This window comes from Dichelobacter nodosus, assembly GCF_001263335.1.
GTDB lineage: Bacteria > Pseudomonadota > Gammaproteobacteria > Cardiobacteriales > Cardiobacteriaceae > Dichelobacter > Dichelobacter nodosus.
The window spans coordinates 1-225,839 of record NZ_LGVW01000012.1; the positions used below are offsets into that span (position 1 = coordinate 1).

Consider the following 225,839-nt stretch of genomic DNA (forward strand, 5'->3'; position numbering starts at 1 on the left):
CATGGCAATTAGCGGCGGTTTTTACGGCGGTTTACTCGTTCAACGTTTTCCGCTGATGAAAATGATGACTTTAGGCGCCGTTTTAACCGCCGGCACCAATTTATTATTTGTTTTACTGGCATTTTCCGGCAATCAATTGTGGTTGTTATACGTTTTAATTGCCTTTGATAATTTCGCTGCCGGCATGGCAAATACCATTTTTGTTGCCTTTTTATCGGCGCTCACCGATATCCGATTTACCGCCGCGCAATATGCCATGTTCAGTTCACTGATGACCTTATTACCCAAAATTTTAGGCGGTTATTCTGGAGCCGTGGTTGAACACATCGGTTATCCCAACTTTTTTCTGTTAACCGCCGGCAGTGGATTATTCGTTTTAGCGTTATTATATTTTGTTGCCAAATGGCTACCGATTCGCTCGTAATTACTGCGCTTTGATATCCAATAAACGCCGCACACGTTGACTAAAATAACGATTGCCATTGCGTTCATCGTAAACTTGCGCGGCGTTTTCCGCGAATTCTTTGGCTTTGTCATCAAAATGCGCGGTTGCCAAACAATAATCCAAACGGATCGGCGTGTGATTGTCGCTCAAATTTAAAAGCTTTTTATGATGCTTTTCTGCCAACGCAAAAACAGCGTTACTTTCGCCCAACCGCAACTGTAACTGCATCAATTGCGGCAAAATTGACCACGGCGCGCGCTCTGCTTCCACGGCAGAAATTGCCGAAGATAATAATTGCGCCGCCTGCTCCCAATCGGCATTTTCTAAAAAACTATCAATTACGGGATAATAAATCGGCGCTAAAACATCTGGTTCAGCGGATTCAAGCAAAGATTCCGCTTCAGCAAGCGCTTTGCGATATTGTCCCATAAAATGGTAATAAATAATTAAATCAATGGGTTGTTCATTATATTGTTCGGATTTTTGCCACGCGGAAAAATAATCTTTTGCCGCATCAATATCGCCGCGGTGCATACTTTGCCGCAGCATCGTTTGCTGCCAAATGGATAAATCCAAACCATGATTTTCATAATAAAACTGCATCATATTGTTGTATTCTTCCATTTCTGCTTTCGATAAAGCCGCTTCAAAAGGCAATTTTTCAACAACCGCCGGCAAAAGTTGCAAACAATCTGCTACCGCTTGATGCATTTCCGGCGTCGGCTGTTCTGCCGCGTTTAATTGACTGATGCGATAATGCAATAACCAATCCAAACAACTCATTTGCAAACCCGCAGAAAAAAGCGAATAAAGATTATCTTGCTGCTCATGCAAAACGTAATGACAAATTTCCGCTTGCAAATCATGCTGTTCTGCATCGCTTGCCTTTGCCAAAGCCTCGATCGCCGCATTTTGTTTATCGGCATTAAATTCTAATAATGACCACTCCAAAATCATTTGCCGCAGCGGCGCGCTATAAGAAACCGTCATGAAATCCTCCTATTAATAAAAACGCTCATCGTGTTACGAAAAGCGCAAAAATCATTTTTCTGCTGATTGTTCGCCGTCCGAGCGATGCATAATTTTCCATACACGATGAATTTTGGGACGCCGTTTAAAATCAAAATCGATCGTATTTTCGGAAATTTCTTGCACACAATAACGCGCGCATAACGCCTCTTCCAAACGAAAACCGCGGTAATTATTCGAAAAATATAATATGCCGCCCGCTGCCAAACGCTGCATACAGCCATCAATCAACGCGATTTGATCGCGCTGCACATCAAAAACCCGCTGCTCTTTTTTCGTATTAGAAAACGTCGGCGGATCGCAAAAAATCATATCAAATTGACTTTTTCCGCTGTGTAACCACGCCATCACATCAGCGCGCTGCAAACGATGCCGATCGCTTAACGCGTTTAAATCAAAATTACGTTGCGCCCAATCTAAATACGTTGGCGACAAATCCACGCTGGTGGTATAACTCGCGCCGCCCAAAGCCGCTTGCACGGAAGCCGTTGCCGTATAACAAAAAAGATTGAGTACGCGTTTTCCGGCAGCTTGTTCAAACAAAAGTCGCCGCATCGGGCGGTGATCGAGAAATAACCCCGTATCCAAATAATCGCTTAAATTCACCAAAAACCGCGCCGCGCCTTCGTAAACAATGCGTTCTTCATTACGTTTTTCAGCGGCAGGATTGTATTGCGTTTTACCCGTTTGCCGTTGCCGCGTTTTTAAAAATACTGATCGCTCGTCCAGCGCTAACACTTCTGGCACCACTTGCAAAACGTCAAATAATCGTTGTTGGGCTTTTTGCGGATCGATCGTTTTCGGCGGTGCATATTCTTGTATCACCACGGCATCGCCATAACAATCAATCGCCACCGCATATTCCGGCATATCTTGATCGTAAATACGATAAGCATCGGTTTGCGCGCGTTCTGCGCTGGGACGAATTTTTTGTATATTTTTCTGCAAACGATTAGCAAACATTTGTGCCTGTTCGCTGATTCCAACGCTGGCTTGTGCTAATTTTTGCTGCGCTGCCGTTTCTTGAGATTCCGGCTGTTCGCTGCGCCGATAATGCACAATTTGCGCGGCAATCGTGCCGTTAAATGCTTGGTAATATTTATGCGCCCGCAACCGCATTCTTTTTAATAAAGCATCATTACTCGCGATCACTGCCATTTCCCAATCGGCGGGCAAAGTTTTAAACCAATGACCGAGCGCGGCATAAGTAGGGATTAATTCCTGCACTTCGCCTAATCGTTCGCCATAAGGAGGATTCGCAACCACAAAACCGCGCGCGCCAAAATCAGCGGTTAAATCTTCCAATCGTTTGGGCGCAAAGTGAACAAAATCTTCTAAACCCAAACGTTTCGCATTTGCCCGTGCCGCCGCGATAACCACCGGATTTTGATCGTAGCCATAAAAAACGTAATCCGATAAAGCGGCAATTCCCGCATTTTTGCGCGTTTGCGCTTCATCGATCACTTTATTCCACAACGCTGGACGATGATTTTGCCAGCGCGTAAAGCCCCAATGTTGGCGTTGCAAATTCGGCGCATAATCCGCTGCCATCATCGCCGCTTCTAAAACTAACGTTCCCGCGCCGCAAGTAGGATCAATCAAAGTGGCAGGTTGCGCACAAAATTCATGCCAGCGCGCGCGATATAACAAAGTTGCCGCCAAAGTTTCTTTCATTGGCGCGGCGCCGTGCGCTTGCCGATAACCGCGTTCATGCAAACTGCCGCCGCTCAAATCAAGCGCCAGTGTCAATTCGTTTTTATGCAAATGTGCGTCAAGCAAAATATCCGGCGTTTTTGCGTCAACATCTGGACGCCGTTTAACGATGTCCCGCAAACGATCCACAACCGCATCTTTGATTTTCAAAGCGCCAAATTGTGTATTACGAATGCCGCAGCCCAGTCCATTAAAACGCACGGCAAAAGTATCATCAGGCGCAATGTGATCTTCCCAAGCAATGTTGCGCGCTACTTCATAAATGGCTTCCGCGCTGTCAACGTTTTCATGCGCCAAAACCAATAACACGCGGCTGGCAGTTCGCGACCATAAACACAAACGATAAAAAGTGAGCAAACTCGCTTTTCCGCGCACTACCGCCGGCGCAATCGAGAGCGTTTGCACGCCCAATTGTTCGGCTTCTTGTTGTAAAACCTGTTCACTGCCTTTCGCACAAGGAAGCACGCAGCTAAAAAGCGGTTCGTCCATAAAAATTCCTTACGTTACAATGAAATACTATAAACGCGTTTCTAAAATTTTCCGCAAATCTTTCGCAGCCACATAACCGGGCATCATTTCGCCGTTGGTTAATAAAATGGCAGGGGTGCCGTGAATGCCGAATTGATTGCCTAAAACGTAATGTTTTTTAATCGTATCGGTTGGAACGCCTTTGGGAATGCTGTCGTTAATAGCGTCGGTAAAAGCGCGGTTGCGATCTTCTGATTGCCAAACGGCTTCCATTTGTTGCGCGATTTCAGAATCAACGCCTTCACGAGGAAACGCTAAATAACGAATGGTAATCCCCTGATCGTTATAATCTTTGATTTCGTGGTGAAATTTGCGGCAATAATAACAACTGATATCGGTGAAAACGGTGACTACGTATTTTTCTTCTTTAGCCGGAAATACGATCATTTTTTCTTCTACTGCTTTGAGTTTATCGAGCAGCGCAACATTACTTAAATCGCGCATTTTCCCGTTATCATCAATTTTAATTAACGTGCCTTGCAGAAAATAATTGCCATCTTCGCTAGCATAAAAAACGCCTTCATCGCTAACGATGGTGCGCAGTCCAGCAATCGGCGCGGCGCTGATATGCATATTGTGTACATTTAATTTTGCGAGTTTTTTTTCAATGACGGCATCATCGGCAATAGCAAATGTGGTTAACACCAATGAAAGCATGGTGATGATTTTCTTCATAAACTTTCCTTTTTGTATAAACGAAATTGAGCGTAAAAATAATATTGAAATAATCAGTGAATAACATAAAACCCTTTGTAAAACAAAGGGTTTTTGATAAAAATATTGCGAAAAAATCTAATTTTTAGCAATCATTGAACGCAACATCCATGCATTTTTTTCATGAATTTGCATGCGCACAGTTAATAAATCAGCAGTAGGTTGGTCGCCGGCTTTTTCAACGTCTTTAAACATATCGCGGCAAGTGCGCGCAACAGCTTCTTGACTTTCCACCAAATCTTTAACCATTTCATCAGCGTTAAATGTTTTATCGCCTTCTTTGATTACGGTTAATTTCATAAATTCGCTGTATGAACCGGGGGCTAAATGTCCTAATGCGCGAATGCGTTCAGCGATAACGTCAATTGCCGGCGCCAGTTCGGTATATTGCATTTCAAACATCGCATGCAAAGCGCTAAATTGTGCGCCGGTGACGTTCCAATGATAATTATGCGTTTTAATATAAAGACTATAACTGTCTGCTAAAACTTTTGATAAACCTTCTGCAATGGTTTTACGTTGTTCATCGGTCATACCAATATTAATTTTCATGATGACTCCTTACTTCGTTATGATCATCTGTGTCTTAAAAAAGACGATTTAGGATAACAAATCAGCGCCTGATTTACGATTCAATTTTCGGATTTTAAGAATTTCTCCACGGTCTTTATTTCAACGCTGCCATGAATATGAGGCAAAAGTCCCTGATGATATTCGGGATAACTGCCCGCGCGTTCGGCAAAAAAATTGCGCGGCTGCATAAAGCTATACGTTAACAATAAAAGACACGGCAAACTCAAAGCGAGCGTGTAACGCAATAATGACGCCCCCGACAACGCCACAAAACGCCGCAAAAAATAGCAGACTAATGATAAAGTCACCGCGCTGCTTAATAAAAAGCCCAAAATATCAAATCCCGTATGCGAAAACTGAAAATTTCCCCAATACGCCATAATATCGATACCGTCGCTTAATAACGCCAAAAGCGATACCAATCCGAGCAAAGGAAAAAGTAAATAACGTTTAGCAAGCGGCGCGATCATGCTATGCAATACCCAAACCAAAATCAGCAAAATCAAACCAAGGTAAAACGTTAACCGCCAATTAAAAACGTAGCGCGTCGGCGTATTTAAATAATCCTGCCACAACGGCAATGCAATGGCGCCCACAAAATAAAATACGGCAAGCACGGGGTGAAAAAGCCCAGAAAAACCACGGCGCGGCGCCGGCGTTTGCGTTTTATCAGCAATAAATTCCACGCGCAAAGAAACGCTGCCCAACGTTAATACTGCCGATTGCGTCAATAGCGTTGCGTCTTGTAATAATTGCTGATTAAGATAAGTTTCCTGCGCACCGCAAACGGATAAACCTTCTGCCGTTTGTGCGATCGTTGCGTGATGCTCTGCCACGCCGTCTGCCGTAATAACGATATGATTATCGGCGGCGCTGCCGATCGTCAGCGGAAAATGTTTTATGGAAAAAACGCGCCCGTCGTCGATCGTGATTTTTAATTCTGCCATGATATTTGCTCCAATAAATGCATCACCACCGCTTTTGCTAATGATGGTTGTACGCCATTCATCGCGATGGAAATCCGAAATCCTTCTTGTTTTTCACCAATTTGCGCGGCAACAAAACGCACGTCTTCCACCACTTCCTGCCCATTTTTAAAATGCTGACTCGGACGCCGGCAAAAAGTCGCTTTAAAGGGTTTATCAGCGATGGCAACAAAATCCGCCTGACATTCAATATCGCCATAATCGCGCTGCGGACGGCGGTCAAAATGCAGCTGATAATTACCGCTATATAAACGATAAAAACGCGATTCTAATAACGGCTCGCGCCCGTAGAAAAACGCGTATGAATAACCAAATTCGCCCACAGACGTATATTGATTGATAAAGGTTGAACGATCGTTAAAACACGTCACCGATTCCATCGCCAATAAATCATCAACGTCCGGCTCCGGCGAACTGTCCCAACAGCGCACGTCCTGACTCATCGCCATCGGCACCACAAAATGCCCGATTTTGGTGGTCGGCCATGATTGTTTCAAAGCTTCATCAAAATAATGATGATTATCGGCAAAAAGTTGTTCGGCAATGGAAGCGGTAATATCGGCTTTTTTATCGGAGGACTTTTCTAATAATGCTTTTAAATATTCGCTGGGAATAACAAAACTGATATTGTTACCGCCGGTTAAATAAGCCACGTTAATGCCGATCACTTCGCCTTTTTCGTTTAAAGTCGGGCCGCCGCTCATGCCGGAATCTAAAGCGCCAGAAAACAAAATCCGCGCCTGCGCCGATTTTTTCAGTAATCCGTTATTGATGCCGTCGATAATGACAAAACCCAAATCGTGCGGATTGCCCAATGCGTATAATGAGGCGCCTTGTGCGGGTAATCCGGCTAATTGCAACGGTTTGCCCAAAGGTTTTTCCGCGCGCACTAACGCCAAATCGTGCACCACGTCTACGTCCATCAAAGTTAATGCGCCGGTATCATCGTTACCGTCTACGTATTCCAAACGGTGGCGTTCTTTTTGCACGATATCGGAAATCACGTGATAATTTGTGGCGAGTAACGTCCCGTCGCCAACCAAAAATCCCGAACCAATCGAGGTTTTTTGTCCGGTGGCTTCGCTGATAACGCGAATTTGATAAATACTGGTTTTATATTGGTCAAACAAACCGCTGATACTAAAATCTTCTTTCAGCGGCAAAGCCTGCGCCCACACCGCTAAAAAACAACACCATAAACCCAAAAAATATTTTTTCATGCTAAAGAAACCTTTGCCATGCGGCGTTTTCCCACTTGAATCACGCCCGAAAAACCCGCGGAAAATTGCAGATTTTTATCATCGATGCGTTGACCATCTATTTTAACGGCGCCTTGTTTGATCATGCGCAATCCTTCGGAAGTACTGCTGACGAGTCCCGCGTCTTTTAATAAATTCGCAATGGGTAATGGTTCTGATGCGGTAATCGTCAATTCTTCCAAATCGTCGGGAATTTCATTTTTGGCAAAACGTTGCACAAAAGCTTCTTGAGCGGCACGGGCTGATGCGTCATCGTGAAACCGCGCGACCAATTCCAAAGCCAATTCAAATTTAATGTCGCGCGGATTGGCGCCTGATGCCACTGATGCTTTTAATGCATCAATTTCTGCCAAAGAACGCATAGAAAGTAATTCAAAATAGCGCCACATCAATTCATCGGAAATTGACATAATTTTGCCGAACATTTCCGCTGCCGGCTCAAAAATGCCGATGTAATTGCCCAACGATTTACTCATTTTTTGCACGCCGTCCAATCCTTCCAAAATCGGCATCGTTAAAATGGCTTGCGGCGATAAACCATATTCTCGTTGAATATCGCGTCCCACCAATAAATTAAATTTCTGATCGGTACCGCCTAATTCAATATCCGCTTCTAAAGCAACGGAATCATAGGCTTGCGTTAAAGAATATAAAAATTCATGCACGGCAATGGGTTGATGATTGTGGTAGCGTTTTTGAAAATCATCACGCTCCAAAATCCGCGCGACCGTGTATTTCGCCGTTAAATGCACCATATCGCTCGCGGTCATTTTATCCATCCATTCCGAATTGAAACGGATTTCGGTTTTTTCGCGATCCAAAATTTTAAAAACTTGTTCTTGATAAGTTTTAGCGTTTTCAAGCACTTGTTCTTTTGATAACGGCGGACGCGTGCTGTTTTTGCCCGAAGGATCGCCGATTTGCGCGGTGAAATCGCCCACCAAAAAAACCACTTGATGCCCCAAATCTTGTATCTGCCGCAGTTTATTTAAAACCACCGTATGCCCAAAATGCAGATCGGGCGCCGTGGGATCCATGCCTAATTTTACGCGCAGCGTTTTTCCTGCTTTAAGTTTGGCAATGAGTTCTTCTTCACCGATGAGCTCTTCGGCACCGCGTTGCAACACGGCTAATTGTTCTTCGATACTTTTTTGTTTCATCAAAAAATTCCTTATTATTTTTCAAACGGTTGCGATAAAAATATATGATAAAAACGGTTTTAGAATGATAGGTTCAAAACGCCGTTTTCTTTTTAAAAAGTGGCAATCATCACGATTTACATTTCAATAAATACTCGTAATTTTTGCCAAAAATGCGCTAATACATAAACATTATTTAATAAATTTTTCGTCATTAACATAGAGTAACACGCCGACAAAGCCTCTATAATGTCGCTCTTTTTAATTTGGTGCTCCTTTTGAAGCTTTTTTTGTTTCATAAAAAAGGAGTGGTTCAAACGAAAACCCCTCAATATTATGTCAATGCAGTTTAAAAAGCGTTTTACCCACCGCATTATCATCGGTTGCTCATTATTTGGTTTATGGCATATTCTTGCGTGGCAAGCATCAGCGCACATTATGGCGCCGGAAAGTACGTTGCCACTTCGCCACCGCGTCATCGATCAAGAATCCGATTTCATCGTAGAACGTCCCATTTCTATAGAAAAAACCGCGCCCGAAATGCGCGCAGAATCTGATTCTTCTGATCCTTCGCCGGCGCTAAAATTTAATCAAAGCGGCAGTTTCATCAAACGCGTTGTCAGTTTTGGACGCAGCCGCAATTATTGGATTAATTTGCAAAAATCACAACTTCCGCCGTATTTTCTCCAACAACTCGAAAGCATCAAAAAACATATTATCCATACCGACACCATCGGCGTTGACGTTTTATACAGTGATTATTTGAAAAACGGCGAAATCAGTCCGCAGAACAGCCGCATTTTAGCCGTTCATATCCGCCGCAAAAATGGCGAACACCGCAGCTTTTTTGCGCAACAAAAAAATGGCACCACGCGGTTTTATGATCATGAAGGTAATGCGCCTAATCTCGCCATGGATCGTCTACCGCTCCAGCGCGCGCGCATCACTTCTCCCTTTAGTCTCCAGCGCCGTCACCCGATTCACGGGCAAATTCAAGCGCATGAAGGCGTTGATTTTAAAAGCGAATACGGCGCCAATATTCATAGTACGGGCAACGGCATCGTTGCTTTTGCCGGCTGGCAAGGAAATTATGGGAAATTAGTCGTCATCAAACACGATAACGGCTATGAAACGCGCTACGCCCATCTTTCTGATATTGCCGTTAACATGGGCGATATCATCAAACGCGGCGCCGTCATCGGTAAACTCGGCAATACTGGTTTTTCAACCGGCCCGCATCTTCATTATGAAGTGCGCATCAACGGCGTTGCTTGTGATCCGATGAAAGTGGCTTTACCCAGCGCAGATTCATTACCGCATAAAGATTTAGCGACGTGGCAATACTACGCCGGACGTTATCTTAGCGAAATTGAAACTCTGAAAAAAACGCATACCGTTAAAAAATAAATGGCAGATTATTATCTCGGCATCATGACCGGAACCAGTTTGGACGGTATCGATGTTGCCCTCATTTGCCACGAAGACGCGCAGGATTTTCGTTATCTCACGCATTATGAACACCCAATGCCGGAAGCAGTGCGCGCTCAACTTTATGCGCTTTATCAACGTGGAGAAAATGAATTACAACGCGCCGCTCAAAGCGCGTGGCAATTAAGTCAGGCATGCGCGCAGGCGGTTCATATTTTATTGCAACGTTGCCAAAAAACCGCGGCAGAAATTCGCGCGATCGGCAGCCACGGGCAAACGCTGCGGCATTGTCCCAACGCGCAACCGCCGTACACTATTCAAATCCAAAATCCAGCGTTGCTGGCAGAATTAACGGGAATTGATGTCATCGCGGATTTTCGCAGCCGCGATCTTGCCTGCGATGGGCAAGGCGCGCCGCTTGCGCCGTTATTTCATCGTGCGTTATGCGCGACGCGTCCCATTAATATCGTCAATATCGGCGGCATTGCCAATTTAAGCGTGATTACTGCGGAGCAGTGTTTCGGTTTTGATACGGGAACGGGCAATGCGTTAATGGACGCGTGGATACAACGCCATCAGCACAAAAATTATGATCGCGGTGCAGCGTGGGCAAAAAGTGGGCAATTGCATCACGAATTATTGCGCCATTTTTTGCGCGATCCGTTTTTTTCGGCGCCGCCCCCCAAAAGTAGCGGTCGAGATTATTTTGATTTAGCGTGGCTGGATCGGCATCTCGCTGCTTTTCCGTCACTCACCGCTGAAGACGTTCAACATACTTTATGCGCGCTCACGGCAACAACAATTGCGCAAGCCGTTTACCAATATGGACAAGGTAAAAAGATTTTATTGGTCGGCGGCGGCGCTCGTAATCCTTTATTGGTCACGTTACTGCGGCAGGCATTACCCGAATTTGAGTTTCAAAAATCCTCAATTCCGCCGCAAGCTTTGGAAGCTTCTGGATTTGCTTGGCTCGCGGCGCAATTTTGCCAACGTCGTCCATTAGATTTAAATACGATCACCGGCGGGCAATGCCGGATTTTAGGCGCGTTATATCCGCATTAATTAATTTTTTCATTCAAACAATATGTATGCTTTTTTCACTATTTTCATCGGCGGCGGATTAGGCGCAGTCAGTCGGCATTATTTAAGCGTTTATTTAATGCGCATGACGGCGATTAATGCACCTTGGGCAATTTTGCTCATCAATTTGTTGGGCTGTTTGGGCATTGGTTTTTTCAGCGCGTATTTAAGCCGCCTGACGCACGCCCAGCTGTGGCAATGGTTTTTATTAACCGGTTTTCTCGGCGGTTTTACCACTTATTCCACGTTTACCTTGAATTTAATCCAATTAGGCGAGATCCATTTAGCGAGCGCTTTTTTGAATTTATTCTTACATTTAGGCGGTGGAATATTGTGTTGTTTTGTGGGTTTTTGGCTCGCGCGCGCCGTCTGATAAAAACAGGAAAAGCGCTGCCGATTCGCTATAATGCTCAAATTTTTCACCTTTTGGAGTATCTATGGGCTTTAATTGCGGCATCGTTGGTTTACCGAATGTGGGAAAATCCACCTTATTCAATGCGTTAACTCAAGCGGGCGTTGATGCGCAAAATTATCCTTTTTGCACGATCGATCCGAATACGGGCATTGTGCACGTTCCTGATCCGCGTTTGCAGGCTTTAGCGAACATCGTCAATCCCGCGCGCATTGTGCCGGCGACGATGGAATTTGTTGATATCGCTGGACTCGTTGCTGGCGCCTCACGCGGCGAAGGTTTGGGCAATCAATTTTTAGCACATATCCGCGAAACTGATGCCATTGCGCAAGTGGTGCGGTGTTTTGAAGATCATGATGTGATTCATGTCGCCGGCGCCGTCAATCCCATTAATGATATTCAAGTGATTGAATCAGAATTAATTTTATCGGATATGATGAGTTTGGAAAAAGCAGAACAACGTTTTACGCGAATTGCTAAAAGCGGCGATAAAGACGCCAAACTCAAGCTCGATATCATCAAACGCCTGCAAGCCCATTTAGAAGCCGGACAATTAGCGCGCACGCTTCCGTTAACCGCTGAAGAACGGTTGGCGGTTAAAGAATTATTTTTATTAACGATGAAACCAATGATGTACGTCGCCAACGTTGATGAAGATTGTGCCCCCGATAATCCGCATCTTGTGGCAGTGCAAGAAAAAGCTGCAGAAACGGATGCCGTCGTGGTAACGATTTGTGCGGCAATTGAAGCGGAATTGGCGCAATTAGAACCCGATGAGCAATTGGAATTACTCGCGGAATATGGTTTGGCAGAACCTGGGTTGAATCGCGTAATTCAAGCGGGTTATCGTTTGCTCGATTTGGGCACTTATTTTACCGCCGGCGTGCAGGAAGTGCGGGCGTGGACGATGCCGAAATGCGCAACCGCGCCGCAAGCTGCCGGCGTGATTCATTCTGATTTTGAACGCGGTTTTATTCGTGCCGAAGTGATTGCTTATGAAGATTTTATTACTTTTGGCGGCGAACAAGGTGCAAAAGAAGCCGGAAAATGGCGTTTAGAAGGGAAGGACTATCATGTCCAAGAAGGAGATGTGATACATTTCCGCTTTAATGTGTAACAATTTGAAGGAAATTTAATTTATGGCAACATTTTCTACCAACGAATTTCGTGGCGGATTAAAAATTATGCTTGATGGTGATCCTTATACCATCGTTGAAAACGAATTCGTCAAACCTGGAAAAGGTCAAGCTTTTAACCGCACCAAAGTGCGCAATTTAAAAACCGGACGCGTGCTCGAACGTACGTTTAAATCTGGAGAAAGCGTTGAAGCGGCTGACGTTTTAGAAATGAATATGCAATATCTTTATAAAGATGAAGATAATTGGTATTTCATGAATCCGGAAACATTCGAACAATTACCAGCGGCGCAGGCTGCCGTGGCTGATGCGGAAAAATGGTTATTAGAACAAGATGAATGCACGGTTGTTTTGTGGAATAACAATATTATCAGCGTTACACCGCCGAATTTCGTGGAACGCAAAATTGTTGATACGGATCCCGGTTTGCGCGGCGATACTTCTGGCGGCGGCGGAAAACCTGCAACTTTAGAAACCGGCGCCGTGGTGCGTGTTCCTTTATTTTTAAATATTGGCGATACCATCAAAGTCGATACGCGCAGCGGTGAATATTTAGGACGCGCTAAGGAATAATCGTGTAAAAGGAGAACGTCATGATTGCTCTGAAAAGAAGTGTTTTTTGGTTGTTTTTATTGACACTTGCCGCATGTGTGACCGTGAATATTTATTTTCCGGCAGCTGCGGCAGAAAAAGCTGCCGATCAGATTATTCAAGAAGTTTGGCAGCAGGAATCTGTGCCGCCGAAAAAACAACTCAAAATGCCGAAAAAAGCGCAATCTCAAGCGTTATTGGGCACTTCTTTAGTTAAATTGGCGCAAATCGTGAGTACTCCTGCTTATGCGCAAAGTCCGGATTTTAATGCGACTTCACCAGAAGTTGAGCGATTGATGGCATCAATGGCGCGGCGTTTTTCCCAATTGCGTCCTTATTTTGCGCAAGGAATTGTGGGACTGACGAATGATGGTTTTATTGCCGTTCGCGATGCGGCATCAGCTAATCGTGCGGTACAACGGTTAATTGACAGCGAAAATGCCGATCGGCAGCAGTTATATCAAGCGATTGCCGATGCAAACGATCAGCCTGATTGGGCAGAAAAAATTCAAGATACTTTTGCCCAACGTTGGATTTCGCAAGCGCCGGCGGGTTGGTGGTATCAATCATCAGACGGTTCGTGGCAACAAAAATAGTCTTTTATGATGACTGAAACGCCAACTTCGCCGTTGGCGTTTTTTATGCATAAACACGAATCGCGCGGCGCGGAAATCGTGGGTAATATTTGTGCTTAAAATCACGCGTTAATATAATTTCTCACCACCCGATAAATATAATTTAAAAGGAAAAGATGATGCCTTCTGCCAACAATGTGATTTACCGCATTCAATTTAAAACCGATGAAAATGATTTTGATATTTATGTGCGCAATGTTTATCCTTCTGATATGAATGGTTTTATTTGCATAGAAGGTTTTTTATTTCGTGAGGAAACCTCATCTATTATTAATCCTAAAGTGGAACGGTTGCTTCATGAATTTCATCATGTTGAAACGGCGTTTATTCCTTATTATCAAATCAGCCGTATTGATGCCGTCAGTCAGGCGGGTGAAAGTAAAATTAAAGCGCGGACGAATGCGAGCAAAGTTACCCCTTTTTTGCCCCAATCTTGAGTTTCTTTGTGATAAAAATCATCTTTTTTCTTTCAAATTATCCCTATCACGGCTAATATAAGTCCTCTTTTAACAAAGGAGTTACCATGAAACTAAATAAATTAATGATGAGTGTTTTGGTTGCAGCGGGTTTACTGACTGCATGTTCAGAAGAAACTAAAAAAGAACCTCAAGAAACCGCACAAAAAACACAAGAAGCAGCAACTACTGATGCTAAAGCTGATGCGAAAGACACCGCAGGCGAAGCAGTAGAAAAAGCCAAAGAAATGGCAGCAGATGCGAAAGAAGCTGCTAAAGAAGTCTCAAGTGAAGCTGCTGAAAAAGTGAAAGAAATTGCAGAAGATGCCAAAGAAGTTGCTGGTGAAGCAGTAGAAAAAGCAAAAGAAGTTGCTGGTGAAGCTGCAGAAAAAGCAAAAGATGCGGCAAAAGATGCCAAAGAAGCTGCTGGTGAAGCAGTAGAAAAGGTCAAAGAAGCCGTTAAAGATGATAAAGCTCAAGATGCCGCTAAAGAAAAAGCTGCAGAAGCCGTTGAAGCGACTAAAGAAGCCGCTGCAGACGTGAAAAAAGAAGCCGAAAATGTGGTTAAAGAAGCGGAAAAATCCGTTCAATAATCTGATGGTTCTTTTGGTAACAGCCCGTAATTGCGGGCTTTTTCTTATCTTAAATACGTGAGAAATGATGTTTCACAGTCCCATTTTAAAACGTGCCGGCGTGATCACTTGGATTGTTTTTGCGCTTTGTTTTGGTTTTACTTTGCTGATTCGCGCCGGTTATTCTCCTTTAACACGCTGGTTTTTGTTTTATCCCGAAGCCATTAAACACGGGCAAATTTGGCGCATTATTACGCCGGCTTTTCTCCATTTTTCCATGTTGGGCTCGGTTTTTGTGCATTTGCTATTTAATACAACGAGTTGGCTCAATCTTGCTAGCGCCATTGAAAGCCATGAACGTTCATCACGTTTAGCAGGGCTTTTTTTCTTCAGCGCCATCAGTAGCAATATCATTGCTTATTTATCTTACGGCAGCGCATTTGGCGGACTTTCGGGCGTGGTTTATGCTTTGATTGGCTACATAGGAATGCGTGGGCGTTTTGATGTTTATTATCAAACGATATTACCGCCTTCGATGATACGCGTTTTTATTGGATTTATGTTAATTGGTTATACGGGATTATTCGGTGCCATGGCAAATAATGCGCATTTATCAGGCTTTTTTGCCGGCGTTTTATATGCATACGGTTCCGGAAAACGTTTCCGCCGTTTTAAAAATGAATGCCAATGACGATCGGCATTGTTTCTACAAAAAAGCCCGCAGCACCGGACTTTTTATTTTTCGTTATGTCGATTGAATTTGTGCGGCAATTAATTTCACTTCTAATTTCCAATCAGGAAACGCTAATTGCGCTTGTACGCATGCGCGCGGTGGTGCGCAATTTTTTTCCGTCCACGCTTCCCAAACTTCATTCATCGCGGCAAAATCTGCCATATCTGCAATAAAAACCGTTGCTTCTAAAATATGGGCTTTATCGGAACCGCAACGTTTTAATAACGCATCGATTTGTTTTAAAACACTTTGCGTCTGCCCCGTAATATCCGCTTTCGCATCTTCTGGCACTTGCCCGCTTAAATACACTAAACCGTTGTGAATCGCTGCTTCGCTATAGCGCGCTTCGGGATCAATATATTCAATCATAAATACTCCTTCTCATTGATGATACTGTGGACTCAATTCATGCACCGCCTCAATCATCGCTGCCACATTATCCGGCGATGCATTCGGCGTAATACCGTGTCCAAGATTAAAAATATAACGATGACCATTGCCATAATCTGCCAACGTTTTAGCAACGGCTTGACGAATTGTTTTGGGATCGGTCATTAAAAAGGCGGGATCTAAATTTCCTTGCAAAACGATTGATTCACCAACAATTTTCCGCGCTGCCGCCAGAGAAACCGTCCAATCGACGCCTAAAGCCGCAGCCCCTATTGTTTTTTGTGCAGCTAACCACAAACCGCCCCCTTTCGTAAACACGATAACGGGCGCAACGGTATGAACCGCGGCAACAATTTTTTTCAAATAAGGAAGTGAAAATTGTTCATATGCCCAGTACGGCAAAACGCCGCCCCAAGAATCAAAAATCATCACGGCTTGCGCGCCAGCTTTAATTTGACCGCGTAAATAATCCGTAATCGCGCAAGTTAATTGAGTTAATAAAACGTCCATCGCTTGCGGTTGGGAAAAAGCAAATGATTTGGCAAAAGCAAAATCTTTACTCGCGCCACCTTCAATCATATAAGCAGCTAACGTCCAAGGACTGCCAGCAAAACCAATCAACGGCACGCGATCATTTAATGCGCGTTTTGTTGCACTTACCGCTGCAAAAACGTAATCCAAAGATCCGGAAGGCGGTAACGTTAATGATTCTATTGCTGCAGACGAACGCAATGGTTTTGCAAATTGAGGACCTTCGCCGGCAACAAAAGACAATCCCAAACCCATCGCATCAGGAATCGTTAAAATATCGGAAAACAAAATCGCAGCATCGAGAGGAAAACGCTGCAACGGTTGCAACGCCAATTCACAAGCGAGTTCTGGATTGCGGCACACGTCTAAAAAATGAGGAACTTTCGCGCGCAATTTTCGATATTCAGCAAGATAACGCCCCGCTTGTCGCATAATCCAAACTGGCGTTCTCTCTACTTTTTCACCGCGCAAAACGCGCAAAAAAAGATCGTTTTTCATAGGGCATTTTTAAAATCGTTCAAAATGGAAATAACCTCATTCGTCTTCAATGGTTAGATAATATTGATTTTATGATAAGGTTTTGCGAAAAACCACCGCGATTTTAGGGCAAAAGTCTTTAAACGTGGCGCCAATTGCGTCCAAAAATAAAAATTTTATGCGACGCAATCGCTGTTTTTCCGCTAGAAAAAAACGGGTTTGCCATAACTTTCTAAAATTTCTTTAATTTTTTTCATAGTTTCCGGTTTCGGCGGGTGAATGCCTGCCAATTTATTGGTATCGCCGAATAATGCCCATTTATGAGAGCCCAATTCATGATAAGGCAATAACTCCACTTCAAGGACGTTTTCCATCGGCTCAATAAATTTTCCCAGCAAATGCGCGGAATCTTCATCATCGCTATATTGCGGAACAACGACATAACGCACCCGCACTTTTTGCCCACGTTCTTGCAAATAACGCGCAAAATTCAAAGTTTTATCATTGGGGACGCCGACTAATACTTTATGTTTCTCTGGATTAATTTGTTTTAAATCAAGCATGACTAAATCAGTATGATCGAGTAAACGGATTAAATCGTGATCGTATTGCCGCGCAAAACCATTTGTATCCAAACAGGTATGCAAATTCATTTCTTGGCAAGCAGTAAACCAATCGGCAATAAAAGCGTGTTGCAATAACGGCTCACCGCCGGAAGCCGTAACGCCGCCGCCCGATGCACGCAAATAATGTTGATAGGTTTTAATTTCTTGCATTAATTTCGAAACGGTGGTGACTTCACTTTTATCGGTGGTTAACGGCCAACTGTCGCGATTATGGCAATAAAGGCAGCGCATGAGGCAACCTTGAAAAAAGGCGATAAAACGCAGCCCCGGCCCGTCCACCGCGCCGCAAGTTTCAATGGAATGTAGTACTGCTTGACGTTCTTGCATCAATATTTCTCCAAATCTCAAAAAAAGACGACCGGCACACAGGCGCCGGTCGCAAGTAATTTATCAGGTTTAATTCAAAAATAAATTACATGGTTTGAGTAAAGGTACGTGTAATAACATCTTGTTGTTGTTCACGTGTTAATGAGTTAAAGCGTACGGCATAGCCAGAAACACGAATGGTTAATTGTGGATATTTTTCTGGATCTTCCATAGCTTCTAATAACATTTCACGATTCAAGACGTTAACGTTCAAATGTTGTCCGCCTTCAACAATGATGCTGCCATCGTTTGCGGCTTCGTGGTGGAAATATCCATCCATCAAACCAGCTAAGTTACGGCTGCGTGTTTCGCTGTCTTTACCTAATGCATTTGGAATAATTGAGAAAGTATAAGAAATACCATCTTTCGCAAAGGCAAACGGCAATTTTGCAACTGAAGTTAAAGAAGCAACGGCGCCTTTTACATCGCGACCATGCATTGGGTTTGCACCCGGTCCAAACGGTAAACCAGCTTTACGTCCGTCAGGAGTAGTACCTGTTTTCTTACCATAAACAACGTTAGAAGTAATGGTTAAAACGGATTGAGTTGGTGTTGCATTGCGGTAAGTTTTTAACTTGCTCAATTTTGACATGAAGCGTTCTACTAAGTAGCAAGCAATGCTGTCAACGCGGTCATCGTTGTTACCAAATTGCGGATATTCGCCTTCAATTTTGAAGTCAACCGCGATATTGTTTTCGTCACGAATCGGGGTAACTTTTGCGTATTTAATAGCAGACAATGAATCCGCTGCAACAGATAACCCTGCGATACCGCAAGCCATGGTGCGAATGATGTCGCGATCATGCAATGCCATCAACGCTGCTTCATAGCTGTATTTATCGTGCATGTAATGAATGATATTTAAAGCGGTCATGTATTGTTTTGCTAACCAATCCATGAAGTGATCCATTTTTTCCATGACGACGTCGTAATCTAAAACTTCATCTAAAATTGGTTCCATTTTCGGGCCGACTTGGATTTTCAATTTTTCGTCCATACCGCCGTTAATGGTGTATAACAAAGTTTTTGCTAAGTTTGCACGCGCACCGAAGAATTGCATTTGTTTACCAACACGCATTGGGCTGACGCAGCAAGCAATAGCGTAGTCATCATATTGGAAATCAGGACGCATTAAATCGTCGTTTTCATATTGCACTGAAGAAGTATCGATAGAAACTTTAGCACAGAATTCTTTCCAGTTTTGCGGCAGTTTTTCTGACCACAAGATAGTCATGTTTGGTTCTGGAGAAGTTCCCATGTTGTACAAGGTTTGCAAAAATCGGAAGCTGTTTTTGGTAACCAAAGTACGACCATCTAAGCCCATACCGCCGATAGATTCGGTTGCCCACATTGGGTCGCCAGAGAATAATTCATCGTATTCTGGAGTACGCAAGAAACGAACCATACGTAATTTCATCACTAAATGGTCAACCATTTCTTGAGCTTGAGATTCGGTAATTAAGCCGGCTTTTAAGTCACGTTCGATATAAATATCTAAGAAACTTGAAACGCGACCAAATGACATTGCCGCACCGTTTTGAGATTTAATGGCTGCTAAGTAACCAAAATAAGTCCATTGAATCGCTTCTTTTGCATTTTTTGCTGGTTGAGAAATGTCAAAGCCGTATTTTGCTGCCATTTCTTTCATTTGACCTAAAGCGAGGAATTGTTCTTTGATTTCTTCGCGACGGCGAATGACTTCTTCAATGTTTTCGCCAGATTCTAATTCAGGTTGTAATGAGTTGAATTGGTTGGTTTTATCTTCCATTAAACGGTCGATACCATAAAGCGCAACGCGGCGATAGTCACCAATAATCCGACCACGACCGTAAGCATCAGGCAATCCTGTTAAAATACCCGCTTTACGGCAACGCAAAATATCCGGTGTATAAACATCAAATACGCCTTGGTTGTGTGATTTGCGGTATTTAGTAAAGATTTCAGAAACTAAAGGGTTAAGGGTTTTGTTATAAACTTTGCAGCTGCCTTCAACCATGCGCAAACCGCCAAATGGCATGATCGCGCGTTTTAAAGGAGCATCAGTTTGTAAACCAACAATAGTTTCCAATGATTTGTCAATATAGCCAGCTTCGTGAGAAGTGATAGTTGAAATGGTATCGGTATCAACATCGTAAGGAGCGTGCGTACGGTTTTCAACCTTGATCATTTCAGCAACGGTATTCCACAAACGAGTAGTTGCTTCTGTAGGACCTTGTAAGAAAGAGCCATCTCCTTCATAAGGAGTATAATTCTTTTGGATGAAGTCACGAACATCAACATTTTCTTGCCAATTGCCTGCGGTGAATCCTTTCCAAGCCACCGAATTTTCATGAACGTCTTTCATAAGTACCTCTTGTTAACGTTAAATAGAAAATAATAAACTTTTTCTTAATTCCTGCATTTTATCATTTTGATATTTTTCCTACAAGCTCAATTTAATTACAATTATCAAATAATAGAAATGAAGTTATTTCTAACATCAATATTATTTTAATCAAATCGGCATCGTTTTATTTTTAATGTCATTATTTTTTCGCAGTAATTAGATTCAATATACACCATAAAAAACAATAAAAACAATAAGATGTAATATCAGTAATTTATAAAGGATATTTTTCAGCATATCATCTTTTATTTATCTAATAGATTTATAAAGCGAGAATTAGAAATCAATTATTTTTAAAGATGTATATATATAAAAATGTTGCATATTGTGATATCAAGAATATTTACCAAAACTTATTTTTATAATTACAAATCACTTATTCTCACCGCTATCAAAGACCGCCGATTGCAACGCATTGTATTTTAGTTAATAATCAAAAAAATTATCGGAACAGACAATGCAATATTGGTACCAACAACAGTTTCTCAAAATTCAAGATCACAGCCGTGAACATATCATTCCGCTACTCGCACTGGCAGCGCGTTTAAAAGCCGCTAAAAAAGGCAATCGCGAATCGCCCGTTTATTTGCAAGGGAAAAATATTGCCCTCATTTTTGAAAAAAGCGGCACACGCACACGCTGCGCCTTTGAAGTAGCCGCCGCCGATCAAGGCGGAAGCACCAGTTACATCAGCACCCGCACCTCACAACTCGGAAGACAAGAAAGCTTGGTAGATACTGCGATCGCGCTCGGCAGAATTTACGACGGCATCGCCTACCGCGGCAGTCATCAATATACGTTAGAAACCCTCGCGCGCCACACCGGCATTCCCGTTTATAACGCGCTCACCGATTCTGCTCACCCCACGCAAATGCTGGCGGATTTACTCACCATTCGCGAACACACCGACAAACCCTTTGAAGAAATTCAACTGGCATATTTGGGAGACGGGCAAAACAGCACCGCGATTTCTTTATTATTTACGGCAGCAATTATGGGCATCAATATCCGCATTGCCGCGCCGGCAAGTTTACAACCCGATCCCGAAACATTCCGCCAAGCTGAAAAAATCGCCCAACAAACCGGCGCCAAAATTACCATTACCGAAGAAATCGCTGCCGCCGTTCAATATTGCGATTTTCTTTATACCGATGCGTGGGTATCGATGGAAGAATCCGACGAAATATGGGAACAACGTATTCCGCTGCTAATGCCCTACCGCATTGATCAAGATACATTGATCGCGTGTCAAAATCCGGACGTTAAATTTATGCATTGTTTGCCCGCTTTTCACGACCGCACCACACCCGCCGGCGATCGTTTTTTCACCATTTATAAAAAAGCCGGCATTGAAGTTTCCCACAACGCTTTTATGGGTAAAAATTCCATCGTATTTGATCAAGTGGAAAATCGCATGCATACCATCAAAGCGTTATTGGTTGCCACTTTAAACGAATATCTTTAAATGAGCGTCATCATTATTGGCGGCGGTGCGGCAGGCACTTATTGCGCAATCCACGCGGCACAACGCGGTTTATCAGTCTGCATTTTAGAAAAAAATCCCGCGATTGGCGCAAAATTACGCGTTTGCGGCGGTGGGCGTTGTAATTTCACCAATCTTCATATCAAACCAGAAGCCTATTTATCGCATAATCCGCATTTTTGCCGTTCCGCACTCGCCAAACACAACCAATGGGACGTTTTAAAATGGTTCGACGAACACCGATTGACGTACCACGAAAAAAAATCTGGACAACTATTTTGCGCGCAACACAGCCGCGGCGTTATTCAAGCTTTAGCAGATGAATTACACCATTTCGGCGTGCCCATTCATTACAACACCTGCGTTTTACACATTGAAAAAACCGAAAACGGTTACTTATTGCATACTAATCAAGGAGATTTTGCTGCCGAGCAATTAGTCATCGCCTGCGGCGGCGCCTCTTTTGCCAAATTGGGCGCGACCGATTGCGCGCTTACTTTTGCCAAAAGTCTCAAGATTGCCAATTACCCTTTTCGCCCCGCGCTGGTGCCGCTGCTTTTATCGCCGGCATTCCCGCAATTAGCCGGCGTGACCACCGAAGTCATCGTGAAAACGGAAAACGCGCCGGATTTTCGTGATGATATGCTTTTCACCCACCGCGGTTTATCGGGACCTGCCATTTTGCAAATTTCCAGTTACTGGCAAAAAGGTGCGGCGCTGGAGCTGAATTTTTTGCCCGATTGTCCGCCGGATTTTTTATTAACCGCCAAACAACAACAGCCGCAAAAAAGCCTGTCTCACGTACTCAAAACCCTGCTGCCAGCGGCATTGGTGCAACACTTTATTCCCAATCAACAACCGCTCCAACAATACAGCGATGCGCAATTACGCGCTTATACCCAACAATTGCAACATTATCGCGTTCTGCCCAGCGGCACAGAAGGCATGAAAAAAGCGGAAGTTTGCCGCGGCGGCATTGATACGCGCACTATGGATCCGCGTACTTTGCAAATTAAAGCGCACGCTGATTTATACGCCATCGGTGAAGCCGTTGACGTCACTGGCTGGTTGGGTGGCTACAATTTGCAATGGGCGTGGTCATCGGCGTGGTGTTGCGCGCAGGCATTACGTTTGTAACGTTTTTATTTTTTTGTTAAACGAGGAATGTTTATGACGCCCAAAATGGCTTTTGCTGCTTACCAACGCATTGCGCGCCGGTTGCCACAGCCCAAATCTCGTCCACAACCCCAAAAAATCCAATCCATTTTAGAACTCATTCCCAGCACCGATATTTTTTTCTTTGATGCTTTTGGCGTGCTCAACGTTGGGAAAACGCCCATTCCGCACGTCGCCGAACGCATTCGTCAACTCAAAAAAGCGGGAAAACACTGTTTTGTCATCAGTAATGGCGGCGGTTTTGAACGCAGCGTTTATCAACAAAAATACCGCGCTTTGGGTTACGATTTTTCTTTAGAAGAAATTGTTTCCAGCCGCGATGCATTACTTTTAGGACTTGCCGATTATCCTGCCCAATATTGTTGGGGCATTATCGGCAGCGCCGGCGAACAACGCGATATCACGGCTTTAGGTTATCGGCAAATCAATCAAGACGCGCCGGATTTTTTTGCGCGTGCCGATGGTTTTTTATTTTTATCATCAATGCGTTGGAACGATGAAAAACAAAACACGCTCATCGAAGCGTTAACCGACCGTCCGCGTCCATTATTGCTTGCCAATCCTGATTTGATTGCACCGCAATCGCAACAAAGCTCCATCGAAGCCGGTTCCTACGTTTTATTGCTTCCCGATCAATTATTTAATCAAGTGCGCGTTTTCGGGAAACCTTATCCGTTAATTTATGAAATCGCGCGCCAACGTTTGCGGTCGCAAAAAATCGTTTTTAATCCCGAGCGCTGCGTAATGATTGGTGATACTTTACACACCGATATCCTCGGCGGTAATGCATTCGGCATTAAAACCGCTTTGGTCACCGATTACGGTTTTTTGCGCGCGGCTGATTATCAAACGGCAATCGCGGAAAGCGGTATTTTTCCCGATTACGTGCTGAACAGTCCTTAAAACGACCGCGCGGTTTATTGTCTTTTCTAGGAAATTTCATGAAAAAATTTTTATCACTACTGATCGCAATGACTATGACCACAATACACGCTCTTCCCACGCCACCAGACATCGCAAAACGTCCGCACACCGTTGAATCTCCTTTTGGTTCGCGGCAAGACGAATATTATTGGCTCCGCGATGATACGCGACAAAATCCAGAAATCCTCTCCTATCTCAATGCTGAAAATGCTTATGCTGATGCCGTGCTCGCGCCCACCAAAGCGTTGCAAGATAAGATTTATCAAGAAATGGTTGGACGCATAAAGCAAGATGATAGTTCCGTGCCCAGCCGCGAACATGGTTGGTGGTATTACAGCCGTTATCAAGAAGGCAAAGAATATCCAATTTTTGCACGCCGTCCCGATAAACCAGAACACAATGCGCGCACTATTGAAGAGTTAAATCAAAAAAATGATTTTAGCGATGAAGAAATTTTGTTAAACGTGAATGAATTAGCGCAAAATCATGATTATTACATGGCGTTTTACAGCGATATCAGCAAAGAATCGCATCTTATGGTTTGGGCGGACGATACTAACGGCAGGCGGCAATATACGCTGCATTTCAAAGACTTAAAAACCGGCGCCGCATTACCCGATACCATTTCCGGAACCAGCGGCGAGGCGATTTTCGTCGGCGATGGGCGCAGTGTTTTATACATTGAAAAAGATCCGGAAACTTTATTGGGCAAACGCGTTAAATTGCACCATTTAGGCAGCACAGAACCCGACCGCGTCATTTATGAAGAAAAAGACGATAGTTTTTATATGGGATTAGGCGTCAGCCGCGATGAAGAATATGCCTTTATTTATCTCGCCAGCACGCTTTCCAATGAACAATATTATGCGCCGATCAAATACCCCGAAAAATTCACGTTATTTGCCAAAAGAGCAGCCGATGTTGAATATAACGCCGATCATTTTGCCGGCAAATGGATCATTACCACCAACGCCGACGGCGCCAAAAATTTTAAAATCATGACCGCCGCCGATGGCAAAACCGAGCGAAACGATTGGCAAAATTGGGTTGAACATAATGATCAAGTGCTCATTGAAGGCGTTGAATTATTTAATGATTTTACCGCCATCGAAGAACGCAGCGAAGGATTAACGCGCATTCGTTTACTCAAAACTGACGATCAAAATCCACAAAATCACTATATAAAAACCGATGAAAGCGCTTATACCATGTCGCTGGCGAGCAATACTGAAGCGGATAGTCCGTGGTTGCGTTACTTTTATACATCGATGACGACGCCCACGATTGTTTATGAATATAACATTCACACGGGCGAACGGCGCGCGCTCAAACAAGAATTTGTTCGCGGATACGATCAAAACAATTACCAAACGGAACGCGTTTGGGTACCAGCGCGCGATGGCGTGCAAATTCCCGTGTCGCTCGTATACAAAAAAGGCTTGAAACGCGACGGCAGCGCGCCGCTTTTGCAATATGCTTACGGCAGTTATGGCGCGTCCATGGATCCCAGTTTTAGCAGTTCAATCATTAGCTTGCTCGATCGGGGCGTAGTTTACGCTTTGGCACATATTCGCGGCGGTTCTGAAATGGGGCGGTCGTGGTATGAAGACGGAAAATTGTTGAAAAAACTCAATACGTTTAATGATTTTGTTGACGTTACGCATTATTTAACCGCGCATCATTACGCGGATAAAAATCGGGTTGCGGCGATGGGCGGAAGCGCCGGCGGATTATTGATGGGCGCGGTGGCAAATCACGCGGCTGCAGACTATCGCGTCATTATTGTGGAAGTGCCGTTTGTGGATGTGGTCACCACCATGCTTGATGAAACGATTCCGCTGACAACTAATGAATTTGATGAATGGGGCAATCCCGCCGCCAGCGAAGAAAGTTATCGCATGATGCTTTCTTATTCACCGTACGACAACATCACAGAACAAGCATATCCGGCGATGTTTATCGGCACGGGTTTATGGGATTCACAAGTGCAATATTGGGAGCCGGCAAAATATACCGCACGTTTACGTGATAAAAATACTTCAAATTATCCCATTATTTTGCGGACGAATATGGAAGCCGGTCACGGCGGAAAATCAGGACGGTTCGGCAGCATACGCGAATTAGCAGAAATATATGCATTTATGCTGGATCAATTGGGTATTAAAGAATAAACCGCGCAATAAAAATCCCCGCTAGTGCGGGGATTTTTTTGTGTCACAAGCGTGGAATTACATCATTCCCATGCCGCCCATTCCACCCATGCCGCCCATATCGTGATGGTGTCCTTCTTCTTTTTGCGGAATTTCAGAAACCATTGCTTCTGTGGTAATCATTAAACCAGCAACAGAAGCGGCGTTTTGCAAAGCGCTGCGGGTAACTTTGGTTGGATCGATGATACCAGCTGCAACCATATCAACGTATTGACCGGTTGCGGCATCGTAACCGTCGTTACCTTTACCTGATTTGACGCGTTCTAAAACAACTGCGGCTTCACTGCCAGCGTTGGAAACGATAGTACGCAAAGGATATTCCATCGCACGGCGCGCAATATCAATACCAACTTGTTGATCGTAGTTATCGCCTTTCAAATCAACAATAGAGTTGATAGCGCGAATTAAAGCCACGCCGCCGCCGGGAACAATACCTTCTTCAACTGCAGCACGGGTTGCATGCAAAGCATCTTCCACGCGGTCTTTCTTTTCTTTCATTTCTACTTCAGTTGCCGCGCCCACTTTAATAACGGCAACACCGCCGGCTAATTTTGCCACCCGTTCTTGCAATTTTTCTTTGTCGTAATCAGAACTGGATTCTTCAATTTGATGACGAATTAATGCTACGCGCGCTTCGATGGCTGATTTTTCGCCGCTGCCGTCGATAATTGTGGTGTTATCTTTGCCGACGGTCACGCGTTTTGCCGTACCCAATTGATCTAATGTAACGCTTTCTAAAGTCAAACCGACTTCTTCAGAAATGACGGTACCGCCGGTTAAAATCGCAATATCTTCTAACATGGCTTTCCGACGATCGCCAAATCCTGGTGCTTTCACCGCCGCAACTTTCACGATTCCGCGCATGCTGTTGATTACTAAAGTGGCTAATGCTTCGCCTTCTACGTCTTCAGCAACGATCAATAATGGTTGACCAGATTTTGCTACGCCTTCTAATAACGGCAACATGTCGCGAATATTCGCAATTTTTTTGTCGTGCAATAAAATGTAGGGATTTTCTAATTCAACTTGTTGACTTTGTTGATTATTAATGAAGTATGGTGACAAATAACCGCGGTCAAATTGCATACCTTCAACCACTTCCAAAGAGTCTTCCAAACCTTGACCTTCTTCAACGGTAATCACGCCTTCTTTGCCGACTTTTTCCATCGCTTCGGCAATTTTTGCACCAACGGTTTCATCGGAATTGGCAGAAATGGTGCCAACTTGTGCGATGGCTTTGCTATCGCTGCAAGGTTTAGAAATAGCGTGTAATGTTTTAACGGCTTCGGCAACGGCTTTATCAATTCCGCGTTTTAAATCCATCGGATTCATGCCGGCAGCAACGGCTTTTAATCCTTCAACAACAATTGCTTGCGCTAAAACAGTGGCGGTTGTTGTACCATCACCGGCGGCGTCATTAGTTTGTGAAGCAACTTCTTTAACTAATTGTGCGCCCATATTTTCAAATTTATCGGCTAATTCAATTTCTTTGGCAACAGAAACGCCGTCTTTAGTAACTGTTGGTGTGCCAAAAGATTTATCTAAAATAACGTTGCGACCTTTAGGTCCTAAAGTAACTTTCACCGCATCGGCAAGAATATTGACCCCTTTCAACATTTTGTTGCGGGCATCTTCTCCAAAACGAACTTCTTTTGCTGACATAATAAAAACTCCTAAAATTCAGTATTATTCAATAACGGCAAAAATTTCATCTTCGCGCATGATGATGTAATCAACACCATCTACTTTAACTTCGCTGCCGGTATATTTACCGAATAAAATTTTGTCACCGGCTTTTACAGCCATTTTGCGGCGTTCGCCATTTTCTAATAATTTGCCTTCACCCACGGCAATAACTTCTCCTTGAGAAGGTTTTTCAGCCGCAGAACCTGGTAAAACGATGCCGCCGGCGGATACTTTTTCTTCTTCTTGACGTTTTACGATCACACGATCGTGTAAAGGACGCAGATTCATACAATCTCCTTGTAAATAAAAACTGATAAGGTTTAAAACCTAGTTCCCTATATAGGGCTAGCGCGAATCTTTTCAAGAAAAATTAATTTAATGTAATTAATAAAAGGATCTGTATGATTTTTTTAGGATTACGTCATTTAAAGCGCTTGACGTCCTTCCCTCCCTAAAGGGGCGGAATTCCTACTGAGTTTGCAACGGCATCGAGTCGTTCGCAAATCACTTCGGTGGGGTCGTGCTGCTGACAATCTTACTGCATTGTTCACTTCACACGCGCTACGGACACGTCCTGCCCTGAAACTTATTTTTACTGTTGCGCTGCCAAAATTTCTTGCCCACGCTTTAACACATTGATTGCACCAACTACATCGGCATTATTTTGGTATCCGCATTTCACGCATTCAAAATTTGCTTGCGTTTGTCGGTTATCTTTTGCGGTATGCCCGCAATTAGGACAACAACGACTCGTATTTTGTGGCGGAACGGCAATCAGATGCCCACCGTTCCACAACAGTTTATAGTCCAACTGCCGCCTAAATTCATACCAAGATTGGTCTAAAATCGCACGGTTTAAGCCCGATTTTACAGCAACGTTTTTACCATGCTGTACGGTATTACCTTTGGCAGATTTACTCATATTGGCTACCTGCAAATCTTCAATGTACACAATCGCGTGGTTTTTGCTGATTTGGCTGCTGATTTGATGCAGGTGGTTTTTACGGATATTGCTGATTTTATGGTGTAACCGGGAAATTTTGGCTTTGAGTTTTTGCCAATTTTTGCTGAATTTCGTTTTGTGTTTGAACCGTTTTTGCAATTTCGCCAATTTTCCTTTTGATGCCTTAAACGCGTTAATCGGTTCAAAATACTGTCCGTCCGACAAAGTAGCAAAACGAACAATGCCCATATCTACACCGATTTCTCCGCCTTTGGGGGTGGGTGTTTTTTCTGTCTCAAATTCAGTTTGAATGGAAACGAACCATTTACCGCATTTTTGGGAAACAGTTACGTTTTTTACTTCTCCAAATACATTACGGCTGTTGCGATAGCGAACCCAATCGATTTTTGGCAAGTAAACACGGTTGTTTTGCTGCTCCAATTTACCGCCTTGCGGGAAGCGAAAGCTGTCTTTTTCGCCCTTCTTTTTGAATTGAGGGAAATCGGCACGTTTGGCAAAGAAGTTTTTAAACGAACTCTCTAAATCTTTTAACGATTGCTGTAATACTTGGCTGTGGCAGTCTTTTAACCAAACTAACTCTTTTTTCCATTTAGGTAGCAAATTGGCAATTTTGGCGTAACTGAATTTGAAAGACTTGTCAGCTTCATATTGTTCGTTTTGATACGCCAAAGCGCGATTAAACACGAAACGCGAACAGCCACAAAATTGTTTCATTTTGCGGATTTGTGCACCGTTTGGCATCAGTTCAAATTTAAACGCTTTGAGTATTTGCATGGTTTTATAGATAATGGGATTTTTGATTATTCTATACTTGGTCTATGGAAAAAGAAACTGATTTAAGACGCGGCAGACACGTTGTTTTTAACTTACATGTTCATTTAGTCTTTATCACAAAATACCGCCGAAATGTATTCACAAAAGAAATTTTGGACGATATGCAACAGATTTTTGAAAGCGTTTGCACCGATTTTGAAGCGCAGTTAGTGGATTTTGACGGCGAACACGACCACGTTTATTTGCTTGTGAATTATCCGCCCAAAGTGTCCATTTCCAAACTCGTGAATAGTTTGAAAGGCGTTTCTAGTCGTATGATTAGGAAAAAAAATTACCCCAGTATTCGTGAGAAACTTTGGGGCGGCGCGTTGTGGTCGCCGTCTTATTTTGCTGGAAGTTGTGGCGGTGCGCCTGTTACGATTATTCGGCAGTATATTGAGCAGCAAAATACGCCTGATTGAAATTTAACGTGTTTAGGACAGGACTGCTTCTCAGTCCGCGCCTTGTATCTCCGCTGTAAACGGCAAAGTTTTACGGCGCATTTGCATAAAAAAACCGATCTAAATGAAGATCGGTTCAGATTTTGTCGCAAAAATGCTCAAAACTAGCTACCCCATTTGTTGATGATGCGATCTAGTTCGCCGCTTTTCTTAAGATTTTCTAAGCCAGTATTGATCTTTTTAAGTAATTCTGTTTCATTGCCATCAACGCCTACAACCAATTGTGCGCCGTCAATATCATCAGATCCGGGAATCATCACAGAATGGAAGTTGACTTTATTCATCGCGCCGTGCGCTGTTAAATAACCTAACACGAAACAGTCGCCCACAACGCTATCAGCTTTTCCAGTAACCAATTCTTTTAATCCTAAGAAATGGGTTTTTACGGGCACGAATTGCTCAGCTTTTGCCACAATATTTCTGCCGGTTAAATCTTCAACCAGACCGTCATCTACAACTGTTGCGATTTTATTTTGCGTCCATGTATTTAATTTTTCTTCAGTGAGGGCAAAAACGCAGTCTTCTGATTTTAAATAATATTCAGAAGTAGTCATGCCGGGCATTACAGAAGCAACTTCATCGCGCGCAATGCCTTGAATCACCAAATTAACGCCTTCTTGTTTCCAGTTTTTGAGCGAATCCCATGAAACAGGCTTGAAACTGACTTGGAAATTTTGATCGGCAGCAATGGCGCTCATGATGTCAACGTCCATACCGGTGACATTGCCTTTTTCATCGGCTTGAGTATACGGCGCATAAGTGCGAGAAGCACCAACAACGTATGCATCGCAATACGCGTCAGCATAAGAAAAGAGAGCAGTTAAAGAGGCTGTAATTGTGAGTAACTTTTTCATAAAAAATCCTTAGTTTTCAAATATGAAACAGCATCAACGATCAGCGCTCTATATCCTAATTATTAATTTCTTCTTACTATCATTTGACGGCAGTCATTATATACTGATTTTTTCAAAAAAAAATATTAAAAAATCATCATAATTACGATGATAAAACAAACTATTAAGCAAAACGAACATCAAATTTGTATAGATAAAATCTTTATTTATGGACAAAAACGCTGCATTTTGTCGCTCAAATCAAATGAATTTACGGATAATCAACTACAAATTTTGGGTTAATCGTGGTATATGTTTGTTTTTAATATGCTAAAAGGAAGCCGCATGAAGCGATTTTGGATCATTCGACACGGTGAAAGTTCGATAAATGCCGGCGAAATCAGCCGCAGCGAACAAGAAGTCTTTTTAACGCGCACGGGAAAACAACAAGCAAACTGGATCGGCACTCATTTTCCGCACCACCCGAGCAAAATTTTCGTCTCCGAATTTCCACGCACACATCAAACCGCAGAACCACTGGCACAACGCTTTCAACTAACGCTCAATGTTCGTCCCGATCTCAATGAATTCAATCCGTTAGGATTATCGGCACTCGCGCATATGAATGGAAAACAACGCGCCGATGCATACGAACATTTCTGGCAAACAACAACGCCGCAAACGCAAATCGGCGCCGACGGCGAATCCTTTATGCATTTTTATAGCAGAATTAATCATTTTCTTAGCAACTTAGAGCAAATTCCCGATCAATCCGTTCTTTTTGGACATAGTATTTGGATAAAAGTACTGGCATGGAAACTGCTCGGATTTCCCGCGGAAACTCGAGCGCATTTACCGCTTTTACGGCGTTTTCAACACGCTTTTCCCACACCCAACTGTAGCGTTTTTCAAATCAGCGTCGATCAGCACGCAGAAATCGCTATTAAATCTCTTCCTGAATTAACGCCGCCCAGCGCCGCTTTGTTTTAAAAATCATGCGCCCTTTTATTGTAATTATTTTATTGATTTGCCAATTGTTACACGCCGAAATCTATACCGTCGGCACGGAAAAACGCCACCCGCCCTACAATTTCATTGATGACAAAAATCAAGTGTACGGCATGGATATTGATATCCTCTCTGCCATTGCTGAAGCGGAAAATTTTGAATTAAGTTATGTGATTTCTAATCGAAATACCCTATTAACTCAATGGGAAAACCAAGGCATTCATATCATTATTGACGGCATTTCCAGCACCGATATTCAAAATTCGCCGTATTTGAGCAGTTCTAATCCTTATCTTTATTCTCAAGATTGCGTTTTTGCCCGTTCACCAGAAAAGTTAAACAATTGGCAAAACGGAACAATTTTAATGCAAGTATCTGATAATATTATTAATAAATTATTATCACAAAAAATCGTTACCGATAAAACGCAATTTATTACTAATGAACCGTCGCCCTTTTTAAATCTCAAAAAATTGGCAACCGGCAGCGGCGACAGCATGATTGGCGATTGTTTTTCCTTAAAATATTTAACCCAACACGGCGTGTTAAGAGCATTAAAATTTTATTCAAAACCGCTGGAAATCACCGCGGATAATGATTCCTCTTTTTTGGTGATCGCGGTGGATAATCGCGTTGATGGATTATTGGAAAAAATTAATCGCGGGCTGGCAACCATTCAAAGTTCTGGAGAATTGAGCAAAATCGTGGATAAATGGCTCGAATAACGCTCTCGCACTTCATTCGTAAATCCGCGCTAAAAACGATTCCGCACGCAAATCATTAATCCGCTCTTTTTTCGTGTCCTCTTGAAAAATCAACGATGACTCGCCACATCGATCAGTAATTTTCTTATGACACGCAAAAGGAGCGCGTATGTTTGACGCACATTCCACAACCATTCTTTCCGTTCGGCGCGGCAATCATGTTGCCATCGCTGGCGACGGACAAGTATCACTCGGGCAAACGATTATGAAAGGCAACGCCCGCAAAATCCGCCGTTTATATCACGATCAAATTTTAGCCGGTTTTGCCGGCGCAACCGCTGATGCTTTTACTTTATTTGAATTATTTGAAGGAAAATTGGAAGCGCAAGACGGGCAATTACTCCGCGCAGCAGTAGAAATGGCGAAAGAATGGCGAACTGATCGCAGTTTGCGCCGTTTGGAAGCCATGTTAATCGTTGCCGATCGCAATAATACGCTAATTCTTTCGGGCAACGGCGATATCGTTGAACCGGAAAACAGTTTGGCAGCAATTGGTTCCGGCGGCATGTATGCGCTGGCAGCGGCGCGCGCTTTGTATCACAACACGGAAATGGACGCTTTGAGTATTGCGGAAAAAAGTTTGAACATTGCCGCCGATATTTGCATTTATACCAACCATAATATTGTCAGCGATGAACTAAAGGACGCATAACATGGAAAAATTATTGGGATACCGCGATTTAAATATGACGCCGCGAGAAATCGTGGAAGAACTCGATCGCCACATTATTGGACAAAAACACGCTAAACGCGCCGTTGCCAATGCATTGCGCAGTCGCTGGCGCCGTAAACAAGTTGCCGAACCGTTACGCAGCGAAATTACCCCGAAAAATATTTTAATGATTGGTCCAACTGGTGTTGGTAAAACGGAAATCGCGCGCCGTTTGGCAAAATTAGCTGAAGCGCCGTTTATTAAAGTGGAAGCAACAAAATTTACCGAAGTGGGTTATGTGGGACGTGACGTTGACTCCATTATTCGCGATCTAGTGGAAACGTCGATCAAATTGGAAAAAAACCGCGCCAAAGAACGCGTGAAAAGCAAAGCACGAGAAGCGGCGTTGGAGCGCGTGTTAGACGTATTAGTGCCAAGAAAAAAACAAACGGCATGGACGGGAGAAGAAGAAATTGATCCGGCGCGAAAAATGTATCGCGAGCGCATTTTGCGTGAAGAAATGAATGATACCGTCATCGAAATTGAAACGAATCAATCGATGAGCGCCAATGTTGAAATTATGACACCGCCCGGAATGGAGGAAATGTCGAGCCAATTAAGCGAAATGTTTAAAAGTTTTGGTCGAGAAAAGAAAACCAAGCGAAAAATGACTATCGCTAAAGCTTTGATTCAATTAGCCGAAGAAGAGGCGGAAGCTTTGGTTTCTCATGAAGAGATCAAATCTGCTGCCATCGATAATGCCGAACAAAATGGCATTGTTTTCATTGATGAAATTGATAAAGTTGCCAGAAGAAGCGATGTTGGCGGCGCCGATGTGTCGCGCGAAGGCGTGCAGCGGGATTTATTGCCGTTGGTTGAAGGCTGCACTATTTCCACAAAATACGGCATGATCAAAACCGATCATATTTTATTTATTGCTTCTGGCGCGTTTCATCTTGCCAAACCGTCTGATCTCATTCCGGAATTGCAGGGACGTTTGCCGGTGCGCGTGGAGCTCGATGCTTTAACTGCAGATGATTTTAAACGCATTCTCACCGAACCCGATGCCAGTTTAATTAAACAATACACGGCATTATTTGCCACGGAACAACTGCATTTGGAATTTACGGAAGACGGTATCAATAAAATTGCCGAAATCGCTTACCACGTTAATAAAACGACGGAAAATATCGGCGCGCGGCGGCTGCATACGTTAATAGAACGTTTAACGGATAGTTTATCGTTTGATGCCGCTGACCGCAGAGATGGCGATCGCGTCATTATCGATGCAGCGTATGTAGAAAAAACGTTGGGCGAAATTTCAAATAATGAAGATTTGAGCCGCTTTATATTGTAGGTTCCACGGAATAAAAAGGTTGCGCCGCGCTGGCGTAACCCGTTTTATATGTCGCAATGATACGATTGATTATTCTTGATTAAAACTGGATTGCAATTTACTCATTTACTTGCCTTTTATATGAAAAACGCCTAATGTACTATATATTTTTTCAAACAAAAACGAGGAAATGATGAGCTACACTTTTCAAAATCTTCCTTATGCTTATGATGCATTAGCACCCGTTATCGATGAAGCAACCATGCATTTGCATAAAGATAAACATCACAAAACTTATTTTGACAAATTCACCGCTGCGATTGCCGAAACCGAAGAAAACGGTCAACCGATCAGCGCAATTTTTGCCCGTATTTCAGAATTTAGCAGCGCTATCCGCAATAATGGCGGTGGTTATTACAATCATGATCTTTATTTCAACGCGATGCGCGCGCCGCGAGAAAATAATGAGCCGACTGGAGCACTGCTCGAAGCAATCAATGCGCAATTTGGCAGTTTTGAAAAATTTAAAACCGATTTTTCAACCGCGGGCGTTAATCAATTTGGCTCTGGCTGGGCTTGGTTAATCGTTAAAAATGGTAAATTAGCCATCACGCAAACACCGAATCAAGATAATCCGCTGATGGACGTTGTGGTCATTCGCGGTACACCGATTTTAGCCTGCGATCTTTGGGAACACGCTTATTATTTGAATTATCAAAATAAACGCGCCGATTATATTGCTCATTGGTGGAAAGTGGTCAATTGGGATTACGTTGCCCAATTATTTGCTGCGGCAAACGCTTAGTTTTTCACCACATCAACGCCTCGATTTTATCGGGGCGTTTTTTTTGCAGTATTTTTAGGACTTGCTTTTTTTACAGAATTATTTTTTACGCAAATATAAAAATTAACCCATTAATCTAATTACTATTTTTATGATTCGTATTGTAAAAAAATAGATAAGAAGTGATAATCACCGGTTTCTCTTTAAAAAAATGTCAATAAAAATATGAGGATAAAAATTATTTACCATTCATAAAAATATTTTTTGTGACATTTTTCTATTATTTTCATCTTTTTTAAACTAGAATCTCTTACCGTCCACTTTCATAAAGTTCAATGAAAACAACAAGAAAATATACTGAATTTGGAGATCGGTATACGTTTTTATCAAAAGATATCATGGCTTACTATCTTGAGTTCGAGATATAAATCGGGCAAAATATGATGATATCTTTGTAATGTTTTATTTATTGATTGTTAAGAATAGGAGATTATGAAAGTTGGCGAGATGTTGGCTTGCAGCGCTTGAATCTTGGATTCAAAGATAAAAGCAAAACAAGAACAACTTTTAGAACGATCATTGAAAAACTAAATTTAGATATTTTCTTTTAGTATTTAAGGATCGTCAGTAACTAAATCCTTAAATATTGTTCCAAAACACAACCACAGGGTGGATTTTATGAAAGACTCTCAATTTAATAAATTTAATGTCATTTGGGCGATTAACTTATTCGGAACGGCGGTGGGCGCGGGGATTTTGTTCCTGCCGATTAACGCCGGTATGGCGGGTTTTATTCCCATGATTTTAATGACGATTCTCGTCGGTCCAATGACTTATTTTTCTCACCGCGCTTTATCACGATTCGTTCTTTCTTCTAACAGCCCCGGAAAGGATATTACCTTCGTGGTTTCCGAACATTTCGGTAAAAAAGTAGGCGCTTTTATGGGCTGGCTTTATTTCTTAGCCATTTGGCCGTTAATTATGATTTATGCCGTTGCCATTACGAATACCGTTAAATCATTTTTAGAAAATCAATTGCACATGGGTGAGGTAAATCGAGTCAGTTTATCTTTTGTTTTAATTGTCGCTTTGATTTCTGTCATGCTATGTAGCGAAAAATTCATGTTAAAACTGACTGAATGGTTAGTTTATCCCTTGATTGCTATTTTATTCTTCTTTTCTATTTATTTAATTCCGCACTGGAATTTAACCGGTCTTTGGGAAATGCCGAGCTTAGGCGTATTCCTTAAAACAATGTGGCTGACAATTCCAGCTTTGGTATTCTCATTTAACCACTCTCCAGCGAGTTCATCTTTCTCATTATCTATGTTGCGCCAATACGGAAACCGAGATGATGCTGAAAAAAATGCTGTTAAATCTGAATATTATGCAACTTATATTTTAGTTACTTTCGTGATGTTATTCGTATTTAGCTGCGCTTTATCTTTAACACCGGAAGAAATGGCGTTAGCAAAACAACAAAACGTTAACGTTTTAACTTTCTTTGCTAATAAGTTTGACAATCGCATCATGTCTCTTGCCGCACCAATAGTTGCATTCTTTGCGATTACCAGTTCATTCTTTGGTCACTATTTAGGCGCGCGTGAAGGTTTGGAAGGCGTTATTTTCAAAATTTTTGGCGAAGAAAACGTCAATAAAACCAAATTGAAATACTGCTCTGCTTTATTCTTCCTAGCAACTTTGTGGGCAGTTGCAATTTGGGATCCGAACGTATTAAGTGTTATTGAATCATTAGGCGGTCCAATCATTGCGTTAATGTTATTCATCATGCCGATGTACGCTATTTATACCGTACCCGCAATGAAACATTATCAAAAAGAACGTTGGATTAACTATTTCGTCATTACCATGGGATCTATTGCGATTTCAGCAGTAATTTACGCGTTATTCTAATTTAATTAATATTTATCAACGGCGGATTATCTTCATTAAAAAAGATAGTCCGCCGTTTTATTATTCTTATGGTTTAAAAACGTAATCTACATTTATATTTTTTATTAAATAATTTAATGCGTTTATTATAATTTTTTATTTTAATTTTTAATGGCATTTTTTAATGATTTTATTTCTGCTTAATTGCGTAAAAAGTTTTTCTTTTCTTATTGCCACAATTCAAGTAAGCTTGCTTTAGCTTTCATTATTGCTAGTATGACGTTTTTAACAATCAACAAATGGGAGTAACTGATGATCAATATTGAAATGAAAAAACAACTCACCGAACGCCTCGACCGTTACGCACGCATTTTCACCACATCTGATCCCGATAGCGAAACAACGCCCAGCTCAAAATGCCAATGGGATTTATTGCATCTTTTAGAAAAAGAAATGAAATCCATGGGGCTTAGCGAAATTAAACTCGATGAAAATGGTTATTTATTTGCCAGTTTGCCAGCAAATACAGATGCCGACGTGCCCGTATTAGGATTATTGGCACACGTTGATACCGCCCCCGATTACAGCGGTGAAAACGTCAAACCGCAAATTGTGCATAATTACGACGGCGGCGATATTGCTTTAAAAGGCAGCAACGAAACCTTATCACCCAAAGAATACCCCGATTTAAAAAAATTGGTCGGTCACGATTTGATGACAACCGACGGCACCACTTTATTAGGCGGTGACGATAAAGCTGGTATTGCGATCATTTTATCGGCAATGGAATATTTAATTGCACACCCCGAAATAAAACACGGAAAAATCCGCGTTGGCTTTACTCCCGATGAAGAAATCGGACGCGGCCCGCACAAATTTGATATCAAAGCTTTTGGCGCCAATTTTGCCTTTACTTTAGACGGCAGCGTTTTAGGAGAATTGCAATATGAAAACTTCAATGCTGCCAGCGCGGAATTAGTATTCCACGGTTTAAATATTCACCCAGGTAGCGCAAAAGATAAGATGATCAATGGCTTTGAACGCGCGGTTGAATTCCACGCGGCATTACCAGAACATCTCAAACCGGAAACCAGTAGCGGTCGCGAAGGCTTTATTTTCTTGCACGAAATCGCCGGCACTTTAGAAGCGGCAACATTGAGCTATTTATTGCGCGACTTTACCGTTGAAGGCATGAAAGAAAAGAAACAAGCCTTTGAAGAAACCTTCAAAAAATTCCAAGCGCGCTACGGCGAAAAATTCGCGCAATTGACCATTCAAGATCAATATCCTAATATGATTGAAAAAGTTTCTCAATTCCCTGAATTAATTGAAATTGCGCAAAAAGCGATGGCAGATGTTGGCGTAACTCCAGTTATTGAACCCGTCCGCGGCGGAACTGACGGCGCGCAATTGTCATTTAAAGGATTGCCCACACCGAATTTATTCACCGGCGGCGCTAACTATCACGGACGTTTTGAATATATTTCTATTGACGTTATGAATAAATCCATGAACGTTGTATTAAATATCATTCGTCGTTTCGCTGAAAAATAATATTCTTTTTATAAAACATGCTGTTCTTTGAACGGCATGTTTTTTGATTACAAACCGCAATCGCAAAAACTCGGCTCAAAAGCCATAACAACAAAACAAAAATGTTAAATAGAGGACGTTTTTATGAAAGTATCTATGATCAATACTGTATCACTGACAGCGTTATTGCTTTTTTCGGCAATTGATTTAGCGCCGATGAGCATCGCTTATGCTGAAGAAGCTGCCGTGCCAGCAATCACCGAAGAGCTTAAAACCAATCCTTTTATGGAAAAAAGTCCATTACCTTATCAAGTTCCAGAATGGGACAAAATCAAAGTTGAACATTTCCGCCCCGCTTTTGAATACGGTTTAAAAGCGCACGCCGCAGAAATTGCCGCTATTATCAATAACAAAGAAGCCCCGACTTTTGAAAATACCGTTGTTGCGCTGGAAACTTCTGGTCGTCCGCTGGCGCGCGCGCAATTAGCGTTTTATCACTTATCCGGCGCACTGATTTCTCCAGAAACACAAGCTTTGGAAAAAGAATTTGCCCCGATTTTCTCCGCACACAACGATGATATTTATTTAAATAGCGATTTATATCAACGTATTAAAGAAGTCAGCAAAGACATGTCTAAACTTGATGCTGAAGATCAACGTTTGGTAAAAGTCTATTTAGATCGTTTTGAACTTGCTGGCGCTTCATTAGATGACACGCAAAAAGCAGAATTAAAATCTATTAACGGCGAACTCGCCAGTTTGTATACCGATTTTTCGGCGCGCGTTTTAAAAGGTCGTAAAGAAAACGGATTACTCGTTAAAGATGCAAAAGAACTTGACGGTTTAAGCGAAGATCAAATCGCCGCCGCCGCGGAAGAAGCGAAAAAAGCCGGTCACGAAGGTCAATATTTGTTGGTTTTACACAACACCACGCAACAACCTTTATTAGCCAGTTTAAAAAATCGTGATACCCGCGAAAAATTATTTAAAGCTTCTTTAAATCGTAACGTTACTGAAGGCGACGCTGACACCCGTCCCGTTATTGAAAAATTGGCGCGTTTGCATTTGAAAAAAGCGCAACTTATGGGTAAAAAATCCTTTGCCGAATGGAAATTACAAGACCAAATGGCAAAAACACCTGAAAACGCGATTAAATTATTAACCGATTTAGCCAAACCAGCCGTTGTCAAAGCCAAAGAAGAAGCGGCTGATATTCAAAAAGTTATCGATGCGCAAAAAGGCGATTTCAAACTCGAACCTTGGGATTGGGATTTCTATGCCGAACAAGTTCGTAAAGAAAAATATGATTTTGATGAAGCAGAAATCAAACCTTATTTTGAATTGAATAACGTTTTGGAAAAAGGCGTATTTTTCGCGGCAGAAAAATTCTACGGCATCACTGCGAAAAAACGCACCGATTTACCGCTTTATCACCCCGATGCACTCGTTTATGAATTCTTTGATAAAGACGGTTCACCGTTGGGATTGTTCTATTTCGACTTTTACGCACGCGAAAGCAAACGTGGCGGCGCGTGGATGTCAAACTTTGTTGAACAATCCAAAAAATTGGGACAAAAACCCGTCATCATCAATGTGCATAACATTCCCAAACCTGCTGACGGCAAACCTACTTTATTGAATTTCGATGAAGCATCAACCTTGTTCCACGAATTTGGACACGGTTTGCACGGTTTATTTGCTGACCAAAAATATGAAAGTATTTCAGGAACTTGGGTTGCACGTGACTTTGTAGAATTCCCATCACAATTCAATGAAAACTTTGCGTTAGAACCCAAAGTCTTCAAAAACTACGCAATTCATTACGAAACAAAAGAACCCATGCCCGAAGCATTGATGAAGAAAATCGTTGACGCCGCATCATTTAATCGTGGCTACCGCGTCACCGAATTATTATCGGCTTCTCTTTTAGATATGGCATGGCATAGCGTCACCGATGAAAAAGACTTCAAACCCACAACCGAATTTGAAAAAGAAACTTTAGCTAAATACGGTTTGGATATTCCAGAAGTACCACCGCGTTATCTTTCTAGCTATTTCTTACACATTTGGTCAGAAGGCGGCTACACCGCAGGTTATTACGCCTACACTTGGGCTGACTTATTAACCGCAGACGGCTGGGATTGGGTGGTCAATAACGGCGGTATGACGCTGAAAAATGGTGAGCATTATCGCGATACCGTTTTAAGCCGTGGTAATACTATGGATTACGACGTTATGTATCAAAACTTTGCGGGTCGTAAACCTTCAATTGAACCCTTACTCAAAGCAAAAGGCTTGAAATAATTAGCTTTAACTTCAAATCATGCCGCTTTTAAGCGGCATGGTTTTTGTCCGATTTTTTTATTTCTCACCTGATTAAAATTGACTAAAGAGCAGGAATTCACTATGCAAACACACCCCGAAATCACCGCAGAACTTAAAAATAACCCGTTTATGCACGCCAGCCCATTGCCGCATCAAGCGCCAGAATGGGACAAAATCACCACCGACCATTTTCGTCCGGCTTTTGAATACGGTTTTAAAGCGCAATTAGCGGAAATCGCCGATATCGTCAACAACAAAGAAGCGCCCACTTTTGAAAATACGCTGATCGCGCTCGAACGTTCCGGTCGCGTGTTATATCGTGCTAAAACAGCGTTTTATCATTATTCGCAATCGCTGGTTTCCGCGGAAACGCAAGCATTAGAAAAAGAATTTGCGCCCAAATTTGCCGCTCATATCGACAGCATTTATTTAAATGACGGTTTATATCAAAGAATTAAAACCGTTAGCCAAAATATGTCGGCTCTGGATGAAGAAAGTAAGCGGTTGGTAACGGTTTATTTACAACGTTTTGAAATGCTCGGCGCCATGTTAAATGATGCGCAAAAAGAACAGTTAAGAACCATTAACGGCGAACTCGCTGGTCTTTATACCGAATTTGTGGCGCGCGTTTTAAAAGGTCGCAAAATCAACGGATTACTCGTTAAAGATGCAAAAGAACTTGATGGTTTAACCGCCGATCAAATCGCTCAAGCCGCAGCAGAAGCCAAAAATGCCGGTCACGACGGTCAATATTTACTGACTTTAAGCAACACCACGCAACAACCATTATTAGCCGTTTTGCATAACCGCAAAATCCGCGAGCAATTATTCAAAGCGTCTTTATATCGCAACGCGCAAGACGGCGCCGCTGATAACCGCGCCATCATCGAACGGCTCGCTTTATTGCATATGAAAAAAGCGCAATTATTGGGTAAAAAATCCTTTGCCGAATGGCGCTTGCAAGATCAAATGGCGCAAACGCCTGAAAATGCGATTAAATTATTAACGGATTTAGCCAAAGCATCGATTGCTAAAGTCAAAGAAGAAGCCGCTGAAATTCAAAAATTAATCGACAGCCAAAAAGGCGGTTTCAAACTCGAACCATGGGATTGGTACTACTACGCCGAACAAGTACGCAAAGCCAAATATGATTTAGACGAAAGCGAAGTAAAACCCTATTTTGAATTGCACAACGTTTTAGAAAAAGGCGTGTTATATGCCGCAGAACGTTTTTACGGCATCACCGCTAAAAAGCGTGACGATATTCCGGTTTATCACCCTGAAGCGATTGTTTATGAAATTTTTGATCTCGACGGCAGCGCGCTGGGCTTAATTTATTTCGATTTTTATGCGCGTGAAAGCAAAGGCGGCGGCGCGTGGATGAATAATTTTGTTGATCAATCAAAATTGTTGCAACAAAATCCCGTTATCGTCAACGTTTTCAACTTCACCAAACCGGCAGCCGGCAAACCTACTTTGTTGAATTTCTACGAAACTAAAACCTTATTCCACGAATTTGGTCACGCTTTGCACGGTTTATTTGCCGATCAACAATACGCCACATTATCCGGCGCCAACGTTGCCCGCGATTTTGTAGAGTTTCCGTCACAATTCAATGAAAACTTTGCGCTGGCAGCCGATATTTTCAAAAATTATGCCGTTCATTATCAAACTCAAGAACCTATGCCCGAAGCATTAATGAAGAAAATTGTTGATGCTTCTTTATTTAATAATGGTTATACCGTTTCTGAATTGCTGTTTGCTTCAATTTTGGATATGGCATGGCATTCTGCAACCGATGAAAGTCAATTTAAACCAACGCTTGAATTTGAAAAAGCCGTTTTAGAAAAATATGGCATGTCACTTCCGGAAGTGCCGGCGCGTTATCTTTCTACTTATTTCATGCATATTTGGCGCGCTGATGGCCCTGATAGCTATACCGCAGGTTATTACGCCTACACTTGGGCAGATTTATTAACTGCAGACGGTTGGGATTGGGTAGTCAATCACGGCGGTGTACAACGCAAAAACGGCGATCATTATCGTAAAACGATTTTAAGCCGCGGTAATACGTTAGATTACAATGCAATGTATCAAAACTTTGCCGATCGCAAACCCAGTTTAACGCCGCTTTTAAAAGCTAAAGGCTTATAAACTTCTGCTGATTGTCATAAAAGCCCTATCACCTGATAGGGCTTATTTCATTGAAAAACTGCGCCCTCTTGTTTGAGCGCGCGCGAACGCGTTATATTTAAAGCGCAGGAAATATCTTTTTAAAATAAATAATAGGAGATACACGATGTTAGAAAGTCATTTTATTCCGATTTTAATCGGTACATTGGCGATCTTTACGGTCGGTTATGCCATCATCAAAGGTTATAACGCCAAAGGCGTATTATTTACCGTTGGCATCATCACCTTGCTTTATGCTTTTGCCCTTAATAAATCGCCGGTAAAAGAAAGTAGCGGTTTCTTTTTCCACGATATCAGTACGTATATATACAGTTTATTTGAAGACCGCGGCGGTGGTTTGGGACTCATCATCATGATATTGATCGGGTTTTCCGCTTATATGAGCCATGTTGGCGCCAACAGCGTGGTGATTCGCGTATTATCCAAACCGCTCAAACACATTAAATCGCCCTACGTTTTACTCATCGGCGGCTTCTTTTTAGGCTCGCTAATGTCTTTTGCGATCAATTCTGCTACCGCGCTGGGTGTCTTTTTAATGGCAACTTTATTTCCAATTTTAACGCGTATGGGCATCAGCGCCCCATCGGCGGCAGCCGTTTGCGCTACCACTGCCATCGTCAATTTATCACCAACTTCAGCTGACGTTGTTTTAGCGGCAGAAAAAGCCAACGCCGATCTCATCGCCTTTTCCTTTAAAACCATCGTGCCGATGTCGATCATAACCATCATTGTGGTTGCCATCGTTCACTTTTTCTGGCAACGCTACTGCGATCGCAAAGAAGGATTAACGAACCAAACCGCGGTCACTATCGCTCAAAATACCCATGAAAATGATCACAATGATGTGCCCGCGTTTTATTTTATTTTGCCGTTTTTACCTATTTTATTGATTTTACTTTTTAACGGCACATGCAAAATCGGCGATAAAGTGCTTCCCGAACTTTCGCTCGGCGCCATCATCGTTTTAACGATTATTCTCACCGCGATCTTAGAATTTTGCCGCAGCTTTGATGCTAAAAAAACCTTTGCTGGTTTAGAAGTATGCTATCAAGGCATGAGCGATGCCTTTTCCAGCGTCGTGGTTTTATTGGTTTCTGCCGGCGTGTTTGCTCATAGTTTGGGCGTAATTGGATTTACGGAAGGACTGATTTCATTGGTTGAAAACTTCGGCGCCGCTGCCGTTGTGATGATGCTGGCATTGGTTTTAATTACGTTATTAGTCAGTATCGCGGCAGGTTCTGGCAACGCGGCATTTTTCGCCTTCGTAGAACTCGCACCACAACTTGCCACCCAACTCGGCATTAATCCCGCGTTTTTAATCGCGCCGATGATGCAAGTTTCTAACGCTGGACGCGCATTATCGCCGGTATCAGGCGTTGTTGTTGCCGTTTCGGGTTCTGCGCAATTGTCGCCATTATTGCTCGTTAAACGCACCAGCGTGCCGCTTTTAGCCGGCATACTCGTTATTATCGTCTACAGCATGATTTTTATTCCCGTCCAATAACCATTACGAGAGCATATTATGTTTAGTTCCCCATTTATCCCGATTATTTTGGGCAGTTTAGCGATTTTTTTCGTCGGCTTTACCATCATCAAAGGTTATAACGCCAAAGGTGTTTTATTCACCGCCGGCGTTTTAATCCTCACGTTAGCGGCAATTTTGGGTAAATCACCGATAAAAGAAAGCAGCGGACTCTTTTTTCACGATATCAGTAACTATATTTACGGACTTTTTTCCAATCGCGGCAGCGGATTAGGGTTAATTATCATGACCTTGGTTGGATTTTCCGCTTATATGACCCACGTCGGCGCTAACGGCGTTGTCATTTATTTATTATCCAAACCACTCAAACATATTAAATCGCCTTATATTTTGCTTATCGGCAGTTTTATTTTGGGCTCGCTAATGTCTTTTGCGATCAATTCTGCCACCGCGCTCGGCGTTTTTTTAATGGCAACTTTTTTCCCTGTTTTAACCCGAATTGGTATCACGGCACCATCAGCGGCAGCGATTTGCGCAACAACTGTGGTGGTTAATTTTTCGCCGACTTCTGCGGACGTGGTTTTAGCGGCAGAAAAATCCAGCATGGCGTTATTGCCGTACACTTTTGGCGTGATGATTCCGATGTCAGTTATTGCGCTGATCGTCGTCGGCATTTGTCATTTTTTCTGGCAACGTTACTGCGATCGCCAAGAAGGATTGGTAGGACAAACTGCCAGCGCACAAAACGAATTGCAGCATTTTGATAAAAATACGCAAAAAACCGCGCCGCTTTTTTATTGCATTTTGCCGTTTTTACCGATTTTGCTCATTTTCGTTTTCGATGGACGCCGGCAAATTGCTGGAACCGTATTACCCGAACTTTCGCTCGGCGCCATCATCGTTTTAACGATTATGCTCACCGCGGTATTAGAATTTTTCCGCAGTTTCAGCGCCAAAAAGACTTTTGCCGGTTTAGAAGTATGCTATCAAGGCATGAGTGATGGCTTTTCCAGCGTTGTGGTTTTATTGGTTTCTGCCGGCGTTTTTGCTCATAGTTTGGGCGTAATTGGTTTTACTGATGCGTTGATTGGATTGGTGAAAAGCTTTGGTGCGGCGGGATTGGCGATGATGTTGGCATTATCGTTGATAACGTTTATCGTCAGTATTGCCACCGGTTCTGGCAATGCGCCGTTTTTCGCGTTCGTAGAACTCGCGCCGCAAATTGCCGCACAATTAGGCATCAATCCCGCTTATTTGATTACACCGATGTTGCAAATTTCCAGCACGGGACGCGCGATGTCGCCGGTTTCTGGCGTGATTGTTGCCGTTTCTGGTGCCGGAAAATTATCGCCATTATTATTGGTAAAACGTACCAGCGTGCCGCTTTTAGCCGGCGTGCTCGTCATTTTGGCGTATACGGTATTTTTTATTCCGATGTCGGTTTAATTTTTACCGCTAAAACGTTCAACGGCGCACTTACTGCGCCGTTTTTTGCCGCTATTCATTTTTTCACCGCGCAAAAAATCAACTGTTTACCATATTCGGTGTATCATGTGCGGCTTTTCTTTCACCGTCTCCACGACTCATTTTTAATCAACAGCGAATCCCTTGCGCAACGAAGGATCAGATCAATTATGGCTTCTGCACACATACCACAAGAGAAATGGTTAAACGCCATCAATAGTTTGCAAGCAATTATGGATAGAGAAGCAATGCTTTTATTGCGTTCTTGCACCTTATCGCGAAGCAAAGGGCAATGGATTTTATTTGTGCCCAATAAATTTGCCCTCGATAAAATTAACGAAAAATATTTGAGCTCCGTTTTGTTTGCTTTGCAAAAACAAGATGTTCCCCAAATTGAAACTCGTTTGGGCGAGGCGCAACAAAATTTATTTACTCAACGCAAGCAGTCAAACGATTTCGCGCCAACATTTAATAGTCGGCTCAATCCACATTATCAATTTGAAAATTTTATTGTTGGAAAATCCAATGATAATGCTTATGCGGCGGTGCATCGCGTTAGTAAAGGGTTGTTAAGCGAAGACTTTAATCCACTTTTGATTTATGGCGGCACGGGTTTGGGAAAATCGCATTTAATGCATGCGGCGGGCAATGCGTTGTGTCAAAACGGAAAGAAAAGGGTAATGTATTTAACTGCCGAAGAATTTACCAACGATTATATTAACGCCATTAAAAATCCTAAAAGGGAAATGTCTGATTTTATTAATTTTTACCGCAATGCCGATGCGTTATTAATTGATGATGTACAATTTTTATCGGGCAAAAATCGTTCGCAAGAAGAATTTTTTCATACATTTAACAGTTTATTTGATAAAAAACGGCAGATTATTCTCACTTGTGACCGTTTTCCTAAAGAAATTGAAGGATTAGCCGATCGATTAAAATCGCGGTTTGGTTCGGGTTTAACGGTTTCTGTGGCGCCGCCGGATTATGAAACGCGCATCGCTATTTTGCAAAGTAAAGCCGAAAGATTGCATTTTTCATTGCCCAAAGAAGTTGAAGAATATATTGCGGAAAAAGTTACTTCTAATATTCGCGATTTAGAAGGCGCATTGCGAAAAGTTTATGCCTATTGTGAATTTAATCATGAAATAATTACATTAGATATTGCGCGCAATGCATTAAATGATTTAATTCAAGCGCAGAATTGTGATATTACCATTGATCATATTCGTACTATTACCGCAACTCATTTTAATATTTCGGTAGAGGATATGGATTCAAAAAAAAGAATGGCAGCTATTACATTACCCAGACAAATTGCCATGCATTTAGCAAAATCATTAACGCAACATTCTTATCCGGAAATTGGCAAAATATTTGGCAAAAGGGATCATTCAACGGTTATTCATGCTTGCCGCAAAATTGATGAGCTTTTACAAGAAAACGAGAGTTTTTATAAAGAATACAATGTATTAAAAATGAGAATTATGGGAAGTTGAACCTGTGGATAAGTCTGTGGATAAGCTGTGGATAAGCTGTGGATAAGCTGTGGATAAGTTTAATGCTTAAATTATCCACAAGTTATCCACAGCTTATCCACAGCTTATCCACAGACTTATCCACAGCTTAGAGTGTTAATTTATTGTATCAATACAAAAAGTTAACAGAGTTATCCACATATCCACAGCCCCTACGACTACGATCTATATTAAAGAGGAACTTATGAAATTCGAAATTGTGAAGGATTTACTTTTTAAACGTCTTGCCGATCTTAACAGCATTGTTGATCGCAAAACCACACTAACTATTTTGAGTCATATTTATCTTAAATTAGAGAATCAACAATTAACGCTTATTTGCACGGATACCGAAATTACTTTAAAAACCCAAATTCCCGTTATCAATCAATTAAGCGCTGGAGCTATTACTATTCCTTGCGATAAATTCTATCAATTTATTCAGCGTATTGATGATGGCACATTAATTACTTGTGAACTCGTTAATCAACAATTCCATATTCATGCCGGAAAAACAATTGTTAAACTCGCCACTTTGCCGGCAAAAGATTTTCCAATTCCATTAGATAATCATTACCTTCATCATATTTCGTTAGATGCTTCTTTATTTCATAATCTTTTAAATAAAGTTAAATATGCCATTGCTAATCAAGACGGGCGCCAATATTTAAACGGATTACTATTAAATATCATCGATGACGGCTACACGCTTGATGCCGTTTCCACTGATGGTCATCGTTTAGCCTGTGCGCAACTATCCTTTGAAGAAGCGATCGCTTCTAATATCGGTTTTATCGTGCCTGAAAAAGCGGTCAACGAATTGGTGAAACATCTATCGCTAGATGCCGCAAACAATGAATTGTTATTGCAGAAAAAGATCAGCCAATCCGTTGATGAAACAACGCGCTTAAACGAACAAATCGATATCTTGAAAGAGTTGCGTAAACAACCCGCACGGGAGCATAGTCAAACGTACGCCCGCCCCATCACGCTGCATTTTAGTGAACGAGAATTAAGCTTAGAGATTGGCTCTTATCAATTCAGCACTCGCTTAATCGACGGTCAATATCCCGCTTATCGGCAAGTGATTCCTCTGCAACAAGAAAATCCCATTCTCATCGAGCGCTTAGCTTTATTAGCCGCATTACGGCGTGCCAAAGTGTTACTCACCGATCGCCACGACGGCGTTCGTTTGCATTTTGTGGGTCATAACCTCACTTTAACCGCGCGCAATATGGAAAATGAAACCACGGCGGAGAGTCTCGAAATCATCAATAGCGGCAATTTAACTTTAGAAATCGGCTTAAATGTTAACTATCTCATCGATGTGCTCATGCATTTGGAAGGCGAAACCGTGCAATTACATCTTGAAAACGGAGAACAAGCCTGTTTGCTGATGAGCAAAGACGAACCCGACGTCCGCCACGTCATCATGCCTATGCGTATATAATCGCTGTAAACGCCATTTAAACCGGTTTAATCGTCTTAATTGTGCTGCGTCTTGAGAAATTGATCATGTTATTTTTTCACCGCAAATTTTTCCCGTTTTTCATCACTCAATTTTTGGGTGCGTTTAACGACAATTTGTTCAAAAACGCCATGCTGATTTTTTTTGCCATGCATATTCAGTCCGAAAAAACTTTGAGCGTGTATACCAACTTATCAGCGGGATTATTTATTTTGCCGATGTTTTTATGTTCGGCGTGGTCGGGGCTGTTGGCAGAACGCATCGAAAAGCGCCGATTAATATTGTGGGTCAAAGGCTTAGAAGTATTCATTATGCTTTTGGGGATTGCCGCTTTTTGCTGGGCGCAGAAGGGACTCATGATGTTGGTTTTATGTTTGCTTGGTTTGCAATCAACCTTTTTTGGTCCCGTGAAATACGGCATTTTGCCGGAACGGCTGCTCGCCTCCGAACTCATGCTCGGCAACGGCATCGTTGAAGCCGGCACATTCTTAGCGATTTTAACGGGAACATTGCTTGGCGCGGCATTAATGGGCGCACAAGCACAATCAGCGTTAATCGTTGTGATGTTGATGAGCGCGGGCGGCGGTTTGATTGCAGCCTATTTCATTCCCAAAAGCGTACAAAATCCAAAAATAATGTCTTTACCGCCGTGGCAACCGTGGCAGCAAACGCGCCAGCTTTTGCAGGAAACCGTTCAAAAACCGACTTTGTTTTACGCAATTTTGGCAATTTCTTGGTTTTGGTTATTAGGCGGCGGTTTATTAACGCAAATTCCGCAATACGCGCGCGATATTTTGGGCGGCAACGCCGCGGTGATGACTTATTTGCTGGTTTTATTTTCTGTTGGCGTCGGTGCGGGATCGCTGGCGGTGGGGAAATGGTCGCGCGGGCGCATCGATATGAATTGGGTCAGTATCGGCGCATTGTTATTGTGTTTGGGTTTAGGCGGGCTCGTTGCGCTGTCAACGCCTGCCAAAATCAGCGGACAAACGCTGACGCAATTAATGTGCACTTTATCTTTTTGGGGCACGAGTGCCGCTTTTTTATTAATTGCTTTTGCTGGCGGCATTTATGTTGTGCCGTTATACGCGTTGATTCAACAACGAGCGCCCGTTGGCTATAAATCGCAAATGATCGCGGCAAATAATATTTTAAACGCTTTATTTTTGGTTGCCGTGAGCATCTGCGCGCTGGTGGTTTTGGGCGTTTTTAATGGCTCGTTGCAGGATTTTTTCTGTTTACTTTTTGCGGCTCATGCGTTGGTCAGTTTGGTGATTGTGTATTATTTTCCTGATGCGCTGATTCGCGCGATTGCACGCGGTTTTATGAAATTGTGTTACCGCTTTGAAGTGCGCACGCAGGAAAATCTCAGGTTTTACGAACAACAACCGGTTATTTTTGTTGCCAATCATGTGAGCTATATCGATCCGATTGCCATTGTTGCGGCGTTGCCGAAAATTCCGCGTTTTGTGATGTACTATAAAATTTTTAATGTTCCGGTATTAAATTGGTTTTTTAAATCCGTGCGCGCCATTCCCATCGCCGGACGTCACGAAGATGCATATTATTTTCAACAATCCTTTGAACAAGTGCATCATAATTTACAAACCAATGAATGGGTTGGCATTTTTCCGGAAGGACGTTTGAGTAGTGACGGCAAAATTGCGCCGTTTAAACGCGGCGTGGCGCTGATGCTAGCAAAAGATCCGGTCACCGTGATACCAATTCACGTTGATAATTTGTGGGGCAGTTTTTTCAGCCGCAAATATGGATTATGCCGCCGCTTTCCGCGAACTTTTCGCCGCAAAGTTGTTATTACTATTGGCAAAGCGTTGCCAGCAAATGCTTATTCTGCCGATGAATTAGAACGCGCCGTTTGTTTACTTGCGCCAACACAAAATGAATAACGCACCCATTGGATTATTTGATTCCGGCGTTGGTGGCACCAGCATTTGGCGCGCCGTGTGCGCAGAATTACCGCAAGAATCGACGATTTTTTGGGCGGATAATGCGCACGCGCCTTATGGCGATAAATCGCCGGCGGAAATTATTGAATTAGCAGCGAGAAATACGGAGCAACTGCTTTCGCGCGGCTGCAAAATGATCATCATTGCTTGCAATACCGCTTCTGCGCACGCGGCGGCAATATTAAGAACACGCTATAACGTTCCTTTTGTTGCCGTAGAACCTGCGATTAAACCGGCTGCTTTGGCAACTAAAACCGGCGCGGTTGGCGTATTAGCAACCACGAGCACATTAATGAGCGCTGCTTTTCAAAATACGGTAACTCGATGGGTTGATACGCAAAAAAACGTGCGATTAATTGCGCGCAGCGGTCGCGGTATCGTGGAATTAATTGAAAGCGGACAAATGGAGAGCGCAAACATGCGCGCATTATTAGCCGCGCACGCGCAGGCTTTTCGCGCCGAACATATCGATCAATTAGTTTTGGGGTGTACGCATTACCCGTATTTGCGCCCGTTGTTACAAGAATTACTGCCCGCAGTCAGCATTATTGACAGCGGCGCGGCGGTGGCGCGCCAAAGTCGGCGGATTCTCGCGCAGTGGGATTTGTTAAATGACGGCGTAATGCCGGCGCGGCATCAGTGTTTTTGCACGGCAGAAAGCGCGGTATTGTCGCAATTTGTGCCGGAACATTGTTCAGCGCCCATTGTCGTGGATTTATTAGGATAAATGAGCTGATTAATCGCCGATAGCTGTTTTAAAATGCGGGCGATAGAGTAGGTAAAAGGCTCGATTTCAGGATCGTTATAATCCGTTTCTACGCGTTTTTTCAGGGCAATAAGCGCGTCATTAATGGGGCGGCTTTGTGCTAAATCGTCTAACAGTTGCGCGACTTGTTCGCCGATTTCATTCATGTATTGCTGCGTTTCCGCGCGAATGCATAAAGTGCCGCGAAAAACTGCTAATACCGAAATATAACCAATAATGCGGTAGTTTTGCGTCAGTAAAAGGCGTGTTTTTTCAATATTTTGTTGATATTTTTGCGGTTTTGCCAGCATATCGTTAAGCAGTACTGGCAACGCGGCAGCGCTTTCATGAACGCAGCGGCGTGCAGCACGGTAGCGAATGTCATCGCGATTTTTACCGACTTGACTCAAAATCAGGCGCAAATATTGTGCGTCACTGCGCAAAACAGCAGAAGTCATCGCCGGCAACGAGAAATAATCCCAATCGGGCCAAAGATAAAATACGGCAACCCATGAAATCGTGGTGCCGACTAAAGTATCAAAAATGCGGTTGATGACTACAACATGCATATCAATGCCCGACATCGCAAAGCCGATAAATACTTGTACGGTAATGAAAAAAGTAGAAACGCCGTAATTACGCGTGCGCACATAAAAAAATGCGGTATTACATAAAACAATTAACGTTAGCAAGCTGATTCTGTCGGGAGCGATGAGCGGCAAAAAAGATCCGACGACGACGCCGGCTAAAGTGCCGATGATACGGAGCAATAATTTTGATTCGGTGGCAACGTAGTTGGGTTGGCAAATAAAAACGCAGGTCACCATAATCCAGTAACCAAAATGCAAATGGAAACTTTCCACAATGAAGCAGCTAATGAGGGTTAGGAAACTGATGCGCAAAGCGTGGCGAAAATAAACCGATTGCAAATTTAAATTGTCGCGCAATCGTTGCAATCCTTCGCGCAGATTGGCGGCGTTGCTATTAATAACGCGGCTGTCTTCGCTTTGAGTGCTGTCGGGAATGCTGCCGAGTTGGGCGAGTTTGGCGTTAATCGTGCAAAGGTTGGCGATGAGGGTTTCTAGGCGTTGATTCGGGCGTTGGGCGTGGTGGCGGCAATAAAATTGCCACGCGTGATGCAATCCTTTTTCGCAACGCGCTAATGCTGGCGGATAGTGATAATGGTCTTCTTGTTCTAAAGCGTTGGCGTACGCGGTGCAGGCTTTACTTTGCAGACGAATCATGCGTTCGAGGCGAAAAAGGATATCGTTATGTTGCAAAGCGGTGAGCAGTTTTTCGTAATCGACGTGAGCGGCGCTGATGCGTTCGTGAATATCTTGAGCGATAAAATAATCGTGCAATTGGCGGCGCGTGCGGTGGCTGATGTGTTGACCGCTTAACCGGTAAAACAAACGATCGCGGCATGTATTAAAACTGGTATTAACTTTATTGGCGCGCAATGCCAGTTGGTATTGATTGTGTTCCAAAACGCTGCGTTCATCGGGAAGAAAAAAAGGCGCTTTTGCTGCAACGTAAGACGCGAGCGCGCGAAAAGCATCTGCCAAACCGCGTTGCACTGGGCGGCAGGGAAATAGCGCTTCAAAGGCAACGCGGCTGCTGTGATAAATAATGGTGCCAAAAATCAGCATCATGGGATTGAGATACCACGCGAGTTGGGATTCATAAGGAAGCGTTGTGTATAACGCAACAACTAACGTTGCAAATGCAATGGTGCGGTAGCGAACATCGATGGCGCCTGCCATGGTGGCGCAAAAGGCAACGCTTGTCATGATAAACGTTAATAAAATGCTGTTGCCGATGCTGAATTGTACGGCTAAAGAAACGGCAGTAAATGCCGGCAATATCACGAATAATTGTTTAACGCGACCGCTGGCATGATGATCTAAATCGGCTAAAACGCCGGCGATAACGCCTAAAAATAAGGCGATACTGCCGCGGTGAATGTCAGCAAACCAAATAATTGCCGCTGCGATGCTGAAAGCGGTAAATACGGGTAAATTTTCCAGCCAAGATTGGTGGTTTAAGCGTTGACGTAAAGTAAGCATTTTTATAATGAGGTTGATTTTTAGGAATAATGTATCACGAATGGTGCTTTTTGCACGGGAAAGGCAGCATAAAAATGATTGATATCATATCGTTAAACCCGCGCCGCAGGGCAATGTTTCATGTTGCAATTGCGTTAATTAATTGCCGTAATCAGTTATTGATTTATTTTCTTGTGTTATTCTGACTCATTATTATTTTCTATTTATTTTCATTACGGTTGTTTTACAAAATCATTTAAAAGAAAAAATAATGAATGCCTATTGGCTAAAATAATTTTAATAAATAAGTCATCTTTATTTCGACTTATATTTTGAAGGAGTTCTTATGAGTCATAAAACAAAGCACAAATCTGAAATAAATCATGAAGATTGGTTAATCAAACTTTGGGCGTGGGCAGATGAATTTTCAATTCCTGATGAAGAATTGCCGCGCGATAAAGAACGTTTATTAGCAATGGAAGAGTTGCGGTTTTATCGCAATGAAGCCGATGAAAGTTATCAATTTTCTAAATATCCCAAAATTACGTTATTACCGCCGGAAATCGGGCATTTAACGCAATTAAAAACGCTGAATTTAAGCCATAGCGAATGTTCTTATTTGCCGCCGGAAATCGGGCAGCTAAAACAATTGCAATCGTTAAATTTATGTTGGTGCCGTTTTAATACATTGCCGCCAGAAATCGGGCAATTAGAATCGCTGCAATATTTAAATTTAGAATGGGGATCTTTAGCAACGTTGCCCAAAGAAATTGGTCAATTAAAACAATTGCGGCGCTTGAGTATTCAATCTTATGCATTAACGGATTTACCGGCAGAAATTGGGCAATTAAGCGCATTAGAAGATTTATCTTTATCGTGCATTCAATTGATGACTTTACCGGAAGAACTCGGACAATTAAAAAATTGTCGTTCTTTGCTTTTAGATTGTAATCAATTGCAACAATTACCTGAATCTTTGGGCGCATTAGAACAATTGCAATTTTTAACGTTTCGCGGCGGAATGTTTCAAAAATTACCAGAAAGTATTGGAAATTTAGTGCAATTGCATACGTTATCGGCATCGCATACGTTAATTTCTCGTTTGCCATCAACAATTGGGCAATTAATTTATTTACAAGAATTGGATTTAAGCAGTAATCAATTAGAAGTATTGCCGCCGGAAATTGGCAAATTAAAACAGTTGAAAAAACTGCATTTGAATAATAACGTGTTAAAAGTATTACCGCCGGAAATTGGTCATTTAATCAATTTAGAATCTTTGCAAATATGGAGCAATCATTTAATTGCGCTGCCGGCAACGATCGGGCAATTAAAAAAATTGGCAGAATTGCATTTAAAAAATAATGAATTAATTTCTTTGCCCAATGAAATTGGACGATTGCAAGCTTTGCAAACCTTGGATATTAGAAATAATCAATTAGCGCAATTGCCCGTTGAAATAGGTTTACTCATGCAATTGACCAAATTGGAAATTCGCGATAATCGATTAAGCGATTTGCCAGATGAATTGTGGGCGTTAAGCGATATGAATCAATTAAAACTTGAGCGTTTTATCAAACGAGGGCAACGGATCAATGTTCAAGAAGCGCTTTCTGCTGCCGCAGAAGAAAACAGTTCTTACGTTCCGCCCATTTTATTGGATAGAAATCAAGTTGATGAAGAAGACTTTTGGGACGGCGAATTTTCATCGCCAGATGATGAGAATTAGATGGTCGGGGAGACAGGATTCGAACCTGCGACCTCTTCGTCCCGAACGAAGCGCGCTACCAGTCTGCGCTACACCCCGAAAACGGCGACATATTGTACCGCCGCTATTTTGAAATGCAATAAATTTTAATGCGCCGCCCACAATAATACCGCGATCAATTGCGGCAGCATAATCCGCAAGAACGTTGTCAGTGGATAAACCGTGGCATAAGCCAACACAGATGCGCCGTTGTTTTCTTGTATGGCGTTAGCAAAAGCAAGCGCAGGGGTATCCGTCATGGCGCCGGCTAAAAGCCCGCAGATCGTGAGATAGTTCATTTTGCTGTAGTAGCGCGCGATGATGCCGGCAATTAATAAAGGCAGTAAGGTGATGATGGCGCCGTAACAAATCCACGAAAAACCATCTTTACTCAAAAGCGTTGAGAAAAAATGTTCACCGGCATGAATGCCTATCACGGATAAAAATAAAACGATGCCGATTTCTCGTAACGCGAGGTTTGCGCTTGGCGGCATAAACCAATACAGTTTTCCGATACTGCCGATTCTTGCTAAAACCAAAGCAACGACTAAAGGCCCGCCGGCTAAACCGAGTTTTAACGCTACGGGAAAACCGGGTAAATAAATTGGAATTGATCCCAACAAAACGCCTAAACCGATGCCGATAAATACGGGTAACATTTGAACTTGTTGGAGTTTTTGTTGCGCGTTTCCGATTAATGATAAAACGGTGGCGATGTTTTTTTGGCGTCCAACTAAATGCAAAACGTCGCCAAATTGCAATGCCATTTCATCAGATGGAATTAGTTCTACGCCGGCGCGATTGATGCGCGAGATGACAACGTCATATTGCGATTGAATTTGCAGTTGCGCGAGTTTTTTGCCGCATACTTGTTCATTGGTGACGACGGCGCGTTCGTTTTTAATCGGTGAATCGCCGGAATTGAGCGGTTCGTGACCGGCTTCTTCGCCTAGAATAATTTGCATTTTGTTAAGCGATTTTTTGTTGCCTACTAAATGCAAAATATCGTTGAGATAAAGCGTGGTGTTGGGGTGCGGAATGATGAGTTCGTCGTTACGTTTTAAGCGCGAATAAATCACCGTATTGAGATCGTAATCTGGAATTTCCCGCAGCAGGATGTTGTTAATATTGGGATTAGTGATGCGGATATTGATGCCGGCGAGCCCTTTTTGGCGTTGTTGTTCTTTGTCGAAAAATTGCAATTCTCTTTCGGGGCGAATTTTAAATATCAAACGAATGAGCCACATCGCAAGCAAAACGCCGATGATGCCAAAAGGATAAGCAATGGCATAACCCATGCCCATGAGTTCTGTCATTTGCTCTCCGCCGAGTTCGGCAATAATTTGTTTACCGGCACCGAGCGAGGGCGTATTGGTCACGGCGCCGGAAAGAATGCCTAAAATCGCCGGCAGCGGAATGGAAAATAAATAATACAAAATCACGCTGCACAATCCGCCCAGCAAAACAATCAGCGCGGCAAAGGCGTTTAATTTCAAACCAGAAGAGCGCAAGCTGGCAAAAAATCCCGGTCCTACTTGAATGCCGATGGTATAAACGAAGAGAATTAATCCAAATTCTTGAACAAAATAAAGCGTTTGTGAATCTAATACGATATTTTTTTGTTGCATGAAACTCGCTACCGTCGGAAGATTCATGATGTGCGAAATGATGATGCCGCCAAATAAAACGCCGCCAATGCTTAATCCAACGCCGCGAATTTTAATATTGCCCAACCATAGTCCCAAACTGGCAACTAAAGACAAAATACAGATGGTAATTGCAACACTGCTCATAAACGATGTTCCCTTCTCCAACCTCTTATTTAATAAGAAAAACGCTTGATTATTCTATCAAAAATCGCATTATCTTTATAGCCGATCGAATCAGTCGGCACGCGTAAAAAGTGGATAAAAATAGCGGCGAGAAATGATATTTTTTGAAAACGTTTTTCACAGCGTTTGCGTTCTATTATTACGTTATTTTTCAATATCTTTTCTGAAACGGCGGCGATTTATTGGATTTTTCTTGCTCCCGTTTCAAAGAAGGTTTATTTTGAAAATGCTGACCCATTTTGAGGAGATAATAATGATTGAATATAAACACGTATTATTTGTTACCGATTTGCGCGAGGATTGCGATGTGGTTTTGGAGCGCGCTAAATATATTTTAAAAATGAGTTCCGGCAGTAGATTGAGTTTATTGCACATTGTGGAAGAAACGGTTTTAACGGCGGGATATGAAATTGTGCCGATTGTGCCGGCGGATAGTGAAAGTGAATTAACGCTTCATGCCAAACAACAAATCCGCGCTTTGTTGGCATCGCATCATTTAGAAGCGAGCATTCATGTGGATTCGGCTTTATCCACGCGGCGCGGGATTTTGGATTACGTTAAAAAAAATCAACCGGATTTGCTGGTTATTGGTCGTCATAAACGCACGGGACTTTCTTCTTTGTTGGGTTCAACGGCTGATGATATTTTGCCGAGCGTGCCGTGTGATGTTTTAGTGGTGCAATTAGGCGAGCCGGTGTGAAGTGTTTATTTTTGTTATGTTAATTAAAGACTCGCCGGTTGATGTGATAAATTGATGATTTGTGCACGGCGGATTCGGTGATATTAAAACAGATAATTCGTATGTTGTCGGTATAGTTATGGCATACTGATTTGCATGTTTTTATCTTTTGTTTACCGCTTCGGTTGCAAAAAATAGGGACGCTATTTTGCTCACTTTATTCTTAGGAGAATTTATGATGAAAAAAACTTCTTTACTATTATCAGCCGCGATTGCCTTGAGTTTGACGCAGGTTTATGCCGGCGTTGTGTTAAAAAATGAAGGGCAAAAAGTGGGTTATGCCATCGGGGTGGATATGGGAAGTTCCATTGCGCAATTAGGTATTTCTGATGGGGAAGAATTGGATTTTAATGCCGTGATTTTGGGATTGCGCGATGCTTATCAAAAGAAAGATTTGCTTTTAACTCAAGATGAAATGACGAAAACGCTGCAAGATTTTTCTGAAAAACGTTTGCAAGCCATGAAAAAAGAAATGGAAAAAATCGCCGCTGAAGAAGCAGAAAAAGGCAAAGCGTTTTTAGAAGAAAATGCGAAAAAAGACGGCGTAATTACAACGGAATCTGGTTTGCAATATAAAGTTGTTAAAAAAGGAACCGGCGCAAAACCCAATAGCGACGACCGCGTTACCGTTGATTACACCGGCACTTTGATTGACGGCACCGAATTTGACAGCTCAAAAGGACGCGAACCTATTACGATTAACGTACAAGATGTTATTGCTGGTTGGGTTGAAGGTTTGCAACTGATGACCGAAGGCGCTAATTATATTTTCTATATTCCGTCTGATTTAGCTTATGGCTCTCGCGGCGCCGGTAACGCTATTCCGCCTAATGCTACTTTGATTTTTGATGTGAATTTACTCAAAATTGAAAAAAATGAAGCGGAAGCCGAAGCTGATAAAAAAGAATCGATTGCAAAATCCATCAATAAATCTTTAGAAGAAGCCACGGAAATCGTAAAAGCAGAAGTGGAAGCTGACAAAAAAGAATCGATTGCAAAATCCATTAATAAATCTTTGGAAGAAGCCACAGAAACCGTAAAAGCGGAAGCCGAAGCTGATAAAAAAGAAGCCATTGCCAATTCTATTAATAAATCTTTAGAAGAAGCGGCGGAAGCGGTAAAAGAAGTGATCGAAGCGAAACCTGATGAAGCGGCTAAAAAATAGCCTGAATTCGTTAGATGATTTAAGCCCCTAAAAATAGGGGCTTTTTTATGATTAAAGTATCGTGATGATAAAAACACCGGAGACAACGCTCCGGTGTTTTGTGCGTATCAAACTTTTTATAAAGCTTTCAATACTGCCAACAACCATTTCCAAAATACTTCAACGCTCTTGATATTGACGCGTTCATCTGGAGAGTGCGGCATCACAATATCAGGACCGATGGACGCCATTTGCCAGTGTGGATAATTTTGCGCCAAAATGCCGCATTCCAAACCAGCGTGAATAACGTTCACAATGGGTTTTTTACCGATGACTTTTTCCCCTTCTTGTACGAGCACATCGGTAATCTTCGCGCCAACGATCGGTTGCCAACCAGGATAATCGTTATCCAATTTACCGTTACCGCCAGCGAGCAAGAATAAACCTAACATGCGTTGTCCCAAATTATCGCGCGCGTCATTATCGGAAGAGCGCAATAAACATTGCACTTGTACTTCTTGATCGTTAGTTCTGATAGAAGCCAAGTTTGAAGAAGTTTCAACGAGACCAGCAATATCAATACTCATTCTATCAACGCCGTTGGGGCAAACGTTGATTGTGCGCAATACGGTATCTTGCGTTGCTTTATTCCAGCATTTTGCCGGTTTATCTGCTTCGGTTAATTTCACGCCGAAAGCATTGCGTTCAGCTTCTGGCAAACCGCGTCTAATCACGGCAATTTCAGGTTCGAGCGCCGCTTGCAATGCTTTCATAGATTCTGCACTGGTGATAACAGCTTCAGCATCGCGCGGAATTGCGTTGCGCAATGTTCCGCCTTGCATTGAATGAATGCGAATTTTGTCGCCTAAAACAGATAATAAACGCGCTAAGATTTTGTTAGCGTTGCCGCGTTGTTTGATGATATCGCTGCCAGAGTGTCCGCCCATTAATCCGTAAACGGCTAAAGTGTAGCCTGCTTGATTATTGGTTTCATAGGTCAGCGGTAATGTGAAGGTGCCGTCAACGCCGCCAGCGCAACCAATGCAAATTTCACCCAAATCTTCGGTATCAAGGTTTAATAACAAGCTGCCTTTGAGCCAGCCGCCTTTTAAAGCAAAAGCGCCGTCCATTGCAGTTTCTTCGGTTGCTGTAAATAAAGCTTCTATAGGACCGTGTTCGATGCTGTTATCGGCAAGAACAGCCAAAGCAGTAGCGGCACCAATACCGTTATCCGCGCCTAAAGTTGTATCTTTTGCGCGCACCCATTCGCCATCAATATAGGCTTCGATCGGGTCTTTGCTGAAATCATGTTTAGATTCTTTGGTTTTTTGTGCAACCATATCTAAGTGCGCTTGTAAAATTACGCCTGGAGCATTTTCTTTTCCTTTGGACGCTGGTTTACGAATTAAGACGTTGCCGCCAGCATCGCGTTCTGCCCATAAACCTAATTCTTTTGCAACACCAAGTACGTAATTTTGTACGGCTTCTTCTTGACCAGAGGGACGCGGAATTTGGCATAATCCATGAAAATATTTCCATAATAATTCTGGCTTTAGACTTGTAATAGACATGTTATTCTCCGATTTTAATTTATTAAAAGCCGGTATTTTTGCCGGTAGGAGCATTCTAGCAAAGTTTGAACGAGAGGATTTATTGCTTTTAATCCAAATTTTTATTTTTCCGATCGATTCTTTAAAGAAATAAAAATTTACGATCAATTTATATTGTTTTTTAAAAAATGATAGGTATCTAAAGGCGATAAACGGTGCGATAAAAAATATAGTAGGGTAGAATGTAGCAAGCTTTCTTGTTTATGAAATTTAATGAATAGGAAAGTGTTACATAAAATTAAAATACTAAATGGGGAAATTAATTATGAAACATTTGAAAATTGCTTTTTCTGAGAAAGCTATGGTGTTTTCTGATGGAGTCAAAAGTCGTCAGATTATCAACGTTGTTGACACAGATTTTTCTGATGTAGCAGCGCTTGTTATTACTGATGAGGATCAGGAGTTTTTAGCCAATGGCAAATTAAAGTCATTTAAAATTCCTGTGTTTTTGATTAAAACCGGCGACGTAGCGGTTAAAAAAGAATTTATTGGTCGTATCGATCGCGTCATTGATACATGGCAATACACTAATATTGAATTATATGCTCGCCAAATTGAAGCTGCAGCTGATAAATATGAAGCTAAAATGCTCCCGCCATTTTTCCGTGCTTTAAGCAATTATGTAGAAGCCGGTCACTCACAATTCGACTGCCCCGGACATCAAGGTGGACAATTTTATACACGTCACCCAGCTGGACGCGCGTTTTATGAATTTTACGGTGAAAACTTATTTAGAAGTGACTTGTGTAATGCTGACGTCAGATTGGGCGATTTGTTAATTCACGAAGGTCCTGCATGTGATGCACAACAACACGCCGCACAAGTTTATAACGCTGATAAAACTTATTTCGTACTTAACGGTACATCATCAGCCAATAAAATGGTGCTCAATGCATTACTCGCTCCGGGTGATATGGTTCTTTATGATCGCAATAACCATAAATCTGTTTGCCACGGTGCGCTCGTTCAAGCAGGAGCAACACCCGTTTATTTAGAAACCGCACGCAATCCGTTTGGTTCAATTGGCGGTATTTTGGAACATTGTTTTGATGAAACTTATATCCGCAAATTAGTCGCTGAAAAAAATGCCGAAAAAGCCAAAGCAAAACGTCCGATTCGTTTGGCAGTCATTCAATTAGGAACTTACGACGGTACTATTTATAACGCACGCTATGTAATTGATAAAATTGGTCATTTATGTGACTACATTTTATTTGACTCTGCTTGGGTGGGTTATGAACAATTCATTCCGATGATGAAGGATTGCAGCCCGTTATTATTAGAACTTGGACCCGATGATCCTGGTGTTTTGGTAACACAATCTGTGCACAAACAACAAGCTGGTTTTTCTCAAGCCTCTCAAGTACACAAAAAAGACGCCCACATCAAAGGACAAGATCGTTATGTTAATCATAAACGTTTGAATAACGCATTTATGATGCATGCTTCAACTTCTCCTTTCTATCCGATTTTTGCTTCTCTCGACGTAAACGCAAAAATGCATGAAGGCGGCGCCGGACTTGAAATTTGGAAAGATTGCGTAGAAGTGACCATTGAAGCTCGGAAAGCAATTTTAAAGAATTGTAAATACATTCGACCAATGGTTCCGCCCGTTGTTAACGGTAAAAAATGGGAAGATGGCGATACCGCGAAAATGGCGCAAGATATTTCTTACTTTGCCTTTGAGCCGGGCGCCAATTGGCACTCTTTCGAAGGGTACGGAAAAGGTCAATACTTCATCGATCCCTGCAAATTCTTGTTAACAACACCGGGTATTAACGTTGAAACTGGAAAATATGAAGATTTCGGTATCCACGCAAATATTTTAGCCAACTATTTACGTGAAAACGGCATTGTTCCAGAAAAATGCGACTTAAATACCATTTTATTCCTGATGACGCCGGCAGAAACCAAAACCAAGATGGACGATTTAGTTGCTCAATTAATCCGCTTTGAACAATTAATTGAAGCAAATGTGCCAATGCAAGACGTATTGCCAAGCATTTATTATGCCAATATTGAAAAATATAAAGGCTACCGTATTCGTCAACTTTGCCAAGAAATGCATGATTTCTACAAAGAAAGAAAAGTCAGCGAATTGCAAAAACGTTTGTTCTTGAAAGACTATTTACCAGAATACGTCATGACTCCTCAGGAAGCGAACTTTGCTTTTGTACGCGGTGAAGGCGAATTGGTCGCATTAAGTGATGCGGTAGGACGTATGGCTCTAGAAGGTTCTTTACCTTATCCACCGGGTGTTATTTGTGTACAACCTGGCGAAAGATGGTCTGAAACCGCGCAAAAATACTTCTTAGCACTTGAAGAAGGTATTAATAAATTGCCTGGTTTTGCGCCAGAAATTCAAGGCGTCTATCTTGTTACTCAAGAAGATGGAACGAAAAAAGCATACGGCTATGTTTTAAAATCTGAATTAGATAAATAACTTTCTATATGCTCGTAAATAGGCAAGTGTAAGGCATTATGCTTGCCTATCTAGTTTAAGGAGAATACTCAAAATGAGCAGCAGCACAAATAAAATGAGTGTGTTACAGTTAACGATCTTAACTGCCGTTAACATGATGGGTTCTGGAATTATTATGCTTCCTACAAAATTGGCAGAAGTCGGATCGCTTTCAATTGTATCTTGGTTAATCACTGCCCTTGGTTCTATGGCACTGGCTTATGCTTTTGCTAAATGTGGTATGTATAGCCGAAAAGGTGGTGGTATGGGCGGTTTTGCCGAATATTCATTCGGTAAAGCGGGCAACTTTATGGCGAACTATACCTATGGCGTTTCTTTATTGATTGCTAATATCGCTATTGCTATTTCAGCAGTCGGCTATGGCGCTGCTTTCTTAAATGCACAATTAACGCCAGTTAGCACTGCCCTTTTCACAATTGCTGTTTTATGGATTGCAACGGTATTGAATTTTGGTGGAGCAAAATTAACAGGTCGTATATCTAGCTTTACCGTATGGGGTGTTATTGCGCCTGTAATTGTTATTTCTACTGCCGGTTGGTATTTCTTCTCTGGTGATTTGTACACTCAAAACTGGAATATTCATAATTTGCCTTTTGGTGAAGCTGCAACCAGTTCTATTGCCATGACTTTGTGGGCATTTTTAGGTCTTGAATCAGCTTGTGCCAATGCGGACGCTGTTGAAAATCCTGAAAAAAATGTACCGATAGCGGTACTTGGTGGAACATTAGGTGTTGCTGCCATTTATATCGTATCAACTAATATCATGTTTGGTATTGTTCCTGCAGCTAATTTGGCAGAGAGCTCTGCGCCCTTTGGTATGGTCTTTTCCTCAATGTTTAACCCTTCTATCGGTAAACTTGTGATGGGATTGATGGTGTTATCATGCTTTGGTTCTCTTTTGGGTTGGCAATTTACTATCGCTAACGTTTTCAAAGGATCCTCCGACGAAGGTTATTTCCCAGCTATATTTAGTAAAGTTACTGCAAAAAATGCCCCAGTAGTTGGAATGATTGTAATTACTGCTACTCAATCATTGATGAGTTTGATGACAATTAGTCCAACCTTGAGTAAGCAATTTGAAGCTTTGGTTAATTTGGCAGTAGTTACAAATATTATTCCTTATTTGTTATCAATGGGCGCCGCAATCGTTATTTTGAAAGCTGCACAACGTGGTGGTAAAGAATTAACTATTACAACGATATTAGCTACTGTTGGTTCAATTTACAGCTTGTATGCCTTATATGCTTCTGGTTTCGAAGCAATGACCTATGGTTCTATTGTGACTTTTGCCGGTTGGACTTTATACGGATTTATTTCCGATAAATTTGACTTAGCAAGCAATAAAAAACCATAAATGACAGTAAATCGTATTTGGTTTCTTTTGTAGCAGTTACTTTGCTATATAAAAAGGCTCTATCCTATGATAGAGCCTTTTTTAGGGGAAATACTTTTAAAACCGAAAAACCGCATTTTTACGGTATTTTTAATGTCTGTCGGTCGGGTAAAGAAATACTCTGAAACGAGTTTGAAAATGCTTGAGATAATTTAAATGCATGAAGCATTTAAAAGATACAAAAAAATGGCCCGCCCGAAGGGATTTGAACCCCTGACCTCAGCCTCCGGAGGGCTGCGCTCTATCCATCTGAGCTACGGGCGGAAAGAAGCAAATTATACGCGATAAGAAGAAAAACTACAATTCTTATTGTCTTAAAATGAAATATGCACACGGATAAAAAATCATAAAACCACAACGATGAAATATCCATTGGGCGATAGGCTAACCTATAATGTCCGCTTCTTTTATCATAAAAATCAGATTATGAGCGTAGATATCAACATTTTAGCAATCGAATCCTCATGCGATGAAAGCGGCGTAGCGATTTATAATCCCGCGCGCGGCGTACTCGCCAATCAAGTATTTAGTCAGATTGATTTACACCGCGTCTTTGGCGGCGTCGTTCCAGAATTAGCTGCCCGCGATCATTTAAAACGTTTTCCCGTATTAATGAACCAAGCGTTAACGCAAGCAAAACTAAATCTATCCGCCATCGACGTCATCGCCTACACATCTGGCCCGGGTTTGCTCGGCGCTTTAATGACGGGCGCCACTTTTGCGCACAGCCTCGCCTTTGCCATTCGGCGTCCCGTGCTCAAAATTCACCACATGGAAGGACATCTACTTTCTCCATTTCTGGCGCCATTAAAACCTGAATTCCCTTTTATTGCCTTACTCGTCTCAGGCGGGCATACGCAATTGTTATCAGTAAAAGCCGTTGGAGATTATGAAATTTTGGGACAAACTTTAGACGATGCCGTTGGTGAAGCCTTTGATAAAATGGCAAAAATAATGGGACTTCCTTATCCTGGCGGTCCCGAATTAGCAGCGCTTGCAAAAAATGGTGATGAACAACGTTTTGTGATGCCGCGCCCCATGATTAACCGTCCCGATTTAGATTTTAGCTTTTCGGGACTCAAAACCCACGTCCGCTTATTAATTGCCGAACAAAATAACGATCCTCAAACGCGCGCCGATATTGCAGCCAGTTTTCAAAAAACCGTGGTAGAAACATTGCTCATCAAATGCCGTCGTGCGTGGAAAAAAACGGGTTACCGTGATTTAGTCGTCTCCGGCGGCGTATCCGCCAATCAAGCGTTGCGCGCCGCGTTACAAAAAAACGCCGATGAACACAAAAAACGCGTCTTTTTTCCGCCATTAACGCTTTGTGGTGATAACGCTTTGATGATCGCGCATGCCGCATCATTTCGTTTACAAGAGGCGCGGATAGATGATGACGTGATTGATGTGACCGCGCGCTGGGAACTGTCGCGTTTATCAACGCCGTTATAAGCGCCGAACTTCTAAAACGCCTTTTACTTGGCTTAATCGATCCATAATCCGCGACAATTGCGCCATATCCGCGATTTCAAGAGTAAATTTTCCTTCGAGTTGCTCGCGCACATTGTGTTCCATCGCAACGTGCAAAATGCCGATGTGATCATTGGAAAAAACCTGACTCATATCGCGCAAAATATGGGGACGATCATCGGCGATAATGCCGAGATTGATCGAGAAAACGCCTTGATTTTCGCTGGTCCAATGAACAGCAATCATGCGATCGGGGTGTTGTCTGCCTAAATGGCGCACATTAGCGCAATCGCTGCGGTGAATATTAATGCCGTGACCGCGGGTAATAAATCCCGTAACCGCGCACGGCGGAATCGGTTTGCAGCATGTAGCAAAATTGATCAAAACATCGCTGATGCCTTCCACTTCAATTTGCTGACTTTTCGGTCGGTTAACGGTTTTGATGGGAATTTTTGCCAAACGCTCGTTAAGCGTTAATTTTTCGGGTTGTTGTCCGTGTTGCGCTAAAAACTCGTGCACCACCGCCAAAACGCCAATATCACCAAAACCAATGCCGGAAAGTAAATCATCTTCACCGTGCAAACCAAACGCGGCGGCAAGTTGCGCCAAATCGTTTTCATTGTGCTGGAGATTAAGACGTTTGAGTTCGCGCGTGAGCATTTCGCGTCCCAATTCAATGGCTTTTTCTCCGTGAAGTTTTTTGAAATAACTGCGCACTTTTGCTTTTGCCCGCGCACTTTGCAAATAACCTAAATGTTCGGAAATCCAATCAAGGCTGGGTTTGGCTTCTTTTTGCGTGAGAATTTCAACGGTATCGCCATTTTTTAATGCCGTGGTTAACGGAACAATGGCGCCGTTGATTTTAGCGCCGCGGCAACGGTGCCCAAGCTGCGTGTGAATGTGATACGCAAAATCAAGCGGCGTCGCGCCTTCGGGCAAATCAATCACCATTCCTTCGGGAGAAACGGCATAAACGCGGTCACGAAATGCTTCATTACGAAACTGATCTAAAACCACATCGCCGCGACCAATATCGCCGGTACCGCTTAATAAACGGCGTAACCATTCAATTTGCTCCTCAAATTGTCGGGAATGTCGCGCGCCTTTTTCTTTATATTTCCAATGCGCGGCAACGCCCAATTCGGCGTGCTCATGCATTGCCGTGGTGCGGATTTGTACTTCAATAATGCGGTTTTCAGGGCCAATCAGCGTGCAATGCAAAGATTGATAACCGTTAGCTTTGGGATTGGCAATATAATCATCAAATTCTTCTGGCTTTGGTTGCCACAGCGTATTTACCACGCTTAAAGCTTCATAACATTGCCGCTCGGTTTCTACTTCAATACGAACCGCGCGGATATCATTCACTTGTTCAAAACGGAGATTTTTCCGTTTCATTTTCAAATAAATACTGTTGATATGCTTAATGCGTCCGTAAATATGCCTGATGCGGACACCCGCATTTTTCAAAGCGTATTCCAAATAAGCAATCACGCGATGAATATAACGTTCGCGGTCAACGCGGCGCTCTTCCAAAGCGGCAACAATTTCTTGATAAATATCGGGCTCGAGAATGCGCAGCGCATTATCTTCCAATTCGGATTTTAATTGCGCAATACCTAAACGATTGGCAAGCGGCGCAAATAAATCACGGGTTTGCAACGCAAGAATTTGTTGTTCTTGCGGCGGGTATTGATGCACCAAACGCATAATGACGACTTGCAGCGCCAATTTTAAAATCACCGCGCGCATATCGCTTGCCATTGCCAGCAGCATTTTGCGCAATTGTTCAATATCGCTGTTGTCGCGTTCGTGCAGGCGGTCAATTAAACTTAAACTGTCCAATCCTTGAAGCAGCGCCACCACATCATTGCCGCAATGTTGCGCAACAATATTTTTATCCAGTTCTTTTTCTTGCCACGCCCAAACGAGTAATCCCGCCGAAACGAGCGTCGCATCACTTTTAATATCCACCAACAAGCGGCACAAAATTTCATTTCGTGCCTCAATGCCGGTTGATGTTGTGGTTGCTAAATCATAAGCGCGTTCAATAAGCCCGCGCATTTGGGTATCAGGATAAATGTCCTGACCGGGTAACCAATGTGCGCGGGAAGTGGTCATGATGTTAAACCAGCGCTCACGCGTTCGATAATTTCGCGAGCATCAACGCTGATATCCTCCATTTCTAATAAAGAACTGAGTTCTTTGTGCGCTAATGCTTTTCGTTTTGCATCTAATTTGGTCACAATTTCTAAACCGCGAATCATGCGCGCGGAAAGCTGCGGATTATCGCGAATAATGCGGCGGATTTGTTCGATCACAAAATGGTAACCAGAACCATCAGCGCGGTGGAACAATTTGGGATTAGATTGCATAAATGTGAAGACAAGGGCGCGGAAACGATTGGGATTGCGTATTTGGAATGCGGGCAATCGCGTTAACGCTTCAATGCGTTCTAAAGCGCCGGCAATATTATCTTTGCTTTGCAACATAAACCATTTATCGATAACAAGCGGTTGATCGGCAAAACGTTGATAAAAGTCTTGCAATGCTTCTTCGCGATAACGATCGGCATGCGCATTTAATGCTTCGAGCGCATTCATGCGATCCGTCATGCAATCGGCATTTTTATACAATTCCAAAAATAATTTGCGGTTACTTTCATCGTCAAAAGTAGACATGATTTTCATCGCCAAACCATATAACGCGCGAATTCCGGCATCTTTAACGCTATATTTGGCTTGCGTTTCTGGTTTTCCGGCTTTTAAGAAATCAGACCAATTTCGGCGCATTTTTAAAGCAATGGTGCGAACGACACGATCGTAAGCGCTTAAAACGTTATCCATATTAATTGGCGCGGGCAAAGTCGGCAAGAATGAAGAAAGCGGCGGAACGGCGAGCAATAACGCTTTTTCGCTGTCGCTGATTTTTTTGTTTTTAAGTAAAAACGCCATCAAATTGCTGACTTTTTCTGATAGATCTTTCAATGCGCGCGAATCTTTTAACGATAATTGGAACATACGATGCAATAAAGTTTGCACGGCTTCATAACGCGCAAAACCATCTGGAGCAAATTGCGCCAAAGCAATCAATTCATCATCGCCATAATCATATTCGTAATAAATCGGCGCCGAAAAACCTTGCATTAATACCGGAATTAAATCGGCATCGGCATGCGTAAACGTCCAACTACCGCGTTCTTTATCCAACAATAATAATTGGCTTTCGCTGCCGTCTTCAAAGCGATACAAACGACCGTTTGGAGAAATTAACGAAAAACGAATCGGAATTACTAAAGGACGTTTGGGATTGACGGCAGAAATATTTTGATGCGCGGACAAAGTAAAACTGCCTTCAGTTTTGTTATAACTGGCGGTGAATTTTACTTTCGGCGTGCCTGATGTGGTGTACCAATCAAAGAATTGTTTGGTAAATGGATAATCAGAAGCATCTTCCATACATTGCGCAAAATCTTGAATGCAAACGGCTTGCCCGTCGTGGCGTTCAATATATAAAGCCATACCTTTTTGGAATTTTTCTTCGCCGATAATCGTATGATACATACGGATTAATTCCGCGCCTTTTTCGTAGACGGTGCGCGTATAAAAGTTATCAATAGCGGCGTATTCTTGCGGTTGAACGGGGTGACTCATCGGGCCGCCATCTTCAGCGAATTGTTCGCGGCGCAATAATTCCACATCTTCAATGCGTTTGATGGTGCGCTCGTTTAAATCCGAAGAAAATTCTTGATCGCGGAATACGGTTAAACCTTCTTTCAGCGTTAATTGGAACCAATCGCGGCAGGTGATGCGGTTGCCCGTCCAATTATGGAAATATTCGTGACCAATGACGCGTTGAATCGCGCGAAAATCGCTATCGGCGGCGGTTTCAGTATTCGCCAATACGAATTTGGTATTAAAAATATTGAGCGATTTATTTTCCATCGCGCCCATATTGAAATCGCTGATGGCAACTAAATTAAAGCGATCGAGATCGTAGGAAAGATTAAAGCGTGTTTCGTCCCAATTAAAAGCATCGATTAAAGATTGCAGCGCGTAATCGGTTTGATCGATAAATGCCGCTTCCGTGTAAATCCGCAATTCTACTTCTTTGCCTTTTGTGGTAGTAAAACGTTTGGCGTTTACTGCCAAATCGCCGGCGACCAATGCAAATAAATAACTGGGTTTGGGGTGCGGATCAAACCACGTTGCATAATGGCGCCCTTCATTAAGATCGCCTGATGCTTCTAAATTGCCGTTAGACAATAAAACGGGATTTGCTGTTTTATCGGCTTCGATGGAGACGCGATAAGTCGCTAACGCATCGGGGCGGTCGTAACCAAAAGAAATGCGGCGAAAACCTTCGGCTTCGCATTGCGTGCAATAAATGCCGTTGGAACGATAAAGTCCGGATAATTGAAGATTATTGTCGGGATCGAGACGCACGGTTGTGGTCAACGTAAACTTATCGGGCACATCAAAAAGCGTCAACAAATCATTTTTATAACGATATTTGCCGGCGGGCAGCATTTTTCCATCGATGGCAATATCGAGCAATTGCAAATCTTCACCATTGAGCACAACATTTTTTTCTTGCTCAATATCAAACCCGCGCTCGTCTTTTTTGGGTTGAGAGCGCGCGAATTCCTGATTGTGCGTGACGATCACGGCGTCGGTTTGCAAATCAAACTTCATGTCGTGATGTTTTACGGTAAAAGCCAACGGTCGGTAATCATTCAAGCGTGTAATCGTTAAAGTACTCATCGTGTTTATCCTAACTCTGTTGTTTTATTGCAAATATTGGTTAATCGTTATCCGTTTGCGCTGCTACCACGGCAATTGCTGCCATCGTAAATATTTGTCGCGCGGTGACTTCTTGATTCATTAATTGCGCAGGACGTTGTAATCCCAATAACATTGAACCCACTGCGGAACCGTTTGACCAAACTTTCATCACATGATAGGCAATATTAGCAGCATCAACATTAGGCATAATCAATAAATTAGCGGACGTATTTAAACCTTTTTCCGCGCCAGCGTGATGACGGATTTCTGCTGACAGCGCCACATCGGCTTGCATTTCTCCAGCTATTTCTAAATTCGGCTGCATTTTTTGGATTGCAGCGAGCGCTTCTTGCATCACGCGGTGGCTTTCCAAATCAGGACATTCACCAAAATGAGAGCGCGAAAGTAACGCCGCGCGCGGGGTAATGCCTAATTGGCGCAACATTTTTTCTGCTAACAGCGTGATATGCGTGATTTCTTGCGCGTTGGGTTGATGATGAATGTGCGTATCGGCGATAAAAACGCTTTCTTTAGGCAAAAGCAACATATCCAACGCCGCGGAAGTTTTCATGCCATCTTTTAGCGCCAAAATTAAATCGAGTTGTTGGCGATGATGATCATAATGACCATTTGTGCCGCAGATTAACGTGTCGGCGTGTCCTAAATGAACGAGCAGCGCCGCCAAAACGGTAGCTTGCATTTCCGGTTGATTTTGTATTGCTTCTGGATCAATTCCGGCGTTTGCGCAAAGCGTTTGATAAGTTTGCCGACAATTTTTGTAATGCAAATCGGGCTCAATGATTTGAATATCGCGATCGCTATCAAGCGGCAAATGATATTCCTGCAAACGAGCAACAATCGCCGCACGCCATCCAATTAAAATCGGCGTACAAATTTTTTCTTGCACACAATTTAATACTGCGCGCAAAGTTCGAAGATCTTCCCCTTCAGCAAAAACCACTTTTAACGGCTGTGCTTTAGCGCGCTCTAAAATCGGTTTCATTACCCGATAATGCGGATTAAACAGCGCTTTGAGTTGATCAATATAAGCATTCATATCCGCGATGGGACGCCGCGCAACGCCGCTTTTCATCGCTGCTTGAGCAACGGCAACGGGAACGGTGGTAATCAGGCGCGCATCAAAAGGTTTGGGAATAATATATTCTTCTCCAAAAATCAGGCGTTGACCGTCGTAAGCGCTGATGACTTCTTCATCGGCGGGCAATTGCGCCAGCGTTGCTAATGCTTCAACGGCGGCTCTTTTCATGGCTTCGTTGATGGTGGTCGCGCCTACGTCTAACGCACCGCGGAATAAATACGGAAAACACAAAACGTTATTGACTTGATTGGGATAATCAGAGCGTCCCGTTGCGATAATGGCATCATCGCGCACGGCTTTAATTTCTTCCGGCATGATTTCAGGCGTCGGATTCGCCAGCGCCAAAATCAACGGTTTTTCTGCCATCGATTTTACCATTTCAGGAGAAACCAATCCCGCTTTGGAAACGCCTAAAAAAATGTCCGCGCCAACCATAGCATCAGCTAAAGTGCGCGCGCTGGTTTGGGCGGCATATTGCGCTTTGCGTTCATCGAGACCATCGCGTCCGGCATAAATAACGCCTTTGGAATCGCAGACGATAATGTGCTCTGCTTTAATGCCCACGGCAATAAACATGTCCACGCAAGAAAGTCCTGCCGCGCCGGCGCCGGAAACCACAACTTTAACGTCTGCACAATTTTTATTTTGAATTTTTAAAGCATTGAGCACGGCAGCCGCGGCAATAATCGCCGTTCCGTGTTGATCGTCATGAAAAACGGGGATATTCATGCGCGCTTGCAGTTTTTTCTCGATGGCAAAGCATTCCGGTGCTTTAATATCCTCTAAATTGATGCCGCCAAAAGTCGGTTCCATGCTGGCGACAATGTCAACAAATTTATCAATATCCGTTTCATTGATTTCAATATCAAAAACGTTGATTCCGGCAAATTTTTTAAAGAGTACGCCTTTGCCTTCCATAACGGGTTTACCGGCAAGCGCGCCGATATTGCCCAGTCCTAAAACGGCGGTGCCATTGGAAATGACGGCAACTAAATTGGCGCGGGCGGTTAAAAAATCGGCTTGAAGCGCATCGTTTTGAATTTCTTCGCAGGCAAAGGCAACGCCCGGCGAATAAGCTAAAGACAAGTCATGCTGATTGGTGAGTGATTTGGTGGGAGTGACGGAAATTTTTCCAGCGGTTGGATAACGATGAAAATGAAGTGCCTCTTCTTTTAGCGAATGATTCATACCTGACTGTCCCTATTAAGAAAAGACATAGTCTAGCAGAACGATAAAAATGATAAAATTGCCCCATTTTTAGGGAGCGGTGAGATGTCTCTTTTTATCGGTATCGAACAGACGAAATTATGCCGCGCGGATAAGCGGCGTTTGCAGTCGCCTTTATGTTCTGGCGTGGTTTTATTCAGTCGCAATTATCAAAATCCCGAGCAATTACGCGCTTTAATCCAAGAAATTCGACAATTGCGCCCGCAAATTCTTATCGGCGTGGATCATGAAGGCGGACGCGTGCAGCGTTTTCGAGAAGGTTTTACGCTGTTGCCCGCCGCCGCGCAGATCGGGCGGATTTTTGATCAAGATCCTGTGATCAGTTGGTCTGTAGCACAAGCGTGCGGCGTGATTTTGGCTTATGAATTGCGCGCGCAATCCATTGATTTTTCTTTTGCGCCAGTATTGGATTTATACGATCCAAAATCAACGGTGATTGGCGATCGAGCGTTTCATGAAAATCCGGCAATCGTTTCCGTTTTATCTTGCAGCATGCGGCGCGGCATGAAAACAGTTGGCATGGCAGCGGTTGGCAAACATTTTCCAGGGCACGGGCGCGTCAGTGGAGATTCTCATCACGAGCTACCAATCGATACGCGCAGCGATGCAGAGCGCCGCGCGGATCTAGTTCCATTTATTTTTAATGTACAGCAGGATATTGAAGCTTTGATGATGGCGCATATTTTAATGCCGGACGATACGCTGCCCGCGAGTTTTTCCGCAAAAATAATTCAAGAATTACGCGATTGGGGATTTAAAGGCGCGGTGGTGAGTGATGATTTGGATATGGCAGCTGCGAAACAATTTGCAACGCCGACGCAATGCGTGCAAGCCGTACTTGATGCTGGCGCTGACGCAGCAATGATTTGTAATCATTTTGCTGATATGGATCGCGTGATTGATGAAGGCGTCACGGTTCGCGATAGTGCGGCATCACAAAAACGTTTGGCGCTTTTGCGCGGCGCAGAATATGATGATTTTGTTGCTGAGCAAGCGTATCAAAAGGCGCAAGCGACATTAACAAAGTACCGCTCTTGGTTTGTGGCATAATAATCGCCCGTCATCACAATTACGTTCTTTTATGGCTGAAAAACTCGTTATCATCATCTTAAATAGTTCGCCGGATCAAAGCAGTGAATTAGTTGAACCGATTTATCACGCAACGATTGCCGCTTCTATGGAATATCAAGTGGAAGTGATTTTTGCTGGTCGCGCGGGCGAGTTAGCCATTCGCGGCATCGCCAATAAAATCCATTCTCAACGAAAAGCCGATGAAACCATCTACGATCTCATTAAAGAAGCTTATCAAAGCGGCGTGGTTTTTAAAGCCAGTAAATTTGTGGTGCAAAAATGGGGTGATAACGTCATCGCAGAAGTCAGCGAAGTAGTCAGCGGTGGCTATATTATTGGCGAAATCATGAATCATAATGTAACGACTTTAACCTATTAATCATGAACACATTAACGCAACAAGATTTAGAACGCGTTCTCAAGCATTCGCAATGTTTGATTACGGCAGAAGAAATTAATGCCGCTTACGATAAATTAGCCGCGCAGCTCAACGCGCATTATTCGGGGCTTAATCCTTTGATTATCGTCGTGATGAACGGCGGACTCATTCCCGCGGGGCAATTGTTAACGCGGTTAACTTTTTTTCATCGCATGGATTATGTCCACGCCAGCCGCTATCAAAATAATCAAGGCGGGATCATTGAATGGAAAGCGCGCCCGAAGCAATCGCTTGAAAATGAACACGTTTTATTGATTGATGATATTTTTGATGAAGGTATTACGTTAAAAGCCATTGCTGATGAATTGCGGCGCCAGCATTTAAAAAGCCTGCGTTGTTGCGTATTAATCGATAAAAAACACGATCGAAAAGTGAAAGATTTTGCCGTCGATTTTATCGGCACGCAGGTTGCCGATCGTTATATTTACGGCTGCGGTATGGATTATCACGGTTATTTGCGTCATTTAACAGGCATTTATGCTTTATCTGAAGATGATGAAATTTAAATTATGCTTTTTAATAACGCTGGCAGGTTGCGTGCAAAGCGACAGCATCAGTCATTTTCAAACGCGTTCTACATTGCGTTATTTAGGTGACGGTTTTCAAAGCGAACAAAGCGGTTATCAATATCAAACGGGCGCCGCGCCGTTGGGTTTTCAAGCGGTGGTGCGCGGCGACAATATGGCGCTGGAAATTGAACAACCCGCCTTTATTGAACGCGGACAATATCGCCCTGATATGTGTTTGGAACCGTTTTTTTATCGCGGGCGGCAATATTATCGGCAAGTTTCTTGCCATCATTACGAGCCGCGAAGTGGTATTCGTATTACCCGTTAACAACGATTTATCGCGCAAATTGTTTGCCGTCTTTTTGATACCGCTCATATTTTTTTTAATATTACGCCACGAAAATAACGCACCTTTGTGGTAGTAAGCAAGATTATGAGTGTGTTATATTTCCCCGCTTAACTTTTCAGCCTCTCAAGACCATCTTTTATGATGTAACGCAAGGAAAAAAAATGAATTTATTGTCAAAAATGGTGATCAGTCCGGCATTATTGATCGCGTTTCATGCATTTTCAGCGGATATGACGATTAAACCGCCCGTTAGCGATAAACATAACGTCGTCGTTCCCGATCAACAAGTAAAATTGCCTACGGCTGCTCCTTTATCCGATGCCGAATTGGAAAAATTGCCTGCCGCTTATTGGCGGGAAAATCCGAGCGCATTGGAAAGCGTTTTGTCGAAATACGTGGTTATGGGAGATGCCGAAGGTTTAAAGAAATATTTGCCGTATTACCGCGATGTGCCCAATCGCGATCCTTCTTTGATTGAATGGGGCGATGCCATTATTGCCGCGCGCGCCGGCGATTTTAAAACTGCTATTCGTTTATACCGCAAAATCAATTCATTATTGCCAAACGTCACGCTGGTGCGTTTTCAATTAGCAATGGCGTTATATGCCGATAAACAATACGTTGCCGCCGAACACGAATTGGAAAAATTGCGCGCCGAACAATTGCCCGAGCAATACGCGCAAGCTGTTGATCATGTTTTAAAAATGATTCACCGGCAGGAACAATGGGATTTTTATGCATCAGCGACTTATTCTTATGATAAAAACGTCAACGAAGCGCCGCCGGTCGGCACAAAAATGGTTTTTCCTAACGGCAGCTCCATTACCAGTCAACAAGAACCGCGCAGCGCCAACGGCGTTGAATTTGATTTTTCTGCCGATAAACGCTGGAATTTGCGCGGTAATTATTTTGCGGCATTGCATTTGAGCACTTTTGGCAAATTGTATTGGGACGAAAAAACCTCTAACGATTTAAGCAGCCGCATCGGAATCGGCGGCGGTTATAGCAACGCGGTAACCGAAATTGAATTATCGCCGTTTTTCTCGCATCGTTGGTACGTCAACCGCAACGATAACAACAGCAATTTTGATCACTACAATACGGGTTACGGCTTGCGTTTGAGCGGCTCGCAATGGTTATCAACAAAATTTAAATATCAAGGCGCGTTGGAATGGACTCAAAATCGTTACCGCAGCGATTATCGTCATTTAAACGGCAATGATTATTTGATGTCGCACACGTTAATGTATTTGCCCGCTGCGCGCTATTATTGGTTCGGCGGCATCGATTACAGCATTCGCGATGTCGAATCAAAAACCAACTCTTATGACCGCTGGGGCGCACGTTTGGGCTGGGGACAAGAATGGGGCAAAGGTTTTGCAACGCGCACCACAATCGGCTACGGCAGAAAAACCTTTGATGACGTGGATTTCTTTAATATCAAACAAAAAAATAACGAATACAGCGCCTCTGTTAGCCTGTGGAATCGTAATTTTTATTTCGGCGGTATCACGCCGCGCTTGACGTGGTCTTATCGCAAAGTTGACGGCAATCACCCGTTTTATAATTACGATAAACAAAACGTGGTTGTGGAATTTTCTAAAACGTTTTAAACGCGTGGATTATTTCGGTGCTAAAAGAAAAGGCGCGATTTTCGCGCCTTTATTTACAAAAGTGTTTCCAGAGCGGGCAAACGATGCGGTAAAAACATCGCGTCGCCGTAACTAAAAAAGCGGTATTGTTCGGTAATCGCATGTTGATAAATACGGCGAATATTGTTTACGCCGGCAAATGCGCTGACCAACATCAAAAGCGTTGATTCCGGCAAATGGAAATTCGTAAATAAGGCATCAACTACTTGAAATTCATAACCCGGCGTAATAAATAAATCGGTATCACCTTGAAAAACGCCCACTTTTCCCGAACCAATCGCCGCGCTTTCTAATGCGCGCAACGCCGTGGTGCCAATAGCGATGACGCGTCCATTTTGCGCGCGGCAGGCGGCAACGGCATCAACGACTTCTTGAGAAAGCGAAAACCATTCTTGATGCATTACGTGTTCATTTAAATTTTCCACGCGCACCGGTTGAAAAGTACCCGCGCCAACATGCAATGTAATTGCCGCTCTTTTAACGCCTTTTGCGGCAATGCGTTCCAACAATTTTTGATCAAAATGCAATCCCGCGGTGGGCGCAGCAACGGCACCGGCAATTTGTGCGTAAACCGTTTGATAACGTTCGCTATCTAACGCTTCAGCATCGCGCGCCAAATAAGGCGGAATAGGCATTTTTCCTTGTTGCGCCATTAATTTTGTCCACGGCATTTCGGAAAAAACGGTATAAATTCCGTCTTTTTTGTCTTCAATCGTCACTTTTTGCGCGCCGATAACAATTTGACTGCCCAAAAGCGGCGCTTTTGAAGCGCGGATATGCGCTTTAACGCGTTGTTCGGAAAGCAGGCGTTCAATAAATACTTCAACTTTGCCGCCGCTGATTTTGTGTCCAAACATGCGCGCGGGAACCACACGTGTATTATTGATCACCAATAAATCTTCTGGTTTCAAAAAGTCAATAAAATCAATCATCTGTTTATTGGAAATGTGTACTTTTTGCGCAGATTCCACCGCCGCAACCAATAAACGACTATCCGAGCGATTTTGCAGCGGATAACGTGCGATTAAATGTTCGGGTAATTCATAAAAAAAATCGGATTTTTTTAAAGTGTGCTGCATCAAAAAACTCCTGATGCTTCTGTCGATAATAAACGTTTGGGATATAAACGCCCGTCGCGCGCTTTGCCGATTCCCAAAAAATGCCCGTCAGCAGATAATTGATATAAACCATTTGTTGCGGTGATGGCAATATCGTTGCCGTGGCAAATAAAACGAATTTTGTCTTCAGGAATAGCAAGCGGCGGAATATTTTTTAAAGCGTATTCAATCGGCAATAACAACGCATCGCGTTCCGAAAGCGATAAAGTTTCCAATGTGGATAAATCATGAGCCTGATTTAAAACAAAATGCCCCGATGCTTCGCGGATTAACGTTTCTGCGTGCGCGGCGCTATTTAAAAATCGCCCCAAATCGCGCGCAAATGCACGGATATAACTGCCTTTAGAGCAACGAATGCGCAGTTGCGCGTAATCTTTATTCACCGCGATGACGCTGCACGATGCAATATGAATAATCCGCGGCGCTATTTCGGGAATAATGCCTTCGCGGGCGAGTTCATAAGCGCGTTTACCATTGATTTTTAAAGCGGAAAAAATCGGCGGCGTCTGTTGATAATCGCCTTGAAAATGCGCGAGCACGGATTGCCAATCCAGATTGAGCAAATCCGGTGGCGGCAATGTGTTTAACGTTTCGCCGTTGCAATCATCGGTAGTGGTTTCGCGACCAAAACGAATGCCTACAAGATATTGTTTGTCGGCGCCGAGCATATATTGGCTAAATTTTGTCGCTTCCCCCAAAAAAAGCGGCAATAACCCTGAAGCAAACGGATCGAGCGTGCCGCCGTGACCGGCTTTTTTCGCTTGAAACAGCGCCCGCGCTTTTTGTAATGCGCTGTTGCTGCTGATGCCGCGGGGTTTGTTTAATAACAAAATGCCGTTGATATCGCGTTTCAAAATCAATCCTTATGTTCCGAATCTTTAACCAAATGCGTTAACAGCTGCTCCATTCTCGCGCCGTATTCCACGGATTGATCGTAATAAAACTGCAATTCCGGCACTTTGCGGATCGATAAATTTTTGGCTAAATAATGGCGAAACTGCCCAGCTTTGGCATTGAGTTCGGCGACTAATTCTGAGCGTTCTTCTTCATTATCAAGCACATGCGTTACATAAACTTTGGCAAACGATAAATCGCGCGTTAAATGAACCGCGGTAAAAGAAAGCAAAGACGCGTGCGGGTGATGCACAATATCGACCAATGCTTGGGCTAAATCGCGGCGCATTTGTTCGCCAATGCGTCGCGTCCGATCAACTCCGTGTGCCATTATAATTTCCTTTCAATTTCAACGCGTTCATAACATTCGATTTGATCACCGACGCGAACATCGTTGTAATTTTTAACGCCCAAACCGCATTCTGTGCCGGCGCGAACTTCGTTGACGTCATCTTTAAAGCGGCGCAGCGATTCCAATTCCCCTTCATAAATAACGACATTATTACGTAATACGCGAATTGGGTTATGGCGCTTGAGTAAACCGTCTTCAACAATGCAGCCGGCAACCGCGCCGAATTTTGAGGAACGGAAAACATCGCGCACTTCTGCCAAACCAATAATTTCTTCGCGAATTTCGGGCGACAATAATCCTTGCATTGCTGCTTTTACGTCGTCAATAGCTTGATAAATAATGCTGTAATAACGCAAATCGCCGCCTTCTTCTTCGATGAGTTTTTTGGCGTTAGCTTCGGCGCGCACGTTAAAAGCAATAATGGTTGCCGATGAAGCCAGTGCGAGTTGGACGTCAGATTCCGTAATACCGCCGATTCCAGTTGCAATAATATTGACGGCAACTTCATCAGTGGATAATTCGCGCAATGAATCCGCCAGCGCTTCAACCGATCCTTGAACGTCTGCTTTAATCATCAAGCTGACTTTGCTGATTTCGCCGTCGGCATTATTAAATAAGTTTTCCAACTTGGTTTTTTGTTGCCGCGCGATGCGGATTTCTTTGAATTTTCCTTGTCGGAAGTTGGCAATTTCGCGCGCTTTACGTTCATTTTCCACGATGATGACATCATCGCCTGCGTTCGGCGTACCGGATAAACCTAAAATTTCAACCGGCGTTGAAGGACCTGCTTCTTCAAGTTCTTTACCTTTTTCGTCCAACATCGCGCGAATGCGACCGTATTCCATGCCGGCTAACATCACATTGCCTTTTTTCATCACGCCGGATTGTACGAGCACTGTTGCCACGCTGCCGCGCCCGCGATCCAAACGCGATTCAACGACTACGCCTTTGCCCACGCCAGATGATGGCGCCGTCAATTCCAACATTTCCGCTTGAATGAGTATTTTTTCAAGCAAATCATCAATACCCATGCCGCTTTTGGCAGAAACATAAGCAAATAAATGTTCGCCGCCCCATTCTTCGGAAATAACGCCTTCCTGCGATAATTCGGATTTCACGCGTTCCGGATCGGCTTCGGGTTTATCCATTTTATTAACGGCAACAATCAGCGGCACATTGGCAGCTTTAGCATGTTGAATGGCTTCTTTGGTTTGCGGCATCACGCCGTCATCGGCAGCCACCACCAAAACCACAATATCGGTGACGTTGGCGCCGCGCGCGCGCATGGCGGTAAATGCCGCGTGTCCCGGTGTATCTAAAAACGTGATTACGCCGCGTTCGGTTGTAACGCGATAAGCGCCGATATGTTGCGTAATGCCGCCGGCTTCACCAGAAACAACGCGCGTGTGGCGAATATAGTCCAGCAAAGAAGTTTTACCGTGGTCAACGTGTCCCATAATCGTAACCACCGGCGCGCGCACCACAACGTCCATTTTATTTTCAGAAGCTTGCGCCATCACTTGCTCTTCCAGTTCGTTTTCTTTCAATAAAACGTAACGATGCCCCATTTCATCGGCAATCAGCGCGGCGGTTTCTTGGTCGAGCAATTGATTAATTGTCACCATAGAACCCAGTTTCATCATGGTTTTAATCAGTTCGCTGGCTTTAACGCTCATTTTTTGCGCTAAATCGCCCACGGTAATGGTTTCAGGAATGCGCACTTCGCGACTAATCGGCGCCACTGGTTTTTCAAATTTGCCTTTTTTATTGTCATTATTGCGCCGGCGAGTGTTATTTCGCGCATTATTGCGCCGTTCGCCGCTGCGCTCGTCATCACCATTTTTCACGGCGCGTTTGCCGCTGCGGTCGTTTTTGCTGCCAAAATTGCGATCTTTACTTTGAATATGGAAACGGGTTTCAGCTTCTTCTTCATAACTTTCCCGCAATTCCACATCGCGAATGGCTTCTTGGCGTTTGCGTTCTAATTCGGCTTTTTCTTGCGCTAATCTTTTTTCGCGTTCTTGTTGTTTGCGCAATTCTTTTTCGGCGTTTAGTTTGGCTTCTTCGGCTTCTTTTTCTTGACGGATGCGCTCTTGCTCTTGCATTTGCGCTTGTAATGCCGCTTCCATTTGCAAACGTTCTTCTTCGGCGCGAATGGCTTCGGCTTCTTTTTGTTCACGTTTTGCTTTGCGCGCTTCTTCTTGCTGTTGACGTTTTTCTTCCGCCGCTAAAGCTTCTTGATATTCGCGTTCTTCATTTTCGCGTTGCGCGTTGCCTTGTTCGAGACGTTTTTTTTCGGCTAATTGTTGCGCTAATTCTCGCGGCGAAATTTTTTTCTCGCTGGATTGCGATTTGCGGGCATCGGTTTTCCGTCTGTTTGTCGTTTTTTTAGCGCCTGTTTTGCTATTTTTATCCGATTTATTATCGGATTTCGCCGCATTTTTTTCTGTGGCGGATTGTTTTTTGCGTTGCTTCATATGCCCTGCGATGGCAACTTTTTGTTCTGGGGATAAAACATCGTTTTCTACATCGTGAATCATAATCCCTGCTTCACTGATAACGTCTAATAAACGATTTATGGAAATTCTTAATTGTTTTGCTAATTCTGCTACAGTCATTTTTTTCTCTCCGCTTAAGCTTAACGAAACCACGGTTCTCTGGCTTTTAAAATTAAGGCAGCGGCTTCATTTTGCGTGGTATTGCCAATAGTGATCAGTTCTTCGACTGATAATTCTGCCAAATCTTCTTGGGTATGAATGCCTGCTGCCTGCAATTTAGCCGCTAAAACGCTGTCAACGCCTTCCATAACGCTCACAGATGTTTGCATTTCTTCTTCCGGCGTATCTTCTTCTTTAAACGCTTCTACCATGACATAGTTGGCGGCGCGCTCGAGTAAATCGTCAACGAGTTCCGCATCAAAAGCATCAATGGTTAATAATTCGTCGCGACCGGTATAAGCAACGGCTTCTGGCGTGGTGATGCCGTGCGCGATTAATTGCGTTGCCACGGTTTCGTCAACGTCTAAAATCGTGCTTAATGATTGTTCTTGTGCGGATTGGGTGGCTTGAATTTTTTCGGCAAATTCGCTTTCTGATAATACGTTAATCGTCCAGCCGGTCAATTCGCTTGCTAAACGCACGTTTTGTCCACCGCGTCCAACGGCTTGCGGCAATTTTTCTTCAGGAACGGCAATATCAATTGTTTTTGTTGCTTCATTTACACAGGTATCACTAATCACCGCCGGCGCCATCGCTTTGCGTACATAAGTTTCCGCATCATCGTCCCAAAGCACGATATCGATGCGTTCACCGGCAAGTTCATTAACAACGCCTTGCACGCGTGAGCCGCGAATGCCTACGCAAGCGCCAACGGGATCGATGCGCGGATCGAATGTCCGCACGGAAATTTTAGCGCGCAGCCCCGGATCGCGCGCCGCGCCCATGATTTCAATCATGCCGGAACTGATTTCGGGCACTTCTTTTTGAAATAATTGAATGAGCAATTCCGGCGCAATGCGGCTGATTTGCAATTGCGGCCCGCGGAGTTCGCGATTGACTTTTTCCAAATAACCTAAAATGCGATCGCCGCTGCGGAGCGGTTCGCGCGGGATCATATCGTTGCGCAAAATCGTGCCTTCAACGCCGCCTAAATCAACAATAGCGTTGCCGCGCTCGTGTCGGCGAACGATGCCGTGAACGAGTGTTCCTTCTTGTTCGATGAATTGTTGATAAATTTTTTCGCGTTCAGCTTCGCGTAGTTTTTGAATGATGATTTGTTTTGCCATTTGAGCGCTGATGCGTCCAAACGGTTCGTTTTCTATTTTTTCTTCATAAATATCACCGGCAACTAAATCTGCGTCGGGGAAATCAATGTGGGCGACGGTTTCGCGGATTTCAATATCCGTATTTTCTAAGATGGCATCGTCATCAACGATTTTCCAAACGCGGAAGGTTTCGTATTCGCCGCTTTTTCTATCGATGCTGACGCGTGTTTCAATTTCTTTATCGCCGTGACGTTTGCGCGTTGCTGCTGCCAGCGCGGCTTCGAGTGCTTCAAAAATGACGTTGCGATCAACGTCTTTTTCATTGGCAACCGCTTCAACAATTGCCAATAATTCCTTTGACATAGTGAATCCTTTTATCTGTTAAAACTGGGGCACAATGCGTGCTTTATCAATTTGGGTAAAGGGTAGATGAACTTCTGCGGCGCCGTCGGCGAGCGTTAAGGAAATGGTTTCTTTATCGTGATCAACGGCAGTCATGATGCCTTGAAATTTTCTTTTTCCTTCAAATGGAAAACGCAAGCGGCAGTGAACGGTGGCGCCGATAAATTGTTCGCATTGAGCAAGCGTAAAAAGAATGCGGTCAAGCCCTGGTGATGAGACTTCGAGGGTGTAATTGGTGGTGATGGGTTGTTCAACGTCGAGAATGGGATTGAGTTGTTCGGTGATGGTGACGATATCATCAATGCCGATTCCGCCTTCTTGCGTATCAACGTAAATGCGCAAAATGGAATTCATAGAATTATAGTGGTATTCAAGCCCCCACCAAATAAATCCCATGGATTCAACGATGGGACGCAGCAATTCTGTAACGACTTGCTCTTGTGACATGTGGTTCCTCCAGAGAGTAGGCAACAAAAAAGCCCTTTGAAAAAGGGCTTTTTATAAAAATTCTTTGGAAGCGGGGGCTGGATTCGAACCAACGACCTTCGGGTTATGAGCCCGACGAGCTACCAGACTGCTCCACCCCGCAACTGATTGAAGGGCGTATTATACTCTTTAAAATCTTTTGCGCAAGTAAATTAAAAAAATGAGCAGTTTTAATAGCGATTGTTGTTTAGTGTTATTTTTACCATCAAAATGCGTTTTATGAAAAATAATCAATATTATTCCATAATTTTATATTTGCTGGGTTTTGTTTTAAAAAGATATAAAGATAAAAAATTACTCATTCATATTTCTAAATGATCCAAAGAATCCATAAACATTGTGATTGCCGTTAAAAAAGATAATACGGCATTGCTCGAAAAAATTAATCGCAGCATTGAGCATTTAAATGCAAACTCAATGAATTACATAAAAAATGGTAAAAAGAAAAATAATTTATTTATCATTCAATAATTACTCCGATGAATATTAGTAAATTTTATTTATTATTTCGGCAATATTGATTGAATTATTTTTAATAAAATATAATAAACCATGATTTATTTTAAATGCTCTTAAAAACGATAATTTACGCCGCAATTCGCTATCGTGTCTTTTTTTTAATGGAAATCTCTCTATTTTTACACTAAATTAATATTCGGTTAACTACTTAAGTTTACCGTTTAGATAGTAAATAAAATTTAAAAAACCACTTATGGAGATATCATGAAAAAATTATTATTGGCAGCATTATTGTCATGTAGTTTGCCCTGTTTGGCAGCGGATAAATATCGCGTTGCTAGTCATCCGACTTTCGCACCGTATGAGTTTTTAGACGGAAACGGCATCATCACCGGATATGACGTTGATCTCATTCAAGAAATTGCCAAAGATCAAGGCTTTGAAGTTGAAATTCATAATGATAAATGGGAAGAACTGCTTGATAAATTAAATGATGGCAAACGCGATATGATCGTTTCTTCCTTGATGGATACTGAAGAACGGCGCCAATTGGCTGATTTGAGTAAGCCTTATTCTGAATATGAACAATTTACCGTGTTTTATAAAAGACCCGATCTGTCAATCAATTCTTTATCCGATTTGTCCGGTTTAAATGCTGGTGCGGAAAAAGGTACGGCAAACGTTGAACGGCTGAAACAAGCTGGCGCAAATGTTACTGAATTGGATAGTAATTTTGAAGGACTTAAAGCCATTATTCGGGGTTCTATTGATGCTTACTATTGCGATGAAGCATCGATGGCTTATATTTTGAGAGGATATAAAGATAAAAAATTGCCGATTCGCACTTTTAGATTGCCGAAAGAACCGGGAAAAACCGTTATCGCGGTTAAAAAAGGCAACGCGGAATTGCTCGAAAAAATCAACCGTGGCATCGATAATTTGCGCGCAAATGGAAAACTCGATGAGCTTCGTAAAAAATGGTTGGAAATGGAATCCGCTAATTAATCCGCTTACCTGTTGATTTCATTTTAAAAATATTCGCCGGCGTCACCATAAAACAAGCTTTGTTGACGCTGGCGAAGTCTTCTTTGGGAAAATCTCATCGTTCCTTAAAAAATTAATCATTTTTTATTATTTCGTTATGCGTTTACACTTGCGACCCTTTGTGTAAAATTTCCCGAGGAAAGAAGATGAAAAAATTATTACTGACTGCATTGTTATCGTGCAGTTTGCCGTGTTTTTCAGAAACTTATCAGGTTGGCACCTATCCTTTTTTTGCACCATTTGAATTTTTAGATGAAAACAGTGCAATGACCGGTTTTGATATTGAATTGATGCGAGAAATTGCCAAAGATCAAGGGTTTGAAGTTAAATTTAACAGCGATCATTGGAAAGGCATTGTGGAACAATTAGCGGAAGGTAAACGCGATTTAGTAATTTCAACATTAAGCGATTCGGAAAAACGCCGCCAATTTGCTGATTTTAGTAAACCTTATCTTGAATCCGATCGATTCATGCTCATTTATAAAAAAGCAAATCTTGCGGTGAAATCTCTAGAAGATTTGGTTAATGCGGGAGATTTAAAAATTGGCGCAGAAAGAGATACGGCCAGCGTTGATAAACTCAAGCAAGCCGGCGTGAAAAATATCATTGAGCAAGCCAGCGATTTTGAGGGATTGAAAGCGGTTGTTCGTGGCGATATCGACATTTATTACAGTTACGAACCCTCGATGAGTTTTATTTTGAAACGGCATGAAAATTTGGCAATTTATAGCTCGAAATTACCAGAAGAACCCGGTAATACCATTATTGCGGTGAGAAAAGGAAATCCCGAATTATTGGCAAAAATTAATCGCGGCATTGATAATTTGCGCGCCAACGGAAAGCTCGATGAACTTCGTAAAAAATGGTTAAATTAATGCGTTATTAAACGCATTCTTCATTGATGCTCCAATAATAGAGATCGAATTAGAATTATTTTTTGATCAATACTATTGGAGCTGTTTTTTTTGTATATAAAAAATTAATACGGCGATAATAAATTTAATATTCATCAGCGCAATCGGCAGTTATTTTTTATTTTATTGTGAAATCTAATGATTAAAAAATGGCTTTTTATGATGCGGCGCGTTTAAACTTTATTCTAAATAAATAACTGGGGAACATGATGACGCCATTATTAATTCGCCCGATTAAAAATCTTTTTCGCCTATTAGCGTTATTTTTGCTTCTGATTCTGATGACGATTTTGGGCGTTTATTTGTGGATTGAACACACAAGCCGTCCCTATCTTTATGATGACATTAACCGCGTTCCTTCCTGCGAAATCGCGCTGGTTTTGGGAACGGCAAAATATTTAACTGACGGTCGTCATAATGCTTTTTACGATGCGCGCATTGAAGCCGCCGCGCAACTTTATCACGCCGGAAAAGCGCGCTATTTTATCGTCAGCGGCGCCAATCCAAGCCGTTATTACAACGAACCTGAACAAATGCGGCTCGATTTACTCGCCGCTGGTATTCCGCCGGCGCATATTCAAGCTGATTACGCTGGTTTTCGTACTTTAGACAGCATTTTGCGCATGAAAAAAGTTTTTCAAAATCAACGTTATCTGATTATTTCACAACCTTTTCACAACGCCCGCGCGGTTTTTATTGCGCGCTGGCATCATCACGACGCCATCGCTTTTAATGCGCGCGATCCGGTCGCTTTTCAAAATAGTATGAAAACGCGCATTAGAGAATTATTTGCCCGTATTAAAGCCGTATTAGATTTATTAATACATAAACAAGCCAAATTTTATGGCGATACAATTGCCTTTCCTCAAAAAGACTCGTGAAACCAAGCGCTGAATTGAAGCGCGCACTTATCCTGCCTACAATAATGCTTTAATTGAGCCGTTAAAACGCCAAAAAAGGATTATTTTATGTTTAATTTAGATGAACAAACGGCACGCGATGCCCGTTTATTTATTAACCAACCCGTGATCGCATTAGCTGTTATTAAAACTTCCGATGCATGGGTTTTTCAAGAACCCGATCCCAAAAGTCCGCGTTTAACACAAATGCTTTATGGCGAAAATGTCACCATTCACGGGCAAAAAGATGTTTTTTACTGGGTACAAAGTCAAAGTGATTTATATTGCGGTTGGATACACGGCGCGGCATTAAGACAAGTGCCTCAATTTGAAACCAAAACTCATTGCACGCGTTTTACGGCACCGATTACCAAAGAAGCGGATTTAAAAAGTTCCTTAATTGGTTTTTTGCCGCCTGCTGCCACATTCAATATCAGCGAAACCCAAGGCGACTATGTAAAATTAGCGGAATGGGGCTGGATTCACCGCGCACATGCTTTTGAACTTAGTGAACCGCTTGATTTATTAACCGTTGCCCGCGAACAATTGGGACGCAGTTATCTTTGGGGCGGACGCGGCACCTCTGGCGTGGATTGTTCGGGATTAGTGCAAATGATTTACCGTTTTTCGGGGCGCCTCATTCCGCGAGACAGCGATTTGCAACACAAATACATGGCGCAAAATCATCAATCAGTCAATGCAAAAGAAATGTCCGCCGGTGATTTAATTTTTATTCCCAATCATGTGATGTTATACAGCGGTAATAAGAACGTTATTCATGCCAGCGGTCATCATATGCGCGTCGTGGAAGAGCCTTTGATGAGCGCGCTTGCCCACAGCGATATTGCTAAAGAACGCCTCATTATTAAAGCTTATCATTGGTAACTTTGGGACAGAAAACCGCGCCGCGCGGATTTTATGATTGCGGCACAGTTTTTTACCTTAATAAACTAAATTTCTTTTTCGTTATTTTCTGCCGGCGCCTCATCAAAACCAGAACGGATATTAACGCGCTCAATTGCGGCTAAAGGGCGCTCTTTATGATTGCGTGCGGTTAAAAGATTTTTATTCGGTACTTTTTCCTCAATCGCTGATTCCGCAGTTTTTGAATCGGTAATTATCGGATTGATCGCAGGAATTTCGGCTTTGGGCGCGGCGGTACGATCAATTGCGGGATCGATGGGTGAATCTGTTGGCTCAATAACGGGATTGACCGCAGGAATTTCAGCTTTGGGTTCTGCGGTGCGATCGATTGTTGGATCGACGGGTGAATCTGCTGACTCAATAACGGGATTGACCGCAGGAATTTCAGCTTTGGGTTCAACGGTGCGATCGATTGTTGGATCGACGGGTGAATCTGCCGGCTCAATAACGGGATTGACCGCAGGAATTTCAGCTTTTGGTTCAACGGTACGGTCGATCGTCGGATCGGGTAATGAATTCGTTGTTACGGCGACGGCATTTGCAGGATTTTCTGGTTTGGCGGCAGCGTTATCCGTTTGGAAAAGTTGTGCCGTATTATTCTGTAATTGTTGGCAAAAATCGTGATACTGTCGCTCAAACATGGCAAAAAGTTGCGTATTTTCTTGCAAAATTTTTTCAGTTCGGGAAGAAACATTTACATCAAATTTTTGCGATAAATCATCTTTTTCTGGTGGCAACATCCAATCTTGAATTTTTTGTTCAAAAACCGGCGTTTTATAATGTTTTGGCGGTCGTCGCAAAAAATACCCAAATCCTGCGCCCAGCAAAAAACTAAAAACGCCCAGCAAAATGCTGTGCATCGTTAATAATGAATTCATCATCAAATGCTCCCGTGAAAAATAAGTTTGTAGTATAACAAAATGAGCGGTTTTAACGATGAAATTATCTGGTAATTTTTCACATAAAATCAGCAGGATAAATTTTAAACGCTTTGCGTGCGGCAATAAAAAACCAGTCCGAAGACTGGTTTCATGATGATGCATTTTTAGGGTAAATCGTCTAACGGCGCTTTTTCTTTGGGCATCAAATCTCGCGGCGAAACGCCTAATTTGAGCGCGATGGCGCTGGCAACGAAAATGGAAGAATACGAACCAAAAACGATGCCGACCAACATCGCTGCGGAAAAGCCGAATAATGTGCTGCCGCCGAAAAATAGTAAAGAAATCACGGCTAAAGCGGTTGTTAACCCCGTAACAATAGTTCTTGCCATCGTTTGATTGATGGAAGCGTCAATGACTTCTTTGGCGGTTTTATGCGGTGTTTTTAAGAAATTTTCACGAATGCGGTCGTAAACTACCACAGTATCGTTAACGGAATAACCTAAAACGGCAAGCAATGCCGCGAGCACCGTTAAATCCATCGTCCAACCGGCGAGCGAAAACATTGCTGCGGTTGCGATAACGTCGTGCAATTGCGAAAGCACCGCGCCAATGGCGAATTTCATCTCAAAACGAACTGCCAAATAAATCACCAAACCCACGCAGGATAACACCAGCGCCGTGATGCCTTTTTCGATTAATTCGGATTTATATTGTCCGCCGATTTTGGATTGACCGTTGATTTTAACGTCCGGATAACGCGCTTTGATGGTGGTTACCACTTCTTGCATCAGATTATCGATGGAGCCGCGTCCATCATCGGCAAAACGAATTTGCACATCGCGCGCGCTGCCGTATTGCAAAACGGTTGCTTCCGGCAAAATTTGGTTAACGGTTTTGCGCACATCGGGAATATCAGCGGCTTCAGTATATTGCAATTCAATTGTGGCGCCGCCGGTAAAGTCCAAACCGAAATTAAAGCCCCGAAAAATCATCAATAAAAGGCATAGTACGGTCAAAATACCGGAAAGTATTAATGCGTGGCGGGCATAATTCATGTAATGAATATAAGGAATTTTTATTTGCATAATTTGATTCTCACAGTTTTATAGTCGGCTGCGCTTGTCTTAATAAAAAGAATTCTGTTAACGCACGGGTGACGTAAACCGCGGTAAACATTGAAGTCATAATGCCCACGGATAAAGTCACCGCAAATCCTTTGATAGGGCCGGCGCCAAAAATAAACAATAAAACGCCGACGATTAAAGTGGTGATATTCGCATCAACAATGGAAGACAATGCGCCGTTAAATCCCATGCGAATTGATTCTTTGATCGGACGATCGGCGGCAAGTTCTTCACGAATGCGCTCATAAATTAAAACGTTCGCATCAACTGCCATGCCCAGCGTCAACACGATCCCCGCGATTCCTGGTAATGTTAACGTTGCGCCTAATAAAGAAATGGAAGCAATCAATAAAATGAGGTTAAACGTCAACGCGATGACGGAATAAAATCCCAATTTATTGTAGTAAACCAACATAAACACGGCGATGGCAAATAATCCTAATAAAGAAGCATGCACGCCTTGATCGATATTTTGTTGACCTGCAGAAGGTCCGATGGTGCGTTCTTCAATGATGTAGACCGGCGCAATTAATGAACCCGCGCGCAGCGTCGCGGCTAATTTTTGGGCGCGTTCAAAAGGCGTCACTCCCGTAATTTGGAAATTACTGGAAAACTGCCCTTGAATGGTGGCGGAATTGGCGACGGTTTCACGTTTTTCGACATCGGTTTGCGTTTCACCGGCGGCATCGGTTTTTTCAACGGGTAAATATTCCACATACATGGTTGCCATGGGTTTTCCGATGTTATTACGCGTAATTTCCGACATGGTCGCGCCACCAGCCGAATCCAAAACAACGTTTACTTGCGGTTGTCCTTGACCATAAACCGCGCTCGCATCGATGATGTGGTCGCCGCTCATCACTACGCGCCGTTTGAGTAAAATCGGGGTGCCGTCTTCAAAAAAGCCCAATTTATCGCCAAATGGTGGACGTTTTAAGCGCACGGCGTTTGCAATATCGGCGGGCGTTGCTTTGTCGTCTACCATATAAAATTCCAAAGTTGCGGTAGAACCTAAAATTTCTTTAGCTTTGCTGACGTCTTGAATTCCAGGCAATTGAATTAAAATGCGGTCATTGCCAACGACTTGAACGGAAGGTTCGGCAACGCCCAAACTGTTAACGCGACTCGCCATGCGCATACGGTTTTGATCGGCAGCGCGGCGTTTAGCAGCATTGATGGCTTCTTCAGAATAAACAAAACGCAAACCAAATTGTCCATCGCGTTCGGCATCAAATTGTTGCACGCCTTTGGGCAACCGAGAATAAAGCGTTTCTAAAGCATTGGCGCGTTCTTCTTGGCTTTGAAACCAAACTAATGCGCCGCCATTATCCGCATTTTCCAAGCGAATATGCGGCAAAGATTTTTCTTGCAACGTTGCTCTTAACGTATCGAGTAATTCTGCGGATCGGCGTTCCAATAATTCTTTGCTGTCCACTTGCAATAAAAAGGATACGCCACCGCGCAAATCCAAACCTAAATTAGCAGGATCCAGCCCGAGCGCTTGCATCCAGCGCGGTGTATTAGCGAGCAGGTTAACGCTGATTTCGGCATCGGGATAATGTTTGGCAAGCACATCTTTAGCTTCAATTTGTTCATCGGTTTGCGCGAATAAAATATCGATATTTTCGGCGCTGCGGACGATATTTTTATAGGGAATTTTTTCTGCGGAAAGTAAAGAAGCGATGCGATCGACGGTATTTTGTTCTGCCGGCGTCGCGGTGAAACGCATTTGCACGGCAGGGCTTTTACCATACCAATTGGGCAGCGCAAAAAGTAGTCCCAGTAAAAGCACCATCACAATTAAGGCATACTTCCAAGGAGTAAATGGTTTAGGCATAACATATTCCTAAAAAACGATAAAAAGGAGACAATTCCAAGATTTTTGGAATTGTCAGGCGTGCGGATTATGAAATAATTTTTTCTTCTTTAGAATCTTTGGTTTCTTTAACTTCTTTTTCTTCAACCGCTGGTGACGTTAAATCGGCTTTTAAACTGCCTTTCGGTAAAGTTTGCACGATAAATCCTTTTTGCAACCGCACGATGATTCCTTTTGCAATTTCAATATCGATTGCTTGATCGTTGAAAGCGATGACTCTTCCCATCAATCCGCCATTAGTCATAACTTCGTCGCCTTTTTTAAGCGCTTCCAGCATGTTGCGGTGTTCTTTGGCGCGTTTTTGTTGAGGACGCAAAATTAAATACCAAATCACGGCAAACATAATGGCGATGAAAATAAATTGAACGCCGCTGCCGGAAGCATTCGCTTGCGCGGGGGCTGATTGGGCATAAGCTTGAGAAATCAAAAACATAAATACTCCTGTAATAACTCAATAATAAATTCTTACCGCTCAAAAATCGCTACAGCAAATTGCTGAAAAAAGCGATGATAAGCAATAAGAAAGAATATAAAAAGGCGGTAATTATAACGCATTCATGACCCATGATGGAGGCGGTTTACCGCAAATTCCAGCGTCCATAAACGCGTTTATTTACTTTATTTTGGGATCATTTGCGCCGTTTGACGCATGATTTTTTTGCGCTCTGGGGTGTGCGCGGTCGTACACTTTCGATAATTGTTGAAAATCTAAAAAAGTATAAATTTGCGTGGTGGAAATGCGTTGATGCCCTAATAAATCTTGCACTGCGCGAATATCGCCGCAAGCTTGCAACATATGTCCGGCAAAACTATGGCGCAACATATGCGGCGTAATATGGCGATTGGGCAGGCGGCTTTGCGCGTAACGATGCAAAATATATTCCACCGACCGCGGGTGAATACGTCGCCCCTGATTAGATACAAACAACGCCTTTTCTTCGGGCGCCGCGATTTGCGCGCGGACGTTCAACCATTTTGATAACGCCATTTTGGCATGCGTGCCGATAAAAATACGCCGTTGATAACCGCCTTTTCCCGTGATAATCAATTCATCGGGCAACCGCGCACAATCGCGCCAATTAATCGCGATCAATTCGGCAAGACGCAAACCGGCAGAATAGGCTAATTCGAATAATGCATGATTACGCAACGTTAGCGGTTCTTCGCTGTTCGGCGGCGCCAGCAAAATCGTTATTTCATCGATTGATAGCGTTTTGGGTAGCGTTTTTTTGCGAATTTTAGGAATTTGCAACGCCATTGCCGGATTATCCAAACGTTGCCGCGTTTGTTTCAACCACGAAAAATAAGTGCGCAGCGCCGCACGGTGGCGGTTGAGTGTGATCGGCGCAATGCGTTTTCGGCGCTGATGATTAAGATAACTTTGCAAAGCATTCGCTTTTTGCTGTTCGAGTTCACCGTGAAAATATCGTTGCGCTTGATTGAGTGAATAACGGTAAGTCGTGCAGGTTTGTGGAGAAAGTCCGCGTTCGTATTGGAGCGCGTGTAAAAACGCTTCAATCATAGAATTTGCCCGTGGTAAACCGCCGTGGCGCTGCCCGTCATAAAAAGCGGTTCTTTTTCTCCTGCCCAATCAATAATTAAGGAACCGCCACGCAAATCAACGTGCACCGTTTGCGCTAAATCACCACGCGCAATGCCGACGGAAACTGCCGCGCACGCGCCCGTTCCGCAAGCTAAAGTTTCGCCCACGCCGCGTTCAAAAACGCGCAGGCGAATATGTTCTCGATTAATGATTTGCATAAACCCCACGTTAACGCGTTGCGGAAATAATGGGTGTTGTTGCAATGCGCTGCCGATCGCAGTAACTGCTGCCGTTTCCACGTCATCAACGCATATCACCGCGTGCGGATTGCCCATTGAAACAATGCCGCATTCAAAATGCCCTGCAGCCAGCGACAACGGTTGAGCCAGTGCGCTTGTTTGCAGCGTGGTAAAAGGTGAAAAATCGGGCACGCCCATTTGAACGCGAAACAGTTCACTCCCATTTTGAACGCCGCAATAATCAATGATGATGGTTCTTTTTTGTGTTTGCACCACGGCAGGACGCGTAAAATCAAATAATCCGTTATCGCGAATATATTTCCCCAAACACCGCGCACCGTTGCCGCAATGTTCTACTTCGCTTCCGTCCGCGTTAAAGATACGGTAGGAAAAATCGGCAGCGCTGCTTTTGGGCGGTTCGAGCAACAAAAGTTGATCAAAACCAATGCCGCAATTGCGATGCGCCAGCGCGCTGATGTCATCTTTCGTCCAAGAAAAAGGCAGATGCAGGCAATTTAAAACAACGAAATCATTGCCCAAGCCGTGCATTTTGCTAAAAATTTTGGGTTGCATGAATTAATTATCGGCGGCAATCAGAAGCAAGCGGAATGCCGGTTTGTCCATCTTGACGAATCAGCGCGGCAACGTGGCGTTTGCTTTCGTGGGCAAAGAGTACGTATTGACCATTAGTATAAGCGGTATAACCTTGACGGCTGTCGGCGGCGTTGAGCACTAAATTTTTACCTTGCAAGTCAACTTCCACCACATCATTGGGCATAAAATTAACCGTTAACGTACCGCTGCCATTAGCGCATACAAAAACATTATTATTGCTGCTTGTTTGTTGAGCGGGTTGCGCAGCCGGCATAACAGGAATAGGTTCTGCAGCAGGCGCTTCTTTCATCACGGTTACTTCGGGTTTTGCGGCAACAGGCGCTGGCATAACTGGCGCTGCTTGTGTTATCGGTTGCAGCGTTTGTGCGGAAGCGGAACCGCCGGAAATCAAAGCAAATTTAACGTGATAGGGATAAGCTTTGCGGCTCGCAGGCAAATTGCGGCGGTTATTGACGATGCGCAATTCGTAATCACCGCTGACGGGAAGGACTTGATGATTGCCAAATTTCATGCCTAATTCTGGGCGAAAAATCGCAAATTCAAAAGCAGAAGAACCGCGATAATCGGTTACGCGGATCACATCGCCGGCGTTGCCCGAAAAACGGTAAACGTCCATGCCGAGCCCAACGATTTTTCCGCGCAATTGTGCGCTGCCGTCGGCATTTAAGGACATTGATTTAACTGCAATACGATTGCGCATTGCGGCAGCGCGCGGTGTCATTAAAGCCGTATTTTCCGGCAATTCTTGTAATTCATTGGCATACTGCTGGGCGATTTCTTGAGCGAAAGTTGTCAGTGAAGTGCTCGCAAAGCCGAGTAGCATGACCATTGGTAATAAACGCATTTTTATCTCCTTGTGTTAACTCATAATCAGCAGGCAGGTAATACCACCCGTTTTGAAAGAATCACTTTTTCAAAATAAAATTGTTGCCAAAAAGGGGCGCGGTAAGAAAGATGACAAACGGGATCCCTCGATCGATTTTACCGCCTACAATCAAAAGGTTTCAACCAGTAAGAAAAAAAGAGTTTTTAAATAATGCCTGTTTATTGTCAGACGCTTGGCAAAGCGCAGCAGGGAGAATATCAAGAAAAAGGGAGCCGATTTATTGCTTACGCTTTTCCCTGCACGGATAGCGCGTTTTTTACCGCGTATTTAAATGATATTAAAGAACATCATCTCAAAGCGCGCCATCATTGTTATGCGTGGCGTTTGGGGGAATACGGTCAAGATTGGCGCGTCAACGATGATGGCGAGCCGTCGGGTTCTGCGGGTTTGCCGATTTATAATCAAATGCTTTCTTATCAACTTTCTGATACGGGCGTTATCGTAGTGCGTTATTTTGGCGGAAAATTATTGGGCATTCCCGGATTGATTCGCGCTTATAAAACGGCAACGCAAAACGCGCTCGCAGCAGCCGAAATTATCGCCATCGTGCCCAAAATGCGCATCACCGTTAAACTCGAATACGCGCAAATTTATTTTCTCATGCAAATTGTGGCGCAATTTTCGCTTACCATTTGCGAACAAACATTAGCGATGCATTGTCGTTATCAATTAGAACTCAATCGTGATGATTATGAAGCTGTTGCCGCTGCATTGAATGCCGCCGGCATCACAATCGCTACCAATGAAATAGAAACATCGTAAAATAAATTTTTTTATGGAATCAATCATGGACGAGCCCATTATTGCTTTGTCAGCTTTGTCATACCATTTTGGTCGTCAGCAGATTTTTGATGAACTTTCTTTGCCGTTATACCGCGGAGAAATTGCGTTATTGTGCGGCGAAAACGGCATCGGAAAAACCACGCTGCTGCGTTTATTTGCCGGCGAATTAGCGTTACAAAAAGGAAAACGCCTTTCTGCGGCGCCGCTGCGCATTGCTTTTGTGCCCGAACACGCTACTTTTTATCCGCAGTGGACAGTTGCATTATTTCTTCACTGGTGGGCAGAAACTAACGGCGTTGCTCAAGAACACGCAGAACGCGTGATTGCGCGTTGCGGTTTAAACGACATGAAAATGAAATATTGCCGGCAATTATCACGCGGTTATGAACAACGTTTAGCGCTGGCGCAAGCTTTATTAATCGTGCCGGACGTATTATTGCTTGATGAGCCGGCAAATGGTTTAGATAGCGCGCAACAACAAGTGTTACAACAGATTTTGCAGGAAACCGCGGCAGCTGGTGTTGCCATTTTGCTGACAAATCATCATATGAGCGCGGTGTTTCCTGTTGCCGATAAAGTGTGGCAGTTAAAAGAAGGACGTTGCCGCGAGATTGTTTTGCCGCCGCGCGGACTTTGGGCGCAGTGGCAATCGGAAGAACAGGCGGAAAAACAGTGTCAACATTATGCGGCGCTGTGGCGGAAAGAACGCTATTCTGTGCACGCTTTATCGTTTGCGCAATTATCGGCGGCAGAAGGTTTAGAAGCTTTGCAACCTGCCATACCTTCGGCGGTTATTAATCTTTTATTGGCGGAGGAAACGCATGTATCACTGGCGTAGTTTGTGGCAAAAAGAATGGACACAGCTGCAATCACCGCTGTTTATCGTTTTATTAGTGCTTATTTGGTGGATTTGGGGCATTTATTTTTTATCCGCCGTGCAGGAATATCAAACGTTATCGCCGCAATTGGCTTTATTATCAACGCCGCGCGGCGTCAGCGATATGTTATTGGTGCCGTTGAATCATTTATTGGGGTGGTTATTAGCGATATATATGGTTTTCGTGGTGGCAAAATCGTTGGGCGATGAATTTTTGTATCGCACGGTTGCTTTGTTTTATCGGGATTTTTACCGTTGGTTAACCGTAAAATTAGCCGCGATTGCAACATTAACCGCGCTGGCGACGCTGCCGTTTTGGTGTGCGGTGATATGGTTGAGTATGACGACGGATTTTGATGACGGCGTGGTGGCAGGCATTGCTTGCGGGCAAATTGTGTTATTGCTGTATGCTTTGGGTTTGGGTGCGGTGTTTACGATGTGGCTACGCCATACGTTAGCCGCTGCCGCATTTTTAGTTTTATGGTTGATTTTATTGTGGTTATTGCCGTCTTTGATTTCTGAACCGGCGTTTTTAGTTTTGCTGCTGCAGTGGTTATCACCTTTTGCGCACGTTGGATTATTGCATTCGGGGCAATTTAGTTTGCAAACGGCGGTTTTTGTGTTGTTGCACGGCGGTTATTTTATTTCCTTACTTATTTTTTTACACGGGAAGTTGAGAGAATGTTAACGGTTTTTTTTGCAGAATATGCTTTGTTTTTCGCAAAAATGGTGACGGTAGTTTTGGCAATTTTGGCAGTTATCGCAACAATTTCGCTGATGAAAAAAAGCAAAGATGATGAAGATAAACAATTAAAATTGACTTCATTAAATGATTATTATCAATCCTTTGCCCGACAAATTGAGGACGAATTTTTAGATAAAAAAGCGCTCAAAGAAAAACATAAAGCAGAAAAAAAAGAAGCACAACAAAAAAACAGCGATGAACGTCCGCGGTTATTCGTGATTGATTTTGATGGCGATGTAGAAGCCAGCGCGGTGGAAGATTTGCGCGATCAAATCAGCGCGATTTTGCAAGTCGCCGAGGAAGAAGATGAAGTGTTATTGCGTTTGGAAAGTGCCGGCGGTTATGTTTACGCTTATGGACTTGCCGCTTCGCAATTGGTGCGTTTGCGCGATAAAGCGGTGCGTTTGGTGATTGCTGTTGATAAAGTGGCTGCCAGCGGCGGTTATATGATGGCGTGTGTGGCAGATGAATTATTAGCGGCGCCGTTTGCGTTGGTCGGTTCGATTGGTGTGATTGGGGAATTGCCCAATTTTCATGATTTATTGCGCAAAAATGATATTCATTATGAACAACATACCGCGGGACAATATAAACGCACGTTAACGGTTTTTGGTCAAAATACGGAAGACGACCGCAAACAATTTCGCCATGAATTAGCTGAAACGCACGCTTTATTTAAGGCGCATATTCAAGCGATGCGTCCCAATTTAGCGGTGGAAGAAGTGGCAACGGGCGAAACATGGTACGGCTCCCAAGCGTTGGCAAAAGGGCTTATTGATCGCGTGCAAACCAGTGACGATTATGTGTTGTCGCATTTGGAAACGCATCAGATTTTATTGTTAGCAATGGAAGAGGAAGAATCTTTAATCAGTCAATTAAAATATCAATTTTTTGGTAAAATAAAACATACCGCGCCATTTAAAAGCCGGATATATTAGAGTTATTCACTAAAAATAGGAGAAAACATGTCCATTAAAGAATTAAAACCAGAATTATTGTGGAATTATTTCTATCAATTAACCCAAATTCCGCGTCCTTCTTATCATGAAGAACAAGTGCAACAATTCATTTTAGATGAAGCTAAAAAATTGGGTTTGTGGGCAGAACGCGATGCTGGAGGAAACGTTTTAGTGCGTAAACCAGCTTCCAAAGGAATGGAAAAAGCAAAAGGGGTGATTTTGCAAGGTCATTTGGATATGGTTGCGCAAAAAAACCAAGATACTGAACACGATTTCTTAAAAGATCCCATTCAAGCTTATGTTGATGGCGAGTGGGTGCGCGCAAAAGGAACCACTTTAGGCGCGGATAACGGCATTGGTGCAGCGGCGGCATTAGCCGTTTTAGCCGATAAAACTTTAACGCACGGTCCGCTTGAAGCGTTGTTTACCGCAACTGAAGAAACGTCTATGGACGGCGCAAAAGCATTGAAACCCAATTGGATTCAAGGCGAAGTATTAGTTAATTTAGATAATGAAGTTTTAGGCGAAATTTGCATTGGTTGCGCCGGCGGTGTTACAGCTACTTATTATTTGCCCGTTGCTTTTGAAGCCAATAAACGCAACGCTTTTGCTTTAAGTATTCGCGGATTAACCGGTGGTCACTCCGGTTTGGATATCATCAAACAACGCGGTAATGCTAATAAGATTATGACGCGTTTATTGCTGGCTTTAGGCGATAAAATCCGCGTGGCATCTTTCCAAGGGGGAACGTTGCATAACGCGATTCCGCGCGAAGCCGATGCGGTATTTGTAAGCGATGCTTCATTAGATGAATTAAAAGTCATTGTTGCGCAAGAAGAGGCGGTAATTCGTCGCGGATTGCCGGCTGAAGAAGTGAAAAGCTTGCAAATCACTTTAACCGCAGCAGATAAGAAACCAGAACAATGCTGGACAAAAGCGGCTCATGAAAATATTTTGCGCATTTTAAACCTTTGCCCAAGCGGCGTTGATCGCATGAGCGTTGTGGCACAAGGACTAGTTGAAACTTCTATAAACTTGGCGCGCGTTCAAGTAGAAAAAGATCAATTGGAAGTTTTATGTTTGATTCGTTCTTCTGACAACGAATGCCGCGATAATTTAGCCAATCGGGTGCGGGATTTATTCCTGTTAGGCGGCGGCTCCAGCAAATTTGAAGACGAATATCCTGGCTGGCAACCGATCGCCGGCGCCGAAATTACCGATATTCTAGTGCGTGAAGGTGAAAAGATTTTTGGCAAAACACCGAAAGTAAACGTAATTCACGCAGGTTTGGAATGCGGCATCATGGGACAAAATTATCCCAACTGGCAAATGGCTTCCATTGGTCCGGATATTACTATGCCTCATTCTCCAGATGAACGCGTCCGCATTGAAAGTGTGGCAGTTTTCTGGAAATGGTTGCTTGCCGTGTTGGCGGAAATTAAATAATAACGACGCAATAATCATTGCAACAGCTGGGAAGAAATTCCCAGCTTTTTTTATGTTTTATAACAACTTTTATAACAACTATTTTCTGGACGCGAACGATTAAAATTGCATTTCTAACCGCAGCATAATGCCGATATTATGCTGATAATCTTGCTCTTTATTGTTGTAATACGTGAGCTCGGGTTGAATAAATAACCAATCACGCAATAAATTGCGGCGCATGCTGATAAAAGGTCCGTAACTATTGAGCGAAAACTGTTTATTTTTAATATTGCCGCCGGTATAAACGCCGTAGTGATACCACGAATTTTTACCGGTCAGATGTTTATACGATAAACGATTGCCCCACCCCCATTTTTCTTCGTCATCATCATGATGGTAATCGATATGGGTTTGATTACTGGCAATATTATTACCGCCTAATTGGTAATTAAAATCGAGATTGCCGCGGACATAATGTTGACTTTTTAAACCGTAGCGGTAAATGATTGCGTTATGATTTTGCAATCTATGGTATTGATTGTCTTTGCTTAATTCGGTTTTAACGTAAATATCGCCGCCGGAACGCATTCCCAAACTAAATTTACTATCAAATGTATTTTGTCGCGCCGGCGACCATTGCAAAGCAACCGATGAATTAGTGCGTTTTGTATCTTGCATACTGAAATGCGATTTATGTTCTAAACCGCGCGATTCTGACATTAATTCCGCCGCATCTTTAAATTCGTGATCCATGGTTTCATCGCCGAAAACCACGCTGATTTTATCTTGCAGCGCCGGCAAACGAAGACTGCCGCGTATTCTTGGGCGCAGGGAATAACCTTCATAATGATTCCAGCGTTGATCAATCATCACCCGCAAACCTGCTTTTGCGGGGTTTTGTTCGTCGTTTTCTCCAAACCAACTGTTGATATTGTTTGCCATTTGCTGCAAAGAAGATTGAACTTGTTGATGTTGTTCATCAACCCAATTATCCGATGTTTGAGCAAAACCATCAGAAAAAACAATGAAATAATGAATAACGATTAATAGCGGTAAACGATAAGTAAGCATCAATAAGCCTTAGTTTTTGTTGGGATCTTGTGGTGTTTTAGCGGGTAAAGTAATGCTGGGCAGATTCCAGCGTTGATAAACAGAAAACATGCGGAAAGAAAAAATAAATAACATCGTGCTTAAATGATTAATCCACAAAGAAATATTGATTTTTTGCAACAGTAAAAACCAAATTCCGCCAGAAATCGCTGCCACGATATAAATTTCTTGACGCAAGACCAAAGGCAATTGTCGGCAAATAATATCGCGGATAATTCCGCCCATCACCGCCGTAATCACGCCCATCAAAACCACAATCGGCGCGCTAAATCCTTTGGATAAAGCCGCTTGAAAACCGATGACGGAAAAAGCTGCTAACCCAACGGCATCAAACCAGCGCAACGGTTTATCCAATCGTTCAACGGCGTGATAAAAAATTTGCACTAATAAGGCAACCGCCGTGATTAAACACAGATAATTGAGGTCTTTTAACCAGAAAATCGGGTGACGATTGATCAATAAATCGCGGACGGTACCGCCGCCGATCGCACCAATGGCTCCGATCATCACGGCGCCCGTAAAATCAAAACCCACGCGTTTTGCCAATACTGATGCCGCCGCCGCACAGCCGGCGCAACCGATCAAGTCCAAAATATAAATCACTATATCTGTATTCATTTTATCTCCTGTGCATAAAAAAACGCCTGCAATAGGCGTGAAAGAGAAGAAATTATGATATCAAAAACATTGGACTGGACGTAAATCCTCTGGAAAACCAGAACTGACGCGACACTGCCAAATCAAACCCACATTTTGTTTAAAAAAGTTATACATTTCCATCTTTCTGCCGGCTAAATCGGGAATGGCATTTGAAGTAAACGTCAACAAAATGGTTTCCTGTGGCGTGATGGTGATTTGATAAAATTCTGAAGTCGGAAAAGTTAAATCAATGGGGAACACTTTCGTGCGTTTGATTTCTTCCATTACTTTATCTTTTGCGCTCACCAAAGCGCTGGCGGCAGTTTTGGATTGATTCGTGCCTAAATAATAGCGTTTTACAATAGGATAGGCATAACCCCCGATAACGGAAAAAGCAATTAGAGCCGCAATAATTAATACTCCGCCCATGCCCAACCCTTTCGTAGGCGCTTTAACCAACGGTTTTCGTACTTTTTTGCCGTTATGTAAAGAACCGTATAATTCGGCGGGATTAAATGCCGGCTGCAAATCTTTTAATTTTTCTTCCGCAGTTAAAAAATCGCTGTGTCCGCCGTCAAAAAACATGTCATCAATGCCCTGTTTTTTCGCGGGCTGCTGCGCTTCGATATCCGCTAATAAAGTTTTTTCAATATTATTTAATGTTGCCGCATATTCGCCGCTGGTGTCGCGTTTACGCAAACGCTCAATCGCCGCGCGGATTTCCTTTTCGCTGGCGCCGGGGCTGATTCGTAACATTTTGTAATAGCTGATTGTATCCATTGTGTTCTCTTTATGGTCAGTTCCTGCTGTTTATTATAGAGTTTGTTGCCAATCGCAACAATCATTAGGGCGAAATTTCCTCAATAATTGTATTGATTACAAGGCGATAAATGTTGACCGCACGGCAGAAAAATTATCGTTTTCGCGCACAACCGGCGCAAAATAGATATGAAAACGATGGATTGTCGCGGTAGAATTTCCGCGCGATACAATTTAAGAGACTTTTTGATGTTACGTTATTATTTAATCACCATTTTTTTCTGTTTTTTTTCTGTAAACGCCTTCTGCACCGCCGATAAAACCGCGGATAAAACGATTCCCGATGCCGATAAAGCGGCATTAACCCAGTTGGCAGAAATTTTGGAAAATCCGGAGCAACGCTCATTATTAATTAATCAATTACGCGCAATTGCTGAAAAAGATGCCGCAGATACGCATTCATCAGCGCAATCGGAAAAAACGGCAGAAAAAGAAGAACAAACCACCGCGCCCGCTGCGCAAAAAGTCGAACCCGATTTAAAAACCGTAGAAACCAACGCATTACAAGCCGTTGCTGATAATACGCGCGAAGTATTAACAGAAGCGGTTGATTTACCAAAACAAATCGCAGAAAAAAGCGCGGAAATCGTGGGGAAAGTCGGCGGCAGAATTGAACAATCTGCGCGTATTTTGATGACGGCACTGCGTGGCGATGATTATCGCTTGAAATGGTTTAATTGGCGCGGTTTTGGTAAAGCGGTGGCGCATTTGGGCATGATTATTGTGGCAACTTTGGCGCTTTATCAGGGATTACGGCGAGTCAGTGTGCCGCTTAAAAATCGTTTGCATTCGTGGGTGTTGGCGGCAACGCAGCAAAGAAGATTGCTTTATCAATTAGTTGCTATTTCTATTATGTGTATCGTCGATATGATTTTTATCGGCGTGACTTATTTCACGGCGCAATTTATCACTTTGCATATCGTCGGCGAAAATGGAAGTTTGAGTTTGCAATCGAATTTGTTTTTAACCGCATTTATGATTTTGGAATTGATTAAAGTCGGCGTGCGGACGGTTTTTTATGATCGTTATTCGGGATTGCGTTTATTGCGCTGCGATAACCGCACGGCGCATTATTGGTATCACTGGATCGGCAATATTATTAATTTGGTTGGCTACGGTTATATGGTCGCCATTCCTTTAATTAATACGAATATCAGCAATTCTTTAGGGCAAGTCAGCATTACCGTTATCGCGCTTGCGGCGTTTATTTACGGCGTTTGCGGTGTGATGAAAAATCGTACGCGTTTACAACGGCGGTTTTATGTAATGAGTCGAAAAACTAAATTTGGCGTCGGTAAAATTTTTCTGCGGTTAATGGCGGCTTTATGGCATTGGTTTGCTTTGGCGTATTTTATGATGCTGCTGGTGGTTACTTTGTTGCAGGCGGAGCAATCGTTACCGTTTGTATTACAAGGCACTTTACGCACGATTTTAAGCATTGGCGGCGGTTTATTAATTTCTATGTTGCTCACGCAATTAATCGGTCAACCCATTGAGTTATCGGAAGAATGGCAGCGTTATTTTCCGGGAATGGAAGCGCGTTTAAATGCTTATATTCTTTTATTTTTACGACTGATGAGAATGGCGTTACTCATTGCTGTTATTTTGTTGACTTTGTCGGCGTGGCATGTGATTTCTGTGCAACATTGGCTTGCTTCTAGCGAGGGGCAAAAAACGCTGAATACGTGGTTGGGCGCGGTGATGATTGCGGCGTTTATTATTTTTGTGTGGATGATTGTTGCTGCCATTATCGAGCATCGTTTAAGCGCGTATTCGAGTTATGGCGAGCCGAGTGCGCGCGCGAAAACGTTATTGTCGCTGATTAAAAATGCTTTGGCAGTGATTTTATTTATCATCGGTTTGATGTTGGTTTTATCGCAGATCGGGATCAATATTGGACCTTTAATTGCTGGGGCGGGTGTTGTTGGTTTGGCAGTGGGTTTTGGTGCGCAAACTTTGGTTAAAGATGTGATTACCGGTATTTTTATCCAAATTGAAAACGCGATGAATACGGGCGATTTTGTTACCGTTGCTGGCATTAGCGGCACGGCGGAACGGATTTCAATTCGTTCCGTTGGTTTGCGCGACGCTGAAGGAACGTATCACGTGATTCCCTTTTCCAGCGTGAGTACCGTTTCCAATTATATGCGGGGTTTTGCTTATCATTGCGGGGAATATCGCATTGGTTATGCAGAAGATATTGATCAGGCTTATTTGCAATTAAAAGCGGCTTTTGATGAATTGCGTCAGGGCGCTTACCGAAATAGTATTCTCGATGAACTCAATATTGCCGGCGTGGTGGAATTGGGTAATAGCGCGGTGGTGATTCGCGCCATTATTAAAACAACGCCCGGCGACCAATGGGCGGTGGGCAGGGCATACAATCGTTTGGTGAAAATTTATTTTGACCGCGCAGGTATTGAAATCCCTTATCCGCATCAAACGCTTTATTTGAATCAATTAAAAGAGCAATCATCGTTTAATACCGTATTTAAAACGACAAAACCGGCGCACAGCGATGTGAAAAATGTAAATCAAGGATCGGTTGCCGAAAAATTAGAGGCAAAACCAGACGAATCTCCAGAAAAACAATTAATTCACGATTCTAAAGCGCAAGTTGCTAAAGAAAAAGCAGAGGAAACGTCAGCGGTTAATGCATCGAATACTTTTTCCGAAAAACATGCGGTGCCGCGGGAAAGTGGTAAAAATCAAGATGAAAATCTTGACGAGAAGCATAAAAGCACATAGAATGCGCGACCTCATGCTACGAGAATCGGAGTATAGCGCAGGCTGGTAGCGCATTTGGTTTGGGACCAAAGGGTCGGGGGTTCGAATCCCTCTACTCCGACCAGTTTTTTCGTTAGTCATCTTGATGCGCCTGTAGCTCAACTGGATAGAGCAACGGCCTTCTAAGCCGTAGGTTGCAGGTTCGAGCCCTGTCGGGTGCGCCAAATAGCCTTCGGGCTTAGAGTCATGGTGGATGTAGTTCAGTTGGTTAGAATGCTGGATTGTGATTCCGGAGGTCGTGGGTTCGAATCCCATCATCCACCCCATCTTTTCTCTCCTTTTTTTACTGCCGTTTAGGCAGTTTTTTTTTGCTTATAATGTTGGCAAATGTTCTATTTTTAACACCGAAACGCTTTAAAGAATCATAAAAAATATGAAAAGCGCGCAGATTTAAAAGTGCGTTTTAAGAAAGATGATGAATTAAGCAGCGATAAGAGCGCAAAAGATGCGGTTGTTTGCTGTTTTTGAATTTCTGAAAATGTTATTAATGGCGTGGCGTTGGCGTGTCACCGCGCGGTTGATTCGATGAAGATAATTATCGACTAAAACAAAGAACGCGCAACCAATAATGAACAAAACAAACAAAACACGTTATAACGAAAGAAAATACACTAAGAGACAAAGAGCAAATGGAGAAAAATATGCACGTTCTTTGCGATTTCGCTAAAAGACAATTTCAAAAATGAAATGGTGCCTAAGAAGAGAGTCGAACTCTTATGGTGTCACCACCGGCGGATTTTGAATCCGCTGCGTCTACCAATTCCGCCACTCAGGCAATCGAGAGAGCGCATTTTACATTTTTTTATCAGGATTGCAAGAATTGAATTCAAAAAAATGCGTTTGTTTTTGTTAAATCCTGATAAAATGCGCCACCTCGATAGGATAAAAATGCATTTGTCATTATTTTTCTCAGAAAAATAGCTCATTTTGGGGAAATTTATTCCCGCATGATATTTGTAAATAATCTATTAAAAACAATAAATTGCGTATTTAAAATAAAAAACTATCGCAGATAACTTGACGAAGTTATCAAAATAGCGTTTAATACGCCGCCTTACGGCCAAGTAGCTCAGTCGGTAGAGCAGCGGACTGAAAATCCGCGTGTCGGTGGTTCGATTCCGCCCTTGGCCACCAGTCAATTTTTTATTAGGGGTAGGTATGTCACGCATTTGCCAAGTGACCGGTAAAAAGCCGATGGTCGGCAATACCGTTTCACATGCCAATAACAAAGGTAAACGTCGGTTTTTACCAAATATTCAAGAACATCGTTTCTGGGTACAAAGTGAGAATCGTTTTATCACATTAAAAGTCTCTGCTCATGGTATGCGTATCATTGATAAGAAAGGCATTGATGCCGTTCTCGCTCAAATGCGCGCCCGCGGTGAGAAAATTTAAGGGGTGAACCAGTGGCTAAGAAGAGTGTTCGCGAATTGATCCGTTTAGTTTCTTCAGAAGGAACAGGGCATTTTTACACAACAACAAAAAATAAACGTAATACGCCTGAAAAAATGGAAGTTAAAAAGTTCGACCCAGTAGCGCGTAAGCACTGCATTTATAAAGAAGCAAAGATTAAATAGTTTTTGTACATTATGAAGCTGATGAACCCGCGTTATGCGGGTTTGTTTTTTATTGCGCGATCGCTTGAGGATTGGTTTTATAATATCGCCATAATGCCCATGCGCTCAAAGTACCAATAACGCCAAAAGATATCCACGGCAATGCAGGAATCGCGTGTTGATTGCCTAAATCGTACAACCAACCGCCGACAAAATTCCCAATACCGCCCCCAATTCCCATACTAAAATTCGCAAAACCTACGTAAAGCCCCAGCGCTTTGGGGTGCGAAATATGCGCGATTAAAATATCAATCATCGGGCGGCTGATAAGATAACCCAATGTATAAATGCCGATCCAAAATAAAAAAACAGAAAAATGCTGCGCCGATCCCACAAAAACAGTGCCCAACGTCATAATCAAAGTGCCGGCAATAAGCAATTGATGCGTCATAAAATATTTTTGCAACCAACGCACCACAAAATATTGCAAAATCAAAGTGAGTAGTGAACTGAAGGTATACAACACACTTGCGCTTGCTTGACGACCGGTTAACTGTTCCGCAAATAGGGGAAAAGTAATATTAATTTGCATCACCACAAACCAGTAACCGCACATTAAAGCAACAAATATTAAAAATGGGCGATTACTAAAAATGGCGCGAAACGGCGGAGAATCGGAAGTCGTATTGGGGCGGCGATTAGGAAAATAACGTAATGCGACGTAAACGTTCATTAAAAAGAATAATCCGGAGACGATACCGACGGCGCGAAAACCAAAAAATAATAAAATAATCGCTAATAGCGGCCCGATAGTTGCTGCGGTACTTCCGATATAGTTAACCAGTAAATAAAATTGCCGGCGCTCTTCTGGGCGCGTCATATAAATGGTTGCGGCTTGGAAAGGGGCATCAAATAAAGCGCCGCCCAAACCTGCAAGCAATAAACCTAAATAAAACGTTGAAATTTCATCGGCAAAACCGAGAATAAAAAAGCCGATCGCGCGGATAATCAATCCGGTGCACAACACCGGTTTTAAACCGTAGCGATCGGATAACATACCGCCAATAAATGTTAATCCTTGCTGGATAATTTGTCTGACGGCTAACGCAAATCCCACTACCGCCGCCGAAAAGCCAACATTTGTAACAAAATGCACCGAAATCAGCGGCATCATTAAAGTGTAGCCGGTGACGGTAATCATGTCGTAAATCAGCAGGGTAAATAGTTCTGGTCGCGAGCGATAAGAGAGGAAATCCGTTAAGGGAGTAAAGGAAAATTTTGCCATGAGTTATAAGCTATGTAGCCAATGCATTGCTTTTTCATCGCCTTCCGTGATAAGTTTTTCAATGGCTTTTTTGCCATATGATAGAGACTCATTGAGTCGCTCCATATGCGTTGCACTGGGTGCTTTTAAAACATAATCAATAACTTGTGTACTATTTTCAGGGCGTCCGATTCCAATACGTAAGCGATAAAAATCCTGACTAGCTAAAGCAGCGATAATATCGCGCAAACCATTGTGCCCACCGTGTCCGCCCGATTTTTTGAGCTTGATTTTACCTTCCGGCAAATCGAGTTCATCGTGAATAATTAATATTTGTTGCGGTTCAATGTGATAAAACCGACAAACTGCGGCAAGTGATTTGCCGCTGGCGTTCATAAATGTTTGCGGTTTGAGGAGAAAAATTTTCTGCTGATTGATTGCAATTTCGCCAAATTCTGCAAAGAATTTTTTTTCTGTCCGTAGTCGGCAGCTATAATCTTGTGCAGTTTGATCTAATAACCAAAAACCCGCATTGTGACGGGTTTTTTGGTACTGTTCTCCGGGATTTCCCAGACCAACAATCAATTTGAGCATGTGTTTTACTCTTGCTTGTCAGCGTCTTCTTCTTTATCGCCTTCTTCATCGGCAGCGGCGGTATCAGTATCTTCCATTTGTTCTTCACGTTGTGGATAACTGATTTGAACGACAACTGTGGCAGCGAATTCTTCGTCTTCCATATCGCCAACCAAGCGCACGCCTTCCGGCAATTTTAAATCTGCCAAAGTGATGATATCGCCGATATTGGCTTCTGATAAATCAACAGCAATATATTCAGGCAACAAGCTCGGACGGCAAATAACTTCTACCGTTGTCATATGACGAGACACAATTCCGCCGTCAGTTTTAATGCCTGGTGCGCGTTCTTCACCCACAAATTCCAAAAGCACGGTTGCTGTTATTTCTTGACCGCGAACAATGCGTTGGAAGTCAAAATGTTGGAATAATGGTTTGTAAATATGATGTTGAACATCACGAACTAAAATTTCTTGATCTTCTTGTCCATCGATTTTTAAGTTGATGATTTGAGAGAAGAAACTATGATTTTTAGCGTTCTTTTTTAACTCATCTTGTTTGATAGCAATCGCTTGCGGTTCAGTATTTCCGCCATAAATGATTGCCGGAACCAATCCTTGACGACGCAGGCGGCGGCTCGCACCTTTCCCTTGCTCTTCGCGAACGACGGCATGTAATGTATAGCGATATTTTTGTTCAGCCATTTTATGCTCCAAAGTTTAAAAAAGGCACTTGCGACCAGTGCCTAAAATATTATTCGTTGCGTCATTTACTGGAAAATCAGTCAACAAATAATGATGAAATCGATTCTTCAACGTGAATGCGGCGAATACTTTCCGCAACCAATCCTGCAATGGAAAGTACGCGAATCTTCTCGCAGCTTTTTGCTTCTTCTCTTAGTGGAATGGAATCAGCAACCACCAATTCATCTAAACCAGAATTGGCAATATTAGCGAGTGCGTTACCGGATAAAACTGCGTGCGTGCAGTAAGCGGTAACATTTTTTGCGCCGCGTTCTTTTAATGCGCTTGCTGCGTTAGACAACGTTCCAGCGGTATCAACGATATCGTCAACCAAAATACAACTGCATTCTGATACGTCGTCACCAATAATATTCATTACTTCCGATTCATTTGGGCGCGGGCGGCGTTTATCGATAATAGCCAGTTTAGCGCCAACGCGTTTAGCAACCGCGCGCGCGCGAACCACTCCACCGATATCAGGAGAGACGATCACGGGTGATTTAATGTCTTTAGACAAAATATCATTTAAAACAATCGGCGTGGAGTAAATGTTGTCGACGGGGAAATCAAAAAAGCCCTGAATTTGGTCAGCGTGCAAATCTAAAGTCATCACGCGGTCAATGCCCACGCGCGCGATCATATTAGCAACAACTTTCGCAGAAATAGCGACACGAGCAGAACGTGGACGGCGATCTTGGCGTGAATAACCGTAGTAAGGCATAACTGCGGTAATGCGATTTGCTGAAGAACGGCGCAAAGCATCGCTAAGCAGCAAAAGTTCCATCAGGCAATCATTCGTCGGAAAGCAAGTGGGTTGAATAATAAAGACATCTTTTCCGCGGACATTTTCACGAATTTCGACTTGAATTTCTCCGTCAGAAAACTTGCTCACGGTAGCATTTCCCAGCGGCAGTCCTAGATGTTGAACGATTTGACGCGCCAGCTGCGGATTTGCATTTCCCGTGAAAACGGTCATGCTACCTCTCGACACGTATTCACCTACATTAAAATTATAAAATAGAAAAAATGGCTGGGGTGGCAGGATTCGAACCTACGCATGTCGGGATCAAAACCCGATGCCTTACCACTTGGCGACACCCCAATGAGATTAAAAATTTTTTTGTGCGTCTGAATGTTTCAGAAGTGCGTTATTCTAAGCACAATTTTTTTAATTGCAAGTTTTTTTGTATCAAAAAAGCGGTCATTATCGCGATCAAAAAATTTATTTAATCGCATTAATATCTTGGATAAAAATTTTTATGAAATATTTTTCTTGTTTGAGGGTAATGTTTCGATAAAAACCATCATTTTGCCAATCAGAAACGGTAATTTCCCAACCTTTTTCTTGAAATTTATCGGCGGGACGTAACACAAATAACCATTGTGGCAACGAATCAACGGGCAAATTAATTCCTAAATGTTGTTGCATTTCTTCCGGGTGAAGTGTTGTGGTTTTTTTGCCGTCATTTACGATTAATTGATCATCTTTAATTTTGATCGTAAGCGCTGGTTGCCCGAGTGGATTGGATAAAGTTATTTCTTCATGATTTTTTCGATGTAACCAATCCAACGCGGCGCTGACGGCTTTTTGTTGACAGGAACGCGTTTTTTGCGCCGGACAATACGGATAACGCAATGCGATTTTGCCGTTTAACTGAAATGATTGTTTTAACCACGGTGACGGTGATTTTATTGGTGCGGTCGTTTTAGTAAACGGTTCGTGGCTGGGATTGGTGCTGCTGCAAGAATTTAGTCCACCGCAGAGCGTCAATATTAATGCTACCAATAAGGGAAATTTAGTTGAGTTCAAAACGTTTTCCTATGTTAATTAAATCAAGATTATCGGGATTTGCTTTAAGTTTATAACCGTAAAACTCTTTAGCTAATTCTTTTTTGCCGTTAGCAACTAAAATTTCGATGTAATGAAGCGCAATTTCATCGCGTGCTTGCGGCGTGTTAAAAGCAGAATAAGCGCGGCGCACCCAAATCAAAGCTTCTTCTTTTTTTCCTTGCGTAAACAGCAACCAAGCATAACTATCTTGTATGGCAGGCGATTCTGGATAACGTTCCAGCGCTGATTTGATTAAATGCATGGCTTCTTCTTGGCGGTTAGTGTGTGTGAGCAATAAATAACCATAAGCGTTGATCACATCAATATCCGCGGGATCGGCTTTTAGAATTTTAATATAAACGGCTTCCGCCTCATTAAATTTTCCTACTCTTTTTAAATATTCCGCCTGCGCGTATAACAAATCTATGCTTTCCGGAAATTGTGCCAACGCTTCTTTCAAAATGGTATCAGCGGTTTTATAGTCGCCGACTTTAATTAATTTATTGACTTCAAGAACATAAGAATCTAAAGCGTTTTCTGGAAAAGTTTTCCGAAAATCAACAAATGCCGCCAACGCTTTTTCTCGGTCAAACGGCGAAAAATAACTCGAAGCAATAAATTCACGAGATTGCATATACATGATTGCGTCCGGCGGAATTTTTCGCAAAAATTCGACTTTTTCATCTCGATTTCCCGATAATTCGGCAACGCGCGCCATATAATGAAAATAATCCTCGATATAGATTTCTTTGCGATCGAGTAGCGATTGATAAATTGCAGCCGCGTTATCCCGATCTTTATTATTGGCATATAACCAAGCGAGCAATAAATAAAGCGGTTTTTCTTTTTTCGTATCTAATTGCGCCCAACGTTGCGCCAATTCCAACGCCTTTTCCCATTGAGAATGGGCAACCAGCAGATCGATTTCGGTAGAAATGAGATCAACATCATCAGGATAACGGGCGCGCAATCGTTCCATAATAACGAGCGCATCTTTTAATTGTCCCACCGATGAAAGCATTTCCGCCTGCATCACTTCCAGCTGCCGCCAGCGCGTATCCAAAGCTAATGCCGCATTAAACGCATCAATAGCTTGCGTGACCAATCCTTGCTCTTTTGCAATCATACCGACGTAATAATGAAGATAAGGATTTTTGGGAAATCTTTCAGACATTTTCTTTAAAAATGCCAGCCGGCTTTCATTATCAGGCAAAAATGATAATGATTGAATTAAATGCAAAACATTTTGCGGTCCGCCGTCTCTAATAAGCAGTTTTTCAGTTTCATTTTCTGCTTGTTCTATTTTTTTATTAAAGATGAGCGCCTCGATTAAAGAAAAATGCGCGTCATCATCATTAGGAAATCGCTCCAACCATTCTCTGACGATTTTTTCTGACAAATCATAGCGATAAGAAGCAAGCGTCAACGCATAATTATATTGGTACGCTTCATATTGTTTACTTTCTTCTGCTACTTTTTGCATATAATGGATAGCGGTTGAATACTCTTTAGAAAGAGTAGTAAACCGTGCTACTAAAGTGTCATAAATCCATTGCGAAGAAGACTGCCATTGCGGTGATTTTTCCACATTTTGCAGGGCAAACGCACTAATCGCCAAACATAATGTGCCAACAATGATCGTTTTTAGCAGCATAAAAAATTTAGTCATTGATACCGTCTCGGTGAAAATGGGTTCTAATAGATTAAATTAACTCGTTATCATGAGCAATTTTGTTTCCAAATCATCACATTCTCACGTGCATAATACAATTTACGTTTTAGGTTTTCGCCATCAAACCACGCCCGCATCGGTGCGGGAAAAATTGGCGTTTTCTCCCGAAAAAATCCTGAATACATTGCCCTTTTTGCAGGCGCAATGCGCTGGCGCCGAAATTCTTTTACTTTCTACGTGCAACCGTAGCGAATGGTATTTTGCGAGTAACACGCCGCCGCGTTTAGAAGAATGGCTTTATCAACATACCGCCATCAGCAGCGAAGAACTCAAACGCCACCTTTTTATCTACACCGATCGGGAAGCTGTTCAACATTTATACCGCGTCGCTTGCGGACTCGATTCATTAATTTTGGGTGAACCGCAAATTTTGGGACAACTCAAAGCCGCCTACCGATTAGCAAAAAAGGCGGGCAGCATCGGCAGTTGGTTAGAACGTTTATTTCAACACAGTTTCGCGTTGGCGAAACACGTTCGCCATCAAACTGATATCGGTAAAAACCCCGTTTCTGTTGCATACGCCGGCGTGCAACTAACCCATCAATTTTTTGATGACTACAGCAAACGCACGGCAATTATCGTGGGCGCGGGGGAAACGGCGCAATTAGTCGCGCGTTATCTACATGATTTAAAAATAAAACGTTTGATTATTGCCAACCGCACCTTAAATCGTGCGCAACAATTGGCGGAAAGCGTGGGCGGTTATGCGCTTTCTTTGCCGCAACTTGCCGATCATTTGCATGAAGCCGATATGATTTTTGGTTGCGCGCGCGCTGATGTATTCCTCGTTACGCAAAATATGGCAATTACGGCACTGCAGCGGCGGCAAAACACGCTTCAGGTTTATATCGATTTGGGCATACCGCATAATTTCGATCGCAATATCGACAATAAAGAAAACGCCTTCCTCTACGATATGGATAATCTGGCGCAACTAATTGATAAAAATCGTGAAACGCGGCAAAAAGCAGCGGCAGAAGCAGAAACATTTATCCGTTTATACAGCAATGATTTTTTGAATTGGACGCAAGAAAAACCGCAGCAGCACATGATTCGCCACATTCGCGCTGATGCCCATAATATCCGGCAAAAATTATTAATAATGGCATATCGCCAACTCGCTCAAGGCGCCGATCCGGAAAAAGTATTAGCGGAAATGAGTTATAAATTAACGAATAAATTGCTCCATCAACCCTGCGCGTTGATTCACGCCATTCCGCCCGATCATAAAGATTGGCTTGCCGTTGTTGCCGATACGTTTAACGCCGAATTGCCTAAATAATCCGTTGTTTTAGAAAATGCGGCGAGATTTTGTGATAGCATTTTTGCCGATTTACGTTACCGCATTTTGCGCAAAAAAAGCCGCGTTTGTCGTCTTCATCGGCAAACGTATTCTCGCCGCTTTTGAAATTACGATACCAATTTTGAGAACCTTTTTATGAGTATATTAACCGCTTCTATTAAAGAAAAATTAATTACAATTTGTGAACGATATGAAGAACTTAATGCTTTATTAGCCGACCCGAGCGTTGCCGCCGATCCGGATTTACTCCGCCGCTACGGACAAGAACACGCGCAACTGGCGCCCATCGTTGAAATCTTCCAAGAAATAGAACATTTACAACAAGAAGCCAACGATTTAAAAGAACTGGAAGATGATGCCGAAATGGCGGAATACGTTGCCGCCGAACAAAGCGAAAATCTTAAAAAAACAGAAGAGTGTGAACAAAAACTCGCGCGTTTAATGATTCCGCAAGATCCGTTAGACGAAGCCAATATTTTCTTAGAAATTCGCGCGGGAACCGGCGGCGATGAAGCGGCAATTTTTGCCGGCGATTTAATGCGTATGTATGCGCGGTTTGCTGAAAATCGCGGTTGGCAGATTTCCGTTTTATCAGAAAATGCCGGCGAATTTGGCGGTTATCGTGAAATTATTTGCCGCGTCAGCGGTCAGCGTGTTTATTCCACTTTAAAATTTGAATCCGGCGCGCATCGCGTGCAACGCGTTCCAGAAACCGAAGCCAGCGGACGCATTCATACTTCTGCGGCAACTGTTGCCGTTTTGCCGGAAAGTGATGAAATTGAAGATATTGAAATTAATCCCGCTGATTTGCGCGTGGATACTTTTCGCGCCAGCGGCGCCGGCGGTCAACACGTTAATAAAACCGATTCAGCAATCAGAATTACGCATTTGCCCACGGGCATCGTTGTGGAATGTCAAGAAGAACGTTCACAACATAAAAACCGCGCAAAAGCCATGCGTTGGTTGTACGCCAAATTGATGGATCGCGAACGGCAAGCGGCAGAAAAAGAAATCGCCGCCGAACGTAAATCTTTGGTTGGCACCGGCGATCGCAGCGAAAGAATCCGTACTTATAATTATCCGCAGGGACGCGTGACCGATCACCGCATCAATTTAACGCTTTATGCGCTCGATGATGTTTTAAACGGGCAACTGGATTTATTAGTCATTCCGTTGCAACAAGCTCAAGAAACCAATGATTTATTGGCATTGCAAGAATCGACGCTTTCATGAATTTATGGCAATGGCTGGAGTGCGCCGCCGCGCAATTGCCTGAAAAAGAAAGCGCTTTATTAGAAGCGCGTTTATTTGCCGAACGCGTATTAAACATTGCGCCCGTACGGCAGCGTTACCGCAATCCGGAACTGACTGTGCCCCAAATCGCGCAATTAAACGCGTTATTATTGCGGCGCGCGCGCGGCGAACCGTTTGCGTACATATTGGGTAATCAACCGTTTTATCATTTGGATCTCAAAGTATCGCCGGCGGTGCTGATTCCGCGTCCTGAAACCGAGCAGTTGGTTGATGCCGCGTTGGCAAAAATCCCGCCGCAAGATTGTTATCGCGTTATTGATTTGGGAACGGGTTCCGGCGCGATCGCTTTGGCAATTGCTGCCGAACGTCCGCATTGTCGGGTTTTGGCAGTGGATAAAAGTTGGGACGCGTTACGCGTGGCGCAGGAAAATGCGCGTCATTTGCAATTAGCTAATGTGCATTTTGTATTAAGCGATTGGTTAACGGCGATTGCTGATGCGCGCGCCGATATGATCGTGAGTAATCCGCCCTATATTGACGCGCACGATGAACATTTAGCGGCGCTTGCTTATGAACCGCAAATGGCGCTGGTGAGTCCGGAACACGGTTATGCTGATTTGCTGCATTTAATTGCGCACGCTGGACGCTGTTTGCGTCCGAACGGTTGGTTATTGTTGGAACACGGCAATCAGCAGGCGCAAAAATTGCGCGCATTTGCCGCCGAACAATCCGGTTGGCAGCATATTCATTCATTGCGCGATTATGCCGGCTGGGAACGAATAACTTGCATGCAATGTTCCATGTGAAACCTTATTATTTTTTCCAAACGCGTTGAATTAATTGCAAAATATTGCCGCGCATGATCAAATCAATATCGCTTTCGCGGTAATTAAGCTGCGCTAATGCTTCGGCGATGATCGGCAATCCTTTCGGGCTGACGTATTTCCCGCTTAATCCTTTTTTGGGCGCATAACCAGCGCGCGTTGGCCACCAATAATTACGATCCACGTTTTCGGGAATATCGGGGCGCCCGTCGTCATAACAATAATCCAAACCGATAGCAGTATGTTCCACGCCAATTAAACCGGCAACATAATCGATCAAAGGCACAAGCGACCGTGGATTTAATTGTTCATCGCCGATAAAACGTCCCACGCCGTTTAATGCCACTAATCCGCCCGTTTGCGCGACCGCTTGTAAAGTTGTATCGCTCACGTTTCGTTGATGATCGACTTTTGCCCGCGGATTGGCGTGACTATAAAGTACGGGACGATTTAAATCGCGGCTCAATGCGCAAATATCCAAAGCGGTTTTTTCGGAATTATGGCTTAAATCCATCAAAATGCCGTGCGCATGAATCGCGCGAACGAATTGCTCGCCGGCAGCGGTTAATCCTTGTTCGCTTTCATCGTGCGCGCCGCCTGCCCATAAATTATTGCGGTTATACGCTAAATGAATTTGCCGCACGCCTAAATCGTGATACAACGCGATCATTTCCGTTGAACCCATCAACGGCAGCGCGCCTTCCAAATCAAAAGAAACGGCTAACTTTTGTTGCGCAAAAGCATCAACAATATCTTGATAACAATTTGCTTGCACGAGCCAATCAGAAGCGGCAATTTGCGCGCGAAAACCGGCTAAAGTGGTCATAATTTGCGCGAGTGGATTCATATCCATGCCAACGTTAATCGATACATAACGCACGCCGGCGTCATAATGCAGGCGTAATTGTGCAAAATCGGTGTCGCCGTGTAACGGAAGGCAACTGTGGCAATCGGCAAATAAGCGCATGATGATTCCTTTTTGAAAAAAATACGGATAACGGCAACGCCGCGGCAGAAAATGAGCGCGCAAGCAAGTAGCCATAGACCGCCAGAAGCGGCGCCGCTACAATAATCAGCTGACAACAAAAAATCAAACAAAGGACTTGAAATGGGTTTTTTAGCAGGTAAAAAAATAGTCATTACGGGTTTGGCGAGCAATTTATCCATTGCATACGGCATCGCGCAGGCAATGCATCGAGAAGGCGCGGAACTGGCTTTTTCCTATCAAAATGAACGGTTAAAAGAACGCGTAGAAAAAATGGGCGCGGAATTTGGCGCCTCGATTTTTCTGCCGTTAGACGTGTGCAATGAAGAACAAGTCAGCGCCGCTTTTGCCACTTTAGAAAAACAATGGGGTTATTTAGATGGACTCGTTCACGCCATCGCGTTTGCGCCCAAAGAAGCCATTGAAGGACGTTTTTTAAACGGCGTCAGTCGCGAAAACTTTTTATTAAGCCACGAAATCAGCGCTTATTCGTTTCCGCAATTGATGAAATACGCTTATCCTTTAATGAAAGAAAGAAATGCCGCGGCGCTGGCATTAACGTATTTAGGCGCGGTGCGCGCTATTCCCAACTACAATTTAATGGGATTGGCAAAAGCCAGTTTGGAAGCCTCCATTCGTTATTTAGCGGCAGATTTGGGACAAGATGGCATTCGCGTTAACGGCATTTCCGCCGGTCCCATTCGTACGCTGGCGGCGTCTGGCATTAAAGATTTTCGCAAAATGCTCAAAGGTTTTGAAAAAACGGCGCCGTTAAAACGTTGCGTAACGATTGAAGAAGTGGGTAATACCGCGGCGTTTTTGTGTTCGGATTTAGCAAGCGGCATTACTGGAGAAATTACCTATGTAGATGCCGGCTTTAATATTTTTTCTTCCGTCACCAGCGGCGATGATGCCTAAAATATTTTAATTAATCACGACGAAAGCGGGTTTTTGCCCGCTTTTTTATGCGCTGGCAAAAACGCGTAACAACATTTTGCCGGCAATAAATAGTAATAAAATCCCGAATCCTTTTTTCAACGCCGGCGACGATAAACGATGCGAAAGACGCACACCGATGGGCGCAAAAATAACGGTAGTTAACGCCAAAATCGGCACCACCGGCAAATAAATAAAACCGAGCGAATGCGGCGGCAAATCGGGCACCGAAAATCCCGAAAAGGCGTAACCGACGGCGCCCGTAATCGCGATAATCCAGCCCAAAGCGGAAGAAGTGCCCACGGCGCGGTGAATATCAATATTGCAATACACTAAAAACGGCACCACCAAAGAACCGCCGCCAATACCCACCAAACTGGATAAAATTCCGAAAAAAGTACCAATCGCCCATAAAATATGATTTTTGGGCAATTGATGCGTGGCTTTGGGCGTAATATTGAGCAAACTGCGCACGGCAACAGTCGTGGCAAAAATCACGAAAATAATTTGTAACGCAAAATTAGGCACGTATTGCGCCACGACCGCGCCCACAATCGCGCCCAAAACGAGCGCCGGCGCGAGCGCAAAAAAAGCCTGCCACGCCACGGATTTTTTACGATATTGCGCGTACGTACTGGAAAAAGAGGTAAACATCATCACTGCAAAAGAGCTGCCAATAGCGAGATGTTGCGCGTAACCATGGCTGGGAATATTTTGGCTATTCATAATGGTTAAAATCGCCGGCACTAAAATCATGCCGCCGCCGATGCCAAATAATCCCGCTAATAATCCCGCGACCGCGCCGGCGCATATCATCATCAACATGATTATCCTCACTAAAAAATTGTTATTGCATTATTTTGCTGACAATATTTTTGCCAGAAATTGTCCCGTATAACTGTTTGGATTTTGGGCAACCGTTTCCGGCGTTCCTTCGGCAATAATTCTGCCGCCGCCGCTGCCGCCTTCAGGCCCTAAATCAACAATCCAATCCGCGGTTTTAATTACATCTAAATTATGCTCGATAACCACAATCGTATTGCCGTTTGAACGCAAGCGTTGTAAAACTATAAGTAATTGATTAACGTCATGAAAATGAAGTCCCGTGGTCGGTTCGTCCAAAATATAGAGCGTGCGACCGGTATCGCGTTTAGCGAGTTCGCGCGCAAGTTTAATGCGCTGCGCTTCGCCACCGGAAAGCGTTACGGCATTTTGTCCCAAACGCAAATAACTCAAACCCACATCGATTAACGTTTGCAATTTTTGTTTGAGCACGGGAATGGCGTCGAAAAATGCTAATGCTTCCACCACCGTCATTTCTAAAACTTCGTGAATATTTTTACCTTTATACGTAATTTCCAGCGTTTCGCGGTTATAACGTTTTCCCCCGCACACATCGCAATGTACAAAAACATCAGGCAAAAAATGCATTTCAACTTTAATAACGCCATCGCCTTGGCACGATTCGCAACGTCCGCCTTTTAAATTAAAAGAAAACCGCCCAATCGAATAACCGCGCGCGCGGGCTTCCTGCGTGGCGGCAAACAACGTGCGAATCGGCGTAAAAATGCCAGTATACGTTGCCGGATTAGATCGCGGTGTGCGTCCAATCGGGCTTTGATCGATGGTGATAATTTTGTCAAACGCTTCCAAACCGCTGATGCTGTCAAACGGCGCCGGCACCTCGCGGCTGTGATGCAAATGCTGATGCACCGCACGGGAAAACGTATCATTAATTAAAGTCGATTTACCGCTGCCGGAAACGCCGGTGATACAAGTCAACAATCCCACCGGTATTGTTAAATCAACGTTTTGCAAATTATGACCGCGCGCGCCTTTGATGCACACGAGGCAGTTTTTATCGATGGCGACGCGTTTTTCAGGAACGGCAATACGTTTGCGTCCGGATAAATAATCTCCGGTTAGTGAAGCCGTAAAACGTTCAATTTGTTTGGGCGTGCCGCGCGCGACCACTGATCCGCCATAAACGCCCGCACCCGCGCCAATATCGACCACATAATCTGCCGCGCGAATGGCTTCTTCATCGTGTTCAACAACGATAACCGTATTGCCTAAATCGCGTAAATTTAATAAAGAACGCAATAAACGCGCATTATCGCGCTGATGGAGCCCGATGGAGGGCTCATCTAAAACATACATCACGCCGACGAGTCCGGCGCCAATTTGTGACGCTAAACGAATGCGTTGCGCCTCGCCGCCGGATAACGTTTCCGCGCTGCGTGCCAAAGAAAGATAATTTAAACCCACATCAATTAAAAACTGGAGACGGTTTTTAATTTCTTGCACGATTTTGTCGGCAATTGCGGCGCGCGCGCCGTCTAGTTGTACGTTTTTAATCCAAAGATAGGCGTCAGCAATGGAAAGTTCGTTGATTGCCGGCAAATTTTTATCGGCAACGAAAACGTTGCGCGCGGCTTCATTGAGGCGGCTGCCCTGACAATGTGGACAAATTTCTTGCGTTAAAAACCGCTGCAACACTTCACGCACATTATCGAGATCGGTTTCATGATAACGGCGATTCATCGCGTTAATAACGCCTTCCCACGTACTCAAACGCGTTTTTCCGCGCCCGTCTGGCATCGGAATTTTTTCCGCACCGCCGCCGTATAAAACGAGATTTTGCACGTTTTGTGGCAAATGCATAAAAGCCGTTTCTTCCGTATCAAAGTGATAATGCTGTGCCAGCGCCGAAATTTGTCGATAAAAAAAAGGTGTTTTGCGATCCCAACCGCGTACTGCGCCGGCGGCAAGCGAACGTTCGGGATACATCACCACTTTTTCCGGATCGATAAAAACGTGTACACCCAAACCATCGCAATGAGGGCAAGCGCCGTGCGGGCTATTAAAAGAAAACATGCGCGGCTCGAGTTCTTTTAACGACCAACCGCATTCTGGGCAGGCATATTGAGCCGAAAAAGTATGTTCAAACGTATGATCCAGCGCGATCAGTTGCACGATCCCATCGCCTAATTGGAGCGCGGTTTCCAAAGATTCCGCTAAGCGTTGTTGATGTTCGCGGCGAATGGCAAAACGATCGACAACCACGCCGATATGATGATTTTTTTTGCCATCGAGTTCGGGTAACGCGTCTAATTCATAAAGTTCATTATCGATGTATACGCGCACAAATCCTTGCTGCCGCAATTCATCGAATAATTCGGCGTGCGTTCCTTTGCGATCTTTCACCAACGGCGCCACCAACATCACTTTGCTTTCTGCAGGAAAAGTGAAAATCGTATCTACCATTTGCGAAATCGTTTGCGCATTGAGCGCGCTGCCGTGTTTGGGACAATTCGGAATGCCAACGCGCGCAAATAATAACCGTAAATAATCGTGGATTTCGGTAATCGTGCCCACGGTGGAGCGCGGATTATGGTTGGTGGATTTTTGTTCGATCGAAATCGCCGGCGATAATCCTTCAATATGATCGACTTCCGGCTTATCCATTACCGATAAAAATTGCCGCGCATACGCCGATAAACTTTCCACATAACGGCGTTGCCCTTCGGCGTAAATCGTATCAAAAGCCAATGACGATTTGCCCGACCCCGATAAACCCGTGATGACGATCATTTTATTGCGCGGTAAATCAAGATCGATATTTTTCAGATTATGGGTGCGCGCCCCGCGAATGATGATTTTTTCCATGATGGTTTAACGATTGCGCGGCGATGATGCGTAAGCGCAGGGATAATCCGCTTTTAAACGCGCGGCTTTTTCTAAAACGTCTGCCGTCATTTGATTTTGATAAGCGATCATGGCAGCTAACAAATGTTCATCGTGTGCGGCTAACATTCTTGCCGCCAATAAACCTGCATTTTTTGCCGCATTTAACGCTACCGTTGCCACGGGCACGCCGTTAGGCATTTGTAGCGTTGATAAAATCGAATCCCAGCCGTCAATGGAATTGCGCGACAAAATCGGCACGCCGATAACGGGCAAAGGTGTGACCGCCGCTAACATACCCGCCAAATGCGCTGCGCCGCCGGCGCCGGCGATGATCACTTTTAAACCGCGTTCGGCAGCGGTTTTGCCGTAATCGAGTAAACGTTCGGGCGTGCGATGCGCGGAAACAATGGTTAATTCGTAATCAATATGGAATGTGGTGCAGATTTTTGCCGCATCAGCCATGATTTTTAAATCGCTGTCGCTGCCCATCACAATGCCAACTAATGCTTGAGTCATGATTTATTCCTTTTCTGCAATAACATCGACAAATTTTTTAACGGCGACCACTTTCTCATCAACGGCGGCGCTGTCTTTTGCCACGATGGTAACGTGTCCCATTTTGCGTCCGGCGCGCGTTTGCGTTTTGCCGTACCAATGCACAAAAACGTGTTCTAACGCTAAAAGTTCGTGCAAATGCGCCATTTTTGCGCGTCCACAATGATGTTCCGCGCCAACAATGTTAATCATCGCGGCGGGCGTATGTTGCGCAACCGATGCCAAAGGTTGTCCTGCCAGCAAACGCCATAATTGATCGAATTGTGAGTGATAACAGGCTTCAATAGTTAAATGACCGCTGTTGTGTACGCGGCAGGCGGTTTCGTTGAGCCACACGGCGCCGTGTTTGGTGACAAACATTTCCACTGCATAAATGCCGCTGTGCGCAAAAGCATCGGCGAGCGTTAACGCCAATCGTTCGGCTTCTTTTAATAAATGAGGCGCGATCATTGCTGGCATGCGTACTACGTCAACCAGATTTAATTGTGGATCAAAAACCATTTCTACTGCCGGATAAGCTTTTGTGCTGCCTTTTTCATCGCGCAACACGATCACCGCAATTTCCTGCGCAATAGGACATAAAGCTTCAATCACTGAGGGAACGTCCCACAATTGAGCTAAATCTTCCTGCCGGCATATGATTTGCACGCCTTTGCCGTCGTAACCGCCGGTACGCGTTTTTTGCACAAAAGGAAGCGGAATGCGGTTTAAATCGATGTCTGTTTTACGTTCAATTAAATAAAAAGGCGCGGTCGGTAAATGATGGCGTTCGTAAAATTGTTTTTGTACGCCTTTATCTTGAATGATGGCTAATATTTCCGGATCGGGCAGCACTTTTTTGCCCATCGCTTGCAAACGGCGTAAACCGGCGACGCTGACGTGTTCAATTTCAATGCCGATCACGTCGCAATCCGTACCAAAAGCGACCACCGTTTCTTCATCACGAAAATCACCTTGCACGAATTCATCGCATAAATGCGCACACGGCGCGTCCGCTTGGGGATCTAACACTTTAATTGTAAATGGATAATTTGCCGCTGCTTGTAAAAACATGCGTCCTAATTGTCCGCCGCCCAGTAATCCTATTTTCATGAGGAAAATCCTTAATAAATCGTATTCGGCGGCAATTTTATCAGACTGGAATCCAAAATCCGCACGCGGGCTTTTTTGAACGCTGAACGCGTCTATCGCTAAAATAACGGTTTTCTTAACCGGAGTAATCGATGAACCGCGCAGCACTTGCTGAAATGCGTTTGACTTTGCAGGAGTTAGAACAGGCTTTAAAAACGATCGATTGGTGGCAAGAAAATCCGCCGCCAAAAGCGGCATTAGCCAGCGTGCAGCCGTTTTGCGTTGATACGTTAACGTTTACCGAATGGTTGCAATGGGTTTATATTCCCAAAATGTTGCAATTTATGGAAGTTTATCAAGCGTTGCCGGCGGCGAGCGGTTTATTGCCGATTGCTGAAGAAGCGTGGAAAGGCTGCGCTGAATCTACCGATGATTTATATCGCATTGTGAAAAAACTTGATTTTTTGGTGCTTCATTTTCATCAAGTGCATTAACTTTTTCTGCCCGAATAAGCCGTTAAAATTCCTGCAAATACGATAATAATCATGCCGATGATTTTGGGCGCATTTAACGTTTCGCCGAAAAATTGCGCTGATAATAATGCCGAAAATGCCACCGTTAAATAAGACATGGCGGCAACGGTAAATTTAGGGCCGGCGGCGTAGGCACGCGTGAGCGCAAATTGTGCAATTAATGCCGAACCAGCAATGCCGGCAAGATAAGGCAAGGTAGATAAAGGCGGCAGATGCCAACCTTGTAGCGTGGCGCCGAGCGCGGCGCCAATCATGCTGACGAGAGAAAAATAAAACACGATCCGCCATGCCGGTTCATTAATTTCGGTCATTTGCCGCAATTGTAAATAAGCCCAACCTGCCAATAATGAACTGCCTAAAGCCGCGACAATCCCGATCGAGCTGCCATCAGCAAACGCCGGACGCAATAATACGGCAACGCCCGCGCAGCCCAGTAATAAGGCAAAAATCGTTAAACGCGCAATGTGTTCGCCTAAAAAAATAAAGGATAACAATGCTAAAGAAAGCGATGAGGTGTAACTCAAAGTGGTTGCTGTTGCGAGCGGTAATTGTGCCACCGCATAAAAAAAGAGCATCATCGAAATGGTGCCGGAAAGACTGCGGCTTAAATGTTTACTAAGATAACGTGTGCGCAAATTTTGCCGACGAATTACCGCGGTTACGCTTAAAAAAATAACCGCTGGCATCGTGCGCCAAAAAATCAGTTCATTGGAATGAAAGGAAAAATGTTGGTAACAGGCTTTGATTAAAACGCCCATCAGCGCAAAATTAAGCGTTGACAACAAAGACCACGCAATACCGCGCCAATTAAAAGATTTTGAAACTGTATCGTGCATGAAAAAGTAACAATTTTTAGGTTGAGACGCCGCAGCCAATCGCGGATAATGCCGCAATTATACGCTTTTCAAACCATAGGACGGCAAAAGCCCAGAAAACTCAATGGTAAAGCGTAGATTTTTATGCGACGCGTTGAATGCGCGCATGAATGAGGTAGACAAAAATTTTAAGGAAAATCAGATGAAAAAAATTGTTTTAACAGCAAGCATTGCAGCTTTCATGATTTCGGGTTGTGTTTCTAACGGTGGCGGTTTGAGCGCGAATCAATCTGCAGCGATTGGCACGGCAGTTGGCGCGTTAGCCGGCGGCGTTTTAGGACATCAACTCAATGATGACAATGGTCGTTATGTAGGCGCGGCGGCGGGCGCGCTGGCGGGTGCGGCAATCGGCAATTATATGGACAGACAACAGCAACAATTGCAGCAACAAGTTCAAGGAACGGGGATTAATGTACAACGAATTGATCAAGGCACTTTGCAACTGAATATTCCTGGAGACGTTTTGTTTGCTACTGATGAGTATCAAATTCGCCCGAATTTTTATCAAACCTTAAACAGCGTTGCGCAAACGATGAATCAATATCCGCAAACGATCGTCCACATTTATGGTCATACCGATAGCACCGGCAGAGCCGCTTATAATCAAGGATTATCAGAACGCCGCGCAAATTCTGCCGCGCAATATTTGATGCAACAAGGCGTTAATATGCAACGCATTTTAAGCAAAGGTTACGGACAAAATTATCCGCGCGCAAACAATGCAACGCCTGATGGACGCGCACAAAATCGCCGCGTTGAAGTCTACATTAAAGCCATCGATCAAAATAATCCGCAGGCGGCTTATCAATCTGTTTATTGATTTTTATCAAGCATATTTTTTGCTGCGCCCGACGTTCGTTGGGCGCGCTGTTTTTTGTTTTCCGGCAGATAAAAAGAGAGCTCATGCACTTTTTTAAACCAACACCGCGCGCAGCTTTGATATTCAATAAAAAAGGTTGCGTTTCATGAAGATTTACCGCTGCACTACGCGTTTTCATTTAACGGCACCGCGGGTGCTGATGATTGGCAATTTTGACGGCGTTCATCGCGGACATCAAAAAATGATCAGTTGTCTACAAGAAATGGCAGCGCCGCAAAAACTTGTTTTAACGGCGATGAGTTTTTATCCGCACCCACGACAATTAACGCGTCAACAAGCGCCGCAATTTTTATCTACCATTCACGATCGCGCGTATTTTTTAGAAAAATATGGCATTGAAGACTGGATTTTGGTGCCGTTTACGCCGTCTTTTATGCAATTAGCGGCGGAAGATTTTGTGCAAACTTATTTATTTAACCAATTAGATTTACGCGCGTTATTAGTAGGCGACGATTTTCGTTTTGGTTATCGCGGTGCAGGCAACGTTGATTTACTGCGCAAAATGTCTAAAAACGCGCTGAAAATTGCCGCGCTGGCAACGGTTGCCGATGAGCAGGCGCGCATTTCCAGCTCGCGGATTCGTCAAGCTTTGTTGCAACATCGGCTTGATGAAGCAACGCATTTGCTCGGACACGCGCTCACGTTTACGGGTTTGGTGCGCGCTGGCGCCGCGCGCGGCAGAAAAATAGGCGTGCCTACGGCAAATATTCACGTTTCCCCGTATTGGTGTTTACCAGATGGCGTCTATGTGGTAAAACTGCGCCGTTGTAAAGCGCCTCAACAGTGGCATTGGGCGGTTGCCAATCTCGGCACGGCGCCGACTTTTTCCGGTCAACAGCGTAAATGGGAAGTTCATCTTCTCCCTGATTCTCACGGCGTATCTCAAGCGTTTCATTTATACGGTTGCCGCGTACAAATTGCTGTGATGCAGTTTTTGCGGACGGAAAAGAAATTTGAAAATATGCAGGCGCTTAGTGATCAAATTCATCAAGATATTGCGGCAGCACAAAGCGTTATCGCCGCACAAACTCCTTAAAGGCAAAAAAATGGCAGATTACAAACACACCCTCAATCTTCCTCAAACTGATTTCCCGATGCGCGGCAATCTTGCCCAGCGCGAACCCGAACAATTGCGCTGGTGGCAGGAACACGAAATTTATCGTAAACAACGCGAAGCTTTTGCCGATTGTCCTACTTTTATGCTCCATGACGGCCCGCCTTATGCAAATGGACAAATTCACGTGGGGCACGCGCTCAATAAAATTTTAAAAGACATCATTATCAAATCGCGGCATTTGCTCGGTTATAACAGTCCTTACGTTCCCGGTTGGGATTGTCACGGGCTGCCGATTGAACAAAAAGTTGAACAAAAAATCGGTAAACCCAATCAAAAAGTTTCTGCTACGGAATTCCGCGCGGCATGTCGCCGTTATGCTGCTGAACAAGTTGCATTGCAAAAAGATGGTTTTATGCGCTTGGGCATTTTTGGTTTTTGGGATCAACCTTACTTAACCATGAATTTTGAAACCGAAGCGCAAATTGTGCGTGCGCTGCGCGATATTGTAGCTGCTGGACACGTTACCCAAGGTTTTAAACCGATTAATTGGTGTTTTGATTGCGCTTCTTCATTAGCGGAAGCGGAAGTGGAATATCAGGATAAAACGTCTTATTCCATTGATGTTGCTTTTGCCGTGAAAGACGTTGCCGCGCTGGCAAAAATAATGCACGCTGACGTTGTGCCTGCTGCTGTTGACGTTGTTATTTGGACGACGACGCCGTGGACATTGCCTGCCAACGTTGCCGTCAGTATTCACCCTGAATTTTATTATGTTTTGGTTGAGATTGAAGGCTGGTATTGCGTTGTTGCTGAAGAACTGATTCCGGCGCTGAAAAGTCGTTGGAAAAAATCTGCCGATTGGCGCATTTGCGGACGCGCGCTCGGTAAAGATTTAGATCGTTTAATGTTGCGCCACCCGTTTATCGATCGCGATGTTTTACTCATCAACGGCACGCACGTTACTTTAGATGCCGGAACGGGCTGCGTTCATACCGCACCGGCGCACGGTGTTGAAGACTATGACGTTTGTCAACAATATGGCATTGATCTGATTCATTGCGTTTTGGGTAACGGTCTTTATAACGACGATACGCCGCATTTTGCCGGTCAACATATTTTTGCCGCCGAACCGCAGATTATCGAATTATTGCAAACGCAAAACCGTTTGATTGCCGTGGAAAAAATCACACATAGTTATCCGCATTGTTGGCGCCATAAAACGCCGACGATTTACCGCGCGACCACGCAATGGTTTATCAGTATGGATAAAGCGGGATTACGGCAAAAAGCGTTGGACGGACTAAATGAAGTTGCGTTTACGCCGGATTGGGGCAAACCGCGCCTGCTTAATATGATTGCTCATCGTCCGGATTGGTGCATTTCGCGTCAACGTTATTGGGGCGTGCCGTTGTGTTTTGTGGTGGATAAACAAACCGGACAATTGCACCCCGATATTGTGAATATTATGGATAAAGCGGCATCAGCTATTGAGCAAAAAGGCGTGGAAGCGTGGTATGAATTATCGCTTGATACTTTGCTTTCCGGAAAAGAAGTTGATCGTTACGAAAAACTCAATGATGTTTTAGATGTTTGGTTTGATTCCGGCACCACGCATTATTCCGTCTTAAAAAAACGCGCGGAATTATCGTATCCCGCGGATTTATATTTAGAAGGTTCTGACCAACACCGCGGTTGGTTCCATTCTTCCTTATTAACCGCCAGCGCTATTACCGGTAAACCGCCTTATAAAGCTTTGTTAACACACGGTTTTACCGTTGATGAAGACGGGCGCAAAATGAGCAAATCATTAGGTAACGTTGTTGATCCCAATCAAGTGATTAAAACGTTAGGCGCGGATATTTTGCGGTTATGGGTTGCCTCTGCGGATTACACGGCGGAAGTGAGTTTATCGCCCAATATTTTGAATCAACGCGCTGATGCTTATCGTCGCATGCGTAATACTTGCCGCTTTTTATTGGCGAATTTGCACGATTTTGATCCGGAAAAAAATAGCGTTGCTTATGAAAAACTGCTGCCGTTGGATCGTTACGTGATTGCGGTGGCGCACGATTTGCAAGAAAAAATCAAAAAATTGTATGTTTCTTACGATTTTCATTTGATTTATCAAGAAATTTTTAATTTTTGTTCCGTGATGTTGGGCGGATTTTATCTGGACGTGATTAAAGACCGACAATATACCGTGGCGCAAAATGCGTTAGCGCGGCGCTCGGCGCAAACCGCGATTTTTCATATTATTGAAGCAATGGTGCGTTGGCTGGCGCCGATTTTATCGTTTACCGCGGAAGAAATTTGGCGGTATTTACCAGGGAAACGCGAAGAATCAGTGTTTTTAACAAAATTTTATGAAGGATTGCAACCGCTTAACGATGATTTTTTATCGATGCACGATTGGGAATTGCTGTTGCAATTGCGGGAAAAAGTCAACGCCGCATTAGAAAAAGCGCGTAATCAAGGCATTATCGGCGGTTCGTTAGAAGCGATGGTGGTATTACATTTGCCGCCGCAAGAATATGAAATTGCGGCGCGATTCGAACAAGAATTGCGCTTTATTTTGATTGTTTCGGCGGTTAACGTACAACCAAGCGCGGCATTGTCCATTGAAGTGCAGCACGCGATCGGCGAAAAATGCGAACGTTGTTGGCATTATTTGCCCGATGTTGGCACCGATCACCAGCACCCAACTTTATGCAAACGCTGCATTGAAAACGTTGACGGCGGTGGCGAATTGAGGAGATTTGCGTGATGAATTGGGCAAAACGTTCGGCGTTTTTTCTCATCAGCGTTGCGTGTTTTCTCGCTGATTATTACAGCAAATATTGGGCGCTGACCGAATTGGGAGCACGGAAAATTGTTGTCAACACCTATATGAATTTTATTTTAGCGTTTAATCACGGCGCGGCTTTTAGCTTTTTAGCGCGCGCCGGCGGTTGGCAGCGTTGGTTATTTGCGGGATTCGCCGGCATTGTGGCGCTGTGGTTGATTATGACATTGCTCACAAAAAGCCATCATTGGTTGATGAGCGTGAGTTATGCCTGCATTTTGGGCGGCGCCGTGGGTAATTTATACGATCGCGTGGTTTATGGTTATGTCATTGATTTTATTCAATGGCATTACCGTACTTTTTATTGGCCGGTCTTTAATCTTGCTGATGTTGCCATTACTTTGGGCGTTATATTGATGCTGATTGCCGAATTACACCGACGATAGTTGTAAAGCGCTTTTTTATTTTCAAGTCGACTGCGGTCGACTTTTTTTTGCGCAAAAAAAAAGCCGGTTTTTTTAAACCGGCCAACAACCACCAAAGGAGGATATAGAGGAGATAACATCGATGATGTCGGGGTGCATTATAGGGTTGTTGCTGCAACGCGTCAATCAGAATAATGATTTTTTACATTAAACTTTATCCATATTATTTATTGTTTTAATTCAATAGATTACGAAAAAATATTGAATTTTATAATCCAAAATCATAATTGCTGCATAGCAGCATAAAATCATAAAATAAAATTAAGGTAAAATAAAAATATAACTCATTGAAACTAATAAATAATCTAATAATTGCCGTTTTCGGTCAAGAAAAAAAGAAATAAGGAAAAATAAATAACAAAATTGACAAATAAAAAATGAGCAAATTTCCGTTGCACTAAGTAAAAATAAGCTTTTTTCTAAAAAACCATTAAAAACAGCGCAAAACACAATAAAAAAACCGCCCGCAGGCGGTTTTGTGCGCAAAAAAGTTTATAAACCTTCTTGCCGTAAAACATTTTTCACACCGGCATCGTCTTCCACGCGTTGATAAAAATCAGCGAGCGCCGAAAAAGCCGCGGTATCCAATTTTAATGCCCGTGCCCAACGCAAAATAACGTAAAAATACACATCAGCAATCGTCAATTCTCCCGTTAAATAAGGTTGTTCACTCAATACACGGTTAACGGGCTCCAAAAGTGATAATGCTTTTTCCGTTGCCCGCGCGCGCACTTCCGTTTGCGCATCGTGTTCGGCGGCAATTGCCGCGGGGTGAAATAACATGCTAAAAACTTTATGAACATCAGTATTGGCAAACGCCAGCCATTGCCGCGCTTTCGCCTGACTTTTAATATCGCCGCTGCCAAATAAATGCGCCTGCGGATAAAGTGCATCTAAATAATGCAAAATCGCGCTATTTTGCGCCAAAACCCAATCGCCATCTTGCAATAACGGTACGGCACCTTGTGGATTTAATGCCAAATATGCTGGCGATTTTAATTTTGCGTGCGTCATCACCTCTGCTTCATAAGGCGCTTTAGTCCACTCCAAAGCCACGTGCGGCACCAATGAGCACGCGCCCGCTAAATAATATAATTTCAACATCAATAACTCCTGATTATGGAAAATCTGCGCCGATGAATTTCGCGCAAAATCATCACGTTTTGTGATTCATTTCATACGACAAAATACGCGTTCTTTTATTTTTTGTCAGCAATTCGTTTGATTTATGAAAAAAATAAAATATCAATGCTGCTATTTTTTGCGTTTGGCGCTTTGTGGTTACCGCATAAAACCGTAAACCGTGAAAAAATCGTGCATTACTTGTGTTTTATGATAATTTGCACGCCTTTATATTTTTAATGCAGCGCCAAAAAGGAGAATTATGACTCATTATTTTGATGCGGCTTTGATTGAAAAATACCGCATGACGGGTCCGCGTTACACTTCATATCCCACCGCCGTGCAATTTCATGAACATTTTGGTGAACAAGATTATCTTGCGCAGCTGCAAGAAAGTAATCAGCATAAAAAAGATTTATCGCTTTATATTCATATCCCTTTTTGCACACACGTTTGCTACTACTGCGCCTGCAATAAAATCATTACACAAAAACGCGAACACGCCGCCGCATATTTGGATTATTTGCGCCGCGATATCGAACGGCAAAGCGCGCACATTGATGCTTCACGAAAAGTTGTGCAACTGCATTTAGGCGGCGGCACGCCCACATTTCTCACGCCCGAACAACAATCTGATTTAATGGCATTTTTATACGATCATTTTACTTTTGCTTCCGCGGAAGAAAGCGAATTATCCATTGAAATTGATCCGCGCACGGTTGATAAAGCCTATTTAGCGCATTTGCGGCAATTGGGTTTTAATCGCTTGAGTTTTGGTATTCAAGATACGCAGGAAGCCGTGCAAAAAGTGGTGAACCGTGTGCAGCCGCTCGAAGAAATTGCGCAATTGATGAATGAAGCGCGCGCTTTGGCTTATCAATCGCTTTCCGTTGATTTAATTTATGGATTACCGCTGCAAACGCCGGCGCGTTTTGCAAAAACGCTTGAAGATGTTGTGCGTTTAAATCCGGATCGTTTAGCCGTTTATAACTATGCGCATATGCCAACTTTATTCGGCGCGCAAAAACAAATTAATGCCGACGATTTGCCCGACAGTCACAGCAAACTAGCCATTTTAGAAACCACGATTAATCAATTAACCGGCGCGGGTTATGAATTTATCGGCTTGGATCATTTTGCCAAACCCGAAGATACGCTCGTTACGCATCAAAAAAACGGCACTTTGTATCGCAACTTTCAAGGTTATTCCACTTTTTCCCAATGCGATTTACTCGGTTTTGGCATCAGCGCCATTTCGCAAGTGCATCATTGCTACAGTCAGCATGAAAAATCCCGTCAAAACTATTACCAAGCGCTTGATGAGCAACGTTTGCCCGTCATGCGCGGGATTATGCTCACGCTTGACGATCGCATGCGCCGCGATGCCATTATGCAAATTATGTGCAATTTGCGGCTGGATTTAGCACAATTAAGTATCCATTATCAGCGAGATGCGCAAAAATATTTCGCGCCCGAATGGCAACAGTTAACGACATTTGCGGACGACGCATTAATTGAACTGACGACAGAAACTTTAATCGTTTTGCCGGTCGGTCGTTTGTTTATTCGTAATATTGCTATGGTTTTTGACCGCTATTTATCGCCGCAAAATCCGCATCGTTTTTCGCAAGTGATTTAAACGCGCATTTAGCTGTAGTTATCTATTTTTTAAGGAGAATTTATGTGTGGCATTGTGGGAATTGTCGCTTGCAGCCCCGTTAATCAAGCGTTATATGATGCATTAATTATGCTTCAGCACCGCGGTCAAGATGCCGCCGGCATCGTTACCAGCGTGCACGGTCGTTTTTTTATGCACAAAAACAATGGATTAGTTGCCAATGTTTTCAAGCAAGAAGATATGCAACGTTTATACGGCACAATGGGCATTGCGCACGTGCGTTATCCCACCGCCGGCACCTCCAGCTCCGCCGAAGCGCAACCGCTTTACGTTAATTCGCCGTACGGCATCGTTTTAGCGCATAACGGCAATTTAACCAACGCCGTAACGCTGATGAAAGAAGTGCAAGAAACGCATTTCCGCCACATCAATACTTGCTCGGATTCGGAAGTATTGCTCAATATTTTTGCCCACGAATTAAGCCAAACGCGTTCTACAGCGCTGACTTCTGATCATATTTTCCAAGCTATTCGCCGCACGCATCAACGCGTTAAAGGCGCTTATGCCGTTGTTGCCATGATCAGCGGTTATGGATTAATTGCTTTTCGCGATCCTTATGCCATTCGTCCTTTAATTTACGGCGAACGTTTAGATGCGCAAGGTCGTAAAGAATATATGGTTGCTTCCGAAAGCGTGGCATTAGAAGCGCAGGGCTTTCGCATTGTGCGCGATTTGGCGCCGGCAGAAGCCATTATCATCACGGAAGACGGTCGCTTTTTCAGCGAAATTTGTGCCGAACACGCCAAACGGGTTCCGTGTATTTTTGAATACGTTTATTTCGCGCGCTCCGATTCCACCATCGACGGCATTAACGTTTATAAAGCGCGTTTGCGCATGGGCGAAAAACTCGCGCAACAAATTCAAAAAGAATGGGCAGATCACGATATTGACGCCGTTATTCCCATTCCGGATACCAGTCGCCCCGCAGCATTAGCGCTGGCGAAACATTTAGGCGTTGAATTTCGCGAAGGCTTTATGAAAAACCGCTATATCGGGCGCACTTTCATCATGCCCGAACAAGCGCAACGAGAACGTTCCGTGCGGCAAAAATTGAGCCCGTTGCCTTTGGAGTTTCGCGATAAAAACGTGTTATTGGTAGACGATTCTATCGTCCGCGGCACCACCAGCGAGCAAATCATTCAATTAGCGCGGGAATCGGGGGCGAAAAAAGTCTATTTTGCGAGCGCCGCGCCGGCGGTTCGTTTTCCGAATGTATACGGCATTGATATGCCGACGCATGAAGAACTCATTGCTTATCAACGTGATACCGATGAAGTGGCGGCATTAATCGGTGCCGATAAAGTGATTTATCAAACTTTGCCCGATTTATTAGCCGCGGTGATAACGGATTCATCAGCGCCGCAGGAATTTGATTGTTCTGTTTTTAATGGTTGTTATGTCACCGGCGACATTGACGATGCCTATTTGCGCCAATTAGTGCAGCAACGCGATGATCAAGCCCGCGCACGGATTACGCCCATCAATCCTCGTCCGCTGGATTTGCTTCACGCTCATGACTGATTATTTTGCGCTCAAAGAACGTCCGCCTTATTTTCCGGAGCACGTGCCCTGCCACATTCTAGAGCACGCGCCGCAGGGCTTTTATTTGGCAAAACATGAACAGCGCTGGGCGTTATGTTGCACCGATAAAAAACCGATTCATATTGATTTTACGGATACGCTTTATCGCCGCGGCGGCAAAGAATATTTGCCGAAAGCGTTTAAAAATATGAACGGTAAACGCATTTTTGATGCCACCGCCGGCTGGGGACGCGATAGTTGGTTATTAGCGTGTCGTGGTTTTCAGGTGACTTTGTGTGAACGTCAGGCGTATTTGTATACGTTATTGGCACAAGCCATTGAATTGGCAAAAAATACACCAGAAACGGCGGCGACTGCCGCGCAATTAACGCTCGTTTATCAAGACAGTTGCCAGTATTTACGCACGACATCAACGCAATTTGATGCCATTTATTTGGATCCAATGTATCCGCCGCGGCAAAAAAGTGCCAAAGTGAAAAAAGAAATGGCGATTTTGCATATTTTGCTGGACGACGAAGCCGGCGACACCGCCGAAAATTTATTACTTTTGCAAACGGTGCGAACGCGGTGCGCGCGTGTGGTGGTTAAACGTCCGCACACGGCGCCTCCTTTAGGCAATCAAGTGCCGCGCTATTGTATTGACGCGCCGAATACGCGTTTTGATATTTATTTGCACTGATGGAGTTCGCATGAATCATAAGCATGTCTGGTTATCGCTTTCTGGCGAATTTGCCGCACCGTTATTTCCGCCGGCGCAAGAAGATTGCATCATTGCGGTGGACGGCGGTTTGCAGCATTTAACGCATTTGCACCGCACGGCTGATATTTGTTTGGGCGATTTTGACAGCACGAAAACGCCGCCCGTGGAAACGCCCACCACTAAAGTAATTCAACCTAGCGCAAGAGATTTTACTGATTTTACCGATTTTGAAATCGCGCTGAAATATTGCGCGCAACATTATCCCAACGCGCCGCTGCAAATTATTGGCGCCGGCGGCAAAGAAGCCGATCATGCATTTGCTAATTTATGGGTTTTGCCGCGTTGTTCGGTGCCGGTGATTATGTGGTTGGAAACCGCGGTGCTCGTGGCTGGTTATCAATTGCAGTGTCATTTTTCGGCGCCGATTGGGGCAAAAGTCAGTTTATTTGCGTTGCATACGTTATCGGGGATTCGTTTATCGGGTTTGCGTTGGCATTTACCATTAGAGGAAAGCGTTCCGCCTTATTCCGTGCGCACGGCGAGAAATGAAGTTGCCGCTGATACGGCAAGCGTCAGCTGGGAAAGTGGTTATGGTTTTTTATTTTTACCTAGAACGTTGACCGCGTTGGACGGCAGTTTTCATCGTGCATTAAAGCGTTAAATTATTAATTTAACCGAACGGAAAGACATTATTTTTATAAATAATTTATAATCTTGCCTCATCATTTTTGAGGAGCTCTGTTATGAGTCAAACGATTGCGGTTTTTATCGGCAGCAGTAGCCAAACGTCTTACAGCCGATTAGTCGTTCGTTATTTACAAAAAATTGCACCAGCAACGCTGAAGTTGCAAATTGTCGAAATTGGCGATTTGCCGCTCTACGATCGGGATTTAGATGCAAATCCGCCGGCGGCTTATGAACGCGTGCGTGCGGCGGTTCAAGCAGCGGCGGGAGTTTTGTGGGTGAGTCCTGAACATAACGGCGCGATGACGGCGATGTTAAAAAACGCCATTGATGTGGTAACGCGTCCTACAGGACAAAGCCAATGGTTGGGAAAACCGTTAGGCATTATTACGTTAGGCGCCGGCATGAGCGGCGGCGCATGCGTTGCCGATCAATTGCGGGCAATTGCGGCGCGCGGTTCGCTTTCAATGCCGACTTATCCGCAAAATGTGTGCATTTCTAGCATCACGCACGGCGTTTTTGATGCTTCGGGCGAGGTGATCAGCGTGCCTGTTAAAACGTTGTTACACAATTTTATTGACGGATACGCGGGTTTTGTCGCGCGGTTTCAATAATCGCGTCACAGCTTGAAAACACTTCTTCGGAAGTGTTTTTTTATTGTCGGTGGGATCCGTTCACAGTTGCGCTATTTTGCCCTACAATGCGCGGCAGGACTTTTAATGAAGGAAAAATGATGACAATTAAATTGGCAATTAACGGATTTGGTCGGATTGGTCGTTTGTCTTTGCGGCAAGCTTTGCAACACGATGATTTAGAAGTGGTGGCGATTAATGATTTAAATCCGCCGGATATGTTATTGCATTTATTTAAATATGACACGATGCAAGGACGTTTTACGGGGGAAGCAAAAGTTGTTGACGGCAATTTAGTAGTCAACGGTAAAACCGTGAAATTATTAGCAATTTCTGATGCCAAAAATTATCCTTGGGGCGAATTGGGCATTGATATTGTTTTGGATTGTACGGGCGCGTTTACTTCTAAAGAAAAAGCCAGCGCGCATCTTGCGGCGGGCGCTAAAAAAGTGATCATTTCGGCGCCGGCGGGTAATGATGTGAAAACCGTTGTGTTTAACGTTAACCACGATATTTTGCGCGCTGATGATACGATTATTTCTGCCGCATCGTGCACAACAAACTGTTTGGCGCCGATGGCGAAAGTATTGCATGAACGTTTTGGCATTGTGCGCGGTTTGATGACGACAATCCACGCCTACACTGGCGATCAAAATACGCTCGATTCTTCACATCGTAAAAATGATAAACGCCGTGCGCGCGCTGCTGCGATGAATATCGTGCCCAACAGCACCGGCGCTGCGAAAGCCATTGGTTTGGTCATTCCAGAATTAAACGGCAAATTAGACGGTTCCGCGCAACGCGTGCCCGTGGCAACAGGATCGTTGACGGAATTAGTGTGCCTTTTAGAAAAAGAAGTAAGCATTGCTGATGTGAACGCGGCGATGAAAGCGGCAGTTAATGAATCCTTTGGTTATACCGAAGAGGAACTCGTTTCCACCGATATTATCGGCATGAGTGAAGGTTCATTATTCGATGCCACGCAAACGCGCGTTTTTGGTAGCGGCGAAACGCAATTGGTAAAAACTGTGGCGTGGTATGACAACGAAATGTCTTATACCAATCAATATATCCGCACTGCTCGATATTTCGGCTCATTAGTTTAAAAGCGGATTTTTAAAGTGAACGCTTTGGGGAAAAACGCTTATTTTTTCCAAAAACCAAAGCGTTCATCGAAATAATAACCAAAGGATTCACCGGGACGAGGTGCGCTTGCTAACGTTACCGTTGCAAAACGTTGCACCACTTCATGCCAATCAGAATCAGGGCAAACTTTTTCCTGAATTTCTTTCAATACTGTTTCCAATCGGCTTTCCAACCAAACTGTTACCACAGCATTTTCTGGCGTTTCAATGCGTTGAGGCGTAATCGTGTAATTGTTGGTGTTGTCGTTTTGAAAACCGTACAGTTCAACGCTTTTTTGCATATAAATATCAAAATCATCACCATCAGGTTTTACGATATAAATATCCTGAGCGCGTCCGTCGCGAAATGGCGTTAAAACGCTTAAATGCACGTGGCTGCGGTTGGCAGTTTGTTCATTTCTAAAATAAGCATTAACCACGTTAGGTTTATCGCAATTCATTAAATCTTTCATCACCCGATGCTCTAAATCAGGCAAAGAATTCTCCGGGTCTAACTCTTCTGCTTTATGAATACGGCGGACTGCGTCAATTTTATTTAAAACCGCCTTATCGATTAATTCATTCATATCATGAGTTTCCAAATGATAATCTTTGCTTTCAAAACCTGGACACGTAAAAGCGATTTTTTTTGCATCTTCATTTGCATCGATCAGCGCACGGATATTATTTTGCCAAATGCCAATATTGGCTTCATCGGCAATTAAGGAAGGACGATGCCGCCAAACGCGTCCCGCCAATTGAATGATCGAACGCATCGAACTCGGCTCCACCAGCGCCCAATCGTAATCGTGATCGCGTCCCACCTCGGCGACCGCGGTCGCAAGTACGATAAAAATATGATGCGTTTTTTGGGGAAATTTTTTGAGAGCGGCGGCAATATCGGGATTTTTTGCAAAGGTTTCCGGCGTGGCATTATGGCGCGTTAATAAAGCATCGAGCCGCGTTTCCAAACGGTTTCTTAACGCCAAAACTTGCTGCGAATGATAGCAACATAAATGAAAAACACAGTCTTCCGCGTTTTCTAAAGAATCGATTTGATGCATTGCCTGCGCGATTGCCATTAATGGTTGAATATTTGCCATACGAATCAAACCAATACTGATTTGATGGCGCTCCACATTCACGTGATGACGCTGATGATATTTTTGCGATAAAAGTAATAATTGTCGCGCAATTTGCTGATAAAAATCTTGAGGTTCTTCGCGATCGTATTGCGCATTGATTGCCACGATTTCCCCTTTTCGGCGCGGCGGTTGCTCGTTTAAAAAAGCGCAGCGTTTTTTAATAAATTGCTGATGTTTTTCGGAAAAAGCCGCCAAATCCGCGCAAGCATTGGTTTGAATATGCTGTTCATCAAACCAAGCGCATTGAATTTCGGGTTGAGGATAGCCAAATTGCGCGTTATAAATTTTGCGTCCGGCGTGATAAGCGGTAAATAATCCAAAAACCATGTCTGGCGGCAATGTTGCGGAAGACAACAACACGCGCGTGCCCAATAATCCCGCTAAATGCACCAAACGCGATAATGCCGGCAAATCGTTTTGATCGAAATCATCGGGTTCATCCAAAATTAAATCGCTACTTAATAAACGCAGCAGCGGCGCAATATATTTGCCGCCGCGGGGCGTTTCGGAAGCCGGCGTTAAATGATCAATGGTGCAAACCACAATCGGCGCGCCCAGCAATTGCTGCGCTGAACGTTCTTTGATAATGCTGTTGGGCAATTCGTCTAAAATGCTGTCGTCAGCATCAATATATTCATTAAACCAAGATTCGGCTGATTCGCTGCCGTTTGGCGTTTTATGATTGAGGTTTTCTTTTTCCGCGGTCGTTTGCGATGTGTATTCAAATAATTGTTTTTGCGCTGAACCGCCGACTAAAACCGCTAATTCTTGATCGTTTAAATCTAAATTGCGGCGAAAACTCAATCCCGTTTGCAACGTTAACACCCGTAAACCCAAAGCAATTGTGATGCGGGCGCCTTTTTCGCGCGCCGATAAAGCATACATAATACGGGCGTTGGCGATGGTTTTGCCGCTGCCGGTTGATGCCATATTAATGCCAAAAAAACCATTGGTTTCGCTTTCTTTACTGCATTGTTCCGCCATTTTAAAGGCATTGTTTTGCCAAATAAAAGCCGTTTCCGCCGTATCTTTAACTAAAAAATCGTGATCTTTGAGATGCGGTAAATCATGATGTAATAATGGCAATTGTCGGCAAAATTCTGCGGCAGATTTTGCCACGCCAATTAAATGTTCATCGAGATATTGATTGATTTTTTCGTGATGTTTGGGGTGCGTATTGGCGGCAAGCTGTTTTCCCCAATCGCGTCCCTTTTCGCTGATTTCTTCGCTGGAATAATGATGATCGGCAACCATGACGATCATGCGCGAGAGCATCAATAAAAAAGGATCGGCAATTACTTGATTTTGCGCGCTTAATGTTTGCAAAAAAGGATCACATTCGGCTTTTTGCGCATAACGTTTGATCTCTTTTTGCCAAATGGGACTGCATAACACGAGCTCATGAGTTTGATAAAACTTAATCTCATGAGTTTGATAAAATTTCTTTTTTTCCGCCGCTGATAATTTTGATTGATTTTTCACCCATTTATCTAATGCATTTAAGTGTTTTTTATAATAATTTGGTAAAGAAAGTTTAAAATCCGAATGATCAATTTTTAATTTTCTCGCTTTCGTTTTTGCATCAAAAAAATACTTTTCCAGTGGCGGTAGACGATGATGCGTCACAATCAACCACGCAATCCATTGACAAATCGGCGGCAAACTATCAACAGCGCCTCGATCCAATTCATTGGGCGCGATGCACCAAAGCGGCGCTTCGGATAATTGTTCCTTCAAAAAGGATTCAATATTTTGTAAACGTTGAAAAACTTCGGCATCTGTCGTGCATTTTTGACACAACCATATCCATAATTTTAAAGAAATCCATTCATGACGATACGGATCGGCGGCGGTGGTTTTTTGTTGTAATTTTTCTTGAAAACCATCGGTAGATTTTCCGATATCGTGCAATAAAGCAGCAAGATGGCTGACGATCGCCAGCGCGTTTAGCGATTGCCAATGATGTTGATGATCATCAGGTAATTGAGCGCATTTTGTCCGATTCACTGCTATCACTCCCTCTTCCGTAAACTCTTTTTTATTGCCCACTGTCCACATCAATTCTAATTTCTGCCGCCGCAAACGATGACAACTGATTGATTAAAACATCATTGACTGCCGCGCGTTTGCTGCCACATGTGTGCATAAACGCCGTGTTGCGCCAATAAAGCATCATGATGACCGCTTTCAATAATTTTTCCCGCGTGCAACACCACGATCCGATCGGCGTGGCGAATAGTGGTTAAACGATGCGCGATAATTAACGCCGTGCGTTTATGTTGCAACGCCTCGATTGCCTGCTGTACTTTGGCTTCACTATTTTGATCAAGCGCTGACGTTGCCTCGTCTAAAATTAAAATCGGCGCGTTTTTGTATAACGCCCGCGCGATGGCAATCCGCTGTTTTTGTCCGCCAGAAAGTCGTCCGCCTTGTTGACCGATATCGCTATCATAATTTTCCGGTAATTGACGAATAAAATCATCAGCATAAGCTGCGGTTGCTGCTGCAATAATGCGTTCGCGCGGTGCGTCAGAATCAGCGTACGCAATATTTTCGGCAATGCTGCTGCTAAATAACACGGTTTCCTGCGTTACGTACGCCATCACGCGCCGGCGTTGCGCTAAAGAAAGCGTTTCCACATTGATGCCGTCGATATAAATGGCGCCGTGTTGCAGCGGATAAAAACCCGCGAGCAAAGCGGCAATAGTTGATTTACCGCTGCCCGATGCGCCTACTAATGCCACCGTTTCTCCAGCGGCAATGCAAAGATTGAAATCTTCGAGCACGGTTTGTTCGCCGTACGCAAAACGAATATTACGAAATTCAATTGTTTTTCCTTCAAGGGAATGTTCCGCGGCGGGCAAAGATTCTTCATTGGGTAAATCCAAAAATTCAAAAATACTTTGCGCGGCGGCTAAACCGCGTTGAATCGGTTCAAAAACTTTGCCTAAGCGTTTGGTGGGCTGAAAAAGCATTGCCATCGCGCCTAAAAAAGCAACAAATTTACCAATCGTCATTTGTTCGGGGTGATTTTGTGCGCTGTACGCCGCCAATAAAATCACTGCCGACAGCGCCAGCACAATAATCATTTCCAAAATCGGCGAAATCAAAGCCGCAACTTTTTTAGAACGCAAAGCGTGCACTTCGATGGCATGCGTTTCCCGAATAAAACGTTGATTTTCATGCTGGAATCCATCGTACATTCGAATGATTTCCCGTCCACGCACCACTTCATCAACGATATGATTCATGCCGCCCATATCTTCCTGCAAACTGCGGGCGAGCGCGCGCAGTTGTTTGGCAATATAAATGATGATAAACGCCACAAAAGGTACCGCGATCATCACGATGAGCGTCATCTGCCAATCGAGATAAAACAAATATGCCAATAGCGCGATGATGGTAATCGTATCGCGGCACAAAGTAATTAATGAATCGGTGACCGCTGACATCAGTTGCGTTACGTCGTAACTAAAACGCGACAAAATGCTGCCGTGTGAATAATGATCAAAATACGGCATCGGCAAACGCAATAATTTGGCAAACATTTCCACACGCAACGTATAAACCACGCGTTGCGCAATCCAAGTGGTGGTATATGCTGAGCTTAAATTCGCCATACCGCGCACGAAAAATCCCGCAATTAATACCGCAATAGTTGTATAAATAATCTGCATATTGCCTTGTGCAAAACCGCCGTCGATCATCGGCTGCAGCGCGCTGGGAATAATTAATTCCGAAGCGCCGTAAATCATCGTGCCCACGGCAGCGGCAACGCCCATTTTCCAGTGCGGTCGCAAATAGCCTAATAAGCGCAGATAACGAATTTTGTCTTCTTTGTTGAGCATGAGTAAACTAAATCACATTTTTATATGAATTCATTTTAACGTAAATATGACACAATTCAGCAATCTCCCTATTTTCGAGCGCGCGCGGATTTTAGTCGTCGGCGATACTATGCTTGACCGCAATTGGAGCGGTTTAGCGCAACGCATTTCGCCCGAGGCGCCCGTTCCCGTGGTCAATATCGAACAACAAACGGCAACGGCAGGTGGCGCCGCAAACGTAGCGATGAATATCGCGGCGTTAGGCGGTCAGGTGTATTTATGCGGTTTGATCGGCGATGATGATGCCGGCGCCGTTTTGCGCCAAATTATGCGTGAGCACGCGATCGGCGATGCGTTAAGCGTTTGTGCGCTGCCAACGATTACTAAATTGCGCGTTTTATCGCAACATCAGCAATTGATTCGTTTGGATTTTGAAAGTAATCGTTATGCGGAATGCGCGCATTTAATGGCGGCGCCTTTTAATCGCGCGTTGCCAGAGCATGATTTAGTGATTTTTTCGGATTACGGCAAAGGCAGTTTGCATAATGTCAGCACATTGATTGCTCAAGCAAAAGCGGCAGGAAAATGGGTTTTAGTTGATCCTAAAGGTACGGATTTTCAGCGTTACCGCGGCGCCGATATCGTTACGCCCAATGTTGCGGAATTAACGGCGGTTGTCGGGCATTTTGCCGATGAGAAAACGATGATCGCTAAAGCGCGCGCGTGTTTAATTGATGCGGGGATTTCCGCGTTTTTAATCACGCAAAGCGAAAAAGGTATGACGTATGTCACGGCGCAGCAACATTATCATTTGCCGGCACAAGCGCGGGAAGTGTTTGACGTAACCGGCGCGGGCGATACCGTGATTGCTACTTTAGCGTGCGCACTGGCGAGCGGTTACGATTGTGAATCAGCAATGATTTTTGCTAATGCGGCGGCGTCGGTTGTGGTGGGAAAATTGGGTACGGCAACGCTAACGCCCACAGAATTACATCACGCTTTGGCGCCTCGCGCTGCAAAAGCGCGCGGTTTGGTTGATTTATCTCAATTGCAAGAGCAACTGCATTATTTGAAAAAACAAGGCAAAACCGTGGTGATGACGAACGGCTGTTTTGATATTTTGCATGCTGGTCACGTGCGTTATTTAGAAGAAGCCAAAGCGTTGGGCGATTGTTTGATCGTGGCGATTAATACCGATGAATCGGTTAAACGTTTAAAAGGCGCCGATCGTCCGGCTAATACGCTTGCCAGTCGGGCGGCGGTTTTAGCGGCGTTGCATAGCGTCGATTGGGTGATTTCTTTTGCCGAAGATACGCCGGCGGATTTAATTGCCGCGATTAATCCCGATATTTTAGTGAAAGGCGGCGATAATCGCGTTGATGATATTCCGGGTGCGCAGTGGGTGCGTGAACACGGCGGCAGCGTGCGCGTTTTAAGTTATGTAGATGGTTTTTCCACCACAAAAACGTTGCAACAATTTCTTTCGCATCACGAAAAAGATTAAAGCCGTTTTCCACGTTTAAAAGGAGTTTGAGATGATTGTTATTATTGGCGGTGGTATTGCGGGTTTATTTACGTTAGCGCGTTTGAAAAAATCAGGTTATCCCGTTGTTTTATTGGAACAAAATGGATTAGGCGGCGGTCAGACTTTAGCCAGTCAAGGTATTATTCATGGTGGCGTTAAATATGCATTGAATGGATTATTAACAGGCGCCGCACAAGCAATTGCGCATATGCCAGCGCGTTGGCAAGCATTGCGGAAAAATGCTGAAGAGCCGCATTTAGCAGAAACAACGTTATTATCGCCGCAGCAATATTTGTGGACGATGGGCGCGCTCGGCGATAATCTCACGGCTTTTTTTGCCGGAAAACTGATGCGTTCACGGATGCAAAAACTTACACCGGCGGATTATCCCGATTTTTTACCGTCGGATTTTTCTGGCGTGTGTTACGGTCTGCAGGAGCCCGTTTTTGATATTTTTTCTGTATTGCGTGCATTTGAGCGTCAATACGGCGATTGTATTTATACTGATGCCGTTTGGCAGCGCACCGGCAAACAATTTCGTATTCAAACGCCGGAAGTTACATTAAGCATTGATGCTGATGAAGTGGTTTATTGTGCGGGCGCGGGTAATGAGGCGGCAAGTGGCGCCGCGCAACAATTAAGACCACTTCATATGGTGGCGTTGCGTGTGCCGCAACATGCGCCGAATATTTATGGGCACTGTTTGGGTATGAGTGATAAGCCAAGAATCACCGTTACCACGCACCCTTATGATGCGCTTGTTCCGGATTTGGGAAAAGTGTATTGGTTGGGCGGACAGCCGGCGGAAGAAGGGGTTTTAAAAACGCAGGAAGAACACATTGATGCCGTGCGGCAGGTTGTTTTGGAATGCGTACCGTGGTTGCCGGCGGCGTGGTTAGATGATACGCGGCAGTTTCGTTGCGTTCGCGTGATGCGGGCGGAAGGATTGAGCGGTGGTCATCGTCCTGATTTGCCGGTTTTAACAGAAAATGCGCAGGGATTGACGGTTTGGGCAACAAAACTCGCTTTTGCACCTTTGGTGGCGGATTGGGTTTTGGAAAAAATCCAGCAGCGCGCGGCAGTTGATCGCGTTGTTATCAACGAATTACCGCCGCATACGCTGCGTATTGCGCCGTTTTTATGGCAGCAGTGATCACCAGTTTTCTAAGTGATGATGTTTCAATGTCCGCAAAAAAGAGAGGTTGTCTTTTGCGTATTCGTTTTCGGGATTTTTGGCGAGATATTGCTCAAAAAAGCTGACTAATTTGGCAATATTTTCCAAACTGTCTTCCGCGGCGTACGAGCGCACTAAAGTGAGATTGCGGACGGTGGAATCAAAATAATGTTGCGCGTGCGGGTGGCATAAAACGGTGCGGCAGCATTCGTAGCTGGATTTAAAATCTTGCACGTAATAGGCGCAAATCGAGATTTCGTAATAAATATCTAATTCGTAATTCAGGCGTTTGATAAATAAAAGATCGTTTTTAGGATAAGGGATCTTTTTGCCTAACATGGCTAAGTGGTAAGCCAAGCGGGGATTATTTTCAATGCGCAATAAACGCACGGCGCGATATAAACATTCCAACCGTTTGGGATTGTAATCGTAGCCTTTAAGCCAAGCATGCAAAGCGAGGGCGCTTTGTTTGAGGCTTTCGTAGGCGGCGCCTAAATTTTCATAAGCCACGGTGACTTCTTCTTTCCAACCGCCGCTGGCAATGCGTTTTTGATACCATTCGGCAGCTTTTTCATAATTTTGAATATCGCGGTAGGAATTGGCTAAATAAAATTGATAACGGGCATTGTCGGGTTCGTCGATTAATCCCTGCGTTAACAAACGGATATCGCGTTCAAATTTATCCGCTTTAAAACCGCCGTCTTTTAAATCGAGAATAGAAATCGTGTTGATTTTTTCTCGGCTGTAGGCTTTATCGCAGGTGATATATTCATGCGTTACGCCAACAAAGCGCCAATTTAAATCGCCGCGGATCAGATAAGTGACGGCATAATCATTGGCGCCTTGATAAGACAACATATATCCATCTTTATCCAATGTGCTCGCATCGAATTCCGGCGAAAAAATAATTTGTTCGTCGGCGTCGCACAATAATAAATAATCCGCTTTGCCTTTTGCCAACGCTAAACTTTCCGAACGATTGACGCCGAAATTCACCCACGGGCGTTGATGCAGTTCACCGGGAACCGCTGCCAGCGTTTTTCGAATGAGATCCATCGTTTCATCGTCAGAACCGGTGTCAACGATAACCCAATAATCAATATGATCTTTTACCCGATTTAAACAGCGTTCAATAATTTTGGCTTCATTGCGCACAATCATTACTAAACACAAAGTCTTTTTTTCTTTACCATGATTTGATTTGATTTGATTTGATTTGGATCGTTTTGTTGCCATTTTTTCTCCTCTTTTACTGTTTTTTATCATGCAAAAAAGGCATTCGAAACGAATGCCTTTGGCGTTTTTTTAAACAGCGTCTTCTTTTTCAGGCAATTTCGGCGCAAAATTTTCCGTTCTTTTTTGGGCAAATTCGCCCCACAACGCAACTAAAATCGCAAATAAAACGGCAAAACCCAATCCCACAAGCCACGTTAAATACCACATTTAATGCTCCTTTTAATAAGCGCTGTGCTCGTTTTCTTGAATATATTCGGCAGTTACTTTGCCGCGCATAATACGAAACGCCCACGAAGTATAAGCCAGCACAATTGGCATTAAAACCAAGGTGGCGTAAAACATAACGGCTAAAGTGCGTTGGCTCGAGGCTGCGTCCCAAATCGTTAAACTTGAAGATAAATGACTGCTACTTGGCAACACAAACGGAAACATCGCTGTGCCGTAAGTCGCAATAATGCCCAAAATACCTAATGACGAGCACACAAAAGCCAATAACGTTTTATTTTTACGCACGTAAAACCACGCGCTGATAAAACCTAAATAAGCTAAAACCGGCAGCAAAATTGTTAGCGGATATTTTTGGAAATTGTGTAGCCAAAATCCGCTTTCCCGTCCCACTTCTTTAACCAGCGGTGTGGCAAAAGTTGCCGGATCGAGACCGCCGATAACGCGGTAGCCGTCCATAAAGCATAACCAAATGCCGCCGAGGCTGAATAAAATCAGCGTGACTAACAAAGCAAAATATAAAATTTTGCGCGTTCTTTCATAAATGTTGCCTTGCGTGCGGTGCATTAAATAAATGCCGCCGTGAAAAATACACATCGCTGCGGAAACGCCGCCAGCTAATAAGGCAAAAGGATTTAATAATCCCCAAAATGAACCGGTATAAAACGCGCGCATATCTTGATCAAAATGGAAGGGAACGCCTTGCAAAACGTTGCCCAACGCAACGCCAAACAATAATGCCGGCACAAATGAACCCACAAATAAACCCCAATCCCAAGTTTTTCGCCACGTTGGATTGGCAATTAAACTGCGGTATTTAAAGCCGACGGGGCGCAAAAACATCGCCCACAAAACGGCTAACATCGCCCAATAAAATCCAGAAAATACGGTGGCATAAACCATGGGCCACGCCGCAAAAATAGCGCCGGCGCCCGTAATTAACCACGTTTGGTTGCCTTCCCAATGAGCGCCGATGGAATTAATAACCACGCGGCGCTCGGCATCAGTTTTCGCAACGAAAGGAAGCAGCGCGCAAACGCCCATATCGTGCCCGTCCATAATGGCAAAACCGATGAGGAGAAAACCAATCAAAATCCACCAAATAAATTTAAGGGTGGCGTAATCTAAGAGGTTGATAATATCCATGTTTATGCTCCTTGCTGCATATTTTCGTTATCGTAACGACCTGTGCCCAATGATGAAGGTCCCAAATGGACGTACTTACGCATTAAATACACTTCTACCATCAACAAAATCGTATAAAAACCGATAAATCCCGCTAATGAGCCGTAAAGAGAAGCCGTGCTTAATGATGATGCGGATAAATGCGTCGGCAAAACTTCATAAATTGTCCACGGCTGGCGACCGTATTCCGTTAATAACCAGCCCATTTCCACGGCAATCCAAGGCAGCGGCAACGAAAAAACTGCCACGCGTAATAACCATTTCTTTTCGGCAAAGGTGTTTTTCAACGTTGACCACAAACTATAGGCAAACAACATTAACATCAAAAAGCCGCAACCAACCATAATTCGGAAGCTCCAAAACATCGGCGCCACGCGCGGAATCGTGCTGCGGGCAGCTTGTGCAATTGTTTCTGGCGACACGTTATTGAGATCGTCGCTGTATTGTTTGAGCAGTAAACCAAAACCTAAATTTTCTTGATGCGCGGCAAACGTTTTGCGCGCTTCGCTATCATTTTTATCTTGTCGCAATTTTTCCAAAGCGAGCACGGCGTGGCGTCCGGATTCAATGCGTTTTGCATTTTCGGCAACGATATCGTGAATACCGGCGAGTTGTTTATCCAAAGAACGCGTGCCGATGATGCCCATCATAAAAGGAATTTTGACCGCAAAATCATTTTTCATTGCCGCTTCATTGGGTTTAACAACCACGTTAAACGATGCCGGCGCCGGCTCCGTTTCCCACATCGCTTCCAAAGCTGCCAATTTGCTCGGCTGACTTTTTCCCAAACGATAACCCGATTCATCGCCCAAAATAATGACTGCTAAAATCGCCATCAAACCAAAAGCCGCCGCGATACTAAAACTTTTTTGCGCAAATTCTCTATCTTTCTTTTTCAGCAAATACCAGCTGGAAATCGATAAAACAAACATCGCGCCAGTGACGTAACCCGCGGAAACCGTATGCACAAATTTATGTTGCGCATCTAAATTGAAAAAGACGGCAGCAAAACTGGTTAATTCCATGCGCATGGTTTCAAAATTAAACGCGGCGCCAACCGGACTTTGCATCCAACCGTTTGCCACCAAAATCCATAAAGCGGATAAATTCGTGCCCAGCGCCATGAATAGCGTCGCGATAAAATGTTGCCGGCGCGACATTTTCTGCCAACCGAAAAAGAATAAACCAACCAAAGTGGATTCTAAAAAGAACGCCATCAAGCCTTCTAAAGCGAGCGGCGCGCCGAAAATATCGCCGACATAATGCGAGTAATACGACCAGTTCGTGCCAAATTGGAATTCCATCGTGATACCGGTGGTAACGCCGAGGGCAAAGTTAATGCCAAATAATTTGCCCCAAAATTGCGTCATATCGCGGTAAATCACTTTCCCTGTAATTAAATACAGCGCTTCCATAATCACTAAAATCCAGCACAATCCTAAAGTTAGCGGCACGAAAATAAAGTGATATAACGCGGTGATGGCGAATTGAAATCGCGATAATTCAACGATATCCATAAAAAACTCCTTGATAGCAGGTGGTTTGTTTTAATCGTCAGATTTATCTTGAGAATGAGACAAATCCAAATATAAAGATGCTTTATTATCAGGTAAATGATGACTCACGACAATCAGCCAGCCGTTTTGTTGTTGTGCACATAACGATTGCCAAATTCGATTACGCGTATCTGCATCAAGCCCAGCAAAAGGTTCATCTAATAATAATAACGGTTTGGGACGCAATAATAAGCGCGCCAAAGCAATGCGGCGCGCTTGTCCACCGGAAATTGCGGTGCCGTATTCACCTAAAGGTGTTTTTAATCCCTGCGGCAAATCTTGCGCCCAACGCGCTAAATCCACTTTTTCCAGTGCGGAAAATAATGCATCGTCGCTAATGGCATGATCGCCCAAACGCAAATTATCTGCGAGCGATAAATCAAAAATATCAATACGTTGTGCGAGATAATGCGCCATTTTTGGAGAATAAACCGCGCCATCGCACAAAATTTTTCCGCGCGCGGGCGCTAATTCGCCGGCTAAAACGTCCAATAAAGTAGATTTACCGCAACCCGACCGCCCCGTAATAATTAATGATTCGCCGCGTGAAAGCGTAAAATTGACGCCCTCAAATCCCGAAAGTGCCCCTTTTTGCCGCGCGGCAAGATCGGTGACGATGATTTTTTCAACGTTTTCATCAGGCAAATGAACAGCCTCCGGCGTTATATCAACGGGCAAAGCATTTAAACGACAACTGGCAGCGCGCGCAAAGCCCAGCGCCATAAATTGTTGAGCGAGCGGCGCCATCGCTTCATTGAGTCCAAAAACGCATAAAATCATCGCCAAAAACAACGGCACCGATAAAATCTGCGCCTGCAATAACGGCACCGCCTGCCATAACAATGCACACACCAGCGCCGCCAACACGCATTGTTGTAGCCATAAATAAAACGATGCGCGCCATTGTTGCTCGCGTTTTAATTGGCTGTAGTCATCATCGGCGCGCAAAAAATCGCGGCGGCAATTTTCCCAACGATCCCAAAGCAGCAGCGCTGTTAAAATCCGCAGCGGATTAATCAATAAAACGCGCCGTTGTTCTGATTTATCCGCATCATTTTGTGCCAACGTTGTGCCGCGGCGCGCCGCACACGCCGGTAATAAAATGCCGGCAAAAATCAACGGTACCGCGGCAACGATTGCCAGCATCGGCGCCGTCCAAAAAAGCCAACATAAAAAAATACTTTGCAGTAATAACGCCCACAGCCACGGTTGCACAAAACGCAGCGGAAAATGATCCAATAAATCAATGTCATTGGTTAAACGGTGCATCGTTTGCGCGAAAAAAAGCGGTTGCGCGCTGGCAGCGAGTTGGGCAAAAAAACGGCAACGTAAATCGCGCAATAAATGAAGAACGGCATTATGCGAAGCTAAACGTTCGCCGTAACGTCCAGCGGTGCGCATCATGGCTAAAGTACGAATGAGGGCTGCCGGCGGAAAATAATTAAAAGTAAAAGCGTGATTGAGGGAAACGAGTCCGGCGAGCGCTGCGGCGCTGATAAACCAACCCGAAACCGCTAACAATGCAATTGCCGCGCCTAAAGTGATCGCGCCTAAAAAGGCGGCGAGCCACCATTGTTTGGCGCGCGGTTGCCATAATTCACGCAAATGCAGCGGACGCTTCATCGGATTCCTTTAAAGTAATGATGTGATCAAGCCAAGGCAGATGTTCAATATCGTGCCCAACGAGTAACAGCGTTTTTCCGGTACTCACGCACGCTAATATGGCATAAATTTCAGCGGCAGTTTGTTCGTCTAAATGCGCGGCGGGTTCGTCTAACAGCCACAGCGGTTTATTGCTTAATAATAATTGCGCTAAAGAAAGCCGCTGCTGCTGTCCGCCGGATAGACCGCGCCCATTTTCGCCCAGCGGCGTATCCAGTCCCAACGGCAAAGCGGAAATTAATGTCCACAAATCCACTTGCATTAAAACGCGTTTCATATCGCTGGCGCTCGCTTCTTTTTGGGCTAAACGTAAATTTTCGGCGATGGTGCCGGATAATAATGTCGGCGTTTGCGCGAGATAAGCGATATCTTGCCGGCGCCAAAAATGCGCGGATTCGCCGTTGATATTAATAACGCCTTGATAATCCGCAAATCCTAATAAAGCGTGTAATAAACTCGATTTTCCTACGCCGCTTTTGCCACAAATACCCACGCGTTCGCCGGCGGCAACGGTAAATGAAACGGGCGCCAAACGTTTTCGTCCGACGGCATCAATCATCGTTAATTGCGCAAAACGCAATGACGGCGCCGCGGTTAACGGTTTACTACTGGATAATTGGGGCGGCGGATTGGCAGCAAGCAGCGGTTGCAACATGGAAATTGCCGCTTGTGCCTGCGCTTTAGCGTGGTAATCGCTGCCTAATTGCCGCAAAGGAAGATAAAACTCCGGCGCCAGTAATAAAATAAATAAAGCACTTTGATAAGGAACGGGAACGCGTCCTGCCGCCCACGGCAAAATGCCGATCAGTCCCAAACCCAAATAAACGGCAACTAAAGCAATGGCGAGCGCAGAAAATAGTTCTAAAATCGCGCCGGATAAAAAAGCAAGTCGCAAAACGCTCATCGTTTTTTGGCGATATTCTTCCGCGCTGCGGGCAATCGTGGTTTGCGCCCAATTGGTGACGGCAAGACGGCGCAAAGTAGGCAATCCGCGCACAATATCTAAAAATTGACCGCCGAGTTGATTTAAAACGCGCAATTGTTGCCGGCTTTTATCAGCGGCTAAACTGCCGACTAAAATCATAAAAATTGGCACCAGCGGCGCCGTTAATAGCATTAATCCGGCGGCAAGTGGACTGTGAAAAAAGACGGCAGCGGCGATGATGAGCGGCGTCATCATTGCCAGTTTGCTTTGCACGTAATAACGGCTGATGTAGCCGTCTAAAGCGTCTACTTGCTCTAAAATTTGCATACTTAAAGCGCCGTCATTACCGAATTGTTGCCGCGCGGCGCCAAAGGCAGCGATTTTATCCAGTAATTGCACGCGCAATTGTTGACGGCAACGCAGGCTGATGTTTTGCAGCACATAATCTTTTATCAAATGAGTTAACGGGCGCAAAAATAAACACAATAAAAGCGCGGGCAAATCATGCTGCAATAATTGTCGGGTGAGCGGTTGCTGCTGACTGGCAGCCGATAACCAATCGGCAAAAATGCGCGCCAGTAATGCGCTTTGCACAATGAATAGTACGACGCTGATCGCGGCTAAAAAAATGGGCAATACTAATTGCCGGCGATAAGGACGCAGCAGTGTTTTAAGCAAAACGGCAGCGGGTTGAGGCATTTTTAGGCGGCAACAAATTGTTTGACTGCCAAAATGAGCGTGTTATCTTCCAGCGCGGAAATGCGGTGGCGCTCGTTGGCTGCTAGACGAATAATGTCATATTGCGCGGCGGTATATTTTTCTTGCTGGGTGATGATTTCCGCGCGTCCGTTAAAGACGATGAGCAAAATCACGGCATTGGCGCAATATGGCGGAATTTCATTGCCTTTTTGTAGCGCTAATTGCACGATTTGCTGAGTTTCGTCTTCAGCGAGAATGCCGCCTAATAAAGCATTTGGGTCTAAAGCATAATGTTGCATGATGTTCTCACAAAAAAATTGGGCGTTTCTAGATGATTTTCGCGATTAATTTTATCATCTGCGACAGCAAATATTAGTCAGTTTTTTAAATGACGCTGTGATGATGAATGTGAACATGATGATTGAGCGGTTCATTTTCATAATCATGATTGGCTTTAAAGCCGCGCAATATCACGCGAATATTTTTTTCTTTCGCGGTGATATTGGAAAAATCTTCAATTAAATCCATTACATCGCTGGAAATATACAGTGAATTGCTGGCGTTGATAATCAGCGTTGAATTGCGGCGGATATTTTTTAAGGTTTTTTTAATCGCGGCTTTGTTTAAAAAAGACACTTCCTCGGCAAGCGATAATTCAATCACTTTCGCATCGGCAAGCTGTTCGCGGCTTAAATAATAGGCGCGTTTCATGTGATTTTGTAGGATAAAAATAATGCTGATAATCAAGCCAATGCCTACGCCTTTGAGTAAATCAAATTGCACCACGGCAATCATCGTTGAGAAAAAGGGAACGAATTGATACCAGCCTTTTTGCCAAAAATGTTTTATCACGCTCGGGCGCGCTAATTTATAACCCACCAAAATTAATACCGCGGCTAAACTGGCGAGCGGAATGCGATTAAGCAGCGGTGCCATTGTTAAAACGCAAACGAGCAATAAAAAGCCGTGCACAATGGTGGCGGTTTTACGTGTAGCGCCGGCGTCAGCATTGGCAGAAGAGCGAACGATGACGGAAGTCACCGGCAAACCGCCCAATAATCCGGCGATGATGTTGCCAATCCCTTGCGCGCGCAATTCGTGGTTGGTGTCGGTGATGCGGCGTTGTTTATCGAGATGATCAGCGGCTTCAATGCTTAAAAGTGTTTCAATAGATGCCACGATTGCCATCGTTGCGCCCGTTATCCAAACATAACTATTTTTAAAACCGGCAATATTAGGCAGCGTAATCATATTTTTAATATCTTCAATGCCGCGTGGATTGGGCAGCGAAACGAGTTGATGTGCGTCGAGCGTCCAATGATTGCCCATTTTTTGAAAAATGATGCTGATGATGGTGCTGACGATAACGGCAATTAATGCCGCCGGTATGTTTTTGAAAACGCCGGCAATGTTTTTCCAAAATAAAATAATAAATAACGAAATGATGGTGATGAAACTGGCGCCGAGATGCGGCTGCGTGAGCAATGTTTGCCAATTATCGCCGCTGTTGCCGCCGAACGCGTAAGGCAGTTGTTTTAACATAATGAGGATACCGATGCCGGCTAACATGCCTTCAATCACCGCGGTGGGCATATATTCGGCGATACTGCCCGCGCGCAAAAATCCCAAAATCAGTTGAATGGCGCCGGCGATGATGACGGCACATAAAAAAAGGTCAAACGCGCCTAATTGCGCCATCGCTGCCAAAATGACGGACACTAATCCCGCGGCAGGCCCGGAAACGCTGATGTGTGAGGTGCTTAAAAAGCCAATCACGATGCCGCCAATAATGCCCGCAACGATTCCCGATAACGGCGGAGTTCCCGAAGCCAGCGCGATGCCCAAACATAACGGCAAAGCAACTAAAAAAACAACCAATCCAGCGGAAAAATTCGTTTTAAATTCAGTTAAATAACTTGGTTTTTGGGCTTCCATATTAAAATCCTTATTAAAGCGGGGCGCGCAATGTTTTGCTCTTTTATTGATATTTTTTTGAGAATGTAACGGAAAATGTCATGCCAATTAAGCACGATTCCGTGATGGCAATGAATGTAACCATATGTAATACGGCGCAAAATGGTATCACATTCCGCGCCTGATGCCCGTTTTGATGCTTTGGGCTCGTTTTTGATCGAAAAAAATGCCGTCTTAAATCAGACGGCGAAATGATGATATTTTTATGAAAAAGTAATGAGCGCGGTTTTATTCGGTAGCGATGCCCATTGATTTTGCGGCGACACGGAAAATGTCTGTGTTATCAATGTAAAACTGACTTTCCGGTTTAACTTGATAGTATTTGCCCAAATTATTTTCCGTTTTGGCGATGGCTAAAAATTCTTTTGCCCCCGCACCGTGCGCATAAACGGGCACTAATTCGCGCGTATGATTATCGCTGTACCAACGCACTAAAGGCAGCGCACCGGCGCCTTGATTGACGATTTCAGAATAGATGTTTTTATTAGAATCAGGACCTTGCAAGAAACCGTTACCGTGATCAGTGGTGACGATTAATAAGGTTTCGTCCCAAGAACTGTTCTTTTCAACCCAATCGACTACGTTTTCAACCATGGTGTTGAAATCGATTTGTTCTTCAACCAAACGCGGCAGATTATTGGCATGCGCTGCCCAGTCAACCGCGCCGCCTTCAACCATTAAGAAGAAACCATTTTTATTTTTACTGATCACGTTTAACGCACCGCGCGCCATTGTGGATAAATCTGGTTGATTCATCAGTAAATTACCAGCGGCAACGCCCGAACGGTTAAATTGTAATGTGGCGTTATTTTGTGCGGTGCCCAATACTTTTTCTTTGCCGTTCATAGCAAGTTTATCGTTTGCTAAAGCCACGAAATCTTCTTTCTTTTCGATAAAACGATAATCAGTGTCGCCAGCGGTTAATTTATCCCAAGTTTCTTTGCCGCCGACATATTTAAATGCTTTATCTTCTTTAGGTTCAATTGGTTGACCATTTTCATCGAAATATGGGTGACCAGTGCCCATCACGACGGTTGCTAATCCAGAGTCTACGATTTCTTTACCAATTTGTGCGTATTCATTGCGGCTGCTGTTGTGCGCTAAAAATCCGGCAGGTGTTGCGTGTGACCATTGAACGCTGGAAACAACGCCTAAAGAACGTCCGCTTTCAACCGCATATTCACCAATATTTTTGAGTTTTTCGTCATCGTTTGACCAGTTAATGGCGTTATTGTAGGTTTTATGACCAGTTGCCAAAGCGGTTGCCGCAGCGGCGCTATCAGTTGCATCATTTCGAGCATATTCATAACCGCTAAAAAAGCTCGGATAATGTGCTAATTCGCCTTCAAGAACGGCTTTAGTTGGTTTATCGCTCCATAATTCTGCCGGATCAAAAATTACCGCATTTTCGTTACTTTTGGTTGGTTTTTTGGAGGTATTTAAAGGATAAGTGGAAGCAAATATTTGTACGTCAAATTTATCATAAGCTTCTTTTCCTAAAGCGCCGTGGCGGAAATAGCTTGCGGCTCTCCATGTATTAATACCAGCGCCATCACTGATTAATAAAATGACATTTTTCGCCGCTGCTGGCGCTTTTTCTTCTTGAGCGCTAACGAAAACGCTGCTTGCAGCCAAAGCTAAAGCTAAAGCCAATCGAGTCATAGAATGAGTCACACGAGTTCTCCATTTATTGATAAACGCGGGAAATGTTAATTCTCGTTTGTTTCCAAATAATGACGAATGCTACGCATAATCATTAAAAATGGCAGTTTTATTGGAGTTTGGCGCGATTTATAAATAAATGGCAATAAAAAAAGCGACCGCTCGGGGTCGCTTTTAAAACGTTTCATTATTTAATGCATGGGTTTTTGAACCATGATATCGATAATTTGCTGGTCAACGTGCTGCATACTTTCTCGCGCTAAAGCGCATAAATTGTTAATAGAACGTTCGAGATCGTGCTCCACAATACCTTCAAAACCCGTCACCCGCGTATTATCCAGCGCCATCAACATGGATTTATAACCCGATGTAATGCTGCTGATAACTTTCATCGCGCAACTGTTTGCCGCGCCGTCGCAAATCATGCCGCTGACATCGCCGATCATGCTGCAAATCGTATCGCTGACCGCTTCAAAACGTTCACTAAATAACCAAGCGCACGCGCCCGCGCTGCCCATCGCTGCCGTATTTGCCGCACATAATGAAGATAATGTGGGTAATTTCGCGTGAATATAAATGGCTAACGCATGCGATAAAAAGAGCGCGCGAATGGTTTTTTCTTCGCTGGATTTGAGATGCCGCGCAACCACAACCACGGGCATCGTCGCGGCAATGCCTTGATTGCCAGAACCAGAATTACTCATTGCCGGCAAACTCGCGCCGCCCATTCTCGCGTCAGATGCCGCGCCGGTTTCAATAATAATGCGGTTGAGCAAATCATCGCTTAATAAACCGTTGCCGATGTTTTTTTGCAAACTTCTGCCGATGTGCAAACCATAATCGGTGCGCAAACCCTCTTGTGATAATGCGCTGTTGAGCGTAGCGGCTTCTTTAATAAAACGAATTTTTTCCAAATCAACCGTGGTCGCAAAATCAAAAACATCTTTCGCTGTTATTTTCGTGAAAACGGCAACTGGATTTTTTTCATCTGCCGCGGCGACTGGTTTTTGATAAATTGTTTTTCCGTTTTTTTCGATGAGCACTACATTAGTATGCGTATCGGCGATGCAGACGCGCGCGATTTCGGCGCCCGCGGTTAACGTCACTTCAGCATAAAAAATGTGATCGGTATCTGCCATGGAAACGCTGACGGCATCATCTGCTAACATTTTTTTAGCAGCGGCAACGTCTTCCGCGCTAATTGATTTTAAGGTTTGTAAACCCGCTTCAGCATCGCCACCAATGGCGCCAACGGCGGCGGCAATGGAGAGTCCGACCATGCCGGTTCCGGGAACGGTGACGCCCATGGCGTTTTTCATTAAATTTCCCGAAACGCGTACGGCGATTTTTTCCGGCGCTGATGATAAATGTGTTCTACCGATGGCGGCGGCTAAAGCCACGCAAATGGGTTCGGTACACCCCAAAGCCGGCACTACTTCATGGCGTACTGCCGCTAAAATTTCCTGCTCTAAATCCTGTAATGAGGTATTCATATTGACTCCTACGTTATCCCCAAAATGCTAATAAAGGTGAAATCAGTAATAAGAATCCGGTAATGATGATGAGATGCAAAGAAATGCCTCGATATTTCCGGAGAAAGTCTACTTTATAAACCAAATAAGCAGGAATCAAGCAGCCGACGAGTCCAAAAATGGGGCTGCAAATAGAAGTAAACATCAAAACGGGCGCATTTAATACTACGGCGCTCCACGCCAAAATGATGGCAAAAAACATGATGCCTTTTTGTACCCAATCGGCGTTGATTTTTTCCGCCGGCATATAACGCAATAAAATATTCATGACGATGCCTTGGGTGGCTTCACGAAATCCTAAATAAACGCCGAAAAATGCCGTCATTACCGCAAAAATGTTGAGTAATACGCCGACATAAGTTGCCCAACTGCCGGGGAAAATTTGCGCGACGATGGCAAGGGCGGAAATATTTTGTTCGTAAGCTTTTACGGCTTCATCGTGTCCCATCGATAAAGTGAAGGAAACGGCGTAGAAAAAGACGGTGACAAAAAGCGTAATAAAGGCGATATTCATCGCGCGCAACGCTTTATAACGCGCAACTTCTGGTGATTGTTCTTTAGCGCGGTAGGAAATGACCATTGGGCTTAAAGTTTGAATAAATAAAATGGAGGTCAGCGTAAACGGAAGCGTAATAATCGCATCTTTAATTAATTTACCAACGGGCGGCAGCGCGCCGATGTTGGATAATTTCCACATGCCAACCATGGATAATCCCAAAGCGGCAACAATGACTAATTTGGTCAGCACCATAAAACTGGAGATTTTAAAAAGCAGCTTTTCGCCGCGGGAAGAAATCGCTACTAATATGCAAATCAGCGCCAAACCGTAAAAAGGACTATCAGATAATAAGGTTTTGGTGACGCCGAAGGTTTTTAAATAGGAGGCGCTGTCGTTGGTGATGGCAGTGGTATAAACAAACATCCAAATCACCAGCATGACGAAGTATAAAAGCCCGAGGAAGATGCCCCAGTTTTTGCCCAAATAACCGGAAATCACGGAAGGATAATCTTCACATTTGGGCGCTTCCGCCAGCGTATTAATGAAAAGCCGTTGGAATAAATACATCGCGGGATAACCGATGATGGAAGAAAGTAAAAATACCCACATACCCATCAAACCCACTTGCACCGGCAAAAAAACGATACCGGCACCAATTGCCATGCCGATACTCATAATGACCCAGCCGACATCGGTTGAATCAAATTTAATTTTTTCCGGAAGGGAAGAAGTTGCGTTTTGTTCTTGCATAAAAACCTCTTTTACTAGCGATGCCATCAAAGCTGATGACGGATAACGGATTACATTTAGTTTATAAATGAAGAGGTTTTAATGTTATCGCAAGAAATTCGAGATACCAAACACTAAAAAATTACCATTTTTAATTATTTGTTTTTAAACAATTTATTGATATTGCTTTCCTTTTTTAAAAGAAATTGATGAGTAATATAAAAAATGAATCCCGCGTCATCATTTATTCATAAACTACTGGTGCGATTCATATTTTTATTTGAAAAAAATAATAATGCCCTCATTAAAGCAATCAATAATTCAATGGAGTTCATGCAAATGAGTAAAAAATTTACAGCACGTTTTCAAGAAGCTTTATCGGCGGCGCAATCGCTCGCCGTGGGCAAAGATCACGCATATATTGAGCCGCTGCATATTTTTTCGGCACTACTCGATCAAGAAGGCAGCAGCATTATTGCGATTGTGCAACGCGCGGGCGCGCAAATCGGCGCGCTTCGGCAAGCGGTGATGCAGGCGTTGGAACGTTTACCGCGGGTGAAAAATCCCACGGGTGATGTCAATATTTCGCCGGAAAGTATGCGGTTATTGAATTTATGCGATAAATACGCGCAACAAAATGGCGATGAATATATTTCTTCTGAGCTCTTTTTGCGCGCGGTTTATGATGCAAAAGGGGATTTGGAGCAATTATTGCGTGCCAACGGTTTGGAAAAAGCGGCGGTAGTGGCAGCAATTGATGCGGTGCGCGGCGGCGAGGCGGTGACAGATGAATACGCTGAAGATAAACGCGGTGCATTGAAAAAATATACCTTAGACGTTACGCAGCGCGCGTTAGACGGCAAAATCGATCCCGTCATCGGTCGCGATGAGGAAATTCGCCGCGCGATGCAAATTCTTCAACGTCGTAGTAAAAATAATCCCGTATTGATTGGCGAGCCGGGCGTCGGTAAAACGGCAATTGTGGAAGGTTTGGCGCAAAGAATCGCGGATCGCGCTGTGCCGGAAAGTTTAAAAGGTAAACGTTTGTTATCTTTAGATTTAGCGGCGTTATTAGCCGGCACGAAATACCGCGGTGAATTTGAAGAACGGCTAAAAGCCGTTTTAGATGAAATCACGAAAGCCGATGGGCAAATTATTTTATTTATCGATGAAATTCATACCATGGTTGGCGCGGGCAAAAGTGAAGGTTCTTTAGATGCCGGCAATATGCTCAAACCAGCGCTTGCGCGCGGCGATTTGCATTGCATTGGTGCAACGACTTTGGACGAATATCGTCAATATATGGAAAAAGATGCGGCGCTGGAACGGCGTTTTCAAAAGGTGATCGTTGATGAACCCAGCGTTGAAGATACGATTGCGATTTTGCGCGGTTTGCAGGAACGTTATGAAGTGCATCACGGCATTAATATTACGGATCCGGCGTTGGTGGCAGCGGCGCAGTTGTCGCATCGTTATATCAGCGGACGAAAATTGCCCGATAAAGCTATCGATTTGATGGACGAAGCCGCGGCGCAAATTCGCATGGAATTGGATAGTAAACCGGAAGTGATGGATAAAATTGATCGGCGGTTGATTCAATTGCAAATCGAACGTATGGCGCTGGAAAAAGAAACCGATGCGGCGTCGAAAAGACGTTTGAGCGATTTAGAAGCAGAAATTGCCGCGCAAGAAAAAGAATATGCCGATTTAGAAGAGATTTGGTTGGCAGAAAAAGCGGGAACGCAGGGCGCCGCCGAAATTAAGGAGCAATTAGATAAATTACGCGTGGAATTGGAAGCGGCAAAACGGCGCGGCGATTTTGCGCGCGCGAGCGAAATTCAATATGGTTTGATTCCGGCAAAAGAAAAGCAATTGCTTGAAAATGAACAACAAACGGAACAACGTCCGCATCGTTTAATGCGTAATAAAGTGACCGCTGAAGAAATCGCGGAAATCGTTTCCCGTTGGACGGGGATTCCGGTTGCCAAAATGATGGAAGGCGAAAAAGAGCGTTTATTGCATTTGGAAACGGTATTAAATGAACGCGTGGTAGGACAAAAAACGGCAGTTGAAGCGGTTGCCAACGCGATTCGGCGCAATCGCGCGGGATTATCTGACCCAAAACGTCCAATTGGTTCTTTTTTATTTTTGGGGCCGACGGGTGTTGGTAAAACTGAATTATGTCGTACTTTGGCGCAATTTTTGTTTGATAGTGAAGAAAATATGGTGCGCATCGATATGAGCGAATTCATGGAAAAACATAGTGTTGCACGTTTAATTGGGGCGCCTCCGGGTTATGTTGGCTACGATCAAGGCGGTTATTTAACGGAAGCTGTGCGGCGCAAACCGTATAGCGTGGTGTTATTTGATGAAGTGGAAAAAGCGCATAGCGATGTTTTTAATACGTTATTGCAGGTTTTAGATGAAGGTCGTTTGACTGATGGGCAAGGTAGAACGGTCGATTTTCGTCACACGGTGATTATTATGACCTCCAATTTGGGCTCCGATATGATTCAATTGCTGGCGGAGAAATCGTATGAAGAGATGAAATCGGCAGTGATGGAGATTGTGATGGCGCATTTCCGCCCCGAATTTATTAATCGTATTGATGAAGCGATTGTGTTTCACGGTTTGGCAAAAACGCATATGTATCGCATTGCGCAAATTCAATTGGAACGTTTGCGGCAACGTTTGCAAACGCGCGAATTACTGTTAAGCGTTGAAGAAGATGCGATTAATCAATTGGTTGAATTGGGTTATGATCCGCTTTTTGGCGCCCGTCCGCTAAAACGTGCGATTCAAAATTATATTGAAAATCCTTTGGCGCAGGCGTTGTTAGCAGGACAATATTTGCCGCAAAGTACAATTACGATTGGTTTTGATGGCACAAATTTTACTTTCCACTGATTTTTAATGATTGAAAAACCGCCTGCGGGCGGTTTTTTTGTGGGGAGGGTTTTTGAACAACTCGAAATGATGCAGTTTTTATAATTCAAATGCATCAATTTCAACTGCCGTCGTAATGTTCATATTTTTATCTAGGATAACCATCCATTCCATAGAACGATTGGATACCAACGGCAAAAAGAATGCTTCTTCCAGATTGAGATGCGCTTTTTGTAGGGCAGTTTTTACGTTTTGTTGTTGTTCGGCATTGAGTTTTGGAAAACTTTGCGCCAGCGGTTTAGCAGCTTTGCGGATTTTTTCAAGTTCAGATGAATAGGCAACCCAGAGTGTTGGTTGTTGCGCAATGTCGAAACCTTGAAATGCTTTCTCAACGCCTTCTTTTCGCTCTTCGGCGTTTTTCCAGTCGCGAACGGCAAGGAGATGATGACCAAAATAAGGAAATTGACGAAATTCTGGCAACGCTTGTGGCAATTCATCAAGCAAAATATCACCTTTCGATAAAATACGAATACTGTCCAGTTCAAAAACTACAGCAACGGGACGCGCCAGATAAATGTTATACATGCCATAAATAAAGGCGGAAAGTTGAATGAAAATAATCAAAGAGAAATCAATGATGCATTCTTTTAAGCGTTTTTGCGGATTGGACAAAATAAAAGTCAGCAGCGGTCCACAACAAACATCAATACCAAAAATTAAAAAGAATAATTTAAAACTGCCCATAATCTTTTGATATGGAAAAGGATACCAAACGAAAAAGATTAAACCAGCTAATAAGACAGCAACGGTTAAGGAAAGTAAAAAATGGATTCCAGAAATTTTTGCAGCAAATAAAAATCGTTGTTTATTCATAGCTTTTTACTGATTGATGGTGAAATAAAAAAGCCTCTCAAGAGAGAGGCTTTTAAGTAAGCTAATGTTTACACTAGATACTATTTTTTAGCTTTTTTTACTGCATTCGGGATAAATTTATCTGCTAAGTCAGTACCATCACCTGCAATAAATGAACCATTAACCAATTGATCTAAAACCAATTTTTTACCAGTGATCAGCTTAGAAATTTTACCTTCTGCAGTGCCTTGACCATAAGTGATTTCGACCTTACAACCATTCGGATCGCCAGCTTCTGTCTTTGATTGATCATAGGTACCATCAATTTTTGCTAAGGCATACTTACCTTTGTCTTCGTTGCCAACAACACCAGATGCTGGAGCTGCGTCCGGTCCTTTACATTCGCCGTCTTGTAAGTTTTCAGCGATACGAACTTTCAAACCATCAGCCAAGCTTACGCCTTCAGCTGCTTGTGAACGAGCGATGTAGTCGTTGTATGCAGGGATAGCGAAAGCCGCTAAGATACCGATAATTGCAACTACAATCATGAGTTCGATTAAGGTGAAACCTTTTTGTAAACTTTTCATCATATTCTCCTATTAAGAATGTGAACATTTAAATATCATCTTGTTTAGAGTCAGTTGCCTGACGCCTTTCATTATGCGTCATCAATGCCAATATTGTTTTTATATTTAAAAACAATTAGTTAAAAAAATTATTTTCTGACACACGCGCTTTTTTTGCATTTTTTCTACTATTTTTCCGGCACAATAACGTTGGTTTTATAAAAGGAAATGATGATGACGAATATATGGCACACTGCGCCCGTCTCTGCGCTTTCCGGCGAAATAACGATATGCGGCGATAAATCAATGTCGCATCGCGCCTTATTATTAGCAGCGTTAGCAGAAGGACAAACGGAAATCCGCGGCTTTTTACCGTGCGCGGATTGTTTGGCGACGGCGCAAGCATTGCGTGCATTATGCGTTGATATTCAAAGAGAAAAAGAAATAGTGACGATTCGCGGCGTGGGATTTCTGGGTTTGCAGCCGCCGAAAGCACCGTTAAATATGCAAAACAGTGGCACTAGCATGCGTTTATTGGCAGGAATTTTGACGGCGCAGCGCTTTGAGAGCGTGTTATGCGGCGATGAATCATTAGAAAAACGTCCGATGCAGCGCATTATTACGCCGCTTATGCAAATGGGGGCAAAAATTGTCAGTCACAGCAATTTTACGGCGCCGTTACATATTTCAGGACGCCCGCTGACCGGCATTGATTACGCGTTACCGCTTCCCAGCGCGCAATTAAAAAGTTGCCTTATTTTGGCAGGATTATTGGCTGACGGTACCACGCGGCTGCATACTTGCGGCATCAGTCGCGACCACACGGAACGCATGTTGCCGCTTTTTGGCGGTGCGCTCGAGACTCAAAAAGAGCAAATAATCGTCACCGGTAGACAAAAATTGCACGGTTGCGCGCTTGATATTGTCGGTGATTTGTCGGCGGCGGCGTTTTTTATGGTTGCGGCTTTGATTGCGCCGCGCGCGGAAGTCGTTATTCGTAATGTCGGCATTAATCCGACGCGGTCGGCAATCATTACTTTGTTGCAAAAAATGGGCGGACGGATTGAATTGCATCATCAGCGCTTTTGGGGCGCCGAACCGGTGGCAGATATTGTTGTTTATCATTCAAAATTGCGCGGCATTACGGTGGCGCCGGAATGGATTGCCAACGCGATTGATGAATTGCCGATTTTTTTTATTGCGGCAGCTTGCGCGGAAGGGACGACTTTTGTGGGCAATTTGTCAGAATTGCGTGTGAAAGAATCGGATCGTTTAGCGGCGATGGCGCAAAATTTACAAACTTTGGGCGTGGCGTGCGACGTTGGCGCCGATTTTATTCATATATATGGAAGAAGCGATCGGCAATTTTTACCGGCGCGGGTGAACAGTTTTGGCGATCATCGGATTGCGATGAGTTTGGCGGTGGCAGGTATGCGCGCGGCAGGTGAATTATTGATTGATGACGGCGCGGTGGCGGCGGTTTCTATGCCGCAATTTCGCGATTTTGCCGCCGCAATTGGTATGAATGTAGGAGAAAAAGATGCGAAAAATTGTCACGATTGATGGTCCTAGCGGTGTTGGAAAAGGCACGGTGGCGCAAGCTTTGGCGCGGCGGCACGGTTGGGCATATTTAGACAGCGGCGCGGTTTATCGTTTGGCAGCGTTGTTTTTGAAGCGACAAAATTTGTCACTCGCGGCAACGGCAACTCAAGTGGCAGCGTTACAAGAAATGGCAGTGGATTTTGTGATGACGGAGACGGTGGTGCGCGTTTTTTTAAATGGCGTGGTGATTGATGATGTTTTGCGTCGGGAAGAAACGGGTGCGTTGGCATCGCAATTGGCGGTTAAACCAGAAATCCGCGCGGCATTATTGGATTTTCAACGCAATTTTGCCGGCGATGCGCCGTTAATTGCCGATGGACGCGATATGGGAACGGTGGTTTTTCCGGAAGCCCCGTTAAAAATTTTCTTAGATGCGACGGCAGAAATTCGTGCGGAAAGACGTTATAAACAGTTGATAGAAAAAGGGGAAGATGTTACCCTAGCCGCCCTCAAAAAAGAGATTGCCGCGCGCGATGCGCGCGATCGCAATCGTCTTGTAGCACCTCTTAAACCAGCTTCGGATGCGGTGCTGATTGATACTACCGATTTATCGGTGCAGGCGGTGCTTGAGAAGATCGATGCGCTTTGGCAAGCCCATTTTTTTAATTTTTGATCAAACCCTTAGAGAACCTCATGGTAGAAGAATCATTTGCAGAACTTTTTGAAAAAAGTATTGAAACAACCGAACTGAAACCCGGTGCCATCATTAAAGCTGAAGTTGTTCAAATTGGTAAGGATTTTGTGGTTTTAAACGCTGGTTTAAAATCAGAAGGTTTTATTCCCGTTGAGCAATTTTGCGACGAACAAGGCACGTTGACGATTCAAGTCGGCGATAAAGTGGAAGTCGCTTTGGAAGCTTTGGAAAATGGCTATGGTGAAACCCAAATTTCTCACGAAAAAGCTCAGCGCATCCGTACTTGGGAAATTTTAGAAGCAAAATTTGCCAGCGAAGAAATTATTAAAGGAATCGTTTCTGGACGCGTCAAAGGCGGTTTTACGGTTGACGTAGAAGGCGTAAAAGCCTTTTTGCCAGGTTCTTTAGTTGACGTTCGCCCCGTTAAAGATCCCGCTATTGTTGAAGGAAAAGAAATCGAATTTAAGATTATTAAACTCGATCAAAAACGCAATAATATTGTGGTTTCTCGTCGCGCGGTTATTGAACATGAATATAAAGCTGAACGTGAAGAAGTTCTGCAAAATCTGCAAGAAGGTGATGTTGTTAAAGCTGTGGTTAAGAATTTAACCGATTACGGCGCCTTTTTGGATTTGGGCGGCGTTGATGGTTTGCTTCATATTACTGATATGGCGTGGAAACGCATTAAATATCCTTCTGAAGTGGTCAATATTGGCGATGAAGTAGAAGTTAAAGTTTTGAAGTTTGACCGTGAACGCGCACGCGTTTCTTTGGGATTAAAACAATTAGGTGAAGATCCTTGGGGTGATATTGCCGAACGTTATCCGGTTAATACGCAAGCAAGCGGTCGTGTAACCAATATCGCTGATTACGGCGCTTTTGTTGAAATTGAAGACGGCGTGGAAGGTTTGGTGCACGTTTCCGAAATGGATTGGACGAATAAAAACGTCAATCCCCGCAAATTTGTTGCCGTCGGTCAAGAAGTAGAAGTGATGATTTTAGATGTTGACAGCGAACGTCGCCGCATTTCTTTGGGCATGAAACAATGTCAATCCAATCCGTGGCAAGAGTTTGAAAAGAATTACAACAAAGGCGAACGCATTAAAGGACAAATTAAATCTATTACCGATTTCGGTATCTTTATCGGATTGCCGGGCGGTATTGATGGTTTGGTGCACTTGTCTGATTTATCTTGGGACGAAAATAACGAAGAAGCCGTGCGTGCTTACCAAAAAGGTCAAGAAGTGGAAACGATCATTTTGGGCATCGAAGCCGATCGTGAACGTATTTCTTTGGGTATTAAGCAACTTTCTCAAGATGTATTTTCTCAATATATCGCAGCGCATGGACACGGAAGCGTGGTCAGCGGCAAGATTGTTGAATTAGACGAACGTCAAGCAACTGTGAATTTGGCAGAAGGTGTAAACGGCGTTTTGCGTGCTGCCGAAGCGGCGATTGAACGCGTTGAAGATTTAACAAAATTGTTTGCTGTTGGCGATGAAATCGAAGCAAAAGTGTTAAATATTGACCGTAAACATAAATCTATTGCTCTTTCTATCCGCGCGAAAGATGTGGCTGAAGAAAAAGCAGTTATTCAAGACTATACCCGCAAAGATAATCAGGCGAGCACTTCACTCGGTGATATTTTCAAAGAATTAAATTCTGACGAAGCCTAATTATTTCTGCGGAAATCTAACAAAAGAAGCTCCAATTGGAGCTTCTTTATTCGAGGAATATGATGACAAAATCTGAATTAATTGAACGTTTAGTGATGAAGTATCCCCAGTTGCGCGCGCAAGATGTTGAAGATACTGTAAAATTGATGATTGAACGCATTTGCCATACTTTGGAAAAAGGCGATCGTGTAGAAATTCGGGGTTTTGGCAGTTTTTCTCTTCATTATCGTGAATCTCGCCAAGGACGTAATCCCAAAACGGGCGAATCTGTACGCGTTCCTGCCAAATCAATTCCTTATTTTCGTGCTGGAAAAGAATTGCGTGAACGGGTTGATGAAGAAATAAACCAATAACAGCATGTCACTTCCAGTGCAGCACCGCTTGTCGGTGCTGTTTTGTATTTATCTTTGGCAGCATTTTAAGGAGAAGGCATGGCTCGAAAAAACTATTTGCGAAAACCCTCTTTGCGTCTTCGAAAAGGGGAAAGTGTGCAACAAAAGTTGAAGCAATGGCTGATTTTTATTGCGAGCGCATTCATTATGGCGCTGGTTAATCATTTTGTGCCCTCGGAAAATAGCGGTTCCAATCAAAAAGATGCGGCTTTTTCGCGTGGCGCGCGTTTATCTTGCCGTTTATTAAAAGTCACCGATGGCGATACCGTGCGCGCAGAATGCGATCAGCGTAATTTATCGATTCGCCTGATTGGTATTGATGCGCCAGAAATGAAACAAAAACCATGGGGCGAACAATCAAAAGCGGTATTGAGCCAGATATTGCCGGCGCAATTCATGCTGGAAAGTCACGGCGCCGATCGTTATCAGCGGCAATTGGGACGCATTTTGACCACTGATGGCGTTGATATCAATTTAGAAATGCTCAAACAAGGCAGAGCCGTTGCCTACGATGGCAAAGATACGCCTAAAAATTATCAACAAGCCGAAGCTGAAGCAAAACGCGCCAAACGCGGTGTTTGGGCAAAAGCAGGCGATCATCAAGATCCCAAAAAGTGGCGGCGTTATCATCAATAATTGAACACTTGCTTGTGGACAAGTAAATCCACAAAGGTCTCGTAAACAGTTGCGAGTTTGGTTTAGTACAAAAAAAACGAGGACGGCATGGACGACGCCGCAACATTAATACCCACACGTTATACCCAAGAACAACATCACATTGATCCCAGCGTTTTTGATCGAAGAGCGATTGCTATTTGTCGGCAATTGCATGAAGCCGGCTATGAGGCTTATTTAGTTGGCGGCTGCTTGCGCGATACATTGTTGCAACAACCGCCAAAAGATTTTGATATTGCTACCAATGCGCGTCCGGAAGAAATTGCGGCATTATTTCGTAATTGTCGCTTAATTGGACGGCGTTTTCGTTTAGCGCATTTGCATTACGGGCGCGATATTATCGAAGTGGCAACTTTTCGCGCATCGGCAGATGAACAAGTAAAAACGGACGCCGATGGTCACGTTTTAGAAGACAATCATTACGGCACGATGGAAGAAGATGTGCTGCGCCGAGATTTTATCATCAATTCATTGTATTACGACGTTCAAACTGGCGTTTTAATCGATTATTTAGATGCTTTAGCGGATATTCGCGCGCGGCAAATTCGTTTAATTGGTACACCTTCTGCGCGTTATATTGAAGATCCCGTGCGCATGTTGCGTGCCGCGCGGTTTGCCGCAAAATTATCAATGCCTTTGGAGGCGCAAACGCAACAAGCCATTGCTTCTTGTCGGCAGGAATTGCGCGCCGTGCCTGCCGCGCGTTTATTTGATGAAGTACAAAAATTATTTATGAGTGGTTACGGCGAAAAAAGTTATGAAATTTTGCGTTCATTTGAACTTTTTGCCATGCTTTTTCCCGATGTTGATCGTATTTTTTCTTATAAAAATAAAGCATTTGCCGATTATGCCGACCGGCTTATTCGTTCGGCTTTGCAAAGTACTGATCAACGCATCGCCCACGATCAACCGGTTACCGTCGCCTTTTTATTTGCCGCATTTTTATGGCCGGTCTATCAATTGCAATACCGCGGTTTATTAAAAACGGGAATGAATTGGCACAGCGCGATGCAAGAATCAGTTGATTTAGTGTTGATTGCGGCAGCGGAGCGCGTATCGATTCCATTACGGTTGCGCGGCATGATTCGCGAAATTTGGACGTTGCAAGCGCGTTTTGAATTAACGGGGAACAGTCAGAAAAAAATCCGCGGATTATTAACGCACCCGCGGTTTCGTGCGGCATACGATTTTCTCGTCATTCGCCAAAAAGCCGGCGAAGCGCTTGCTCAATCCATCGCTTGGTGGACGGCAATGCAAACCGAACAACAACAATATTTAGAACAACCGCCCGTAAAAAATACGAAACCGCGCAAATCGCGTAACACGCGGAGAAAATCGTGAAACGCATTTGGATCGCTTTGGGATCTAACCAAAACGATCCAGCCCAACAATTGCAGCGTGCGCGCCAAGAATTAGCGCAGCTTTTTCACGAAGAAAAAGCCTCTCATATTTATCGTACGCCGCCTTGGGGTTATCTCGCGCAGCCGGATTTTTTAAACGCGGTGATTCGTTATCGTACGGATAAAAATGCTCATCAGGTTTTGCGCGATTTGCAAGATATTGAGCAAAAGCACCACCGCATTCGGCAGCAAAAAAATGGACCGAGAACTTTGGATTTGGATTTGCTGCTTTATGAAGGCGTTGTTTTAGAGGAACCGGATTTAATCGTGCCGCACCCACGCATGCATCAGCGCGCTTTTGTTTTAGAACCGCTTGCCGAACTTGATTCCGAAATGCAGTTGGCAGAAAAAGGCAGCATTTGCGATTTATTAGCGCAATGCGATTGCAGCGGGCAGACGCGGTTAAACATGAGCGGCTGGAGCGTATCGTAGCCGCATTTATGACGAATGATCTTTGGACGTCGTCAATAACGGACGCACCAATTCGCGCACGGCATCAGCGCTGGCAGCGTTTAAAGCGCGGGCGAGTAGTTCGCGGCAATGTCGATAATTTAAGCGCCGGATTAATTGTTTGACCGCCGGCAATCCCGCGCCAGAAATAGATAATTCATCAAATCCCATCGCAAATAATAAGGGTACGGCTTCAATTTGTCCGCCCATTTCGCCGCAAATGCCGATTGTGCGACCGGTGACTTGAGCGGCATCAACAGCGTGCGCAATCAATCGCAAAACGGCAGGGTGCAGTCCATCGTATTGAGTGGCAATTTTGCTGTTACCGCGATCAATGGCGAGCGTGTATTGCGTGAGATCATTGCTGCCGATGCTGAAAAAATCGCAAACGGTTGAGAGTTGAGCGGTGATCAGTGCCGCCGCTGGCGTTTCAATCATCGCGCCGACAGGCAATTGAGGATTGCAGGCAATACCTTGACTTTGCAGGATTTCTGCTTGTTGCGCGACGGTTTCACGGACGAAACGCATTTCGGAAATATCGTTTACCATCGGCACCATAATATGTAAATTGCCAAAAGCAGAAGCACGAAGCGCGGCGCGGATTTGTGTTTCAAATAAATCGCGCATTTCGGTATAAATCCGCACGCCGCGCCAGCCTAAAAACGGATTTTCTTCTTGAGGAAAATTGAAATACGGCAATGGTTTATCGCCGCCAATATCCAGCAATCGCAAAATCACGGGTTTAGGCGCCAGATGTTCAACTACTTGACGGTAAGCGTGATATTGCACTTCTTCAGAAGGTTCCGCGGTTGTTGACATAAATAAAAATTCGCTGCGAAATAAGCCGATGCCTTCGCTACCGTAATCGTCAACTAAATGTAGATCCGCGGTAGAGCCGATATTGGTAAAAAGATGAATGTCTATTCCATCTTGGCTGACGGCGGGCAAATCGCGCAATTCATTGTATTCTTTAGCGGTATTTTCGGCGCTGATGATTTCATTTTTAAATGTATTTAAGGTGGATTCATCGGGATCAATGATAAAAAGACCTTGACTGCCGTCGAGAATGGCGGTGGTATCATCTTTGGCGGCGGAAAGGTGTTCTAATCCCATCACGGCTGGAATGCCTAAATTGCGCGCTAAAATCGCAGCATGACTCGCGCGTCCCCCAAATCGCAGCGCAAAACCGCGCACGTGCGCAGGATTGAGTTGCGCGGTTTCGCTCGGCGTTAAATCTTCAGCAACGATAATGCAGTTTTTCGGTGCATTGATTAAAGAAATCAGCGGTTGATGATTGAGTGCTTGGAGTAAGTTTTTTTGTAAATCAATAAAATCTGCGGCGCGGGCTTGCAAATATTCATCATCAAGCGCTGCCATGCGCGCTGCGGCTTCGTCTAAATAATGTTTTACGGCAAACGTTGCCGATTCTTGTTGACGGATCAAGTCCGCGATATCTTTTTCGAATTCTTCGTCGTGCAGCAATTCCAGATGACTGGCAAAAATTTCTGCATCATCGGCGCCGGTGGTTTGTAATGTTGAGTGGTAAAGCCGTTGCAGATATTGATCAACTTGCGCTTGTGCGGCGAGAAAATGTTGTAAATGTTCTTCGATTTCTGCCGGCGCAATTTTTTGCGTTTGAATTTTAGGCGTGGTGGGGATATAGCGCCAGATAGTGCCGATGGCAATACCAGGAGCCGCGGCAATTCCTTTTTGTTGTGTTTGCATTATTCGTTTAATCCATTTATAAAATCGATGATATGCTGAACGGCGCGTTCTTCATCACTGCCCTGACCGCGCACTGTGATGTCGTCGCCTTGACTGAATCCTGCTTGGAGGAGTTTCATTAATGATTTGGCATTATGTGCGTGATTATCTTTGATAAGCGTGATTTCTGATTCAAAGGTTTTCGCCAATTGTACGAGCTCTTTTGCCGGACGCGCATGCAAACCGGAGGCGTTTTTGAGAGTGGTTTTAAGTTCTTTCACAAAAATATCCTTTTGGGAAATCAATGATGAGTGAGATTCTAGCCGATGCTATCGGGAAAATCAGTAATAACCTTTTTAAACCACAAGCGTCCGTATGCTCAATAAAACGTGGCGCAATTTAGACGAGAGAAAAAAAGAAGTAATTCCATGATTAAACAGATTTTTTTTGATATTGATGACACATTATGTCGTTTGGGACGTTTGCCGGAATATAACGCCCAATTATTACAAGCGCTTCATCAACGAGGTATTCATATCGCTATTGCTACGGGGCGCGGACTTTCTATGTTACCGCCGGATATTGAAGCGTTATTTACTGCGGGATTGATTGAAGTTTTAGTCAGTATGAACGGGCAATTTAATAGAGTGGGCGAAAAAGTGGTGAGTTGTTATCCGTTATCGTCGGAAGATATCAGCGATTTAATCGCGCTTTGCCAAAAATATCGCGTTCATTATCAACAAGTTGGTGAAAAACATATTGCGTGGTCTGCAGATATGCGTCATTACGATGCCATCACTGCTTCTTTAACGTCTTGCATTATCGATCCTGATTATTATCAAAAATTTCCGGTTTATCAGTTATCGGTTTTTTTGCCCGAATCGCAATTCGTCGCGCAGATTTATCAATCGTTTACGGAAAAAGGCTATTATTTATTGCCGTGGCGGGGCGGCGCTGATGTGTTACCGCATCAGGCATCAAAAGCGCGCGGCGTATTTGATATTTGTCAGGCGTTATCGTGGCTTCCGGAAGAAACTATGGCTTTTGGCGATGGCGTCAACGATATTGAAATGTTGCAAGCGGTAGGCATTGGCGTTGCGATGGGCGATGCGGGCGACGAGTTAAAAGCGGTGGCAGATTACGTTACGGGAACGGTAGAAGAAAATGGCATTTTGCAGGCGTTACAACATTATAAAATTTTGCCGATATAGTTTTTATTTGTGTTGTTTATTAATGGTTTTGCCGATTATGGCGCAACCAAATGCCGCGCGTTTGGTGGAGGCGCATTTTGAATACGTGAAAATGGTCAAACTTATTTCTGACGAATGTTTGCTGCACGCACAAGCATTTGCTCGATCGCAATCGTCGCGGCAAACCGCCATTGACGTTACCCGTTGTTATTCTTTTTTATTGGAAAAGCGCGAACGCATGCAGCATGAATTTATCGACCGCCTCAATCGTTTAAAATTTACCGAAGGCGCGCTGACTGATAAAGAAAAAGAATTTATCGCGCTGGTATTTTTTATTGACCAAAATTTGCAAGAAATTGCGGCAACCGTTGAACCGATTTATCAAAAATATCGGCAGTAAATCGGCGCTTAACGAATCCATTTATGAACGATGGCATCATATTCTCCATTCGCGCGCAGATTGCGCAATCCCGTTTGGATTTTGTCGAGCAATTCTTTATCTTGCCAGCGCACCAAAATGCCTTTATCTTTCGGATCTAATCCTTTCAGCTTCAAAATATGAATATTCATTTTGATTTCAGGGTGTTGCCGGCGTAAATACGATAAAGAAATATAACTGCTAAACAAAGCATCGGCTTCTTGTTTGGCTAACGCTTTTAATCCCAAAAACAGCGTCGCTTTTTTTATCGTGCTAGAAATACCAAAAACTGTCAGCAAAATTTTTTCTTCCGTCGATTCTTCCGGCACCGCAATTTTTAAACTATCGAGATTGGTAACCGTTGGCGTAATCTTTGCGGTCGGCAAATAACCCACCGCATATTCGGAAGTAAAATAAGGTTCGCTGGTGCCGTAAAGCCGTTGGCGTTCGGGCGTAATTGTAATACCGCCCATAACGATATCGCGGCTGCCGTTATCCAGTTTTTCAAATAATTCTGACCAATCATGCGTAAATAATTCAATATTAAGTTTTTGATTTTTGGCAATCGCACGCATCAAATCCACGTCCAAACCAGTAACATTGCCCGCCTCATTTTTGAAAGCAAAAGGAAAAGCATTGGCAAAAAACGCCACCGAATAAACCTGTGAGCCGCACCATGTTGACACTAAAAATAAACTGAAAAAAATGATTTTTTTCACAAAAAATATCCTTGTTGATTCAAAGAGAAAAAAGAAAAACATTTCATGATGTTTTGAGAAAAAATGCAGCATTATTGATGCACTAGAAATTGGTGAAACTAAAACGCGGCACATTTTAATGTTTTATTTTTACCAAACGATTTCGCGCGACATTACGTTATGGAAAAATAACGCGCATTTTTATGAGATTTTGATTTTTAAAAAGGAAAATTATGAATTTTACCCCCGCACCTTTATTAGCGCCGTTTTGGCTCAATAACGCGCACGCCGACACCATCATCACCCGTTTTTTTCCAAAAATTCGTCCGCCGTATCGTCGCGAATGGCATCGCGACAGCAGCGATCAAACCAATATTGCTTATGATTTTTTAGACAGCAACCGCGCAGAAGCGCCGTTACTCGTGTTATTTCACGGTTTAGAAGGTTCAAGTTTGAGTCATTACGCCGCGCGCATCACCAGTGCCGCGCATAAAATCGGTTGGCATGCCGTAGTGCCGCATTTTCGCGGTTGCGGTGGCGTGGAAAATACGGCGCGTTGTATTTATCATTCCGGTGATTCTCAAGAAATTGCTTTTGTACTCAATCAATTGCAGCAAAAATATCCCAAAATCGTGGCGGTGGGCGTTTCTTTAGGCGGCAATGCATTGGCAAAATATTTGGGAGAAACGGGGCAGGCGGCGCGCGTTGAAGCCGCGGTTATTATTTCAGCGCCGATTAATTTACCTGCGGCGGGCAAAGCGATGGCAGAAGGCATTAATGCGCGGTTATATTCGCCCTATTTTTTGCGCAGTTTATTGCCGAAAGTGCGCCGTATGAAAGCGCTTTATCCAGATTTACCGATTCCTGCGGCAGCGCAACCGAAAACTTTGCGCGATTTTGATGATTTATATACGGCGCCGCTGGCGGGTTTTGCTAACGCGGAAGATTATTATCAGCGCGCATCGGGATTGCCTTATTTGCGGCGGATTATGCGTCCTACTTTATTATTGAACGCGCAAAACGATCCGTTTTTGCCGGCGCAATTTTTGCCGACGGCGCAAGATGTCTCATCATTTGTGCAATTATGCCAACCCAAACGCGGCGGTCATGTGGGTTTTGTCAGTGGAAAATTTATTTTAAAAATAAATTGGTTAGAGCAAACAACGCTCGATTTTTTGCGCGCGGCAATGGCAGCGTTTCCCGATAAACATCGGGCATCATGAGATTTTGCGCTCTTTTCTCAAACGCGATACACTTCCGCGCTTTATAGCTTTTTCGGAGGGAAAAATGGCTGGGGTGAATAAAGTAATTTTGGTTGGCAATGTGGGGCAAAATCCCGATGTGCGCGTAATGACCAATGGCGAACAAGTGGCAAATTTTTCTTTGGCAACCAGCATGAATTGGAACGACCGGCAAACCGGCGAAAAACGCGAAAAAACAGAATGGCATCGTTGCGTTGCCTACCGTCGTCTCGCGGAAATCATCGGGCAATACGTCAGAAAAGGCAGCAAATTATATATTGAAGGACGATTGGAAACACGCAAATGGCAAGATCAAAACGGCATTGATCGTTACACCACCGAAATCATCGTCAACGAAATGCAAATGCTCGATTCAAGAAATAGCAGCAGTGAACCCTACGATTATCAAGCGCAAAGATCGCAAACAGAAAACGCGTATTCTGCCGCACCATCAAAACCACAAAAACCTGCCGCGCGTCCGGCGCCGATGCCGTCATCGCCGGATTATGGTCCTGATGGCGCTTTTGATGATCCCGATGATGAAATTCCGTTTTAAAAGATTGTGGTACTTTTGAAATGAAAAAACGCGCCGTTCGGTGCGTTTTTTTATGAAATACGCAAAATTGCGTTTAAAAATCGAATGATTAAAAACGTTTACCGATTTGGTCATAATATTTTTTGGCGCCGCGATGCAGCGGAATGCCGATGGCGTCTAAAGAATTGTTGATTTGATAAGCGTTGTAAATGGCGGAGACGAACCACGTCGGGCGATTATTGGGCTCCCATAATGCGCGGGTTAATTGATAAACCATGGTTTCATCAACATCTTTGCGCGTTACCAATAAAGCTTGCACGGCAATCGTATTAATTTCATCGCTGATGGAATGGTAATAATGGAGCGGGAGCGTGACGGTTTTATAGTATGTATTAGCGCTGCCGAGTTGATTGCTGATCGTATTGGGGAGCGTTAAAAAGCGAATGGGTTTTTCGGTTTCCAGTTGTTGCAATAAAGGATTGGGCACGCCAGAAAGCACGATTAAAACATCGATTTCTTTTTTCTTAAAAGCTTCAATACTTTTTTTAATTGGTTGAAAATTAAGCGTTATTTGTTCTGGTGGCAACGCTAAAGCATTCAATACGTCTTTTGCGACGATTTGCGCGCCCGAAAAATCCGATCCCAGCGCAACGCGTTTACCGGCAACATCTGCCCAACTTTTAATAGCGCTGTCGGCGTGCACAACGGTTTGCAAAACTTCAGGATATAAACTCGCAACTGCTTGTAAATCTTCAAAAACGCCTTCTTTTTCAAATAATCCTTTGCCGTTTTGCGCCATATAAGCAACGTTGGATTGAACCAGCGCAAAATCAACCGTTTTTGCGCGCAACAAATGGATATTTTCGATGGAACCGCGCGAGCTTTTATTCACGAAAACGGTACGACTAACGCCGCAGGCTTGTTTTTCATCGCATATTTGCGCTTCGGTTCGGCTGGCTAAAGCGGAAATATCAATGCCCGTGCGGTAATAAAGTCCTTCATAAAAACCGCTGGCAATCATGGGCGTATGCAACGATTGAGGCGCTGGCGTTGGTTTTGAAGCGGCAGGCGGCGCGGTATTAATCTCAAAAAGGGGCAGCGATTCAACGGCAGCGGCAAGCAAGGCAAGCAATAAAAAAGGCATGTTTTCTCCCAGTTAATAGACACTCAAAATGTGATTTAATTCATAGCGTCCAGCGTTGACTTGCACGACGGGCGGCGTGGCGTAATGTTCAAAATAATCATAAGCTGGTTTGAGCATTTGCCAGAAATCATACCACCGATGATATTGGTATTTTGCGAGATTCGCCGGCGTCAGCGGAAATGGAAAAATATGAACGGGAACGGAAGGCTGCCCGTGCCATAATGCCGCTTCGATAATTTGATAAATTTCCTCAATTTGTTCATCGCCCATCGCATAACAACCGTTGGAAACGCAGTTGCCGTGTACCATCAAATAATCTCCGGTGTAACCGTGCGCGCGATCGTAAAGATTGGGAAAACCCAAATTAAAAGCCAAATGAAAACGACTGTTGGGATTGAGTTGCGATAATCCCACGTAATAAATGCCTTCTGGCGCTTGTTTATCGCCGCGGCGCACTTTGGGCCCTAATTGACCGGAGAACGCGCAAATCGGGAATTTTTGATACAAATGGTAACGATCATCGTCCTTTTTAAGCCACAATTCTAAAACGCGTTCTTCCTTAAAAATGCGCACAAAAACCGGCGCGCCCAATTGAAAACCGCGCACTTCTAGATGACGCGCCAGCGGTAAATTCCACCAATTTTGCACGCCCGCCGGCAAACGCGAAAAAGGTGCTTCTTCCCGCACCACGTTTTGTTCGGGCGCGCGGCAGGAAATTAATGCTAATAAACTGAAAAAAATCAGAAATAATCGATTCATTGCGTATCCACCCAACGGAATACATCGTCTTGAAACGGGCGACCGGCGGCAGCGGTTTTGCCGTTCGTGATGATAACGACGATATAAGTATTCCCATTTTCTGCTAAAAGATAACCGGCAAAAGAGCGCACTTCGTCGATTGTGCCCGTTTTTCCGTAAATGCGCCCGGCTAATTTTTCACCGCGAAAGCGTTTTTTCAAAGTTCCGGAATGTCCTGCTACCGCCAGCGAGCTGATAAACGTATCGGCATATTCGGAATGATACATTTTGAATAATAAAGTCGCTAAATCGCCGGCGCTGACGCGCGTTTGCCGCGAAAGCCCCGAACCGTTATCGATAATGGCATGCTCGAGTGGTACGCCGAATTGTCGTAAGGTTTCTAAAACGGCGCGCCGTCCGGATTTTAAATTTGCCGGTTGACCGTAAGCAAAAGCGCCCAGCGTGAGCATCAATTGCCGCGTCATTACGTTATTACTCAATTGATTCATTTTTTGAATTTGTTCGGCAAGCGGCAAAGATAAGCCGGTGTAATAAATTTTTGCCGTTTTGGGAACCGTTGCGATGACGCCGCTGCCATCAAAACTGCCGCCCAATTGATGCCAAATTTGATAAAACAAATAATAAAACTGTTCGCTTGCCTCGCCGAGCGCTAACGTCAATTCACAAGCGCCGCAGGCGGTGGAATAAGCGCCGCTGACTTGTAACCGCGCGAAACCGTTTTCTTCTCTAATGAGCGCAACATTGGGTGCGTAATTTTTTTGGCAGGATTTATTAGAAATCGTGAGCTGGTTTTCAATCGTCCAATTCGCGATATTCGGCGATAACAGCAAACGCACGGCACGGTCTCCCTGTGGCACAATTTGCACTTTAATCGTTCGAAAATTCACCATTAATGGATTGGGAATGGCGTTATACGCCGATAATGGGTGACCATCAAAAGCCGCAGCATCGCGCTCTTCTGGCGGCAATTGATAAAGTGACATATCCAGCACGATGTTGCCCGTAATATGGCGCAAACCTTGATCGCGCAAAGCTTGCAGCATTTGCGTTAATTGTTCTTCCACCAAAAACGGATCACCGCCGCCTTTAATGTATAAATTGCCTTGACTGACGCCATTGGCATCAGGCAATTTGTCTAAATAAAATTCGGTTTGCCAACGATAATCCGCACTCATACGAATCAGTCCAGCGGCGGTGGTTAATAACTTGGCAGTAGATGCCGGCGCGCGCAGCGTCGTATCGTTAAGATTGACCAACGGCACTGTATTACGAACATTTTGCACGACAACGCTCACATCTTCTTGCGCCAGATGGTGTTTATTGAGCAAATCAACGATTGCCACAGGAATTTGTTGCGCTATCGCCGGAAACGTCAACATAACCAATAACATGAAATAAAAACGCGGCTGCCGGCAGAATTCCTGAACCTTATGAAAAAATTGCATCATTTTTTAAAATACCCATTCGGAGCTTGCTCGAAATTCCAAAAAAAGGTCGTTATTATAATCCGTTGATTTTTATCCAACCATTTTTATGCAAAAAAAAGAAAAAGAGTATGACGAATTTGGGCGCGTGATTCGAGAAAATCGTTCGGCATTAAAACGTGAGCGCCAAGAAATTAAGCTTTTTGTGATGGAACTGCTTAAATTGCCGGCAAAACAATACGCGCTGTTGCCGTTATCGCCGGTAACGCAGGCGGCTTTTATTGAAGGCAAACGATTAAGCGGAAACGCTTTTCAGCGGCATTTAAATTATTTGGTGCGGCTGATTTCCGAGCACGATATTGAGCAAATTCGTTATGCACATCAAACCGTTAATCACCCTTATCTGCATCACGATCAAAAAAATCAACGGATTTTGCGCGAAATTGATCGTTTACTCGCCGATGATCCCGATATTTTTCCGGAATTAATTGCGTTATATGCCGATTTTGATATTCAATACGTGCGCCAATTATGCCGTGCCGAGCAAAAATATCGTCAGGCGCAAGCAATGTTGCCGGAAGAAGAACGCGGTCACCGCATCGGCAAACATCAGCGCCGTTTGCAACAGTATTTACATCATCTCGTTTTAAAAAAGAGCGCTGAATAATGCTTGATCCGGCTCGTATTCCGCTGTCGCTTTATATTCATATTCCTTGGTGTTTGCGAAAATGTCCGTATTGTGATTTTAATTCACATGCTCGCACCGCCGATGACAACGAATCGGCATATGTTCATCATTTATTGCAAGATTTTTCCCTCGATTATGACGGAAGACCGTTGCACAGCGTTTTCATCGGCGGCGGCACGCCCAGCCTTTTTCACAGTGAACAGATTGCTTTATTGTTAGACGAATTAAGGCAGCGCGCTGATTTTACCGATGATTGTGAAATTACGTTGGAAGCCAATCCCGCAACTTTTGAGCAACAAAAATTTAGCGCTTATCGGCAAAGCGGCATTAATCGTTTATCGTTGGGCATTCAAAGCCTGCAGCCGCGGCATTTGCAGCAATTAGGGCGTGTGCACAGCGCTGATGAAGCAAAACAGGCATTGCGTCTTGCGCAATCGATGAATTTTCATCAAATTAACACTGATGTGATGTTTGCTTTGCCGGCGCAAACGCTCGACGAGGCGCGCGCTGATTTACAAAAAATCATAGCGTTAGGCGCGGAACATATCAGTTGGTATCAATTAACGATTGAACCAAATACCGCTTTTTTTGTGCGACCGCCCAAAGCGTTGCCCGATTCGGATCAACAAGTGGAATTGTATGAAAACGGCAGCGCTTTTTTGCGCGCACAGGGTTTTAATCAATATGAAGTGAGCGCGTGGACGAAAACCACGCCCGCCAAACATAATATGAATTACTGGCTTTTCGGCGATTATCTCGGCATCGGCGCCGGTGCTCACAGCAAAATCACGATAGCCGACGGCAAAATTATGCGGCAAAGTAAATATCGCGCGCCGGCGGCGTATCAAGCGCGCAGCGGTCGCAATCGTAATCCTTACCAAGATAATTGCCGCCGCGTGCCAAAAACGGAGCAGGCGTTTGAAGTAATGATGAATGGATTGCGTTTGCGCGCGGGTTTTCCTACCGCTTTTTTGGCGCAACGAAGCGATTTGGATTTATCCGATCTGATGCCAACATTGCTGCCGTTAATTGACCGCGGTTTAATCGATGCTGATATTGCAGAGTGCATTGTGACGACGCCGCGCGGTTTTTCTTTATTAAATAATGTATTAGAAGCATTTTTGTAACATTTATTTGCCGTGTTTTTCGCAAGGAAATTGCGGTAATTGCGTTGAAAATATCGGGGTTTTCTACGATTTTTTCATCAGAAGTGGAGTTTACAGTTTCGTTATATTTCAAGATAATGACAGCCGGTTACGTGCTCATCGTCAATAACAAACGATCACGGTACAATTAGCACGTATCATTTCAAAATAGGGGAGGAAATATGGCGATTTTTTTATTTTGTGTCGCAGCATTAATCATGGGCTATTTTGTCTATGGATTTGTTGTGGAAAAGGTTTTTGGGTTGAAACCTTATCGTACAACGCCGGCTTATGAACAAGCCGACGGCGTGGATTACGTTCCGATGTCAAAAACCAAAGTGTGGTTAATTCAATTGTTAAATATTGCCGGCACGGGACCGATTTTTGGGCCAATTATGGGCGCGTTATACGGACCTGTTGCCATGATTTGGATTGTAATTGGCTGTATTTTTGCGGGCGCGGTGCATGATTATTTTTGTGGCATGATTTCTATCCGCAACGGCGGCGCATCAATTCCGAATATGGCAGGGCGTTATTTAGCTGCTCCAGTAAAACATTTTATTAATATTATCGCTTTGATTTTATTGGTTTTAGTGGGCGTGGTGTTTGTGGTTTCTCCAGCAGGATTGTTAACAAATCTCACGGAGCAAGCTTTGGGGCGCAGCGGTGATTTAGTCGCACAAGGCAATCCTGTTCACGATAGTTTGGTGATGATTTGGGTGGGAATTATTTTCTTTTACTACATCATCGCAACTTTATTGCCGATCGATAAAATCATCGGGCGGATTTATCCTTTTTTCGGCGCTTTATTGATGTTTATGACTGGCGGCATGTTAGTTGGTTTGTTGTGTGAAGGTATTCCTTTATTTCAAACCATTGGTTTAGAAAACGGTGTCGCCGTGCAGGATTTTTTCAGTAATTTCCACCCGCAAGCGGCAAATACGCCGATTTGGCCGTTGATTTTCATCACGATTACTTGCGGCTCGATTTCTGGATTCCACGCCACGCAAACGCCGATGATGGCGCGTTGTATCAAAAATGAACGCGAGGGACGTTTTGTTTTCTATGGCGCGATGATTACCGAAGGCATTATTGCTTTGATTTGGTGCATGGTTGGTTTGAGTTTTTATGATGATACGCAAACTTTGATCGAAACGATTAAAGTGGGAACGCCGTCGAAAGTTGTTTTTGATGCGGCGATGTCAATGCTGGGTCATTTTGGCGGCTTTTTAGCGGTATTAGGCGTGGTGGTGTTACCGATTACTTCTGGCGATACTGCATTCCGCGCTGCGCGTTTACAAATTGCCGAATTTTTTAAAATCGATCAAACGGGAGTTAATAAACGTTTATTGATTTGTATTCCTTTATTTGCCATCGGCGCGGTGTTAACCAAATTAGATTTTAGTATTTTATGGCGCTATTTTGGTTGGGCAAACCAAACTACCGGTATGATTATGTTATGGACGGCAGCGGCTTATTTGTACCGTCACGGAAAATTCCATTGGGTTTGTACTATTCCCGCGATTTTTATGACCGTTATTTGCGCAACGTATCTTTGTTACGCAAAAATTGGTTTTGGTTTGGCGTGGTCGCTTTCTTGCGTGATCGGCGCGGGAATTGCCGTGATTTGTACGGGATTATTTTTCGCTTTAATCCGTCCTAATATTGCCACGATTGCTGCCGCGCGCGATTCTGGTGATTAATCATTAATAGAAATGCCCAGTAAACTCTGGGCATTTTTTTATCTTGCCATTCTAAGCAAACAGTTAAGAATTGTTATTATTTTGCTTTATTATGAGTTCTTTGGAACATTTGTTTTCATTATTTAAAACAATTGATTATATTTTTATCCTTTAATTTAAATGAGTTACAACGTATATTGTTCGTCTTCATTAACGATTGTTTCTAAGGAAAAACTATGAATGCGACAAAAGCCACCATGATTGGTTTGATGGCAGTGTTGTTATGGAGTGGTATTGTTGGATTATTTCGGCGCATGAGCGAATTATACGGTGTCATCGGAGGCGCCACGCTGACTTATACGTCTGCCGCAATAATTCTGATTTTAATCAATGGAATACCCAAATTATCTGATTTTTCAAGAAAATATTTATTTTGGGGCACCGTCTTTTTTGTGGGTTGTGAATTTTGTTTAGCGTTATCCATTGGTTACGCGCAAAATGGACGGCAAACGATTGAAGTCGGCATGGTGAATTATCTTTGGCCGAGTTTAACAATTTTATCTACCATTTTATTTGCCGGTAAAAAAGCAAAATGGTGGATTGCCATTGGTTTTTTATTGTCTTTTGTGGGCATTTCTTGGGTGCTGGGCGGCGGATTGAATTGGAAAATGATGGGGCAGAATATTTTAGCCAATCCGTTTAGTTATGTTGCCGCATTATGCAGTGCTTCCAGCTGGGCAGCGTATTGCACGATTACCGTGAAATGGGCAGACGGAAAAGATGCTACTTCTTTGTTTTTCTTGGTAATTTCTATTTTATTTTGGGTGCGTTTTTATCAATCCAACGAACCTGCTTTACATTTCACCGGCTCTTCCATCATATTTTTACTCGCTGCCGGCGGCGTTTTAGGATTGGGTTATGCGGTGTGGAATATCGGCATTTTATACGGCAACGTTACGATTCTCGCCGGCGCTTCCTATTTTATTCCTATTTTTTCCGCAATTATTTCCGCTTATTTACTCGACACGCCTTTAAGCCACGATTTTTGGTTGGGCGCCTCGATGGTGGTCGCCGGATCGATTGTTTGCTGGCTGGCAACTCTTAACGCTGACAAGGTTAAAAATAGCGTCAAAGCATAATTTTTACCGCAATAAAAATTTTTTAAATTGATTTTTTACCGCACAACGAAAGGATGCGGTTTTTTATTTTGGTGAAAATTGTGATAATGAGATTTAATCTTAATTATATTTATTATTGTGAATAATTTTTAAATAATAAAAAGTTTTTTAAAATATTGAATTCATAATTCGCAATTTATTTTGATTTTATTAACAAAATATTTATATAAAAATCAATGGTGATAAAAAAATAGATTGATTTTTAATGGCATTTAGTAGATCTTTATAAGAATGATTATCTTTCAACAATATTGGAGTTAATGATGCATAAAAAAATATTACCGATGATTTTTGTTTTTTCTGCCGGCGTGATGGCGCATACGCCTCTTTTTAATTGTATGGATGAAGGCGATGGTTCTATTTTATGTGAAGGCGGTTTTTCTGATGGATCTTCTGCCGCAAATGTAGAAATTGTGGTGAAAAGCAGCGATGGACAAACAATTCTCACGAGTAAATTAGATGAAAATAGCGAAATTGTTTTTCAAAAACCTGAAGGCGCGTTTCGTGTCATGTTCAACGCAGGGGAAGGGCATAATTTAGAAATTTCTAGTGACAACATTAAGTAATTTGGGAAGATTATCATGAAAAATAAATTACTCATCGCGTTTTTTCTGGTTTTTACTGCCGTTCGGGCGCACGCGCATTTTCAATTAATTTATACGCCGGAAGTTCATTTAGATGCTGAACGCGTTATTCCCGTTGCTTTGATTTTTGCTCATCCAATGGAAAATGGTTTTGTGATGGATATGGAAAAGCCGGAGCAATTTTATTATCTCTTTAAAAACAAAAAAGAAGATTTATTACCAAAACTCAAACCAATTACTTTTTCCGGCACGGAAAATCAAGCTGCGGCTTTTACAACCGAGGTAAATATCCGCCGCAATGGTGATTATATTTTTGTATTAAAACCGGCGCCGTATTATGAAAAAAGTGAAGATATTTATATCCAACAAATTACGAAATCATATGTGAATAAAGGAAATTTTCCCGATGATTGGTCAAAAGAAATCGGACTGCCCACCGAAATCGTACCGCTAAATAAACCAACCAATATCATTGCCGGCTCCACATTTAGCGGACGCGTATTATCCGCCGGAAAACCCGCTGCCGGCGTAGAAATTGAAATCGAATATCTCGCGGCTGAGCCTGATCTCAGTAAAAATGCGCCCGTTTCTCATAAAAAATTAACTGCCGCAGGTGGTAGCATCGTTGCTATAACAGATGATAACGGCGTGTTTACTTTTGGCATTCCGAAAGCCGGTTTTTGGGGATTTGCTGCATTAGGTTCTGGCGCAGAAAAAGAATATAAGGGCAAACCGTTGAGTCAAGATGCGGTTATTTGGATTCGCGCTGAGGAATTGGCAACAGAATCATTGTAAATTCTCCCGAATGATGGGCGCGCCAAGCGACAGGATTTAAAAAAATGAAAAAAGAATATGCTGTGCAAAATTTAAACTCCCTCAAAACAGGTCAGCAAGCTTACGTGGCCCGCATTTTAAACACTGATCATTTAATGCGGCGTCGTTTGATGGATTTAGGATTCATGGTTGGCACGGAAATTACGTTTATTCGCCCTGCACCGTTAAACGATCCGATTGAAATTCGTCTGGATAACGCCTTTATTTCTTTGCGGCGTGAAGAAGCTCAAGGCATTGAGGTGCGGTTAAAATGAGCGCCGAGAAGATTTTAGCGGCGTTGGTTGGTCAACAAAATTGCGGAAAATCTACTTTATTCAATGCATTAACGGGACTGCAACAGCATATTGCAAATTATCCGGGCGTTACCGTTGATAAAAAAAGCGGCTTTTTTACGTACCGCGATCGGAAAATAGAACTTGTGGATTTGCCGGGAACGTATGCGCTAACGTCTTTTTCGCCGGAAGAACGTGTGGCGCGTGCGTTTTTAATCCAGCAAAAGCCAGATGTGATTGTTAACGTGGTGGACGCGGCGAATTTAGTGCGCGGTTTATATTTAACTTATCAATTAATGCCGTTACGGCGCCCCATGTTATTAGTGCTCAATATGATGGATAGAGCGGAATATTTGGGCTTACACATTGATATTGAACAACTTTCATCATATTTAGGCATTCCCGTTATTGCCGCGGTGGGCTGCAAAACGCAAGGCATAGAAGCCATACGAGAACAAATTCTTGCCACAGCCGATCGGGCGGCTGTGGCAAATTTATATCCATCGGCGCAACTCGATGCTTTGATTGAACCGATTGCTCGCGATTGGGAAAAAGAAATTCCGTTGCCGCAGTATCCCGCGCGTTGGGCGGCTGAAAAAATTTTGGAACGTGATGGTGAGATTGCTCAAGTTGCCGAAAAAGCCGCGCCAGAAGCGTGGAAGATATTGGCGCAAACTGCGGAAACTTTGATGAACGCTTACGCCGAACAATACGGCAATTCGGCAAGCGACGATTTAATGGCAGCGCGTAACGTCGCGGCAAAAAAAGCTGTAGAAATCGCGGTGACACAAACCGGCGCGCGGCGCGCTTCTGTGACCGAGTTTTTAGATGCTTTGTTGCTGCATCGATTTTTAGCGCCGTTTTTTTTGTTATTTATTATTTGGCTTATTTACCAATTAGCGATTGTTCAAGGTTATCAATTAACGCAGCTGACTTGGCCAATTTTGGCGAATTTCCGCACGTTTGTGAGCCAATTATTGCCTGATGCTGGATTTTTAATTGATCCGCAAATCCGATCGATGACTTTATGGGCGCTTGATTCTGCGAATACTTTGCTTAATTATGTGCCGATTTTTTTAATTTTATTTGCCTTGATTGCTATTTTGGAAGATAGCGGTTATATGGCGCGGATTGCGTTCGTCTTAGATCGCATTTTGCATCGTTTTGGTTTGCACGGGCAATCGACGTTACCGCTGATTTTAGCGGGGGTTTTTGCCGGCGGTTGTGCGGTTCCGGCGGTGATGGCAACCAAAGGTATTCCCGATACGCGGGCGCGTATGGCAACGATTTTAACCGCGCCTTTTATGAATTGTTTGGCGAAAGTACCGCTTTATACGTTGTTAGTGAGCATTTATTTTCCGCAACATAACAGCTTGATTTTATTTTATATTGCAACGATTACGATCATCATCGCGTTATTGGTGGCAAAACTGTTAACGTCTTCCGTGTTGCGTTCGATGGAAACGGCGCCTTTTGTGATGGAGTTGCCGCATTATCATCTTCCGAGCGTCAAAATGGTGTTACGGCGCGCTTTTGACCGCACGTGGATTTATATTAAAAAAGTCGGCACGATTGTGTTAGCCGTGGCGACGGTGGTTTACGTATTGCTGCAATTTCCTGATTTGGATCAAAAAACGCGTCACCATTTTCAAACGCAGGCGGAGCAATCGATCGTGCGGTTTTATCAAGAAATGGACAATAATCCACATCGTTCGGCAGTGGCAACGCAGGCGGATTTGATTCAATTATTGAATGTTTATAACGATTACCGCAGCGAAAAATTATTCAATCAGCGTTCGGCAGAACAATTAAAAGCAAAATATCAAAAACGTTATCCGCAGTTTTATTCGTTTTTAGAACCCAATCAAGATGTTGTGGCAAAAAAGGCGCAGCGGTCTTTAAAAAAAATGGAGCAAACCCGTAAACAATTGCGGCGGCAAATGAAGGAATTGCGCATTGAAAATAGTTTTTTGGGACGCACAGGGCGCGCGTTGGAGCCGGTAACGCAATTTGCGCATTTTGATTGGAAAATAAATGTCGCTTTATTAAGTTCATTTGCAGCACGCGAAAGCAGCGTGGCGACTTTGGGCGTTTTATTTGGGCAAGATGAAGGCGAAAATAAAACTTTGGAAGCGCGAATAGAACAAGCGGGCGCGGCGCACGGTTATGACGCGTTAACGGCAGTGGCGTTAATGATCTTTTTTGTGATTTATCCGCCGTGTTTAGCGACGGTGATCGTGATTCGTTTGCAGACGGGATCGTATCGTTGGATGCTTTTTTCGATTATTTTTCCGGTTTCGTTGGGATTGTTGGTTGCCAGTCTCGTTTATTGTGTGGGACGATTTTGGGCATTATCCGGCGTGCAGGTTTTTTCGTTATTTTATGCCGTTGCTTTATTTTTATTGTTGGTGGTGGGATTTTTCCCGAAAAAATGGGCGCGCGGCAGAAATTTATGTACGGTTGAGCAAATAAAATGATAGCGATTGATTTGAGTCAGGAAATGGGGCACAGCTTTTTTGAGTACGGCGTGATATTGGTGATTTTTTTGCCGGTGGTTTTTTATTTGTGGCGGCAATTTTTTTCCAAAAAACGCCGTGGCTGCGGCGCGTGCCCGAGTAATAAAGCGGGCAGCGCGTGTTGTATATTAAAATCTTATTGTCGCGATAAAAATTAATCGGCGGTTTTATTAAAAAATGATTCGGCGGAAATGAGCATAACGGCGGTAGAATCGAATCTTGAAATTAAGGTCATACCGTTATCAAAATAACAATGATAATATTTAAAATTATTTTAGATTAGGACGAACCCAACGGCTGCGCGCTGTTTAGAAAAGGATAATAAGAAAATGACTCATTCCGTCGAGAAACCGAATATTATTTTGCTTTATGAAAGCGAGTTGATTTATCAACGTTTTTTAAAAGTTTTTGCCGATCGTTACATCATTCATTGGGGAAAAGATTTAAATACGGCGGTAAAAATTTTATCTCAAGAAGCGATTTCAGTATTAGTTTGCGATGTTGACTTTCAAAATCAAGAAATTTACCCCGTAATATTGGCGCTAAAACACAGTCACCCCGAATTGGTGGCTGTAATTGTCAGCCAAAATAGTGAACGTCAGGCAGTGGAAGCTTTGGGAGAAAAAGAAGAAATTTTTGCGGCACTGGTTAGACCCGTTAGCCGGCAAGATTTAGTGACTACTTTGGAGCGTGCGGTTCAATCGCATGTCTCGGCAAAAATCAATGAAGATAATCGCGATACTTTATCCAATATGTTATTTGGTTTGACCGAAGCGGAAAAAGAAGAAATTTTGATTGATAAAGAAGTCAATGAAGCTTTTGAACGCTTATCGGCAGGCACTTATCGATCAGATTTAACAACGTTTACGTTGAGAGAAGAACCCAAAATTGATGATAAAAATACCGCGGCGGTAGTTGAAAATACCGTTAAAACAGCGGTTGAAACGGCGCCACCAGTTGCTGCGGCTTCTTCTTTGAGCGATTTTCAATTGGAAACACAAGCGGCGGAGAAAAAACTTAAAGAAACGATTGCCGCGGTGCAGTCGAAATTAAAAGATATTCAAGGAATTGCTCAAAAAAAATCTGATGAATTTGTGTTACCCGAAGAAACACCGGTAGAAGAAAAACCAGTAATTGAACATGAAAATAAAACGGAAGAGCGCCCCGATCCGCTGGCAAGCGTGGGCTTAGAATTTTTTGAAGATTTTGAAGATGATTAAGGCGGATCTTGCTGTTTTTATTGGTCGTTTTCAACCGTTTCATCGCGGGCATTTGATGGCGGTTAAAACCGCGTTATCTGTTTCCGAGCACGTTTTATTGCTCATTGGTTCGGCAAATGTTGCGCGGCGATTGAAAAATCCATTCACGGCGGCAGAACGCGAGGCGATGATTCGCGCGAGTTTGTCGTCTGCTGAAAATCAACGGCTTTTGTGCGCGGCGATCGATGATGATCCTTATAATGATGAACGTTGGATTGAACATGTAAAAAATGTTGTCAATCGAAAAGTTGAATCAATAAAGTGGTCGGTAAAAAAGATTATTTTATTGGGTTATAAGAAAGACGGTAGTTCTTATTATTTGGATTTATTTCCTGATTGGAATTTGTTTGAAATTGAAAATTTTGAGCAAATCAGCGCAACTACGATTCGTACGGCTTTTTTGCGTGTGCGCTCAAGCCAATTTTATGATGCGCGCTTGCCGGAAGCGGTCAATTCGTGGTTAAACGATTTTCGAAAAACGCCGGCTTTTGATTGGTTACAAGCCGAACAGGAAAGTATTGATCAGGAGAAAGCGGCTTGGGCGGCGGCGCCTTATCCCGTGATTGGTGTTACCGTTGACGCGCTTGTTGAACATCGGCAGCAGGTTTTATTAGTGAAACGTGGGCGTCACCCTGGCAAAGGATTGTGGGCGCTGCCGGGCGGTTTTTTGCAACTGGAGGAAACGTTATTTGCTGGTTGTATCCGCGAATTGCAGGAAGAAACTCAAATCGCCAATATGCCGTGGCAACAATATTTGCGCGCAAAAGCAGTATATGATTTGCCCGATCGCAGTGAGCGCGGGCGTGTGATTACGCATACTTTTTATTTTTTATTGCCAGATGATTTGCCGCAACCATGCGTTTGCGGTCATGACGATGCGGCGGCTGCGGTTTGGTTACCGCGGGATTCATTGCAAGCGCAAGATTTTTTTGATGATCATTTTCATCTAATACGAGATTTATTTGATATTGCTCAAAAATAAAAAAGACCGAATTTTTAAATTCGGTCTTTTTGGTTTCAATCTGATGAATCAGTTATGAATTACTTGAATCGTCAGATGATTTTTCTGCAGGTTCAGCTTCAGCTGCATCGGCTGCTGATTTTGATGTTGTTGCAGTTGGAGTTTTGGCTTCTATTTCGTCAGCTTTCTTCAACATGCGTGTAATCATGATTGAAGATAAGAAGCATAAGACCATGAAGACTAAGGCAGCAATGGTTAAACTGATATAGAAGTTACCATATCTATTATTGATGAGTTCTTGAGTTAAGGTTTCACCTGGTTTCAAAGCAACAGCTTTTGAAACCGCAGCACCAAGAACACCACTACATGCCATGGCAACCATGAATAAGCTCACTGAGAAACCAGAAATTTCTTTGGGAACTACACGTAAAATGTATGCTACAACCAAGCTACCAATAATAACTTCACCGAAAGCTTGGAAACCGTGAACGATTAAGAATACTTCTGGACGCATGGTCATATCTTCGCTGACGTTTTTCAAGCAGAAAGCTAAGAAAGCAAACGCGATAGAAGTACAAACGAATGCCCAACCTACTTTTGTTGCAGTAGTTAAGTTGATTTTACGTTTTTCTAATTGACCAAAGACGATGGCAATCACAGGGCCGGCAATAACGCACCAGAATGAGTTCATCACAGGAGTACTTTCCGGCATCATTTTGATAAAGCCGAATAAATCACCACGCATTGTATTGATAGCGATGATGTTCATTGAGGTGTACATTTGACCGTAGTATACGAAGAACGCAATTGCCATGAAGAGCATGACCAGTACGGTGACCAAACGTAATTTGATAGCGGTGCTGGATTTGAGCAAGAAAAAGATGAAGTAACCAACGGCTGCCGCACTGATTGTATAAACGATATATTGACCTTTCTCTAAATCTAAGAAGATGAAGTAAGCGGTAGCAATCATCACGATACTGAACACAAAGAACAGTGCCCAACTCTTAGGAGCAACGCGACCTCTGTCGATTTCTGTGGCATTAGCAACCAAAGGTTTATGCATCATGATTAACAGGAGTACGCTGGCGCCGGTAAAACCTGCAGCAATCGCAAAGTTTCCTTTGTAAGCGATATAGGCGGTTAAGAAAGGAAATACGTATTGACCAACTAAAGCACCAACGTTGTTGATGGAATAGTTAATCGGATAACCTTTTTCAAAGTCATTTTGACTGTTAAAAGTTGTTTTGAAAAGGGTCGGGTAGTTTGGAGACATGAGACCACGTCCGTAGCAAACTAACGCAATAGCAGGCACGAGCAAGTTGCCATCTAATTTAATCGCGCAATAAATTAAGAAGGTGTATCCAGCAGTAAATCCTACGTATCCTGCTGTTAAAGAACGGTAAGCACCTAAGTATTTATCACCAATGATACCGCCAGCGATGGCAAACAATGTTCCTATGGATGAAAAAGCACCCAAGATCATCATTGTTTTAGCTTCTGGATAGGCTAAATCTTTTAATAAAAACGGTGATAAAACGATCATTACACCGTAGAATGATAAGCCAAAACTTAATTGGCAAAACATCATCGATAGATTCTTTTTATTCCACATGAAATATCCTTTTATTTGGGTTTGTTAATAGGCGCTTAAGAGTATCCAGTTCCCCAGTTATTGTCAATAATCCCTACTTTATTTTTTATAGAAAAATATTTTATTTATCATTGGGCATAATATTTTTTTGAGGCGAAATAAATAACTTATTGTTTTTAAACATATTTCAATAGCTAAATTATCATGAGCGATTAAAAAGTTTTATTGAAAATAATAAGCTTTCTTTTTAAGAACTAATAGTCTATTAATTCCAAATATTTTTAATGTTGAATTACTCACTCATTTACTTTTTCATTAGGAATAGGTTTTATAATTTCAACAGCAGATTTATTCTTTTGGAGTTTTGTCACTAATATTTGGTCTACTTTTAAATTATCTATATCGACTACTTCAAACTTATAGTCATAATAAATAATATTATCCGTTATTTTAGGGATTTTTCTCAATGAGTACATCATAAAACCAGCAACAGTTTCATAATATTCTGGGTTGGGAAAATCTGCTATGTCTAATGCACGCACCACATCTTCTAATGGCGTTGTGCCATCAATCAACCAGCTGTCTTCGCTGCGGCGGATAATTTGCGGTTCTTCTTCGCTATTAACCAACTCTCCCATCACGATACTCATTACATCTTTTAAGGTTACAACGCCTACGACCAACGCATATTCATTGACCACCACGGCAAAATCTTCCCCCGAATTTTTAAACGTTTCTAGTACGTCGTATAACGATAAAGTATCGGGAATAAATAAAGGTTTATGTAAAATTCGTTTGTCGTTTAAAGAAATTTCTTTTTCTTGTAAATAAAGCGCGAGGAAAGTATGCGCTTCGATATAACCGATGACGTTTTCTAATGACTTATTACAGACCAAGAAGCGATTGTGTGGTTTTTCCAATATGATGGTGAACACTTCTTCAATGGTTGCGTTTTGATCGAAATAAACAATATATTCTCGTGTGCTCATAGTTGATGCAACAGTGCGTTCTTGCATCTCGAAGATATTTTCTATGAGGTAGTGTTCTTGTTTTTTTAACACGCCTGCCTGTGCACCAGCATCGACAACGGCATAAATATCTTCGGAAGTTAACTGATCTTGGCGGGTCATTTGAATGTTAAGCATTTCAAAAATAGCGTTTGCCATGGAATCAAACAACCAAACAAGGGGTTTGAGGATAAATATCATCAATAACATGGGACGTACCATGTGAATGGCGACTTTTTCTGGCACGATCATGGCAAATCTTTTGGGCATCAAATCCGCTAGCAAGATAAAGCTCGACGTAACCAGTAGGAATGACACAATAGAACTCATTATTGAAGCGATATTTTGTGGAAATACTGTTGAAAAAAGTGATACAAAATAAGGACTAATTGCTGCTTCGCCGATTCCCCCAGCAGAAATAGCAATACCGTTATAAAGGATTTGCACGATTGTAATAAAACTGCCTGGCTGCTGCTGCATGTTAATGACATCTGTGGCGCGTTTATCGCCTTCTTTTTCAATAACTTGTAGTTTAATTTTGCTCGCTGATGCTAAACCTAACTCTGCACAAGAAACAAAGGCTGTAGCGACAATCAACAATGTGATAAGAATTAACGCTGATAAAATACTCATAAAATAAAATCTCGATATAAATTTAGACGGGCAATCCTGCTACTTTCTACCTTCATCATACTAAAAAATCAAATAAAAAAATTGCAATGCGCATTTTGTCGTTTTCAGAAACTTATTTATCGTTATAACGCGTTATGAAAACGTCAAAATCAACACTGTTTACGCAACTGGGCAACTGCTTGAGAAAAAATATCTAATAAAATTTCAAGATCCTGATGCCGCGGATAATTAGGACGCGTTACCACGGCTAATTTTCGATGAGGACCAGGCGTTGACAATCGGCAAATATGCAAATTATCGTATTGATACATTTGTGGCAATGCGATTTCTGGAACTAAAGTAATACCCATATTGTTCACGGTTAATTGAATAAGCGTGTTCAAACTGGCATCTTTAAATTGAGTTTGCCCCAAATCTTTATTCATTTTGCACACTTCTAACGCTTGATCACGCATGCAATGACCTTCACCGAGCAGTAACAATTGCGTATTTTTTAATTGATGGGGCGTGACTTTTTCTTCTTTCGATAAGATATGGCTTTTATGCATGATGGCAAAAAAATCTTCTTCGGCAAACGTTTTTTCTTCCAATGAAGCAATATCATAGGGTAGCGCTAAAACGGCAGCGTCTAAACGTCCGGTTTGTACCGCGTTGATTAAACGATCTGAAGTTTCTTCATTAATATTTAATGAAAAATTAGGATAACTTTTGTGAATTAGTGGTAAAACTACGGGCAATAAAAACGGCGCAATCGTGGGAATAAAACCGATATGCATGCCAAATCCCATATCATTTTGTCCCGCGTGGGCGCGTTCCATTAATTGTTGTGCATCTAAATAGATTTTTTGGGCGCGATCCAACAATTCTTTACCGATCGGCGTGATCACAACTTGTTTATTGTTACGTTCAAAAATCGCAACGCCTAAATTTTTTTCCATTTCCGCAATGCCCAACGATAAAGCGGATTGAGAAATATTGCATTCTTCCGCTGCTCGTTTAAAATGTTGGTGCCTTGCAACGGCTAAAGCGAACTGAATTTGCCTTAAAGTGATCATAAAAAATCCTCAGCATGCATCGATAAAATAAATTATTTATCAATTTTACCTTTGATATTTTAAAAGTCAAAATTAAAAAAATCATACTTGAAACTTCTCAATTAATTTCGTAATATTGATGTGAAATTTAAAACAACGAGGTAAACACTATGCCTATCATCAATCGCTCTATCCCAGAATTTAAAGTTGACGCTTTCCACAACGGCGAATTTAAAACCATTACCCATGAAGACGTTAAAGGAAAGTGGGCTGTTTTCTGCTTCTATCCTGCTGATTTTACATTCGTTTGCCCAACCGAATTAGAAGATCTCGCAAAACATTATGATGAATTTAAAGCATTGGGCGCAGAAGTTTATTCAATTTCTTGCGACAGCCATTTTGTTCACAAAGCATGGCACGATACTTCTGATGCCATTGGTAAAATCAAATATCCGATGCTTGGCGATACTACCGGTCTTTTAGCGCGCAGCTTTGATGTTATGATTGAAGCCGACGGTATGGCATATCGCGGTACTTTCTTGATCAATCCAGAAGGCATTATTAAAGCCGCTGAAATTCAAGACGACAACATCGGTCGCAGCGCCAAAGATATGTTGCGTAAATTAAAAGCGGCTAAATATGTTGCCGAACACGACGGCGAAGTTTGCCCAGCGGCTTGGGAAGAAGGTCAAGAAACATTAAAACCGAGTCTTGATTTAGTCGGTAAAATCTAATTGTTTAAAAATGACCATAACAATGGAAGCCGGCTTCATGCCGGCTTTTTCGTAAAAAAGAGGATAACGACCATGATTGATCAATCTTTACTAGATGCAGTGAAACAATACGCCCAATCATTGAGCAAAGACGTCACTTTTGTGATGCAAACGGGCACCCATTCTAAACGCGATGAATTGAAAACATTCCTTGAAGAAATCAGCAGCGTTTCTGAAAAAATACACGTTATTGAACGTGATTTTTCGGGCGCGCGAAACGCCATTTCTTTCACTTTAGAAGTGGATAATCAGGCAACCGGCATTTATTTTTCGGGCATTCCCGGCGGACACGAATTTTCATCGCTCATTTTGGCGTTGTTGCAAGCCGGCGGCGCTGCTTTAAAACTCGATAACAGCATTCAAAATTTTATCCGCACGATTGATGAGCCTTTACATTTTGAAACGTTTGTTTCGTTATCGTGCCATAACTGTCCGGAAGTTGTGCAAGCATTAAATCAATTTGTATTGCTCAACCCATTGATTCATAGCGAAATGATTGACGGCGGTTTATTCCAAGAAGAAATCGAAAAACGCAATATTCAAGGTGTGCCGGCAGTATTTTTAAACGGTCAATCCTTTATTAACGGCAAAATCGATACGGCAAAAATTATTGAAAAACTTTTGGAAAAATACCCACATTTTGCGCAAAAAATGGCGGCAGAAGAACAATTACCGCTGCAAGATGTAACCGTTATTGGCGGTGGACCTGCCGGATCGGCGGCGGCAATTTATGCGGCGCGCAAAGGGTTAAAAGTTACGTTGATTGCCGATCGCATCGGTGGACAAGTGAAAGATACGGTGAGTATTGAAAATTTAATCGGCACTAAAGAAACCACTGGCTCCAAATTAGCGCTGCAATTACAAGAACATATTCAAGCCAACGCTATCATCGTTAAAGAAAATATTTCCGTTAAAAGCGTTGAAACGCACGAAGGCTCCCATGTGGTGATTTTGCAAACGGGCGAACGTATTCAAACGAAAGCGCTCATTGTTGCCAGCGGCGCAAAATGGCGGGAATTAGGCGTTCCAGGGGAAAAAGAAAATTTAGGCAAAGGCGTTGCTTATTGTCCGCATTGCGATGGACCTTTTTTCAAAGGTAAACACGTAGCCGTTATTGGTGGCGGTAATTCTGGCATTGAAGCGGCAATTGATTTGTCCGGAATTGTGCGAAAAGTGAGCGTTTTTGAATTTGCCGATACGTTAAAAGCGGATAAAGTTTTAGTCGATTCGGCGCAATCTCGCGATAACATTGAAATTTTTACCGGCGTAATGACGCAATCTATCGCTGCGGAAAACGGCAAAGTCACCGCGATTCATTATCAAGAACGCGCCAGCGGTGCAGAAAAAACTTTGGCATTAGACGGCGTATTTGTGCAAATTGGGTTGATTCCGAACACGGCTTTTTTAGGCGATGCGGTGAAACGTACGCGTTTTGGTGAAATTGAAATTAACGGGCGTTGCGAGACTTCAACGGCGGGCATTTTTGCCGCGGGCGATTGTACGAATGTCCCGTATAAACAAATTATTATTGCGATGGGAGAGGGCGCAAAAGCGGCACTTTCTGCGTTTGATTATTTGATTCGTCAAAAATAATTGCTTTGTAATTAAAATTGGATTTTGGATAGTTTTAAATTCCCCGCGTACCGCGGGGATATTTTTATCGCATGAGGGATAAACGTTTGCCGATGCTGTCTGAAAGTTTTTTGGATCCGTATAAAATATGAGCCAACATGGCTTGTTGGTCAGATTCGAGCATTAAAATCAAAGTGTTATTTTCGCCGCCGGAAATCGATTGAATGTACACTTTGCCTTTTTCATTATCAATAGTAATAGAACGGCTGGCGCCCAGATCAAATTGCGTTGCCAGCGAGCTGCCCAATGCAAATAATGAACTACCAACCGCCGCTAAATTGGCAACACTTTCTGTGTTGTCGCGATCGCGGCTGCACGCGGTAATTTCGAATCCGTCGAGCGTTGAGATTAAAACGGCTTCCACACCTGGTGTTTCTTCCACAAAAGTAGTTAATGCCGCTTTGCAGTAATTTACGAATGCTTTTTCCCGATAATCTTCAAGTGTCGCCATAATTTTCTATCCTAAACAAGAGATGCTTCTATGGAAGCAATCAGCGTTTCAATTAATAATAAAATATCTGCTTTTTCCCGAGAATCAACTTCAAAAACAGGAAAATGAAGTTGTTTTTTCTCCAGAATTTGAAAACATTCCGATAAACTCAAAAATCCTTTTTTATCCGTATGCGTCAAACCAATGACGATGTTATTTAAATCGTGTTTATGAAAATATTCCACATAATAAGGCAATTCTTCTGCTGCTTTTTCTGTGGAACTGTCCACCAAAATAATCGCGCCCAAGGCGCCTTCCGTCACAATTCGCCATACTAATTCAAAACGTTCTTGACCAGGGGTGCCGTATAAACCGATTTTCGTATCCGGCGGCAAAACAATTTGACCGTAATCGATTCCAACGGTGGTTAATAATTTGCTATGCGATTTTAGATCGGAGTTAGCAACATCGGTGGAAACCACTTCCGTTTCGGATAACGCTTTGATTGCTGTTGTTTTTCCCGCACCCATACTGCCGGCAAAGATAATTTTATATTCCTTCATCGGTTAAATTTTCCTAATTTAGAGACCTAATTTTTCTCGAAAACGCGCCAGTAAACTTTTCTTCTCTTCATTTTTCTTTTGTTCTTCTTTTGTTTGCGGTAAATGCGGTTTTTTATCAGCAACATAACTGCGCATTCCTTCAACGAGAGTCGTTTGACCGGCATAACTGGTTGCAAATAAAAATTTAGAAATTTTTTCCAGCGGATAATGGGTTTTTACTTGTAACTGATGCATATTGACCGGGTGATTTTGCGCATGAGCTGCCAACCGTAATACTTCCGTTCGCCCTTGTTTGCTTAAAGGTTGCGGCCAACGGTTGAGTTGGTAAAACGCATTTGTGTCAATATATTTTTCCCCGTCTAACGTCGATTGCCAGAGTGCTTCAAATAACCATAAATCGAGTTTTAATTGCCGTGCACTGTCCGGAATCTCGTCATCAGTAGCATTTTCCCATGACCATAATTCATAACCAGCGACATTTTCCCGCGCATAATCGATATACACCAATCCGGAAGCGACTTTGATCCAAGTATTTTGTTTTTGGTAAACGCCGCGCAATACCACATCAATCCCTTCTTTTAATTGTTTCAATACCAGATCTTTGTTGGTTGCAACGGCAGGCGTTTTATTTTTTTTCGCGGTATTATTTAAAAGCGTTGTTGGCCGACGTTCGGCGGTGGTTAATAATTGATTTAACCAAACGCGCAACTCGCGGTCGGACGGATCCTTGAGATTAATCGCAATAATATTTTGCTTGTCGCATAAAAATTTGTCTCCTTCATCGCTGTAGGCAGAAACCACGTTGGCGCGAACTTTGGTAACAAATTTTCTCACTTGAGAACTTTCTAAAAAAGTAGCATTAATGACGACGCCATCGAGCAAAGGGTGGCTCGCCGGAACCCATTGAATAACGTAAGAAGGATCGTGATCAACGATTACTTCTTTTAAAATATGTTCCGCATCAGGCGTAAATCCAAGTAAACAAATTTTTTTATATTCAGGCATTTTTTACATTTTGGCATTGTTCAAAAGGAAAACTTTCATAAAAACCCATTTTTATGAAAAATTGAGTTCTTTTTCAAAAGTACGCAATTCATGGCGCGCCATTGCTAAATTAGAACGGCTGCGATCTAAAACCAAATAGAGAAATAAACTCTTATTTCTTTCTAAAGGGCGGATCAAATGGTATCCTTTGCGTAAAGTAATGAGAATATCTTCAATGTTATCATCTACTTTGAGCGATTGTACAACGCGCCGTTTTGCTTTAAGCACTTCCGTATTTCCAGCGGCTGCTAATTCTAAATCCAAACCAATCCCTTGCGTTGCCAGCGCCAAACCGCTTTCCGAATCCACCAACGCTACCGCTTTAAAACCATCAATATCAACCAAGGAATCTAAATTAATGCGTGTCATCCTTAACCTCCCCCAATAATTTTATTCAATAATAGGACGATTTCATCATGAAACAAGCACAAGAGATACCAAATACAATATAGTGATTAGCATACATGATATTAATTGTAATCGATAAAGAGTTGGAAAAAGTTATCGTTTCGGCAACGCACAAGTAATGTGGTAAAACCGCCGCACGATATTGAGGAATAAACGAAAGGAAAAAGATGACTCATTATTTTGACATCACAACGATAGCGCAACTCGATGCCGTTATCGAAGAATTGCGCGCCGTATTTTCACACGGCGTTATTTATTTGCACGGCGATTTGGGCTGCGGCAAAACAACATTCGTGCAACGCTGGCTTTATCAAATGGGTTATCGCGGCGCCGTTAGCAGCCCAACTTATACTTTAATTAACGAATATACGCATCAAAATCAAATCATTATCCACGCCGATTTATATCGCCTGGCAGAAGCTGACGAATTGCTTTATCTCGGAACCGATTTATGGCAACCAGCGCAGCAATTGATTTTTATCGAATGGGCAGAACGCGGCGCGGGATTTTTGCCGAAAGCAACCGTTGAAGCGACTTTTTTATTGTCTGATAAACGTCAATTAATTTGGGCGACAAATTAAATTTTATACGCTAAAAAAGCGGTGAATTTCGTTGACCGTTGATTCTGAAAATAACAGGCTCATATGCGTTTCCGGCAAAGTGATGTGTTGTTGTGCGGTTGCCAAACGCGTTTCTGAAACGGCAACGGTGCCGTCATTTTCTTCACGGAATAAACGGATTAAAGTGCCAACGCCGATGGCGCGTGATCCCGAAATACTTAATAAGGGAATCGCTTCATTCCAGCTTGGAGCGCCTCCATCTAAAGCGTTTTGCCAAGAATTGCCCAATAAAAATTGACCACGATAACGGCGCACGAATTGCGCTAATTGGCTGCCTTGATGCGGCGTTCCCAGCGTCACCACGCGACTTTGCAAAAATAAATCGGGATCTTGGTGATAAAGATGGCGAATCATTAAACCGCCCAAACTGTGCCCAATAAAATAAACGGGCTGTTGCGCGGAAAAAGTTGTAATTTGCGGAAGTAGTATTGATGCGCTATTGCTTAACGGGCGGCGCAACGTTGGATAATTCACCGCTAAACATTCATAACCCAAACGGGATAATTTTTTGGCTAAAAAGCCCATAATTTCACGGCGCAAATATAAACCGTGAATGAGAACAATTTTTTTCATTATTTTGAATTTAAAAAAGAATATACCCACAGAACGTGGGTATATAAATAAAATTAAGCCGTTGCCATATTATCGCGCATCTTTAAAAGATAACTGCGCAATTGCTCGCGCTCCTCAGGCGTAAAATTTTTCAACGCCGCCTCGCGCGCCTCAACTGCCACTTCGTGCATATGTTTCATTAACGGCTGGCTTTTTTCGGTTAAATAAATCAAATTGGTGCGCCGATCGGTTGGATCTTGTCGCCTATCGAGCAATCCGTCGTGCTCTAATTTATCGATTTGACGGGTTAATGTCATCGGCGCGAGATCCATATATTCCGCCAATTTTGTTTGACTTGCGCCCTCATAACGCGAGAGATAAGTGAGAAGCGTCCATTGCGTACGCGTAATACCAAAGCTGCGCACGCGGCGATCGTAATAACTATTCATCAAGCGCGTGGTGTCGTACATTAAAAAGCCAAAACCATGGCGTAAATCGTCTAATTCATGTGTTTTCATTACGGTTCTCTATTTCAATCATGATTGATTCCCTTTTCTGCCTGCTTTGTTGATTTTGTTTTTGCGGTCGATTTTTTCGGAGCCGCTTTTTTTGCTGTTTTTGTGGTTTTTGCTTTTTTCTCCGATGTTTTTTCGGTGGCTTTCTTTTTTCTATTGACTTTGCGTTCTTGCGCTTTTTCCAATAAAGCCAAAGCATCTTCCAACGTCAACGCTGCAGGTTCAATATGTTTCGGTATCGAGGCGTTAATACTACCATTTGTTACATATGGACCAAAGCGACCATTTAAAACTTGTAAGATATCATCACCATTTTTTATTTCTTTTATATGTTTTTTTCTATCTTCTTCTTTTTTTAACGCGATCAGCTCTAAAGCGCGTTCTTTGCTGATAGTAAGCGGATCTTCGTCTTTAGGTAAGGAGACAAATTTGCGTCCAAAACGGACGTACGGCCCAAAACGACCATTATTGATGACGATTTCTTCATCTTCTTCCGTTTTTCCTAAATTACGAGGGAGTTTGAATAATTCTAATGCATTTTCTAGAGAAATTTTCTCAAAATCCCAATCTTCTGGAATACTCGCAAACAAAGGTTTTTCCGCATCATCTTTGCTGCCAATTTGAACAAACGGCCCAAAACGCCCAAAGCGCGCCGTTACTGTTTTTCCTGTTTTCGGATCCATGCCCAATTCTCGCGCTTGCATAACTTCTTCTCGAGAAATTTCGCTTTTCTTCTCAATTTGCGCTTTAAATTGTGCCCAAAAATCTTTTAATAACGGTTTCCATTCCTGTTCACCGCGCGCGATGGCGTCTAATTCATCTTCCAAATCGGCAGTAAAATCATAATCCACGTAACGCTGAAAATGATTGGTGAGAAAATCATTTACCACTTTGCCAATCGTGGTCGGCACAAAACGGCGATTACTCGATTCAACGTATTCACGATTTTGCAGCGTGGAAATAATGCTCGCATAAGTTGACGGTCGCCCGATGCCGTATTCTTCCAATGCTTTAATTAATGAAGCTTCGGAAAAACGGGGCGGTGGCGCGGTGAAATGTTGCGAACCGATGATATCCGTCAACACGATAACGTCACCAATATCCATTTTGGGCAATAAATTCATATTTTCTTCGGCAGATTCTTCCCGATCTTCTAAGTAAACACTCATAAAACCGGCAAATTTAATGATTGAACCCGTGGCATGGAAAATATTTTGCGTATCGCCGGCGGATAAATCGACGCTCGTTTGCTCCATCACGGCTGCTGCCATTTGTGATGCTAAAGTGCGTTTACGAATTAAATCATAAAGTTGACGTTCATCTGCGCCCATTTCTGCCGACAGCATCGCCGCTTCCAACGTAATATCGGTGGGACGAATAGCTTCGTGGGCTTCTTGTGCATTTTTAGATTTTGTGGTGTAAACCGGTGGTGTGGGCGGCACATAAACGGCGCCGTATTGTTGCTCAATCAGTAAACGGCAAGCCTCAATCGCTTCTTGCGCCAAATGTACGGAATCCGTCCGCATATAACTGATATAACCCGCTTCATATAATTTTTGCGCCACGCGCATGGTTTTTTGCGCTGAAGAACGCAATTTTCTCGCGGCTTCTTGTTGCAAAGTAGAAGTAGTAAACGGTGCGGCGGGATTGCGTTTTCGTTCTTTACTGACAATGTCAATAACGGTTAATTGTCCTTGCGCTTGTTTTTTAAGCGTTTCAATTGCCGTTTGCGTTTTTTGCTCATCGGTAAACGAAAATTGCTCCAACTTTTCGCCAGCAAATAAAGTTAATTCCGCAAGAAACGGCTCCTCTTTTTGCTGACAATGGGCGGTAATATTCCAAAATTCTTGCGCTTGAAAGGCATCAATTTCGCGCTCACGTTCCACGATCATGCGCAAAGCCGGCGATTGAACGCGTCCTGCTGATAGCCCTGGACGTACTTTGCGCCACAATAACGGCGATAAATTAAAGCCCACCAAATAATCTAACGCTCTGCGCGCTTGTTGTGCATTAACCAAATTCATTTCGATATCGCGCGGGGCAGAAACTGCTTGCAAAATCGCGCGCTGCGTAATTTCATAAAAAACCACGCGTTTTACCGTTTTTTCAGCTAATACACCTTTTTCTTGAAGTAATTCGAACAAATGCCAAGAGATGGCTTCCCCTTCGCGGTCGGGGTCAGTTGCCAGAAGCAATTCGTCTGCGTTTTTTAATGCTTTTTCAATTTGAGCGACGTGCTTTGCATTGCGTTCAATTAATTCATAATTCATGGCAAAATCGTTTTCTGGCTCAACCGCGCCGTTTTTCGGAATCAAATCCCGCACATGACCATAAGAAGCAAGCACTTCATAGTCATTGCCTAAATATTTGTGCAAAGTTTTTGCCTTCGCGGGCGATTCAACGATTAATAAGTGTTTATAACTCATTTAAAATCCCTTTTGGATCAAGCTTTTTTCTTCTGATGCGAAGATACTTCCTATATCGTCGTTTGCTGATTATTGCATTACCGAATGATCGTCATCATCTACCAGCCATATTTGCGACCATTTGCGTTCCCAAACGGTTTCAGAAGCGCCCGTATTCATGATAACCATCATTACCACCCAATGAAGCGTTTCCAAAGATAAAGGTTCTTCCAAAGCAATGGCTCTTTCGATTACCGTTTCTTGTAGTTGGGTATCTAAAACACCAGCACGACACAAGCCGCGCAAAAAATCTTGTCCTTCCTCATCGATAAAATACGCTTCTTGTGGAGAAAAAATGCGCACGGCAGGATTTGTTTGAATGATGGGTTGGTAATCGCCGATTTTTCCTAATTCGCAAAACCAATCCATTGCCCGTCCAACATCTTCATGAGCAAAGCCGGCTTCACTCAACCAATGCGCCATTTGATTTAAATCTGCCTCTTGCCCATCTTGCTCGGTCAAAATATCATCAAATAGATAAAACAATACGTTAATCACTGATTCGCGCATCTGTTTACTCCTTATGACTTCGTTGGTAACGACCGCCTGATAAAGATGCCACCGCACCGTCTAACTCAAGCATTAACAGCATGGCGGAAATTTCAGCAGCCGTCAAATGCGTTTTTTCCACCAAATCATCGACGTGCCACGGGTCATAACCCATGATATTTAATAAACGATTTTCCAAACTATTCGCTGGATATTCCTGATGCGTTTGGGGCTCGTTTTGCGGCAAGTGATGCGGTTGGAATTGCTGTTGTAATTCAACATTTGCTTTGGCAAGTGGTAACAATTCCTCCACGATATCTTCATAAGATTCAACGAGCTTTGCGCCCTCGCGGATTAATTGATGACAACCGCGCGCGAGCGGATTATGAATAGAACCCGGTAATGCAAAAACTTCCCGACCTTGTTCGGCAGCCAAACGCGCCGTAATTAAAGAACCGCTTTGAATTGAAGCTTCAACCACTAAAACCCCCAAAGATAACCCGCTGATAATGCGATTGCGCCGCGGAAAATGATGCGCGCGAACGCCGGTGCCCACGGGAAATTCCGACACAATCGCGCCGTTTGCGGCAATTTGATGCGCCAATTCACGGTGCCGCGCGGGATAAACACGATCTAATCCCGTACCAACGACGGCAAGCGTTTTGCCGTGTACTGCTAAAGCTGCCTGATGTGCGGCGCCGTCAATACCCAAAGCCATGCCGCTGGTAATCAGCAAACCATTTTCAACCAGTTTTTGAGCAATTTGCGTGCAATTTTGTATGCCGGCAGCGGTCGGCTGGCGACTTCCAACCACGGCTAATTGCGGTGCTGATAATAAATCCACATCACCTTGCACGAATAAAAGCGGCGGCGGATCGGTAATTTCGCGCAATAAAGCAGGGTAACGCGCATCTTCAAGCGTCAAAATATGACGATTGGGATCAGCAGCGCACCACGTTAAATCTTGCTGCCAATCCGTTTCTTTTTGGGCACGGTGCCACGGTTGCCATTTTTCTGGAGCAATGTTTGAAAAACGCTGTTGCACTTCGCGATCTGAACTGGCAAAAAAAAGGGTTGGCGACCCGAAAGTCGCCAACACGTTATGGAATGTTTTTGAACCAACGCCTGGGGCGCGCCACAACGCGCACCACGCGGCTAATTCATCATCTTTCATTACGGACGGACAATCCAGTCTGTCACATCGATATTTTGTTGAGAATCCAAAACAAATCCTAAACTATAGTTTGGATAAACTTTGATAATCATCAAATAACCGATTTCTTTATGAGGAATTTGTACCATTTGTCCTTGAAGTTCTCGCATCGGGCCGGGGCGGACGATCTTCCAAACATCGCCAACTTGTGCGCCGTTATCTTGACCAAAACTGGTAACAATCGTATCAAATTCCTTGATATTGGTTGTTGTTTTATTGGTATTAGACAAGATATAACCGCGGTTGCAATTTGATGACGGAATTTGCGGGAAGTAGTCAAAATCTTCTTCTGGCACGGACGGAACTAATACGTCGTGTTCCAAAATATTTTGCGCCACATCGATGGGGTGCAATTTAGTTATGCCTTGTGCATCGCGTTCACCCACTTCCACTTCGCCGATATATTGCATTTCTTGGGCGATGATGGGTTGTTTACCCTTATCGACTTGATCCATATTGGCAACAAAATTACCCACTGGGCGGTAAATCGAGAAGTTTTCAACGCCGCTCGGGAGATTACGTGAATAGAAAGTTTGTTGTTGTGTTAACGTTAAATAATCGCCGGCATCGCCAAAAATAAAGGGAAGTGATTGCACTTGTTGCGGTGTCATGATTTCAGTTTTCAAAACAAACGGCGCTACCACTTTATTTAAAATGGTGATTGGTAAATCGTGGAAATTGTATTCACGATATCCGGGGTTGTATTTATAAATCTTGCGACCATCTTTAGTTTGGCGACCGGTATCAACGCCGTGATATTCGCCGGCTTCGATGATACCAATTCGTTTTTCGCCGCCAACATCAACAATACCCAATACGTCGCCGGGATAAATCAAGTGCGGATTGCGAATTTGAGGATTGTTGTACCACAATTTTTTCCAATACCATGGTTTGACTAAAAAGCGCTTAGAAATATCCCACAACGTATCGCCTTTTTTAACCACATAACGCAAAACGTGGCGATCGCCGAAAGCATCTTGCGGATTTCCCTGATTTTGATAAGTGCCCGGCATACATTGTTCTACCGGACGTTGTGTCCGAGCTAGAAAGGGGTCTTTCGTTGAAGAACATCCCGCCAAAAGAGCAACGATCGATGCTCCTAACAATAATCCATTCATACGGTTATTAAACACAATAATACTCCTCGTCGAACAATCCATTTTCACCTTAGCCAAAACTCGGCCATCTGCTTATAATAACGGGAACCATGACATTTTCATACCATTTTTATCAACATCTTCCGCGGATAAAACGCCGGTTAAAATAAGCGCTTGCTTGAAAAAATGCGCGCACAAATTTTTTGTCTGCCAGCATAATTGAGACCGAATCCCAAGGAAAACGCTCGTTTTATGTGATAAAAATATTCCTTGCCGCGCCTTATTTGCTGCCCATTTGGCTGTGAAACACATACAATACCGCCGGCAATTTTATCTTATTTGTCCGCTCGTACGAAAATTAAAGAGAACTTATGGCTATTTATTCAATTTTAATTCACCCCGATCCGCGATTACGCCTTCCCGCGCAGCCTGTAACGCATTTTGATGATGCGCTTGCCGAAATAGTGCAAAACATGTACGAAACCATGTATCACTTCCACGGCATTGGTTTAGCGGCGCCGCAAGTCAATATTCAACAACGTTTAATCGTGATGGACGTACCGCAGCGCAGCGCTGAAGAAGGCGAAAAAGCCGAACAAATTCCAAGCGATAAACTCGTTTTAGTTAATCCTGAAATCGTGCAGCGTTCTGAAGAATGTCAAGATTATGAAGAAGGCTGCTTATCCTTGCCGAATCAATACGCGCTGGTTACACGTCCGGCAAATATCACCGTTCGATATCAAGATATCACCGGCGCAACGCAAGAACGCGCTGCCCAAGGATTATTATCCGTTTGCATACAACATGAAATCGACCATTTAAACGGCGGTTTATTTATCGATCATTTATCCCGATTAAAACGCGAACGTTTAGAAAAAAAACTGGCTAAATCTTTAAAAAATACAAAAAAATCATGACAAAACCTCAAATTTGGTTTGCCGGCACCCCAGAATTTGCCACTGCTGCTTTAGATGCGCTCGTTAAACACGTTTCCGTTGCCGGCGTACTAACGCAGCCCGATCGTCCCGCCGGACGCGGACGAAAACTCAAAGCTTCCGCCGTAAAAGCGCGCGCAGAGCATTATCAATTGCCGATTGCGCAGCCCGAACGTTTACAAGAAAGCGCGCCGCCTCTTGCGCACTTGCCGCAACCGGATATCGTTGTAGTCGTTGCTTATGGATTATTGTTACCGCAATGGTTTTTGGATTATCCGCGTTTGGGGTGCATTAATATTCACGCTTCATTATTACCACGGTGGCGCGGCGCGGCACCCATTCAACGCGCGATTGAAGCCGGCGATGAAGAAACCGGCATCAGCATCATGCAAATGGACGCTGGACTCGATACGGGCGCCGTTTGGTTAGAAAAACGGCTACCCATCGGCGAACAATCTGCCAGCCAGTTACACGATGCTTTAATGCAATTGGGCGCTGAAGCATTAATTGACGTGCTGCCAGATATTTTAGCGCAAGCGCGCGCGCCCATTCCGCAGCCATCGTCAGGCGCGTGTTATGCCCATAAATTGAGCAAAGCAGAAGCCGAAATCAATTGGCAAGATGACGCGGCAAACATCGTGCGCAAAATCCGCGCGTTCGATCTTTTTCCCGTGGCATACAGTTATTTAGACGACGCGCCCGTTCGTTTTTACGACGGAATCGCGTTATCCGAACATACCGAATCGGCGCCGGCGGGAACCGTTATCGAACACAATCAAGAAGGCATTGATATTGTTTGTGGTTCGGGAATTTTGCGCATCAAACGTTTGCAGTTGGCAGGAAAAAACGTGGTTTCTGCGGCGGCATTAGCCAATGGTTGTCATTTAAAAGGACGTCATTTTGCAAGAAAAAATCAGTTATAACGGCGTTTTTCATATTGACAAGTTGCCGCTTAAAATATTAAGGAGTTTTTGATGAAGGCTCGTGAGGCTGCCGCGCGCACGCTTTTTGCGGTTATCGAACAACGGCAATCGTTAAACCAATTATTGCCCGCATTTAAAAATCAATTACCCGATATCGACCGCGCGCTCTATCAAGAACTGGTTTATGGCACTTTGCGCGAATATCGTTCATTATCGTTTTTGCACAATCGATTACTGCATCAACCGTTAGACAAAAATCCGTTGCCGGCAATCATTTTAAATCTCGGTATTTATCAATTATTACGGTTAACGCTTGGCGATCACGGCGTGGTTCATGAAACCGTTGAATTGTGTAAAAAATTGCGTTGTCCGGCGGTGAGCGGCTTAACGAATGCTGTTTTACGCCGCGTGCAACGTGAACGCAGCGCGTGTTTGCAAATTTTAGAGGAAAATAAAGCGCGCAACATTCCTGCGTGGTTATTGCCGGCGTATCAAAAAGATGGCGACGTTGACGCGTTTATTATGCGTCCGCCGATGACGGTTCGCGTTCGATTGCCGCAAACGGCAACTCAATGGATCGCGCAACACGGCGCAAATGCGCGTCTAAATCCGTTGCATCAACAAGCGGTAACGTTTAATCAAGCCATCGGTGTTGAAGATTTGCCGGATTTTGCCAGCGGCGGCGTTTCCGTACAAGATGCGATGGCGCAGTGGGCAGCAACTTTATTACAACCGCGCGCGGGAGAACGGATTCTCGATGCATGCGCCGCGCCCGGCGGCAAAACCGGTCATTTGCTGGAACTTGCGCCACAATGCACATTGATTGCCCTCGATCATGCTGCTGATCGGCTTGAGCGCGTTCAAGAAAATCTCAAACGGTTACATTTAAACGCGCATTGTCAAACTGCTGATGCCGCGGATTTAGCGTCGTGGTATGACGGGCACGCTTTTGATGCCATTTTGTTAGACGCGCCGTGTTCGGGCAGCGGTGTAATTCGTCGTCACCCTGATATTGCGTGGCTGCGCAGTGACAGCGATTTAAAGCAATTGCCGAAAACGCAATATCGTTTACTCGATACGCTGTGGCAAACGTTAAAAATCGGCGGGCGGTTGCTTTATACGACTTGCTCCATTTTGCCGCGCGAAAATCAGCAACTCATCGAGCAATTTTTATATACGCATCGCGAGGCACAATTGCGCCCGATAACGTTGCCAAAAGGATTGGATACGGGGCACGGTTGGCTGCATTATCCCGATGCTGACGGCGATGGTTTTTTTTATGCTTTACTGGAAAAACGCGAGAGGTAACGGGTGAATTTATACCATCGCATTGATGCGGCAGCGATTTTTATTAAAAATTGCATCATAAAATCAATTCATCATGTGAAAACGCTGACCGCTCGCTTTTGTTTGCCGATGATTTTTGTGAGTTTATGCAGTGTTTACTGTATCAACGTTAATGCCAAAACCACGATCGTCAGTGGCGCTTGTTCTTTGCAAAGCGAGCAATGGTATATCCAATTAAATAGCATGGTTACTTTGGGCGCCGAGCCGATTAAAGCATTGAAAAACGGCATTACTTTGTATTTTGCCTACGAAATTGAGTTTTATAACGGCTGGTTTGGCGACAATAAACGCATTACGCACCAATTGCGGCTGCGTTATAACCACATCAGCCAAAGTTATGTATTAACCGATCCCATCACTTTAGCCGAACAACAATTTCCTACAATTAACAGCGCATTAGCAGCCATGGGATCGGTTGATCGTTTGCCGTTGATTACCGCTCAATTATTAACGCCAGATGTGGATTACCGCATTCGCGCGCGTTTTACGTTACAAAGCGATAAATTGCCCGTTTCTTTGCGGCTGACGGCATTAATTAATGATGATTGGGACGTTAACAGCGCGTGGTGGTACTGCGCGCCATGAAACTCAATATCCGCCATATGATTCGCACGATGGCGTTGGGAGTATTGACCATTATCGCCAGTCTCATCGCCATTTATCAATTAACCCAAGCGGCGACGCGTCCGGAAGATGCCAATCCGTATTACATTCATTTTTTGATCATTACGTTAATCGGTTTGGCGTTGATTTTTTCGCTGGCGCTGTGGCGCATTTATGCTTTAATCCGCCATTTGCGCCGTCAGCATAGCGGCGCGCGGTTGTCGTTATCTTTTGCGTTACGCATGTTATTAGCGGCTTTATTTCCGCTGGGGATTATCGGCGCTTTTTCGTGGTCTTTTTTGTCGTCAGATTTAGGCATGATTTTTAACCGGCGGGTGACGATTGCGTTGGAAGATGCGTTACAGTTAACGCGCAGCGCCATCAGCTGGCGCGCCAATCAAGCGATTATGCAAACGCGGCAACTCGCGCATTTTATGACGACGATGCGTTATATCGATTTAGTCAGCGAAATTGAATTACTGCGCCGCGCCAATCACGCCATTGAACTCGCGCAATTTGATCATCAAGGCAATTTAGTTGCATTTGCGCATCAGGATTTAACGGTGATGACGGTGGCGCCACCCGATGCGGCGACGTTATCACGCGTTAATGAAGAACAAGAATTTTTTGAATTTTCCGCAGAAAGCGATGATACGTATAGCATTCGCGTATTAAGCAAAATGATTAAACCCGATTCGGAGGTTTTTTATTTGCGCGCGATTTATGCGATGCCAACCGAATTTAATACGCTTGCCAATTCCGTGCGCGAAAATTATCAGCAGCATTTGTCCTATAGTTATTTGCAGCCGCACATTACCACCAGTTTATTGCTGGTTTTTGGTTTGATTATTGCGTTGACGGTTTTAAGCGCGTTGTGGTTGAGTACGCTTTTTGGCGAAACGATGGCGCGCCCCGTGCGGCAATTAATTGAGGCGACGCGCAAAGTTGCCGGCGGCGATTTTTCAACGCCGGTTACCGTGATTCATAATAATGATTTGGGTGTTTTAAGTAATCATTTCAATATGATGATGTCGGCGTTGCGCGCTGCCGAAGAAACCAATTCTTTAATTCAAAGCCAGTTGAGTGAACAAAATACTTTTTTATCTACTTTGTTAGACAACATCACCGCCGGCGTGATGACTTTAGATCATTTGGGGCAATTGCAGGTATACAATCACGCCGCGCCGCAATTATTAGATTGTGATTTATTGCCTTATTTGGGCAAAGTGCCGCCGGCGGAAGAATGCGCCGTTGATAGTTACGGCGAATTTATGGCGGCGATTGCGCGTTGTTCCGATAAAGAAGAATGGCATCAGGAAGTGGTGTTGGCGAAATTTTCGCAACGGAAGATCGTCATCAGTCACGGGCGAAGGTTGCCGGCGCCGCAGCAAAATGGTCACGGCTATATTATTGTTTTTGAAGATGTCACTGAATTTCAACAAAATCAACGCAATGCCGCGTGGGAAGAAGTTGCCAGACGTTTGGCGCATGAAATTAAAAATCCGCTGACGCCGATTAGGCTACAAACCGAACGTTTGCAGCGCAAATTAACCGATAAATTAACCGATGAATACGATCGCCATATTCTTCAACGTGCCACGGAGACGATTATCAATCAAGTTGATGCGATGTTGCAGTTGGTCAGCGATTTTAGTCAATATGCCAAACCAATCGAGTTGCGCCGGCAACGTCTTGATATTAATGCGTTATTGCAAGATATCGCCAATCTTTATCATCATTACGATCTTGAGCTGCAATTGGCGCCCGATGTGCCGCCGCTACTTGCCGATCCCATTCAATTGCGGCAGGTGATGATTAATTTAACCAATAATGCGCTCGAAGCCAGTAAAAATGGGGAAAAAACCATGATTTGTTGGACGACGTCTTACGAAAATGGTCTGATTAAAGTCAGCGTGGAAGATAATGGCAGCGGTTTTGCGGATTTGAGTAAAGATCCTTTTGAGCCGTACGTAACGACGAAACCCAAAGGCACGGGATTAGGTTTGGCAATCGTTAAAAAAATCATCACCGAACATCAAGGCAGTATTCAAGCCGGTCCGAGCAAGCAGTTAAACGGTGCTAAAATAACGTTTATTTTGCCCCTATCATCTGAATAGGTTTTTTACGATTATTGGCAGAATGTTTGCGCACGCTGCTAGCCATTGAGGATTTTGTAGATGAATAAAAACACCGCTTCCACCATTTTAATTGTTGATGACGAAACGATGATTTGCGAGACATTGGTTGATATTCTCACAGATGAAGGATATCAAACTTATACGGCTGGAAGCGCCGCTCAAGCGCGAACTGCAAAGCAAATGTATCACCCCGATTTGATTTTGCTCGATATTTGGATGCCCGATTCTGATGGGATTACGTTATTGCGCGAGTGGACGAGTCAACAATTAAACGCGTCCGTCATCATGATGAGCGGTCACGGCACGATTGAAACGGCGGTGGAAGCAACGAAATTAGGCGCTTATGATTTTTTAGAAAAGCCGTTATCGACCGCTAAATTGTTGATTACGATTAAACGCGCGCTTCAAACGCAAGCGTTAATTGCGCAAAATGCCGCGTTAAAAGCGCAACTCGATCCCAATATTGAAATCATTGGGCGCAGTCAGGCGATGAATGAAGTGCGCGAATTGGCAAGCAATCTTGCTAAACAAAATGTGCCCGTTTTAATCAGCGGCAACGCCGGCAGCGGTAAACAACACGTGGCGCATTTTATTCATCAAAATAGCGCTTTTTGTGATGCGACTTTTATCACGGCGAATATTGCCGCGATGGAAACGCACGATATCACCGCGGCGCTGATCGGTAGTAAACATCACACGGGATTATTAGCTGCAGCCGACGGCGGCACTTTATTTATCGATGAAATCAGCCAATTGCCCAAAGATGGGCAACGTTTATTATTGGGGTTAATTGAAGAACAGGCTTATCTGCCTGCCAATCAACATATTCGTTGCACCACGCATATTCGTGTGATCGCGGCAACGCGTTTGCCGCCGTTATTGTTAAAAGAACATTTAGATCCGGCGTTATTTGATTTATTGATGGTGGCAACGATTATTTTGCCGGATTTACAAGATCACAGTTCTGATGTTCCTGAATTATTAGAATATTTTAGTAAATATTTTGCGGATTTTGAGCAAATGCCTTATCGACATTTTTCACTTGCCGCTCAAAATACGTTGCGACAACATTGCTGGACGGGCAACGTGCGCGAATTAAAAAATTTAGTTCAACGCTTACTTATTCAAAATGATGCCGCAGAAATCAGCGCCGAAGAAGCCGAGCAGGCGCTGACGCCAACGGAAATTTCGCCGCAAGATGGTTTATGGTCGCAAATTATTCCTAAAGATTTGAGTTTGCGTGAGGCGCGAGAATTATTTGAGCATCAGTATTTATTGGAACAATTTCGCCATTGTGATGGCAATATTGCTCGTCTTGCGAATCGCATTGGTATGGAACGGAGTAATTTATATCGTAAATTGCGCAATCTTGGTATCGATCCCACTGATAAACCTTAGTAAAATGACCGCATATTCTTATCCCCCAATATCATGATGCGTCCATTTTTATTTTTTCGTGCTTGCTTTTGATGAACACTATTCATGTCCGTACGTCCCAAACATAATGAAATTTGCACCGGCACGGTGGTTTACTGGAATGACGATAAAGGCTTTGGTTTTATCGATACGAACGAAAAACAAGCAAACGTGTTTTTCCATATTTCGCATTTTGCTTATGAAAATCGGCGCCCGCAGCGCGGCGATAAAGTCAGTTTTTTGCGCAGTCCCGAGCAAACCTCCGGAAAGCCGTCAGCAAAAAGAGTGGTGATTCAAGGGCATGAAAAAACCTTATTGAGCCGCAATGTGCACGAGCAGCAAATCCAACACCCGCATTTTGTGGAAGGGTGTATTTACGTTTTAAACGATATTCTTTTTTTTCTCGTATTAGCGACCATTTCCCCGATTATTGCGATTACCAGCGCGATTATTAGCGTGATGACCGTGAGTTTGTATAGCTATGATAAATATGCCGCCATTCACGATCATCAGCGCGTTCCCGAAGCCAGTTTGCATATTGCCGCTTTATTGGGCGGTTGGCCGGGCGCTTTGATTGCCCGCGCGTTTTTGCGGCATAAAACCAAAAAAATCCGTTTTGTGCTTTTTTTCTGGATGAGTATTTTCGTCAATATTGCAATGATTTATGGATTGGTTTGGGTACTTTATTTTTCTAACTAATTGATAACCTATTATTATGAATAACATTTTTTCTCAATTATCCCATCACGCCGAACAATTAAAGCGGCAAACGCTCAATCAATTATTTGTTGAAGATCCCAAAAGAGTGGAAAAATGGCAGTGGCAGGTTGCTGGTATTCGCGTGGATTTATCTAAAAATCATATCGACGACGCCGGCAGAATTTTATGGTTTTCTTGGCTCAAACAGCAGCAAACATCGGCGCACATTAAAGCGATGTTGTCGGGAGAAAAAGTTAATTACAGCGAACATCGTCCAGCTTTGCATCACGCGCTGCGCGCGCGCGCTGAAGGCAGTTTTATCGTTGATTGCACTGATATTTATGCAGAAATCAGAAAAACGCGCGCACAAATCCGCGATTTAACGGCGGCAATTCGTCAAGGAACATTGCGCGGTTTTAGCGGCAAAGCAATTGAAGATGTTGTGCATATTGGAATTGGCGGTTCGGAATTAGGGCCGCGGTTATTGTGCGAAAGTTTTGTGCACCGTTCGGATCGGGTGCGGATTCATTTTCTCGCCAGCCCCGATCCCATTCATATTCAAAGTTTGCAGCAACGATTAAATCCGGAAACCACTTTATTAATCATCGCTTCAAAAACCTTTACCACGGAAGAGACGTTAGCCAACGCGCATCTTATGCGTCATTGGTTACACGCTGCCGGCGGTCAAAAAGCTGATGAACAAATGATTGCGTTGACGGCTGCCATCGATAAAGCGCATGAATTTGGAATTTCATCGGCGCATATTTTGCCGTTTTGGGATTGGGTGGGCGGACGATTTTCTTTGTGGTCAGCGATTGCTTTGCCGTTTGCGCTGCAAAATGGTTATGACGCTTACGAACAATTGCTTTCCGGCGCGCGCGAAATGGATCAGCATTTTCAATCGACGCCGGAAGAACACAATCTTCCCATGCATTTGGCGCTCATCGATGCGTGGTATAACCATTATTTTGCGATTGATAACCGCGCCATCGTCACTTATGCGCAGCCGTTAAATAGTTTTGTGCCTTATTTGCAGCAATTAGAAATGGAAAGTTTGGGCAAACGCGCAAATCAACAAGGAGCCGCGTTAATAAAACCCAGCGGCATGATTATTTGGGGCGGCAGCGGCACCGAATCGCAACATGCATTTTTCCAACTGATTCATCAGGGACAACGCCGTATTCCTTTGGATTTTATTACCGTTAAAAGCGTTCCAAACGGTTATGAAGCCGCGGGCACGATTGTGCACGGCAATTGTTTAGCGCAGGCGGAAGCATTGATGTGCGGACGCACTCTTGAAGATTTAAAAGATTTGCCGCTGGAAGAACGTTATCAACGCACCTGCGCCGGCAATCACCCCAGCAATATGGTGATTTTAGACGAATTAACGCCGTTTCATTTGGGCGCGCTGATTGCGCTTTATGAACATAAAACCACGGTTTTAGGCACTTTGTATGACGTTAACGCTTTTGATCAATGGGGTGTGGAATTGGGCAAAGTTTTAGCGAAAAAAACGGAAGCTTCTTTGCGCGGCGAATGCACGGTGGATAATCCTTCCACGCGCGCTTTGATCGATTATTTGCGGCAAAAATAAAAAAAAGCAGACTTAATCGTCTGCTTTTAAAACAAAAACACAACCGCTTGAGTCGCTATCCAAATGCCCTTGAACCGTTGGGGTTCAAGTGGACGTCTCGGAACACCTTTGGGCTTCTTGCTTTAAAGCGAGCTTGCTCTCCCAGTTTCGTCTGACTCCTAAGGCTTTATGAATTAGGGTCAAGGGGTCTTGAGGAAACGCGAACCCAGCAGTTGTGCTGTAGAAATGAATATACCGTAATTATATAGGAAAGTAAAGTTAGGGCACGATTTTTCATCTAATTGATTATTTTATAAAATTTTCAACTTTGCATACGCCAACACCAGCCACTTTTCTCCTACTGTGGTAAATTTTACCAACGCGCGCTGATGTTCGCCGCTGCCTTCAACCGCCTGAATAACGCCCGTTCCAAATTGGGCATGTTGAACGCAAACGCCGGTTTTCCATGGATTATCTTCTTGAATATCATTGGGTTGCGTACGATTAAATAATACCGGACGCACCATATTTAATAATTCGGGCGGAATCTCATTTAAAAACCGCGATGGGCGCGCGTAATTATCTTGACCGTAATAACGCCGCCGTTCGGCAAAACTCATCGTTAATTGTTCGCGCGCGCGGGTGATACCGACATATGCCAAACGGCGCTCTTCCTCCAATTGCGCGCTGTTTTCCAAAGAACGGGCATTTGGAAATAAACCTTCTTCAAGCGCAACCATATAAACGCGGTTAAATTCCAATCCTTTTGCGCTGTGCAACGTCATCAATTGCACGCCGTGGGCATTTGTTTCTTTATCGCCGGCATCTAATGACGCCATCGCTAAAAAATCGGCGATTTTATCGTGATCCGCATCATTTTGATCGGATTGATAATCACCGGCGGCAATTAATTCGTGCAAATTTTCCCGACGATTTTCCGTTTCTTCCTGATTATTATTCGTCAACGCCGCATATAAACCGCTTTCATCAACCACCATTTTTAAAATATCGCGCAACGAATCGCTGCGCTCGGCAAACGCGGTCATCTTAATAATTAACGCGCGAAATTGACGCAAAGCATTTTGAGCACGAGCAGAACATTTTTGCTCCAGCAACGCATCATCAGTAATAACGCGCCACAAAGAACATTGCACACGTTGCGCCAGCAAACGCACATCTTCCATAGTTTTGGCGCCGATGCCGCGCGGCGGTTGATTAATAATGCGTTCTAAAGCCGCATCATCATCGGGATAATGCAATAAACGCAAATACGCCAGCGCATCTTTAATTTCGGCGCGCTCGAAAAAGCGCAAACCGCCGTAAATACGATAAGGAATATTTTTTTGTATCAACGCCTCTTCATAAATCCGACTCAGTGCATTGGAACGATACAAAATCGCGCATTGATCATAAGCGCCGCCGTGTTGATGAAATTGAGCAATATTTTCAACGAGATAACGCGCTTCATCGTATTCATTAACCGCGGCATATAAAGCGATTGCCTCGCCGTGTTTGCCATCGCTCCACAACGTTTTTCCCAACCGTGTTTGATTATGCGCGATAACGGCATTAGCGGCGGCTAAAATCGTTTTTGTGGAACGATAATTTTGCTCCAAACGAATCGTGTGCACGGTTGGATAATAACGTTCTAAATGCACGATGTGATCGATTTGCGCGCCGCGCCAGCCGTAAATTGATTGATCGTCATCGCCGACGACGAATAATTGCGTTTCTGGCGCACATAATTGCGTAACCAATTTAAATTGCAAAGTATTCGTATCTTGAAATTCATCGATCAAAATAGCTTGAAAACGTTGATGAAAACGCTGTTGAACGGTTTCATGTTGCGCCAATAATTCCGTGGTTAACAGCAATAATTCCGCAAAATCCATCGTGCCTTGTTGTCGCGTAATATGTTCATATTCTTGATAAAAATGATGAACCGCGATTTCTAAAGGGGGCGCGGAAGTAGGCAAATCCGCCGCGCGCAAACCGTTTTCTTTATAAGCGTTGATCTGCGCTTGTACGGCTTTTGCCGATAAAATTTCTTCATTCCAATTATTTTTTTGCAGCAACCGCTTGATCAAACGCAATTGATCGTCGCTGTCGATCACGATAAAACTTTTTTCCCAGCCGACAAGTTCCGCGTATTGCCGCAAAATGCGCAAGCAAATGCTATGAAATGTGCCCATCCATAATTGATTTAAAGAACAAGCCGCTGATTGCTCCAAACGTTGCCGCATTTCTTGGGCGGCTTTATTGGTAAAAGTTAACGCCAATAATTGATACGGCATACAGCCGGCAACCGTCATTAACCATTGCATTCTTTGCACGAGTACGCGCGTTTTGCCGCTGCCCGCGCCGGCAATCACGCGCACAATGCGTTCTTTTGTAGTGACGGCGTCGCGTTGTGCCGCATTTAAACCGGATAAAATCGTGTCGATGTTCACCGTGAAACTCCTGCAAAAAGGCGTTTATTCTAACAATGTTTATGAAAAACGCGCCGGCTTGACAAGTGCACGCGTCTTCTGCATAATTGCGCGTCTTTCATGGCTATGTAGCTCAGTTGGTTAGAGCACATCACTCATAATGATGGGGTCCCCTGTTCGAATCAGGGCATAGCCACCAAATATTAAAAGTCGCTGTTTTAACGCGGCTTTTTTTTTGCCGTTAACAATATTTTGATTGATTAACGCGATAAAAAAGGCGGCAAAATTGCCGCCCGTTACGAAAATCCGCCGTTTTTATTGATTACAAAACATCGCGGCAGTTTAAATCGTCAAAAGCTTGTTCCAAACGTTGAGAAATAAAATTTTCTGATTGCCGCAACCACGCGCGCGGATCATAGAATTTCTTATTGGGTTTATCTTCGCCTTCGGGATTGCCCAATTGTCCTTGTAAATACGCTTCATTTTTCCGATAAAATTCTAAAACGCCTTCCCAAGCCGCCCATTGCGTATCTGTATCAATATTCATTTTAACAACGCCATAACTGATGGCTTCGCGAATATCGGACAAACTCGAACCGGATCCGCCGTGGAAAACGAAATCCAATGATTTTTCTGGCAAACCAAATTTTTGGGAAACGTATTTTTGCGAATTATCCAAAATTTTTGGCGTTAATTTTACGTTGCCGGGTTTGTAAACGCCGTGCACGTTGCCAAATGCCGCCGCAATTGTAAACCGCGGGCTGATTTTGCGCAGTTCTTGATAAGCAAATGCTACATCTTCTGGTTGTGTATAAAGCATTGCGTTATCCACTCCGGTATTATCCACGCCGTCTTCTTCACCGCCGGTGCAACCCAATTCAATTTCCAGCGTCATATCGATTTTTGCCATGCGTTCGAGATAACGTTGACAAATTTCAATATTTTCTTTTAGCGGTTCTTCTGATAAATCAAGCATATGTGATGAAAAAAGCGGTTTACCGTGTTGTTGATAAAACGCTTCGCCGGCGTCAAGCAAACCGTCCAACCACGGCAATAATTTTTTCGCGCAATGATCCGTATGCAAAATAACGGGAACGCCGTAAGCCGCGGCTAAAGTGTGAATATGTTGTGCGGCGGCAATGGCGCCTAAAACGTCGGGACGTTGTCCATCAACTGGTTTTAAACCTTTGCCGGCGAAAAAAGCCGCGCCGCCGTTGGAAAATTGAATAATTAATGGCGCGCGAACGCGGGCGGCAGTTTCTAACGCGGCATTGACGGAATTGGTGCCCACGCAATTCATCGCCGGCAGCGCAAAATTATTTTGTTTGGCAATAGAGAAGATTTTTTGCACGTCATCACCGGTGACTACGCCGGCTTTGATACTGTCCAAAATTTTTGTCATATCAAATTCCTATAAGTGAATGGATAAACTGTGATGCGCGCATCGGGCGCGCGGCGGGGCAAGTATACCGTTGTGTTGCTTTAAGAAACAATCAAAGACTTTTATTGCTTAAATTTTTGCGGAGATTTCTTGAAAATTAACTGTTTTTTAATATTACTTCTAAAAATTGTGACTCAATCACATTGAGAAAATTATCATATGCGATAGTAAATATAAAGCAGTCATTATAGGACGAGAGATGAAAAGTATCAGCGAGATAACGACAGAAGAGCTTAAAAATGCGATACGGGCATTTTTGAGCGCGGAATGTGAGAAAAAAACAAAAGATTCAAGCGATATAGAAAAAATGAAAAAATATCGCCCCGATATTTGGTTACAGGATGCGCAAAAAAAGGCAGAGCGCTTTAAAGTGGGTACTCATATTTCCAAAGGTATTCACTCCCAATCTCAAGGTGATAACGTTTATTTTTCCCAAAAAGTCGATCATGATTACGTCAATACGAAAACAGTCACCAACAATTATTTAGACGGTGGCGGCGCTGCCTCAGATTTCCCATTAGCATCTTTTTTTGAATGGGAAGTGATTACCGGTTCGGGGATTAAAATGCGCGATGTAATTTGGGAAAATGGCGCGGCTGTGCAGCGCTGTTTTGCTGATGATCCCGAATTATCACAAACTTATCAACAAACCTTTCTAACTTGTTTACAAGCACAACCACAAAATCCCCAGACCGACGCACTCAATAAACAATTATTGTGGGCATTGCCGCAAACTGATGATAATAGAGACAATTATCTTGTATTAGTGCCGCTTCATCCATCTGTATTGACGCATGAGTTTTATCATAAAATCGAGGCAATTAATAATAATCGCTTTGATGTCAAAAGCAAAAGCGTACCGCAAAAACGTTATGCCGATTTGCTTGACTTAGCGCAGATCAAATTGGGCGGCAGTAAGCCACAAAACATTAGTGTATTAACAAGTAAGCAACGCGGCATAAATTATTTATTGCCTTCTTTACCGCCCGTTTTTCGAGCACGACAAGATATACATTTTAGCCCGAAATTAGAAAGTATTTTTTTCAGCAAATCATTATATTACCGCGTTGAAGATGATTTAAAAATTTTATTCGGCGTTATTTACTGTAAAGAAAATAATTATGAAATTCGTAATATGCGCAAAGCAGCTGTGCACCGCATCGCGCATCAAATTTTAAGCATTGGCGAAACGATTTGCGCATTGCGTCCAGCCGGTTGGTCGAAAGATTATGATTTGTCTTCTGCACAGAAATATTGGCTTGATCCTAAACGTGCTGATTTAGCCGGCGAAGAAAAATTTAAAGCCGAACGAGATGCCGCCGATTGGGACAAAGCAATCGAAAAAGATTTTGCCAATTGGTTGCAAAAGGTTTTGGAAGAACGCTTTAAAAAGCATCGTCATGAGTTTACCGATATAGAACATTATGAATGGCAACGAGAAATGAAGGCGGTAATTAAAGAATCATTTCGGCTTAATAAGCGGGGTTTGTTATGAGTTCTATTGAAAGTTTTATTTATCCAGATCTGAAACGCGTTGGTTTTTTATTGATTAAACGTCTTGAAGTGATCAATGCAAATGCGCTTTCGAGTCCGCTCACTTACGGTTTTCCAGCAATTACGGCTTTTACCGGCGCTGTGCACGCGCTAAGCCGTAAAATCAACCGCAGCGAAGCATTAGCCGACATTTTTTTAGATGGCGTATTGATTGCCGCGCACAGTTGCCAACCGCAAACTTATCGCGAATACTTCAATAAACCATTTACGTTTATTCAATCGCGTCACCCTGTTGAGAAAACTGGCGATACCGCGCCGATTATTCAAGAAGGTTATTGCCATTTAACCGTTTCTCTCTTGATTGGTGTTTATGCGAAAGATGGTTATTTATCCGAAGAACAGATTGAAGCGTTGAAAAAACAGCTTTTTATTGCAATTCAACAGCAACCGCTCGCCGGCGGCAATGTGATTGGTTTAGATGCGCAGGAACCGATACAGTTCTACAAAGATGATGTAGATCAATGTGTTTCTGAATTATTACCTGCTTTTGTTCTAATTGATGCGCATAAAGAATTAACCGCAATTACGCAAGAATTGCAAAAAGACAATCCTGCAGCCACCGCTTTAGATGCCTTAATTGAAACCGCTTCCTTGCATCACATTCCTAGTGATGAGCAAGAGAATAATTGGGAAATATATAGTGTAAAAAAGGGGCGCGGTTGGTTGGTGCCAATTCCCATTGGTTATCAAGGTATTTCACCGCAGTATGATGCGGGTGTAATGAAAAACGCACGCAATCCCCATTATCCCAGCCAGTACGTTGAAGCTTTATACAGTTTAGGGAAATGGGTTTTCCCCTATTCTATCGATTTGATTGATAACGCGATGTGGTATCAAAAATATGATGCCGAAAAAGATTTGTATTTAGTGACCCATTTAATGGAATAATTTAAAGGAACCATCATGTCTAATAAACGAGAATCTTCAGAGCAAAAATTAAAAACACCCTCCCTTTTATCCTTTGCCCGCAGCATTGATATTTCCGATGCATTTTTCTGGCAAACAAACAGCAAAGATGCCAAGCACAATCGCAGCATTGTGACCGTACAAGAAAAATCCGTGCGCGGTACGATCAGCAATCGTCTAAAAAACACCAGCACCAGTGATATCGCCAAAATTGATGCAAAAATTGAAGAAGCAAATTTGCAACGCGTTGATGCGAGTAGTCTTGATGAAGATAAAGATATTTTGCTTGTTCACTTTACGTGCAAAATACTACCTTTTACCGCGGAACCGTGTGTATGTAACGATCAAGCGTATCAAGAAAAATTGCAAACGGTGATGAGCAAATATATTGAAGAACAAGGATTTAAAGAATTAGCGCGCCGTTATGCCATTAATATTGCTAATGCGCGGTGGTTGTGGCGCAATCGCGTAGGTGCGGAAAGTATTTTAGTGACTGTGACGCTTAATGAGAAAGAATCGTTGACTTTTGATGCGTGCTCATTTGAGTTGCGTCATTTCAATTGCCACAATAAACAACTCGATCAATTGGCGCAATGGATTGAATCCGGTTTTAAAGGTGAATTTATTTTGTTATCTGTAGAAGCGCGCGTAAAAATCGGTTACGGGCAAGAAGTATATCCTTCGCAAGAATTAATTTTGGATGGTAAAAGTAAAAAAAGCAAAGTGTTATATCTCGTGGGTGATGGCAGTGATAATCATGCGGGTATGCATTCGCAAAAAATCAGTAATGCTATTCGTACCATTGATGATTGGTATCCTGAAGCAGAATTTCCCATTGCCGTTGAACCGTATGGCGCAGTTACCACTTTAGGCAAAGCATTCCGGCATCCCAAGGATAAGAAGGATTTTTACAATTTATTTGATAACTGGATATTAAAAGATCAGGTGCCGGAAGTGAATGATCAGCATTATGTGGCAGCAGTATTAATTCGTGGTGGCGTATTTTAGTGAAAATGACAAGAAGAGATAAAGACCATGAACTTTTATCAAGAAATCACGCTGTTGCCTGATGCCGAAGTTTCACTCTATTTTTTGTGGAGTAAAGTGTACGGTCAATTGCATATTGCTCTTGCTGACGTACGCAATCGTTACGGTATTGATACCATCGGCGTTAATTTTCCGCATTATGTTTATGAGGAACAGAATCATAAAGTGGTTGCTGCCCGATTAGGCGATCAATTGCGGATCTTTGCGCTTGCAGAAAATGATTTGGAAAAATTGCAGATAAATCAGTGGCTAGAGCGTTTAAGTGACTACGTTCATATCAAACGCATCAGCAAAATTGAACCCAATAAAGTAACGGGTTATGTAGTTGTAAAGCGTTACCGTTATCCATCGCTGGATAAAGTGGCGCTGCGATTTGCGCAATTTAGGAAGATCAACTTTGAAGAAGCGCGCAAGCATTGTACAAAATACAAGCATCAGGCTAAGAATTATCCGTTTATCATGTTAAAAAGCCAAAGTAATCAGGAGTATTACAAACTCTCGATTCGACAGGAAAATGCACAAGAATCGGTATCAGGGCGTTTTAATGTATACGGCATAAATTCTGCAACCGGTATCGTCACCGTTCCTAATTGGTAAAAAAACGGCCAAAAGATAAAAATACCCTTTATTTTTTGGTTTGTAAAAACTCTTTTTAATTCAAATAATTAAAAATAGGGAAAAAATTTGGGTATACAAGCGCTAAAAGTATTAATATACTGTTTAAGCACCAAATTATCTTTGGTTGCTCTTGTTCACCGCCGCACAGGCGGCTTAGAAATATCAAAGAACCAGTCAAGGAACCATGAGTCGGTTCACCGCCGCACAGGCGGCTTAGAAACAATGAATCCTGTTCGCTATGCAGTGAATCTTGTTCACCGCCGCACAGGCGGCTTAGAAAATTCGCAAACAAAACAGCGAAATTTGGGCGAGGTTCACCGCCGCACAGGCGGCTTAGAAAATTCGCAAACAAAACAGCGAAATTTGGGCGAGGTTCACCGCCGCACAGGCGGCTTAGAAATGTCGAACTAAACGATGACCAGATTTGGTTAAGTTCACCGCCGCACAGGCGGCTTAGAAAGCCGCAACATTTCTGGCTCATTTAAATATAAGGTTCACCGCCGCACAGGCGGCTTAGAAAGCTATAGTTATCGAGTCCAGAAAAAATAAAGTGTTCACCGCCGCACAGGCGGCTTAGAAACTGCGGTCGGTTGTAGGGAATTGTTTCAGTCATGTTCGCTTCTTTGACGCCCGTCCGGAATTAATTAGCCATTGCCGCAACCACGGCTTCCCATTAATGCGTGCCGCCGGCAAATGGCAAGGCAGCATTGAAGACGGCGTCAGCTTTTTGCGCGGGCTTGATGATATTGTTATCGCGCCGCGT

At 43.6% G+C, this 225,839-nt stretch carries 193 protein-coding genes, 10 tRNA genes, 1 other RNA gene, 1 pseudogene and 1 CRISPR repeat array; of the genes and pseudogenes, 113 read left to right on the forward strand and 92 right to left on the reverse strand.

Features of this window, described 5'->3' with window-relative positions:
- Positions 1 to 424: pseudogene (locus tag AKG33_RS01915) on the forward strand (AmpG family muropeptide MFS transporter); the annotation flags it as partial.
- Here AKG33_RS01915 and AKG33_RS01920 read toward each other — a convergent pair.
- The 7 genes from AKG33_RS01920 to tyrS form a co-directional block, all read right to left on the reverse strand.
- Positions 425 to 1,435, reverse strand: coding sequence for a tetratricopeptide repeat protein (locus AKG33_RS01920; RefSeq protein ID WP_012031599.1), 1,011 nt, complete (start codon positions 1,433 to 1,435; stop codon positions 425 to 427).
- A gap of 51 nt (positions 1,436 to 1,486) precedes the next feature.
- Positions 1,487 to 3,676 carry a bifunctional 23S rRNA (guanine(2069)-N(7))-methyltransferase RlmK/23S rRNA (guanine(2445)-N(2))-methyltransferase RlmL gene (rlmKL, locus tag AKG33_RS01925; RefSeq protein ID WP_012031600.1) on the reverse strand — a complete coding sequence of 730 codons (2,190 nt, stop codon included), beginning with the start codon at positions 3,674 to 3,676 and terminating at the stop codon, positions 1,487 to 1,489.
- Between the two features lie 27 nt (positions 3,677 to 3,703).
- Positions 3,704 to 4,390, reverse strand: coding sequence for a bifunctional protein-disulfide isomerase/oxidoreductase DsbC (gene dsbC, locus AKG33_RS01930; protein WP_012031601.1), 687 nt, complete (start codon positions 4,388 to 4,390; stop codon positions 3,704 to 3,706).
- 117 nt (positions 4,391 to 4,507) lie between these two features.
- Positions 4,508 to 4,981 (reverse strand): Dps family protein, encoded by a 474-nt coding sequence (locus tag AKG33_RS01935; RefSeq protein WP_012031602.1) that lies wholly within the window; start codon positions 4,979 to 4,981, stop codon positions 4,508 to 4,510.
- An 80-nt stretch (positions 4,982 to 5,061) separates the two neighbouring features.
- Positions 5,062 to 5,949 carry an FHA domain-containing protein gene (locus tag AKG33_RS01940; protein ID WP_012031603.1) on the reverse strand — a complete coding sequence of 296 codons (888 nt, stop codon included), beginning with the start codon at positions 5,947 to 5,949 and terminating at the stop codon, positions 5,062 to 5,064.
- Positions 5,937 to 7,208: a S1 family peptidase gene (locus AKG33_RS01945; RefSeq protein ID WP_012031604.1), complete on the reverse strand. Its 1,272-nt coding sequence runs from the start codon at positions 7,206 to 7,208 to the stop codon at positions 5,937 to 5,939. The genes AKG33_RS01940 and AKG33_RS01945 overlap by 13 nt, the downstream gene beginning before the upstream one ends.
- Entirely contained in the window at positions 7,205 to 8,407 is a 1,203-nt protein-coding gene (gene tyrS / locus AKG33_RS01950; RefSeq protein ID WP_012031605.1) for a tyrosine--tRNA ligase, read from the reverse strand. Before tyrS ends, AKG33_RS01945 begins: the two co-directional genes overlap by 4 nt.
- A 321-nt stretch (positions 8,408 to 8,728) precedes the next feature.
- On the opposite strand from tyrS, the gene AKG33_RS01955 reads away from it, so the two are divergent.
- The 9 genes from AKG33_RS01955 to AKG33_RS01995 all read left to right on the forward strand — a co-directional run bounded on the left by AKG33_RS01955 (position 8,729) and on the right by AKG33_RS01995 (position 15,386).
- Positions 8,729 to 9,793, forward strand: a complete 1,065-nt coding sequence (locus AKG33_RS01955) for a M23 family metallopeptidase (protein ID WP_012031606.1) — start codon at positions 8,729 to 8,731, stop codon at positions 9,791 to 9,793.
- A complete protein-coding gene (locus AKG33_RS01960) occupies positions 9,794 to 10,876 on the forward strand; it encodes an anhydro-N-acetylmuramic acid kinase (protein ID WP_012031607.1) in 1,083 nt (360 codons plus the stop codon).
- A 22-nt stretch (positions 10,877 to 10,898) separates the two neighbouring features.
- Positions 10,899 to 11,267, forward strand: coding sequence for a fluoride efflux transporter FluC (locus AKG33_RS01965; protein WP_012031608.1), 369 nt, complete (start codon positions 10,899 to 10,901; stop codon positions 11,265 to 11,267).
- A 64-nt stretch (positions 11,268 to 11,331) separates the two neighbouring features.
- The gene (gene ychF, locus AKG33_RS01970) at positions 11,332 to 12,423 is read left to right on the forward strand and encodes a redox-regulated ATPase YchF (protein ID WP_012031609.1); all 1,092 of its coding nucleotides are present in this window, start codon (positions 11,332 to 11,334) and stop codon (positions 12,421 to 12,423) included.
- Positions 12,424 to 12,445: 22 nt separating this feature from the next.
- Complete coding sequence (efp, locus tag AKG33_RS01975) at positions 12,446 to 13,015, forward strand: elongation factor P (protein WP_012031610.1); 570 nt, start codon at positions 12,446 to 12,448, stop codon at positions 13,013 to 13,015.
- Positions 13,016 to 13,035: 20 nt separating this feature from the next.
- A complete protein-coding gene (locus tag AKG33_RS01980; protein ID WP_012031611.1) occupies positions 13,036 to 13,629 on the forward strand; it encodes a YdbL family protein in 594 nt (197 codons plus the stop codon).
- Positions 13,630 to 13,784: 155 nt separating this feature from the next.
- Positions 13,785 to 14,105: a DUF1820 family protein gene (locus AKG33_RS01985; RefSeq protein ID WP_228369808.1), complete on the forward strand. Its 321-nt coding sequence runs from the start codon at positions 13,785 to 13,787 to the stop codon at positions 14,103 to 14,105.
- A gap of 86 nt (positions 14,106 to 14,191) precedes the next feature.
- Positions 14,192 to 14,716, forward strand: coding sequence for a hypothetical protein (locus AKG33_RS01990; RefSeq protein ID WP_012031613.1), 525 nt, complete (start codon positions 14,192 to 14,194; stop codon positions 14,714 to 14,716).
- A 64-nt stretch (positions 14,717 to 14,780) separates the two neighbouring features.
- Positions 14,781 to 15,386, forward strand: a complete 606-nt coding sequence (locus AKG33_RS01995; RefSeq protein WP_082203956.1) for a rhomboid family intramembrane serine protease — start codon at positions 14,781 to 14,783, stop codon at positions 15,384 to 15,386.
- A gap of 54 nt (positions 15,387 to 15,440) precedes the next feature.
- Here AKG33_RS01995 and AKG33_RS02000 read toward each other — a convergent pair whose 3' ends face one another.
- The 4 genes from AKG33_RS02000 to pflB form a co-directional block, all read right to left on the reverse strand.
- Positions 15,441 to 15,797 carry a RidA family protein gene (locus tag AKG33_RS02000; protein ID WP_050707871.1) on the reverse strand — a complete coding sequence of 119 codons (357 nt, stop codon included), beginning with the start codon at positions 15,795 to 15,797 and terminating at the stop codon, positions 15,441 to 15,443.
- A 12-nt stretch (positions 15,798 to 15,809) separates the two neighbouring features.
- Positions 15,810 to 16,847, reverse strand: coding sequence for a uroporphyrinogen decarboxylase (gene hemE / locus AKG33_RS02005; protein ID WP_050707872.1), 1,038 nt, complete (start codon positions 16,845 to 16,847; stop codon positions 15,810 to 15,812).
- A gap of 182 nt (positions 16,848 to 17,029) precedes the next feature.
- Positions 17,030 to 17,779 (reverse strand): pyruvate formate-lyase-activating protein, encoded by a 750-nt coding sequence (gene pflA / locus AKG33_RS02010; protein ID WP_012031617.1) that lies wholly within the window; start codon positions 17,777 to 17,779, stop codon positions 17,030 to 17,032.
- Between the two features lie 85 nt (positions 17,780 to 17,864).
- Positions 17,865 to 20,162: a formate C-acetyltransferase gene (pflB, locus tag AKG33_RS02015; RefSeq protein WP_012031618.1), complete on the reverse strand. Its 2,298-nt coding sequence runs from the start codon at positions 20,160 to 20,162 to the stop codon at positions 17,865 to 17,867.
- Positions 20,163 to 20,661: 499 nt separating this feature from the next.
- Here pflB and argF point away from each other — a divergent pair, with 499 nt between their 5' ends.
- From argF to AKG33_RS02035, 4 genes are read left to right on the forward strand one after another with little or no spacing between them, the layout of a single operon-like run.
- Positions 20,662 to 21,669 carry an ornithine carbamoyltransferase gene (argF, locus tag AKG33_RS02020; RefSeq protein WP_012031619.1) on the forward strand — a complete coding sequence of 336 codons (1,008 nt, stop codon included), beginning with the start codon at positions 20,662 to 20,664 and terminating at the stop codon, positions 21,667 to 21,669.
- Positions 21,670 to 22,824 (forward strand): BaiN/RdsA family NAD(P)/FAD-dependent oxidoreductase, encoded by a 1,155-nt coding sequence (locus tag AKG33_RS02025; protein WP_012031620.1) that lies wholly within the window; start codon positions 21,670 to 21,672, stop codon positions 22,822 to 22,824. It begins immediately after the preceding gene.
- Positions 22,825 to 22,857: 33 nt separating this feature from the next.
- Entirely contained in the window at positions 22,858 to 23,766 is a 909-nt protein-coding gene (locus AKG33_RS02030) for an HAD-IIA family hydrolase (protein WP_012031621.1), read from the forward strand.
- A gap of 38 nt (positions 23,767 to 23,804) precedes the next feature.
- Positions 23,805 to 25,958, forward strand: a complete 2,154-nt coding sequence (locus AKG33_RS02035) for a S9 family peptidase (RefSeq protein WP_050707873.1) — start codon at positions 23,805 to 23,807, stop codon at positions 25,956 to 25,958.
- A gap of 57 nt (positions 25,959 to 26,015) precedes the next feature.
- Here the strand turns inward: AKG33_RS02035 and groL are convergent, their stop codons facing one another.
- From groL to AKG33_RS02050, 3 genes are all read right to left on the reverse strand, one after another.
- On the reverse strand, positions 26,016 to 27,659 hold the full coding sequence (gene groL, locus AKG33_RS02040) for a chaperonin GroEL (RefSeq protein WP_012031623.1): 1,644 nt from the start codon (positions 27,657 to 27,659) through the stop codon (positions 26,016 to 26,018).
- Positions 27,660 to 27,683: 24 nt separating this feature from the next.
- Entirely contained in the window at positions 27,684 to 27,971 is a 288-nt protein-coding gene (gene groES, locus AKG33_RS02045; RefSeq protein ID WP_012031624.1) for a co-chaperone GroES, read from the reverse strand.
- A gap of 304 nt (positions 27,972 to 28,275) precedes the next feature.
- Positions 28,276 to 29,421 carry an RNA-guided endonuclease InsQ/TnpB family protein gene (locus AKG33_RS02050; protein WP_012031625.1) on the reverse strand — a complete coding sequence of 382 codons (1,146 nt, stop codon included), beginning with the start codon at positions 29,419 to 29,421 and terminating at the stop codon, positions 28,276 to 28,278.
- A 44-nt stretch (positions 29,422 to 29,465) separates the two neighbouring features.
- Here AKG33_RS02050 and tnpA point away from each other — a divergent pair, with 44 nt between their 5' ends.
- Positions 29,466 to 29,882: an IS200/IS605 family transposase gene (gene tnpA, locus AKG33_RS02055; RefSeq protein ID WP_012031626.1), complete on the forward strand. Its 417-nt coding sequence runs from the start codon at positions 29,466 to 29,468 to the stop codon at positions 29,880 to 29,882.
- 143 nt (positions 29,883 to 30,025) lie between these two features.
- On the opposite strand, the gene AKG33_RS02060 is transcribed toward tnpA, so the two are convergent.
- Positions 30,026 to 30,775, reverse strand: a complete 750-nt coding sequence (locus tag AKG33_RS02060) for a transporter substrate-binding domain-containing protein (RefSeq protein WP_012031627.1) — start codon at positions 30,773 to 30,775, stop codon at positions 30,026 to 30,028.
- A gap of 324 nt (positions 30,776 to 31,099) precedes the next feature.
- Here AKG33_RS02060 and AKG33_RS02065 point away from each other — a divergent pair, with 324 nt between their 5' ends.
- The 15 genes from AKG33_RS02065 to murI all read left to right on the forward strand — a co-directional run bounded on the left by AKG33_RS02065 (position 31,100) and on the right by murI (position 51,868).
- Positions 31,100 to 31,744, forward strand: coding sequence for a histidine phosphatase family protein (locus tag AKG33_RS02065; RefSeq protein ID WP_012031628.1), 645 nt, complete (start codon positions 31,100 to 31,102; stop codon positions 31,742 to 31,744).
- A 5-nt stretch (positions 31,745 to 31,749) separates the two neighbouring features.
- Entirely contained in the window at positions 31,750 to 32,487 is a 738-nt protein-coding gene (locus tag AKG33_RS02070; RefSeq protein WP_012031629.1) for a transporter substrate-binding domain-containing protein, read from the forward strand.
- Between the two features lie 148 nt (positions 32,488 to 32,635).
- The gene (hslV, locus tag AKG33_RS02075; protein WP_012031630.1) at positions 32,636 to 33,178 is read left to right on the forward strand and encodes an ATP-dependent protease subunit HslV; all 543 of its coding nucleotides are present in this window, start codon (positions 32,636 to 32,638) and stop codon (positions 33,176 to 33,178) included.
- A gap of 1 nt (position 33,179) precedes the next feature.
- Entirely contained in the window at positions 33,180 to 34,535 is a 1,356-nt protein-coding gene (gene hslU / locus AKG33_RS02080) for an ATP-dependent protease ATPase subunit HslU (RefSeq protein ID WP_012031631.1), read from the forward strand.
- Between the two features lie 172 nt (positions 34,536 to 34,707).
- The gene (locus tag AKG33_RS02085; RefSeq protein ID WP_012031632.1) at positions 34,708 to 35,319 is read left to right on the forward strand and encodes a superoxide dismutase; all 612 of its coding nucleotides are present in this window, start codon (positions 34,708 to 34,710) and stop codon (positions 35,317 to 35,319) included.
- A gap of 657 nt (positions 35,320 to 35,976) precedes the next feature.
- Positions 35,977 to 37,212 carry an aromatic amino acid transport family protein gene (locus AKG33_RS02090; RefSeq protein ID WP_012031633.1) on the forward strand — a complete coding sequence of 412 codons (1,236 nt, stop codon included), beginning with the start codon at positions 35,977 to 35,979 and terminating at the stop codon, positions 37,210 to 37,212.
- Between the two features lie 306 nt (positions 37,213 to 37,518).
- The gene (pepT, locus tag AKG33_RS02095) at positions 37,519 to 38,745 is read left to right on the forward strand and encodes a peptidase T (RefSeq protein ID WP_041729985.1); all 1,227 of its coding nucleotides are present in this window, start codon (positions 37,519 to 37,521) and stop codon (positions 38,743 to 38,745) included.
- A 123-nt stretch (positions 38,746 to 38,868) separates the two neighbouring features.
- On the forward strand, positions 38,869 to 41,028 hold the full coding sequence (locus tag AKG33_RS02100; protein ID WP_012031635.1) for a M3 family metallopeptidase: 2,160 nt from the start codon (positions 38,869 to 38,871) through the stop codon (positions 41,026 to 41,028).
- Positions 41,029 to 41,130: 102 nt separating this feature from the next.
- Positions 41,131 to 43,203: a M3 family metallopeptidase gene (locus AKG33_RS02105; protein ID WP_012031636.1), complete on the forward strand. Its 2,073-nt coding sequence runs from the start codon at positions 41,131 to 41,133 to the stop codon at positions 43,201 to 43,203.
- Between the two features lie 145 nt (positions 43,204 to 43,348).
- On the forward strand, positions 43,349 to 44,746 hold the full coding sequence (gene dcuC / locus AKG33_RS02110) for an anaerobic C4-dicarboxylate transporter DcuC (protein ID WP_012031637.1): 1,398 nt from the start codon (positions 43,349 to 43,351) through the stop codon (positions 44,744 to 44,746).
- A gap of 18 nt (positions 44,747 to 44,764) precedes the next feature.
- Positions 44,765 to 46,171, forward strand: a complete 1,407-nt coding sequence (gene dcuC, locus AKG33_RS02115) for an anaerobic C4-dicarboxylate transporter DcuC (protein ID WP_050707874.1) — start codon at positions 44,765 to 44,767, stop codon at positions 46,169 to 46,171.
- Between the two features lie 188 nt (positions 46,172 to 46,359).
- Positions 46,360 to 47,688 carry a chromosomal replication initiator protein DnaA gene (gene dnaA / locus AKG33_RS02120; RefSeq protein WP_011927762.1) on the forward strand — a complete coding sequence of 443 codons (1,329 nt, stop codon included), beginning with the start codon at positions 46,360 to 46,362 and terminating at the stop codon, positions 47,686 to 47,688.
- Positions 47,689 to 47,911: 223 nt separating this feature from the next.
- Positions 47,912 to 49,156 (forward strand): DNA polymerase III subunit beta, encoded by a 1,245-nt coding sequence (gene dnaN, locus AKG33_RS02125; RefSeq protein ID WP_011927763.1) that lies wholly within the window; start codon positions 47,912 to 47,914, stop codon positions 49,154 to 49,156.
- Positions 49,157 to 49,221: 65 nt separating this feature from the next.
- Positions 49,222 to 51,081 (forward strand): MFS transporter, encoded by a 1,860-nt coding sequence (locus AKG33_RS02130; RefSeq protein WP_050707875.1) that lies wholly within the window; start codon positions 49,222 to 49,224, stop codon positions 51,079 to 51,081.
- A complete protein-coding gene (murI, locus tag AKG33_RS02135) occupies positions 51,074 to 51,868 on the forward strand; it encodes a glutamate racemase (RefSeq protein ID WP_050707876.1) in 795 nt (264 codons plus the stop codon). Before AKG33_RS02130 ends, murI begins: the two co-directional genes overlap by 8 nt.
- On the opposite strand, the gene yccS is transcribed toward murI, so the two are convergent.
- A complete protein-coding gene (gene yccS / locus AKG33_RS02140; protein ID WP_011927766.1) occupies positions 51,778 to 53,952 on the reverse strand; it encodes a YccS family putative transporter in 2,175 nt (724 codons plus the stop codon). The two genes, murI and yccS, sit on opposite strands and share 91 nt — an antisense overlap.
- 325 nt (positions 53,953 to 54,277) lie before the next feature.
- On the opposite strand from yccS, the gene AKG33_RS02145 reads away from it, so the two are divergent.
- Positions 54,278 to 55,660, forward strand: a complete 1,383-nt coding sequence (locus AKG33_RS02145) for a leucine-rich repeat domain-containing protein (protein WP_011927768.1) — start codon at positions 54,278 to 54,280, stop codon at positions 55,658 to 55,660.
- Position 55,661: 1 nt separating this feature from the next.
- On the opposite strand, the gene AKG33_RS02150 is transcribed toward AKG33_RS02145, so the two are convergent.
- Positions 55,662 to 55,738 (reverse strand) — tRNA-Pro (locus tag AKG33_RS02150).
- A gap of 47 nt (positions 55,739 to 55,785) precedes the next feature.
- The gene (locus AKG33_RS02155) at positions 55,786 to 57,471 is read right to left on the reverse strand and encodes a putative transporter (protein WP_011927769.1); all 1,686 of its coding nucleotides are present in this window, start codon (positions 57,469 to 57,471) and stop codon (positions 55,786 to 55,788) included.
- Between the two features lie 292 nt (positions 57,472 to 57,763).
- Here AKG33_RS02155 and AKG33_RS02160 point away from each other — a divergent pair, with 292 nt between their 5' ends.
- Positions 57,764 to 58,210, forward strand: coding sequence for a universal stress protein (locus AKG33_RS02160; RefSeq protein ID WP_011927771.1), 447 nt, complete (start codon positions 57,764 to 57,766; stop codon positions 58,208 to 58,210).
- Positions 58,211 to 58,424: 214 nt separating this feature from the next.
- On the forward strand, positions 58,425 to 59,414 hold the full coding sequence (locus AKG33_RS02165) for an FKBP-type peptidyl-prolyl cis-trans isomerase (protein ID WP_011927772.1): 990 nt from the start codon (positions 58,425 to 58,427) through the stop codon (positions 59,412 to 59,414).
- Positions 59,415 to 59,530: 116 nt separating this feature from the next.
- Here the strand turns inward: AKG33_RS02165 and AKG33_RS02170 are convergent, their stop codons facing one another.
- The gene (locus tag AKG33_RS02170; RefSeq protein ID WP_011927773.1) at positions 59,531 to 60,964 is read right to left on the reverse strand and encodes an aminoacyl-histidine dipeptidase; all 1,434 of its coding nucleotides are present in this window, start codon (positions 60,962 to 60,964) and stop codon (positions 59,531 to 59,533) included.
- A gap of 304 nt (positions 60,965 to 61,268) precedes the next feature.
- On the opposite strand from AKG33_RS02170, the gene AKG33_RS02175 reads away from it, so the two are divergent.
- Together AKG33_RS02175 and potE are read left to right on the forward strand one after the other, a co-directional pair.
- Positions 61,269 to 63,446, forward strand: a complete 2,178-nt coding sequence (locus AKG33_RS02175; RefSeq protein ID WP_011927774.1) for an ornithine decarboxylase — start codon at positions 61,269 to 61,271, stop codon at positions 63,444 to 63,446.
- 73 nt (positions 63,447 to 63,519) lie between these two features.
- Positions 63,520 to 64,839, forward strand: coding sequence for a putrescine-ornithine antiporter (gene potE / locus AKG33_RS02180; RefSeq protein ID WP_011927775.1), 1,320 nt, complete (start codon positions 63,520 to 63,522; stop codon positions 64,837 to 64,839).
- Positions 64,840 to 65,065: 226 nt separating this feature from the next.
- Here potE and AKG33_RS02185 read toward each other — a convergent pair.
- Positions 65,066 to 65,142: transfer RNA gene (locus tag AKG33_RS02185), tRNA-Arg, on the reverse strand.
- A 174-nt stretch (positions 65,143 to 65,316) separates the two neighbouring features.
- Between AKG33_RS02185 and tsaD the strand changes: the two genes are divergently transcribed.
- Positions 65,317 to 66,333, forward strand: a complete 1,017-nt coding sequence (tsaD, locus tag AKG33_RS02190; protein ID WP_041729660.1) for a tRNA (adenosine(37)-N6)-threonylcarbamoyltransferase complex transferase subunit TsaD — start codon at positions 65,317 to 65,319, stop codon at positions 66,331 to 66,333.
- On the opposite strand, the gene AKG33_RS02195 is transcribed toward tsaD, so the two are convergent.
- Genes AKG33_RS02195 through AKG33_RS02205 form a run of 3 tightly spaced genes read right to left on the reverse strand, consistent with a single transcriptional unit; the run spans position 66,328 to position 73,422 of the window.
- Positions 66,328 to 68,472 (reverse strand): RelA/SpoT family protein, encoded by a 2,145-nt coding sequence (locus AKG33_RS02195; RefSeq protein WP_011927777.1) that lies wholly within the window; start codon positions 68,470 to 68,472, stop codon positions 66,328 to 66,330. The genes tsaD and AKG33_RS02195 overlap by 6 nt on opposite strands.
- Positions 68,469 to 71,114, reverse strand: a complete 2,646-nt coding sequence (gene pepN / locus AKG33_RS02200; protein WP_011927778.1) for an aminopeptidase N — start codon at positions 71,112 to 71,114, stop codon at positions 68,469 to 68,471. The genes AKG33_RS02195 and pepN overlap by 4 nt, the downstream gene beginning before the upstream one ends.
- 40 nt (positions 71,115 to 71,154) lie before the next feature.
- Complete coding sequence (locus AKG33_RS02205; RefSeq protein ID WP_050707877.1) at positions 71,155 to 73,422, reverse strand: NADP-dependent malic enzyme; 2,268 nt, start codon at positions 73,420 to 73,422, stop codon at positions 71,155 to 71,157.
- 84 nt (positions 73,423 to 73,506) lie between these two features.
- Between AKG33_RS02205 and nagZ the strand changes: the two genes are divergently transcribed.
- From nagZ to AKG33_RS02230, 5 genes are all read left to right on the forward strand, one after another.
- On the forward strand, positions 73,507 to 74,511 hold the full coding sequence (gene nagZ, locus AKG33_RS02210) for a beta-N-acetylhexosaminidase (protein WP_011927780.1): 1,005 nt from the start codon (positions 73,507 to 73,509) through the stop codon (positions 74,509 to 74,511).
- A 31-nt stretch (positions 74,512 to 74,542) separates the two neighbouring features.
- Entirely contained in the window at positions 74,543 to 74,911 is a 369-nt protein-coding gene (locus tag AKG33_RS02215; protein ID WP_041729664.1) for a 50S ribosomal protein L33, read from the forward strand.
- Positions 74,912 to 74,913: 2 nt separating this feature from the next.
- Complete coding sequence (locus AKG33_RS02220; RefSeq protein ID WP_011927782.1) at positions 74,914 to 75,477, forward strand: hypoxanthine-guanine phosphoribosyltransferase; 564 nt, start codon at positions 74,914 to 74,916, stop codon at positions 75,475 to 75,477.
- Positions 75,464 to 75,808, forward strand: a complete 345-nt coding sequence (locus tag AKG33_RS02225) for a hypothetical protein (protein ID WP_123962247.1) — start codon at positions 75,464 to 75,466, stop codon at positions 75,806 to 75,808. The genes AKG33_RS02220 and AKG33_RS02225 overlap by 14 nt, the downstream gene beginning before the upstream one ends.
- A gap of 182 nt (positions 75,809 to 75,990) precedes the next feature.
- The gene (locus AKG33_RS02230; protein WP_050707878.1) at positions 75,991 to 77,442 is read left to right on the forward strand and encodes a surface lipoprotein assembly modifier; all 1,452 of its coding nucleotides are present in this window, start codon (positions 75,991 to 75,993) and stop codon (positions 77,440 to 77,442) included.
- Between the two features lie 53 nt (positions 77,443 to 77,495).
- On the opposite strand, the gene queA is transcribed toward AKG33_RS02230, so the two are convergent.
- The 7 genes from queA to AKG33_RS02265 all read right to left on the reverse strand — a co-directional run bounded on the left by queA (position 77,496) and on the right by AKG33_RS02265 (position 84,599).
- Entirely contained in the window at positions 77,496 to 78,560 is a 1,065-nt protein-coding gene (gene queA, locus AKG33_RS02235) for a tRNA preQ1(34) S-adenosylmethionine ribosyltransferase-isomerase QueA (RefSeq protein ID WP_011927785.1), read from the reverse strand.
- Positions 78,560 to 79,453 (reverse strand): tRNA pseudouridine(55) synthase TruB, encoded by an 894-nt coding sequence (truB, locus tag AKG33_RS02240; protein ID WP_050707879.1) that lies wholly within the window; start codon positions 79,451 to 79,453, stop codon positions 78,560 to 78,562. The genes queA and truB overlap by 1 nt, the downstream gene beginning before the upstream one ends.
- 2 nt (positions 79,454 to 79,455) lie before the next feature.
- Positions 79,456 to 79,824, reverse strand: a complete 369-nt coding sequence (gene rbfA, locus AKG33_RS02245) for a 30S ribosome-binding factor RbfA (RefSeq protein ID WP_011927787.1) — start codon at positions 79,822 to 79,824, stop codon at positions 79,456 to 79,458.
- The gene (infB, locus tag AKG33_RS02250) at positions 79,824 to 82,463 is read right to left on the reverse strand and encodes a translation initiation factor IF-2 (protein WP_050707880.1); all 2,640 of its coding nucleotides are present in this window, start codon (positions 82,461 to 82,463) and stop codon (positions 79,824 to 79,826) included. Before infB ends, rbfA begins: the two co-directional genes overlap by 1 nt.
- A 20-nt stretch (positions 82,464 to 82,483) precedes the next feature.
- Positions 82,484 to 83,971: a transcription termination factor NusA gene (gene nusA / locus AKG33_RS02255; RefSeq protein ID WP_011927789.1), complete on the reverse strand. Its 1,488-nt coding sequence runs from the start codon at positions 83,969 to 83,971 to the stop codon at positions 82,484 to 82,486.
- An 18-nt stretch (positions 83,972 to 83,989) separates the two neighbouring features.
- Positions 83,990 to 84,457 (reverse strand): ribosome maturation factor RimP, encoded by a 468-nt coding sequence (gene rimP / locus AKG33_RS02260; protein WP_011927790.1) that lies wholly within the window; start codon positions 84,455 to 84,457, stop codon positions 83,990 to 83,992.
- 65 nt (positions 84,458 to 84,522) lie between these two features.
- Positions 84,523 to 84,599 (reverse strand) — tRNA-Met (locus AKG33_RS02265).
- A 620-nt stretch (positions 84,600 to 85,219) separates the two neighbouring features.
- Here AKG33_RS02265 and AKG33_RS02270 point away from each other — a divergent pair.
- From AKG33_RS02270 to AKG33_RS02285, 4 genes are all read left to right on the forward strand, one after another.
- Positions 85,220 to 85,960, forward strand: a complete 741-nt coding sequence (locus AKG33_RS02270; RefSeq protein ID WP_050707881.1) for a transporter substrate-binding domain-containing protein — start codon at positions 85,220 to 85,222, stop codon at positions 85,958 to 85,960.
- A 185-nt stretch (positions 85,961 to 86,145) separates the two neighbouring features.
- Positions 86,146 to 86,874: a transporter substrate-binding domain-containing protein gene (locus tag AKG33_RS02275; RefSeq protein WP_011927792.1), complete on the forward strand. Its 729-nt coding sequence runs from the start codon at positions 86,146 to 86,148 to the stop codon at positions 86,872 to 86,874.
- Positions 86,875 to 87,119: 245 nt separating this feature from the next.
- Positions 87,120 to 87,794 carry a SanA/YdcF family protein gene (locus tag AKG33_RS02280; protein WP_228369810.1) on the forward strand — a complete coding sequence of 225 codons (675 nt, stop codon included), beginning with the start codon at positions 87,120 to 87,122 and terminating at the stop codon, positions 87,792 to 87,794.
- 87 nt (positions 87,795 to 87,881) lie between these two features.
- A complete protein-coding gene (locus AKG33_RS02285; RefSeq protein ID WP_050707882.1) occupies positions 87,882 to 88,697 on the forward strand; it encodes a C40 family peptidase in 816 nt (271 codons plus the stop codon).
- A gap of 65 nt (positions 88,698 to 88,762) precedes the next feature.
- Here the strand turns inward: AKG33_RS02285 and AKG33_RS02290 are convergent, their stop codons facing one another.
- The 7 genes from AKG33_RS02290 to AKG33_RS02320 all read right to left on the reverse strand — a co-directional run bounded on the left by AKG33_RS02290 (position 88,763) and on the right by AKG33_RS02320 (position 95,858).
- Positions 88,763 to 89,617 carry a hypothetical protein gene (locus AKG33_RS02290; RefSeq protein ID WP_123962248.1) on the reverse strand — a complete coding sequence of 285 codons (855 nt, stop codon included), beginning with the start codon at positions 89,615 to 89,617 and terminating at the stop codon, positions 88,763 to 88,765.
- Between the two features lie 164 nt (positions 89,618 to 89,781).
- The gene (gene secF / locus AKG33_RS02295) at positions 89,782 to 90,702 is read right to left on the reverse strand and encodes a protein translocase subunit SecF (RefSeq protein WP_011927796.1); all 921 of its coding nucleotides are present in this window, start codon (positions 90,700 to 90,702) and stop codon (positions 89,782 to 89,784) included.
- 10 nt (positions 90,703 to 90,712) lie between these two features.
- Positions 90,713 to 92,578 (reverse strand): protein translocase subunit SecD, encoded by a 1,866-nt coding sequence (gene secD, locus AKG33_RS02300; RefSeq protein ID WP_011927797.1) that lies wholly within the window; start codon positions 92,576 to 92,578, stop codon positions 90,713 to 90,715.
- 67 nt (positions 92,579 to 92,645) lie between these two features.
- Positions 92,646 to 93,050, reverse strand: a complete 405-nt coding sequence (gene yajC / locus AKG33_RS02305) for a preprotein translocase subunit YajC (protein ID WP_011927798.1) — start codon at positions 93,048 to 93,050, stop codon at positions 92,646 to 92,648.
- A gap of 180 nt (positions 93,051 to 93,230) precedes the next feature.
- The gene (locus AKG33_RS02310) at positions 93,231 to 94,139 is read right to left on the reverse strand and encodes a tyrosine recombinase XerC (RefSeq protein ID WP_011927799.1); all 909 of its coding nucleotides are present in this window, start codon (positions 94,137 to 94,139) and stop codon (positions 93,231 to 93,233) included.
- The gene (gene dapF / locus AKG33_RS02315) at positions 94,136 to 94,972 is read right to left on the reverse strand and encodes a diaminopimelate epimerase (protein ID WP_011927800.1); all 837 of its coding nucleotides are present in this window, start codon (positions 94,970 to 94,972) and stop codon (positions 94,136 to 94,138) included. Before dapF ends, AKG33_RS02310 begins: the two co-directional genes overlap by 4 nt.
- Positions 94,973 to 94,979: 7 nt before the next feature.
- A complete protein-coding gene (locus tag AKG33_RS02320; RefSeq protein ID WP_011927801.1) occupies positions 94,980 to 95,858 on the reverse strand; it encodes a hypothetical protein in 879 nt (292 codons plus the stop codon).
- A 192-nt stretch (positions 95,859 to 96,050) separates the two neighbouring features.
- Here AKG33_RS02320 and AKG33_RS02325 point away from each other — a divergent pair, with 192 nt between their 5' ends.
- From AKG33_RS02325 to AKG33_RS02345, 5 genes are read left to right on the forward strand one after another with little or no spacing between them, the layout of a single operon-like run.
- Entirely contained in the window at positions 96,051 to 96,662 is a 612-nt protein-coding gene (locus AKG33_RS02325) for an IMPACT family protein (protein ID WP_011927803.1), read from the forward strand.
- Between the two features lie 25 nt (positions 96,663 to 96,687).
- The gene (locus AKG33_RS02330; RefSeq protein WP_011927804.1) at positions 96,688 to 97,521 is read left to right on the forward strand and encodes an ATP-binding cassette domain-containing protein; all 834 of its coding nucleotides are present in this window, start codon (positions 96,688 to 96,690) and stop codon (positions 97,519 to 97,521) included.
- On the forward strand, positions 97,505 to 98,248 hold the full coding sequence (locus tag AKG33_RS02335) for a hypothetical protein (RefSeq protein WP_011927805.1): 744 nt from the start codon (positions 97,505 to 97,507) through the stop codon (positions 98,246 to 98,248). Before AKG33_RS02330 ends, AKG33_RS02335 begins: the two co-directional genes overlap by 17 nt.
- The gene (gene sohB / locus AKG33_RS02340; protein ID WP_011927806.1) at positions 98,242 to 99,243 is read left to right on the forward strand and encodes a protease SohB; all 1,002 of its coding nucleotides are present in this window, start codon (positions 98,242 to 98,244) and stop codon (positions 99,241 to 99,243) included. Before AKG33_RS02335 ends, sohB begins: the two co-directional genes overlap by 7 nt.
- 27 nt (positions 99,244 to 99,270) lie before the next feature.
- Complete coding sequence (locus AKG33_RS02345) at positions 99,271 to 100,710, forward strand: aminoacyl-histidine dipeptidase (protein ID WP_011927807.1); 1,440 nt, start codon at positions 99,271 to 99,273, stop codon at positions 100,708 to 100,710.
- Positions 100,711 to 100,809: 99 nt separating this feature from the next.
- Here the strand turns inward: AKG33_RS02345 and AKG33_RS02350 are convergent, their stop codons facing one another.
- From AKG33_RS02350 to AKG33_RS02360, 3 genes are read right to left on the reverse strand one after another with little or no spacing between them, the layout of a single operon-like run.
- On the reverse strand, positions 100,810 to 101,763 hold the full coding sequence (locus tag AKG33_RS02350; protein WP_011927808.1) for a hypothetical protein: 954 nt from the start codon (positions 101,761 to 101,763) through the stop codon (positions 100,810 to 100,812).
- Between the two features lie 9 nt (positions 101,764 to 101,772).
- Positions 101,773 to 102,420, reverse strand: a complete 648-nt coding sequence (locus AKG33_RS02355; protein ID WP_011927809.1) for a trimeric intracellular cation channel family protein — start codon at positions 102,418 to 102,420, stop codon at positions 101,773 to 101,775.
- A gap of 60 nt (positions 102,421 to 102,480) precedes the next feature.
- Entirely contained in the window at positions 102,481 to 103,221 is a 741-nt protein-coding gene (locus tag AKG33_RS02360; RefSeq protein ID WP_011927810.1) for a hypothetical protein, read from the reverse strand.
- A gap of 228 nt (positions 103,222 to 103,449) precedes the next feature.
- Here AKG33_RS02360 and AKG33_RS02365 point away from each other — a divergent pair, with 228 nt between their 5' ends.
- From AKG33_RS02365 to AKG33_RS02380, 4 genes are all read left to right on the forward strand, one after another.
- Entirely contained in the window at positions 103,450 to 106,008 is a 2,559-nt protein-coding gene (locus AKG33_RS02365; protein WP_050707884.1) for a mechanosensitive ion channel domain-containing protein, read from the forward strand.
- Positions 106,009 to 106,034: 26 nt separating this feature from the next.
- Positions 106,035 to 106,111, forward strand: a tRNA-Pro gene (locus tag AKG33_RS02370).
- Positions 106,112 to 106,134: 23 nt separating this feature from the next.
- A tRNA-Arg gene (locus AKG33_RS02375) sits at positions 106,135 to 106,211 on the forward strand.
- Between the two features lie 25 nt (positions 106,212 to 106,236).
- A tRNA-His gene (locus tag AKG33_RS02380) sits at positions 106,237 to 106,313 on the forward strand.
- A 422-nt stretch (positions 106,314 to 106,735) separates the two neighbouring features.
- Here the strand turns inward: AKG33_RS02380 and AKG33_RS02385 are convergent.
- Positions 106,736 to 106,822 (reverse strand) — tRNA-Leu (locus AKG33_RS02385).
- 283 nt (positions 106,823 to 107,105) lie between these two features.
- On the opposite strand from AKG33_RS02385, the gene AKG33_RS02390 reads away from it, so the two are divergent.
- From AKG33_RS02390 to rpmG, 3 genes are all read left to right on the forward strand, one after another.
- Positions 107,106 to 107,181 (forward strand) — tRNA-Phe (locus AKG33_RS02390).
- Positions 107,182 to 107,205: 24 nt separating this feature from the next.
- Positions 107,206 to 107,442 carry a 50S ribosomal protein L28 gene (gene rpmB, locus AKG33_RS02395; RefSeq protein ID WP_011927813.1) on the forward strand — a complete coding sequence of 79 codons (237 nt, stop codon included), beginning with the start codon at positions 107,206 to 107,208 and terminating at the stop codon, positions 107,440 to 107,442.
- Between the two features lie 11 nt (positions 107,443 to 107,453).
- Complete coding sequence (gene rpmG, locus AKG33_RS02400) at positions 107,454 to 107,624, forward strand: 50S ribosomal protein L33 (RefSeq protein WP_011927814.1); 171 nt, start codon at positions 107,454 to 107,456, stop codon at positions 107,622 to 107,624.
- Positions 107,625 to 107,673: 49 nt separating this feature from the next.
- Here rpmG and AKG33_RS02405 read toward each other — a convergent pair whose 3' ends face one another.
- From AKG33_RS02405 to AKG33_RS02435, 7 genes are all read right to left on the reverse strand, one after another.
- A complete protein-coding gene (locus AKG33_RS02405; RefSeq protein ID WP_011927815.1) occupies positions 107,674 to 108,888 on the reverse strand; it encodes an MFS transporter in 1,215 nt (404 codons plus the stop codon).
- Between the two features lie 3 nt (positions 108,889 to 108,891).
- Positions 108,892 to 109,461: an aminoacyl-tRNA hydrolase gene (gene pth / locus AKG33_RS02410; protein ID WP_011927816.1), complete on the reverse strand. Its 570-nt coding sequence runs from the start codon at positions 109,459 to 109,461 to the stop codon at positions 108,892 to 108,894.
- Between the two features lie 5 nt (positions 109,462 to 109,466).
- Positions 109,467 to 110,144, reverse strand: coding sequence for a 50S ribosomal protein L25/general stress protein Ctc (locus AKG33_RS02415; RefSeq protein WP_011927817.1), 678 nt, complete (start codon positions 110,142 to 110,144; stop codon positions 109,467 to 109,469).
- Between the two features lie 76 nt (positions 110,145 to 110,220).
- Positions 110,221 to 111,159 carry a ribose-phosphate pyrophosphokinase gene (locus tag AKG33_RS02420; protein ID WP_011927818.1) on the reverse strand — a complete coding sequence of 313 codons (939 nt, stop codon included), beginning with the start codon at positions 111,157 to 111,159 and terminating at the stop codon, positions 110,221 to 110,223.
- A 51-nt stretch (positions 111,160 to 111,210) separates the two neighbouring features.
- Positions 111,211 to 111,285 (reverse strand) — tRNA-Gln (locus AKG33_RS02425).
- 120 nt (positions 111,286 to 111,405) lie between these two features.
- Complete coding sequence (locus tag AKG33_RS02430; RefSeq protein WP_011927819.1) at positions 111,406 to 111,993, reverse strand: outer membrane lipoprotein LolB; 588 nt, start codon at positions 111,991 to 111,993, stop codon at positions 111,406 to 111,408.
- Positions 111,980 to 113,683 carry a tetratricopeptide repeat protein gene (locus tag AKG33_RS02435; protein ID WP_011927820.1) on the reverse strand — a complete coding sequence of 568 codons (1,704 nt, stop codon included), beginning with the start codon at positions 113,681 to 113,683 and terminating at the stop codon, positions 111,980 to 111,982. Before AKG33_RS02435 ends, AKG33_RS02430 begins: the two co-directional genes overlap by 14 nt.
- A gap of 88 nt (positions 113,684 to 113,771) precedes the next feature.
- Between AKG33_RS02435 and hemA the strand changes: the two genes are divergently transcribed.
- From hemA to prmC, 3 genes are all read left to right on the forward strand, one after another.
- Positions 113,772 to 115,028 (forward strand): glutamyl-tRNA reductase, encoded by a 1,257-nt coding sequence (gene hemA / locus AKG33_RS02440; protein ID WP_050707911.1) that lies wholly within the window; start codon positions 113,772 to 113,774, stop codon positions 115,026 to 115,028.
- A 156-nt stretch (positions 115,029 to 115,184) separates the two neighbouring features.
- The gene (prfA, locus tag AKG33_RS02445; protein WP_011927823.1) at positions 115,185 to 116,282 is read left to right on the forward strand and encodes a peptide chain release factor 1; all 1,098 of its coding nucleotides are present in this window, start codon (positions 115,185 to 115,187) and stop codon (positions 116,280 to 116,282) included.
- A complete protein-coding gene (prmC, locus tag AKG33_RS02450) occupies positions 116,279 to 117,109 on the forward strand; it encodes a peptide chain release factor N(5)-glutamine methyltransferase (protein ID WP_011927824.1) in 831 nt (276 codons plus the stop codon). The genes prfA and prmC overlap by 4 nt, the downstream gene beginning before the upstream one ends.
- Positions 117,110 to 117,116: 7 nt before the next feature.
- Here prmC and AKG33_RS02455 read toward each other — a convergent pair whose 3' ends face one another.
- A complete protein-coding gene (locus AKG33_RS02455) occupies positions 117,117 to 118,169 on the reverse strand; it encodes a dipeptidase (protein ID WP_228369811.1) in 1,053 nt (350 codons plus the stop codon).
- 66 nt (positions 118,170 to 118,235) lie between these two features.
- On the opposite strand from AKG33_RS02455, the gene AKG33_RS02460 reads away from it, so the two are divergent.
- Complete coding sequence (locus AKG33_RS02460) at positions 118,236 to 119,030, forward strand: enoyl-ACP reductase FabI (RefSeq protein ID WP_011927826.1); 795 nt, start codon at positions 118,236 to 118,238, stop codon at positions 119,028 to 119,030.
- A 45-nt stretch (positions 119,031 to 119,075) separates the two neighbouring features.
- Here AKG33_RS02460 and AKG33_RS02465 read toward each other — a convergent pair whose 3' ends face one another.
- Genes AKG33_RS02465 through AKG33_RS02480 form a run of 4 tightly spaced genes read right to left on the reverse strand, consistent with a single transcriptional unit; the run spans position 119,076 to position 124,385 of the window.
- Positions 119,076 to 119,873 (reverse strand): sulfite exporter TauE/SafE family protein, encoded by a 798-nt coding sequence (locus AKG33_RS02465; protein ID WP_011927827.1) that lies wholly within the window; start codon positions 119,871 to 119,873, stop codon positions 119,076 to 119,078.
- A 30-nt stretch (positions 119,874 to 119,903) separates the two neighbouring features.
- Complete coding sequence (gene uvrA / locus AKG33_RS02470; RefSeq protein ID WP_011927828.1) at positions 119,904 to 122,717, reverse strand: excinuclease ABC subunit UvrA; 2,814 nt, start codon at positions 122,715 to 122,717, stop codon at positions 119,904 to 119,906.
- 6 nt (positions 122,718 to 122,723) lie between these two features.
- Positions 122,724 to 123,254 (reverse strand): 5-(carboxyamino)imidazole ribonucleotide mutase, encoded by a 531-nt coding sequence (purE, locus tag AKG33_RS02475; RefSeq protein WP_011927829.1) that lies wholly within the window; start codon positions 123,252 to 123,254, stop codon positions 122,724 to 122,726.
- Positions 123,255 to 123,257: 3 nt separating this feature from the next.
- A complete protein-coding gene (locus AKG33_RS02480; RefSeq protein WP_011927830.1) occupies positions 123,258 to 124,385 on the reverse strand; it encodes a 5-(carboxyamino)imidazole ribonucleotide synthase in 1,128 nt (375 codons plus the stop codon).
- 131 nt (positions 124,386 to 124,516) lie between these two features.
- On the opposite strand from AKG33_RS02480, the gene AKG33_RS02485 reads away from it, so the two are divergent.
- A complete protein-coding gene (locus AKG33_RS02485) occupies positions 124,517 to 124,858 on the forward strand; it encodes a YqcC family protein (protein ID WP_011927831.1) in 342 nt (113 codons plus the stop codon).
- Here the strand turns inward: AKG33_RS02485 and AKG33_RS02490 are convergent.
- Positions 124,855 to 125,733 (reverse strand): DMT family transporter, encoded by an 879-nt coding sequence (locus AKG33_RS02490; protein WP_011927832.1) that lies wholly within the window; start codon positions 125,731 to 125,733, stop codon positions 124,855 to 124,857. The two genes, AKG33_RS02485 and AKG33_RS02490, sit on opposite strands and share 4 nt — an antisense overlap.
- 181 nt (positions 125,734 to 125,914) lie before the next feature.
- On the opposite strand from AKG33_RS02490, the gene AKG33_RS02495 reads away from it, so the two are divergent.
- The 4 genes from AKG33_RS02495 (at position 125,915) to lspA (ending at position 130,937) form a co-directional block, all read left to right on the forward strand.
- Positions 125,915 to 126,592, forward strand: a complete 678-nt coding sequence (locus tag AKG33_RS02495; protein WP_011927833.1) for an OmpA family protein — start codon at positions 125,915 to 125,917, stop codon at positions 126,590 to 126,592.
- Positions 126,593 to 126,737: 145 nt separating this feature from the next.
- On the forward strand, positions 126,738 to 127,688 hold the full coding sequence (gene ribF, locus AKG33_RS02500; protein ID WP_041729353.1) for a riboflavin biosynthesis protein RibF: 951 nt from the start codon (positions 126,738 to 126,740) through the stop codon (positions 127,686 to 127,688).
- 10 nt (positions 127,689 to 127,698) lie between these two features.
- Positions 127,699 to 130,473 (forward strand): isoleucine--tRNA ligase, encoded by a 2,775-nt coding sequence (gene ileS, locus AKG33_RS02505; protein WP_050707885.1) that lies wholly within the window; start codon positions 127,699 to 127,701, stop codon positions 130,471 to 130,473.
- A complete protein-coding gene (gene lspA / locus AKG33_RS02510) occupies positions 130,473 to 130,937 on the forward strand; it encodes a signal peptidase II (protein ID WP_011927836.1) in 465 nt (154 codons plus the stop codon). The genes ileS and lspA overlap by 1 nt, the downstream gene beginning before the upstream one ends.
- 531 nt (positions 130,938 to 131,468) lie before the next feature.
- Here the strand turns inward: lspA and AKG33_RS02520 are convergent.
- Entirely contained in the window at positions 131,469 to 132,080 is a 612-nt protein-coding gene (locus tag AKG33_RS02520) for a glutathione S-transferase family protein (protein ID WP_011927838.1), read from the reverse strand.
- Positions 132,081 to 132,360: 280 nt separating this feature from the next.
- On the opposite strand from AKG33_RS02520, the gene hemN reads away from it, so the two are divergent.
- The 6 genes from hemN to gap all read left to right on the forward strand — a co-directional run bounded on the left by hemN (position 132,361) and on the right by gap (position 138,440).
- Positions 132,361 to 133,737 carry an oxygen-independent coproporphyrinogen III oxidase gene (hemN, locus tag AKG33_RS02525; protein ID WP_050707886.1) on the forward strand — a complete coding sequence of 459 codons (1,377 nt, stop codon included), beginning with the start codon at positions 132,361 to 132,363 and terminating at the stop codon, positions 133,735 to 133,737.
- A 42-nt stretch (positions 133,738 to 133,779) separates the two neighbouring features.
- Complete coding sequence (gene purF / locus AKG33_RS02530) at positions 133,780 to 135,297, forward strand: amidophosphoribosyltransferase (RefSeq protein ID WP_011927840.1); 1,518 nt, start codon at positions 133,780 to 133,782, stop codon at positions 135,295 to 135,297.
- Positions 135,290 to 135,997 carry a class I SAM-dependent methyltransferase gene (locus tag AKG33_RS02535; RefSeq protein ID WP_050707887.1) on the forward strand — a complete coding sequence of 236 codons (708 nt, stop codon included), beginning with the start codon at positions 135,290 to 135,292 and terminating at the stop codon, positions 135,995 to 135,997. Before purF ends, AKG33_RS02535 begins: the two co-directional genes overlap by 8 nt.
- 10 nt (positions 135,998 to 136,007) lie before the next feature.
- A complete protein-coding gene (locus AKG33_RS02540) occupies positions 136,008 to 136,679 on the forward strand; it encodes a thiamine diphosphokinase (RefSeq protein ID WP_011927842.1) in 672 nt (223 codons plus the stop codon).
- An 82-nt stretch (positions 136,680 to 136,761) separates the two neighbouring features.
- Positions 136,762 to 137,316, forward strand: a complete 555-nt coding sequence (locus AKG33_RS02545; RefSeq protein ID WP_011927843.1) for an NADPH-dependent FMN reductase — start codon at positions 136,762 to 136,764, stop codon at positions 137,314 to 137,316.
- A 119-nt stretch (positions 137,317 to 137,435) separates the two neighbouring features.
- A complete protein-coding gene (gap, locus tag AKG33_RS02550) occupies positions 137,436 to 138,440 on the forward strand; it encodes a type I glyceraldehyde-3-phosphate dehydrogenase (protein ID WP_011927844.1) in 1,005 nt (334 codons plus the stop codon).
- Between the two features lie 38 nt (positions 138,441 to 138,478).
- Here the strand turns inward: gap and cas3f are convergent, their stop codons facing one another.
- Positions 138,479 to 141,700, reverse strand: coding sequence for a type I-F CRISPR-associated helicase Cas3f (gene cas3f, locus AKG33_RS02555; RefSeq protein ID WP_321163737.1), 3,222 nt, complete (start codon positions 141,698 to 141,700; stop codon positions 138,479 to 138,481).
- An 11-nt stretch (positions 141,701 to 141,711) separates the two neighbouring features.
- On the reverse strand, positions 141,712 to 143,451 hold the full coding sequence (gene msbA / locus AKG33_RS02560; RefSeq protein ID WP_050707889.1) for a lipid A export permease/ATP-binding protein MsbA: 1,740 nt from the start codon (positions 143,449 to 143,451) through the stop codon (positions 141,712 to 141,714).
- 46 nt (positions 143,452 to 143,497) lie between these two features.
- On the opposite strand from msbA, the gene hldE reads away from it, so the two are divergent.
- Both hldE and AKG33_RS02570 read left to right on the forward strand, forming a co-directional pair.
- Positions 143,498 to 144,934 (forward strand): bifunctional D-glycero-beta-D-manno-heptose-7-phosphate kinase/D-glycero-beta-D-manno-heptose 1-phosphate adenylyltransferase HldE, encoded by a 1,437-nt coding sequence (gene hldE, locus AKG33_RS02565; protein ID WP_050707890.1) that lies wholly within the window; start codon positions 143,498 to 143,500, stop codon positions 144,932 to 144,934.
- A 31-nt stretch (positions 144,935 to 144,965) separates the two neighbouring features.
- Positions 144,966 to 146,108: an FAD-dependent oxidoreductase gene (locus AKG33_RS02570; protein WP_011927847.1), complete on the forward strand. Its 1,143-nt coding sequence runs from the start codon at positions 144,966 to 144,968 to the stop codon at positions 146,106 to 146,108.
- On the opposite strand, the gene AKG33_RS02575 is transcribed toward AKG33_RS02570, so the two are convergent.
- The 11 genes from AKG33_RS02575 to AKG33_RS02620 all read right to left on the reverse strand — a co-directional run bounded on the left by AKG33_RS02575 (position 146,109) and on the right by AKG33_RS02620 (position 160,034).
- Positions 146,109 to 147,365, reverse strand: coding sequence for a tetratricopeptide repeat-containing glycosyltransferase (locus AKG33_RS02575; RefSeq protein WP_152907706.1), 1,257 nt, complete (start codon positions 147,363 to 147,365; stop codon positions 146,109 to 146,111).
- Positions 147,366 to 147,434: 69 nt separating this feature from the next.
- Positions 147,435 to 147,572, reverse strand: coding sequence for a cytochrome bd oxidase small subunit, CydX/CbdX family (locus AKG33_RS07150; RefSeq protein ID WP_011927849.1), 138 nt, complete (start codon positions 147,570 to 147,572; stop codon positions 147,435 to 147,437).
- Positions 147,573 to 147,584: 12 nt separating this feature from the next.
- Positions 147,585 to 148,736, reverse strand: coding sequence for a cytochrome d ubiquinol oxidase subunit II (gene cydB / locus AKG33_RS02580; protein ID WP_011927850.1), 1,152 nt, complete (start codon positions 148,734 to 148,736; stop codon positions 147,585 to 147,587).
- 2 nt (positions 148,737 to 148,738) lie between these two features.
- A complete protein-coding gene (locus tag AKG33_RS02585) occupies positions 148,739 to 150,292 on the reverse strand; it encodes a cytochrome ubiquinol oxidase subunit I (RefSeq protein WP_011927851.1) in 1,554 nt (517 codons plus the stop codon).
- A 30-nt stretch (positions 150,293 to 150,322) separates the two neighbouring features.
- Positions 150,323 to 151,954: a thiol reductant ABC exporter subunit CydC gene (cydC, locus tag AKG33_RS02590; protein ID WP_011927852.1), complete on the reverse strand. Its 1,632-nt coding sequence runs from the start codon at positions 151,952 to 151,954 to the stop codon at positions 150,323 to 150,325.
- Positions 151,929 to 153,617: a thiol reductant ABC exporter subunit CydD gene (gene cydD / locus AKG33_RS02595; protein ID WP_011927853.1), complete on the reverse strand. Its 1,689-nt coding sequence runs from the start codon at positions 153,615 to 153,617 to the stop codon at positions 151,929 to 151,931. Before cydD ends, cydC begins: the two co-directional genes overlap by 26 nt.
- A 2-nt stretch (positions 153,618 to 153,619) precedes the next feature.
- Complete coding sequence (locus tag AKG33_RS02600; RefSeq protein ID WP_011927854.1) at positions 153,620 to 153,916, reverse strand: cupin domain-containing protein; 297 nt, start codon at positions 153,914 to 153,916, stop codon at positions 153,620 to 153,622.
- A gap of 85 nt (positions 153,917 to 154,001) precedes the next feature.
- Positions 154,002 to 155,552: a SulP family inorganic anion transporter gene (locus AKG33_RS02605; protein WP_050707891.1), complete on the reverse strand. Its 1,551-nt coding sequence runs from the start codon at positions 155,550 to 155,552 to the stop codon at positions 154,002 to 154,004.
- A 267-nt stretch (positions 155,553 to 155,819) separates the two neighbouring features.
- The gene (locus AKG33_RS02610; protein WP_050707892.1) at positions 155,820 to 157,253 is read right to left on the reverse strand and encodes an alkaline phosphatase; all 1,434 of its coding nucleotides are present in this window, start codon (positions 157,251 to 157,253) and stop codon (positions 155,820 to 155,822) included.
- Positions 157,254 to 157,444: 191 nt separating this feature from the next.
- Positions 157,445 to 158,746: an L-cysteine desulfidase family protein gene (locus AKG33_RS02615; protein WP_011927857.1), complete on the reverse strand. Its 1,302-nt coding sequence runs from the start codon at positions 158,744 to 158,746 to the stop codon at positions 157,445 to 157,447.
- A gap of 13 nt (positions 158,747 to 158,759) precedes the next feature.
- Positions 158,760 to 160,034, reverse strand: coding sequence for an aromatic amino acid transport family protein (locus tag AKG33_RS02620; RefSeq protein ID WP_011927858.1), 1,275 nt, complete (start codon positions 160,032 to 160,034; stop codon positions 158,760 to 158,762).
- Between the two features lie 312 nt (positions 160,035 to 160,346).
- Here AKG33_RS02620 and clpB point away from each other — a divergent pair, with 312 nt between their 5' ends.
- On the forward strand, positions 160,347 to 162,920 hold the full coding sequence (gene clpB, locus AKG33_RS02625; protein ID WP_050707912.1) for an ATP-dependent chaperone ClpB: 2,574 nt from the start codon (positions 160,347 to 160,349) through the stop codon (positions 162,918 to 162,920).
- A 78-nt stretch (positions 162,921 to 162,998) separates the two neighbouring features.
- Here clpB and AKG33_RS02630 read toward each other — a convergent pair whose 3' ends face one another.
- Complete coding sequence (locus tag AKG33_RS02630; protein ID WP_050707893.1) at positions 162,999 to 163,772, reverse strand: hypothetical protein; 774 nt, start codon at positions 163,770 to 163,772, stop codon at positions 162,999 to 163,001.
- 80 nt (positions 163,773 to 163,852) lie between these two features.
- Entirely contained in the window at positions 163,853 to 164,338 is a 486-nt protein-coding gene (locus tag AKG33_RS02635) for a pilin (protein WP_050707894.1), read from the reverse strand.
- Positions 164,339 to 164,551: 213 nt separating this feature from the next.
- Here AKG33_RS02635 and aroA point away from each other — a divergent pair, with 213 nt between their 5' ends.
- The 7 genes from aroA to folK all read left to right on the forward strand — a co-directional run bounded on the left by aroA (position 164,552) and on the right by folK (position 171,128).
- Positions 164,552 to 165,880 (forward strand): 3-phosphoshikimate 1-carboxyvinyltransferase, encoded by a 1,329-nt coding sequence (gene aroA, locus AKG33_RS02640; protein WP_050707895.1) that lies wholly within the window; start codon positions 164,552 to 164,554, stop codon positions 165,878 to 165,880.
- On the forward strand, positions 165,858 to 166,532 hold the full coding sequence (cmk, locus tag AKG33_RS02645) for a (d)CMP kinase (protein ID WP_050707896.1): 675 nt from the start codon (positions 165,858 to 165,860) through the stop codon (positions 166,530 to 166,532). Before aroA ends, cmk begins: the two co-directional genes overlap by 23 nt.
- 20 nt (positions 166,533 to 166,552) lie before the next feature.
- Complete coding sequence (rpsA, locus tag AKG33_RS02650; RefSeq protein WP_011927864.1) at positions 166,553 to 168,229, forward strand: 30S ribosomal protein S1; 1,677 nt, start codon at positions 166,553 to 166,555, stop codon at positions 168,227 to 168,229.
- A 62-nt stretch (positions 168,230 to 168,291) separates the two neighbouring features.
- Positions 168,292 to 168,582, forward strand: a complete 291-nt coding sequence (locus AKG33_RS02655) for an integration host factor subunit beta (RefSeq protein ID WP_011927865.1) — start codon at positions 168,292 to 168,294, stop codon at positions 168,580 to 168,582.
- Positions 168,583 to 168,660: 78 nt separating this feature from the next.
- Entirely contained in the window at positions 168,661 to 169,257 is a 597-nt protein-coding gene (locus AKG33_RS02660) for a thermonuclease family protein (RefSeq protein WP_011927866.1), read from the forward strand.
- An 87-nt stretch (positions 169,258 to 169,344) separates the two neighbouring features.
- Positions 169,345 to 170,637 (forward strand): polynucleotide adenylyltransferase PcnB, encoded by a 1,293-nt coding sequence (gene pcnB, locus AKG33_RS02665; protein ID WP_050707897.1) that lies wholly within the window; start codon positions 169,345 to 169,347, stop codon positions 170,635 to 170,637.
- On the forward strand, positions 170,634 to 171,128 hold the full coding sequence (gene folK / locus AKG33_RS02670; protein ID WP_050707898.1) for a 2-amino-4-hydroxy-6-hydroxymethyldihydropteridine diphosphokinase: 495 nt from the start codon (positions 170,634 to 170,636) through the stop codon (positions 171,126 to 171,128). The genes pcnB and folK overlap by 4 nt, the downstream gene beginning before the upstream one ends.
- A 6-nt stretch (positions 171,129 to 171,134) precedes the next feature.
- Here the strand turns inward: folK and ptsP are convergent, their stop codons facing one another.
- Together ptsP and AKG33_RS02680 are read right to left on the reverse strand one after the other, a co-directional pair.
- Positions 171,135 to 172,871: a phosphoenolpyruvate--protein phosphotransferase gene (ptsP, locus tag AKG33_RS02675; RefSeq protein WP_050707899.1), complete on the reverse strand. Its 1,737-nt coding sequence runs from the start codon at positions 172,869 to 172,871 to the stop codon at positions 171,135 to 171,137.
- Entirely contained in the window at positions 172,871 to 173,131 is a 261-nt protein-coding gene (locus AKG33_RS02680; protein WP_011927870.1) for an HPr family phosphocarrier protein, read from the reverse strand. The genes ptsP and AKG33_RS02680 overlap by 1 nt, the downstream gene beginning before the upstream one ends.
- Positions 173,132 to 173,278: 147 nt before the next feature.
- Here AKG33_RS02680 and AKG33_RS02685 point away from each other — a divergent pair, with 147 nt between their 5' ends.
- Both AKG33_RS02685 and AKG33_RS02690 read left to right on the forward strand, forming a co-directional pair.
- Positions 173,279 to 174,061 (forward strand): HAD family hydrolase, encoded by a 783-nt coding sequence (locus tag AKG33_RS02685; RefSeq protein ID WP_050707900.1) that lies wholly within the window; start codon positions 173,279 to 173,281, stop codon positions 174,059 to 174,061.
- A 37-nt stretch (positions 174,062 to 174,098) separates the two neighbouring features.
- Positions 174,099 to 174,440, forward strand: a complete 342-nt coding sequence (locus tag AKG33_RS02690; RefSeq protein WP_123962250.1) for a hypothetical protein — start codon at positions 174,099 to 174,101, stop codon at positions 174,438 to 174,440.
- Positions 174,441 to 174,448: 8 nt separating this feature from the next.
- Here AKG33_RS02690 and AKG33_RS02695 read toward each other — a convergent pair whose 3' ends face one another.
- The gene (locus AKG33_RS02695) at positions 174,449 to 175,177 is read right to left on the reverse strand and encodes a substrate-binding periplasmic protein (RefSeq protein ID WP_050707901.1); all 729 of its coding nucleotides are present in this window, start codon (positions 175,175 to 175,177) and stop codon (positions 174,449 to 174,451) included.
- A gap of 212 nt (positions 175,178 to 175,389) precedes the next feature.
- Between AKG33_RS02695 and AKG33_RS02700 the strand changes: the two genes are divergently transcribed.
- Both AKG33_RS02700 and ssb read left to right on the forward strand, forming a co-directional pair.
- On the forward strand, positions 175,390 to 176,379 hold the full coding sequence (locus AKG33_RS02700) for a YheT family hydrolase (RefSeq protein ID WP_011927876.1): 990 nt from the start codon (positions 175,390 to 175,392) through the stop codon (positions 176,377 to 176,379).
- A 64-nt stretch (positions 176,380 to 176,443) separates the two neighbouring features.
- Positions 176,444 to 176,953 carry a single-stranded DNA-binding protein gene (ssb, locus tag AKG33_RS02705; RefSeq protein WP_050707902.1) on the forward strand — a complete coding sequence of 170 codons (510 nt, stop codon included), beginning with the start codon at positions 176,444 to 176,446 and terminating at the stop codon, positions 176,951 to 176,953.
- Positions 176,954 to 177,041: 88 nt separating this feature from the next.
- Here ssb and AKG33_RS02710 read toward each other — a convergent pair whose 3' ends face one another.
- The 3 genes from AKG33_RS02710 to dacB are packed head-to-tail and all read right to left on the reverse strand — an operon-like array spanning position 177,042 to position 180,226.
- The gene (locus tag AKG33_RS02710; RefSeq protein ID WP_050707903.1) at positions 177,042 to 178,076 is read right to left on the reverse strand and encodes a TAXI family TRAP transporter solute-binding subunit; all 1,035 of its coding nucleotides are present in this window, start codon (positions 178,074 to 178,076) and stop codon (positions 177,042 to 177,044) included.
- Between the two features lie 12 nt (positions 178,077 to 178,088).
- Positions 178,089 to 178,835, reverse strand: coding sequence for a L,D-transpeptidase family protein (locus AKG33_RS02715; protein WP_011927879.1), 747 nt, complete (start codon positions 178,833 to 178,835; stop codon positions 178,089 to 178,091).
- Entirely contained in the window at positions 178,832 to 180,226 is a 1,395-nt protein-coding gene (gene dacB, locus AKG33_RS02720; protein WP_235503151.1) for a D-alanyl-D-alanine carboxypeptidase/D-alanyl-D-alanine endopeptidase, read from the reverse strand. The genes AKG33_RS02715 and dacB overlap by 4 nt, the downstream gene beginning before the upstream one ends.
- 142 nt (positions 180,227 to 180,368) lie before the next feature.
- Here dacB and yjgA point away from each other — a divergent pair, with 142 nt between their 5' ends.
- The 11 genes from yjgA (at position 180,369) to AKG33_RS02775 (ending at position 191,399) form a co-directional block, all read left to right on the forward strand.
- Positions 180,369 to 180,926, forward strand: coding sequence for a ribosome biogenesis factor YjgA (gene yjgA / locus AKG33_RS02725; RefSeq protein WP_011927881.1), 558 nt, complete (start codon positions 180,369 to 180,371; stop codon positions 180,924 to 180,926).
- Entirely contained in the window at positions 180,926 to 182,074 is a 1,149-nt protein-coding gene (hemW, locus tag AKG33_RS02730; protein WP_011927882.1) for a radical SAM family heme chaperone HemW, read from the forward strand. Before yjgA ends, hemW begins: the two co-directional genes overlap by 1 nt.
- A 200-nt stretch (positions 182,075 to 182,274) precedes the next feature.
- Complete coding sequence (locus AKG33_RS02735; protein ID WP_011927883.1) at positions 182,275 to 183,795, forward strand: carbon starvation CstA family protein; 1,521 nt, start codon at positions 182,275 to 182,277, stop codon at positions 183,793 to 183,795.
- A gap of 215 nt (positions 183,796 to 184,010) precedes the next feature.
- Positions 184,011 to 184,913 (forward strand): aromatic amino acid DMT transporter YddG, encoded by a 903-nt coding sequence (yddG, locus tag AKG33_RS02740; protein ID WP_011927884.1) that lies wholly within the window; start codon positions 184,011 to 184,013, stop codon positions 184,911 to 184,913.
- A gap of 302 nt (positions 184,914 to 185,215) precedes the next feature.
- The gene (locus tag AKG33_RS02745; RefSeq protein WP_011927885.1) at positions 185,216 to 185,518 is read left to right on the forward strand and encodes a hypothetical protein; all 303 of its coding nucleotides are present in this window, start codon (positions 185,216 to 185,218) and stop codon (positions 185,516 to 185,518) included.
- A 15-nt stretch (positions 185,519 to 185,533) separates the two neighbouring features.
- Positions 185,534 to 186,331, forward strand: a complete 798-nt coding sequence (locus AKG33_RS02750) for a DUF4198 domain-containing protein (RefSeq protein ID WP_011927886.1) — start codon at positions 185,534 to 185,536, stop codon at positions 186,329 to 186,331.
- 44 nt (positions 186,332 to 186,375) lie between these two features.
- Entirely contained in the window at positions 186,376 to 186,624 is a 249-nt protein-coding gene (locus AKG33_RS02755) for a FeoA family protein (RefSeq protein ID WP_011927887.1), read from the forward strand.
- The gene (gene feoB, locus AKG33_RS02760; RefSeq protein ID WP_050707904.1) at positions 186,621 to 189,119 is read left to right on the forward strand and encodes a ferrous iron transport protein B; all 2,499 of its coding nucleotides are present in this window, start codon (positions 186,621 to 186,623) and stop codon (positions 189,117 to 189,119) included. Before AKG33_RS02755 ends, feoB begins: the two co-directional genes overlap by 4 nt.
- Positions 189,116 to 189,316, forward strand: coding sequence for a FeoB-associated Cys-rich membrane protein (locus AKG33_RS02765; protein WP_041729368.1), 201 nt, complete (start codon positions 189,116 to 189,118; stop codon positions 189,314 to 189,316). Before feoB ends, AKG33_RS02765 begins: the two co-directional genes overlap by 4 nt.
- Positions 189,317 to 189,487: 171 nt before the next feature.
- Positions 189,488 to 190,378, forward strand: a complete 891-nt coding sequence (locus AKG33_RS02770) for a DNA-binding transcriptional response regulator (RefSeq protein ID WP_050707905.1) — start codon at positions 189,488 to 189,490, stop codon at positions 190,376 to 190,378.
- On the forward strand, positions 190,371 to 191,399 hold the full coding sequence (locus AKG33_RS02775) for a bifunctional nicotinamide-nucleotide adenylyltransferase/Nudix hydroxylase (RefSeq protein ID WP_050707906.1): 1,029 nt from the start codon (positions 190,371 to 190,373) through the stop codon (positions 191,397 to 191,399). Before AKG33_RS02770 ends, AKG33_RS02775 begins: the two co-directional genes overlap by 8 nt.
- Before the next feature lie 52 nt (positions 191,400 to 191,451).
- Here AKG33_RS02775 and AKG33_RS02780 read toward each other — a convergent pair whose 3' ends face one another.
- From AKG33_RS02780 to AKG33_RS02790, 3 genes are all read right to left on the reverse strand, one after another.
- Positions 191,452 to 192,993, reverse strand: a complete 1,542-nt coding sequence (locus tag AKG33_RS02780) for a peptide MFS transporter (protein ID WP_011927891.1) — start codon at positions 192,991 to 192,993, stop codon at positions 191,452 to 191,454.
- A 275-nt stretch (positions 192,994 to 193,268) separates the two neighbouring features.
- Positions 193,269 to 194,612 (reverse strand): hemolysin family protein, encoded by a 1,344-nt coding sequence (locus AKG33_RS02785; protein ID WP_011927892.1) that lies wholly within the window; start codon positions 194,610 to 194,612, stop codon positions 193,269 to 193,271.
- 149 nt (positions 194,613 to 194,761) lie between these two features.
- Complete coding sequence (locus AKG33_RS02790) at positions 194,762 to 195,667, reverse strand: hydrogen peroxide-inducible genes activator (protein ID WP_050707907.1); 906 nt, start codon at positions 195,665 to 195,667, stop codon at positions 194,762 to 194,764.
- Positions 195,668 to 195,816: 149 nt separating this feature from the next.
- Here AKG33_RS02790 and ahpC point away from each other — a divergent pair, with 149 nt between their 5' ends.
- A complete protein-coding gene (gene ahpC, locus AKG33_RS02795) occupies positions 195,817 to 196,380 on the forward strand; it encodes an alkyl hydroperoxide reductase subunit C (protein WP_011927894.1) in 564 nt (187 codons plus the stop codon).
- 72 nt (positions 196,381 to 196,452) lie between these two features.
- Complete coding sequence (gene ahpF, locus AKG33_RS02800; RefSeq protein WP_050707908.1) at positions 196,453 to 198,012, forward strand: alkyl hydroperoxide reductase subunit F; 1,560 nt, start codon at positions 196,453 to 196,455, stop codon at positions 198,010 to 198,012.
- A 64-nt stretch (positions 198,013 to 198,076) separates the two neighbouring features.
- Here the strand turns inward: ahpF and AKG33_RS02805 are convergent, their stop codons facing one another.
- The 4 genes from AKG33_RS02805 to AKG33_RS02820 are packed head-to-tail and all read right to left on the reverse strand — an operon-like array spanning position 198,077 to position 200,457.
- Positions 198,077 to 198,502 (reverse strand): roadblock/LC7 domain-containing protein, encoded by a 426-nt coding sequence (locus tag AKG33_RS02805; RefSeq protein ID WP_011927896.1) that lies wholly within the window; start codon positions 198,500 to 198,502, stop codon positions 198,077 to 198,079.
- An 11-nt stretch (positions 198,503 to 198,513) separates the two neighbouring features.
- A complete protein-coding gene (locus AKG33_RS02810; RefSeq protein ID WP_011927897.1) occupies positions 198,514 to 199,044 on the reverse strand; it encodes a GTP-binding protein in 531 nt (176 codons plus the stop codon).
- An 18-nt stretch (positions 199,045 to 199,062) separates the two neighbouring features.
- A complete protein-coding gene (locus AKG33_RS02815) occupies positions 199,063 to 200,049 on the reverse strand; it encodes a hypothetical protein (protein ID WP_011927898.1) in 987 nt (328 codons plus the stop codon).
- A 51-nt stretch (positions 200,050 to 200,100) separates the two neighbouring features.
- Positions 200,101 to 200,457, reverse strand: a complete 357-nt coding sequence (locus AKG33_RS02820) for a roadblock/LC7 domain-containing protein (RefSeq protein ID WP_011927899.1) — start codon at positions 200,455 to 200,457, stop codon at positions 200,101 to 200,103.
- 206 nt (positions 200,458 to 200,663) lie between these two features.
- On the opposite strand from AKG33_RS02820, the gene tsaE reads away from it, so the two are divergent.
- Positions 200,664 to 201,077, forward strand: coding sequence for a tRNA (adenosine(37)-N6)-threonylcarbamoyltransferase complex ATPase subunit type 1 TsaE (gene tsaE / locus AKG33_RS02825; protein WP_011927900.1), 414 nt, complete (start codon positions 200,664 to 200,666; stop codon positions 201,075 to 201,077).
- Positions 201,078 to 201,080: 3 nt separating this feature from the next.
- Here tsaE and AKG33_RS02830 read toward each other — a convergent pair whose 3' ends face one another.
- The 6 genes from AKG33_RS02830 to AKG33_RS02855 form a co-directional block, all read right to left on the reverse strand.
- Positions 201,081 to 201,689 carry a lipase family alpha/beta hydrolase gene (locus AKG33_RS02830; protein WP_011927901.1) on the reverse strand — a complete coding sequence of 203 codons (609 nt, stop codon included), beginning with the start codon at positions 201,687 to 201,689 and terminating at the stop codon, positions 201,081 to 201,083.
- Between the two features lie 53 nt (positions 201,690 to 201,742).
- On the reverse strand, positions 201,743 to 202,186 hold the full coding sequence (locus AKG33_RS02835; RefSeq protein ID WP_011927902.1) for a MarR family winged helix-turn-helix transcriptional regulator: 444 nt from the start codon (positions 202,184 to 202,186) through the stop codon (positions 201,743 to 201,745).
- Between the two features lie 14 nt (positions 202,187 to 202,200).
- Positions 202,201 to 204,609, reverse strand: coding sequence for a type I DNA topoisomerase (gene topA, locus AKG33_RS02840; protein WP_011927903.1), 2,409 nt, complete (start codon positions 204,607 to 204,609; stop codon positions 202,201 to 202,203).
- 69 nt (positions 204,610 to 204,678) lie between these two features.
- Positions 204,679 to 205,158, reverse strand: a complete 480-nt coding sequence (locus AKG33_RS02845; protein ID WP_011927904.1) for a DUF494 domain-containing protein — start codon at positions 205,156 to 205,158, stop codon at positions 204,679 to 204,681.
- A 4-nt stretch (positions 205,159 to 205,162) separates the two neighbouring features.
- Complete coding sequence (gene dprA / locus AKG33_RS02850) at positions 205,163 to 206,311, reverse strand: DNA-processing protein DprA (RefSeq protein ID WP_050707909.1); 1,149 nt, start codon at positions 206,309 to 206,311, stop codon at positions 205,163 to 205,165.
- Positions 206,311 to 207,483, reverse strand: coding sequence for a LysM peptidoglycan-binding domain-containing protein (locus AKG33_RS02855; protein ID WP_228369816.1), 1,173 nt, complete (start codon positions 207,481 to 207,483; stop codon positions 206,311 to 206,313). Before AKG33_RS02855 ends, dprA begins: the two co-directional genes overlap by 1 nt.
- 335 nt (positions 207,484 to 207,818) lie before the next feature.
- Between AKG33_RS02855 and def the strand changes: the two genes are divergently transcribed.
- From def to pgi, 8 genes are all read left to right on the forward strand, one after another.
- Positions 207,819 to 208,364, forward strand: coding sequence for a peptide deformylase (gene def, locus AKG33_RS02865; protein WP_011927907.1), 546 nt, complete (start codon positions 207,819 to 207,821; stop codon positions 208,362 to 208,364).
- Positions 208,361 to 209,305: a methionyl-tRNA formyltransferase gene (gene fmt, locus AKG33_RS02870; RefSeq protein WP_050707910.1), complete on the forward strand. Its 945-nt coding sequence runs from the start codon at positions 208,361 to 208,363 to the stop codon at positions 209,303 to 209,305. The genes def and fmt overlap by 4 nt, the downstream gene beginning before the upstream one ends.
- Before the next feature lie 51 nt (positions 209,306 to 209,356).
- On the forward strand, positions 209,357 to 210,613 hold the full coding sequence (gene rsmB / locus AKG33_RS02875; protein ID WP_011927909.1) for a 16S rRNA (cytosine(967)-C(5))-methyltransferase RsmB: 1,257 nt from the start codon (positions 209,357 to 209,359) through the stop codon (positions 210,611 to 210,613).
- A 3-nt stretch (positions 210,614 to 210,616) separates the two neighbouring features.
- Positions 210,617 to 211,237, forward strand: coding sequence for a DUF4390 domain-containing protein (locus tag AKG33_RS02880; RefSeq protein WP_011927910.1), 621 nt, complete (start codon positions 210,617 to 210,619; stop codon positions 211,235 to 211,237).
- Entirely contained in the window at positions 211,234 to 213,372 is a 2,139-nt protein-coding gene (locus AKG33_RS02885) for a sensor histidine kinase (protein ID WP_041729373.1), read from the forward strand. The genes AKG33_RS02880 and AKG33_RS02885 overlap by 4 nt, the downstream gene beginning before the upstream one ends.
- Positions 213,373 to 213,432: 60 nt before the next feature.
- Positions 213,433 to 214,791 (forward strand): sigma-54-dependent transcriptional regulator, encoded by a 1,359-nt coding sequence (locus tag AKG33_RS02890; RefSeq protein ID WP_011927912.1) that lies wholly within the window; start codon positions 213,433 to 213,435, stop codon positions 214,789 to 214,791.
- Between the two features lie 84 nt (positions 214,792 to 214,875).
- On the forward strand, positions 214,876 to 215,508 hold the full coding sequence (locus AKG33_RS02895; protein WP_011927913.1) for a DUF1294 domain-containing protein: 633 nt from the start codon (positions 214,876 to 214,878) through the stop codon (positions 215,506 to 215,508).
- A gap of 16 nt (positions 215,509 to 215,524) precedes the next feature.
- Complete coding sequence (gene pgi, locus AKG33_RS02900; RefSeq protein ID WP_011927914.1) at positions 215,525 to 217,102, forward strand: glucose-6-phosphate isomerase; 1,578 nt, start codon at positions 215,525 to 215,527, stop codon at positions 217,100 to 217,102.
- A gap of 36 nt (positions 217,103 to 217,138) precedes the next feature.
- On the opposite strand, the gene ssrS is transcribed toward pgi, so the two are convergent.
- Positions 217,139 to 217,320, reverse strand: a non-coding RNA gene (gene ssrS / locus AKG33_RS07155) — 6S RNA.
- A gap of 72 nt (positions 217,321 to 217,392) precedes the next feature.
- Complete coding sequence (locus AKG33_RS02905) at positions 217,393 to 219,531, reverse strand: UvrD-helicase domain-containing protein (RefSeq protein ID WP_011927915.1); 2,139 nt, start codon at positions 219,529 to 219,531, stop codon at positions 217,393 to 217,395.
- Positions 219,532 to 219,632: 101 nt separating this feature from the next.
- Between AKG33_RS02905 and AKG33_RS02910 the strand changes: the two genes are divergently transcribed.
- Positions 219,633 to 219,709, forward strand: a tRNA-Met gene (locus AKG33_RS02910).
- Positions 219,710 to 219,832: 123 nt separating this feature from the next.
- On the opposite strand, the gene fbaA is transcribed toward AKG33_RS02910, so the two are convergent.
- On the reverse strand, positions 219,833 to 220,912 hold the full coding sequence (gene fbaA, locus AKG33_RS02915; protein WP_011927916.1) for a class II fructose-bisphosphate aldolase: 1,080 nt from the start codon (positions 220,910 to 220,912) through the stop codon (positions 219,833 to 219,835).
- Between the two features lie 238 nt (positions 220,913 to 221,150).
- Between fbaA and csy1 the strand changes: the two genes are divergently transcribed.
- From csy1 to cas6f, 4 genes are read left to right on the forward strand one after another with little or no spacing between them, the layout of a single operon-like run.
- Positions 221,151 to 222,446, forward strand: coding sequence for a type I-F CRISPR-associated protein Csy1 (gene csy1, locus AKG33_RS02920; RefSeq protein WP_011927917.1), 1,296 nt, complete (start codon positions 221,151 to 221,153; stop codon positions 222,444 to 222,446).
- Positions 222,443 to 223,393, forward strand: coding sequence for a type I-F CRISPR-associated protein Csy2 (gene csy2, locus AKG33_RS02925; protein WP_011927918.1), 951 nt, complete (start codon positions 222,443 to 222,445; stop codon positions 223,391 to 223,393). The genes csy1 and csy2 overlap by 4 nt, the downstream gene beginning before the upstream one ends.
- Positions 223,394 to 223,408: 15 nt before the next feature.
- Positions 223,409 to 224,419, forward strand: coding sequence for a type I-F CRISPR-associated protein Csy3 (gene csy3 / locus AKG33_RS02930; protein ID WP_011927919.1), 1,011 nt, complete (start codon positions 223,409 to 223,411; stop codon positions 224,417 to 224,419).
- Positions 224,420 to 224,446: 27 nt separating this feature from the next.
- On the forward strand, positions 224,447 to 225,055 hold the full coding sequence (gene cas6f / locus AKG33_RS02935) for a type I-F CRISPR-associated endoribonuclease Cas6/Csy4 (protein ID WP_011927920.1): 609 nt from the start codon (positions 224,447 to 224,449) through the stop codon (positions 225,053 to 225,055).
- Between the two features lie 153 nt (positions 225,056 to 225,208).
- Positions 225,209 to 225,656: a CRISPR direct-repeat array (repeat unit 28 nt; unit sequence GTTCACCGCCGCACAGGCGGCTTAGAAA).
- The last annotated feature ends 183 nt before the right edge of the window (positions 225,657 to 225,839 follow it).

What these genes read in the sequence shown, in the direction of transcription:
- pgi (WP_011927914.1), top strand. Translation starts at nt 215,525, where the DNA reads ATGAATAACATTTTTTCTCAATTATCCCATCACGCCGAACAATTAAAG.
- AKG33_RS02100 (WP_012031635.1), top strand. Translation starts at nt 38,869, where the DNA reads ATGAAAGTATCTATGATCAATACTGTATCACTGACAGCGTTATTGCTT.
- infB (WP_050707880.1), bottom strand. Translation starts at nt 82,463, where the DNA reads ATGACTGTAGCAGAATTAGCAAAACAATTAAGAATTTCCATAAATCGT.
- cas6f (WP_011927920.1), top strand. Translation starts at nt 224,447, where the DNA reads ATGAACTTTTATCAAGAAATCACGCTGTTGCCTGATGCCGAAGTTTCA.
- AKG33_RS02630 (WP_050707893.1), bottom strand. Translation starts at nt 163,772, where the DNA reads ATGAATAAACAACGATTTTTATTTGCTGCAAAAATTTCTGGAATCCAT.
- AKG33_RS02220 (WP_011927782.1), top strand. Translation starts at nt 74,914, where the DNA reads ATGAACACATTAACGCAACAAGATTTAGAACGCGTTCTCAAGCATTCG.
- pepN (WP_011927778.1), bottom strand. Translation starts at nt 71,114, where the DNA reads ATGAGTACTTTAACGATTACACGCTTGAATGATTACCGACCGTTGGCT.
- AKG33_RS02895 (WP_011927913.1), top strand. Translation starts at nt 214,876, where the DNA reads ATGTCCGTACGTCCCAAACATAATGAAATTTGCACCGGCACGGTGGTT.
- AKG33_RS02435 (WP_011927820.1), bottom strand. Translation starts at nt 113,683, where the DNA reads ATGACTAAATTTTTTATGCTGCTAAAAACGATCATTGTTGGCACATTA.
- AKG33_RS02745 (WP_011927885.1), top strand. Translation starts at nt 185,216, where the DNA reads ATGCATAAAAAAATATTACCGATGATTTTTGTTTTTTCTGCCGGCGTG.
- lspA (WP_011927836.1), top strand. Translation starts at nt 130,473, where the DNA reads ATGAATTGGGCAAAACGTTCGGCGTTTTTTCTCATCAGCGTTGCGTGT.
- AKG33_RS02495 (WP_011927833.1), top strand. Translation starts at nt 125,915, where the DNA reads ATGAAAAAAATTGTTTTAACAGCAAGCATTGCAGCTTTCATGATTTCG.
- AKG33_RS02320 (WP_011927801.1), bottom strand. Translation starts at nt 95,858, where the DNA reads ATGCGTTTATTACCAATGGTCATGCTACTCGGCTTTGCGAGCACTTCA.
- nusA (WP_011927789.1), bottom strand. Translation starts at nt 83,971, where the DNA reads ATGTCAAAGGAATTATTGGCAATTGTTGAAGCGGTTGCCAATGAAAAA.
- hemN (WP_050707886.1), top strand. Translation starts at nt 132,361, where the DNA reads ATGACTCATTATTTTGATGCGGCTTTGATTGAAAAATACCGCATGACG.
- AKG33_RS01960 (WP_012031607.1), top strand. Translation starts at nt 9,794, where the DNA reads ATGGCAGATTATTATCTCGGCATCATGACCGGAACCAGTTTGGACGGT.
- AKG33_RS02365 (WP_050707884.1), top strand. Translation starts at nt 103,450, where the DNA reads ATGTTACGTTATTATTTAATCACCATTTTTTTCTGTTTTTTTTCTGTA.
- AKG33_RS02490 (WP_011927832.1), bottom strand. Translation starts at nt 125,733, where the DNA reads ATGCACGATACAGTTTCAAAATCTTTTAATTGGCGCGGTATTGCGTGG.
- AKG33_RS02270 (WP_050707881.1), top strand. Translation starts at nt 85,220, where the DNA reads ATGAAAAAATTATTATTGGCAGCATTATTGTCATGTAGTTTGCCCTGT.
- AKG33_RS02145 (WP_011927768.1), top strand. Translation starts at nt 54,278, where the DNA reads ATGAGTCATAAAACAAAGCACAAATCTGAAATAAATCATGAAGATTGG.
- AKG33_RS02690 (WP_123962250.1), top strand. Translation starts at nt 174,099, where the DNA reads ATGGCGCAACCAAATGCCGCGCGTTTGGTGGAGGCGCATTTTGAATAC.
- AKG33_RS02770 (WP_050707905.1), top strand. Translation starts at nt 189,488, where the DNA reads ATGACTCATTCCGTCGAGAAACCGAATATTATTTTGCTTTATGAAAGC.
- AKG33_RS02325 (WP_011927803.1), top strand. Translation starts at nt 96,051, where the DNA reads ATGCCTGTTTATTGTCAGACGCTTGGCAAAGCGCAGCAGGGAGAATAT.
- gap (WP_011927844.1), top strand. Translation starts at nt 137,436, where the DNA reads ATGACAATTAAATTGGCAATTAACGGATTTGGTCGGATTGGTCGTTTG.
- potE (WP_011927775.1), top strand. Translation starts at nt 63,520, where the DNA reads ATGAGCAGCAGCACAAATAAAATGAGTGTGTTACAGTTAACGATCTTA.
- pcnB (WP_050707897.1), top strand. Translation starts at nt 169,345, where the DNA reads ATGGACGACGCCGCAACATTAATACCCACACGTTATACCCAAGAACAA.
- AKG33_RS02225 (WP_123962247.1), top strand. Translation starts at nt 75,464, where the DNA reads ATGATGAAATTTAAATTATGCTTTTTAATAACGCTGGCAGGTTGCGTG.
- fbaA (WP_011927916.1), bottom strand. Translation starts at nt 220,912, where the DNA reads ATGACAAAAATTTTGGACAGTATCAAAGCCGGCGTAGTCACCGGTGAT.
- AKG33_RS02540 (WP_011927842.1), top strand. Translation starts at nt 136,008, where the DNA reads ATGAATCATAAGCATGTCTGGTTATCGCTTTCTGGCGAATTTGCCGCA.
- rpsA (WP_011927864.1), top strand. Translation starts at nt 166,553, where the DNA reads ATGGTAGAAGAATCATTTGCAGAACTTTTTGAAAAAAGTATTGAAACA.
- AKG33_RS02660 (WP_011927866.1), top strand. Translation starts at nt 168,661, where the DNA reads ATGGCTCGAAAAAACTATTTGCGAAAACCCTCTTTGCGTCTTCGAAAA.
- tyrS (WP_012031605.1), bottom strand. Translation starts at nt 8,407, where the DNA reads ATGAAACAAAAAAGTATCGAAGAACAATTAGCCGTGTTGCAACGCGGT.
- AKG33_RS02350 (WP_011927808.1), bottom strand. Translation starts at nt 101,763, where the DNA reads ATGCTTACTTATCGTTTACCGCTATTAATCGTTATTCATTATTTCATT.
- tnpA (WP_012031626.1), top strand. Translation starts at nt 29,466, where the DNA reads ATGGAAAAAGAAACTGATTTAAGACGCGGCAGACACGTTGTTTTTAAC.
- cydB (WP_011927850.1), bottom strand. Translation starts at nt 148,736, where the DNA reads ATGGATATTATCAACCTCTTAGATTACGCCACCCTTAAATTTATTTGG.
- AKG33_RS02105 (WP_012031636.1), top strand. Translation starts at nt 41,131, where the DNA reads ATGCAAACACACCCCGAAATCACCGCAGAACTTAAAAATAACCCGTTT.
- ahpF (WP_050707908.1), top strand. Translation starts at nt 196,453, where the DNA reads ATGATTGATCAATCTTTACTAGATGCAGTGAAACAATACGCCCAATCA.
- yajC (WP_011927798.1), bottom strand. Translation starts at nt 93,050, where the DNA reads ATGTTTTTGATTTCTCAAGCTTATGCCCAATCAGCCCCCGCGCAAGCG.
- AKG33_RS02050 (WP_012031625.1), bottom strand. Translation starts at nt 29,421, where the DNA reads ATGCAAATACTCAAAGCGTTTAAATTTGAACTGATGCCAAACGGTGCA.
- AKG33_RS02090 (WP_012031633.1), top strand. Translation starts at nt 35,977, where the DNA reads ATGAAAGACTCTCAATTTAATAAATTTAATGTCATTTGGGCGATTAAC.
- AKG33_RS02535 (WP_050707887.1), top strand. Translation starts at nt 135,290, where the DNA reads ATGACTGATTATTTTGCGCTCAAAGAACGTCCGCCTTATTTTCCGGAG.
- AKG33_RS02415 (WP_011927817.1), bottom strand. Translation starts at nt 110,144, where the DNA reads ATGGCTGAACAAAAATATCGCTATACATTACATGCCGTCGTTCGCGAA.
- AKG33_RS02165 (WP_011927772.1), top strand. Translation starts at nt 58,425, where the DNA reads ATGATGAAAAAAACTTCTTTACTATTATCAGCCGCGATTGCCTTGAGT.
- AKG33_RS01965 (WP_012031608.1), top strand. Translation starts at nt 10,899, where the DNA reads ATGTATGCTTTTTTCACTATTTTCATCGGCGGCGGATTAGGCGCAGTC.
- hldE (WP_050707890.1), top strand. Translation starts at nt 143,498, where the DNA reads ATGACACAATTCAGCAATCTCCCTATTTTCGAGCGCGCGCGGATTTTA.
- argF (WP_012031619.1), top strand. Translation starts at nt 20,662, where the DNA reads ATGCAATATTGGTACCAACAACAGTTTCTCAAAATTCAAGATCACAGC.
- AKG33_RS02700 (WP_011927876.1), top strand. Translation starts at nt 175,390, where the DNA reads ATGAATTTTACCCCCGCACCTTTATTAGCGCCGTTTTGGCTCAATAAC.
- dcuC (WP_050707874.1), top strand. Translation starts at nt 44,765, where the DNA reads ATGTTTAGTTCCCCATTTATCCCGATTATTTTGGGCAGTTTAGCGATT.
- AKG33_RS02575 (WP_152907706.1), bottom strand. Translation starts at nt 147,365, where the DNA reads ATGGCAACAAAACGATCCAAATCAAATCAAATCAAATCAAATCATGGT.
- AKG33_RS02480 (WP_011927830.1), bottom strand. Translation starts at nt 124,385, where the DNA reads ATGAAAATAGGATTACTGGGCGGCGGACAATTAGGACGCATGTTTTTA.
- ychF (WP_012031609.1), top strand. Translation starts at nt 11,332, where the DNA reads ATGGGCTTTAATTGCGGCATCGTTGGTTTACCGAATGTGGGAAAATCC.
- AKG33_RS02605 (WP_050707891.1), bottom strand. Translation starts at nt 155,552, where the DNA reads ATGGAAGCCCAAAAACCAAGTTATTTAACTGAATTTAAAACGAATTTT.
- AKG33_RS02405 (WP_011927815.1), bottom strand. Translation starts at nt 108,888, where the DNA reads ATGGCAAAATTTTCCTTTACTCCCTTAACGGATTTCCTCTCTTATCGC.
- AKG33_RS01945 (WP_012031604.1), bottom strand. Translation starts at nt 7,208, where the DNA reads ATGAAAAAATATTTTTTGGGTTTATGGTGTTGTTTTTTAGCGGTGTGG.
- AKG33_RS02035 (WP_050707873.1), top strand. Translation starts at nt 23,805, where the DNA reads ATGAAAAAATTTTTATCACTACTGATCGCAATGACTATGACCACAATA.
- AKG33_RS02465 (WP_011927827.1), bottom strand. Translation starts at nt 119,873, where the DNA reads ATGTTGATGATGATATGCGCCGGCGCGGTCGCGGGATTATTAGCGGGA.
- AKG33_RS02170 (WP_011927773.1), bottom strand. Translation starts at nt 60,964, where the DNA reads ATGTCTATTACAAGTCTAAAGCCAGAATTATTATGGAAATATTTTCAT.
- tsaE (WP_011927900.1), top strand. Translation starts at nt 200,664, where the DNA reads ATGACTCATTATTTTGACATCACAACGATAGCGCAACTCGATGCCGTT.
- AKG33_RS01920 (WP_012031599.1), bottom strand. Translation starts at nt 1,435, where the DNA reads ATGACGGTTTCTTATAGCGCGCCGCTGCGGCAAATGATTTTGGAGTGG.
- AKG33_RS02545 (WP_011927843.1), top strand. Translation starts at nt 136,762, where the DNA reads ATGAGTCAAACGATTGCGGTTTTTATCGGCAGCAGTAGCCAAACGTCT.
- AKG33_RS02820 (WP_011927899.1), bottom strand. Translation starts at nt 200,457, where the DNA reads ATGACACGCATTAATTTAGATTCCTTGGTTGATATTGATGGTTTTAAA.
- AKG33_RS02810 (WP_011927897.1), bottom strand. Translation starts at nt 199,044, where the DNA reads ATGAAGGAATATAAAATTATCTTTGCCGGCAGTATGGGTGCGGGAAAA.
- AKG33_RS02845 (WP_011927904.1), bottom strand. Translation starts at nt 205,158, where the DNA reads ATGCGCGAATCAGTGATTAACGTATTGTTTTATCTATTTGATGATATT.
- AKG33_RS02085 (WP_012031632.1), top strand. Translation starts at nt 34,708, where the DNA reads ATGAGCTACACTTTTCAAAATCTTCCTTATGCTTATGATGCATTAGCA.
- yccS (WP_011927766.1), bottom strand. Translation starts at nt 53,952, where the DNA reads ATGCTTACTTTACGTCAACGCTTAAACCACCAATCTTGGCTGGAAAAT.
- pth (WP_011927816.1), bottom strand. Translation starts at nt 109,461, where the DNA reads ATGCTCAAATTGATTGTTGGTCTGGGAAATCCCGGAGAACAGTACCAA.
- AKG33_RS02790 (WP_050707907.1), bottom strand. Translation starts at nt 195,667, where the DNA reads ATGATCACTTTAAGGCAAATTCAGTTCGCTTTAGCCGTTGCAAGGCAC.
- purF (WP_011927840.1), top strand. Translation starts at nt 133,780, where the DNA reads ATGTGTGGCATTGTGGGAATTGTCGCTTGCAGCCCCGTTAATCAAGCG.
- rimP (WP_011927790.1), bottom strand. Translation starts at nt 84,457, where the DNA reads ATGTCACAAGAGCAAGTCGTTACAGAATTGCTGCGTCCCATCGTTGAA.
- ribF (WP_041729353.1), top strand. Translation starts at nt 126,738, where the DNA reads ATGAAGATTTACCGCTGCACTACGCGTTTTCATTTAACGGCACCGCGG.
- AKG33_RS02290 (WP_123962248.1), bottom strand. Translation starts at nt 89,617, where the DNA reads ATGATGAATTCATTATTAACGATGCACAGCATTTTGCTGGGCGTTTTT.
- csy2 (WP_011927918.1), top strand. Translation starts at nt 222,443, where the DNA reads ATGAGTTCTATTGAAAGTTTTATTTATCCAGATCTGAAACGCGTTGGT.
- dapF (WP_011927800.1), bottom strand. Translation starts at nt 94,972, where the DNA reads ATGCAACCCAAAATTTTTAGCAAAATGCACGGCTTGGGCAATGATTTC.
- AKG33_RS02205 (WP_050707877.1), bottom strand. Translation starts at nt 73,422, where the DNA reads ATGAATCATTCGCTAAAAGAAGAGGCACTTCATTTTCATCGTTATCCA.
- AKG33_RS02485 (WP_011927831.1), top strand. Translation starts at nt 124,517, where the DNA reads ATGAACCGCGCAGCACTTGCTGAAATGCGTTTGACTTTGCAGGAGTTA.
- AKG33_RS02750 (WP_011927886.1), top strand. Translation starts at nt 185,534, where the DNA reads ATGAAAAATAAATTACTCATCGCGTTTTTTCTGGTTTTTACTGCCGTT.
- AKG33_RS02030 (WP_012031621.1), top strand. Translation starts at nt 22,858, where the DNA reads ATGACGCCCAAAATGGCTTTTGCTGCTTACCAACGCATTGCGCGCCGG.
- AKG33_RS02360 (WP_011927810.1), bottom strand. Translation starts at nt 103,221, where the DNA reads ATGGATACAATCAGCTATTACAAAATGTTACGAATCAGCCCCGGCGCC.
- AKG33_RS02735 (WP_011927883.1), top strand. Translation starts at nt 182,275, where the DNA reads ATGGCGATTTTTTTATTTTGTGTCGCAGCATTAATCATGGGCTATTTT.
- hslU (WP_012031631.1), top strand. Translation starts at nt 33,180, where the DNA reads ATGGAAAAATTATTGGGATACCGCGATTTAAATATGACGCCGCGAGAA.
- AKG33_RS02355 (WP_011927809.1), bottom strand. Translation starts at nt 102,420, where the DNA reads ATGAATACAGATATAGTGATTTATATTTTGGACTTGATCGGTTGCGCC.
- dnaA (WP_011927762.1), top strand. Translation starts at nt 46,360, where the DNA reads ATGGCTTCTGCACACATACCACAAGAGAAATGGTTAAACGCCATCAAT.
- dcuC (WP_012031637.1), top strand. Translation starts at nt 43,349, where the DNA reads ATGTTAGAAAGTCATTTTATTCCGATTTTAATCGGTACATTGGCGATC.
- groES (WP_012031624.1), bottom strand. Translation starts at nt 27,971, where the DNA reads ATGAATCTGCGTCCTTTACACGATCGTGTGATCGTAAAACGTCAAGAA.
- AKG33_RS02655 (WP_011927865.1), top strand. Translation starts at nt 168,292, where the DNA reads ATGACAAAATCTGAATTAATTGAACGTTTAGTGATGAAGTATCCCCAG.
- AKG33_RS02835 (WP_011927902.1), bottom strand. Translation starts at nt 202,186, where the DNA reads ATGAAAACACATGAATTAGACGATTTACGCCATGGTTTTGGCTTTTTA.
- AKG33_RS01995 (WP_082203956.1), top strand. Translation starts at nt 14,781, where the DNA reads ATGATGTTTCACAGTCCCATTTTAAAACGTGCCGGCGTGATCACTTGG.
- cmk (WP_050707896.1), top strand. Translation starts at nt 165,858, where the DNA reads ATGCGAAAAATTGTCACGATTGATGGTCCTAGCGGTGTTGGAAAAGGC.
- feoB (WP_050707904.1), top strand. Translation starts at nt 186,621, where the DNA reads ATGAGCGCCGAGAAGATTTTAGCGGCGTTGGTTGGTCAACAAAATTGC.
- AKG33_RS02765 (WP_041729368.1), top strand. Translation starts at nt 189,116, where the DNA reads ATGATAGCGATTGATTTGAGTCAGGAAATGGGGCACAGCTTTTTTGAG.
- ileS (WP_050707885.1), top strand. Translation starts at nt 127,699, where the DNA reads ATGGCAGATTACAAACACACCCTCAATCTTCCTCAAACTGATTTCCCG.
- efp (WP_012031610.1), top strand. Translation starts at nt 12,446, where the DNA reads ATGGCAACATTTTCTACCAACGAATTTCGTGGCGGATTAAAAATTATG.
- AKG33_RS02710 (WP_050707903.1), bottom strand. Translation starts at nt 178,076, where the DNA reads ATGCCTTTTTTATTGCTTGCCTTGCTTGCCGCTGCCGTTGAATCGCTG.
- AKG33_RS02890 (WP_011927912.1), top strand. Translation starts at nt 213,433, where the DNA reads ATGAATAAAAACACCGCTTCCACCATTTTAATTGTTGATGACGAAACG.
- hemE (WP_050707872.1), bottom strand. Translation starts at nt 16,847, where the DNA reads ATGAAAAACGATCTTTTTTTGCGCGTTTTGCGCGGTGAAAAAGTAGAG.
- AKG33_RS02610 (WP_050707892.1), bottom strand. Translation starts at nt 157,253, where the DNA reads ATGACTCGATTGGCTTTAGCTTTAGCTTTGGCTGCAAGCAGCGTTTTC.
- AKG33_RS02230 (WP_050707878.1), top strand. Translation starts at nt 75,991, where the DNA reads ATGAATTTATTGTCAAAAATGGTGATCAGTCCGGCATTATTGATCGCG.
- dacB (WP_235503151.1), bottom strand. Translation starts at nt 180,226, where the DNA reads ATGTTATTGGTTATGTTGACGTTTCCGGCGATAGCGCAACAAATTCCT.
- AKG33_RS02130 (WP_050707875.1), top strand. Translation starts at nt 49,222, where the DNA reads ATGTTATTTTTTCACCGCAAATTTTTCCCGTTTTTCATCACTCAATTT.
- AKG33_RS02275 (WP_011927792.1), top strand. Translation starts at nt 86,146, where the DNA reads ATGAAAAAATTATTACTGACTGCATTGTTATCGTGCAGTTTGCCGTGT.
- AKG33_RS02195 (WP_011927777.1), bottom strand. Translation starts at nt 68,472, where the DNA reads ATGACCACTTCCCGCGCACATTGGTTACCCGGTCAGGACATTTATCCT.
- fmt (WP_050707910.1), top strand. Translation starts at nt 208,361, where the DNA reads ATGACAAAACCTCAAATTTGGTTTGCCGGCACCCCAGAATTTGCCACT.
- AKG33_RS02345 (WP_011927807.1), top strand. Translation starts at nt 99,271, where the DNA reads ATGTCCATTAAAGAATTAAAACCAGAATTATTGTGGAATTATTTCTAT.
- AKG33_RS02715 (WP_011927879.1), bottom strand. Translation starts at nt 178,835, where the DNA reads ATGAATCGATTATTTCTGATTTTTTTCAGTTTATTAGCATTAATTTCC.
- ssb (WP_050707902.1), top strand. Translation starts at nt 176,444, where the DNA reads ATGGCTGGGGTGAATAAAGTAATTTTGGTTGGCAATGTGGGGCAAAAT.
- AKG33_RS02775 (WP_050707906.1), top strand. Translation starts at nt 190,371, where the DNA reads ATGATTAAGGCGGATCTTGCTGTTTTTATTGGTCGTTTTCAACCGTTT.
- AKG33_RS02330 (WP_011927804.1), top strand. Translation starts at nt 96,688, where the DNA reads ATGGACGAGCCCATTATTGCTTTGTCAGCTTTGTCATACCATTTTGGT.
- AKG33_RS02615 (WP_011927857.1), bottom strand. Translation starts at nt 158,746, where the DNA reads ATGAATACCTCATTACAGGATTTAGAGCAGGAAATTTTAGCGGCAGTA.
- AKG33_RS02065 (WP_012031628.1), top strand. Translation starts at nt 31,100, where the DNA reads ATGAAGCGATTTTGGATCATTCGACACGGTGAAAGTTCGATAAATGCC.
- AKG33_RS02285 (WP_050707882.1), top strand. Translation starts at nt 87,882, where the DNA reads ATGTTTAATTTAGATGAACAAACGGCACGCGATGCCCGTTTATTTATT.
- AKG33_RS02335 (WP_011927805.1), top strand. Translation starts at nt 97,505, where the DNA reads ATGTATCACTGGCGTAGTTTGTGGCAAAAAGAATGGACACAGCTGCAA.
- dnaN (WP_011927763.1), top strand. Translation starts at nt 47,912, where the DNA reads ATGAAATTCGAAATTGTGAAGGATTTACTTTTTAAACGTCTTGCCGAT.
- AKG33_RS02785 (WP_011927892.1), bottom strand. Translation starts at nt 194,612, where the DNA reads ATGAGTATTTTATCAGCGTTAATTCTTATCACATTGTTGATTGTCGCT.
- prfA (WP_011927823.1), top strand. Translation starts at nt 115,185, where the DNA reads ATGAGTATATTAACCGCTTCTATTAAAGAAAAATTAATTACAATTTGT.
- AKG33_RS02155 (WP_011927769.1), bottom strand. Translation starts at nt 57,471, where the DNA reads ATGAGCAGTGTTGCAATTACCATCTGTATTTTGTCTTTAGTTGCCAGT.
- AKG33_RS01940 (WP_012031603.1), bottom strand. Translation starts at nt 5,949, where the DNA reads ATGGCAGAATTAAAAATCACGATCGACGACGGGCGCGTTTTTTCCATA.
- murI (WP_050707876.1), top strand. Translation starts at nt 51,074, where the DNA reads ATGAATAACGCACCCATTGGATTATTTGATTCCGGCGTTGGTGGCACC.
- rsmB (WP_011927909.1), top strand. Translation starts at nt 209,357, where the DNA reads ATGAAGGCTCGTGAGGCTGCCGCGCGCACGCTTTTTGCGGTTATCGAA.
- queA (WP_011927785.1), bottom strand. Translation starts at nt 78,560, where the DNA reads ATGCAGCACACTTTAAAAAAATCCGATTTTTTTTATGAATTACCCGAA.
- def (WP_011927907.1), top strand. Translation starts at nt 207,819, where the DNA reads ATGGCTATTTATTCAATTTTAATTCACCCCGATCCGCGATTACGCCTT.
- cydC (WP_011927852.1), bottom strand. Translation starts at nt 151,954, where the DNA reads ATGAAGCGTCCGCTGCATTTGCGTGAATTATGGCAACCGCGCGCCAAA.
- AKG33_RS02780 (WP_011927891.1), bottom strand. Translation starts at nt 192,993, where the DNA reads ATGTGGAATAAAAAGAATCTATCGATGATGTTTTGCCAATTAAGTTTT.
- secF (WP_011927796.1), bottom strand. Translation starts at nt 90,702, where the DNA reads ATGCAAATAAAAATTCCTTATATTCATTACATGAATTATGCCCGCCAC.
- pflA (WP_012031617.1), bottom strand. Translation starts at nt 17,779, where the DNA reads ATGCAAGAACGTCAAGCAGTACTACATTCCATTGAAACTTGCGGCGCG.
- AKG33_RS02585 (WP_011927851.1), bottom strand. Translation starts at nt 150,292, where the DNA reads ATGGATATCGTTGAATTATCGCGATTTCAATTCGCCATCACCGCGTTA.
- ahpC (WP_011927894.1), top strand. Translation starts at nt 195,817, where the DNA reads ATGCCTATCATCAATCGCTCTATCCCAGAATTTAAAGTTGACGCTTTC.
- AKG33_RS02280 (WP_228369810.1), top strand. Translation starts at nt 87,120, where the DNA reads ATGATGACGCCATTATTAATTCGCCCGATTAAAAATCTTTTTCGCCTA.
- AKG33_RS02060 (WP_012031627.1), bottom strand. Translation starts at nt 30,775, where the DNA reads ATGAAAAAGTTACTCACAATTACAGCCTCTTTAACTGCTCTCTTTTCT.
- groL (WP_012031623.1), bottom strand. Translation starts at nt 27,659, where the DNA reads ATGTCAGCAAAAGAAGTTCGTTTTGGAGAAGATGCCCGCAACAAAATG.
- csy1 (WP_011927917.1), top strand. Translation starts at nt 221,151, where the DNA reads ATGAAAAGTATCAGCGAGATAACGACAGAAGAGCTTAAAAATGCGATA.
- AKG33_RS07150 (WP_011927849.1), bottom strand. Translation starts at nt 147,572, where the DNA reads ATGTGGTATTTAACGTGGCTTGTGGGATTGGGTTTTGCCGTTTTATTT.
- uvrA (WP_011927828.1), bottom strand. Translation starts at nt 122,717, where the DNA reads ATGGAAAAAATCATCATTCGCGGGGCGCGCACCCATAATCTGAAAAAT.
- yjgA (WP_011927881.1), top strand. Translation starts at nt 180,369, where the DNA reads ATGCAAAAAAAAGAAAAAGAGTATGACGAATTTGGGCGCGTGATTCGA.
- secD (WP_011927797.1), bottom strand. Translation starts at nt 92,578, where the DNA reads ATGCCTAAACCATTTACTCCTTGGAAGTATGCCTTAATTGTGATGGTG.
- cydD (WP_011927853.1), bottom strand. Translation starts at nt 153,617, where the DNA reads ATGCCTCAACCCGCTGCCGTTTTGCTTAAAACACTGCTGCGTCCTTAT.
- AKG33_RS02685 (WP_050707900.1), top strand. Translation starts at nt 173,279, where the DNA reads ATGATTAAACAGATTTTTTTTGATATTGATGACACATTATGTCGTTTG.
- ptsP (WP_050707899.1), bottom strand. Translation starts at nt 172,871, where the DNA reads ATGCAAACACAACAAAAAGGAATTGCCGCGGCTCCTGGTATTGCCATC.
- hslV (WP_012031630.1), top strand. Translation starts at nt 32,636, where the DNA reads ATGTTTGACGCACATTCCACAACCATTCTTTCCGTTCGGCGCGGCAAT.
- AKG33_RS01955 (WP_012031606.1), top strand. Translation starts at nt 8,729, where the DNA reads ATGCAGTTTAAAAAGCGTTTTACCCACCGCATTATCATCGGTTGCTCA.
- AKG33_RS02025 (WP_012031620.1), top strand. Translation starts at nt 21,670, where the DNA reads ATGAGCGTCATCATTATTGGCGGCGGTGCGGCAGGCACTTATTGCGCA.
- AKG33_RS02520 (WP_011927838.1), bottom strand. Translation starts at nt 132,080, where the DNA reads ATGTTGAAATTATATTATTTAGCGGGCGCGTGCTCATTGGTGCCGCAC.
- AKG33_RS02460 (WP_011927826.1), top strand. Translation starts at nt 118,236, where the DNA reads ATGGGTTTTTTAGCAGGTAAAAAAATAGTCATTACGGGTTTGGCGAGC.
- purE (WP_011927829.1), bottom strand. Translation starts at nt 123,254, where the DNA reads ATGACTCAAGCATTAGTTGGCATTGTGATGGGCAGCGACAGCGATTTA.
- AKG33_RS02160 (WP_011927771.1), top strand. Translation starts at nt 57,764, where the DNA reads ATGATTGAATATAAACACGTATTATTTGTTACCGATTTGCGCGAGGAT.
- AKG33_RS02175 (WP_011927774.1), top strand. Translation starts at nt 61,269, where the DNA reads ATGAAACATTTGAAAATTGCTTTTTCTGAGAAAGCTATGGTGTTTTCT.
- AKG33_RS02215 (WP_041729664.1), top strand. Translation starts at nt 74,543, where the DNA reads ATGGCTGAAAAACTCGTTATCATCATCTTAAATAGTTCGCCGGATCAA.
- clpB (WP_050707912.1), top strand. Translation starts at nt 160,347, where the DNA reads ATGCAAATGAGTAAAAAATTTACAGCACGTTTTCAAGAAGCTTTATCG.
- rlmKL (WP_012031600.1), bottom strand. Translation starts at nt 3,676, where the DNA reads ATGGACGAACCGCTTTTTAGCTGCGTGCTTCCTTGTGCGAAAGGCAGT.
- pflB (WP_012031618.1), bottom strand. Translation starts at nt 20,162, where the DNA reads ATGAAAGACGTTCATGAAAATTCGGTGGCTTGGAAAGGATTCACCGCA.
- hemW (WP_011927882.1), top strand. Translation starts at nt 180,926, where the DNA reads ATGCTTGATCCGGCTCGTATTCCGCTGTCGCTTTATATTCATATTCCT.
- aroA (WP_050707895.1), top strand. Translation starts at nt 164,552, where the DNA reads ATGACGAATATATGGCACACTGCGCCCGTCTCTGCGCTTTCCGGCGAA.
- AKG33_RS02600 (WP_011927854.1), bottom strand. Translation starts at nt 153,916, where the DNA reads ATGCAACATTATGCTTTAGACCCAAATGCTTTATTAGGCGGCATTCTC.
- yddG (WP_011927884.1), top strand. Translation starts at nt 184,011, where the DNA reads ATGAATGCGACAAAAGCCACCATGATTGGTTTGATGGCAGTGTTGTTA.
- csy3 (WP_011927919.1), top strand. Translation starts at nt 223,409, where the DNA reads ATGTCTAATAAACGAGAATCTTCAGAGCAAAAATTAAAAACACCCTCC.
- AKG33_RS02620 (WP_011927858.1), bottom strand. Translation starts at nt 160,034, where the DNA reads ATGCAAGAACAAAACGCAACTTCTTCCCTTCCGGAAAAAATTAAATTT.
- AKG33_RS02000 (WP_050707871.1), bottom strand. Translation starts at nt 15,797, where the DNA reads ATGATTGAATATATTGATCCCGAAGCGCGCTATAGCGAAGCAGCGATT.
- AKG33_RS02755 (WP_011927887.1), top strand. Translation starts at nt 186,376, where the DNA reads ATGAAAAAAGAATATGCTGTGCAAAATTTAAACTCCCTCAAAACAGGT.
- rpmB (WP_011927813.1), top strand. Translation starts at nt 107,206, where the DNA reads ATGTCACGCATTTGCCAAGTGACCGGTAAAAAGCCGATGGTCGGCAAT.
- AKG33_RS02805 (WP_011927896.1), bottom strand. Translation starts at nt 198,502, where the DNA reads ATGGCGACACTTGAAGATTATCGGGAAAAAGCATTCGTAAATTACTGC.
- dprA (WP_050707909.1), bottom strand. Translation starts at nt 206,311, where the DNA reads ATGAAAGATGATGAATTAGCCGCGTGGTGCGCGTTGTGGCGCGCCCCA.
- nagZ (WP_011927780.1), top strand. Translation starts at nt 73,507, where the DNA reads ATGTCTCTTTTTATCGGTATCGAACAGACGAAATTATGCCGCGCGGAT.
- rbfA (WP_011927787.1), bottom strand. Translation starts at nt 79,824, where the DNA reads ATGGCACACGGAGTTGATCGGACGCGACGCATTGGCGAACAAATGCGC.
- AKG33_RS02310 (WP_011927799.1), bottom strand. Translation starts at nt 94,139, where the DNA reads ATGATTGAAGCGTTTTTACACGCGCTCCAATACGAACGCGGACTTTCT.
- AKG33_RS02885 (WP_041729373.1), top strand. Translation starts at nt 211,234, where the DNA reads ATGAAACTCAATATCCGCCATATGATTCGCACGATGGCGTTGGGAGTA.
- msbA (WP_050707889.1), bottom strand. Translation starts at nt 143,451, where the DNA reads ATGCTCAACAAAGAAGACAAAATTCGTTATCTGCGCTTATTAGGCTAT.
- pepT (WP_041729985.1), top strand. Translation starts at nt 37,519, where the DNA reads ATGAAAAAACAACTCACCGAACGCCTCGACCGTTACGCACGCATTTTC.
- AKG33_RS02420 (WP_011927818.1), bottom strand. Translation starts at nt 111,159, where the DNA reads ATGACCGTTTTCACGGGAAATGCAAATCCGCAGCTGGCGCGTCAAATC.
- prmC (WP_011927824.1), top strand. Translation starts at nt 116,279, where the DNA reads ATGAATTTATGGCAATGGCTGGAGTGCGCCGCCGCGCAATTGCCTGAA.
- AKG33_RS02070 (WP_012031629.1), top strand. Translation starts at nt 31,750, where the DNA reads ATGCGCCCTTTTATTGTAATTATTTTATTGATTTGCCAATTGTTACAC.
- AKG33_RS02635 (WP_050707894.1), bottom strand. Translation starts at nt 164,338, where the DNA reads ATGAAAAGTTTACAAAAAGGTTTCACCTTAATCGAACTCATGATTGTA.
- AKG33_RS01985 (WP_228369808.1), top strand. Translation starts at nt 13,785, where the DNA reads ATGATGCCTTCTGCCAACAATGTGATTTACCGCATTCAATTTAAAACC.
- AKG33_RS02570 (WP_011927847.1), top strand. Translation starts at nt 144,966, where the DNA reads ATGATTGTTATTATTGGCGGTGGTATTGCGGGTTTATTTACGTTAGCG.
- AKG33_RS01935 (WP_012031602.1), bottom strand. Translation starts at nt 4,981, where the DNA reads ATGAAAATTAATATTGGTATGACCGATGAACAACGTAAAACCATTGCA.
- dsbC (WP_012031601.1), bottom strand. Translation starts at nt 4,390, where the DNA reads ATGAAGAAAATCATCACCATGCTTTCATTGGTGTTAACCACATTTGCT.
- AKG33_RS02815 (WP_011927898.1), bottom strand. Translation starts at nt 200,049, where the DNA reads ATGCCTGAATATAAAAAAATTTGTTTACTTGGATTTACGCCTGATGCG.
- AKG33_RS02455 (WP_228369811.1), bottom strand. Translation starts at nt 118,169, where the DNA reads ATGGCTACTTGCTTGCGCGCTCATTTTCTGCCGCGGCGTTGCCGTTAT.
- topA (WP_011927903.1), bottom strand. Translation starts at nt 204,609, where the DNA reads ATGAGTTATAAACACTTATTAATCGTTGAATCGCCCGCGAAGGCAAAA.
- sohB (WP_011927806.1), top strand. Translation starts at nt 98,242, where the DNA reads ATGTTAACGGTTTTTTTTGCAGAATATGCTTTGTTTTTCGCAAAAATG.
- AKG33_RS01980 (WP_012031611.1), top strand. Translation starts at nt 13,036, where the DNA reads ATGATTGCTCTGAAAAGAAGTGTTTTTTGGTTGTTTTTATTGACACTT.
- AKG33_RS01990 (WP_012031613.1), top strand. Translation starts at nt 14,192, where the DNA reads ATGAAACTAAATAAATTAATGATGAGTGTTTTGGTTGCAGCGGGTTTA.
- AKG33_RS02830 (WP_011927901.1), bottom strand. Translation starts at nt 201,689, where the DNA reads ATGAAAAAAATTGTTCTCATTCACGGTTTATATTTGCGCCGTGAAATT.